205 protein-coding genes and 7 pseudogenes (2 of these 212 cut by a window edge) are annotated in these 230686 nt (G+C 67.0%); 94 read left to right on the plus strand and 118 right to left on the minus strand.

All coding sequences use genetic code 11. The annotated features are described in order from the left end of the window. From creD to B7G54_RS07430, 4 genes are all read right to left on the minus strand, one after another. Nucleotides 1-193 carry the start of a cell envelope integrity protein CreD gene (gene creD, locus B7G54_RS07415; RefSeq protein ID WP_085038515.1) on the minus strand. It extends 1199 nt beyond the left edge of the window, so only the first 193 of its 1392 coding nucleotides appear in the window; the start codon lies at nt 191-193; its stop codon lies off the left edge, out of view. Between the two features lie 104 nt (nt 194-297). Beyond that, nucleotides 298-1749 carry a two-component system sensor histidine kinase CreC gene (gene creC, locus B7G54_RS07420; RefSeq protein ID WP_085038516.1) on the minus strand — a complete coding sequence of 484 codons (1452 nt, stop codon included), beginning with the start codon at nt 1747-1749 and terminating at the stop codon, nt 298-300. Between the two features lie 15 nt (nt 1750-1764). Beyond that, complete coding sequence (gene creB / locus B7G54_RS07425) at nt 1765-2469, minus strand: two-component system response regulator CreB (RefSeq protein WP_085038517.1); 705 nt, start codon at nt 2467-2469, stop codon at nt 1765-1767. A 77-nt stretch (nt 2470-2546) separates the two neighbouring features. Further along, a complete protein-coding gene (locus B7G54_RS07430) occupies nt 2547-3260 on the minus strand; it encodes an SDR family NAD(P)-dependent oxidoreductase (RefSeq protein WP_085038834.1) in 714 nt (237 codons plus the stop codon). A gap of 305 nt (nt 3261-3565) precedes the next feature. On the opposite strand from B7G54_RS07430, the gene B7G54_RS07440 reads away from it, so the two are divergent. The 3 genes from B7G54_RS07440 (at nt 3566) to B7G54_RS07450 (ending at nt 5506) form a co-directional block, all read left to right on the plus strand. Next, nucleotides 3566-3790, plus strand: coding sequence for a hypothetical protein (locus B7G54_RS07440; protein WP_244289282.1), 225 nt, complete (start codon nt 3566-3568; stop codon nt 3788-3790). A gap of 160 nt (nt 3791-3950) precedes the next feature. After that, the gene (locus B7G54_RS07445) at nt 3951-4658 is read left to right on the plus strand and encodes a dihydrodipicolinate reductase (protein ID WP_085038518.1); all 708 of its coding nucleotides are present in this window, start codon (nt 3951-3953) and stop codon (nt 4656-4658) included. Between the two features lie 365 nt (nt 4659-5023). Continuing rightward, on the plus strand, nt 5024-5506 hold the full coding sequence (locus B7G54_RS07450; protein ID WP_085038519.1) for a cupin domain-containing protein: 483 nt from the start codon (nt 5024-5026) through the stop codon (nt 5504-5506). Between the two features lie 103 nt (nt 5507-5609). On the opposite strand, the gene B7G54_RS07455 is transcribed toward B7G54_RS07450, so the two are convergent. Beyond that, nucleotides 5610-6419: an SDR family oxidoreductase gene (locus B7G54_RS07455; RefSeq protein WP_085038520.1), complete on the minus strand. Its 810-nt coding sequence runs from the start codon at nt 6417-6419 to the stop codon at nt 5610-5612. Next, nucleotides 6416-7249 (minus strand): molybdenum cofactor biosynthesis F family protein, encoded by an 834-nt coding sequence (locus B7G54_RS07460; protein ID WP_085038835.1) that lies wholly within the window; start codon nt 7247-7249, stop codon nt 6416-6418. Before B7G54_RS07460 ends, B7G54_RS07455 begins: the two co-directional genes overlap by 4 nt. 170 nt (nt 7250-7419) lie before the next feature. Here B7G54_RS07460 and B7G54_RS07465 point away from each other — a divergent pair, with 170 nt between their 5' ends. From B7G54_RS07465 to B7G54_RS07475, 3 genes are all read left to right on the plus strand, one after another. Then, nucleotides 7420-8214: an AraC family transcriptional regulator gene (locus B7G54_RS07465; RefSeq protein ID WP_085038521.1), complete on the plus strand. Its 795-nt coding sequence runs from the start codon at nt 7420-7422 to the stop codon at nt 8212-8214. A gap of 185 nt (nt 8215-8399) precedes the next feature. Then, the gene (locus tag B7G54_RS07470; RefSeq protein WP_085038836.1) at nt 8400-9368 is read left to right on the plus strand and encodes a DMT family transporter; all 969 of its coding nucleotides are present in this window, start codon (nt 8400-8402) and stop codon (nt 9366-9368) included. A 199-nt stretch (nt 9369-9567) separates the two neighbouring features. Beyond that, complete coding sequence (locus B7G54_RS07475; protein WP_085038522.1) at nt 9568-10116, plus strand: permease; 549 nt, start codon at nt 9568-9570, stop codon at nt 10114-10116. Nucleotides 10117-10214: 98 nt separating this feature from the next. Here B7G54_RS07475 and B7G54_RS07480 read toward each other — a convergent pair whose 3' ends face one another. Beyond that, entirely contained in the window at nt 10215-10349 is a 135-nt protein-coding gene (locus B7G54_RS07480; protein WP_009688930.1) for an entericidin A/B family lipoprotein, read from the minus strand. A 233-nt stretch (nt 10350-10582) separates the two neighbouring features. Here B7G54_RS07480 and B7G54_RS07485 point away from each other — a divergent pair, with 233 nt between their 5' ends. After that, complete coding sequence (locus B7G54_RS07485) at nt 10583-11878, plus strand: aspartate carbamoyltransferase (RefSeq protein WP_085038523.1); 1296 nt, start codon at nt 10583-10585, stop codon at nt 11876-11878. Nucleotides 11879-11990: 112 nt separating this feature from the next. Here the strand turns inward: B7G54_RS07485 and B7G54_RS07490 are convergent, their stop codons facing one another. Then, nucleotides 11991-12410 carry a type II toxin-antitoxin system VapC family toxin gene (locus B7G54_RS07490; protein WP_085038524.1) on the minus strand — a complete coding sequence of 140 codons (420 nt, stop codon included), beginning with the start codon at nt 12408-12410 and terminating at the stop codon, nt 11991-11993. Then, nucleotides 12407-12646 (minus strand): FitA-like ribbon-helix-helix domain-containing protein, encoded by a 240-nt coding sequence (locus tag B7G54_RS07495; protein ID WP_085038525.1) that lies wholly within the window; start codon nt 12644-12646, stop codon nt 12407-12409. Before B7G54_RS07495 ends, B7G54_RS07490 begins: the two co-directional genes overlap by 4 nt. A gap of 322 nt (nt 12647-12968) precedes the next feature. Here B7G54_RS07495 and B7G54_RS07500 point away from each other — a divergent pair, with 322 nt between their 5' ends. From B7G54_RS07500 to B7G54_RS38970, 7 genes are all read left to right on the plus strand, one after another. Further along, nucleotides 12969-15215: a TonB-dependent receptor gene (locus B7G54_RS07500; RefSeq protein WP_085038526.1), complete on the plus strand. Its 2247-nt coding sequence runs from the start codon at nt 12969-12971 to the stop codon at nt 15213-15215. Between the two features lie 3 nt (nt 15216-15218). Next, nucleotides 15219-15989 (plus strand): tetratricopeptide repeat protein, encoded by a 771-nt coding sequence (locus B7G54_RS07505; protein WP_085038527.1) that lies wholly within the window; start codon nt 15219-15221, stop codon nt 15987-15989. Further along, on the plus strand, nt 15986-16669 hold the full coding sequence (locus tag B7G54_RS07510) for a Fe2+-dependent dioxygenase (RefSeq protein ID WP_085038528.1): 684 nt from the start codon (nt 15986-15988) through the stop codon (nt 16667-16669). Before B7G54_RS07505 ends, B7G54_RS07510 begins: the two co-directional genes overlap by 4 nt. Then, nucleotides 16662-16829: a hypothetical protein gene (locus B7G54_RS38965; RefSeq protein WP_165765552.1), complete on the plus strand. Its 168-nt coding sequence runs from the start codon at nt 16662-16664 to the stop codon at nt 16827-16829. Before B7G54_RS07510 ends, B7G54_RS38965 begins: the two co-directional genes overlap by 8 nt. 190 nt (nt 16830-17019) lie before the next feature. Then, complete coding sequence (locus tag B7G54_RS07515; protein ID WP_244289283.1) at nt 17020-17661, plus strand: M15 family metallopeptidase; 642 nt, start codon at nt 17020-17022, stop codon at nt 17659-17661. Between the two features lie 103 nt (nt 17662-17764). Then, nucleotides 17765-18349: a nucleotidyltransferase family protein gene (locus tag B7G54_RS07520; RefSeq protein WP_085038530.1), complete on the plus strand. Its 585-nt coding sequence runs from the start codon at nt 17765-17767 to the stop codon at nt 18347-18349. Nucleotides 18350-18534: 185 nt separating this feature from the next. Continuing rightward, nucleotides 18535-18681 (plus strand): hypothetical protein, encoded by a 147-nt coding sequence (locus B7G54_RS38970; RefSeq protein ID WP_165765560.1) that lies wholly within the window; start codon nt 18535-18537, stop codon nt 18679-18681. A gap of 82 nt (nt 18682-18763) precedes the next feature. On the opposite strand, the gene B7G54_RS07530 is transcribed toward B7G54_RS38970, so the two are convergent. The 12 genes and pseudogenes from B7G54_RS07530 to B7G54_RS07585 form a co-directional block, all read right to left on the minus strand. Further along, nucleotides 18764-19522 (minus strand): SDR family oxidoreductase, encoded by a 759-nt coding sequence (locus B7G54_RS07530; protein ID WP_085038532.1) that lies wholly within the window; start codon nt 19520-19522, stop codon nt 18764-18766. Then, nucleotides 19519-21066: an FGGY-family carbohydrate kinase gene (locus tag B7G54_RS07535; RefSeq protein WP_085038837.1), complete on the minus strand. Its 1548-nt coding sequence runs from the start codon at nt 21064-21066 to the stop codon at nt 19519-19521. The genes B7G54_RS07530 and B7G54_RS07535 overlap by 4 nt, the downstream gene beginning before the upstream one ends. Before the next feature lie 29 nt (nt 21067-21095). After that, nucleotides 21096-22184, minus strand: coding sequence for an alcohol dehydrogenase catalytic domain-containing protein (locus tag B7G54_RS07540; protein ID WP_085038533.1), 1089 nt, complete (start codon nt 22182-22184; stop codon nt 21096-21098). A gap of 46 nt (nt 22185-22230) precedes the next feature. Next, a complete protein-coding gene (locus B7G54_RS07545) occupies nt 22231-23244 on the minus strand; it encodes an ABC transporter permease (RefSeq protein WP_011354493.1) in 1014 nt (337 codons plus the stop codon). After that, complete coding sequence (locus B7G54_RS07550; RefSeq protein ID WP_085038838.1) at nt 23231-24751, minus strand: sugar ABC transporter ATP-binding protein; 1521 nt, start codon at nt 24749-24751, stop codon at nt 23231-23233. The genes B7G54_RS07545 and B7G54_RS07550 overlap by 14 nt, the downstream gene beginning before the upstream one ends. Before the next feature lie 62 nt (nt 24752-24813). Then, nucleotides 24814-25758: a substrate-binding domain-containing protein gene (locus B7G54_RS07555; protein WP_085038534.1), complete on the minus strand. Its 945-nt coding sequence runs from the start codon at nt 25756-25758 to the stop codon at nt 24814-24816. Nucleotides 25759-25876: 118 nt separating this feature from the next. Beyond that, nucleotides 25877-26836, minus strand: coding sequence for an AraC family transcriptional regulator (locus B7G54_RS07560; protein ID WP_085038839.1), 960 nt, complete (start codon nt 26834-26836; stop codon nt 25877-25879). 240 nt (nt 26837-27076) lie between these two features. After that, complete coding sequence (gene panE, locus B7G54_RS07565) at nt 27077-28024, minus strand: 2-dehydropantoate 2-reductase (protein ID WP_085038535.1); 948 nt, start codon at nt 28022-28024, stop codon at nt 27077-27079. Between the two features lie 133 nt (nt 28025-28157). Continuing rightward, nucleotides 28158-28414, minus strand: a pseudogene (locus tag B7G54_RS07570) (PAAR domain-containing protein). 67 nt (nt 28415-28481) lie between these two features. Continuing rightward, nucleotides 28482-29963, minus strand: a complete 1482-nt coding sequence (locus B7G54_RS07575) for a virulence factor (RefSeq protein ID WP_175130508.1) — start codon at nt 29961-29963, stop codon at nt 28482-28484. Beyond that, on the minus strand, nt 29960-32275 hold the full coding sequence (locus tag B7G54_RS07580; protein ID WP_175130507.1) for a T6SS effector phospholipase Tle3 domain-containing protein: 2316 nt from the start codon (nt 32273-32275) through the stop codon (nt 29960-29962). Before B7G54_RS07580 ends, B7G54_RS07575 begins: the two co-directional genes overlap by 4 nt. Before the next feature lie 18 nt (nt 32276-32293). Next, nucleotides 32294-33448: pseudogene (locus B7G54_RS07585) on the minus strand (DUF2345 domain-containing protein); the annotation flags it as partial. Between B7G54_RS07585 and B7G54_RS39595 the strand changes: the two are divergent. After that, nucleotides 33446-33772 (plus strand): annotated as a pseudogene (locus tag B7G54_RS39595) (phage baseplate assembly protein V); the annotation flags it as partial. The pseudogenes B7G54_RS07585 and B7G54_RS39595 overlap by 3 nt on opposite strands. Here B7G54_RS39595 and B7G54_RS07595 read toward each other — a convergent pair. Continuing rightward, on the minus strand, nt 33747-33974 hold the full coding sequence (locus B7G54_RS07595) for a contractile injection system protein, VgrG/Pvc8 family (protein WP_085038536.1): 228 nt from the start codon (nt 33972-33974) through the stop codon (nt 33747-33749). The pseudogene B7G54_RS39595 and the gene B7G54_RS07595 overlap by 26 nt on opposite strands. 41 nt (nt 33975-34015) lie before the next feature. Between B7G54_RS07595 and B7G54_RS38975 the strand changes: the two genes are divergently transcribed. Together B7G54_RS38975 and B7G54_RS07600 are read left to right on the plus strand one after the other, a co-directional pair. After that, on the plus strand, nt 34016-34360 hold the full coding sequence (locus tag B7G54_RS38975; protein WP_165765553.1) for a hypothetical protein: 345 nt from the start codon (nt 34016-34018) through the stop codon (nt 34358-34360). Nucleotides 34361-34510: 150 nt separating this feature from the next. Further along, nucleotides 34511-36064, plus strand: a complete 1554-nt coding sequence (locus B7G54_RS07600) for a methyl-accepting chemotaxis protein (protein ID WP_085038537.1) — start codon at nt 34511-34513, stop codon at nt 36062-36064. 47 nt (nt 36065-36111) lie between these two features. Here the strand turns inward: B7G54_RS07600 and B7G54_RS07605 are convergent, their stop codons facing one another. Beyond that, nucleotides 36112-36768, minus strand: coding sequence for a LuxR C-terminal-related transcriptional regulator (locus B7G54_RS07605; RefSeq protein WP_085038842.1), 657 nt, complete (start codon nt 36766-36768; stop codon nt 36112-36114). A gap of 404 nt (nt 36769-37172) precedes the next feature. On the opposite strand from B7G54_RS07605, the gene B7G54_RS07615 reads away from it, so the two are divergent. Beyond that, entirely contained in the window at nt 37173-37667 is a 495-nt protein-coding gene (locus tag B7G54_RS07615) for a hypothetical protein (protein WP_059485433.1), read from the plus strand. A gap of 27 nt (nt 37668-37694) precedes the next feature. Here B7G54_RS07615 and B7G54_RS07620 read toward each other — a convergent pair whose 3' ends face one another. From B7G54_RS07620 to B7G54_RS07650, 7 genes are all read right to left on the minus strand, one after another. Continuing rightward, nucleotides 37695-38201 carry a hypothetical protein gene (locus B7G54_RS07620; protein WP_085038538.1) on the minus strand — a complete coding sequence of 169 codons (507 nt, stop codon included), beginning with the start codon at nt 38199-38201 and terminating at the stop codon, nt 37695-37697. A 132-nt stretch (nt 38202-38333) separates the two neighbouring features. Beyond that, on the minus strand, nt 38334-39755 hold the full coding sequence (locus B7G54_RS07625) for a sigma-54 dependent transcriptional regulator (RefSeq protein WP_106408950.1): 1422 nt from the start codon (nt 39753-39755) through the stop codon (nt 38334-38336). Between the two features lie 111 nt (nt 39756-39866). After that, nucleotides 39867-40451: a hypothetical protein gene (locus B7G54_RS07630; RefSeq protein ID WP_085038540.1), complete on the minus strand. Its 585-nt coding sequence runs from the start codon at nt 40449-40451 to the stop codon at nt 39867-39869. 155 nt (nt 40452-40606) lie between these two features. Beyond that, on the minus strand, nt 40607-42235 hold the full coding sequence (locus B7G54_RS07635) for a chemotaxis protein CheA (RefSeq protein WP_085038541.1): 1629 nt from the start codon (nt 42233-42235) through the stop codon (nt 40607-40609). Between the two features lie 44 nt (nt 42236-42279). Beyond that, nucleotides 42280-42561: a hypothetical protein gene (locus B7G54_RS07640; protein WP_011354481.1), complete on the minus strand. Its 282-nt coding sequence runs from the start codon at nt 42559-42561 to the stop codon at nt 42280-42282. Between the two features lie 76 nt (nt 42562-42637). Then, on the minus strand, nt 42638-43228 hold the full coding sequence (locus B7G54_RS40105) for a hypothetical protein (RefSeq protein ID WP_085038542.1): 591 nt from the start codon (nt 43226-43228) through the stop codon (nt 42638-42640). Nucleotides 43229-43339: 111 nt separating this feature from the next. Then, on the minus strand, nt 43340-43663 hold the full coding sequence (locus B7G54_RS07650) for a hypothetical protein (protein ID WP_085038543.1): 324 nt from the start codon (nt 43661-43663) through the stop codon (nt 43340-43342). A 1882-nt stretch (nt 43664-45545) separates the two neighbouring features. On the opposite strand from B7G54_RS07650, the gene B7G54_RS07670 reads away from it, so the two are divergent. The 4 genes and pseudogenes from B7G54_RS07670 to B7G54_RS39600 all read left to right on the plus strand — a co-directional run bounded on the left by B7G54_RS07670 (nt 45546) and on the right by B7G54_RS39600 (nt 47947). Continuing rightward, a complete protein-coding gene (locus tag B7G54_RS07670; protein WP_244289284.1) occupies nt 45546-45770 on the plus strand; it encodes a hypothetical protein in 225 nt (74 codons plus the stop codon). Further along, nucleotides 45763-46752, plus strand: coding sequence for a UDP-glucuronic acid decarboxylase family protein (locus tag B7G54_RS07675; protein WP_085038546.1), 990 nt, complete (start codon nt 45763-45765; stop codon nt 46750-46752). Before B7G54_RS07670 ends, B7G54_RS07675 begins: the two co-directional genes overlap by 8 nt. A 35-nt stretch (nt 46753-46787) precedes the next feature. Continuing rightward, nucleotides 46788-47030, plus strand: a pseudogene (locus B7G54_RS07680) (2-dehydropantoate 2-reductase N-terminal domain-containing protein); the annotation flags it as partial. A gap of 410 nt (nt 47031-47440) precedes the next feature. Further along, nucleotides 47441-47947: a glycoside hydrolase family 26 protein gene (locus B7G54_RS39600; protein ID WP_244289311.1), complete on the plus strand. Its 507-nt coding sequence runs from the start codon at nt 47441-47443 to the stop codon at nt 47945-47947. A 45-nt stretch (nt 47948-47992) separates the two neighbouring features. On the opposite strand, the gene B7G54_RS07690 is transcribed toward B7G54_RS39600, so the two are convergent. Next, nucleotides 47993-48916 (minus strand): AraC family transcriptional regulator, encoded by a 924-nt coding sequence (locus B7G54_RS07690; RefSeq protein WP_085038547.1) that lies wholly within the window; start codon nt 48914-48916, stop codon nt 47993-47995. A gap of 181 nt (nt 48917-49097) precedes the next feature. Between B7G54_RS07690 and B7G54_RS07695 the strand changes: the two genes are divergently transcribed. From B7G54_RS07695 to B7G54_RS07725, 7 genes are all read left to right on the plus strand, one after another. Next, nucleotides 49098-49559, plus strand: a complete 462-nt coding sequence (locus B7G54_RS07695) for a (2Fe-2S)-binding protein (protein WP_021162969.1) — start codon at nt 49098-49100, stop codon at nt 49557-49559. Between the two features lie 2 nt (nt 49560-49561). Further along, the gene (locus tag B7G54_RS07700) at nt 49562-51772 is read left to right on the plus strand and encodes a xanthine dehydrogenase family protein molybdopterin-binding subunit (protein WP_085038548.1); all 2211 of its coding nucleotides are present in this window, start codon (nt 49562-49564) and stop codon (nt 51770-51772) included. 448 nt (nt 51773-52220) lie between these two features. After that, entirely contained in the window at nt 52221-52619 is a 399-nt protein-coding gene (locus tag B7G54_RS07705; RefSeq protein ID WP_085038549.1) for a winged helix-turn-helix domain-containing protein, read from the plus strand. A gap of 396 nt (nt 52620-53015) precedes the next feature. Continuing rightward, nucleotides 53016-54170: a type III secretion system cytoplasmic ring protein SctQ gene (sctQ, locus tag B7G54_RS07710; RefSeq protein ID WP_085038550.1), complete on the plus strand. Its 1155-nt coding sequence runs from the start codon at nt 53016-53018 to the stop codon at nt 54168-54170. Between the two features lie 3 nt (nt 54171-54173). Then, nucleotides 54174-54848 carry a type III secretion system export apparatus subunit SctR gene (sctR, locus tag B7G54_RS07715; RefSeq protein WP_039360892.1) on the plus strand — a complete coding sequence of 225 codons (675 nt, stop codon included), beginning with the start codon at nt 54174-54176 and terminating at the stop codon, nt 54846-54848. Continuing rightward, nucleotides 54845-55639, plus strand: a complete 795-nt coding sequence (locus tag B7G54_RS07720) for a lytic transglycosylase domain-containing protein (RefSeq protein WP_085038551.1) — start codon at nt 54845-54847, stop codon at nt 55637-55639. Before sctR ends, B7G54_RS07720 begins: the two co-directional genes overlap by 4 nt. A 213-nt stretch (nt 55640-55852) precedes the next feature. After that, nucleotides 55853-67585: an LWXIA domain-containing protein gene (locus B7G54_RS07725; RefSeq protein WP_085038552.1), complete on the plus strand. Its 11733-nt coding sequence runs from the start codon at nt 55853-55855 to the stop codon at nt 67583-67585. 21 nt (nt 67586-67606) lie between these two features. Here B7G54_RS07725 and asnB read toward each other — a convergent pair whose 3' ends face one another. The 15 genes from asnB to B7G54_RS07800 all read right to left on the minus strand — a co-directional run bounded on the left by asnB (nt 67607) and on the right by B7G54_RS07800 (nt 83976). Further along, nucleotides 67607-69574: an asparagine synthase (glutamine-hydrolyzing) gene (gene asnB / locus B7G54_RS07730; protein WP_085038553.1), complete on the minus strand. Its 1968-nt coding sequence runs from the start codon at nt 69572-69574 to the stop codon at nt 67607-67609. Between the two features lie 267 nt (nt 69575-69841). After that, nucleotides 69842-70873, minus strand: a complete 1032-nt coding sequence (locus B7G54_RS07735) for an EscU/YscU/HrcU family type III secretion system export apparatus switch protein (protein WP_085038554.1) — start codon at nt 70871-70873, stop codon at nt 69842-69844. Nucleotides 70874-70889: 16 nt separating this feature from the next. Beyond that, entirely contained in the window at nt 70890-71699 is an 810-nt protein-coding gene (gene sctT / locus B7G54_RS07740) for a type III secretion system export apparatus subunit SctT (RefSeq protein ID WP_085038555.1), read from the minus strand. Then, nucleotides 71693-72421 carry a hypothetical protein gene (locus B7G54_RS07745; RefSeq protein ID WP_085038556.1) on the minus strand — a complete coding sequence of 243 codons (729 nt, stop codon included), beginning with the start codon at nt 72419-72421 and terminating at the stop codon, nt 71693-71695. Before B7G54_RS07745 ends, sctT begins: the two co-directional genes overlap by 7 nt. Then, nucleotides 72414-73790, minus strand: a complete 1377-nt coding sequence (sctN, locus tag B7G54_RS07750) for a type III secretion system ATPase SctN (protein ID WP_085038557.1) — start codon at nt 73788-73790, stop codon at nt 72414-72416. The genes B7G54_RS07745 and sctN overlap by 8 nt, the downstream gene beginning before the upstream one ends. Further along, complete coding sequence (gene sctL / locus B7G54_RS07755) at nt 73787-74416, minus strand: type III secretion system stator protein SctL (protein ID WP_085038558.1); 630 nt, start codon at nt 74414-74416, stop codon at nt 73787-73789. The genes sctN and sctL overlap by 4 nt, the downstream gene beginning before the upstream one ends. Then, on the minus strand, nt 74398-75147 hold the full coding sequence (locus B7G54_RS07760) for a SctK family type III secretion system sorting platform protein (RefSeq protein ID WP_085038559.1): 750 nt from the start codon (nt 75145-75147) through the stop codon (nt 74398-74400). Before B7G54_RS07760 ends, sctL begins: the two co-directional genes overlap by 19 nt. After that, a complete protein-coding gene (gene sctJ, locus B7G54_RS07765) occupies nt 75144-76013 on the minus strand; it encodes a type III secretion system inner membrane ring lipoprotein SctJ (protein WP_085038560.1) in 870 nt (289 codons plus the stop codon). Before sctJ ends, B7G54_RS07760 begins: the two co-directional genes overlap by 4 nt. A gap of 52 nt (nt 76014-76065) precedes the next feature. Beyond that, the gene (locus B7G54_RS07770) at nt 76066-76542 is read right to left on the minus strand and encodes a hypothetical protein (protein ID WP_085038843.1); all 477 of its coding nucleotides are present in this window, start codon (nt 76540-76542) and stop codon (nt 76066-76068) included. 148 nt (nt 76543-76690) lie between these two features. Continuing rightward, nucleotides 76691-76903 (minus strand): hypothetical protein, encoded by a 213-nt coding sequence (locus tag B7G54_RS07775; RefSeq protein ID WP_034180511.1) that lies wholly within the window; start codon nt 76901-76903, stop codon nt 76691-76693. Between the two features lie 141 nt (nt 76904-77044). Beyond that, entirely contained in the window at nt 77045-78394 is a 1350-nt protein-coding gene (sctD, locus tag B7G54_RS07780; RefSeq protein WP_085038561.1) for a type III secretion system inner membrane ring subunit SctD, read from the minus strand. Continuing rightward, on the minus strand, nt 78375-80411 hold the full coding sequence (sctC, locus tag B7G54_RS07785) for a type III secretion system outer membrane ring subunit SctC (RefSeq protein WP_085038562.1): 2037 nt from the start codon (nt 80409-80411) through the stop codon (nt 78375-78377). The genes sctD and sctC overlap by 20 nt, the downstream gene beginning before the upstream one ends. After that, the gene (gene sctS / locus B7G54_RS07790) at nt 80411-80689 is read right to left on the minus strand and encodes a type III secretion system export apparatus subunit SctS (protein ID WP_006480854.1); all 279 of its coding nucleotides are present in this window, start codon (nt 80687-80689) and stop codon (nt 80411-80413) included. Before sctS ends, sctC begins: the two co-directional genes overlap by 1 nt. After that, nucleotides 80686-82893 (minus strand): type III secretion system export apparatus subunit SctV, encoded by a 2208-nt coding sequence (gene sctV / locus B7G54_RS07795; protein ID WP_085038563.1) that lies wholly within the window; start codon nt 82891-82893, stop codon nt 80686-80688. The genes sctS and sctV overlap by 4 nt, the downstream gene beginning before the upstream one ends. Before the next feature lie 234 nt (nt 82894-83127). Continuing rightward, entirely contained in the window at nt 83128-83976 is an 849-nt protein-coding gene (locus B7G54_RS07800; protein ID WP_085038564.1) for a helix-turn-helix transcriptional regulator, read from the minus strand. A gap of 283 nt (nt 83977-84259) precedes the next feature. Between B7G54_RS07800 and B7G54_RS07805 the strand changes: the two genes are divergently transcribed. After that, a complete protein-coding gene (locus tag B7G54_RS07805) occupies nt 84260-85165 on the plus strand; it encodes a helix-turn-helix transcriptional regulator (RefSeq protein WP_085038844.1) in 906 nt (301 codons plus the stop codon). A 127-nt stretch (nt 85166-85292) separates the two neighbouring features. Here the strand turns inward: B7G54_RS07805 and B7G54_RS07810 are convergent, their stop codons facing one another. Continuing rightward, entirely contained in the window at nt 85293-86939 is a 1647-nt protein-coding gene (locus B7G54_RS07810) for an NRAMP family divalent metal transporter (RefSeq protein ID WP_085038565.1), read from the minus strand. A 121-nt stretch (nt 86940-87060) separates the two neighbouring features. After that, a complete protein-coding gene (locus tag B7G54_RS38980) occupies nt 87061-87198 on the minus strand; it encodes a hypothetical protein (RefSeq protein ID WP_165765561.1) in 138 nt (45 codons plus the stop codon). Between the two features lie 1080 nt (nt 87199-88278). On the opposite strand from B7G54_RS38980, the gene B7G54_RS07820 reads away from it, so the two are divergent. Together B7G54_RS07820 and B7G54_RS07825 are read left to right on the plus strand one after the other, a co-directional pair. Further along, nucleotides 88279-88548 carry a hypothetical protein gene (locus B7G54_RS07820; protein ID WP_085038567.1) on the plus strand — a complete coding sequence of 90 codons (270 nt, stop codon included), beginning with the start codon at nt 88279-88281 and terminating at the stop codon, nt 88546-88548. Nucleotides 88549-88653: 105 nt separating this feature from the next. Continuing rightward, nucleotides 88654-90141, plus strand: a complete 1488-nt coding sequence (locus tag B7G54_RS07825) for a carbohydrate porin (protein WP_085038568.1) — start codon at nt 88654-88656, stop codon at nt 90139-90141. 96 nt (nt 90142-90237) lie between these two features. Here B7G54_RS07825 and treA read toward each other — a convergent pair whose 3' ends face one another. After that, a complete protein-coding gene (gene treA / locus B7G54_RS07830) occupies nt 90238-91989 on the minus strand; it encodes an alpha,alpha-trehalase TreA (RefSeq protein ID WP_085038569.1) in 1752 nt (583 codons plus the stop codon). A 136-nt stretch (nt 91990-92125) separates the two neighbouring features. Continuing rightward, complete coding sequence (locus tag B7G54_RS07835) at nt 92126-92755, minus strand: TetR/AcrR family transcriptional regulator (protein ID WP_085038570.1); 630 nt, start codon at nt 92753-92755, stop codon at nt 92126-92128. Nucleotides 92756-92975: 220 nt separating this feature from the next. Between B7G54_RS07835 and B7G54_RS40215 the strand changes: the two genes are divergently transcribed. From B7G54_RS40215 to B7G54_RS07850, 3 genes are all read left to right on the plus strand, one after another. Further along, nucleotides 92976-93311, plus strand: a complete 336-nt coding sequence (locus B7G54_RS40215; protein ID WP_425266461.1) for a darcynin family protein — start codon at nt 92976-92978, stop codon at nt 93309-93311. A 51-nt stretch (nt 93312-93362) separates the two neighbouring features. Next, nucleotides 93363-94751: an MFS transporter gene (locus B7G54_RS07845; protein ID WP_085038571.1), complete on the plus strand. Its 1389-nt coding sequence runs from the start codon at nt 93363-93365 to the stop codon at nt 94749-94751. Between the two features lie 383 nt (nt 94752-95134). Further along, a complete protein-coding gene (locus tag B7G54_RS07850) occupies nt 95135-96346 on the plus strand; it encodes a winged helix-turn-helix domain-containing protein (protein WP_085038572.1) in 1212 nt (403 codons plus the stop codon). Between the two features lie 51 nt (nt 96347-96397). Here the strand turns inward: B7G54_RS07850 and B7G54_RS39610 are convergent, their stop codons facing one another. Further along, the gene (locus B7G54_RS39610; protein WP_175931766.1) at nt 96398-96616 is read right to left on the minus strand and encodes a DUF1653 domain-containing protein; all 219 of its coding nucleotides are present in this window, start codon (nt 96614-96616) and stop codon (nt 96398-96400) included. Between the two features lie 57 nt (nt 96617-96673). After that, nucleotides 96674-97117, minus strand: a complete 444-nt coding sequence (locus B7G54_RS39615) for a GNAT family N-acetyltransferase (protein ID WP_244289286.1) — start codon at nt 97115-97117, stop codon at nt 96674-96676. Between the two features lie 144 nt (nt 97118-97261). Here B7G54_RS39615 and B7G54_RS07860 point away from each other — a divergent pair, with 144 nt between their 5' ends. Next, on the plus strand, nt 97262-97885 hold the full coding sequence (locus tag B7G54_RS07860; RefSeq protein ID WP_085038573.1) for an HAD hydrolase-like protein: 624 nt from the start codon (nt 97262-97264) through the stop codon (nt 97883-97885). Nucleotides 97886-98279: 394 nt separating this feature from the next. Continuing rightward, nucleotides 98280-98858: a DUF4142 domain-containing protein gene (locus B7G54_RS07865; RefSeq protein WP_085038574.1), complete on the plus strand. Its 579-nt coding sequence runs from the start codon at nt 98280-98282 to the stop codon at nt 98856-98858. A 106-nt stretch (nt 98859-98964) separates the two neighbouring features. Here B7G54_RS07865 and B7G54_RS07870 read toward each other — a convergent pair whose 3' ends face one another. Then, nucleotides 98965-99564: a GNAT family N-acetyltransferase gene (locus B7G54_RS07870; protein ID WP_085038575.1), complete on the minus strand. Its 600-nt coding sequence runs from the start codon at nt 99562-99564 to the stop codon at nt 98965-98967. 55 nt (nt 99565-99619) lie between these two features. Continuing rightward, nucleotides 99620-100534: a LysR family transcriptional regulator gene (locus B7G54_RS07875; protein WP_085038576.1), complete on the minus strand. Its 915-nt coding sequence runs from the start codon at nt 100532-100534 to the stop codon at nt 99620-99622. A gap of 109 nt (nt 100535-100643) precedes the next feature. On the opposite strand from B7G54_RS07875, the gene lysA reads away from it, so the two are divergent. The 6 genes from lysA to B7G54_RS07905 all read left to right on the plus strand — a co-directional run bounded on the left by lysA (nt 100644) and on the right by B7G54_RS07905 (nt 106414). Beyond that, nucleotides 100644-101882, plus strand: a complete 1239-nt coding sequence (gene lysA / locus B7G54_RS07880) for a diaminopimelate decarboxylase (protein WP_085038577.1) — start codon at nt 100644-100646, stop codon at nt 101880-101882. Nucleotides 101883-102470: 588 nt separating this feature from the next. Beyond that, nucleotides 102471-103271, plus strand: coding sequence for a transporter substrate-binding domain-containing protein (locus tag B7G54_RS07885; protein WP_085038578.1), 801 nt, complete (start codon nt 102471-102473; stop codon nt 103269-103271). Between the two features lie 67 nt (nt 103272-103338). Beyond that, nucleotides 103339-103998, plus strand: coding sequence for an amino acid ABC transporter permease (locus tag B7G54_RS07890; RefSeq protein WP_085038579.1), 660 nt, complete (start codon nt 103339-103341; stop codon nt 103996-103998). A 44-nt stretch (nt 103999-104042) separates the two neighbouring features. After that, nucleotides 104043-104768 carry an amino acid ABC transporter ATP-binding protein gene (locus B7G54_RS07895; RefSeq protein ID WP_085038580.1) on the plus strand — a complete coding sequence of 242 codons (726 nt, stop codon included), beginning with the start codon at nt 104043-104045 and terminating at the stop codon, nt 104766-104768. Between the two features lie 50 nt (nt 104769-104818). Continuing rightward, nucleotides 104819-106000: a cystathionine beta-lyase gene (gene metC / locus B7G54_RS07900; protein ID WP_085038581.1), complete on the plus strand. Its 1182-nt coding sequence runs from the start codon at nt 104819-104821 to the stop codon at nt 105998-106000. Nucleotides 106001-106069: 69 nt separating this feature from the next. Continuing rightward, nucleotides 106070-106414, plus strand: coding sequence for a DUF3088 domain-containing protein (locus B7G54_RS07905; RefSeq protein ID WP_085038582.1), 345 nt, complete (start codon nt 106070-106072; stop codon nt 106412-106414). Between the two features lie 85 nt (nt 106415-106499). Here the strand turns inward: B7G54_RS07905 and B7G54_RS07910 are convergent, their stop codons facing one another. After that, nucleotides 106500-107201: a helix-turn-helix transcriptional regulator gene (locus B7G54_RS07910; protein WP_085038845.1), complete on the minus strand. Its 702-nt coding sequence runs from the start codon at nt 107199-107201 to the stop codon at nt 106500-106502. Nucleotides 107202-107278: 77 nt separating this feature from the next. On the opposite strand from B7G54_RS07910, the gene B7G54_RS07915 reads away from it, so the two are divergent. Next, on the plus strand, nt 107279-107647 hold the full coding sequence (locus B7G54_RS07915; RefSeq protein WP_085038583.1) for a VOC family protein: 369 nt from the start codon (nt 107279-107281) through the stop codon (nt 107645-107647). Nucleotides 107648-107708: 61 nt separating this feature from the next. Here the strand turns inward: B7G54_RS07915 and B7G54_RS07920 are convergent, their stop codons facing one another. Next, nucleotides 107709-108596 (minus strand): DMT family transporter, encoded by an 888-nt coding sequence (locus B7G54_RS07920; protein ID WP_085038584.1) that lies wholly within the window; start codon nt 108594-108596, stop codon nt 107709-107711. A gap of 127 nt (nt 108597-108723) precedes the next feature. Between B7G54_RS07920 and B7G54_RS07925 the strand changes: the two genes are divergently transcribed. After that, nucleotides 108724-110199, plus strand: coding sequence for an aminotransferase-like domain-containing protein (locus B7G54_RS07925; protein ID WP_085038585.1), 1476 nt, complete (start codon nt 108724-108726; stop codon nt 110197-110199). Between the two features lie 1002 nt (nt 110200-111201). Here B7G54_RS07925 and B7G54_RS07935 read toward each other — a convergent pair. Together B7G54_RS07935 and B7G54_RS07940 are read right to left on the minus strand one after the other, a co-directional pair. After that, nucleotides 111202-112635, minus strand: coding sequence for a nicotinate phosphoribosyltransferase (locus B7G54_RS07935; protein ID WP_085038587.1), 1434 nt, complete (start codon nt 112633-112635; stop codon nt 111202-111204). A gap of 73 nt (nt 112636-112708) precedes the next feature. Beyond that, nucleotides 112709-113749 carry a bifunctional nicotinamide-nucleotide adenylyltransferase/Nudix hydroxylase gene (locus B7G54_RS07940; protein WP_085038588.1) on the minus strand — a complete coding sequence of 347 codons (1041 nt, stop codon included), beginning with the start codon at nt 113747-113749 and terminating at the stop codon, nt 112709-112711. A 180-nt stretch (nt 113750-113929) separates the two neighbouring features. On the opposite strand from B7G54_RS07940, the gene B7G54_RS07945 reads away from it, so the two are divergent. The 3 genes from B7G54_RS07945 (at nt 113930) to B7G54_RS07955 (ending at nt 116394) form a co-directional block, all read left to right on the plus strand. Then, nucleotides 113930-114382: a type II toxin-antitoxin system RatA family toxin gene (locus tag B7G54_RS07945; protein WP_085038589.1), complete on the plus strand. Its 453-nt coding sequence runs from the start codon at nt 113930-113932 to the stop codon at nt 114380-114382. Nucleotides 114383-114596: 214 nt separating this feature from the next. Next, on the plus strand, nt 114597-115484 hold the full coding sequence (locus B7G54_RS07950; protein ID WP_085038590.1) for a DUF4261 domain-containing protein: 888 nt from the start codon (nt 114597-114599) through the stop codon (nt 115482-115484). A 121-nt stretch (nt 115485-115605) separates the two neighbouring features. Further along, a complete protein-coding gene (locus B7G54_RS07955) occupies nt 115606-116394 on the plus strand; it encodes a lysozyme inhibitor LprI family protein (RefSeq protein WP_085038591.1) in 789 nt (262 codons plus the stop codon). Between the two features lie 76 nt (nt 116395-116470). On the opposite strand, the gene B7G54_RS07960 is transcribed toward B7G54_RS07955, so the two are convergent. Genes B7G54_RS07960 through B7G54_RS07980 form a run of 6 tightly spaced genes read right to left on the minus strand, consistent with a single transcriptional unit; the run spans nt 116471 to nt 120394 of the window. After that, complete coding sequence (locus B7G54_RS07960) at nt 116471-116887, minus strand: hypothetical protein (RefSeq protein ID WP_244289287.1); 417 nt, start codon at nt 116885-116887, stop codon at nt 116471-116473. Next, nucleotides 116884-117267, minus strand: a complete 384-nt coding sequence (gene speD / locus B7G54_RS07965) for an adenosylmethionine decarboxylase (RefSeq protein ID WP_085038593.1) — start codon at nt 117265-117267, stop codon at nt 116884-116886. The genes B7G54_RS07960 and speD overlap by 4 nt, the downstream gene beginning before the upstream one ends. Further along, complete coding sequence (locus tag B7G54_RS38985; RefSeq protein ID WP_160257521.1) at nt 117264-117413, minus strand: hypothetical protein; 150 nt, start codon at nt 117411-117413, stop codon at nt 117264-117266. The genes speD and B7G54_RS38985 overlap by 4 nt, the downstream gene beginning before the upstream one ends. Next, a complete protein-coding gene (locus B7G54_RS07970) occupies nt 117410-118927 on the minus strand; it encodes a DUF4178 domain-containing protein (RefSeq protein ID WP_085038594.1) in 1518 nt (505 codons plus the stop codon). Before B7G54_RS07970 ends, B7G54_RS38985 begins: the two co-directional genes overlap by 4 nt. 9 nt (nt 118928-118936) lie before the next feature. Beyond that, complete coding sequence (locus B7G54_RS07975; protein WP_085038595.1) at nt 118937-119980, minus strand: SPFH domain-containing protein; 1044 nt, start codon at nt 119978-119980, stop codon at nt 118937-118939. Nucleotides 119981-120007: 27 nt separating this feature from the next. Further along, on the minus strand, nt 120008-120394 hold the full coding sequence (locus B7G54_RS07980) for a DUF350 domain-containing protein (protein WP_085038596.1): 387 nt from the start codon (nt 120392-120394) through the stop codon (nt 120008-120010). A 121-nt stretch (nt 120395-120515) separates the two neighbouring features. Between B7G54_RS07980 and B7G54_RS07985 the strand changes: the two genes are divergently transcribed. The 6 genes from B7G54_RS07985 (at nt 120516) to B7G54_RS08010 (ending at nt 126244) form a co-directional block, all read left to right on the plus strand. Continuing rightward, a complete protein-coding gene (locus tag B7G54_RS07985; RefSeq protein WP_085038597.1) occupies nt 120516-122030 on the plus strand; it encodes a polyamine aminopropyltransferase in 1515 nt (504 codons plus the stop codon). Next, complete coding sequence (locus B7G54_RS07990; protein ID WP_085038598.1) at nt 122030-123649, plus strand: NAD(P)-binding protein; 1620 nt, start codon at nt 122030-122032, stop codon at nt 123647-123649. The genes B7G54_RS07985 and B7G54_RS07990 overlap by 1 nt, the downstream gene beginning before the upstream one ends. 124 nt (nt 123650-123773) lie before the next feature. Next, the gene (locus B7G54_RS07995) at nt 123774-124538 is read left to right on the plus strand and encodes an N-acetylmuramoyl-L-alanine amidase family protein (RefSeq protein ID WP_085038599.1); all 765 of its coding nucleotides are present in this window, start codon (nt 123774-123776) and stop codon (nt 124536-124538) included. Between the two features lie 54 nt (nt 124539-124592). After that, complete coding sequence (locus tag B7G54_RS08000; protein ID WP_085038600.1) at nt 124593-124982, plus strand: lysozyme inhibitor LprI family protein; 390 nt, start codon at nt 124593-124595, stop codon at nt 124980-124982. 93 nt (nt 124983-125075) lie between these two features. Continuing rightward, entirely contained in the window at nt 125076-125654 is a 579-nt protein-coding gene (locus B7G54_RS08005; protein WP_085038601.1) for a hypothetical protein, read from the plus strand. 50 nt (nt 125655-125704) lie between these two features. Further along, nucleotides 125705-126244, plus strand: coding sequence for a GNAT family N-acetyltransferase (locus B7G54_RS08010; protein ID WP_085038602.1), 540 nt, complete (start codon nt 125705-125707; stop codon nt 126242-126244). On the opposite strand, the gene B7G54_RS08015 is transcribed toward B7G54_RS08010, so the two are convergent. After that, complete coding sequence (locus B7G54_RS08015; protein WP_085038846.1) at nt 126239-127159, minus strand: LysR family transcriptional regulator; 921 nt, start codon at nt 127157-127159, stop codon at nt 126239-126241. The genes B7G54_RS08010 and B7G54_RS08015 overlap by 6 nt on opposite strands. Here B7G54_RS08015 and B7G54_RS08020 point away from each other — a divergent pair. After that, nucleotides 127043-128509 carry an FAD-dependent oxidoreductase gene (locus B7G54_RS08020; protein ID WP_244289288.1) on the plus strand — a complete coding sequence of 489 codons (1467 nt, stop codon included), beginning with the start codon at nt 127043-127045 and terminating at the stop codon, nt 128507-128509. The genes B7G54_RS08015 and B7G54_RS08020 overlap by 117 nt on opposite strands. A 71-nt stretch (nt 128510-128580) precedes the next feature. Here the strand turns inward: B7G54_RS08020 and B7G54_RS08025 are convergent, their stop codons facing one another. The 4 genes from B7G54_RS08025 to B7G54_RS38990 all read right to left on the minus strand — a co-directional run bounded on the left by B7G54_RS08025 (nt 128581) and on the right by B7G54_RS38990 (nt 132413). After that, entirely contained in the window at nt 128581-129927 is a 1347-nt protein-coding gene (locus tag B7G54_RS08025; RefSeq protein ID WP_085038604.1) for a glutamine synthetase family protein, read from the minus strand. Between the two features lie 152 nt (nt 129928-130079). Next, nucleotides 130080-130637 carry a helix-turn-helix domain-containing protein gene (locus tag B7G54_RS08030; protein WP_021163465.1) on the minus strand — a complete coding sequence of 186 codons (558 nt, stop codon included), beginning with the start codon at nt 130635-130637 and terminating at the stop codon, nt 130080-130082. A gap of 17 nt (nt 130638-130654) precedes the next feature. Beyond that, the gene (locus B7G54_RS08035; protein WP_085038605.1) at nt 130655-131944 is read right to left on the minus strand and encodes an NAD(P)/FAD-dependent oxidoreductase; all 1290 of its coding nucleotides are present in this window, start codon (nt 131942-131944) and stop codon (nt 130655-130657) included. A gap of 91 nt (nt 131945-132035) precedes the next feature. After that, nucleotides 132036-132413, minus strand: coding sequence for a hypothetical protein (locus B7G54_RS38990; RefSeq protein WP_165765562.1), 378 nt, complete (start codon nt 132411-132413; stop codon nt 132036-132038). Between the two features lie 301 nt (nt 132414-132714). Between B7G54_RS38990 and B7G54_RS08040 the strand changes: the two genes are divergently transcribed. The 9 genes from B7G54_RS08040 (at nt 132715) to B7G54_RS08080 (ending at nt 142002) form a co-directional block, all read left to right on the plus strand. After that, on the plus strand, nt 132715-133863 hold the full coding sequence (locus tag B7G54_RS08040) for an acyl-CoA dehydrogenase family protein (RefSeq protein WP_085038606.1): 1149 nt from the start codon (nt 132715-132717) through the stop codon (nt 133861-133863). Between the two features lie 35 nt (nt 133864-133898). Next, on the plus strand, nt 133899-134303 hold the full coding sequence (locus B7G54_RS08045; protein ID WP_085038607.1) for a thioesterase family protein: 405 nt from the start codon (nt 133899-133901) through the stop codon (nt 134301-134303). Between the two features lie 17 nt (nt 134304-134320). After that, the gene (locus B7G54_RS08050; RefSeq protein WP_085038608.1) at nt 134321-135340 is read left to right on the plus strand and encodes an NAD(P)H-dependent flavin oxidoreductase; all 1020 of its coding nucleotides are present in this window, start codon (nt 134321-134323) and stop codon (nt 135338-135340) included. Then, nucleotides 135337-136476: a prephenate dehydratase gene (gene pheA / locus B7G54_RS08055; protein WP_085038609.1), complete on the plus strand. Its 1140-nt coding sequence runs from the start codon at nt 135337-135339 to the stop codon at nt 136474-136476. Before B7G54_RS08050 ends, pheA begins: the two co-directional genes overlap by 4 nt. A gap of 107 nt (nt 136477-136583) precedes the next feature. Next, nucleotides 136584-137147: a hypothetical protein gene (locus tag B7G54_RS08060; protein WP_165765563.1), complete on the plus strand. Its 564-nt coding sequence runs from the start codon at nt 136584-136586 to the stop codon at nt 137145-137147. After that, nucleotides 137144-137668 (plus strand): shikimate kinase, encoded by a 525-nt coding sequence (locus B7G54_RS08065; protein ID WP_244289289.1) that lies wholly within the window; start codon nt 137144-137146, stop codon nt 137666-137668. Before B7G54_RS08060 ends, B7G54_RS08065 begins: the two co-directional genes overlap by 4 nt. A gap of 151 nt (nt 137669-137819) precedes the next feature. Continuing rightward, nucleotides 137820-139265, plus strand: a complete 1446-nt coding sequence (locus B7G54_RS08070) for an efflux transporter outer membrane subunit (protein ID WP_085038611.1) — start codon at nt 137820-137822, stop codon at nt 139263-139265. Next, nucleotides 139262-140461, plus strand: coding sequence for an HlyD/EmrA/EmrK family protein (locus tag B7G54_RS08075; protein ID WP_085038612.1), 1200 nt, complete (start codon nt 139262-139264; stop codon nt 140459-140461). The genes B7G54_RS08070 and B7G54_RS08075 overlap by 4 nt, the downstream gene beginning before the upstream one ends. Before the next feature lie 2 nt (nt 140462-140463). After that, on the plus strand, nt 140464-142002 hold the full coding sequence (locus B7G54_RS08080) for a DHA2 family efflux MFS transporter permease subunit (RefSeq protein WP_085038613.1): 1539 nt from the start codon (nt 140464-140466) through the stop codon (nt 142000-142002). Between the two features lie 403 nt (nt 142003-142405). Here the strand turns inward: B7G54_RS08080 and B7G54_RS08085 are convergent, their stop codons facing one another. The 5 genes from B7G54_RS08085 to B7G54_RS08105 are packed head-to-tail and all read right to left on the minus strand — an operon-like array spanning nt 142406 to nt 145984. Then, on the minus strand, nt 142406-142717 hold the full coding sequence (locus tag B7G54_RS08085; protein ID WP_085038614.1) for a DUF1330 domain-containing protein: 312 nt from the start codon (nt 142715-142717) through the stop codon (nt 142406-142408). Beyond that, on the minus strand, nt 142714-143064 hold the full coding sequence (locus B7G54_RS08090) for a non-heme iron oxygenase ferredoxin subunit (RefSeq protein ID WP_085038848.1): 351 nt from the start codon (nt 143062-143064) through the stop codon (nt 142714-142716). Before B7G54_RS08090 ends, B7G54_RS08085 begins: the two co-directional genes overlap by 4 nt. 14 nt (nt 143065-143078) lie before the next feature. Then, on the minus strand, nt 143079-143606 hold the full coding sequence (locus B7G54_RS08095) for an aromatic-ring-hydroxylating dioxygenase subunit beta (protein ID WP_085038615.1): 528 nt from the start codon (nt 143604-143606) through the stop codon (nt 143079-143081). Further along, on the minus strand, nt 143607-144866 hold the full coding sequence (locus B7G54_RS08100) for an aromatic ring-hydroxylating dioxygenase subunit alpha (RefSeq protein WP_085038616.1): 1260 nt from the start codon (nt 144864-144866) through the stop codon (nt 143607-143609). An 11-nt stretch (nt 144867-144877) separates the two neighbouring features. Further along, nucleotides 144878-145984: a 3-deoxy-7-phosphoheptulonate synthase gene (locus B7G54_RS08105; protein ID WP_085038617.1), complete on the minus strand. Its 1107-nt coding sequence runs from the start codon at nt 145982-145984 to the stop codon at nt 144878-144880. A 206-nt stretch (nt 145985-146190) separates the two neighbouring features. Between B7G54_RS08105 and B7G54_RS08110 the strand changes: the two genes are divergently transcribed. Further along, a complete protein-coding gene (locus B7G54_RS08110) occupies nt 146191-146631 on the plus strand; it encodes an acyl-CoA thioesterase (protein ID WP_085038618.1) in 441 nt (146 codons plus the stop codon). 32 nt (nt 146632-146663) lie between these two features. Here the strand turns inward: B7G54_RS08110 and B7G54_RS08115 are convergent. Continuing rightward, nucleotides 146664-146864: pseudogene (locus tag B7G54_RS08115) on the minus strand (LuxR C-terminal-related transcriptional regulator); the annotation flags it as partial. Nucleotides 146865-147191: 327 nt separating this feature from the next. Next, nucleotides 147192-148106, minus strand: a complete 915-nt coding sequence (locus B7G54_RS08120; protein ID WP_085038620.1) for a LysR family transcriptional regulator — start codon at nt 148104-148106, stop codon at nt 147192-147194. Between the two features lie 879 nt (nt 148107-148985). Here B7G54_RS08120 and B7G54_RS08125 point away from each other — a divergent pair. Beyond that, entirely contained in the window at nt 148986-149723 is a 738-nt protein-coding gene (locus B7G54_RS08125; RefSeq protein ID WP_085038621.1) for a sulfite exporter TauE/SafE family protein, read from the plus strand. A 300-nt stretch (nt 149724-150023) separates the two neighbouring features. Next, nucleotides 150024-151403, plus strand: coding sequence for an amino acid permease (locus tag B7G54_RS08135; protein ID WP_085038622.1), 1380 nt, complete (start codon nt 150024-150026; stop codon nt 151401-151403). Nucleotides 151404-151466: 63 nt separating this feature from the next. On the opposite strand, the gene B7G54_RS08140 is transcribed toward B7G54_RS08135, so the two are convergent. From B7G54_RS08140 to B7G54_RS39975, 6 genes are all read right to left on the minus strand, one after another. Next, complete coding sequence (locus tag B7G54_RS08140; RefSeq protein WP_085038623.1) at nt 151467-152045, minus strand: NnrU family protein; 579 nt, start codon at nt 152043-152045, stop codon at nt 151467-151469. Between the two features lie 297 nt (nt 152046-152342). Continuing rightward, complete coding sequence (locus B7G54_RS08145; protein WP_085038849.1) at nt 152343-152912, minus strand: TfoX/Sxy family protein; 570 nt, start codon at nt 152910-152912, stop codon at nt 152343-152345. After that, the gene (locus tag B7G54_RS08150) at nt 152909-154018 is read right to left on the minus strand and encodes a malate/lactate/ureidoglycolate dehydrogenase (protein ID WP_085038624.1); all 1110 of its coding nucleotides are present in this window, start codon (nt 154016-154018) and stop codon (nt 152909-152911) included. Before B7G54_RS08150 ends, B7G54_RS08145 begins: the two co-directional genes overlap by 4 nt. Nucleotides 154019-154073: 55 nt before the next feature. Further along, nucleotides 154074-155528 (minus strand): M20 family metallopeptidase, encoded by a 1455-nt coding sequence (locus B7G54_RS08155; RefSeq protein WP_085038625.1) that lies wholly within the window; start codon nt 155526-155528, stop codon nt 154074-154076. 82 nt (nt 155529-155610) lie between these two features. After that, nucleotides 155611-156681, minus strand: a complete 1071-nt coding sequence (locus B7G54_RS08160; RefSeq protein ID WP_085038626.1) for an NAD(P)H-dependent flavin oxidoreductase — start codon at nt 156679-156681, stop codon at nt 155611-155613. Between the two features lie 155 nt (nt 156682-156836). Then, on the minus strand, nt 156837-156965 hold the full coding sequence (locus B7G54_RS39975) for a hypothetical protein (protein ID WP_279628054.1): 129 nt from the start codon (nt 156963-156965) through the stop codon (nt 156837-156839). A gap of 158 nt (nt 156966-157123) precedes the next feature. Between B7G54_RS39975 and adiC the strand changes: the two genes are divergently transcribed. Together adiC and B7G54_RS08170 are read left to right on the plus strand one after the other, a co-directional pair. Continuing rightward, on the plus strand, nt 157124-158656 hold the full coding sequence (adiC, locus tag B7G54_RS08165; protein ID WP_085038627.1) for an arginine/agmatine antiporter: 1533 nt from the start codon (nt 157124-157126) through the stop codon (nt 158654-158656). Between the two features lie 3 nt (nt 158657-158659). Continuing rightward, a complete protein-coding gene (locus tag B7G54_RS08170) occupies nt 158660-160999 on the plus strand; it encodes an Orn/Lys/Arg family decarboxylase (protein ID WP_085038628.1) in 2340 nt (779 codons plus the stop codon). Between the two features lie 121 nt (nt 161000-161120). Here the strand turns inward: B7G54_RS08170 and ftrA are convergent, their stop codons facing one another. Then, nucleotides 161121-162083, minus strand: a complete 963-nt coding sequence (gene ftrA / locus B7G54_RS08175; protein ID WP_085038629.1) for a transcriptional regulator FtrA — start codon at nt 162081-162083, stop codon at nt 161121-161123. A gap of 111 nt (nt 162084-162194) precedes the next feature. On the opposite strand from ftrA, the gene B7G54_RS08180 reads away from it, so the two are divergent. Both B7G54_RS08180 and B7G54_RS08185 read left to right on the plus strand, forming a co-directional pair. Further along, on the plus strand, nt 162195-162614 hold the full coding sequence (locus B7G54_RS08180; protein WP_085038630.1) for a rhodanese-like domain-containing protein: 420 nt from the start codon (nt 162195-162197) through the stop codon (nt 162612-162614). Nucleotides 162615-162715: 101 nt separating this feature from the next. Continuing rightward, nucleotides 162716-163042 carry a superinfection immunity protein gene (locus tag B7G54_RS08185; protein ID WP_011354384.1) on the plus strand — a complete coding sequence of 109 codons (327 nt, stop codon included), beginning with the start codon at nt 162716-162718 and terminating at the stop codon, nt 163040-163042. A 15-nt stretch (nt 163043-163057) separates the two neighbouring features. On the opposite strand, the gene B7G54_RS08190 is transcribed toward B7G54_RS08185, so the two are convergent. The 7 genes from B7G54_RS08190 to B7G54_RS08220 all read right to left on the minus strand — a co-directional run bounded on the left by B7G54_RS08190 (nt 163058) and on the right by B7G54_RS08220 (nt 168286). Beyond that, complete coding sequence (locus B7G54_RS08190; RefSeq protein WP_085038850.1) at nt 163058-164227, minus strand: cytochrome P450; 1170 nt, start codon at nt 164225-164227, stop codon at nt 163058-163060. 101 nt (nt 164228-164328) lie between these two features. Then, nucleotides 164329-164595 (minus strand): YodC family protein, encoded by a 267-nt coding sequence (locus B7G54_RS08195; protein ID WP_085038631.1) that lies wholly within the window; start codon nt 164593-164595, stop codon nt 164329-164331. A 338-nt stretch (nt 164596-164933) separates the two neighbouring features. After that, nucleotides 164934-165794 (minus strand): isocitrate lyase/PEP mutase family protein, encoded by an 861-nt coding sequence (locus B7G54_RS08200; RefSeq protein ID WP_085038632.1) that lies wholly within the window; start codon nt 165792-165794, stop codon nt 164934-164936. A 255-nt stretch (nt 165795-166049) separates the two neighbouring features. Continuing rightward, nucleotides 166050-166436 carry a hypothetical protein gene (locus B7G54_RS39625; protein ID WP_244289292.1) on the minus strand — a complete coding sequence of 129 codons (387 nt, stop codon included), beginning with the start codon at nt 166434-166436 and terminating at the stop codon, nt 166050-166052. A gap of 99 nt (nt 166437-166535) precedes the next feature. Beyond that, the gene (locus B7G54_RS08210) at nt 166536-166961 is read right to left on the minus strand and encodes a GNAT family N-acetyltransferase (protein ID WP_085038633.1); all 426 of its coding nucleotides are present in this window, start codon (nt 166959-166961) and stop codon (nt 166536-166538) included. A gap of 55 nt (nt 166962-167016) precedes the next feature. Next, complete coding sequence (locus tag B7G54_RS08215; RefSeq protein WP_011354378.1) at nt 167017-167877, minus strand: MurR/RpiR family transcriptional regulator; 861 nt, start codon at nt 167875-167877, stop codon at nt 167017-167019. A 55-nt stretch (nt 167878-167932) separates the two neighbouring features. Then, a complete protein-coding gene (locus B7G54_RS08220) occupies nt 167933-168286 on the minus strand; it encodes a YgiW/YdeI family stress tolerance OB fold protein (protein WP_085038634.1) in 354 nt (117 codons plus the stop codon). Between the two features lie 232 nt (nt 168287-168518). On the opposite strand from B7G54_RS08220, the gene B7G54_RS08225 reads away from it, so the two are divergent. The 3 genes and pseudogenes from B7G54_RS08225 to B7G54_RS08235 all read left to right on the plus strand — a co-directional run. Next, a complete protein-coding gene (locus B7G54_RS08225; RefSeq protein WP_085038635.1) occupies nt 168519-169181 on the plus strand; it encodes a response regulator in 663 nt (220 codons plus the stop codon). After that, nucleotides 169178-170554, plus strand: a complete 1377-nt coding sequence (locus B7G54_RS08230; protein ID WP_085038636.1) for an ATP-binding protein — start codon at nt 169178-169180, stop codon at nt 170552-170554. Before B7G54_RS08225 ends, B7G54_RS08230 begins: the two co-directional genes overlap by 4 nt. 258 nt (nt 170555-170812) lie before the next feature. After that, nucleotides 170813-170956: pseudogene (locus B7G54_RS08235) on the plus strand (antibiotic biosynthesis monooxygenase); the annotation flags it as partial. Nucleotides 170957-171358: 402 nt separating this feature from the next. Here B7G54_RS08235 and B7G54_RS08240 read toward each other — a convergent pair. From B7G54_RS08240 to B7G54_RS38995, 8 genes are all read right to left on the minus strand, one after another. Then, a complete protein-coding gene (locus B7G54_RS08240; protein ID WP_085038637.1) occupies nt 171359-171613 on the minus strand; it encodes a PAAR domain-containing protein in 255 nt (84 codons plus the stop codon). Nucleotides 171614-171643: 30 nt separating this feature from the next. Next, a complete protein-coding gene (locus tag B7G54_RS08245; RefSeq protein WP_244289293.1) occupies nt 171644-172612 on the minus strand; it encodes a hypothetical protein in 969 nt (322 codons plus the stop codon). 79 nt (nt 172613-172691) lie between these two features. Continuing rightward, the gene (locus B7G54_RS08250; protein ID WP_244289294.1) at nt 172692-173660 is read right to left on the minus strand and encodes a hypothetical protein; all 969 of its coding nucleotides are present in this window, start codon (nt 173658-173660) and stop codon (nt 172692-172694) included. 79 nt (nt 173661-173739) lie between these two features. Next, a complete protein-coding gene (locus tag B7G54_RS08255) occupies nt 173740-174708 on the minus strand; it encodes a hypothetical protein (protein ID WP_244289295.1) in 969 nt (322 codons plus the stop codon). 79 nt (nt 174709-174787) lie between these two features. Continuing rightward, entirely contained in the window at nt 174788-175759 is a 972-nt protein-coding gene (locus B7G54_RS08260; RefSeq protein ID WP_244289296.1) for a hypothetical protein, read from the minus strand. Continuing rightward, the gene (locus B7G54_RS08265; protein WP_133059151.1) at nt 175749-178298 is read right to left on the minus strand and encodes a M35 family metalloendopeptidase; all 2550 of its coding nucleotides are present in this window, start codon (nt 178296-178298) and stop codon (nt 175749-175751) included. The genes B7G54_RS08260 and B7G54_RS08265 overlap by 11 nt, the downstream gene beginning before the upstream one ends. A gap of 35 nt (nt 178299-178333) precedes the next feature. Beyond that, nucleotides 178334-180556: a type VI secretion system Vgr family protein gene (locus tag B7G54_RS08270; RefSeq protein ID WP_244289297.1), complete on the minus strand. Its 2223-nt coding sequence runs from the start codon at nt 180554-180556 to the stop codon at nt 178334-178336. A gap of 64 nt (nt 180557-180620) precedes the next feature. Next, nucleotides 180621-181304, minus strand: coding sequence for a TagK domain-containing protein (locus tag B7G54_RS38995; protein WP_165765564.1), 684 nt, complete (start codon nt 181302-181304; stop codon nt 180621-180623). Nucleotides 181305-181841: 537 nt separating this feature from the next. On the opposite strand from B7G54_RS38995, the pseudogene B7G54_RS08280 reads away from it, so the two are divergent. Next, nucleotides 181842-182402, plus strand: a pseudogene (locus tag B7G54_RS08280) (transposase); the annotation flags it as partial. Nucleotides 182403-183072: 670 nt separating this feature from the next. Further along, nucleotides 183073-183273 carry a DUF805 domain-containing protein gene (locus B7G54_RS08290; RefSeq protein ID WP_085038646.1) on the plus strand — a complete coding sequence of 67 codons (201 nt, stop codon included), beginning with the start codon at nt 183073-183075 and terminating at the stop codon, nt 183271-183273. Nucleotides 183274-183747: 474 nt separating this feature from the next. Here the strand turns inward: B7G54_RS08290 and blaPEN-bcc are convergent, their stop codons facing one another. Further along, nucleotides 183748-184686, minus strand: a complete 939-nt coding sequence (blaPEN-bcc, locus tag B7G54_RS08295) for a PEN family class A beta-lactamase, Bcc-type (RefSeq protein ID WP_085038647.1) — start codon at nt 184684-184686, stop codon at nt 183748-183750. A 127-nt stretch (nt 184687-184813) separates the two neighbouring features. Between blaPEN-bcc and penR the strand changes: the two genes are divergently transcribed. Beyond that, nucleotides 184814-185704, plus strand: coding sequence for a beta-lactamase transcriptional regulator PenR (gene penR / locus B7G54_RS08300; protein ID WP_085038648.1), 891 nt, complete (start codon nt 184814-184816; stop codon nt 185702-185704). A 499-nt stretch (nt 185705-186203) separates the two neighbouring features. Here the strand turns inward: penR and B7G54_RS08305 are convergent, their stop codons facing one another. From B7G54_RS08305 to mreB, 5 genes are all read right to left on the minus strand, one after another. Beyond that, nucleotides 186204-186455, minus strand: a complete 252-nt coding sequence (locus B7G54_RS08305) for a hypothetical protein (protein WP_011354368.1) — start codon at nt 186453-186455, stop codon at nt 186204-186206. A 96-nt stretch (nt 186456-186551) separates the two neighbouring features. Next, entirely contained in the window at nt 186552-188774 is a 2223-nt protein-coding gene (locus B7G54_RS08310) for an amylo-alpha-1,6-glucosidase (RefSeq protein ID WP_085038649.1), read from the minus strand. A 156-nt stretch (nt 188775-188930) separates the two neighbouring features. Further along, nucleotides 188931-197405: an autotransporter-associated beta strand repeat-containing protein gene (locus B7G54_RS08315; protein ID WP_425266468.1), complete on the minus strand. Its 8475-nt coding sequence runs from the start codon at nt 197403-197405 to the stop codon at nt 188931-188933. A gap of 723 nt (nt 197406-198128) precedes the next feature. Then, nucleotides 198129-198752: a YdcF family protein gene (locus B7G54_RS08320; protein WP_085038651.1), complete on the minus strand. Its 624-nt coding sequence runs from the start codon at nt 198750-198752 to the stop codon at nt 198129-198131. A 255-nt stretch (nt 198753-199007) separates the two neighbouring features. Then, complete coding sequence (mreB, locus tag B7G54_RS08325; protein ID WP_085038652.1) at nt 199008-200042, minus strand: rod shape-determining protein; 1035 nt, start codon at nt 200040-200042, stop codon at nt 199008-199010. A 270-nt stretch (nt 200043-200312) separates the two neighbouring features. Here mreB and B7G54_RS08330 point away from each other — a divergent pair, with 270 nt between their 5' ends. Further along, on the plus strand, nt 200313-202706 hold the full coding sequence (locus tag B7G54_RS08330; protein WP_085038653.1) for a patatin-like phospholipase family protein: 2394 nt from the start codon (nt 200313-200315) through the stop codon (nt 202704-202706). Nucleotides 202707-202763: 57 nt separating this feature from the next. Here B7G54_RS08330 and B7G54_RS08335 read toward each other — a convergent pair whose 3' ends face one another. From B7G54_RS08335 to B7G54_RS08345, 3 genes are all read right to left on the minus strand, one after another. Continuing rightward, nucleotides 202764-203387 (minus strand): FMN-dependent NADH-azoreductase, encoded by a 624-nt coding sequence (locus tag B7G54_RS08335; protein ID WP_085038654.1) that lies wholly within the window; start codon nt 203385-203387, stop codon nt 202764-202766. Nucleotides 203388-203696: 309 nt separating this feature from the next. Next, nucleotides 203697-204827, minus strand: a complete 1131-nt coding sequence (locus B7G54_RS08340) for an ATP-binding protein (RefSeq protein ID WP_085038655.1) — start codon at nt 204825-204827, stop codon at nt 203697-203699. A 64-nt stretch (nt 204828-204891) separates the two neighbouring features. After that, a complete protein-coding gene (locus B7G54_RS08345; RefSeq protein WP_085038656.1) occupies nt 204892-205602 on the minus strand; it encodes a response regulator in 711 nt (236 codons plus the stop codon). Between the two features lie 219 nt (nt 205603-205821). Between B7G54_RS08345 and B7G54_RS08350 the strand changes: the two genes are divergently transcribed. Then, complete coding sequence (locus B7G54_RS08350) at nt 205822-206736, plus strand: glutaminase (RefSeq protein ID WP_085038657.1); 915 nt, start codon at nt 205822-205824, stop codon at nt 206734-206736. Between the two features lie 193 nt (nt 206737-206929). Here the strand turns inward: B7G54_RS08350 and B7G54_RS08355 are convergent, their stop codons facing one another. Next, nucleotides 206930-207283 carry a colicin immunity protein gene (locus B7G54_RS08355; RefSeq protein WP_085038658.1) on the minus strand — a complete coding sequence of 118 codons (354 nt, stop codon included), beginning with the start codon at nt 207281-207283 and terminating at the stop codon, nt 206930-206932. A 181-nt stretch (nt 207284-207464) separates the two neighbouring features. Further along, nucleotides 207465-208406: a LysR family transcriptional regulator gene (locus tag B7G54_RS08360; protein ID WP_085038659.1), complete on the minus strand. Its 942-nt coding sequence runs from the start codon at nt 208404-208406 to the stop codon at nt 207465-207467. Nucleotides 208407-208512: 106 nt separating this feature from the next. On the opposite strand from B7G54_RS08360, the gene B7G54_RS08365 reads away from it, so the two are divergent. From B7G54_RS08365 to B7G54_RS08375, 3 genes are read left to right on the plus strand one after another with little or no spacing between them, the layout of a single operon-like run. Then, the gene (locus B7G54_RS08365; RefSeq protein WP_085038851.1) at nt 208513-209247 is read left to right on the plus strand and encodes an SDR family NAD(P)-dependent oxidoreductase; all 735 of its coding nucleotides are present in this window, start codon (nt 208513-208515) and stop codon (nt 209245-209247) included. A 12-nt stretch (nt 209248-209259) separates the two neighbouring features. After that, nucleotides 209260-210027 carry an SDR family NAD(P)-dependent oxidoreductase gene (locus B7G54_RS08370; protein WP_085038660.1) on the plus strand — a complete coding sequence of 256 codons (768 nt, stop codon included), beginning with the start codon at nt 209260-209262 and terminating at the stop codon, nt 210025-210027. Between the two features lie 27 nt (nt 210028-210054). After that, the gene (locus tag B7G54_RS08375) at nt 210055-210651 is read left to right on the plus strand and encodes an NADPH-dependent F420 reductase (protein WP_085038661.1); all 597 of its coding nucleotides are present in this window, start codon (nt 210055-210057) and stop codon (nt 210649-210651) included. Between the two features lie 374 nt (nt 210652-211025). Here the strand turns inward: B7G54_RS08375 and B7G54_RS08380 are convergent, their stop codons facing one another. After that, complete coding sequence (locus B7G54_RS08380; RefSeq protein ID WP_085038662.1) at nt 211026-211412, minus strand: VOC family protein; 387 nt, start codon at nt 211410-211412, stop codon at nt 211026-211028. A 334-nt stretch (nt 211413-211746) separates the two neighbouring features. Here B7G54_RS08380 and B7G54_RS08385 point away from each other — a divergent pair, with 334 nt between their 5' ends. From B7G54_RS08385 to B7G54_RS08395, 3 genes are all read left to right on the plus strand, one after another. After that, a complete protein-coding gene (locus B7G54_RS08385) occupies nt 211747-212412 on the plus strand; it encodes a cysteine hydrolase family protein (protein WP_085038663.1) in 666 nt (221 codons plus the stop codon). Nucleotides 212413-212555: 143 nt separating this feature from the next. Then, the gene (locus B7G54_RS08390) at nt 212556-212993 is read left to right on the plus strand and encodes an aromatic-ring hydroxylase C-terminal domain-containing protein (protein ID WP_208864951.1); all 438 of its coding nucleotides are present in this window, start codon (nt 212556-212558) and stop codon (nt 212991-212993) included. Further along, nucleotides 212954-213907 carry a fatty acid desaturase family protein gene (locus B7G54_RS08395; RefSeq protein WP_085038664.1) on the plus strand — a complete coding sequence of 318 codons (954 nt, stop codon included), beginning with the start codon at nt 212954-212956 and terminating at the stop codon, nt 213905-213907. Before B7G54_RS08390 ends, B7G54_RS08395 begins: the two co-directional genes overlap by 40 nt. A gap of 21 nt (nt 213908-213928) precedes the next feature. Here the strand turns inward: B7G54_RS08395 and B7G54_RS08400 are convergent, their stop codons facing one another. Genes B7G54_RS08400 through B7G54_RS08410 form a run of 3 tightly spaced genes read right to left on the minus strand, consistent with a single transcriptional unit; the run spans nt 213929 to nt 217606 of the window. After that, nucleotides 213929-215065: an aromatic ring-hydroxylating oxygenase subunit alpha gene (locus tag B7G54_RS08400; protein ID WP_244289298.1), complete on the minus strand. Its 1137-nt coding sequence runs from the start codon at nt 215063-215065 to the stop codon at nt 213929-213931. A 4-nt stretch (nt 215066-215069) separates the two neighbouring features. Continuing rightward, nucleotides 215070-216668 (minus strand): GH3 family acyl-acid amido synthetase, encoded by a 1599-nt coding sequence (locus tag B7G54_RS08405; protein WP_085038666.1) that lies wholly within the window; start codon nt 216666-216668, stop codon nt 215070-215072. Next, on the minus strand, nt 216668-217606 hold the full coding sequence (locus B7G54_RS08410; protein ID WP_085038667.1) for a fatty acid desaturase: 939 nt from the start codon (nt 217604-217606) through the stop codon (nt 216668-216670). Before B7G54_RS08410 ends, B7G54_RS08405 begins: the two co-directional genes overlap by 1 nt. 95 nt (nt 217607-217701) lie before the next feature. Between B7G54_RS08410 and B7G54_RS08415 the strand changes: the two genes are divergently transcribed. Together B7G54_RS08415 and B7G54_RS08420 are read left to right on the plus strand one after the other, a co-directional pair. Continuing rightward, nucleotides 217702-218589: a metal-dependent hydrolase gene (locus B7G54_RS08415; protein WP_085038668.1), complete on the plus strand. Its 888-nt coding sequence runs from the start codon at nt 217702-217704 to the stop codon at nt 218587-218589. Beyond that, entirely contained in the window at nt 218586-219485 is a 900-nt protein-coding gene (locus B7G54_RS08420; RefSeq protein ID WP_085038669.1) for a hypothetical protein, read from the plus strand. Before B7G54_RS08415 ends, B7G54_RS08420 begins: the two co-directional genes overlap by 4 nt. Here the strand turns inward: B7G54_RS08420 and B7G54_RS08425 are convergent. Both B7G54_RS08425 and B7G54_RS08430 read right to left on the minus strand, forming a co-directional pair. Next, a complete protein-coding gene (locus tag B7G54_RS08425; RefSeq protein WP_085038670.1) occupies nt 219473-220588 on the minus strand; it encodes a hypothetical protein in 1116 nt (371 codons plus the stop codon). The genes B7G54_RS08420 and B7G54_RS08425 overlap by 13 nt on opposite strands. 9 nt (nt 220589-220597) lie before the next feature. Further along, nucleotides 220598-221308, minus strand: a complete 711-nt coding sequence (locus B7G54_RS08430; RefSeq protein ID WP_085038671.1) for a hypothetical protein — start codon at nt 221306-221308, stop codon at nt 220598-220600. A 61-nt stretch (nt 221309-221369) separates the two neighbouring features. Between B7G54_RS08430 and B7G54_RS08435 the strand changes: the two genes are divergently transcribed. Then, nucleotides 221370-222830, plus strand: coding sequence for a fatty acid desaturase (locus B7G54_RS08435; RefSeq protein WP_085038672.1), 1461 nt, complete (start codon nt 221370-221372; stop codon nt 222828-222830). A 45-nt stretch (nt 222831-222875) separates the two neighbouring features. On the opposite strand, the gene B7G54_RS08440 is transcribed toward B7G54_RS08435, so the two are convergent. The 3 genes from B7G54_RS08440 to B7G54_RS08450 all read right to left on the minus strand — a co-directional run bounded on the left by B7G54_RS08440 (nt 222876) and on the right by B7G54_RS08450 (nt 225890). Next, on the minus strand, nt 222876-223607 hold the full coding sequence (locus tag B7G54_RS08440; RefSeq protein WP_085038673.1) for a ribonuclease T2: 732 nt from the start codon (nt 223605-223607) through the stop codon (nt 222876-222878). A 204-nt stretch (nt 223608-223811) separates the two neighbouring features. Continuing rightward, nucleotides 223812-224390: a hypothetical protein gene (locus B7G54_RS08445; RefSeq protein WP_085038674.1), complete on the minus strand. Its 579-nt coding sequence runs from the start codon at nt 224388-224390 to the stop codon at nt 223812-223814. Between the two features lie 96 nt (nt 224391-224486). Continuing rightward, a complete protein-coding gene (locus B7G54_RS08450; protein ID WP_085038675.1) occupies nt 224487-225890 on the minus strand; it encodes an HdeD family acid-resistance protein in 1404 nt (467 codons plus the stop codon). 386 nt (nt 225891-226276) lie between these two features. Between B7G54_RS08450 and B7G54_RS08455 the strand changes: the two genes are divergently transcribed. From B7G54_RS08455 to B7G54_RS08480, 6 genes are all read left to right on the plus strand, one after another. Further along, a complete protein-coding gene (locus tag B7G54_RS08455; protein ID WP_244289299.1) occupies nt 226277-226876 on the plus strand; it encodes a hypothetical protein in 600 nt (199 codons plus the stop codon). 50 nt (nt 226877-226926) lie between these two features. Next, the gene (locus tag B7G54_RS08460) at nt 226927-227493 is read left to right on the plus strand and encodes a helix-turn-helix domain-containing protein (RefSeq protein WP_085038677.1); all 567 of its coding nucleotides are present in this window, start codon (nt 226927-226929) and stop codon (nt 227491-227493) included. 117 nt (nt 227494-227610) lie between these two features. Continuing rightward, complete coding sequence (locus B7G54_RS08465) at nt 227611-227820, plus strand: hypothetical protein (RefSeq protein WP_085038678.1); 210 nt, start codon at nt 227611-227613, stop codon at nt 227818-227820. Between the two features lie 112 nt (nt 227821-227932). Further along, nucleotides 227933-228514 (plus strand): HD domain-containing protein, encoded by a 582-nt coding sequence (locus B7G54_RS08470; protein WP_085038679.1) that lies wholly within the window; start codon nt 227933-227935, stop codon nt 228512-228514. 55 nt (nt 228515-228569) lie between these two features. Beyond that, a complete protein-coding gene (locus B7G54_RS08475) occupies nt 228570-229298 on the plus strand; it encodes a class I SAM-dependent methyltransferase (RefSeq protein WP_085038680.1) in 729 nt (242 codons plus the stop codon). Nucleotides 229299-229584: 286 nt separating this feature from the next. Further along, nucleotides 229585-230686 carry the 5' portion of an efflux RND transporter periplasmic adaptor subunit gene (locus B7G54_RS08480; protein ID WP_085038681.1) on the plus strand. 92 nt of this gene lie beyond the right edge of the window, so 1102 of the gene's 1194 nt are visible here — the first part of the coding sequence; the start codon lies at nt 229585-229587; its stop codon lies off the right edge, out of view.

Below are 230686 nucleotides of genomic sequence, written 5' to 3' on the forward strand. Positions count from 1 at the left end.
CGGTGTAACGCACGACGAGCACGGGCCCCGTCACCGTCTGCGGCCCCGCATAGCTCGACCAGATGCTCTGCAGCGCATCCATCCGATACGCGGAGCGTTCCTGCACGATGCTTTGCACCATGTGCAGCGGGATCAGGATCAGCAGCGCGAGAAACGCGGTGATCACGAATTTGAACAACAGGACTCGATTCATGGCCGACAGGTACCGAAGTAAAAGGGTACGGTCAGCATGAGCGGCCCCGGTGAAGGGCGATTGAAGCGGGTGTGAAGCGAATGTGTGGCGAACGTGAAGCGCCGTCAGCCCGCCGATGGCAGCGTGAGCGTCGCGCACGCGCCGCCTTCGTCGCGATTCGCGAGCGCGACCTGGCCGCGGTGCAGCATCGCAACTTCGCGGACGAAACACAGCCCGAGGCCCGTGCTGCGATCCTGCCCGTCGGGGCGCGGCAGCGAATAGAAGCGCTCGAACACGCGCGCCAGTGCGTAGTCGGGCACGCCGGGGCCATCATCGGCCACGCGCACGATCGCGACATGCGCCCTGCCCGCCGGCTGCCGTTCGAGCGCAATGCGGATCGTGCTGCCCTGCGGCGCAAAATCCAGCGCGTTGTCGAGCAGGTTGCCGAGCGCCTGGCGCAGCAGGAACGGATCGCCTTCGACGACGGCCGGGTCGGCCGCGTCGTTCGCGTCGATCGCCAGGTTCACGCCGCGCTGCTGCGCGCGCGGCTCGATATCGTCGACGAGCTGTTCGAGCACCGGCCGCAGCGCGACCGGTTCGCGCACCGACAGGCGCTGCTTCTGCTCGACTTCGGCCAGCGCGAGCAGCTTGCGGATCATCTGTTCGAGGCGGCCGGCCTGGCGGCGGATGTTCTCGGTGAAGCGCCGCCGGTTCGCGACCGGCATCTCTTCCTGCAGCAGTTCGGCCGCGCCGCTGATCGCCGCCAGCGGGCTTTTCATCTCGTGCGTGAGCGTGTGGATGTAGGTCTCGACGTACTGCCGGTCCTCCAGCCGCTGATGCATGCTTTCCACCGCGCGCCCGAGCTCGGCCAGTTCGCTCGCGCCCTGCAGCGGCATGTCGGCCCGCTCGCCCGCCGCGATCGCGCGCGCATAGCGCTGCAGGCGCCGCAGCCCGACCACCAGCCACCACGTGCAGGCCACGCCGATCAGGATCGCACCGCCCATCAGCAATGCGCCGTACAGCATGATCTTGCGCTGGCTGCGCGCGATGAACGGCGCGACCGTCTGGTTCGGCTTCGCGATCGTCAGCACGCCGATGATCTCGTTGCCGCGCCGGATCGGCGCCGCCACGTGCATCACGGTGCTGCTGTCGTCGTTCGGATCGCTTCGCGTACTGCGCGCGCCGTACTCGCCGCGCAGCGTCCGGTACACGTCGTTCCACTGCGAATAGTCCTGCCCGACCGCGCGGCCGGTCGAGTCGTAGCGCACGATGCCGTGCGCATCGGTGATGTACAGACGGTAGCCGATCGCGTTCTTTTGCACGCCCCACACGTTCGCGCTGACCGGGCGTTCATGCAGTTTCGAGAGCTGCCGCGCGAAAGCGCCGTCGGCGATATGCCCGTTCGCCATGTCGTCGGCGGCCAGCGTCGCGAGCACTTGCGCGGTATCGACGAGCGTATCCTCCATCGCCTCGCGCACACCGGGTTTCACCTCCTGCACGAACACGCGCAGCGTGATCAGCGCGGCCAGACCGACGATCAGGAAAAAGCCGAAGAAGATGCGCAGGCCGATATGCATGGGCGGTGCCGGTCGTTACGGTTGCAGCGAATAACCCATCCCGCGATGCGTGCGGATCGGGTCGCGCTCGGGGGCGATCGCGCGCAGCTTGGCGCGCAGCGTCTTGATGTGCGTGTCGACCGTGCGGTCGGCCGAATCGAATGCCTCGTGCCACACGAGGTCCATCAACTGTTCACGCGAATAGATGCGCCCCGGATGCCGGACCAGCAGCGCCAGCAGCCCGAATTCGTAGCGCGTGAGGTCCAGTGCGTGGCCGAGCCACGACACGCGCGCGCCGTCGGTATCGAGCGTGAAACCCGGTGCGATGGTCGCAGCCGGCGCGGGCGCGGGCGTCGCTTCGGGTGCGGCCGTCCGGTGGAAACGCCGCAGGATCACGCGCACCCGCGCCGCCAGTTCGCGCGGCGAAAACGGCTTGACCACATAATCGTCGGCGCCGATTTCGAGCCCGACGATCCGGTCGATCTCGTCGTGCCGCGCGGTGAGGAAGATCACCGGCACGTCGGAGAACGTGCGCAGCCGCCGGCACACTTCGAAGCCGCTGAGATCCGGCAGGCCGACGTCGAGCACGACGAGGTCGATGCGCGTGTCGTGCAGGTAGTCGAGCGCCGCCTGCCCGAGCGTGCAGTGAACAGTCTGCATGCCGTCGGTACCGAGAGCGTAGATGATCGTGTCCGCGATCGCCACTTCATCTTCGACGATCAGGATATTGGGCTGATGCATGGTCTCAGGCTGGGCTCGCGCAATCCGGTGCGACATTGTACGCACGGCCGGCCGTGGCGCGAGCCCCGCTCGCCGCGCTACGCGACGCGGCCGGTCACCGGAATCGACGCGCCCGTGATCGCCTGCGCGTCGGCCGACAGCAGGAAGCCGATCGTCGCCGCGATCTGTTCCGGCCGCACCCAGCGCGTGAAATCCGCGTCCGGCATGTCCGCGCGGTTCGGCGGCGTATCGATGATGCTCGGCAGGATCGCGTTCACCGTCACGCCGCGGTCGAGCAGTTCGGCCGCCAGCGCCTCGGTGAGCCGTGCGACACCGGCCTTCGCGGCCGCGTAGGCGCCCATCCCTGTGCCGGCCTTGAACGCCGCGCCCGCGCCGATGTTGACGATGCGCGCGGCCGGGCTCGCCAGCAGGTGCGGCAGCGCGGCCTTCGATGCGTTCAGCGCGGTCTTCACGTTCAGTTCGTACATGCGGTCCCACGTGGCGGCGTCGCCGTCGGCGATCGTCTGCCACACGAACGCGCCCGCGATGTTCAGCAGCGCGTCGACCCGGCCGAACTCGCGCTGCACGGTATCGAGCGCCTGCGCGGCGGCCTGCGGATCGACGAGATCGATGCCGCCGATGCGCAGCGCGTCGGCCGGCACGCCGGGCAGCGCCTGCGCCGCCGGGGCCGCGCCGCGGCCGATCAGCGCGACGCGTGCGCCGCGCGCGCCGAGCCACGCGGCCGTCGCGACGCCCAGATGGCCGAATCCGCCGGTGATCGCGACTGCCTTGCCTTTGAGATCGTGTTCCATCGATGTTTTCTCCTGGATCGAGAGTTGCTTGATGATGCGTGTTGCGTAGGTCATGCCGGCCGCAGTATGCGTGCGCAGCGGGCAATTCGCCACAGCGTAGCGCCGTTCACGCATCCGTGTGCACGGCGACGAGGCTGCGGCGGCGCGGCTTCTCCGTCGTTTCGCCCGGGTTGCCCGGGCGGCAGCCCGGCGGCACGGCGGCACGGCGGCAGCGGCACGAAGCGGATCGCGGCCCGCACGTCGCGGGCCATTGCGACGTCGCGGGCAAGGCTCGCCCAGTGCTCGAGGTCGACGACGAACGGATTGTGCGAGCGAGTCGGCATGACGAGGCAGAAACGGCGCGGCTCGTCGGCGCGGCGGCCGGCCGTCTCGCGACGTCGGCAGCGGTTGGCGCCGGCCGGCATCGCGTGGCGGAAGCGATGCACGACACGGAGGAATCCGATACGGACCGCCTCGCGCGCGAGATCGCGATGCAGTTCACGACGCAGAACGCGGCCAATGCGTGGCTGCCGCTGGCGCCGGCGAGCTGACGCTCCGGGCCGCCCGCCTGCGCGGCCCGGCGGGCACGCAGGCGGGCGGCCGGGCATAATGCGCGAGGCCGGTCAGGCGGCACGCGTCGCGACCGTGCCGCGCCACCCGACGGCCCGCGCCATTCCCGTCCCGAATCCTGAACCTCAACCCGTCAATTCCATGCAAGTACTCGTCGTAGGAACCGGCAAGCTGGCCAGCGAGCTGCTCGACGCGCACCGGCTCGACCCGGCAACCTGTCGCGTGATCCCCTGGCCGGACAGCGCGCGCAACGATGCGCAGCGTAGCGACGCCCGACGTAGCGACGCCCGATCCATCGTCGTGCATGCCGGTTCCGGCCGCGAACTCCCGGACGTCATCGCGTTCTGCGAGGCCACCGCATCGCCGCTCGTCGAGCTGTCGACCGGCTCCGTGCTCGAAACCGGCTCGTACACTTTCCCGGTCGTGCTGTGTCCGAACACGAACATCCTGATGCTCAAGTTCATGAGCATGCTGGAAACCAGCGGCCATCTGTTTCGCGACTGCCGGATCAGCCTGACGGAGTCGCATCAGGCCGGCAAGACGTCCGTCCCCGGCACGGCCGTCGGGATCGGCCAGTCGCTCGGCGTGCGGCCGGAAGCCATCCGCTCCGTACGCGACCCGGACGTGCAGCGCAGTGAATTCGCGGTCGCCGACGATCAGCTCGGCCGGCACGCAATTCACCGGATACGCATCGACGACGGTGCATGCAGCCTGCAATTCGAATCGCGCGTGGTGGGCGCGACGCCATATGCGGATGGCGTGACGCGCATCGTCGACGCCGTCCGGCAGCACGACCTCGAGCACCGCCGCTATTCGATCGTCGAGTTCATCCGCAACGGCTGGCTGTAATCGCGGCGGTATGCGGCGATACGCGGCGAGCGGCACGCGCGCGCCGCGTCGCAGACGTTTTTTGCGCAACGCACGAAGAGGTTCGGTGCTGATTTCCGTGGATGTCGTCGATCGCCCGATCCGCAACATCCGGGCCGCCATGCATCTTGCCGACCGGCACCCGACGTCCCGCATCGGCGGCGGTCAAGATCACGCCAGCCGCCTTCGCCGCCACGGCCGCGCGAGAAATTCGACGAGCAACCGCCCTTTCATATTGGCTGGTAAGTTATCGGCGGAAGTCCATTCGCCGAGAGGGGGCGCGAGTCACCGCTGACGCCGGCGCCTGAACCGCTACCCTCGACATCCCCCCGCAAGGAGCGCAACCGATGACCCGCCCCGATTTCATCAAGCACTGGACCGAACTCGAAGAACCGGAAGCGCATCGCTATCGCGGCGATACGGAGCCGATGGCGCTCGACGCACCGCTTTCCGCCGCGCTCGGCATCACGCGTATCGGCATTCATCACGTGAGGCTGCTGCCGGGCCGGCGGACGTCCTATCCGCATGCCGAAAGTACCGAGCAGGAGTTCGTGTACGTGCTCGAGGGCAAGCCCGATGTCTGGATCGACGGTGTGCTTTACCCCGTTGCCGAAGGCGAGTCCGTCGCGTTTCCGGCGGGCACCGGAATCTGCCACACCTTCATCAACAACACGAAGGACGAAGTCAGGCTGATGGTGATCGGAGAACGTCCGCGCGACGACAACCGCATCCGCTACCCGATGAACGAGGCGTACGAGCTGACCCGCGCGGACCGCTGGGTGGACTGGCCCGACAGGCCGCTCGGGGACCACAACGGAATGCCGGACTGACACCTGCGCAGACGCCCCCGACCGAACACGCCGAGCGTGCCGTGCGAGCGCGCAGCACGCCGGCGGAATCACCCCGTTCCGCCGGTCGTTACCCGGCCAACCGTCACTCGCCGCCAAGCACCGCCCCGCTCTCGGGCAGCGTCGCACCGCCGTCGACGACGATCGTCTGCCCCGTGATGTACGCGGCATCGGCCGATGCAAGAAACAGCATCGCGTGCGCGATATCTTCCGGCTCGCCCATCCGCGCGAGCGGAATGTCGCGCGCAATCTGCGCCGCGACCGACGCGCCGCCGAGATTGCCGGCCGCCGGCGTGCGGATCATTCCCGGCTCGACACCATTCACCGTCACGTTGCGGCGCGCGAGCTCCAGCGCCGCCGCACGAATGAAGCCGTTCACGCCGGCCTTCGACGCCGCGTAATGCGCGAGCCCCGGATACACGACACGCGGCCCCGTCACCGACGACGTGACGAGCAGCCGCCCCGCCCCCGCGCGCTCGAATGCCGGCAGCGCCGCCTGCGCGAGCCAGAACAACGCCGACAGGTTGACCGACAGCGTGCGGTCGAGCGTCGGCTCATCGATCTGCGTAAACGGCGTCAGCGGAAAGTACGCGGCATTGTGGACGACCACATCGAGCCGGCCGCCGTCGCGCTCGACCGCCGAGACCAGCGCGCCAAGTTCGTCACGGCTGGCGGCATCCACCCGATAGGCGCGTGCCTCGCCCCCCGTGCTCGCGAGCGCGTCGGCCTGCGCGGCGGCGGCCTCGCCGTTCAGGTCGGCAATCGCGACGAACGCGCCGGATTCCGCGAAGCGTCGCGCGATCGCCGCGCCGATCCCCTGCGCGGCGCCCGTGACGAGCACGACACGCCCGCTGAAATCCGCACGCAGGCGGCCGCTGCCCGGCGCGGCATTCATCGCTGCGCCTCGCCGTCGAGCGGATGCACGGTGTCGTTCAGCACCTGCGCATGAGCGCCGATCGGGAAGTTCGACAGCGTGCCGAAATCGCCGCCCTGGTAGCCGAAGATCTTGCCGTCGGTCTTGCGCTGTGCGAGGTCGATCAGCACGACACCGAGCGTCGGCACCACCTTTTCGCGCCACACGAACAGATACAGTTCGTCTGCAATCCTGAAGTAATGGCAGCGGTCGACATCGGCCAGCCCGCCTTCGACACCCTGCAGGCACTGCCACGCGTAGAAGTTCTCGTTCAGGTAGATGTGCTCGTAGCATTCCGTCGGGCTGTAGCGGTACATCGTCCGCTTGCCGATCAGCTCGCGCGTGGGCCCGTGCAGCGGCCCCGGCTGCGTGTGGCCGCCGAGCGTGCCGTGCCGGAAACCGGCCTCGACGCCGGTCAGCGGCAGCCCGCGGGCAACGCGCGTGAACGCGTCGATGCGCGTGTCGGCTTCGGTCGGCAGCGTGCCGACGACCGACGTCCATACGCCGTTGTCGAGATCGATCACGAGACTGACCGACGTCGCGCGGGCAGCCGAATCGATGTAGTCGACGAAGTACAGCCCGTCGCGCAGCCGCGTCACGCGGCACGGCTCGCGACCGACCGTGTCGGTCTCGGCATCGCGCCACTGCAGTGCGCCGGGCTCGAACGCATAGACGCGCCACGCGCCCGATGCGTCGCCGAGCGCAAGCGTCCGCCCGGCGAGCGCGTCGACGGATGCGAGGATGTTCGCTTCCGGCGCGAAGCCATGGGCGAGCGCGCCAACCTGAATGAATACCGGATCCTGTCGTTCCACCTGCCGCCTCCCGCGCAGCTTCAGGCCCGGCGGGCCGTGTACGCTGCTCATGTGCACATGGTGCGGGCTGTGCGCGCCGCGCGGTATCGGCCAAAAGGATGAAGGGCGCGCGGCGCCGGAACGCGCTAAAGTGCACGGAATCCGCGCCGCGACCGGCGCGAGGAGCGTACATGCACCGCGTCACCCACTACCGACGGACCAGCGAAGGCATCGAGGCGATCAGCCTCGAATCCGACCGCGCGTTTCCGCGCCACGCGCACGACGAATTCGGGGTCGGCGTGATCGTCAGCGGCGCGCACCGGTCGTGGAGCGGCCGCGGGCAGGTCGACGCACTGGCCGGCGATGCGATCATGGTCAACCCGGGCGAGATGCACGACGGCTCGCCGATCGAGGCGGGCACGGGCCGACGCTGGCGGATGCTGTACCTTGCGCCCGCGCTGGTCGCGGGCATCGCGGCGGAGGAGCACCTCGGGGGCGTCGAACTGGCGCATCCTGCGGTGCGCGATGCGCGGCTCACAGCCGCCGTCGGCCGGCTGCATGCGCGCATCGTCGCGGGGGAATCCCAGCCGCTCGCCCGCGACGAGGCGCTCGTGATGCTCGTCGCCGGGCTGCTCGCCCGGCACGCGAACCGCACGCTGCCGGCGCCGGGCGTCGCGCCGGCAATCCGCGTCGCCCGGGAGCGGCTCGACGCGGCGCCGGCCGCCCCCGTTTCGCTTGCCGAGCTGGCCAACCTGAGCGGCGTCAGCCGCTTCCAGCTGCTGCGCGGGTTTGCTCGCGAACTCGGCATCACACCGCACGCCTACCTGATCCAGTCGCGTGCGCGGCTGGCGCGCGCGCTGCTCGCCAGCGGCCTGCCGATCGCCGATGCCGCGGCCGAAGCCGGCTTTGCCGATCAGAGCCATTTGACACGTGCGTTCGCGCGCCAGTTCGGGATCACGCCGGGGCGATTCACCCAGGCCGCCTGACACCGCCGTCGTCCCGCGCGACGGCCGCCAGGCACCGCCTCCGAAGGCCGCGGCCACATCGACGGCAGCGGTAACGGTCGCCCCCTGGCGCAAGCAAGCCGAGTCCTGCACGCCGCATTCGACACGCCGCACGCCTGCAATTTCGTTCAAGACGTGCACTGCCGCCGTACGCGACGATGCGGCGCATGAAGACACGACTGATTGGCTATCTCTATCTCGCCGCCGCGATGGCGGGCGTCGGCAGCACCGTCATCGCGAGCCGTCTCGCGGCGGGCGGGCTGCCGCCGTTCGCGGCCACGGCGCTGCGCTTCCTGATCGCGACACCGCTGCTGTTCGCGCTGATGCGCGCGCAGCGAATGCGCTGGCCACGCATCTCCAAGCGCGACGCCATGCTGCTCGTCATCCAGGCGGCCGCGGGCGGCGTCGGTTATACGGTGCTGCTGATCTGCGGCACGAAGCTGTCGTCGCCGCTCGACGCGGGCGTGATGCTCGGCACGCTGCCCGCGATGTCGACACTGATCGCGGCCGTCGTGCTGCGCGAGCGGCAGACGCCGCGCGACTGGGCCGCCGCCGCGCTCGCAACGGCCGGCGTGCTGTTCGTCACGTTCGCGCCCGGCCAGGCGCTGCCGTCGCTCCGCACGCTTGCCGGCGACGCGCTGGTGCTGGCCGCCGTCGCGTGCGAAGCCGTATTCATCCTGCTCAACCGGCGGCTTGCCGCACCGTTGCCGCCGCTTGCGCTGTCCACCGCGATGTCGGGCCTCGGCTTCGTGCTTGCCCTCGTGCCGGCCGCGTTCGAATGGCACGCAGTGGCGACGGGCTGGACCGTCGGCGCCGTGTCGGCGATCGCCTACTACGCGCTGGTGCCGACCGTGCTCGGCTACCTGTGCTGGTATGCGGGTTCGGCGCGCACGAGCGGCACCGAGGCCGCGCTGTTCACGGCGGTCGCACCGGTTTCGGCTGTGCTGTTCGCGGTCGCGCTGTTCGGCGAAACGCTCAATGGCACGCGAGTCGCGGGCATCGCGCTCGTCGTCGCGGGCATGCTCGTCGGCGCGACGCGGCGGCGCGAGCCGCCAGCCGAAGCACGCGATACGCACCCGACGAATCCGGGGCGGCCGGCCAGCCCCGCGCCGGCTGCGCAGACCGCCACCGACTGACTCGCGCTCATCGCGTCGTTGCGAAAACGGCGGCGGCTCCGTCCCGTCGCCTAGCCTGTCGATCCCCGCGTTCCTGCCATGCGGCCGGCGCCTGTAGGAATGTGTCCGCGTACCGCAAAACCGTTGCGCACCACCTCGCAAGATGCAATATTCGCGTGGCCGTGCCTTTGACAACCATCGAACTACAATCCGCCACGCAATGAACAGGAAGGAAGCCAAAACAAGAATCGCGATGCTGCTGTCCGCGGGAACAAGGAAGGCCGACGCACTGGCCGAACTGTCCGGACAGGGACTCAAGGATCGCGTGCTCGCGCACCTGATCGCGTCGCGCCCCGATCCCGAACGCTGCCGCAAGAACAGGATGCATATCCGGATCCTGGTCGCGCTCGGCATCGCCCAGCTCGCGATCAGCCTCGTGCTCGCGTATTACTTCTTCGCAACAGGTGCCGGCAACGGCCTCGTGCTGGTGTTCCTCGCGTTGACCGTGCCGCTGTCGCTGCTGTTCATCTGGGGCTTTGCGACCAATCGTGTCGGCGCGTATCACGCGTTCATCCTGCTGTCGCTGCTGCAGTTGCCGAAGACCATCGCCGAGCTCGGGCGCGATCCGTCGACCGCACTGCCGAGCCTCGCGATCACGATCCTGCTGGTGGGCTACGTGTGGTTCGTCCGCAACCGCTTGTTCCCCGACTTCGGCTGGTTGACGCCGCGCAAGGTCGAAGGACGTTACGCATTCGTCGAGCACGCCTGACGCCACTGGCATCGAACGTCGGCCGCAAAAAAAAAGCGCCGGGCCGCCCCGCAATCGCGGGACGGCCCGGCGCCTTCTGCATTCCGGAACCAGTCGGCTTACTTGGCCTTTTCAGCCGTATCGCTGATTGCCTGGCCGCCCTTCGAAATGTCCTGCCCCATGCCGGCGACCGTGTTGCAACCAGCAAGCGCGGCGGTCACCACCAGCAGCATTGCAGCAATCGTACGCGTCATTCTCACTCTCCTTCGAATCAACAAGCCCGACGGGCGAATCGTATGTGGCGTGGCGCCCGGCAGGATGCAGGGCACGGGGCCTGACCTGATTATACGGAGACGGCCGCTGCGCGCCAGCACGAACCCACCGCATGTCATAGGGGCCGCACAGCCGGTTCGCGCAGATTTTCCTTGACTTCAACGCGCCAGCAACTAATATACGCACCGCGTATATTTTCCGTCAGGAGCCGCCGATGACCGTTTCCCAGCAAGCCTTCCTCCGCGACGCCATGCGCCGCCTCAACATGACCCGCGAAGCGTTCGCCAATCGCATCGGCGTCAGCCGGCGCGCGCTGGACACCTGGCTGCTGCCCGACGACTCGCAGGAATCGCGCGGGATGCCCGAGATCGTCGAGCGCTTCGTGTCGGAAATCGTCGAGCGCTCGGCACCGGAAGGCGGCGGCTATACGCAAAGCGTAGATAATCAGGGGCTCGCCAAACAGTTCCTGTTCGAAGGCAAGCCGCAACTGCTGTCAGTCGACCAGTTCTCGCGGGAATCGGTCGAAGCGCTGTTCCGCGTGGCCGACGTGATGCAGCCGATCGCGCGCCGCCACAAGATTTCGCGCGTGCTGGAAGGCGCCGTGCTCGGCAACCTGTTCTTCGAGGCCAGCACGCGTACGCGCGTATCGTTCGGTGCCGCCTTCTGCCGGCTCGGCGGTTCGGTATGCGACACGACGGGCTTCACGTTCTCGTCGATGGCCAAGGGCGAATCGATCTACGACACGAGCCGCGTGATGGCCGGCTACGTCGACGCGCTCGTGATCCGCCACCCGGAGAAAGGCTCGGTGGCCGAGTTCGCGCGCGCGACCAACCTGCCCGTGATCAACGGCGGCGACGGCCCCGGCGAGCACCCGAGCCAGGCACTGCTCGATCTCTATACGATCCAGCGCGAGTTCTCGCGGCTCGGCAAGATCGTCGACGGTGCGCACATTGCGCTGGTCGGCGACCTCAAGTACGGCCGCACCGTGCACTCGCTCGTCAAGCTGCTCGCGCTGTACCGCGGGCTCAAGTTCACGCTCGTGTCGCCGCCGACGCTCGAGATGCCGGCCCACATCGTCGACCAGATTGCGACGAACGGCCATGTGATCGAGCAGACGACCGACCTCGCGGCCGGGCTGCGCGGCGCGGACGTCGTCTACGCGACGCGGATTCAGAAGGAGCGCTTCACCGACGAGTCGTTCGAAGGCTACACGCCGGATTTCCAGATCAACCAGGCGCTCGTCGATACGGTGTGCAAACCGGACACGCTGATCATGCACCCGCTGCCGCGCGACAGCCGGCCCGGCGCGAACGACCTGTCGGTCGACCTGAACCGCGACCCGCGCCTCGCGATCTTCCGCCAGACCGACAACGGCATTCCGGTGCGGATGGCGATCTTCGCGGTACTGCTCGGCGTCGAGAACCTCGTCCAGCATTCGATGCGCGACGCGACGTGGCGGCCGCCTGCGTATCTCGGGCCGGAGGACGCGGTGTTTCACGGGGTCGATTGAGAAGGAACAGCCGGGGGCGCGCCAGTCATGCGCCCCCACGTTCAACGGAAAGCGCGCCAGGCTCGGCGCGCTTTATTTTTTCCTGCTCGGCCGGCCAGCGCTCGGCCAGCGACTACGAAGCCCAGGGATCGATCACTCGCAGGCCTACCGCTTCAAATGGCGCAACGTCGCGCGTTGCAACAATCAGGCCGTTCGCCTCGGCCGTCGCGGCAATGAAAACATCGGCGGGCGCGATCGCACTGCCAGAAGCACGCGCACGCGCTCGAATGCTCGCATACGCTTTGCTCGCCGCATCGTCGAACGGCAGAATCCGGCCGCGAAACAGCGGCACGACGCGCTGCTCGATGCTTTGATGAAGCCAGTCGCGCCTGCGCCCTTCCGGCAATGCCGCCACGCCGAAGCGCATTTCGGCGAGACTGATCGCGGCAAGAAACAGCGTTTCGACGTTCTGGGCATCGAGCCACTCGATCACGGCCGCGCTCGGCTCGCGCCGCAGCGGCTCGGACATCACGTTCGTATCGACAAGGATCATTCGAAGCTCATCGGGCCGGTTAGCGTCTTGTCGCGCTGAACGTCGGAATCGACGCCGCCCGCCTCCCGCCCGATTTCCGCCAGCAACGTCCCCAGCTTGAGCCTGCCACCCGGCAGAACGGCCTGCTCGAGGATGTCTCGCACCTCTGCTTCGGTGCTGCGCCCATGCTGGGCCGCACGAATCCGAAGCGCACGGTGCACTTCATCGGGCAGGTTTCGAACGGTAATCACAGGCATGATGCGCCTCACGACATTTGCTTTCAATGCAGTCATATTAGCACCTTGATGTCATAGCGGGGTGATCCGCAACAGCGCCACACTAACCCGCCCGGCAAGCCCGCCACACCTGGCCTATCGGCCATCAACCACCGCTCCGCAAGCCCACAACCACCCCGCCACATTCGCTAACAATTCCCCGACAAACGCGAATACGAACGCTTCTCATTCATCAATAAATTACATAGAATGCCATCTGAAAACAAATCGTAATAATTCCCGGCGGCATGCACATTTCCGCATCGCACCGCCCCGGGGCCACACCGCGAGGTCGAAGCGCACCATGAAGTCACGTCCCGACGAGCTGAAGCTCGGTAAATTCACCACCCTGTTCAGCGTGCTCGCCGCGAGCCCGGCGTTCGCGGCCGACGGCACGCCGCCGGCCGCCCCGGCCGGCACCGAAGGCCATCTCGCGCCGATCGAGGTCCAGGGCAAGGCCGAGCACAGCTACAAGGCCGACTTCTCCGCTTCCGCGAAATTCACCGCGCCGCTCGTCGACACGCCGAAATCCGTCACCGTGATCCCGCAGGAACTGATCCAGAACAGCGGCGCATCGACGCTGACCGAAGCGCTGCGCACCGTGCCCGGCATCACGTTCGGCGCCGGCGAAGGCGGCAACCCGCTCGGCGATCGTCCGTTCATCCGCGGCTACGACACGCAGGGCAGCATGTTCGTCGACGGCATGCGCGACACGGGCGCCACGACGCGCGAAATCTTCAACACCGAGCGCATCGAGATCACCAAGGGTTCCGACGGCGCGTACGGCGGCCGCGGCGGCGCGGGCGGCAGCATCAACCTGATCACGAAGGCCCCGCACCTCGGCACCACCGCCGCCGCGAGCGCGGGCCTCGGCACCGACCGCTATCGCCGCTTCACGGCCGACGGCAACTGGCAGTTCGCCGATCACGCCGCGTTCCGCCTGAACCTGATGAGCCACAACAACGACGTCGCCGGCCGCGACGCGGTCAACAACGAGCGCTGGGGCGTCGCGCCGTCGATCGCGTTCGGCCTCGGCACGCCGACGCGCGTGACCGCGAGCTATTACCACCTGTCGACGGACGACATGCCCGACGGCGGCATCCCGTACCTCTACACGACGTCGAACAAGCCCGCGAACGTCGGCACGATCTATCCGGCGCCCGTCGATCGCCACAACTTCTACGGCCTGATCGACCGCGACTTCCGCAAAACCACGTCGGACATCAGCACGATCAAGATCGAGCACGACATCACGTCGTCGCTGACGATCCGCAACACCACGCGCTACACGGAATCGACGCAGGACTACATCTGGACCCAGCCGGACGACAGCCAGGGCAACGTGGTGAACGGCAAGGTCTGGCGCCGCAACAACAACCGCAACAGTTCGATCAACAGCCTCGCGAACCAGACCGAGCTGTTCGGCGAATTCCGCACCGGCCCGTTCAAGCACAGCTTCACGACCGGTATCGAGCTGTCGCGCGAATGGGGCAAGCGCGATTCGTACAAGGTCGCAACCGACACCGGCAAGATCTGCCAGAAAGGCATCGGCGCCGCATCGGGCTACAACTGCACGAGCCTCTGGTCGCCGAACCCGAACGATCCGTGGGCCGGTTCGATCACGCGCAACAACGACTACGCGCATGCGCGCACCACGACGAAGTCGATCTACGGCTTCGACACGATCGAGATCACGCCGCGCTGGCAGGTCAACGGCGGCGTGCGCGTCGACGACTACTCGACCCGCTTCACCGACACCCGCGCCAACGGCGGCAAGACCACCACGCGCGACGACACGCTCGTGAACTGGCAGGCCGGCCTCGTGTTCAAGCCGGCGCAGAACGGCAGCATCTATGCGTCGTACGCGACGTCGTCGACGCCGGCCGGCATGATGCTCGGCGAAGGCAGCGAAACGCAGTCGCTCACGCCGGGCCGCGGTGGTGTCGGCTCGAACGCCGATCAGCTGTCGCCCGAGAAGAACCGCAGCATCGAGCTCGGCACGAAGTGGAACGTGCTGAACGACAAGCTCGCGCTGACCGCCGCGCTGTTCCAGATCGACACGACGAACGCGCGCGTGACGCTGCCGAACAACCAGTACGCGATGGTCGGCAACAAGCGCGTGCAGGGTCTCGAGCTCGGCGTTGCGGGCCAGATCACGAAGCAGTGGCAAGTGTTCGGCGGTTATACGTACTTGAAGAGCGAACTGCGCGACAACGGCAAGGACGGCGCGAACAACGGCAACCGCTTCCCGAACACGCCGAAGCACAGCTTCACGATGTGGTCGAACTACGATGTCACGCCGAAATTCACGGTCGGCGGCGGCGCGTTCTACATGTCGGAAGTCTTCGGCGATCCCGCGAACCTGCGCGCCGTGCCGTCGTACTGGCGCTTCGATGCGATGGCGCAATACCGGATCAACAAGAAGCTCGACCTGCAACTGAACGTGAACAACCTGTTCAACCGCACCTACTTCGACCAGGCGTATCCGGCGCACTACGCGTCGATCGCACCGGGCCGCTCGGCGTTCGTCACGCTGAACGCGCGCTACTGATCGATGGAGGCCGTGTCGCTGAGGGCGCTCGCGTCGGTATCGCCGCGCGAGTTTGCCGACATCCTGGCCGGGCCGCCCGAGCGCGCCGCCGCGTGGGTCGCGGCGGCAGCCGACAACGGCATCGTCGATGCGCAGGCCGTCTACGGGCAATACCTGCTCGACGGGCATGGCGTCGCACGCGATCCGGCGGCCGCGTTCAACTGGTTCCGGCATGCGGCGCGGGCCGGCCACGCGATGGCGATGAACATGCTCGGCCGCTGCTACGAGTTCGGCTGGGGCACGGCCGCATGTGCGCCGGTTGCCGTGTACTGGTACCGGCTCGCCGCGCAGGCGGGGCTCGACTGGGGCATGTACAACTACGCGACGGCGCTCGCGCTCGGCAACGGCGTCGACGAGAACCGCGCCGATGCGCTCGACTGGTTCCGCCGCGCAGCCGCGCTCGGTCATGCGAAATCGATCAACCTGATCGGCGGCTTCTACGAGGACGGCTGGGTCGTACCGGTCAACCCCGACGCCGCGTTCGACCACTATCGCCGTGCCGCCGTTGCCGGCGACTTTCGCGGCGCGTTCAACTATGCGCGGCTGCTTGCCGAGCGCGGGCGCATCGACGAAGCGCTTACCTGGCTCGCGCGCGTGCCGGCCACCGCGACTCCCGCGTTCGTCGCGAAGATGCGCGCGTATCTCGCGTCGTCGCCGATCGACGCATTTCGTGCGGCGGCGATGCAGTTGCAACCGACGCGGCCGCAGCCCCACTGCATGGAATCCGCATCATGATGCTTCATATCCCCGGCGTACTGACGAAAGCGCAGGTCGCGCAATGTCGCGAGTTGCTCGACGCGGCCGAATGGGTCGACGGCAATGCGACGTCCGGCACGCAGTCGGCGCTCGCGAAACGCAACCGGCAATTGCCGGAAGGCGCGCCTGCCGCACGCGCGGTGGGCGACGCGATCCAGGACGCGCTGGCACGCCATCCGCTGTTCTTTTCGGCGGCGCTGCCGCTCAAGGTGTTTCCGCCACTGTTCAATCGCTACGAAGGCGGCGAGACGTTCGGCACGCATGTCGACAATGCGATCCGGCTGCTGCGCGGCACGGATTTCCGCGTGCGCAGCGATCTGTCCGCGACGCTGTTTCTCGAAGAACCCGATGCGTACGACGGCGGCGAGCTGTGTGTCGAGGATACGTACGGCACGCATCGCGCGAAGCTGCCGGCGGGCGACCTCGTGCTGTATCCGGCGTCGAGCCTGCATCACGTCACGCCCGTGACGCGTGGCGAGCGCGTCGCGTCGTTCTTCTGGATCCAGAGCATGGTGCGCGACGATGCCGATCGCACGCTGCTGTTCCAGCTCGATACGCAGATTCAGGCGCTTTCCGCCGAAAAAGGCGCGACGGATCCAATGGTCATTTCATTGACCGGGATTTATCACAACCTGTTGAGGAAGTGGGCGGATGCGTAGCCAGCAGAACGAAATCCAGCCGCTGGACGTATTGCGCGGCTCGGTCATGCGCTACGGCAATCCTGTCGACCCGATCGAGGAAAGCGCTTGGAAAGCGTCGCAACGCGACACCCGAAACGAAGGCGTCCGCGCAGACACGTACATCGAGACGCCCAGATAAGGCACTCACGCCCCCGCAGCGAAAACCGCAACGCATCCTCCGCCGGACTCTGGCATATTGGCGATTCGTCTGACCAAAACGGCCTCGGCCGCCCCGCTCGACACCGGTTCGTGGCCCGCAACCGTCGTCGAGCCATTTGCCCGCTACCGTGATACCGCTCTCCGATCCCGCCGTCCGGTCAATTGCCCTGATGGAGTCGCACGAAGGATTCGTCGACCTCGCTACCTTCGATGAACGCATCGCGGTCGACCTCAGCCGCGCCCACGTCGAAAACAACACGTGCCCACATTTCCTGAAGGTACGCCGCGGCGTCGCCGAGCGGCTGGCCGCCGCCGCGCATGCACTCCCGGCCGGCCTGCGCCTGTACGTGAAGGAAGGCTACCGTCCGCTGGCGCTGCAACGCGACTATTTCACCGGCCATCTCGCGCACCTGCGCCGCACGCTGAATCCGCTGCCGTCCGACGATGCCCTGTACGAACTCGCCAGCCACTACGTCGCGCCACCCGAAGTCGCCGCGCATCCGACCGGCGCCGCCGTCGATCTCACATTGATATCGGCAGACGGTACCGAAGCCGACATGGGTTGCGTCATGAACGCCACCGACCAGGAATCATCCGGCGCGTGCTACACGCACAACCCGTTCATCTGCCGGACAGCCGCCCGCAACCGTCAGGTGCTGATCGCCGCGCTGACGGGCGCTGGCTTCACCAATTACCCGTCGGAATGGTGGCATTGGTCGTTCGGCGACCGCTATTGGGCCGTGATGCACGATCAATCGCACGCCATCTACGGCCCCGTCGAGGAAAACATGCTCGACGAAGCCGCGCGCTGACATTCGTTCCAACGAAACGCGCCCCTCTCGGTAACATCCTCACTTGTCGATCCCTGCTCGCTCCCGCACAATCGCGGCACCTGCGTCACTCTCCCCCGCGCCGATGTCCTATGCGTCACTCGCCACCGGCGTCCTCCTCGCCGGCGGCCTTGGTCAACGCTTCGACCCGAGCGGCCTGCACAGCAAGCTGCTCGCGCTGCTTCCCGACGGCACGCCGGTTGCGGTTGCGGCCGCTCGCCATCTGGCGGCAGCCACGGCCGACGTGATCGCCGTCGTGCGTCCCGGTGCCGAAAAACTCGCGATGCTGCTGAACGAAGCCGGCTGCCACGTCGTCTACGCGCCCGATGCCATGCGCGGCATGGGTGCGAGCCTCGCAGCCGGCGTGCGCGCGACGCCCGATGCGAACGGCTGGCTCGTCGCGCTCGGCGACATGCCGTGGATCGCGGCTTCCACCTACGAAACCGTCACGCGCGCGCTCGACGCCGACGACGCATCGATCGTCGCACCTGCGCATCGCGGCGTGCGCGGCCATCCGGTCGGTTTCGCTGCGCACCACTTCGATGCACTCGCGGCCCTCGACGGCGACACCGGCGCCCGTGCGCTGTTCGCCAGCGCACCGGTCAAGCTGCTCGACGTCGACGATCCCGGTATCGTGCGCGACGTCGATACGCGGGCGGATTTGCGCTGACCGCGATCGCGCGGCGCACGCCATGCATCGCCGCGCAGGATGCCGCTCGAAGCGTGCCGATTCACGGCATTCGCGGGCTATCGACGGCCCGCCGCGAGAATCCCGCTGCAAACGCACGCCCGATTGCCTATAACGAAGACGAGGCGCACCCGCCGCGCCGCCGTTACGCACTGCGCGAGTTCTCCATGACCGATCACACGACCCCGACGCCCGAGCCACCGGCCGATCCGAACCGCGATCCGGAAGGCGATCCGTTATCGCCACCGTCGCCGGGCCATCATCACGACAATCCGCAGCAACCCGACGGACCGCCGAGCAAGGATCCGGTCTAGCCGCCGTTCGGGCACCCCGCACATTCGTCCCTGTTTCGCGTCACGGGCGGTCACCGGCCGCACCGTCGCCGCATGACGTCGCCTAGCGCGCCGTGTACCCGCCGTCGATCGGCAGCGATACGCCGCTGACCATCGACGCCGCATCGCTCAGCAAAAACAGGATCGGTTCGACGACCTCGTCCGGCTCCGCAAATCGCCCGAGCGGAATCGCGGCCAGCATCGGCGCACGCTTCTCCGGCTCGCTCCACGCGAACTGCGCCATCGGCGTGAGCGTGACGGTCGGGTTCACGCTGTTCACACGAATGCCGTGCGGCCCGAGTTCGATGCACAGCACGCGCGTGATCGCGTCCATCGCCGCCTTCGACGCGCAATAGCTCAGATGCGCGGGCAAGCCGACGAGCGCGGCCTGGCTCGATACGTTGACGATGCTGCCCCGTGCGTTCGCCGCGCCGCGTCCGTCGCGCTCGATCATCTTGCGCGCTACGGCTCGCGCGACGAGTGCCGCGCCACGCGCATTGACGGCCATCACGCGATCGAAATGCTCGGCGCCGACATCGAGCGCCGGTTCGAGCGACGCAATCCCCGCGCAATTGACGAGGCCGTCGAACGCCCCGTGCACGGCAAGCGCCGCGTCGATCGCATGCTCGTCGCCGCCGACATCGACGCGCAACGTCTCGCACCCTGTCTCGCCGGCGAGCGCATCGAGCGCGGCCAGGTCGCGCCCCGCCGCGACGACGCGCGCGCCCGCCTGCGCCAGCGCGACCACGCACGCGCGCCCGATCCCGCTCGACGCCCCCGTGACGAGCACCCGCGAACCGCCGAAATCGAATCGTGTCTTCATGATGCCGTGTGCAACCCGTGCATGATCGGTTTGAGCGCCGGATACAGCGCCGTGTAGAGCGCAAAGCGCGCTGCATACGCTTTCGCACGTTCGGCATCGGGCCGCGCGCGCTCGACGAGCGTGACCCATCCGCCCTGCGCGTCGTCGTGTGACACGAGCCCTGCCCCGACGCCCGCGAGCAAGGCCGCTCCCATCGCGGCTTCGACGTCCTGCTCGATCGTCCACACCGGGAAGCCCGTCACATCCGCGATGATCTGCATCCAGAGCGCCGAATGCGCGGCCCCGCCAACGACGATCAGCCGGTCGTCGAGCGCAGCCATGCCGCGGCGGCCGGCCTCGATGTTGTGCCGCAGTGCGAACGCGACGCCTTCGAGCACGGCGCGATACAGGTGCGCGCGCGTATGCGCGAGACTCAGCCCGACGAACGCGCCGTTCGCCTTCGCGTCCCATACGGGGCTGCGCTCGCCCATCAGGTACGGCAGGAACAGCACGCCGTCGGCGCCCGGCGGCACGCTTTCGGCCGCTTCCTCGAGCAACACGTGCGGATCGCCGTGCGGCAGCAGGCGTGCCGCATCGATTTCCGCCTGACAGAACCGGTCGCGAAACCAGGCGACCGACGCACCTGCGGTGATCGCGCCGCCGAACACGTACAGGTCGCGCTGCCCGTTGAACACGTGCGGCATGCTGACGAGCCCGTGCCGCGCATCCACATGCCGGCTCACGTACCCCCAGCACATGCTGGTGCCGATCATCGCGACATGTTGCCCGGTACGCGTCGCGCCGGCCGCGAAGGTCGCGACGGCCGCATCGACACCGCCCGCGACGACGGGCGTGCCGGCCGGCAGCCCGAGCTGTTCCGTCCATTGCGACAGCAGCCCGCCGACGATGTCCGTCGAGTCGACGAGCCGTTCGGGCATCATCGTCGCCGGAATGCCGAGCATGTCGAGCGCGTCGTCGGACCACTCGCGGCGCGCGACGTCGTACACGCCGCCGATGTTGCCGGCCGAGCTGTGATCGACCGCGACCTCGCCGGTCAGCAGGTAGATCACGTAGGCGTTCGGCGGCAGGAAATAACGCACGTTCGCCCACACGTCCGGCCGCTGGTCGCGCAACCACAGCATCTTCGTGAAGCCGTAATAGCTGTCGACGCCGTTGCCCGTGATCACGCGCAGCCGCTCGACGTTCACGTTCGCCTCGACCCAGTCGACTTCCGCGGTCGCGCGCCGGTCCATCCAGATCAGGCACGGATGGATCGGCCGCATGTCGCTGTCGACCGGGATGCCCGAGCCGCCGTACAGGCTGCCCACGCACACCGCGCGGATCGCATCGGCCGGCACGCCCTGCGCGCGCGCATCGCTCACGCAGCCCGCGATGCACGCGAGCACCGCGTCGAACCACACCTGCGGCCATTGCTCCGCCCACAGCGGGCGCGGCGTATCGGGCTGGTAGCCGGCCGAGCGCCGCGCGACGATCGTGCCGTGCCGGTCGACGAGCAGCGCCTTGGTGCTCTGGGTGCCGATGTCGACGCCTATGACGTATTCCATGATGTCTCCGGTGAGGCGCACGCCGGCCGTCAGCGGGCCGGCTTCAGCAGCACCTTGATCGATTCAGGCGATTTCGCGACGCGGATCGCGTCGTCCCAGTCCTCCAGCGCGAAATCGTGCGTGACGATGCCTTTCGACGTGACGAGCCCGCGTGCGAGCAGATCGATCGCAACCGGATAGCAGTATGGCCCGAGATGCGCGCCGCGCACGTCGAGCTCCTTGCGGTCGCCGATGATCGACCAGTCGACGGTCGCATCCTCGCCGAACACGCTGAATTCGACGAAGCGGCCGAGCTTGCGGATCAGGTCGAGCCCCTGGCTCACGCCGACGGGTGCGCCGGTCGTCTCGATGTAGACGTCGCAGCCGTAGCCGTCGGTGAGCGCGCGCACGATCTCGCGCGCGTCGTCGCGCTTCGGGTTGATCGTCACGTCGGCACCGTACTGCCGCGCGAGTTCCAGCCGTTCGTCGATCAGGTCGATCACGACGAGCTTCTTCGGCGTCTTCAGGTGCGCGACCTGCGTCATCATCAGCCCGAGCGGGCCCGCACCCGCGATCACGACGACGTCGTCGAGCTGCACGTCGCCGCGGTTCACCGTATGGATCGCGCACGACAGCGGCTCGATGATCGCAGCGTCCTCGAGCGACACGCCGAGCGGGATCTTGTGGACGATCGCGGTCGGCGGAATGCGCATGTATTCGGCCATCCCGCCGTCGGCCACCTCGCGCTGGAAGCCGAAGATATTGTGCACTTCGCACATCCAGTACTGGCCCGACTTGCAATAGCGGCACTTGCCGCACGGCACGATCTGCTCGGCGATCACGCGGTCGCCCACCGCCACGCCGAAGTGCCCGGCCGCGCCGTCGCCGAGCGCCTCGACATGGCCGAAGAATTCATGGCCCGGAATCACGGGTGCCTTCACCCACGGGTTCGGGCCGCCCCAGAACATTTTTGCGCCGGCATAGCACTTGCAGTCGCTCGCGCAGATCCCGCATGCGGCGATGCGGATCACGAGCTCGTTCGCGCCGGGGCGCGGCTTCGCGACCTGTTCGACGCGATAGTCCTCGGGGCCGTGGCAGACGACCGCGGTCATCCGCGGCATGGCTTCGGGTGTCGTCATGTGTTGCCTCTTTCGTTGATGATCTGGATGACGGATGAATCGATCGTTACCGCGACCGTTCGCGGCTGATGTAGATCGCGAGCAGGATGATTCCGCCCTTGATCACGTTCTGCACATACGGGTTCACGCCGATCATGTTCAGCCCGTTGTTGAGCACGCCGAGCAGCAGCGCACCGACCAGCGTGCCGAGGATCGCGCCGCGCCCGCCCGAGATCGACGTGCCGCCCATCACGACGGCCGCGATCGCGTCGAGCTCGAAGCCCACGCCCGCGTTCGGTTGCCCGCTCATCAGCCGCCCGGTCAGCACGATCGCGGCGAGCGCCGACGTAAGCCCGGCCAGCGTGTAGACGATCAGCTTCACGCGCGCGACACGCACGCCAGTGAGCCGCGTCGCCTGCTCGTTGCCGCCGATCGCATACACGTAGCGGCCGAACGGCATCCGGTCGAGCAGCAGCCACGCGATCGCATAGACCACCAGCATGATCAGCACGGGCGCCTGGATGCCGAGCACCTTGCCGCTGCCGAAGAACGCGACCCAGTCGGGCAAGCCGTCGATCGGATAGCCGCCCGTGTAGATCAATGCCAGGCCGCGCGCGATGCCCATCGTCGCGAGCGTGACGATGATCGGCGGCATCCCCGCGAACGCGACGAACACGCCGTTCAGGAAACCGAAACCGAGGCCGACCGCGATGCCGATCGCAAGCGCGGCAACCGCGTTCACGCCCGCGACCATCAGCCCGGCCGCCAGCGTGCCCGACAGCGCCATCACCGAGCCGACCGACAGGTCGATCCCGCCGGTCAGGATCACGCAGGTCATGCCGACCGCGATGATCGCGTTGATCGACACCTGGCGCAGCACGTTTTCCAGGTTCGCGGCAGACAGGAAGCTCGGGCTCGCGATCATCATCGCGATGCACACGACGATCAGGCCGACGAGCGGATAGAACAGCGTCGAGCGCCGCAACTGCGCCCACATCGCGCGTGGCGGCGGCGCGTCGCCGTTTCCGGCGGTAGCCGCGAGCGTCGTGGAAGGCGTGGAAGAAGAATCAGGCAGGTTCATGGGTCGCTCCTCGCGTGCCGGCCGTGGCATAGGTCATGACCGTGTCGGGATCGATCTCGTCGCCTTCGAGCGTCGCCTCGATGCGGCCCTGCCGGAACACGGCGACGCGATCGCACATGCCGACGATTTCGGGCAGCTCGGACGAGATCATGATGATGGCGTAGCCGCGCGCGGTGAGTTCGCGCATCAGCCCGTAGATTTCCGCTTTCGCGCCGACGTCGATGCCGCGCGTCGGCTCGTCGAAGATCAGCACCGACGTGTGATGGTTCAGCCAGCGCGCGATCACGACCTTCTGCTGGTTGCCGCCGGACAGCGTCGCGACTTCGGTGTGGATCGACGGTGCCTTCACGCCGACGCGCCGCATCACGTCGTGCGTGGTGCGCGCCTCGGTTCGGCGGTCGATCAGCCAGCGCATCGACCGGTACTTGCCGAGGTTGTTCAGCGAGATGTTGTCGCGGATCGAGAACGACGTGACGAGCCCTTCCGTCTTGCGGCTTTCCGGCAGGATGCCGATGCCTGCGCGCAGCGCGTCGGCCGGATCGGCGAGCTTTGCCGCCGCGCCGCGCACGCGCACGTCCTTGCGGTGTGCGCGCGTCGCGCCGATCACCGCGAGCGCGGTTTCGGTGCGGCCCGAGCCGACCAGCCCGGCGAAGCCGAGGATCTCGCCGGCATGCAGCGTGAAGCGGTTCACCGGGCCGCCGCGTTCGATCTGCAGCTCGTTGACCTCCAGCACCCGCGGCGTATCGGCCGAGCGCGCCGGCTTCGGCGGAAAGCTGCTTTCGATCCGGCGGCCAACCATCATCCGCACGAGCTGTTCGACGTCCGTGCCCGCGACGTCGGTCGTCGCCACGTACTGGCCGTCGCGCAGCACCGTGATGCGGTCGCACACCGCGAAAATCTCGTCGAGATGATGCGAGATGAAGATCATCGCGACACCCTGCCGCTTCAGCTCGCGCATGATCGCGAACAGGTGCTCGGCCTCGGCCGGCGTGAGCGTGGCGGTCGGTTCGTCGAGGATCAGGATGCGCGCGTCGAGCGACAGCGCCTTGCCGATCTCGACGAACTGCTGCTGCGCGACCGACAGCGCGCGGATCGGCGCATCGAGATCGATCGACACGCCGAGCCGCGCGAAGATGCGGGCCGCCACATGGCGCATCCGCTTGCGGTCGCGCGCCCCCCAGCGGTTGCGCAGCTCGCGGCCGAGAAACAGGTTGTCGACGGCATCGAGGTGCGGGATCAGGCTGAACTCCTGGAACACGATGCCGACGCCCGCCGCGACCGCGTCGTGATAATCCGCGAAATGGCGTGCGGTGCCCTCGATCTCGATCGTGCCGGTATCCGGCTGATGAATGCCGCACAGGATCTTCATCAGCGTCGACTTGCCCGCGCCGTTCTCGCCGAGCAGTGCGTGAATCTCGCCGCGCGCAATCTCCAGATGAATGTCGGACAGCGCCTTCACGCCCGGAAAGCTTTTCGTGATGTGGCTGAGCCTGAGTATCGTGTCCATCGGCTTCTCCGTGCGAAGGGCGCCGGCCGTGCCGCCGCCCTTCGCGTCGCATCGCACGTCGTTCACCAGCTGAAGCCCTTCGCGTTGCCGCGATCGACCACCTTCACGTCGACCGGGATCGCCTTCGGCACCGTCGCCCCCCACTTGCGCGCGATCGCGATGCCGAGCGCGATGCGCACCTGGTCGGCCGGGAACTGCGCGGTCGTCTCGATGAACTTCGAATTCGGCTTCTGGATCGCGGCGATCGCCTCGGGCGCACCGTCGACGCTCGTCAGCTTGATGTCCTTGCCGGAACCCTCGATGGCCGCGAGCGCCCCCATCGAGCCGCCGTCGTTCACGCTGAAGATGCCCTTCAGGTTCGGATGCGCGGAGATCATGTTCTCGGTCACCGACAGCGCGGTTGCGCGCTCCTGCTTGCCGTTCTGCGTGTCGACCAGCTTCACGTTCGGGTATTTCGCAAGCCCCGCCTTGCAGCCGCGCACGCGTTCGAGAATCGGCACGACCGGAATGCCGTCCAGGATCGCGACCTCGCCGCTGCCGCCGATCGCCTTCGCGAGGTAGTCGCACGACATCACGCCCGCGTCGTAGTTCTTCGAGCCGACGAACGAATCGACCGGGCCGTTCGCGTTCGCATCGACGGCCACGACCACCGCGCCGGCCTTCTTCGCCTGCGTGATCGCCGACTGGATCCCGGTCGAATCGGTCGGGTTCACGAGCAGGATGTCGATCTTCTTCTGCAGCATGTCCTCGACGTCGCTCACCTGCTTGCTGACGTCGTGATGCGCGTCGGTGACGACGACCTGCGCGCCGATCGACGCGGCCGCGTCGTTCAGCGCCTTCTGCATCGTTACGAAATACGGGTTGTTCAGCTCCTGGAACGTCATGCCGATTCGCAGCGGGGCGGCATGCACGGCGGCAGCGGGCAGCCAGGCCGCGACGGCGAGCGCGGCAACCGCCGCCATGCGGGCGGCGCGGCGGGGGGATGAAGCGGGCGATGCATGCGTCATGACGGTGTCTCCGATTGTGTGCAGCTTTTTCGTGGTTGAGTGAGCCCCTCGCGACGTGAGCGGCGCGATCGGCTGGGTAAAACGGCGGTGAAAACTCAGGCGGGCAACGGCCCGGCGATCATCCGGGCTGCGGTACGATCCCGGGTACGCCAGGCGTGACGACACGCGGCGGCAGCGGATTGCCGGTGGGCGCCGCGTGCAGCGCAAGCTCGCGGCTGCGCGCATTCAGGCGCTGCAGCGCGCGGAATTCGGACGGCGCCATCCCCTTCACCGCGCGGAACTGGCGGTTGAAGTTCGACACGTTGTTGAAGCCGGCCTGGAAGCAGATGTCGGTGATGTTCGCATCGTCGGCGAGCAGCATCTGGCACGCGGACTCAATCCGCAGACGATTCACGTATTGCACGAACGGCATGCCCGTCTGGCGGTGGAACGCACGCGAGAACGCGCTGACGCTCTGCCCGGTCAGTTGTGCGAGATCGGATTCGCGCAACTCGGACGCGAGGTTCTTGCCGATGTACGACAGCGCATGGCTGAGCCGCGTGGGCGTGACGTCGGCCTGGTCGTACGCGGGGCTCGCGAGCAGCGTACGTTCCGCCGCCCCGCAAAGCCGTTCGAGGATCGTCATGAACAGCGCGATGCGGCGCATGCCGCGCGCCGCCAGCAACTCGTCGAACAGCGGCGCGATCGCGGCGCTGGTCGCCGCATCGAAGCCGACCCCGCGCCGCGCATCGTCGAGCAGCGCCTGCGCGTCGCGGCATTCGGGAAACGCGTCCATGCAGCGGCGCACGAACGCGGGGGCGAACTGGATCACGAGATTGCGGCGCTCGACGGTTTCGCCTTCGGCCATGTCGCTGACCCAGTTGTGCGGCAGGTTCGGGCCGAGCAGCACGAGATGGCCGGGGCCGAACGAGCCGATGTGGTCGCCGACGAAATACTTGCCGCGCGTCGCGACGATCAGGTGCAGTTCGAATTCGGGATGGAAATGCCAGCGGATCGTGCGATACGGATAGCCGTGCGACCAGACCTTGAACGACTCGTCGCGTCGCACGTCGACCACTTCCAGATCGGGGTGCATCATCGTTGGCGTCTCCATTCCCATGTCTCGCTGGCCGGCCTGTTCGGCTGCTTGCGCGCGCACCGCGAATTTCACGCGGCGACGCGACCGGTCGCATGGGAAGCAATGTAGGTCGATCGAGCGCGCGGCTCCACCAACTTTACGCCTGATTTCCGATACTTTTTTGCACAATCCGGCGGCAAACGGCGCCGGACGGCAAATTTGTGCAGCGCGGAACGGCCGGGCGGCCGCCCGCTCCGGTGCTTACGCGGCCGCGTGCTCGCGCGCCGTCCGCACTTCGTACGCCTTCAGGTGGTTGTACGCGATCCGCAGCAGCGACAGCGCATCGGCCGCCTGCGGGTCGCGGCGCGCAAGCAGGTCGCCGATCACGTGATCGGCTTCGACGCGCGCATGGTTCTCGACGTCGCGCAGCATCGACGCGGTCAGCGGCGACGGCGTCAGCACCATCCGCTGCATCCGCTCGATCGCGGCCGGGTCGGGACGGTAGCCGTTGTGCTCGGCAATTGCGCTGCATTCGGCGAGCATCGTCTCGAGCAGGCGGCGGCCGTCCGGCGCGGCCAGAATGTCGCCCACCGAGCCGCGGAACAGCGACGTGCTCGCGGCGAGCGTCGCGAGGAACACCCACTTTTCCCACATCCGCGCGGCCACGTTGTCGCTGAGCGTCGCATCGAAACCCGCGCCGCCGAGCACGTCGGCCACTGCGCGTACGCGCGGCGATTCGCCGCCCGCGAGTTCGCCGAACGTGACGCCGTGCGTATCGTTGAGGTGCACGATGCGCTGCTCGCGATCGAGCGTCGCCGCGATCACGCACAGCCCGCCGAGCACCTGTGCGGCGCCGAACCGGTCGCGCAGCACGTCGAGGTGGCGCATCCCGTTGAGCATCGGCAGGATCAGCGTCTGCGGGCCGACGAACGGCGCGAACGAGACAATCGCGTCGTCGAGGCTGTACGCCTTGCAGCTCAGCAGCACGAGGTCGAACGGCGCGACGCCGGCACCCGCATCGCCCGCGCGCACGGTCTGCACGTTCGCAAGCGTCAGGTCGCCGCGCGGGCTGCGGATCAGCAGCCCGTCGCGCGCCAGCGCAGCTGCGCGGCCGTCGCGCACCAGGAACGTCACCTCGCGCCCCGCCGCGGCCAGCCGGCCGCCGAAGTATCCGCCGACCGCGCCGGCCCCTACTACCAGAATTCGCATCGTTGCCTCCTTTCGGTTTCATTCGGTGCCCGCGCCGCTGCCCAGGCGCCGGACGCATATCTCATGCAACGCTCACTGGTTCAACGGCTTGATCCGCGGAACAGCTCGGCGGTCATGCACGGGTCTTCCGCATTCAAACACGTCCGGAAGTCGGAAGGGATGAAATCAATTCGGCACCGCATGAGGTCTTGTGGCCGTCGAACGCGGCGGCTTGGCCTTCAACCTTGAATTCCGGGTCACTTTCGACGATCACGCAAGCACCGTGAATTGGACATGAACACGTGTCGCCGATGCGAGCGACCGCGCGAGCCAGTACCTTGCTCGACCGGCTCCGGTTTCTACTCGGCCACCGTGCGTATGTACATCGTCTACCCGGACAATTCCCCGCATATCTCCATCCCCTGCATGACTCGGCGCGGCAGCGCGCACATGTGCACGTGCCGCCGCGCCGACTACATCACCACGAATATCCCTGCTGACCGTAATCGGTATCGTGTCGGCGACCCCACCACGGCAGGTAAGCATTGTTTCCGCCACGCGCGCGGAACCAATCCTTGTTTGGATCGATCGTCGTCAATTTTGACGGCGGCAGGACGACAACCGCGACCGGATGCTCCGCATCGGTGGTGCCCGCAACCAGTGCGTTACCGCCAAAGTGATTGATCCGGCCGATCGCCAGTGCAACGTCGGTCAATGCGCTACCGGTCCCCATGTCGCCGAGCAGCGCCGCCGTGTTGAACGTCTGCTTTGAGTGGTCGTATTCCGGCAAGACGTCGGTAAGCGTTTGCGACAGGCCGACAAGACGGTTAGAGGCCGCATCACTGCCTTTACCTGCATCGTGGACGATGTATTTCAGGTCAGTAACCGCGACGCCGGCATTGCGTGCCGCGTGGTCTATAGTCGCCTTCCACGCCTGCACAGTGCGCGTTGTGCCAACCTTCGGCGAGAAGTCCTTCGTGTCGCCCATCGCCGCCTTGCCGATCCATGCGAGCGGTTCGCGCTCCGTGTTGAAGGTCGGGCCGGCGAGGAACAGTACAACAAGGTTCTCGTTAATCTGCGCGTCCGTGGGCGGAAAACTCGGCGCATCCCAATTCATGACCCACACGCTCTTGTCAGGGTTCGCCTGCAAGTAGTTCAACGCCTTGTTCAGCGACGTAAAGCCGGCGTTCGCACCGCCTTGCGTGATCTGCACATCAGGGGGCGTGTCGCGGCTCCACAGAGTCTTGGGGTACGGCGGACCGATTTCAAAGTATTCGACAATCTCATTAGCCAGGGTTGCTTTGGCATAGTCCGGATCAAGTCTTGGGGGGATTGCTAATTCAACGTGAATTCCGGCAAGTTCGCGCCAGTCCTTTGAACTTTCGGAGCTTACAGTGTAGAAATACTGCGGATTCATCGCGTAACGACTTTGCATTAAGCCAAGCGCCTCGTTGACGTATTTGTGATAGAAGCCCTTGAAGGTTTCCTTCCCGCGATTGCCGTACACCAACGCACCGATGGATCGAAGCGACGAAAACTTTTCGGGCTTCGTGCGGACCATGTCATCGTTCTTGTTCGGTGTGGCGAGTCCTTGCGTCCACAACAATTGCCATTCGGTCGGATAGTCCTTACGTTCGAGCGGATTCAACCAAATCAGGCCGACGACCTGAGCGACAAACGGCTTCGCCGGTTCTTCGGCCACTGGCGCTGCATTGTTGGTGGGTGTCGGGGCGGGGGCAGCCTGTGCCGGCCGCATCATGGCCGTGGTGAACAAAAACACCACGAGCGCCAACAAGCCGGGCGCGACTACGAATCGTTTCATCCAATCTCCCATTTCCAAGTGTGCCGGTTCCGGTTGTTCGACGTGTGTCATCAGCGTCGCCATGAGTAGGGCCGCGACCATCCATACCAAAGCAGCGACTGCGACACGTCGCGGCCATGTAGCGATAAGCGCCTTCATACCACACCCCCGATCTTCAAATGAGTCTGGCCTTCGCGCTCGTCCACAATCTTGCTGGGCATGTTGCCTTCGCTGTTTTCAGCGTGGACCCACTCGTGCATCGACAACTTACCAAGCCGCCCCTTTTGGAAATAGCCCGCGTACTTCTTGTTCGGGTTGTCGTCCGAAATGCCTTTTCCCATCCGCCAATCAGCCTCAATCCGCAAGTCGTACAACTGATCGGGCGTCAAGTAACACAAGCCGACGGCAACATCATACGCAAGCGCATATTCGGCATGATCCGCATTGGTCATCGTTGTCGAGTGGTTTGTCGGGTTATTGGTCTGACCGCGATCCATCCCGTCCGTGATCTGCTTGTTACGCCAATCCGTATAGCCTTCGGGCACGTCGCTCTTGCCATCCTCACCGGTCACGTGACCGTCCTTATCAACCCAATCGGAGTTCATCGTACGTCGTGCTTCCAAACGCATCAGCGCGCGGTCCTCGTAGCGTTGTCCGGTTTCACTCTCAGCCGTACCTTGAGCGTCACCGTCCTTGTTCTTCGACTTGTAAAGGTCGTAGGGATCGTCGGCTCGCTTGTCCGCATTGGCCTTGCTCGCGTCGCGCCATGCGGACGGCGGATCGTTGCCTTCGTTGAAGTCGCTTTTGGCCGGTCCATCTTCTGTCGGCACGATCGGTTTGCCGAATCGCTTCGCCTTCGGTGGGAACGGTTGATCCAGCGCGGGGGCATCCGCAGTCACGGTCCAGCCCTTCGGCGGGTCTTCATTCACGCGGAACATCTTCATTGCAGCAGTCGCAGCAGTTCCCGCGTACATGACGGGCGCGGTAATTAATGTCCCCATCATCCCCCAGACCGACTCGTTTCCTTTGAGCGCACCAACCAGACCGAATTTTGCCGGCGGCGACGGCGGATACCAGAATCCCGGAGTCGATCCTTTCTGCACACGTCGCCAGTCGTCTTCCCAATATCGATAGTCTTTCTGCACGCCGACATCGAAACCCGATGCGAAGACACGCTGCGTCAGTACGCCGGGAACACCGATATCGTTGATTTCAAGCTTGCTGATACCGCGCCAGCCAATCCCTTGAACCGTCACCGCCGAAATCACCTGATCATGCGGACAACAGTACGCCGTGACGCGGCCATATGTCGATTCATTCAGACCGTGACGCACACGGTCTTCCTGTGCTGCATACGACTTGTTGCTCGCCCGCGATACCCGACTGTTCCCCATGTCTTCATCGATCTTGTCGGCAGGAAGTTCGTAGGCTTTGCGCGTGCCGATGATCGACAGAAACTTGCCAAACGTCTGCGTGCGCGCTGCGTAGGTCTGCCGTCCGCGATTCCCGTGCGGGTCTTTCGTCTCACGTTGCGACCACGTATCCATTCCCGTGGAAGATTTATTCGGACCGTCCCCCTTCGCGAAGCTATATGGTGCATTTGCCAGCACATAGGCGTCCGCTACGCATCGCCCCTTGTGCCCCCACGGGTCTTCAACGTCGGGCAGTGCATCACCGAAGAACGCCGCTGTGAGGCCCACAATGTTGCCTTGGCTATGACATACGACGGTAATCGGTACAGTGGCCTGCATGCGGCGGATCGACTCGATCAACTTGGCAAGGCGCAAGGCCGCGAGTGCGCCATACGCGCGGGGCGGCGCGCGATACAGGGGCCGATTGGTCGGGTTGATGGCCTGCACGCTTGTCCAACCGAATGCACGATCATCAAGTCCGCCATGCCAAAGATCGGGGAGACTCGAGCATCCATTCGTGAACGGACCGCCGCCCCAATAGTCCTGTTCGTTCAGGAAAATCTTGTCTCCGTATTCCTTCAATTCTTCGGCGGTCGCCCGATAACCCCACCGGAAGTGAATCACGTTCGAGAACGACGGATCGGGCTTGATGTAGTTGTCCGCAAGCAACTCTGGATTCAGAAATCCGTCCGGCGTCAGGCTTTCTGTGTACTTCGCGGGCGTCAACTGGCCGGCATCAATGCCTTGGTACTTCAATTGATCATCAAGACGGCCGAGCCGACGATTGAGGCCCTTGCACAGTCCTTCCTCCGCCGCCTCGAACCATTCGCCTTCGGAGTTCACGCCGTGCACGAAGATGACGATGCCGGGTAACGGCATTTGCTTGATGCAGATAAGCCGGTTGTCCTTGTCGAACAAGGTCGGCCCTTCGGCACGACCCACAACAATAGGCGGCGGTTCTCCGCGCGATGCAGTTGCGCCCGCCGCATCGGATTTTGTGGTCGGTTCGTCGGTGCGCGCGTCGGCTACCGGTCGAGGATCGAGAAAAGAATTGGTCATCAAAACTCCGGCCCTTGCTTATACGTTCTTCTTGACGAACTGCACCGCCAGCTTTTCGAACTGGTCGGCATGCACCGCCGGCAGTTCGCCGGCCGCATCGGTCTTCAGATTCGACAGCGCCCCCGACGCCTTTTGTACCTGTCCGTCGAACCCTGCCGCCGCGTTGCCGTCCGTGGCACGAACGAGCTTCGGCACGCGGCCGAGCGCCGCATGATCGAATTTCGGCATGTCTGCGGACATGCTGGCGGGCCCATCCCACGAATGGCCGGCCGATTTCACCGTGAAGGTGCCGGGGCAACCGAGTTCGATATCACTGCCGTGCAGCTTGAGATATGCGCCCCTCGACGTGACGAACACCACCTGATCGCTCGCCATGCCCGCGAGCTTGCCGCCGGCCGCAGTGAGTTGGATGTTCTTCGCCGAATCGACTTGCGTATCGTCGTTCTGCGATTGAATCGTGACCTTGCCTTGATTTTCGATGGCCGACACGCCTTCGCTATGTGCGAACATCGCGACGCCACGTCCTCCGTGCAGGTTAATACGCTCGCCGCTGGTGACTTGCACGTGTTGCTGCGCCACTTGATCGATGTTCACGCCGGCATAGGTCACGTGCGTTTTCGGCGTGACGTTGAGCGATCCGGCCTGCGCGCCGAACGCCATCAGCGCGGCCCCATCGCCGGCCGCACCCGATCCCGTTCCTCCGGGCTTCCATTCCTTGAACGCATCGGCAATGGTCGCTTGCCCGGCCGTGTCGGCGGCTTGCCCACCGTGCTGGCCGGCATAGTCGCCAAGCGATTTGAAGAGCTCCGTGCACTGGCCGGGCAGGCCAACGAGTTCGTCGCGGTCGAGTTGCCCCCCGCTCGCCTGTGAGCGTGCGTAGGTCGTCAACAGAATGCCTTGTGCGGCGCGCAGCGCGGCGGCAGCGTCGGTGCGCAGTTCCGCACCCTCGCCCCGGTCGGTCCCGTGTCCGTCCTTCCGGGGCTGCGTGAGATACCCCAAGTTCAATTGCGTATGCGCATGTTCGCTCGCTAGCTGTGCGGAAATTTGCGAGGGGGTATCGTCAAGACGTAGTTGGTTATAACGTCGCCCCTTAATCTCCTTCGTCTTGATCCCGGACACGTACCGGTTGCCCGGCAGCGCACCGGTATGGGTGAACGTCGCAGGCGGGTTTCCTACGATCCGAAGATCGATTTGCCGCCCGTACACCTGCTGACCGGAACGATTGTGGGCACGGAGGGAGAGGAAGTGTTTTGCGACGCAGACGGCCATGTGCGCGTGCTGATTCACGGCTTTGATCCGGCGGACCATACGCACGCTCAAGGCGTCGGAACGAATGGGCTGGCAGGCGACAGCGCGCCGATTCGTGTCGGGGCGAGTTTGGCAGGCGGCAACTTCGGCGCGCTCTTTCTGCCCCGCGTCGGAATTGAAGTCTTATTGGGCTGTCTTTCAGGCGACCCGGACCGTTTGGTCATCATCGCGGTTTTGAGTAACGGCGCGAAGCGTCGTAAACGTTTAGTCGATAGACGGTCAATTCGCCGTCCGATTGGCCCACCTGCACATCGCGAACGATCGCGTTGATGGTCTGCAAGCCGCCCCGGTCGGTCGTCAGGCGCACCGACACCGGCAAACCGAGAAGCAGCTTGGGCGACAGGTTGTCGCGCGTCGATACGCAGTTCAGATAGCCGTCGATACCGGTCATCAGCCCTTCGTGTGGATATCGGCGTGATGGAGCGCCAGTAGATGACCAACCGTGCTTTGCGCTTGCCCGAAATTGACGGCGACGGGCCGCTGGTTCCAGTCAACAAGATTTGTTCATCGGCATGCGCTATCCCGTCGTCCGTCGCCCGAATCCATTCATCCTCAAACTCCGCGCGCGACTCTTTGAGGCCTTTCAATGCTTCGCCGTGGGCGTTTAACGTACCGATTGCCACGCTGACCATATGCGCCTTGGCAAGCAATTCGCTCAACTTCTCGACATGGATCGCCATACTTTCCGGTAACTCAATCATTTCCACTTTCATTGCTGCTCCCGTCGTTTATCCATTCCCGTTGGCATCCAGCCCCTTCCAGACCCTTGTTGCTTGACTTGCTGAAAAAGTCCAACACAGCGCCCGTTTAATTTCGCAACACCTTCTAAGGGATAACCCGCCTACGGCGCTGCACGTCGCGCGCCGTCAAGACACTTATCCCGTCACGCCGCTACGGCGAGCTTCCACGACCGACCGACCACACACCATGCGCAATCTTTCCCTGAATCAGAAACTCGCCTCGATGATCGTCATCCTGTGGCTCGGCCTGCTCGTCATCGCCGGGCTCGGCGCATGGCAGACGCGCACCTCGATGATCGCGGACCGCCGCGACCAGCTTGCGTCGCTGGTCGCGCAGGCCGCGAGCGTGACCGACCATTACTACAAGCTGTCGCAGCAGAACGCGCTGCCGGAAGCCGACGCGAAGCAGAAGGCGCTCGAGGCGATCGCCGCAATGCGCTACGGCGCCGACGGCTACATCTCCATCAACGACTCGAAGCCCGCGATCGTGATGCATCCGATCAAGAGCGAGCTCAACGGCAAGGACGTGTCGAATTTCACCGATCCGAACGGCAAGCACCTGTTCGTCGAGATCGTGAAGGCGGGCAACATGGAGGGCGGCAAGGGCTTCGTCGAGTATCTGTGGCCGAAGCCGGGCGCCGACAAGCCGCAGGAGAAAACCAGCGCCGTGCAGCGCTTCGCGCCGTGGGACTGGTATCTCGTGACCGGCATGTACATGAACGACGTGCGGTCGGCCGTGCTCGAAAGCATCGGCCGCTGGCTCGCGATGACGGCCGTGCTCGGCGGGATCGCCACCGCCGTGATGGTGCTGGTGCTGAAAAGCGTGCGCGCGAACCTCGGCGGCGAGCTGGAAGTGGCGCTCGACGCCGCGCAGCGCATCGCGCAGGGCGACCTGACTGCGCGCGTCACCGTGAAGGACAACGATCGCGGCAGCCTGCTGCATGCGCTGCACACGATGCAAGGCGGGCTGATCGACATGGTGTCGCGCGTGCGGATGGGTACCGAGAACATCAACGTCGGCGCGAGCGAGATCGCGTCCGGCAACACGGACCTGTCGCAGCGCACCGAGGAACAGGCGGCCGCGCTCGTGCAGACCGCGTCGAGCATGGACCAGATGACCGCGAACGTGAAGCAGAACGCGGACAGTGCCGCGCAGGCCGCGTCGCTCGCCGGCCAGGCCGCGCAGGTCGCGACGCGCGGCAGCGCGGTGGTCGACGACGTCGTGCGCACGATGAACGAGATCACCGGCCGCTCGCACAAGATCGGCGACATCATCGGCGTGATCGACGGGATCGCGTTCCAGACCAACATCCTCGCGCTGAATGCGGCAGTCGAAGCCGCGCGGGCGGGAGAACAGGGCCGCGGCTTCGCGGTGGTCGCGGCCGAAGTGCGCTCGCTCGCACAACGCTCGGCGACGGCCGCGAAGGAGATCAAGTCGCTGATCGTGTCGTCGAACGAGACCGTCGAGCAAGGCGCGGCGCTCGTCACGCACGCGGGCGAGACGATGGCCGAGATCGTGCAGTCGGTGCGGCGCGTGAACGAGATCCTCGACGAGATCAGCCATGCGTCGCGCGAACAGAGCGCCGGGATCGAGCAGGTCAATCGCGCGGTGGGCGAGATGGACCAGGTCACGCAGCAGAACGCGGCGCTCGTCGAAGAAGCCGCGGCCGCCGCGCATTCGCTGCGCGATCAGGCCGAGGCGCTGCGGGATGCGGTAACGCGGTTCGCGTTGCCGGCCTGACGGCCGCCCCCCCGGCGCCCGCTTGCTCACGCTGCGCCGCCGGGCCGTCACGCGGCGGGGCCGGTGCCGAGCCCCAGCCCCGCCGCCCGCTGGATCAGCTCGACGTCGTTGCTCGCGCCGAGCTTCTTCATCGCACTGATCTTCTGCGCGCTGACCGTCTGCTTGCCCTTGCTCAGGCGTTGCGCGATCGTCTTGATCGGCACGCCCGACAGATACAGGCGAATGACCTCGATCTCGCGCGCGGACAGCTTCACGGGCGCCTCGCCGCGCTCGTCGAATGCATCGACCGCGCGCCTGACGAGCGGCGACAAGTAGTGCCCGCCGCTGTAGCTCGAATGAATGGCCGTGACGACATGGCCGACCTCGTCGGACTTGCTGACGATGCTCACGCCGCCGATCGCGAGAATCGACCCGAAGATCAGCGGATTCTCGTTCGCGACCAGTGCGACGATCCCGACGTTCGGACGCGTGCGCCGCAGCCAGTCGAACAGCGCCAGGCTGTCCATCTGCTCGTCTCCGCGGATCGCATAGTCGACCAGCACGACATCGCAGTCGACGCCGCCGAGCGACGCGACCAGTTCGGCCACACTCCGGTAGACCGCGACGATCTCGATCGCACAGCCGCTGCCTGCGACCTGCTCGATGCCGGCCAGCGTCAACGGCCAGTCGTACGCGAAAACGACGCGAACATTGAATTTCCTCATGCGCAGTTCCAGGGGGTTCATCGGCCGCGCGACGCGGGACGCGCACGGCCGGTTTGGCGTTGAAAGGACGTACAGGCTATTTTTAGCCTGAACGTCGATTCTATGAAACCACGCACGGACGGGATATCGGACGGCATCGGGATCGGCCGTCGGGGACGTAATACGAGTTTGATATTTGCGCCGGTTCGAGCGCCCGGCGCACGGCGTCCGGCCTCTGCGGACATCGGCCGGATGGCCAGCGTTGCGGGCGGCGCGGGCCACGCGGCCGGCCAGCAGGTAAAATTGCACCCTTTGCATGCCGCGCCGGGCCGCCGGCGGCGAGCGACGCGCCGATGCCGGCCGCGCGCCACCGCCCTGTTGCCGGCTGCCCGAGCGCCCGCTGGCCCGTACTCCCCGCTTTCCTCATGACCGAATCCGACCTGCAATCCGACGACACCTCCATCCACGAAGACGGCCTCTGGCGCGACAACGGCTGGACGGCCCGCATCATCAAGAACGAAGACGACGACGGCTGGGCCGTCGAGATGATCAAGGACGGCGAGTCCGAGCCCGCGCTCGTCGGGCCGTGGACCATGGGCCGCGACAAGAAGAATCCGAAGCCGATGGACGCGAACGCGTTCCGCACGCTCGTGAAGACCGCGACCGAGGTGCTGATGCGCCACGAGCAGCAGCGGCGCGCGATGCTGCACAAGGAAGTGACGGTCCAGGGCGAGGACGGCCAGGATGTGTCGGTGACGCTCGACATCGTGCCGGACGAGTTCGAGCCGTACGCGCAGCTCAAGGCATTCGATCCGTATGGCGAGCTGCTGGCCGAAGCGAAGGTGTCGGCCGGGTTCAAGCTCAACAAGGCCAGCGCCGAGCGCTGGGTCGCATCGGGCTTCGAGCGGCCGGCCGCCTGATCGCGCGCGGCGCGCCGGGCCGCGCGCTCAGGCGCCGGCGCCCTGCTGCGCGCGCCGCAGCCGGCGCGCCGCCAGCTTGCGCCGCACGAGCTGCTCGAACTGCTGCGTGGCGACCGCCTGATCGCGCGCGGCCAGCCCGAGCGCGTTGCGCACAAGCTGGATCGGCGTCAGCACGAGGCCCCACGGCAGCCCCCACCAGCCGAACGCGGCCGATGCCAGCAGCGCGAGCGCCTGCTTCCTGCGGCCGCAACGCCGGCAGCACACGTGGCGCCGCGTCGCCCAGCGCGTGACGAACAGCAGCGACACGACGCGATGCGACGCATGGACATCGACCGGCTGGTCGTCGCGACGGCAGATCGGGCACGGCCCGTAACGCCAGTCGTGCACGTACTCCCACACCTTCGCGTCGGGCACCCGTTCTGCCTCGACGACGATCGGATGCGCCCGGGCGCACGCCGGACGGCAATAGCGTCGGCCGTCGATCGACCGCCCGCCGACCAGGAACGTCCTGCCGCAGTGACTGCACTCTGCCACGATAACCTCGGATAAGCGTGATGCGCCACGTGCCGGCCGCGCGCGCATGGCTGCGCGGGCGGTCCGGACGGGCCGTTTCCTGTCTTAACGGCCGATGTCGCGCGGTCTTGAGCGGCTGAGGGCCGCCGCGCGTCAGCCGTGCAGCCCGTGTGCGGTCATCAGCCGATACAGCGTCGCGCGCGAGATGCCAAGGTCGGCCGCCACGTCCGCATGCTGGTGGCGGTGGCGCATCAGCGTTTCCTCGATGGCGCGCCGCTCGGCCTGCCGGCGCGCTTCCGCGAGCGTCGGCGGCTGCCGCGACGTGTACGCGTGCAGTTCGAGATCGGCGGCCGAAATCATCGGGCCGTTCGTCATTACGACCGCGAACCGGATCCGGTTGATCAGCTCGCGCACATTGCCGGGCCACGGATAGTTGTGGATCGCTTCGATCGCGCACGGCATGAAGCCGCGAATCCGGTGCGAACTGTCGCCGCGATAGCGTCGCAGCACGTAGTCGGCGAGCAGCATGATGTCGCGGCCGCGCACGCGCAGCGGCGGCTCGTCGATGCGCAGCACGCACAGGCGGTAGTACAGGTCGGCACGGAACCGCCCCGCCTGCATCGCGGCCTCGAGATCGACGTGGGTCGCCGACACGATCCGCACGTCCACCGGAATCGACGCGTGCCCGCCGAGCCGCTCGATCGTGCCTTCCTGCAGGAAGCGCAGCAGGCTCGCCTGGCTCTCGAACGGCATGTCGCCGATTTCATCGAGAAACAGCGTGCCGCCGTGCGCGGCTTCGATCCGGCCGATCTTGCGCTGGTGCGCGCCCGTGAACGCGCCGCGCTCGTGGCCGAACAGTTCGGCCTGCAGCAGCGTCGACGGAATGGCCGCGCAGTTCACGGCGACGAATGGCGCCTCGGCACGCAACGACTGCTGGTGGATCGCCGCGGCCGTCAGCTCCTTGCCGGTGCCGGATTCGCCGGCGATGAATACGGTGGCGTCGGTGTTCGCGACCTTGCGGATCGTCGCGAACAGCCGGCGCATCGCGTCGCACGAGCCGATCATCGTGTCGCCGGCGGGCGCGGCCTCTGCGTCCGGGCTGCCGTCCGCGAGCGTCAACATCCCGTATGCATGGCCGACCAGGTAGCCGATGGTCGTGTACGCGGTCGCATTGCGCACGTAGTCGAAGCAGCAGCGGCGAATCAGGCGCGCGATGGCGAGATCCCGCAGCCGCTCATTGTCGGCGAGCGCGACCCAGCCGACGCGCGGATCGCGCAGCAGCGTCTCGAACGAGGTGACGTCGGGCGACGCGAAGCTGCCGAAATCGACGATGCCCGCATGCGGACGGTTCGCCCTGACGAGATTCAGTGCGTCCGCAACGGTTTTCGCGCGCCACACGTCCCAGCCGTGCGACGCGAGACAGTCAACGAGCGCGGCGTCGTGCTGCTGCGACAGGTAGACGAGCGGCCGCGACGGTGCGACATGTTTGCGCCGGACGGCGACGAACGGGGCCGTACCCGCATCGCGTTCGAGATCCTGCGGGCCCGACACCCTGATCTGACAGCAATAGTTCACGATGGCCTCGTCGTGTAGGTTGGTTGTCGAAACGGCCGTTGCCGGATCGCGTAGCGCGGGGCATCGTGGTCCCGCGGCACGGCGTCGGGCCGTCCTCGGATGGATGTTTCGTTATCGGCAGAAAACGACCCGCTGGGTGTAGATCTGCGGCTCGACGACCGGCTTCGCGGAACGGTTGAGGTCGTCGCGATAGGCCCGGTAGGTCTTGCCGTTTACCGTCACCTCCGTCGAACGGGCCGTCTCGATCGAGTCGAGCCCGTTGCGCTGCCACCCGCTCACCCGATCCGCCGCCGTCACGCTCGACTCGCCGGCGATCTTCTGCGTGATCGTGCTGCCGTCGCTCCATGGCTGCGTCTGCATGTCCTCGGCATGCTGCATCGCGCCGATCGTCTTGCCGGTCGGCGCCGGCCCGTTCTGCGCTTCGAACGGCGCACCACGGCCGTACACCGGCGATTGCCACGACGGCGCGTGCCCCTCCTCCGGCATCATGTAGATCATCTGCGGATCGCCGATCATCATCATCGGCGCGCATGCCGTGTTGTCGGCGCGACCGAGCGTCGTCAGCGCCTGTGCGACGCTCACGGCATTCGCTGCGGTCTGCTCGCCCAGGATCACGAAGACCGCCGGGTTCTGAAATACCGCTTGCGCGGCGGCTTGTGCGCTGTACAACAACAGAGCGACCCAAAAGATCCTCATGGTTGAGGCCTCCTTGCATCCTCGTCAGGCAAAAAGAGGTGTTGACCTCGGGGATGGGACCAACACCCGTCAAACAGGAAACGACGTCGGGCATCGGGTTCGAACGACGCCCGTGCGGCCTGCGTTCCGGCCGCACGGGCGTCCGACCCGTGTGCTTACGACGACGTGCTCGTCGAGATGACAGCCGGAGCCGGCATGACCGGTACAGCCGGCGCAGCCTGCTGGTCGACCGGCGCCAGCGGCAATCCTTGCGCCGGATCGGACAACGCCGGCATGCCGGCGGGCTGCACGGCGGCTTCTTCCGGCACCTTCGCGTCGGCTGCCGGCATGTCGGCAGACGCCGCGGCGACGGCAGGCTGCGCCGCTTCCGGCGCGGGCGCTTGCGCGGCTTCCGACGCCGGCTCGGCGGCCTTCGCATCGGCTGCCTGGGCGGGCATCGCGACCTCGGCTGCGGGCGCCGCGACGACGGCAGCCGCCGGCGTCGTGTCCGCAGCCGGCGCGGCAGCGGCTTGCGCTGCGTTGTCGGTCGCGGCCGGGATCGGCTCCGGCGCCTTGTCGGCGACGGGCTGCACGGGCTCGGCGGCCTTGTCGGCGACTGCCGGTGCAGGTTCCGGTGCCTTGTCGGCGACGGGCTGCACGGGCTCGACGGCCTTCGTGTCGGCGACCGGCGCGGCAGGCACCGGCGATGCCTTGTCCGCAACTGCCGGTGCGGCGATCACGGCGGCGGCCGGTACGGCTGCGATCGCGGCCGCCGGTACGACCGAGGCCGCGGGTGCGGCGGCGACAGCGGGCGCGGCAGCCACCGCGGGCGCCGCGGCAGCAACGGCCGGTACGGCCATCGCCGGTGCGGCGGCAGCAACTGCGGGCGTTGCCACTGCCGGTGCTGCCGCCACGGCCGGCGCTGCAACGGCAGGTGCCGCGGCAATCGGCGCGATCGACGGCACGGGCACCGGTACCGGCACCGACACGGGTGCCGCCTGCACCGAGGTCGTCGCCACCGGGCGGGGCTGCGCCGGTGCCGGCGCGGCAGCGCCCAGCGGCGGCAAGCCCATGCGGTCGCGCACGATCGGATCGTGATACTTCAAGTCGTCGGCGACCGTCGCTTCCACGCTCGGCGCCACGTTCGAACGTGCGAGCGGCGCGGTCGTGCCCGGGCACAGATGCCCGGTCGCTTCCACCGCACGCCGGTTCGCGTCGCTCTGGCAGAGCAGCGCGAGCGCCACGTCGGTCAGGCCCATCGCACGGAATTCACGCGCATCGAGACGGCGGACGCAGGCCTGGTCGACCAGCGTCGTACCGCCCGTCGCACCGAACCCCGGGAACGACACGCCGACGCTCACCGATCCCATGCAGGTATCGGACAGCGTGGTCGTGAGGCCCGGCGCCTGGATCGACGGGTTCGTCTTGATCGTCTGCGTTCCGGAGTAATTGACGTTTTCCGATGTCTGGGTGTTGTACGGGTTGGTGCCGGGCGCGCCGGACGACTGCAGCGAACTCACGCTCTGCGGCGTGACGCTCGAGCCGCCACTCGTGCCGGACGGCATCGTCACGTTCACGTTCACGCTCGAATTGCCGCTACCGCGAACCCCGCTGGAGCTGGTGGCGTTACCGCCGCGCGAGCTCGTGGTGTTCGTGTTCATGCTCGAGCCGCCGCCCTGGCTGATCGCCGTCGACGACGTCGACGACTGCGCGCTCGAAGTCGAATCGGCGGTTTGCGCTTGGGCGCCGATCGTGGTCATCGCGAACATCGCTGCGCATGCCACCTTGATCCTGTTGCTGTTCATTTCACTCTCCGGACGAGGTTTGACCTCCCACCCAGGCAACCGTACTAATTCCCCTGATTCCCTTCAGCTTTGCCTGCTTCCCCGAACTGTTTCCAGCCGTTGCCCAGCTGGGACCATGAGCCGGCCGACATGCCCTGCCACTGCTGGGCGTCTGGTCCGCCGATGGCACTGCCCGAAGAAAGCGTTTGTTGTTCTGACGGTTTGGTTGTCTGGTCAGGGTTGTTTGACGTCTGCAAATTCGATTGCACGTCGTTGGCAATACGGTCAGCGCCATACGCCGTCAGAGACGCGAGCATCAGAGCGGCGGCAATCAGTTTCTGCTTCATGCCAACTCCTTACGTGACAACAATGTGGGGAAAAGAGACCAGCGTCGACTGGGAAACTGGTCCCCCCCACACCTGACTAATGACTGCTTCCGGTCGCACTTGCACTGCCCTGGCTTCCGCCCGATGCGGACGGTGAGCCAGCCGGACCGGTACTCCAAACGGTCGACGAGTTGTAGTGATTCGAACCCGTGATCGCGCCTGACCCACCACTGCCGGTCAGCCCAGCGGCACCGGCGTTGGCAACGCCCTGGTCGTTCGCGCTCGATGCCGTGTAATGGTTTGCGCCGAGTACGATCGTGGCGCTCACCCCTCCCGACAACGCATTCGCGTTCTCGTTCGTGCTGCTGTTTCCACCGTACGAGCCTGCGGCACCGATACCGCCGCCTGCCGCGAACGCGCCCCCGTTCGTGCCGGAACCGCTGGCCGTCGAGGTCGAGTTGTGGAAAGCGGATGCCGTGCCGGAGGAACCAGCGGGTGTCACCGTACTGCCCGCGCTCGCGCCCGCCGTCGAAGTCGAATTGCTGGTATAGCTGCCGGAGCCGACCAGGACCGAACCGGAAACACCCGCCGCAACGGATTGCGTCTGGTTGGTCGTGGAGGAACCCGCTGCCAATGCAGCCGACGATAAGACGGTGAGCGCTGTCGCGAAAATGACTTTGGCTTTCATAGCAATTCCTTGCCGTGAGTAAGTTCGGCGGTGGCGGAGCCGGGTCTACCCCCATCGAGCGGAACCCGGCATCCGTACCGCCAGCCAATGACGAACGCTACGCGTCGCGGCTTAGTGGTGAATCGTCCAGCCGATCGAGCCGGCATTCGCGCCGCTGTTGCCGCCGGCTTGCGCGCCGCCGAAGCCGAAGCCGCTAACCGACGACGATTGGGTGTGGTTCGTGTACGAGACCGAGCCGCTGCCCGGGCCGCCGGCAAGTGCGCCGGCTGCACCGAGTGCCGATCCGGAATCGGTCGCGGTGAAATGGCCGAAGCCGGCAACCCCTGCCATCGTCTGGCCGCCGCTCGACGAGCTGCTGCTCGATACCGTGCCGCTACCAGCGAACGCTGCACCCGAAACCGCCAGAACTGCTGCTGCAATCAGAAGCTTCTTCATGGTCGACTCCAAAACGGCGTGGACGAAGTGAGTCAGGAAGATCGCACGCCATCAACCTTCCTGACTTGAGCAATCCTCAAAAAATTAAGGATCACTATCAAATTAATAAAATTGCGTTGACTTTTCGATTCAGGTTTTTTGTGATTTTGGCCAGACGAAGCTTAGCTTCGCGGCTTTTAGTTATCCAAATTTTTTTGATAGGTGTTTTCTATTATTTTTATGAACATTGTTTTTACAACGAAAACACCATTACCTGATAAACCGGAACGATGCGCACATATTTCCGGCACGCGATATTCGACACCTCGCCGGACGGCATGCCCGCACGCGGCACCCCGTTCCGGAATCGAAAATTCGCGAATACATTAACCACCGAAAAATGCAGCGCCGTTGAAAATACGCCCTTTACCCGGGCGACAACGGGCCTGCATTGCAGCCAGGTGGCATGGCTTCTCCCTGAGCTATCGACGAAACGTCTTCCGGATAATCCGGCCGACGGGTGTTCGATCTAATCCGGCCGGCGCTGGCATGGGCCAGGCGCGATCGAAGCGACCCTGCACGGCCGAAGACGAATCGGCATCACGCTGTCCGGCACGAACAGCCTGATCCATCCGGGTGAACTGAATGAAAGCGAGTACCGCTGTCGCCCGACCGCCGTGTGGCGCGACAACCGCGACAACCGCGCCAGCACGCGAAGCGCGCGGCGGGCAAGAAACCGGGACTGATCAACCCGCGAAGCTGGCACAGCGTCGCGAGCGTCACCCCGGCCTTTCCGACTACCCCACTGATGCGCAAAGTACGCGCCGATCAAGCTACCACTTATGGTCTTCATCGCCGTTTCCCCGACTGCTTATTGACGAGTTGCCGCCCCACCTCTTTGTTACTTCGTGTCGACCGCCCGCCGGTGCGTCCAGTACCGCAAGCAGCGTGCCACGCGATATTCCACCGCATATTGCGCACGGCAAATGGCCGCCACGACGGCACGCAGCGCCAGGAACGACATTTTTTGTTTCAGGAATGTATCGCAATAACGGTTTGGCACCCTCGGCGATCGTTGAGCGACGGGAAGCAATCGCCGGATTAGACGGACGAATCCGGCTCGCGGGCCTGCGCCGGACGGCCCTGTGAACGAGTGTTTCAAACTTGAGAAGCGCACGGCCGCACAGGGCCCGCGGCGCGGGCGTTTCCGCCTGCAAACCGTGGGGCGAGGCGTGCGTGCCCCCCTCCCGGGCCATCACAAACGAGAATCGATACACCCGATACCAGGCGCCGGGAGCCCGGCACGGCCGCCTCCGGCAAGCCGTCGACACGCGTTTCCCCTGATGATCGAAACGGATTTGATTCATCCGTGAAAATACCGACAGGATCACAAACCGCTCGAGCGTCGAAATGGGCCGTAAAAAAGAAAACTTGCATGCCGGCGTAATATTTAAAACAAATGAAAACTCTCCCCCCGGTATCCCGGGCATCATTTTTTTCACTTTCATTCGCCCCACCTTTCATGCACCAAATCGCCCGATGTGCTGCACATTCGAGAATCGTTTTTAATCCTTTATCGGCGCGTTTCTCATTGATGAAACATTTCAATTCAACACCTGTTTGACGAAGCCATTCCCGCAAAAGCCTGATTTATCACGCGTTTCGTCGTATCGAAGTGCATCGATCCGGCAATTGGCCTGCCGGCTTTCCTGTCCCCACGATTCACGCATGAAACAGAAGCACGCATATCGCACGGCAATCGCGCCGCCGAGCCCGTGCGCATCGTGACGGCATCGTCCATGGCATGCCGATTGCCTGATCTCCGGCTCTCACCGAGCGGCACGCCAAGGCACAAGATTACGGTGGCGGCCTGCTCGTCTATCAGCGCATCGGGGAAAAGGCGATGAAGATCACCACCGATCGATCGACGCTTGCGTCGTTCAAGCTTCAACGGGGTAGTCAGCGAAACCGTAGCGCCTGTCGCGGCGCTTCGTCGACATCAGCGCACGCGAACCGGCGCTTGCCGAAACGACACCCATGCATCGGGATGGAGCGCGTGCGCGCCGCCGTCGAGCAAATCGACGTGTGGTTCGTTGAGCTGATCGACGAAGGAGAAAGCCATGAATGACCGGGTCGCGCTCGAGATGCGCGCCGGTCAGCGCGTGCTCGTGACGGGCGGCGCCGGCTTTCTCGGCAGCTACGTATGCGAGCGCCTGGTCATGGAAGGCGCGTCCGTCACGTGCATCGACAGCCTGCTGACGGGGCGCAAGCTCAACGTCGCCGACCTGAAAGCGACCGGCCGCTTCGAGTTCGTGAAGGGCGACGTATCGCTCGGCCTGCCGCAACTGCAGGTGGACGAAATCTGGAACCTCGCGTGCGCGGCGTCGCCGCCCACCTATCAGATCGACCCCGTCCATACGATGATGACCAACGTGCTCGGCATGCACCACTGCCTTGCGCTCGCGCGCAAGACGGGCGCGCGCGTGTTCCAGGCGTCGACCAGCGAGATCTATGGCGACCCGGGCGTGCACCCGCAGACGGAAACCTATCGCGGCAACGTGAACACGATCGGCCCGCGCGCGTGCTACGACGAAGGCAAGCGCGCAGCCGAGGCGCTGTGTTACGACTACTACCGCACGCACGGCATCGACGTGCGCGTCGCGCGCATCTTCAACACCTACGGCCCGCGGATGTCGCCGCGCGACGGCCGCGTCGTGTCGAACTTCATCGTCGGCGCGCTCAACGGCGTGCCGCTCGAGATCTACGGCGACGGCAAGCAGACGCGCTCGTTCTGCTTCGCCAGCGACCTGATCGACGGCTTCTTCTGCCTGATGAGCGCCGAGCGCAACGTCGGCACGCCGGTCAACATCGGCAACCCCGGCGAATTCACGATGATCGCGCTCGCGGAGAAAGTGCTCGTGATGACGGGCTCGAAATCGGAGATCGTGTTCCGGCCGCTGCCGATCGACGATCCGCACCAGCGCCGGCCCGACATCTCGATCGCGTCGGCCGAGCTCGGCTGGCGGTCGCGTTTCACCGCGATCGAACCGATGGTCGAACACGCCGCGGCATGGTTTCGGAAAGCACTGCAATTCGAATCCGGCAAGTGAGCCAGCTTCCTTGAACGCCACGCAGGGGAATCACCATGAATGTACGGATCGCCATCGTCGGCACGGGCTACGTCGGGCTGGTGAGCGGCGCGTGCCTTGCGGATCTCGGGCATGACGTCGTCTGCATCGACAACAATCACGGCAAGATCGACGCGCTGAACGAAGGCCGCATGCCGATCTACGAACCGGGCCTCGACGCCGTCGTCGCACGCAACGTCGAACGCGGCACGCTGCGCTTCAGCAGCGACCTCGCGGCGAGCGATCGCGCTCGCGATGCTGCTGACGGGCATCGGGCTGCGCGCGCCGAAGGGCTGGCAGGCGATGATGTGGCGCTCGGGTTTGCCGGCCGTGGCCGCGCCCGCACCGGGCGAACCGGTGAAGCAGCCCGAACTCGGCGCATACGATCCCGACAGGACGCTCGCGGCCAGCCGGGATCTCGCGTTCGACCATGTGTTCGTGTCGTGGAACGCGCCGGACCTCCGCGCGGAAATCGACGATGCGTACCGGAGCGCGCAGGCACGCAACCGCTCGCTGATGCTCACCGTCGAGTCGTGGGCGGCCGGCGGCACGCGGCAACGCGCACTGCTCGACGATATCGCACACGGGCGCTACGACGCGCGGATCGCAGCCACCTGCTCGGCGTTCGCCGCGTTGAAGGGCCCCGTGTTCGTGCGCTTGGGGCCACGAGATGGAGGCCGACACCGGGCGCTATCCGTGGGCCATCGGCGATGCATCGGCCTACGTGGAGGCATACCGGCGGGTCGTGAACGCGTGCCGCACGATGACCGGCCAGATCCGCTTCGTGTGGTCGCCGGCCGGCAACCGGAACCTCGACGACTATTTCCCGGGCCGCGCCTATGTGGACGACATCGGCCTCTCCGTGTTCGACTGCCCGCGCTGCGCGACCTGGCCGGCCGGCGGCCGCGCCTCCGCCGCGAGCATCCTGCGGACCAAGTACGCGCGCGTGGCCGACTACGGGCTGCCGGTGATGGTCACGGAGCTCGGCGTCGACGGGTCGAATGCGCGCAAGCGCGAGTCGCTCGACGAATTCCAGCGGTCGCTGTGGCGCTATCCGCTGCTGAAGGCCGTGGTGTATTTCAACGCGGTCGACACGCCCGGCGCGTGGCCGGCGCACTATGTGCCGGACTGGCGCATCGCGCCGGCGTTCCTGCAGGCGACGGTGGTCGCCAGGTGAAATGACCGGTGACCGGCGGCGCGGCGGCGCGGCGGCCACCTGCCGTCAGCCGAGCAGTTCCTTCTTCCGCAACTGCACGACGTCGCGCATCGGCGGCGCGCCGAACAGCCGGCTGTATTCGCGGCTGAACTGCGACGCGCTTTCGTAGCCGACGACGGCGGCCACCGACCCGACATCGCCGCCCTGCCGCAGCAACAGCCGCCGCGCCTCGTGCAGCCGCAACTGCTTCTGGTACTGCAGCGGGCTCAGCGTCGTCACGTGCTTGAAATGATGGTGCAGCGACGACACGCTCATGTTGACCGCCTGCGCGAGCGACTCGACGCGCATCGGCTCCGCGAAGTGATCGCGGATCCATTCGATCGCGCGCGCGATCCGGTGCGTCTGGCTGCCCGCGATCGCCATGTGCCGCAGCCGCGTGCCCTGCCCGCTCGTCATCAGCCGGTACAGCAGCTCCTTTTCGATCAGCGGCGCGACGACCGCAATGTCGGCCGGCGTATCGAGCAGCCGCAACAGCCGCAGCGCGGCATCGAGCAGCGGCGGCGTCAGCTCGGCGAGCGCGATCCCCTCGCCTTCGGGGCCCGCGTCGGGTTCGGGCAGCCGCATCTCGGCCGCGAGCTCGACGATGCGCTGCGGATCGAGCGTCAGCGACAGGCACAGGTACGGCGCGTCCGGCGACGCGCGTGTCACGCGCGACAGGATCGGCAAGTCGATCGATGTAATCAGGCAATTCTGCGTATCGTACTCGTACGCCTGGCCGGCCACGATCACGCGCTTCGAGCCCTGCGCGGCGATCACGAGTGCGGCCCGCGACACGCCGCAGCCGAGATCGACCGGCCGCGTGTGCCGGTGCAGCATCAAACCCGGCACGGCGGTCGAATGCGAGCCGTCCGCGGGCGCGAAACGGCCGATCAGCGTCGCCAGCTCGCGCCGCCCGGATTCGCGCGACGCGACGATATCGGTCATGTCCATGACGCTTCCTCGATAGATTTCCCCATGTCGCGGGAGCATAGCGAAACCACCCGCAGCCTGCCGGGGATTTGCAGGATTGTTCAATAAATTTGCAGGATTGGGTAGACGCAAAAACCGGCCGCTCGCGCACACTGCCCGCTGACCGGGCGCATGCCGGGTTTTCCCCACGGAGACAATCAAAATGCCTACCTCGTTTGTCCTGAACGGCAAGAACGTCACGCTCGACGCCGATCCGTCGATGCCCGTCCTCTGGGCGATTCGCGAACACGCGGGACTGACCGGCACGAAGTTCGGCTGCGGCATGGCGCAGTGCGGCGCGTGCACCGTGCATCTCGAAGGCCAGGCCGTCCGCTCGTGCGTGCTGCCGCTCGCCGGCATCGCGGGCAAGCACATCACGACGATCGAAGGCCTGCAAAGCAAGCCCGCGCAGGCCGTGCAGGCCGCCTGGGTCAAGCTGCAGGTGCCGCAGTGCGGCTACTGCCAGTCCGGCCAGATCATGTCGGCCACCGCGCTGCTCGAACAGAACCCGAAGCCGACCGACGCGGACATCGACGCCGCGATGAACGGCAACCTGTGCCGCTGTGCGACCTACGCCCGCATCCGGGCGGCGATCCACGACGCGGCCGCGACGCTGGGAGCCTGACCATGACGATCGAACTCGACAACACCGGTGCGGTGCGCCCGTCGCGCCGCACGTTCCTGAAGGCCGCGGGCGCCGCTGCCGCCGTCAGCCTGACCATCGGCTTCGAATGGGCCGGCCTCGGACGCCGCGCGCTTGCGGCGACCGCGCCCGCCGCCGGTTTCGCGCCGAACGCGTTCCTGCGCATCACGCCCGACGGCGCCGTCACGGTCATCGCGAAGCACGTCGAAATGGGCCAGGGCGCATACACGGGTATCGCGACGATCGTCGCCGAGGAGCTCGACGCCGACTGGTCGCACGTGCGCGTCGAAAGCGCGCCGGCCGATGCGAAACGCTACGCGAACCTCGCGTTCGGCACGATGCAGGGTACGGGCGGCAGCTCGGCCATGTCGAACTCGTGGCAGCAACTGCGCGAAGCGGGCGGCAAGGCCCGCGCGATGCTGGTCTCGGCCGCGGCGGCCCGCTGGAAGGTGCCGGCCGGCGAGCTGACGACGGCCAATGGCGTCGTCACGCACGCGAAGAGCGGCAAGACGGCCGCGTACGGCACGCTCGTCGCCGATGCGTCGAAGCTGCCGGTGCCGGACCAGGTCACACTGAAGCAGCCGGCCGATTTCAAGCTGATCGGGCACCAGATTCCGCGCGTCGACGCGTCGGCGAAATCCAACGGCACCGCGCATTTCACGCTCGACACCACCTTCCCCGGCATGCGCGTCGCGCTGCTGCAGCGCCCGCCGCGCTTCGGCGCGAAGGTGAAGTCGTTCGACGCGACGGCCGCCAAGGCCGTGCCGGGCGTCGTGTCGGTCGTACAGGTGCCGGGTGGCGTCGCGGTCGTCGGAACCGGCTTCTGGGCCGCGAAACAGGGCCGCGACGCGCTGAAGGTCGAATGGGACGAAACGAACGCCGAAAAGCGCGGCTCGGACGAGATCATGCGCGAATACCGGCAGCTCGCCGACAAGCCGGGCACGTCGGCACGCAAGGATGGCGATGCCGATGCGGCGATCGCGGGCGCCGCGCGCAAGATCAGCGCGACGTACGAATTCCCGTATCTCGCGCACGCACCGATGGAGCCGCTCGACGCGGTCGTCAAGCTGACGGCGAACAGCTGCGAAATCTGGGCCGGCGACCAGTTCCAGACGGTCGACCAGGCCAACGCGGCCAGGACGGCGGGCCTGAAGCCCGAGCAGGTGCAGATCCATACGTTGTACGCAGGCGGCAGCTTCGGCCGGCGCGCGAACGCGTGGTCGGACTACGTGGTCGAGGCCGTGTCGATCGCGAAAGCGCTCGGCGCGGACCGCAAGCCCGTCAAGCTGCAGTGGACGCGCGAGGACGACATCCAGGGCGGCTTCTACCGGCCGATGTACTTCCACAAGCTCGACGCGGGGCTAACGGCAGACGGCAAGCTGGTCGGCTGGCGCCACCGGATCGTCGGCCAGTCGATCCTCGCCGGCACGCCGTTCGAGGCGTTCATGGTGAAGAACGGCGTCGACGCGACCTCGGTCGAGGGCGCGGCGAACCTGCCGTACGCGGTGCCGAACGTGTCGGTCGAGCTCACCACCACCAAGGTGGGCCTGCCCGTGCTGTGGTGGCGCGTGGTCGGCAGCTCGCACACGGCCTACGCGGTCGAGGCGTTCATCGACGAAGCCGCGCACACGGCAGGCAAGGATCCGTACGCGTTCCGCCGCGACCTGCTCGCGAAGGAGCCGCGCATGCGCGCGGTGCTGGAGCTGGCCGCGCAGAAGGCCGGCTGGGATCCGGCCAAGCCGCTGCCGAAGGGCCGCGGGCGCGGGATCGCGGTCGCCGAGGCGTTCAAGAGCTATGTCGCGCAGGTCGCCGAGGTGTCGGTCGACGCGGACGGCAAGGTGAAGGTCGAGCGCGTGGTGTGCGCGGTCGATTGCGGGATCGCGATCAATCCCGACATCGTCGCCGCGCAGATGGAGGGCGGCATCGGCTTCGGGCTCGGCGCGGCGATGCACAGCGCGATCACGCTGAAGGACGGCCAGGTCGAGCAGCGCAACTTCGACGGCTACCACGTGCTGCGCATCGCGGAGATGCCGAAGGTCGAGGTGCATATCGTGCCGTCGGCCGAAGCCCCGACCGGGGTTGGCGAGCCGGGCGTCGCACCCATCGGGCCGGCGGTGGCGAACGCGATCTTCGCGGCGACGGGCAAGCGGCATTACGTGCTGCCGTTCGATTCGGCGGATAGCGCGAAGGCTTGATGGCGGGCCGGAACGCCGGCTTCGGGGCGGAGACGTCTCGCGGCCGGCGTTTTTTTCGGACGTAACCGACGCAGGGTTCAATGTCGGCAAAATCGCCCGTAACGCATCGATCCGTCTAGAGAACCCATCGATCCCGTGGCGTTCGACGTCGGGTTCGCCGTCCGGCCGCCACGCCGTTCCGCCGCCCACGATTCCCGCCTCCCCCACGCGTTACGCCCGACGTAACGCCCGTAACGTCGCCCGCCGATGCTACGTAACAATCCTTCACGGTTGCCCTGTCCCCTTTTCTACCCGCCCCGCGCCTCCCGTTAAAAATTCTTTTAGATTCAAGGCTGCCGCGCCGCCTGCGCCGTGCGATCCCCCGCCGATACCTGACGATTCTCTCCCTGGCCCGGAAGTTGCGTCACAGGATCCGCAAACACTCCTTTACGGACATGCGAGGGCCACCATGGATTGCAAATACCTGTACATCGACAACATAAAAATCAACTTCGTGCGCCGCACGATCGAAATCGACGACAAGATCATCGATGTCACGCCGCGTGAATTCGACGTCGTCGAATTCCTGCTCGACAACATGAACAAGGTCGTGCCGCGGCAGGCAATCCAGGAAGCCGTGTGGGGCCGTGAACTCGGCGTGTCGTCGCGCACGCTCGACACCCATATCTCGCGTATCCGCTCGAAGCTGCAGCTCGATCACGACAAGAACCTGCGGATCATCCCGATCTACGCGGTCGGCTATCGCCTCGTGCTGTTCGGTGCGGCGATGACGCACGTCGAGCGCCACGAAGCGGCGCCAATCCTGCGCGTGGCACCGCAGGCCGTGATGGCCGCCGACTACGCCTGACGATTCACCCGCGCGCCGCCTGCTCGCGGCGCGCCAGCCACGCTCCCCCCACCGCGCTGCGCCGATCCGCAGCGCCTCGCGGCCTGCCAGCCGGGCGCGGCCTGCACGCCGCCCGGCCCGCCAGCCAGTCGCGACCCGACCGCCGCCTCCGGGCGGCGGTCGCTTTTGTCCGCCCGCCGTCGCGGGCCGTACCGTCGCATATCGTCGCCTGCCCGCGTCGTCACGCTTCGTAGCACCGCGCTTCGGCGCGCGTCCCGCGATGCGCGCGACTACGGATTCCGGCGCGGCACGCGGCCATGGCCGTCCCTACAATCGACGCAGCAGCCGCGCGCCCCTGAGCGCCACCGGCCCCAGAACAACCCGTCGAACCAACGCCGAATCCGCCCCGATCCCGCCGTGCCTGCGCTGTTCCTGACGAATGCCGACGCCGGCGATGCCGCGAACCGGGCGATGCCCGCCGCTGCCGTGCCGCTCGCCGCGTGGCCGGCCGCGGTCGCGCTCGACGCGTCGCCCTACCTGCCGCGCCTGTCCGCTGCCGCCGCGCGCGGGCTGTCGCACGCATACGGCACGACCGGCGCCGTTCCGGTCACGCTCGGCGAGCACGCGTACGACGTGCGCTGGCGCGTCGATGCCGAGCCGGCTGCCGATGCGCACGCGTACCGCTTCGTCGTCGGCCCGGCCGCCGGCACGCTGTGGATCGATCCGGTCGCGGAAGCGGCATGGCTGGGCGACGCGGCCGATCCGGCCGTGCCGGCCGTGATCCGCGCGGCGCTGCTCGCCGATCTGTGCGCGCCGCTCGCGGCCGTGCTGCAGGCCGCGACGCGTCAGCGCGTGGAACTGCTGCCGCCGCCCGACAGCGTGCCCGCCTGGCGCGCGTCGCCGGCCGCGCTGCGCTTCGAGCTGCGGCGCGCCGACGCCGCATGGCGCTGCCATGGCGCGTTGCTGTTCGACGCGCCGGATGCGCTCGCCGTGTTCTTCGCTGCCGCGCCGGCCGCACCCGCCGACGCGCGGGCGGCCTACGCAAACCTGCCCGTGCCGCTCGTGTTCGAGATCGGCCGTACCGAGCTGACGACGGCCGAGCTGGCCGACGTCGTCGGCGGCGACATCATCGCAATCGAGCGCTGGCAAGCCCACGAGCAGAACCTGCTGTGCGTCGCGCGGCTGCCGGCCGCGCCGGCGTGGGAGATTACCGGTCGGCCGTCGGGCAACCGGCTGACCGTCGAACGAATCAGGGAGATGCCTTTGGAACCGACCCGCACCGACATCGCGTCCGCGACGACGCACGACGCGCCGCCTGCCGATGCACCGCGCCCGCTCGACGGCCTCGCGGTCGACCTGCGCTTCGAGCTGCCGCCCACGTCGATGCCGCTCGGCGAGCTGAGCGCGTTGCAGCCCGGCGCCGTGATCGAACTGGAGCAAGGGATCAACCAGAGCGTGATCCATCTCGTCGCGAACGGGATGCTGATCGGCACCGGGCACCTGATCGCGGTCGGCCAGAAGCTCGGCGTGCGGGTCGTCACGCTGACACAACCCGCGCCGCGCGAGCGCTGAACGATGGGCAACCTGCCGAATCCGGTCGCGCTGATCGCGGTGATCGCCGCGCTCGGCATCGCGCCGTTCGCGGCGCTGATGGTCACGAGCTACACGAAGCTCGTGGTCGTGCTCGGCCTGTTGCGCTCCGCGCTCGGGATCCAGCAGGTGCCGCCGAACCTCGTGCTGAACGGCATCGCGCTGATCCTGTCGCTGTTCATCATGGCGCCCGTCGGAATGTCGATCCGCGACGCGCTGCAGGCGCGCCACTTCGATGCGTCGGGGCAGTTGTCGACCGCCGACGTCGGCGCGCTCGCCGACGCCGCGCTGCCGCCGATCAAGGATTTCCTCGTGTCGCACACGCGGCAGCGCGATCGCGAATTCTTCGTGCGCACCGCGACCTCGGTGTGGCCGAAGAACCGCGCGGACGGCATCAAGGACGACGACCTGCTGGTGCTGGTGCCGAGCTTCACGCTCGCCGAGCTGACGAAGGCGTTCCAGATCGGCTTCGTGATCTATATCGTGTTCATCGTCGTCGACCTGCTGGTCGCGAACATCCTGCTCGCGCTCGGCATGCAGATGATCTCGCCCACCACGATCTCGGTGCCGTTCAAGCTGTTGCTGTTCGTCGCGCTCGACGGCTGGTCGCTGCTCGTGCACGGGCTCGTGATGTCGTACCGGGTCGCGGGCGCGGGATGAGCGCGCACCGCCTGCGAACCGCCGCCGCATGCCTGTGCGCGCTGGCCACGCTCGCGTTCTCGTGCCTGCCGCTGCGCAGTGCGCAAGCGGCGGCCGGCAGCGGTACGGGCTTCGCGCCGCTTGCGCGCGCATGCGCGCCGAACGTCGATCCCGACACGCTTGCCGCGCTCGTGCGCACCGAGTCGGGCTTCAATCCGTATGCGATCGGCGTGGTCGGCGGCCATCTGGCGCGCCAGCCCGCGTCGCTCGACGAAGCACGCGCGACCGCGCGCGACCTCGCGTCGCGCGGCTTCAGCTACAGCGTCGGCCTCGCGCAGGTAAACGAGCGCAATTTCGCGAAATACGGTCTCGACGAAGCGACGATGTTCGAGCCGTGCCGCAACCTGCGGGCCGGCGGCGCGATCCTGACCGAATGCTTCGCGCGCTCGTCGGGCACCGGTCGCGCCACGCAGGCCGCATTGCGCGCGGCGCTGTCGTGCTACTACAGCGGCAACTTCACGACCGGCTTCTCGAGCGGCTACGTGAGCCGCGTCGTCGCCAGTGCACAACTCAACGCGCGCGAAGGCGGCGTCGCACCGATTCCCGTCGCGAGCGACACGCCGCCGCCCGAGCACCGCCGCCGCCGCACGGACGCGGCCGCCACCACGCCGCCCGAACGCGCGCGCCGGCTGCCCTCGTCCGCCGCGTCCGCCGATCCGCCGTCGTGCCATGCACGCCCGGTCGTGATGATGTGCCGCGGGCTGCCGGCAAGCCAGGCGAAACAGCTGTGCGTGCGCTGTCTCGACCCGTAGCGGCGCACGGCCGGTTTTCAGGGGCGCGAACGTTGCCGGCACCCCGCCGCCGCAGGGCCGCGCGCGTCTCGTAGCGTGCGGCGCGCTCGCGCGCCGGCCGCGCCGCAGCGCTACGAAACAGCGGCGATCCGGCCGCAACCCGTGTCCCTACACTCGTCGGATCGCGTCGCGTCGCGCAGGCGCCGGGCGCCGCGCGGCTCTAGGGAGACAAGCATGCTGTTGATCGACGGATTGGGACTGGGCGTCAACTGGCAGCGCTTCCTGTCGGAAACGCTGAACCCGGTCGTCGCGCCGCCGCCCCCGCCTCCGCCCCCGCCGAAGCAGGACGGTCCGTCGGCCGGCCCCGCGAACCCGAGCGTGGCGCCGCCGATTCCCGTGACAGCCACGCCGTCCACCGATCCGTCGAAGCCGACCAACGCGGAGATCGCGTCCGCGACGTCGCTGGTCCAGAGCATGGCCGCGCAATACACGGTGCCGCCGCCCGACATCACGGTCGAAAACGACAAGACGCGCGCCGTGCAGAAGGCGATCCAGGACGCACAAACGCAATACGACAACGCGTCGCAATCGCTGCAGGGTGCGCAGAACGTGCTGCGGCTCACGAACCGCGATCCCGAATCGACACCCGGCGACCGCAAGACCGCTCAGGATGCCTATGCGAAGGCGCGCACCGCCGCCGACAGCGCGCAGCGCGACCTGAACGTGACGACCGACGCGGGCTACATGATCCTGTACGGCGAACAGGCGAACGCCGACATGCCGGCCGGGATGAAGATCGACGACTCCGGCAAGGTGACCGACCCGGGCGACGCGCAGCACGCCGCCGACCAGCAGTTCAAGGCGCTGCTGGCCGCGTTTCCCGATCACGCGAACGATCCGAACTGGGTGCCGCAGCCGGGCGACTGCAAGAACCCGCTGCAGACCCGGCTCTACGACGACTGGCAGACCGCCAGCGCCACGGCCGCGGTCGGCGCGTCGAAGTATTACGCGGACGTCGCGAATTCGAACCTCGCGTACACGCAGTTCCAGTCGTATCTCGCCGATCCGGATTACAAGAGCGCGCTCGACGCGGGCGTCGGGCGGCTGAACGACGCGCTCCAGCCGCTGGAGCTGCAGGTCACGATGCCCGATGCGCCCGCTTCGCAGGATGCCGCGCAGCAGGCCGTCACGGCGGCCGCGAAGGATGCGAACTACGCGAACGCCGCGGCTGGCGCGGCGAACGACAGCCTGACGCTCACGCATGCGCAGCAGCGATACGATGCAGCCAGCGGCAAGGAAGGGCCGACGGTGATCGTCCCGAACGCGGTGTCGGACGCGAAGACTGCCCTCGCCCGTGCACAGACGGCCGCGAACACGAGCGGCAGCTACCTGCAGATGCTGTCCGCACGGCAACAGGTCGACACGCTGCAGGCCGACTACACGAAGAAGACGCAGGCAGCCGACGCCTGGCACAAGGCCAACCCGAATTCGACGCTGAAGGATCCGCAGGTCGATCTCGACGTCGGCGACGCGTACGCGAAACTGACGCAGGCGCAGCAGCAGGCGGGTATCGCGCACGACGGCTTCGTCGCCACCTACGGCGCAACGCTCGCGCAGCAGTATGACGATCAGGCGTCGCAGATCCAGGCGCAGGTCAACGCGCGTTCGATCTTCACGAAGCCGACCGCGCAATCGCCGCTCCTTGCGCCGCCGCTGTCGACCGCGAACGGCCTGCCGACGCAGCCCGCACCATCGCTGTCGACCGCCGCGACCGCCGCGACCACCGCGACCACCGGCACGCCGACATTGCCGACGGCATCGCCGTTGCCGGCGCCGTCGCTATCGACCGCGAACGGCGGATTGCCGCCGTCGCTCGCCACGACCTTCGCGCTGCCGCAATCGACGGCCACCCCGGCCGCGCCGACGGGCCCGACGATGCTCGACGCGAAGCGCCTGCAGGTGGTCGCGGGTGCGATCCGCGCGGCCGACAGCCGGCTGTCGGATTCGGTCAACGCGCGCGCGACCCAGGCCGCGCTGTCGCAGGCACGCATCCAGCAGACGGGGGCGAAGAGCACGCTCGCGTCGGTGCAGCAGCAGTACGACGACTGGGCGGCTGCGAATCCGCCGCCCGTGCGCTTTCGCACCGTCGCGGGCGACGACATGATCCCGGCGCCGTCGGCGCCGCGCCCGAACCTGTACCAGGACCAGCTTGACAAGGCGAAGGCCGCCGTCACGCAGGCGGACAACGCGGTACAGCGCCTGCAGTTGCTGAGCGAGACCTCGCACCAGCAGGTGCTGATGGACCAGTTCGACGCGGGGCTCGACGAGCGGCTCCGTTACGCGGCGCCCGACTCCGACGCCGGGAACGACTACCGGAAGGCGCTGCACGACTTCTACGAGGCTCATCGCGGCGAGCTGTCGAACTCGCTGCTCGACGCGGCGAGCGCGAGCACGCAGAACGGCAACACGATCGCATTCGGCAAGCTGACGGACAACGAGCAGCGCAACCTGATCGGCGTCGCGCTCGGGATGCAGCCGGACGTGCAGAACGACGCATCGGCGAGCGACGGTTCGGATCCCGTATCGCCCACGAGCGACGACACCGCGCGCTTCACCGACAAGGACAAGCTGAAGACGATCAACACCGTGCGCGATACGCTGCTGTCGGCCGGCGGCGGCGCGAGCACGCAGGTCAGCGTGCTGCCGATGGTGTATGCGGCGAAGGACGCCGGCATGACGACGAGCGCGATCTTCAAGGTCACGGGCAAGGACGGCACGCAATACGTCGACGAGACGGGCAGCACGTACAACGACATCAACGACTACATCAACAACAACGAGCTCTCGACGGACGGTACCGTCGACATCGCGACCGGCCACAACGCGGACGGCACGCTGCAGCTCGTATCGAAGGCCGCGCATCATGAAAGCGGCTTCGACAGTTTCCTCGGCGCGCTGACCAGCACCGGCGCGAATATCGGCATGATGCTCGGCGGGATGGCGCTCGAGGGCCTCGGCGGGCTGCTCGACGGCACCGGAATCGGCGCGATCGTCGGCGTGCCGCTGAACATCCTCGGCGCGGGAATGATGTACACGGCGATCGGCGCGACGATGACGAGCGCCGGGCTCGACATCGCGACGCGCATCGAGCACGGCCGCAGCATCAACCCGTTCACCGACGCGGGCGCGCGCGCCGACTTCATCAATCTCGTGCCGATGGGCGCGGCGGGCGCCGCGAAGCTCGCCGGCAGCAAGCTGTTCACGCGCGCCGTGACGGCACTCACGCGCACGCCGAAAGTCGCGTCGCTGCTCACCACCGGCGCGAAGGCGACCGCGCTCGTGACCGGCGTCGGCGGCGCGGTCGAGGCGTTCGGCGAAGCCGGCGTCGACTATGTCACCGGTAACAGGAAGGCGGCCGGCGAGGAACTCAAGGCCGGGCTCACCAACGTCGCGCTGATGGCCGCCGGCGGACTCAAGGAGCGCGCGGTCACGTCGCAGCGGATCCGCTCGGGCCGGCCGGTACCGATCCGCACGACCGACGGCGACACGGTCACGGTCGACAGCAAGATGCTCGGCCAGATCCTGAACAAGGGCGACGTGTCGTCGCTCGCGTACGGCCGCACCCGCGCGACGCTCGACGGCGAGGCCGTGAAAGTGTCGCCCGAAGGCATGCTGATGGTCGGCGACAAGATCCTGAGCTACGACAACAAGCCGATCCGCGTGCTCGACAAGGTATCGAGCAAGCAGCTGCCGCCCGGCGAGACGGTCGTGCTCGGCGAGGACGGTACGTTGTCCGTCGTAAAGGCATCGCCGAAGGCATGGACCAACGGCACGCGCGTCGACGACGTGACGGGCACCGGCGAGCGCCTGTCGTTCGGCCCGGACGGCGAGATGAGCACGACGCCGAACATCGTCGCGAAGACCAGGCTCGCGCTCCTCGACCACGCGATCGCGCAAACGCGCGATGCGATCCGGCAAGCGAACGCCGCCGAAGCGCAGGGGCCGCGCAGCCTCGAACAGACGGCCGCCGACGGCGAAACGGCGAGCACGGCGAACAACGCCCGCAGCACGCAGCGCACGAGCCAGGAGCGCGCGCGTGTCGATCAACAGCACGACGAAACCGAGGTGAACCGCACGGCGGCTGCGCGCAGCGACCGGCGCAGCGCGGATGCACAGGCCCTGCGCGCACGCACCGCCGAACTCGACGAGCCGGCCGGCGCCGGCACGCGCACGAAGGCCGACGGTACGCCGCCGCGCGTCAACGTGAAGGTGGTCGACCTGACGGACGAAGCGCCCGCCACGCGGCCGGCCACGCGCGACCCGGCCGGCATCGCGGTGCCGCGCGGGCCGGCCGCCGAACCGATGGAGGCCGGCGACCGCACCGTCTACATCGTGCGCGACGGTGCGGCGCAGGATGCGACAGGCGCACGACCCGCCGCGCTGCGCCCGCAGGATCTCGAGGAACCGGTGATCGTCGTGGCGGGCGAGCACGACGCGGCGCTTGCGCCCGAACTCGCGAACCGCTGGCAGAAGCCCGTCTATGCGGCCGCGCCCGACGCGTTCGGCGCCGACGGCCAACTGCACGCGGGCGCACGCGTGCTCCGCTTCGATCCCGCGCCGGAAGCCGCGGCGGCCGAACCCGGCCTCCCGGACGCCCTGGGATCCGAAGAATCGCCATCGGCAACGCCCCGCCCTGCCGTCACCGACGACACGGTGATCGTGCTCGCCGGCAAGCGCGGCGCAAACGAGCCGGCAGTGCCGCGCCCGGCCGCGGCGGCAGAACCCGTCAGCGCGCTCGACGGCATTTTCAGCGCGCCGAATCGTGTGCTCGTACTCGTCAAGCCGGAGCGCCCCGCGACTGTCGAACGCGCCGCGGAACACGACACGGGCACCGGCCCGGCCGCCGCGAAAGCGGCCGACCCTGCGGGCGACGGCAAGACCGCCCGCACGAACGCGGCCGGCGAGCGGCCATCCGCCGCGAACGACGATATCGGGCTCGCCGCCGCGCATCCGGAGACGACGGAAACGCCGCCGCCCGACCATGCCGCGTCGAACCCCGGCTGGCTCACGCGAATCCAGATGCGCTTTGGCGGCGCGGCACTGCCCGAAGCCGCGCAGGCGCTGGCGATGCAGTCCGGCACGCTCGCGACGCAACTGCGCATGTTGCAGGACGCCGGCTGGCGCGTGACGCTCGGCAAGCGCGGCGGCGGCAGCCGCATCGATCCGCGCAAGCGCCGCGTGACGATCGACGGCGCCCTCCAGCACCCGGGCAGCATCACGTACACGCTCGCGCACGAAGCGCGGCATGCGGTCGAGGCGATGGCCGGCGTGCTGAACCTCGACTATCGCAACCGCAACGGCTTCACGCGCAAGGCGCTCGAAGCCGAGGCACGCGCGCAGATCAACGCGTTCGAGGCACGCTACGAAATCCAGCTGGCCGGCGGCGGCGACATCGCCGCGCACGTGCGGCTGCCCGACGCGATCGAGCACGAAGGCAACGTGTGGCGTGCGCCGTCGCACGACTACGCGGGCACGGTCGGCCGGCTCGTCGACGCGTTCGCCGACGCGCCTGTGTCGGGCCGCGACGGCGAGACCTACCGCGAGTTCTACAACGACGTATGGGCCCGCCAGAAGCGCCGCGGCGGCATCCCGCGCCGGATGCCCGCGCCGCAGATGCGCGAGACCGGCGACGCGCCGCGCGGCGTGCGCAGCTTCGACGAACGCGTGGCGTGGAGCCAGGCGCATGCCGAATACGCGTCGCCGTTCGGCGACGGGCCGGTGCCGGCCATCGCCGATCTGCAGGCGGCGCGCAGCCGCCACTTCACGGTGATGCAGGATGAAGGCGTGCTGATGCTGCACGCCGACACGCTGCCGGACGGCACGCTGCTCGCCGGCGGCCGCCCGGTCGGCGTGCACGAATACGCGCTCGACCAGGCACCCGCATTCATCATCCAGGACGGCTATTCGATCGTGCTGTCCGCGAAGCACGGCGGCGATGCGGCCGCCGCGCAGCTCGCGAACCTGTGGCAGCGCCCGGTGTACGCACCGCCCGGACGCGCGGTCGGCGAGCACGCGGCGCTGCTCGACACCGACACGTTCCGCCGCTTCGACCCGGCGCCCGCGGCGGCGCACGACCTCGGCCCGCTGACGGCCGACGCCGAAGGCGTGCACGTCGAAGGTCATCCGGCCAGGCGGATCGACGTCGACCGTCACGTCGGCGAACTGCTCGGCAGCGGCGGCGAGAAAACCGTATTCGCACTCGGTCACGACGCCGCGCTCGCGGTGTACGACAAAGGCCCGCATACGTCGGAAGGCCGCCAGCTCGACGCGGCGATCGACGAAAGCATCGCGCTCGACGATCTCGCCTCGTACGGGCTGCAAACCCTGACGATGAGCGGCCCGTTCTCCGCGCTCAACCGCGTCGCGGTGCTGTACCGGCCGCTCGGCGTGTTCCACAGCTTCGGCTTCGAGACGGGCGCGCTGCCGCGCGTGGTGTCGCGCGCCGCGCTCGAGCACATCCGGCAGATTCGCGAAGTCGTCGAGGGCACGGGCATCGGCTTCGACCTGCAGGGGTTGTTCACGCGCCGCGGCGATTTCCTGCTGAGCGACCCGGGCCCGATCGGCATGGGCGCGGGCGAGCATTTCACCGCGCTGCAGCGCCTCTCGGTCATCGAGCGCGCGCTGACGCAAGGGCTCGAGCGCGGCAACATCGAACTCGCGCATCCCCAACTCGCCGAAACGCCCGCACCCGACGCGTTCGTGCAGAAGCCGTCCGTCATCACGCGCATCCGTATGCGCTTCGGCGGCGCGCCGCTGCCGAAGGAAGCGTATGCACTCGTCGATCGCTCGACGCTGCTGAGCGGACAGATCGCGCTCGCGCACGACGCCGGCTGGCAAGTCGTGGTCGGCCGCCCCGGGCGCGGCAGCCGCGTCGATACCGCGAAGCAGCGCATCGTGCTGGACGGGCGGCTGCGCGGCACGGGCACGCTCGTGTACGCGCTCGCGCACGAAGCGCAGCACGCGGTCGAAACCATCACGCGGCAACTCGCGCTCGACCACGCCTCGCCCGACGCGTTGACGGAAAGCGCGCTGATGGCCGAGGCGCGCGCGCAGGCGAACGCGTTCGCGGTGCGCCGCGCGCTGATCGACGACACGGGAATCGACATCGCGAAGGATGCACACCTGCCCGACGCGATCGCGCGCGAAGCCGATCGCGTGATGCCCGGCGACGAAGCCGGCCTGCGCCGGCTCGCGGCCGCGTTCGGCGACGCCGCACCGTCGGTGCCCGGCCACGCGACCTATCGCGACTACTACGCAAGCCAGGCCGCACACATCCAGGCCGGCGGCGTACCGCGCGAGATGCCGGCCCCCGCGCCGCTCTCGCGACGGCCCGCGCCGGTGCCTGCCCGTGCCGCGAGGCAGGCCGCCAAGCGCACCCAGCGCGCGCTCGACCAGCTCGCGTCGCATGGCAAGCGCGACCTGGTTCGCATCGACGGCGACCAGCTCCCCAGTGTCGCCGACATGAAAGCCGCGTTCGGCAACGACGCACATGTGCTGATCGCGCCGCACATCGACCGGCCGGCCGACCGGGTCGACGCACGGCATCCGCAGCCCACGTTCATCGCGAGCCTGCGCACGGGCGCCAATGGCAAGTTCATCGACAAGAAGCCGGCATCGGACGCTATCGATCCGAAGGTGGCGCAGGACGCATTCCGTCCGCTCAAGTCGAAAGGCGACGCCAGCCGCAAGGACTACGACTACTACGTGTCGCCCGTCCCGCTCGACGAGTTGCTCGCATTCGGCGGCGCCGCCCGCATCGAAGCGTACTTCGGCGAGCAGCGCCAATGGGACGTCGAGCCGTCCGCGACGGGTGCCGCCGACGAAGTCGTCGCCACCATGAAGCAGCTCGACGACGCGCCGCGCTTCCAGCGCCCCAAGCAGGCGGCGAAGCATGCGGGCAAGCACGCCGGCACGGACACGACGGTCTATGCGATCGACCGCAAGACCGGCAAGGTGCTCGGTTATGCAACGCTCGATGCCGCGCAGAAATGGACCTACGTCGAAACCACGTCGCTCGGCGACGCGACGATCGCCGATCGCGAACTCGCCGACGCGTTCCGGCGCCGCTCGCGCCTGTTGCCCGACGGGCGCCGCGGCGTGCGGTTCGTCGTGGCCGACGTCGCGCACGACGTCGTCGACAGCTACGGCGGATTCGCGCCGGCCAAAATGCGCCGCGCGCTCGACGACCGGAAGACGCCGCTGTCGAAGCCGGACGCGACCGTCCAGCGCGTGCTCGGACAGGTCCGCCCGTCGTTGCGGCAAAAGAACCGGGAAGCGACGGACGCCGCCACGCCGAACCTGCTGCCGGCGAACGCGGACACCGCGCTCGACTTCAACGCGCAGCACGCACCGCAGTTGCTGCGCGCGCTCGAGATGGGCAAGATCCCCGACGGCCACTTCGTGTACGTGTACGACCACGAAGGGAGCGTCACCGGCGCGCTGCGCGGCACGCTCACCGGCATCGTCGCGGTGGAGAACGGGACGGTCCGCTGGTACGACGATGCCGCCCAGTTCCGCGACGGCACGAACGAAGGCCTGCCGCTGGAACGGGCGACGATCGGGCGCGGGCCGTTTGGCGGGAATCAGCACTTCCTGCTGTCCACGCTTGCGCCCGATGCGTTCGTGCCGCGCGCGACCGCCCTCAAGGAGGCCGCGCTGCAAGCCGAGGAAGCGGCCCGGCAAGCGGCGGCCGCAGCGGCGGCGGCGGCCGCGCCGCCGGCCACGGGCAAAGGCGGAAAAAGCCACCACAGCGGCAACGGCGTGCAGGCCGGCAAACCCGGCCGCAAGCGCACGCGCGGCAAACCGCAATCGAAGCCATCGAAGCAGCCCGCCGCTCAGCCCGCCAGACCGCCCGCCGTGCCGGCCGCGAAGCCGATCGCGCTCGAGCCGTACCAGCCTGCCTTCGTGTCGAGCACGATCGTCGAATCGGTCACGCGCTACGGCAACGCGAAGGTCGGCGATTTCGCGGCGACGCTCGAACGCCTGAAGGAATGGGGCAAGCGCGACCAGGGCAAGCACGATGGCGACGGCCTGACGTTCAGCGACACGCCGCAGGCGATCATGGCCGATGCCGCGCAGTGGAAGAAGATCTTCAAGACCCTGAACATGTGGCGCGAGGCATCGAGCCTCCATCCGCACGGCTTCCTCGCCAATCCGGGCGGCGGCCGCAACCGGCTGGTGCGCCGTTCGCAGCAGATCGCCACCGACTACGGCGCCGCGCGCACCACCGACCGGAAGCTGATCGACGCCTACGTCGAACTGCCGGCCGACATCCGCGACCGGCTCGTCCCGATGTCGCGCTCGTTCTCGCTGCGCGACGATCCCGAGCAGATGAGGCAAATCATCGAGCAATACGGCGGCGCGCTCCCGGCTGTCGCGCTCCAGGTCGATCCGTATTCGCAGGCCGCCGCGGTCGGCGGCAAGCAGGACCCGGGGCTGATCCGGCGCGCCAGGAAATTCGGCGACCCGACCGGCGCCCGCTACGACGACGACACGGCGACGATCACGCGCACGGATCCCGACGGCACGCAGCGCACACTCGAGCTCGACGATCTCGCCCACCTGCACAAGTGGCTCACGGCGGCCTCGAAGTACGGTTTCCTGCTGCGGCTCGAGGCCGCGCCGGCGCGGCCGCTCGTGTCGCTCGAGGACGGTCATGCGATGGCCGGCACGAACAACGGATACGCGGAGATCCGGCGCATCGGCGAAGCGCTCGAAACGTGGGCGAAGCAGAACGAAGGCGAGAAGGCGCCGCTCGTGATGCTGACCTTCCACGGCGCGGACGCCGTGCTCGAGCCGGTGCCGGGCGAAGGCCACGTGCAGTTGCTGGACGAGATCCTCGGCCGGGAACAGCTCGCCTGGGTCCATGTCGGCCTGTCATGGGGCACGCACGGCGACGACTTCATCGCGAATGCGGACCTGACGCGGGCGCTGGCGAAAAAGATGGTCGAGTACAAGCTGGACGGATCCGGCAAGTTCGAGCGACTGCACGGCGGCGATGCGCTGACACGCGTGTACGAGCCGAACAGCGCCGAAGACTTCGCGAACCAGCAGCGGATCCTCTTCACGGAAGTCGAGCGCATCGCGAAACAGAACCACATGACGGACGACCAGGTCGCGGCATTGCGCGACCAGCTGTACGAGCACAACACGTCGACGCTGCTGAACCAGGCGCGCCGCGCGACGAACGAGTACGGGCAAAGCATGTGGCGGCGCAACGGCGACAAGGGCATCGGCAAGCTGGAAAAGAAGGCGCGCGAAGTCGGCCGCGACTGGCTCAAGCGCAATCGCGACAGCGCCGCCGAACGGCCCGAACTGGCGCCGACGCCGGCTTCCGACGCCCGCCTGCACTGGAAGGAAGTCACCAGCCGGAAGGCGCTGCAGAACGACGGCTCCCATCCGATCGGCGCCAATCGCAAGGCCATCGCGCAGCCCGACCAGCCCGCCGCGGCGATGGACGAGGCCGCCGCGCACCTCAATGCGCTGCGCGTGCACCGGTATTCGAAAGAGCCGTCCGACCGGAGGAAAACGAAGATCACGAGCGGGATCGTCCTCGGCGCGTCCAGCCTGATCGGCCTCGACGCGGCGTTCCACTGGATGAGCCCGACCGTGATGAGCAACCTGTCGTCGTCGTTCCTGCTCGCGTCGCGTCTCGGGCGCGTGTTCCAGGTGATGCACCAGGGCGCCATCCGCAGCCTGCAGTCGGGCGACCCGAAGGCGGCAATCGCGGCGCTGTCGCATCTCGAGGCGACGCTCGCCCGGCAATTCGGCTCCGAAACGCACGAATACGGCGCGCACCGGCCGCTGCAACTCGACGCCGCGGTGCGCGACGCACAAGCGATGGCCATGCAATACGTCGAGCAATACAAGCGCGGGACAATGAGCTTCGACGACGCCAAGGCGAACATCACGGCGCTCGCCGACGACGTGCTCACGCAAATGCAGGGCTTCGTCGGCGGCACGTCGCTGCAGCAGCTTCACGCGGGCAATCCGCGCAGCGTGCTGGGCATCGCGGGGCGCGCGGGCATGACCGTCGCATCGGTCGCCACGCTCGCGAGCGGCATCGGCAAGATCGCCGGCGCGCACGACGGGTTCAGCCTGGCGCTAGGTGCGACCGGCGTCGCGAGCGGCGTGCTCGGCGCGGCGTATGCAGGCGCATCGTTCGTGATCGTGTCGCGGCGCGTGAACGCGGACAAGCGCAGCCGCGTCGTGCGCGCATTCGATTCGGCGGGCGATTTCGCATCGGTCGCGCTCGGCGGCCTTTCCACCGTGTCGCAATGGAAGCAGGGGGAATACGATCTCGCGGTCGCGACCGCGACGTCGACCGCGCTGCTGCTCGCCGGCCGCCTCAATACGCATTTCCCGAACGCCACGCCGTTCGTCAAGAAAATCCCGACCGCCGTGGTGATGATTCCGGTCGCCGCGTTCGGCTACAAGTTCATCATCGGCGTCGCGCCGGTGGTCGGCGGCCTGTTCAACTGGATCTTCGGCGGCGGGTCGCCGTCGCAGTCGAATCTCGCGCCGGGCGCGTTGCCGAGTGCGTCACCGAGCGCGTCGCCCAGTGCAACGCCATCCGCCACGCCGTCGCCCACGGCAACCGCGACGCCGTCGCAACCGTCGCAACCGCCGCAGTCGCCGCAGCCATCGCAGGGAACGCCGTCGAGTCCGCCGTCGCCGTCGAATTCGCCGCAGCCATACATCGTCGTCGCCGGCGATTCGCTGTGGGTAATCGCGGACCGGCATCGCCAATCGCTGCTCGACGCCGCGCACGTGTCGCGCGCCGACCAGCAGGCCATGACGCCCGGCGAGCAGGACGCGCGCGCGCTGAGCGAGATCCTGCAGCTCAATCCGTCGGTTGCCGGCGATCCGGGCCGTCTCGCGATCGGCACGCCGCTGAACGTCGGCTGACGGCCGGCCGCGTGCGCCGCGTCACCCCGCGCGCTGCGCCTCCAGCCACGCCTGGAACATCAGCACCGTCCACAGCTGGTGCTGCCAGTTCATCCGGCCGGCCTGGTGCTGCCGCCACAGGCGCTCGACCGCCACCGGGTCGAAGAAGCCCTCTTCGCGCAGCCGCGACGGCCGCAGCAGTGCCTCGGCCCAGTCGCGCAGCGCGCCGCGCAGCCAGTGATCGATGGGCGCGCAGAAGCCCTGTTTCGGCCGGTCGATCAGCGCGGACGGCACGTACCGGTCGAGCAGCCGGCGCAGCAGCGCCTTCGACTGCCCTTCCGGCAAGCGCAGCGCCGTCGGCACGCGCCACGCGAATTCGACGACGTGATGGTCGAGGAACGGCATGCGCGTTTCGAGGCTCACGGCCATCGCCGCGCGATCGACCTTCGCGAGGATGTCGGTCGGCAGGTAGGTGAGCGTATCGATCGCCATCGCCTGCTCGGCGAAGCTCAGGTGCTCGGGCCAAGCGGACACCGTGTCGAGCGGCGTCGGCGGCTCGTGCCCCGACAGCGCGATGCGTTCCGGATGATGCACCGACGACATCAGCAGCCGGTACAGCCCGATGCGGCTCTCGGCCGTCATCACGTGGCCGAGCTTGTGCAGGCGGTCGCCGATGCGCGTCGCCGATTCGCGCGCCTCCACGCTGCCCCACGCACCCTGCGCGACGGCCGCGAGCTGGTCGGCGTGATCGGGCCGCAACGCATGCAGCGCGGCGGCGATCCGCGCGCGCACCGCCGCCGGCACACGATGCAGCTTGCGCCACAGGCGCGGCGTCAGGAAGTAGCGGGTGTAGCCGCCGAACAGCTCGTCGCCGCCGTCGCCGGACAGGCTCACCTTCACGTGCCGGCGCGTCAGTTCCGACACGAGGAAAGTCGGAATCTGCGATGCATCGGAGAACGGCTCGTCATAGATCGACGGCAGCTTCGGCACGACGTCGAGCGCATGGTCGGCCGTCACGTAGAGTTCGGTATGGCGCGTGCCGAGATGGCGCGCGACTGCCTTCGCGTAACCGGCTTCGTCGTAGCCGGCTTCATGGAAGCCGATCGTAAACGTGTCGACCGGCGTCGCCGATTGCGCCTGCATCAGCGCGACGATCGCCGACGAATCGACGCCGCCCGACAGGAATGCGCCGAGCGGCACGTCCGCTTCCATCTGCCGCGCAACGGCCTGGCGCAGGATCGTGTCGAGCTGGCCGACGGCCTCGTCGGCGCTGCCCTCGAACGGTTGCGCGCGGCCATCCTCGATGGCCTGTTCGAGCGTCCAGTACGCGCGTATGCGCGGCGTATCGCGCGCATGCTCGAACTGGATGAAGGTGCCCGGCGGCAGCTTGTGGATGCCGCGATAGATCGTGTACGGCGCGGGCACGCTCGACTGGCGCAGGTACAGGCACAGCGCATCGCGGTCGACGCTGCCGTCGAAGCCCGGATAGCCGCGCAGCGCCTTGAGCTCGGACGCAAATACCAGCGCGTCGCCGATCCGGCCGTAATAGAGCGGCTTCTCGCCGATCCGGTCACGCGCGAGCGTCAGCACCCGCGACGCGCGGTTCCACAGCGCGAACGCGAACATGCCGGTCGCGCGCCGCAGCGTCGCTTCGACTCCCCACGCGACGATCGCCGCGATCAGCACCTCGCTGTCGGAGTGGCCACGCCACGCCGGTGCGCGACCCGCGCGCTCGAGCTCCGCGCGCAGTTCGCGATGGTTGTAGATTTCGCCGTTGAAGACCATGACGTAGCGGCCGCACGCGGATGCCATCGGCTGTCGGCCGTGCACCGACAGGTCGACGATCGCGAGCCGCCGGTGGCCGAGCGCGATGCCGGCTTCCGGGTCGACCCAGATCCCCTGCCCGTCCGGCCCGCGATGCGCGAGGCTTGCCGTCATGCGCGCGAGCGTGCCGCGCGCTGTCTCCTCATCGAAGGCGACGCTATTCAGAAAGCCGTCGATTCCGCACATTTGATTTGTCCGCCCCTGTTGACCAGTTCCGTCACGCGCGGCGCAACCTCGCGGCCCGCCGTCCGGCGTGACGGTCGAGCCATATTACGAAGAAATAAATCAGCAATAATTCACAGGTGAACTTCCACGCATGCAAGAAAAAAATATCGTCAAGCGCCACACGCGCATGACCGCGTCAAGGGGCCATATCGGATGGGCATGGATGGCCGCTCCCGTACGTGCAATGGAAAAAGGGGCGGCATGCCGAAGCGGCTGCCGTCGCGCGCCTCAGCCCGCGCCGGTCGCCCATTTCAGCAACTGCGCAACCTCGCGGAAATGCTGCGGCTGGATCGTGCCGTTCTCGGGCGTCGTCTCGTACAGCGCCTGCGCGAGCCCGACGTTCGCGAGCGTCGGGCGCAGCGCATCGCGCGCGGCACGCACGATCCGCTCGGCCGCGTCGCCCTCGCCGCGCGCGAGCACCCACGGCAGCGTGCCGATCCCGCCGTAATAGAGTGCGACCGCGACGCGCGGCGAATAGACGACCACCGATGCATAGCCGATCCGGTCGGACAGCGACGCGAACTGCGCTTCGCGCGCGAGCTGCCGGCGCTTCGATTCGATGTGCGGATCGCCTTCGTCTTCCTTGTGCTCGCGCCGCACTTCGTCGATCGACATTTTCATCTTCTGGTTGAATTCGTGCCGCTGGTGCACGATGTCGATCAGTGCCATCACGATGTAGATCAGCGCGGCCCAGCCGAACAACAGCATCAGCAGCTTCACGATCAGCGCGAGGATCGAGATCGGCCGCGTGAAGCCCGACTGCACGGACGGGTCGAGCGACTCGACGATCAGCCAGCCGAGCGTCGCGACGAGCAGCACCGTCTTGAGCAGCATCTTCGCGAGATTGACGAGGTTGCGCAGCGACCACAGGTTCTTCATCCCCTCGGCCGGGTTGAGCCGCGACAGCTGCGGCACGAGGCGGCTCCACGCCATCACGCCGCCGACCTGCACGAAGCCCGCGAGCAGGCCCGCCAGCAGCCCGGCCGCGGCGATCTGCGCGGACAGCGTCGCCCAGTCGCGCGCGGCGCCGTCGATCAGCACCGCGATCCGCGCGGACGGGTCGGCCGCGCCGACCGCATCGAACACGAGCCGGAACAGCGCCTGCAGCCGCGCGAACAGCGCGCCGATGCCCACCGCGAGCGCGACGCACACGCCGACGAAGAACGCCGACGAAATCGTCTCCGCGCTCTTCGGCACATCGCCTTTCTCGCGGGCCTCGCGCAAGCGCTTCGCGGTCGGTTTCTGGTCCTTTTCGGCCATCTCGGCTCCGTCGCGCTCACGCGCCGCCGTGCGCGGCGAACAGCGCGCGCAGCAGCGCCATCAGCCCGCTGTCGGGGCTCAGCAGCGCATGCAGCGACGCATATACCACCGGCAGGAACAGCACCATCATCAGCAGCGCGAGCGCGCTCTTCAGCGGCTGCGAGAACACGAAGATGTTGAGCTGCGGCACCGCGCGCCCGACGAGGCCGATGCCGAGCTCGACGAGCACCAGCACGATCGTCACCGGCGCGGCGAGCTTCACCATCCATTCGAAGATCGTGTCGGTCTGGCGCACGACGAAGGTCTGCAGCATCGATGAAAAATCGGGGCCGAGCGAGCCGATCGGCCACCATGCGTACGACTGCGCGAACAGCTGCACGAGCACCTGCAGCCCGCCCGCCGTGACGAACAGCGCGATCGCGACGAAATTGAGGAATCCCGACGTCGGGCCGCCCTCGTGCCCGCCCATCGGATCGAAGAACGCAGCGCTGCCGCTGCCGGTCTGGAAGTCGATCAGGTAGCCGACGCCCTGGATCGCGAACAGCACCGCGCTGAACGCACCCGCGAGCAGCATGCCGACCATCGCCTCCTTCGCGACGAGCAGGCACCACATCAGGAACGGCAGCGCAGCCACCTGCGCGGCGTCGATCGCCGGCGCGACGAACGCGGCGATCACGACCGCGATGCCGTTGCGCACGAGGCCCGTGACGATCTGCTCGTTGAATACCGGCACGACGAACATGATCGGCAACAGGCGCGGCATCACGTAGAGCAGCGGCCGCAGCATGCCCGCGACGTCGTTGAAGCCCGCGGCCGGGTCTAGCATCGGCGCTCCGCGACGGCGGGCGATGCGATGTCGTGGGGATCGCGGGGATCGTGGGCGTTGCGGGTATCGTCGCCATCGGCGGCGGAGGCAGCCGCGTTGTCCGCGTTGTCCGGATCTGCCGCACCGGCTTGCGCATCGGCCGGCGGCGCGGTCATCTCCGCATCGAATGCCGCGGCCGCTTCGGGCGGCGCCGCCCCGTGGCCGGAAGTGCCGTCGGCCGCGGCCGCCCATGCGCCGGCCGTCGCGAAGCGTCGCACCGCGTAGCCGTCCGCGACTTCGTCGGCATCGCGCTCGACCCGCGCGGCACGCGCGTGCAGTGCCTTCTCGCCGGCCTTCCCGAGCTTGTCCTCGGCGGCCTGCGCCTTGCGCGCGGCGCGCTGCAGGTCGGCCAGCGTCGCCTCATGGCCGCGATGCACGTGCGCGGCCTCGCTCACCGACGCGTTCGCGGTGCCGATATGCCGGTCGAACGTGCGCGTGTCGGCCGCCGCGTTCTGCAGCGCGCGCGCCTCGCGCACGTCGCCGGCGAGCCGCGTCTGGATCGCCGCCTTCGCGGCGACCTGCTGCGCAAGCTGCGCGTGCGCGGCATCGAGCGCGCGGCGGCTCTGCGCGGCGATGCCCTGCTGGCGCGCGGCCGCGACGCGTGCGATCTGGCTGCGCATCTCGCGCACGCGCTTCAGGCGCGCGAGCGTCGCGAGCACGATGCGGTCGTCGGCTTCAGACATGATCGTTCGCCAGCTTCGTCAGTTTCGCGAGCAGCGTGTCGAAGCGCACGTCCTCGTCCGACGCCTGCGCGCAGAACGCGCCGATCGCGTCGCGCGCGCGCAGCGCGAGATCGCCGAGCCGGTCGCTGCCTTCGCGATATTCGCCGATCTGCACGAGCAGCTCGATCTCCTGGTACTTCGCGATCAGCTCGCGCACGCGCGCGGCCGCATGCTGGTGCGCGCGGCTCGCGACGAGCGGCATCACGCGCGACAGGCTCGCGAGCACGTCGATCGCCGGATAGCGGTTCGCGAGCGCGATCTTGCGCGACAGCACGATATGGCCGTCGAGGATCGAGCGCACTTCCTCGGCGATCGGGTCCGATTCCTCGTCGCCTTCGACGAGCACCGTGTAGAGCGCGGTGATCGATCCGCGCGCGCCCTGCCCCGCGCGCTCGAGCAGCCGCGGCAGCACCGCGAACGTCGACGGCGGGAAGCTGCGCCGCGTCGGCGGCTCGCCGCTCGCGAGGCCGACCTCGCGCTGCGCGCGCGCGAAGCGCGTCAGCGAATCGACCAGCAGCAGCACGCGCTTGCCCGCATCGCGGAAGTGCTCGGCAATCGCGGTGGCGACCAGCGCGGATTTCACGCGCTCCATCGCCGGGCGATCGGACGTCGACACGACGACGATCGAGCGCGCGCGCACCTCCGGCGACAGGCTGTGCTCGATGAATTCACGCACCTCGCGGCCGCGTTCGCCAACGAGCGCGATCACGTTCACGTCGGCCTGCGCACCGCGCGCGATCATGCCGAGCAGCGTGCTCTTGCCGACGCCGGACGGCGCGAAGATGCCGACGCGCTGCCCGATGCCGAGCGTCATCAGGCCGTCGATCACGCGCACGCCGGTCGGAAACGGCGTGTCGATCATCTTGCGCGCGAGCGGATTCGGCGGGTCCTGCTGCGTCGACACCCACGCGGCGCCCGTCACCGGCCCGCGATCGTCGAGCGGCCGGCCGAGCCCGTCGAGCACGCGGCCGAACAGCCCTTCTCCCACCGGAAACACATGCTCGCGCCCCGACGGCACGACGGTCGTCTCGGGCGACAGGCCCGCCACGTCGCCGAGCGGCGTGAGCAGCGTCGTCTGCCGCGAGAAGCCGACCACTTCGGCGAGCAGCGTCGGCTGGTTCGGCGTGCGCAGCTCGCAGATTTCCCCGAGCCGCGCGCGGATGCCCGTCGCATTCAGGATCTGCCCGACCGCGTGATTGACGCGGCCCTGCACCGACACCGGCGAGAAGAACGCGAGCCCCGCGTCGAGTTCGCCGACGAGGCGGCCGCGATCGAACGGCGCGCCATCGTCGTCGCCGAACGGCTGCGGATCGTCGAGCGGCGCGTTCATCGCGCGGCACCCTTCAGCGCATCGCGGCGGATCGCCTGGCGCAGCGCGTCGATCTGCAGGTCGAGGCTCGCGTCGATACGCCCGGACGGCGTCTCGACCGTGCACGCATGGCGTTCCAGCTGCGCGTCCTCGACGATGCGGATCTTCTGCCGGTTCGACTGTCCGGCGAATGCGCCGTCGAGCGCGTCGCGCATTTCGTCCGTGCGGCCGGGCGCGATACGCACGATCAGGAACGCCTCGTCGCGCACGAGCGGCGCGATCCGCGCGAGCGCGGCTTCGTACAGCGTGCGCGTGCTCATCTCGCCGACGATCGCGCGCACGGCCTTCACGACGATGTCGGCCATCGCATCCTTCATCGTCTCCATCGTGCGCGCGGCGGCCAGCGCCTGCGTGTATGCCTGCGCGGCCTGCTCGCGCTGCGCGCGGCGCATCCCTTCGTCGTAGCCGGCCGCCTGGCGCTTGTCGAATTCGCGCTGCGCGTCGGCGACGATGCGCGCAGCCTCGTCGCGCGCGGTGGCGATCACCGCGGACGCGTCGAGCAGCGCAGCGTATTCGCGCTCCTTGAGCACCTTGCGCTCCGACAGGAGTTGCAGGTTGTCGCTCGTGATCAGAAAAGCCAGTCCCATGACGCAAGCCTCTCGGGAATCAGAAACAGGAACATCAGTTCGCCGAACTGGTCGCGCTGTGCGCGGTTCAGCCAGTACGGCGCTTCGTCATCGATCGCGCGGTGGAATTTCAGGCGCGTGCGCCGCGCGACCGCTTCGCCCGCCACGCCGATGAAATCCGCGAGCAGCCGCCCGCCGCGCGCGCGAATCACGGCGGGCAACGCAGCGGGATCGGCCCGCCACGGCTCGAGCGTTTCGGCGAGCGCACCGAATTCCGGCGCGCGTTCGAGCGCGAGCTCCAGTGCGTCGGCCCCGAGCTTCGCCGCGACTTCGGCGCGGATGCGCCGCATGGCCAGCGCATCGCGCAGCCACGGGCGATGCAGCAACAGCCCCGCATACGCGGCCAGCTGCTCGAGCGCCGCGCCCGGCAGCAGCGCGAGCCGTGCGCAGGGATTCGCCAAGTCGAAGTCGTGCCGGCCGGCCACGCCGTTCGCATCGAGCAGGTGCCGCGCAAGCAGCTTGCGGCCGGCCGCGCCGAACGCATCCGGCGAACGGTAGCGCGCGGGCCAGTCGGCCGGCACGCGCGTCACGTGCAGATAGCGGTCGGGCCGCAGGTTGAAATCGCAGACGAGCGCATGAAACGCGGCACGGCGTGCCGCGGGCGGCGGCCCGAGCGGCTGCAGCCACGGCAGCGGTGCCGTATCGGATGCGGCGGCCCCGTCGCCCGGCAGCGGCGCGTGCGGATCGCTCATGCACCGTCGCGCGCGCCGTCCGGCGTGCGCAGGCCGCCGGAACCGGGCGTAGCGTGCCCCGCGCGCGGCGCGCCGAGCAGGCCCGCGAGCCGGGCGCCGAACATCCCGCGCCGCGCCGCCGACAGCGCGATCACCGCGCAGGTCAGCAGGATCAGCGCGAACACGAGCCAGCCGAGCGGCGAGCGCAGCCGCACGATGTCGGTCACCGCGCTGCCGATCCCGTCCACGCGCGTCGCGCGTGCGGCGGCCGGCTGCAGGAACAGCGACACGTTGTCGTACTGGAGCCCTTCGATGCTGTGCGCGACGAGGTCCTTGACCATCGGCGCCATCGCGCGCAGGTCGACGCCGGGCCGGTAGCGGATATACACGGCTGCGGACGACGGCTTGATCTTGTCCGCGAGCGGATCGTTCTCCGGAATCACGACCTGCACGCGCGCGACGACCACGCCCTCGATGTCCTGCAGCGTGCGCGACAGGTCCTGCGACACGCCGTACAGGTAGCGCACGCGTTCCTCGGCCGGCGTCGACACGAGGCCCTGCTTCTGGAACAGTTCGCCGAGGCTCGCGTAGCTCGGCTTCGGCAGCCCGTTCGCCTGCAGCACCGTGAGCGCCGACTGCATGTCGCCGTCCGCGACGCTGACGAGCCACGCATTGCGGTCCGACGTGTCGCGCGCGTCGTTGTCCTTCGACGCGCTGATGCCCGCGTCGCCGAGCACCGCGACCATCTGGTTCGCATCGCGCTCCGACAGGCCCGAGTACAGCTCCTTCTGGCACCCGGCCAGCAGCACGAGCAGCCCCGCGAGCAGCGCGCGCGCCGCCCGGCTGCGCCACGCATGCGCGCGCGGCGTCGAATCGATCGTCGTCATCGTTTGTCCGCTTCCGTGTGTGCGCGGCCTCGTGCGGCACGCGCGCACGCCATCACTCCTGCGTCTTCAGCACCGTGTGCGTGAAGCCGTTCGCCGCCTGCGCGACCGACAGGCTCAATTGGTACTCCGAAATCGTGGTGGTCGCCGTCCACTGAAAATCCATCGCCTTCACCATCGTCATCATCGGATCGCTGCGGCTGTCGGCCATCGACGTCAGCATCTCGCTGCGATGCTTGTCGATGTTCGCGTACCGCGTGTCGAGATCGTTGCCGTAGGTGCGCAACCGCTCGACGAGCGACGACTGGTTCGCCTGCGCGGGCGTCATCTGCACGGCCGGCGCCGCATCCGCCGGCGCGCGCGACATCGCGACGCCCGACGAAGACGGCGGCGCGGCCGGCGATCCGCCCGGCTGCATCAGCGCGTCGAACTGGCGCACCTGCGCCGGATCGGACGCCGAGCCCGTTTGCTGCGCGGCCCCCGCGAGCGCAGCCGCGCCCGGGGGCGCCGCGCCTACGCCTGTCACTGACATGTCCATGCCCTCCTTGAGAAGCAGGCGCCAGGCCGGATCGGTCGGGCCTGCCCGGAACAGGCCGGCCGGCACGCGCACAGCCGCCACCGGGCGCCCTTCGCGGGCAGGCCCGGCGCACGGCGGCGCGCGGCGCGGCCGGCGGCCGGCGTCATGCGCGGCCGGCCGAGCTCAGGTGTTGCGCGACCTGCGCGTTCGCCGTCCCCTCCTGCGCGGTCACCGCGTTGCTGGTTTCGAACGTCGCGGTCGACTGCTGGACCTGGAAGTTGATCTTCGTCAGCTCGAGCTGCGTCTTGGTCAGGTCGTCCGCCTGCTGCTGGACCTGGTTCGTGTTGGTTGCACCACCTGCTGCCTGCGTACCCATGTTGCGCTCCTTAACGTGAACTTCATCCACCTTGCGGCGGCGGCCCCATGCCCCGCCGGCGACGTGAGCCGCCGCACGCATGCGGCGCCCCGCGTAATGCGCGCACCGCCCGCCAGGCGATGCGCATGACCTGTCGCGGCGCTAGTGCGCCGCCTCCTTCGACGCGCGCGCCGGCGCGGCACCGGCCTGCACGGCGCCATCCGGCAACAGCGTCGGCCCCGGCACCGGCTGCGCGACCCCGGCCGCCGCGCCGCTCGCGAGCGGCGCCACGGGCGGCGCCGGTGCCTGCTCGGGCGGGTTCGCCGACGCTCCGCCGAGCGGCATCGTGATGCGCTGGCCGTTGCGCTCGAACACGACTTCGTCCGGGCCGATCGACACGAGCGTCGCCCCCTCCTTCAGCCGCGCGCCTTCGAAATAGCGGCTGCCGTCGGCCGTCTCGATGTAACGCTGGTCGCCATCCCCGGCGAACACGGTCGTGATCTCCGGAATCCCCGCCATCCCGCCGAGCGTCGTCGCGGTGCGCGGCGCGGCCGAATCGGCGTCGCGCACGTGATCGACCACTTCGAGCGCGGGACGCGCATCCTTCATGTAGTTGCGGATACGCGGCTCGATCTGCGCGCGGGCGGCCGCGCCGGTCACCTCGATCCGGCCCCGGCCGAGATACGCGACCGTCAGCGCCGTATCGCTGAAATAGGTCTGCGCGGTCGCGACCAGGTCGCTGACCACGTAGATGTTGCCGAGCGCCGCGTTGTCGACGCCCGCGACGATCTGCGCGACGCGTTCGCGCGCGGCCGGATCGCTGACGTAGCCCGACACGATCACGCCGTCGTCGCGCGGCGCGACGGCCAGCTCCGGGTACGCGTGCAGCAGTTGCTGCAGCCGGTGCGTGCGCGCGAGCACCGATTCGTGCTGCCACGGCAGGCGCCCCGACCATGTGACGAAGCCGTAGCCGAGCGCGCCGAGCAGCACGCCGAGCCACAGCGCGACCAGCGCGATCACGAGCCGCCGGCTGCCGAGGCGGCGCAGCCCGCCCGCGAGCCAGCCGAGCCACGCGGCCTCGCGCGCGGTATCCGGCGTGCCGGCTTCATCCGGCAGCGCGACGCTCGCCTGCGCGTGCCGCGCGATGCCGAACCGGATCGAGCCGACCGTCACGACGTCATGCGGCGTCAGCGAGCGACGGCCCGCGCCGAGCGGCTCGTCGTTGAACAGCACCGGCGCACAGGCGTCGCCGCCGTGGTTCTGCACGGTCACCGCAAGCGCGCCGACCTGCAGGCACACCTGTTTCGCGCCGATCTCGCGATCGGGCAGGATCACTTCGCAGTCGGCCGCGGTACCGACCCAGTTCGCGCCGCGCGCGAGCGACATCGTGCGGCCGTACATCGGCCCGCTCAGGAAGCACAGGTTCCACGGCGACGCGAGCGCGGCCGCGCCGCCTCCCGCGCCGCCGGGCATTGCGCCGTCGCCATGCGGATCAATGATGCTCGTCGACATGGGCGGTGGCTCCTGCGGTCGTCGCCGCCTGCGCCGCAGCATCCTTCGGCGGCGGCAGCGCGGGCGGCCCGAACTTCGTGCCGGGCAGCGGCTTCGGCGTCAGCGGCACCGCGACGTCGTTGTCCGGCGGGCGGTACATCGACATCCCTTCCGGATTGGCCGGCCCGTCCGTGCCCGGGTTCACCGGCGAGCCGTCGGGCGCATACATTGACGCGGTCGTCACCACGCGCGGCGTCAACAGGTAGAACCGCTCCATGTGGTTGCCCGACTTGTCGGTGTACTTGAACAGGTTGCCGATCAGCGGAATGTCGGACAGCCAGGGCACGCCGCTCTTGTTCAGCCGCACCTCGTCGTCGTTGAAGCCCGCGATCAGCAGGCTCTTGCCTTCGTCGATCATCGTCTTGGTGACGATGTTGCGCTGCTGGATCACCGGCACGTTCGACACCGCCTGCCCCGGCACGATGTTGCCGTCCTGGATGTCGATCGACATCATCACGCTCTGCGGATTGCCCGACACCGCGGCTGCGTTGCGGATCGCCTCGTCGACGATCATCGGCGTCACCTTGATGCTGGTGCCGGTCGTCACGCTGTACAGCGACGAATCCTGGTAGCCCTGCACCTGCACGTAGAACTGCGTGAGGTTCTCGAGGATCGCCTCGGTGTTGTCGAGCGCGAGCACCTTCGGCTTCGAACGCAGCTGCGCCTGCCCCTTCTGCGCGAGTGCGTTCACGCGCGTGAGCAGGTAGTTGCGCAGCGACCCGCCGATCGACGCGGTCAGCGCGATGCCGGTCGGCAGGAACGCGCCAGTCTGCCCGGTTTCCGACGTGCCGATCCCGAACGTCAGCGGCGGATTGCCCGCGCCGTTGTACTGCGTGTTGCCGTTCAGCGGGTTCTGGCCATTGCCGATCTGCACGTCGCCGTGCGTCGTGTGCAGGCGCCAGTCGATCCCGAGACTGTCGAGCGAATCCTCGTTGATGTCGATGATCGTCACGTTGATCTCGACGATGCGCGGCCGCTCGTCGAGCTGGTTGATCAGCGACTGGTAGCGGTACATGTTCTCCGGCAGGTCGCGCACGATCACCGCGTTGATCGCCGGGTCGGCGACGATCTGCGGCAGCGTGTCGCCGCCGCCGGCGCTCGCGAACGGCGCGAGTCCGCCGCCGTCGCTGCCGTCGCCGGAATAACCGCCCGCACGCGGGCCGCCGGCGATATCGGGGAAATCGAGACGCGGCACCGCGATCGTCAGCCCCGAGCCGAGCTTCACCTGCCGCGCAGCCTGCCCGAGCGGCGCGCTCGACGGCGCCGCGCTCGCGCCGCCGGCCTTGCCGAACAGGCGGCGCAGGATCGTCGCCACGCCGGGCACCGTCACTTCCTTGCCCGAGCGGTTGATCGTGAAATCCGACGCCCAGCCGTACTTGAGCCGGAACGCGCGGATGTCCGCGTGCGCGCCGTTCGCCGACGGATCGCCGACCGAGCCCACCGCCTGCCGCACGAGCTCGACGTAGCGGCGCGGGCCGGCCACGTACACGCTGTTCGCGCGATCGTTGATCACCAGCGTGTAGCGCTTGTCGGGAATCTGCATCGCCTGCAGCGCGCGGCCGATTTCACCGGCCGCATTCGGCGGGATCGGGATCATCTGCGTCTGCGATTGATCAGCCGGATCGACATACAGGAACGAACCGTCGTAGTACCACGTGAGCCCGTAGGTCGAGCAGATCGTGTCGAGCGTCTGCTGCGGCGTGCCGGAGAAGCGGCCGCTGATCACGCCGTCGACCTTCGGGTCGATCACCGCGGTCACGCCCTGCGACGACGCGAGTTCGCGGATGAAGTCGCCGATCTTCTTGCCGTTCGCGACGATCGTGAACGGCTTGTTGCGCCAGCGCAGGTCCGCGGCGCGCGCAGGCTGCGCGGGCGCCATGCACAGCGATGCCGCGAGCAGCGCGGTCGCGCACACGGCAAGCGCGGCCCGTTGCAGGCTGCGCGGTTGAAACCGGATCGAGGCGACGCGTCGACGCATCAAAGGACTCCTGTGGAAGAAACGAACATGCGTTCCAGCGCCTGCTGCGCGAAGCGCAGCACTTCGCCGCCGAGCCAGCCCGACAGCAGCACGAGTGCGACCATCACGGCGATCAGCCGCACCGCGATGCCGATATTGGCGTCCTGCACCTGCGTGACGGCCTGCAGGATCGCGACGACGAGGCCGGTGACGGTGGCGATCAGCACGATCGGCAGCGACAGCAGCAGCACGAGCATCAGCGCCTGGCGCGTCAGGTCGAGTATCGTCGAGCTCGTCATTGCACGGCTCCCGGCACGCGCACGTCGGCGCCAGCGCCGACCGTACCGTCGTCCGGCGGGTTCTTGACCCAGCCCACCGTGTGCAGCTGCACGTCCTCCTCGACTTCCTGGTACGACAGCACCGCGAGTTCGGGCAGCACCGGCTGCAGGATCGTCTTCACGTAGCGGCGAGCGCCGAGCGCGACCATCACCGCGAGCCGCGCGGCGCCCTGCGCATTGCCGTGGCCGCCGGGGCCGGCTGCCTGCGCGGCCTGCACGATCGCGCGCACCTGCTCGCCGATGTCCTGCTTCACCGCGCTCGACAGCGCGAGGAAATTGCCCTGCTTCGTGCGCATCACGGCACGCTCGATCCGCTCCTGCAGGTTCTGCTCGAACAGCACGACCCGCAGCTGGCGCGTCGTGCCCGCATGGCGGTCGGTGATCATCCGGCGCAGGTCGACGCGCACGAGCTCGACCAGCGCGATCACGTCGTCGGGTTCGTTCGGCGCCCAGGTGATCAGGCTCTCGAAGATCACGCGCAAATTGCGGATCGGCACCTGTTCCGCCAGCAGCCGGCGCAGCACCTCGGTCACGCGCTGCAGCGGCACGAGCCGCGTCAGTTCGCCGACGAGCTCCGGGTGGTCGCGGCGCACCAGATGCACGAGCGCCTGCGTCTCCTGGATGCCGAGCAGTTCGTCCGCATGCTGGCGCACGATCTGCTCGACGTGCGCGGCAAGCGCGCTTTCGCTCGACAGCCACTTGCCGTCCGGCGCGGCACCGTCGGGCTTGATCCACAGCGCGGTCGCAAACGGGCCGAACGCTTCGGCCGGCTGGCGCTCCGCGCGCTCGGGCAGTGGCGCCACGCCGTCCCACAGCAGCCAGCCCGGCTTCAGCGCGCCTTGCGCGGCGAGCACGTCCTGCAGGTAGATCCGGTACGTGCCGGCCGCCGCGCCGTCGTCGTCGTTCAGCGTGATGCGCGGGAACACCGTGCCGATGTCCGCGTCGACGCGCGCCTTCGCGCTCGACAGCGCGGCCTGCAGGTGGGCCAGGTTCAGGCCCGTGCGCAGGTCGTCCGACAGCGACACCGCGATCAGCGACGTGACGCCGGCCGCATGCGACACCTTCGCGGGCTGGCCGTCGTCGGCCGCGCCCACGCGCCCCGCGACATGAATCAGGTTGAAGCTCGGCGCGGCCGTCTTGCGCCTGAGCTGCGAGAACGCGAACGCGCCGAGGCCGAGCGCGATCAGCGCGAACGACCATTTCGGAAAGCCGGGCACGACGAGGAAACCGCTCAGCACGAATGCTGCGATCAGCAATGCGCGCGGATGCGCACCCAGTTGCTCGCCGAGCTGCTCGCCGAGCTGGCGCTGCCGCGCATCGCGCGTCGCGACGCGCGTCGTCACGATGCCGGCCGCGATCGACACGAGCAGCGACGGGATCTGCGACGCCATGCCGTCGCCGACCGTCAGGATCGCGTAACGTTGCAGCGCGTCGCCGATATCCATCCCGTGCATCAGCGTGCCGACCGCGATCCCCGCGACGATGTTGATGAACGCGATCACGAGGCCCGCGATCGCGTCGCCCTTCACGAACTTCATCGCACCGTCCATCGCGCCGTGCATCTGCGATTCCTGCTCGAGCTTCTCGCGGCGTTCGCGCGCTTCGTCGGCGCTGATGATGCCCGCGCGCAAGTCCGCGTCGATGCTCATCTGCTTGCCCGGCATCGCGTCGAGCGAGAAGCGCGCGCCGACCTCGGCCACCCGCTCCGAGCCCTTCGCGATCACGATGAACTGCACGACGGCGATCACGAGGAACACCACGCCGCCCACCACGACGTTGTTGCCGACCACCAGCCGCCCGAACGCATCGATCACGTGGCCGGCACTGGCGTGCAGCAGGATCAGCTTGCACGACGCGATGTTCAGCGCGAGCCGGAACAGCGTCGTGAACAGCAGCAGCGCGGGAAACGACGAGAAGCTGACCGCCGACGGCACGTAGGTCGACACCGTCAGCAGCACGACGCTCGCGGCGAGATTCAGCGAGATCATCCCGTCGAGGGCGGCCTGCGGCAGCGGCAGGATGAACAGCGCGACGACCGCGACGATGAAGGTCGCGAGGAACAGGTCGGCGCGCGGCGACGCGCCCCCGAGACGCCGTCCGGACACGCCGCGGCCGGCGGAAAACAACCGCTGCCAGTCGCGCGGGAGCGCCTTCGGTTCTGCCATCGTGCCGTTGTCCTGTCGTTATCGCCGGCTGGCACGGGCAATCCTGCCCCATGTCGCACGGACCGTTGAATGGGACGAGTGTAGCGACGGGAACCGACGGAAAAATGGATACGCCTCGTAGCGCGAAAGCGCGTTTTCCGGCGACGATCGGATCGGACTACGAAACCCGGCGACGCGTTCGGGCATGCGCCGCCGGAACCGCTTCCATCGCGCGCCGGGCCGCCGGCGCGCGCGTCAGGCGGACGTCAGGTCGGACGGCATCCGGCGTGCGGCGAGGTACGCGAGCTGCGCACGGTTCTGCACGTTGAAGAGTTTTTCGAGCGAACGGATGTGGTGGCCGACCTTGTGCAGCGACGTGCGCAGCGCGCTCGCGATCTCCTGGTCGGACAGCCCGTGCACGAGACGGTCGAGCACCTGCTGCTGCTCGTCGCCGAGCGCGAAGCCGCGCATGCGCGCGACGCGCGCCTCGAGGAACGGCAGCGCGACGCGATGCACGGCGAGGCTGACCGACAGCGCGCCGCCGATCACGCGATCGTCGATCCAGTCGGTGCCGTGTGTCTCCGACGTCACGTTCACCGCGACACGCAGGTCGAGGCGCGGCGCCGACAGGCCGAAGATCACGCCGCTGTTCATCGCATGCGCACGCAGATGGCCGGCGAGCGCCAGCACCTTGCGGTCGCCGCTGCCCTGCGCGGCTGCCTCGATCTCGTCGAGCCGCCACGCGACCGGAAAGCCGCTCTGCCGCACCTGCGCGAACCGCGGGTCGCTTTCGTACAGCATGCCTTCGATGAACGGCTGCATGAACGTGGCCGGCGCGAGGTCGCGCAGCAGGTGCGCGCACAGGATGCGCCGCCCGATCATTTCGTACGCGCCGTAACCGAGCGTGCTGAATCCGATTTGCCGCAATCGCGCATGGCATTGCGCGAAATCGACCGGCGCGAAGTCGGTTTTACCGGGCGTAATTTGAATGCCGGTAAAAACGTCGCGCTCGATTGCCTGATAATCGCTCGAATAAGCGGCAGCGGCCGTTATATCGGCTTGTGAGAACCATTCGACGCGTGGTGCGCCGTCAGCATGTGTCATGAGGAGCCCGCCCTTTCCCAATATGTGAAACTGCGCCCCGTCACGATCTGGTCTTTTCTTTATGATTTTCTGGTCGTCGTTATATGCGTGCGAATATGAACCTTTCGCCGCCATTAGTATTACGGCATATTACGCGCACACCAGCATTTTTGTACAATGCCCCCGCGTTTCGTCAGGGATGACGATCGGCGCATATCAAAACGATGCTCGATCGCACCGCCGCGAATGCCGTACACGATACGGCCGCCGCCAGGCGATGCGCGTCGATTCCGAGGGATGGCTCATGTCCGATATTGCATTGCATGAAGAAGCGGTCGCCCCAACCATTTCCCGCCCGTCGCGCGGGTTGAACGCATGCGCGGATGCGCTGCGGGAGCGTGCCGTGCAGGTCGTCTGGTGCGACGACGTGAAGCGCGGCGACGTCGCGCAGCCGCACGCGCCGAAGCTCGGCGTCGCCGATACGCTCGCGCATGCGCAGAGCACGGCCGAGCGCAACCGGATCGTCGCGAGCCTGCTGCATCTGACGGGCTTCTCCACGTTCGCGTACTTCGCGCTCGAATTCTCGCGCGAGCGGGTCGAGAGCCTGTACCTGCACGAAGCGTTCACGCCGGCCACCTATCGCGGCGACTACGTGCGGCACAACCATCACGACGTCGATCCGCGTACGCTCGGCGCGCGCGTATGCAACATGCCGATCGTGTGGGACCTGCAGCAGTTGCGCCGCGAACACCGCGAGCGCGACGACGGCCCGCACGTGACGCCGGCCGCGCTCGACGGCTTCCTGCAGACGATGCAGGACGACGGGATGTGCAGCGGCATCATGTACTCGATGGCCGTGCCCGGCACGCGGCTGCATGCGTTCATGAGCTTCACCGCGCCGCGCCGCACACGCGAATGGATCACGCCGGCGACGATCGAGCAGGCGTTGTCGATCGGGCTGTCGGTACACAAGTTCGCGTCGCCTCAGCTGATCTCGACGTCGCGCGAGCGCGCGGTGAACGGGCTCACGCCGTTCGAGCAGGAACTGCTGCTCGGCATCGCCGAAGGCGCCTCCGACAAGGAGATCGGCCGGCGCCTCGACACCAGCGCGCACAACGTCGACTACCACCTGCGCAAGCTGCGCAAGCGCTTCGGCGTCGCGAACCGGATCCAGCTCACGTACCTGACGTCGAAGCTCGAGCTGATCTGACGGCCGCGCGGCGCGCGCGGCGTGCCGCAAACGGACACGTAAACGCACATGCCGGCCACGAAGGCCGGCATGTACGGGTTGCGGCGCGGTGCCGGGTCCGGCGCCGCTTCCTGGAAGGCGACCTGCGTTACTTCAGCAGCGTCATCTGCACCACCTTGACGATCACGAGACCGACCGCAATCACGAGATAGCCGCGCAGCACGGCCATCCAGATTCGCGTCGCGACCGTCATGTTCTGCGGCTCGAGCGTGTCGAGCGGCGGCATGCGCCACGTGTCGCGCAACGAGCGATCGACGGCCGGCTCGACCACGCGCTTGTTGCGGCGGATCAATACCGTGGCGATATAGCCCGTGATCGCGAGCACGGTGCCCCCAACCAGCACGTCGACGATCGCTTCGCCGCTGATATCCGGATACATCACCGATGCCGTGAGGATGATCGACAGCAGCACGAGCACCCAGATCACCGCGCCGGTGAACACGTTGAGCTTCGTCGAGTTGACCCACGGGCCGAGCACCTGGCGGTCATTGCACAGCACCAGCAGGAACACCGTCGCGCTCGGCAGCAGCACGCCCGCGAGCGTCTGCACGGCTTCGGTCAGCAGGCCGAGCGGGCTGCCCGGGATCAGCACGAGCGTGGCCGCGGCCGCGACGATGCCGAAATACACGAGATAGAAACCCTTCGCATCGGACACGCCGCGGTGCAGCGAGTGGCGGATCTTGAACACGTCGCCGATCGCATAGGCCGTCGACAGCGATACGGCCGCCGCGCCGATGATGCACGCGTCGAGCAGCGCCACCGCGAACAGCGTCGCGCTCGTGCGGCCCGCATACTTCTCGAGGCCCGCGATGATGCCGCCCGCATCGTTGAAGTTGCCGGCTTCCGGATGCCCGTTGAACAGCGCGGCGCTGAACCCGATCATCGCGACCGCGCCGATCAGCACGAACACGATGCCGATCCACAGGTCGGCCTTCTCATACTTCATGAAGCGCGGCGTGATGCGCTTGTCGATCACGTAGCTCTGCTGGAAGAACAGCTGCCATGGCGCGACGGTCGTGCCGACGATGCCGATCACGAGCAGCATCACGTCCGACAGCTTCGCGTGCGCGGGCCAGTTCGGCACGAAGAAATCGCGCGACATCTGAGCGACGGGCGGATGAATCGACACGAGCACCGGCACGAGCAGCAGGCTCAGCACGCACAGCCCGATCGCGAACCGCTCGAAGCGCCTGAAATCCCCGGTACTCACCGCGGCCATCGTCAGCGCCGCAGCCACGCACACGCCGGCCACCTTCGGCAGCCCGAAGAAATCCAGCACGAACGTGATGCCGATGAACTCGGTGACGATGGTGAGCGCATTGAGCAGGAACAGGTCGATCACGCTGAACGCGCCCCAGAACTTGCCGAAGCGCTCGAAGATCAGGCGTGCGTGGCCGACACCCGTGACCGCGCCGAGGCGCAGCACCATTTCCTGGTTCACGTACAGCACGGGCACGAGCAGCAGCAGCGTCCACAGCAGCGTCGTGCCGTAGTTCTGGCCGGCCTGCGTGTAGGTGCCGAACGCACCGGCGTCGTTGTCGCCGACCATCACGATGAGGCCGGGCCCGATGATCGCGAGCAGCGTGCGCAGGCGCGCCCACCACGTGCCGCGCGAGCCGGTGTCGTGATGCGCGATCGTCCCGAGCGCACCCCGGATGTCGCCCAAGTGGGCTTCGTCGAGCACGGCGCTGCGTTCGACGGCGATCGGTGGAGAAACGTTGGATGGCGTGGACATGATGTGTTCCGTACGGCTAATGGTTATTCGATGCGATGAGCGTGTGACCTTGGAATGCGCACGCGGCGCCTGCCCGCAGGCAGCTGCGTGTGCGCATGCCGAGACGCGCTCGGCGCGTCTTTCAGCGGATCAACGATTTCAGCTGGTTCAGCAGGCGGGAGAACACCCGCGGGCGGGCGTCGAGCGTCAGCATCGCGTCGTAGTGGTTGCGCGATTCCGTGACGTGCGGGAGATTCGACAGCAGAAGGCCGAAGTTCATGGTCTGGCTCCGTGCGGCGACGGCAGGCGTGCCGGCCGCGTATTGGGTGCGGGGCCAGTCCGGGGCCTGAACGACGTGTCAGGCTAGTCGGCCGGATTGTCCCTGCGACCCGGGTTCAAAAGGGTCTGTGCGTGCAATGGGCATAAGGGACAACTGTCGCTGTCGTTCATGGCGGCTCCTGTGCGGTGTTCCGGAGAACACGGTTGACCGCCGTCAGGCATGCGGGCCGGCATTCGCGCGCCCGGGAAAGGCATGCGCGAACGCGGCCGCGTGCCAGGCGGCGGCGAAACCGGGCGGCGCATGCGAAAACGCATCACGCTAACCGGCGCGAATCAGGGTGCACGTAGGGATTTGCTGCGGAATGCTGCTGCGCGCACCGTTTGCCTGGGAGACAAACGGCGGCTTCTGGGAGGCGCGGACGTCGGTCGCTCAGGCGGAAATTTCGTTCGAAGATCGACTACTGCAGGCGTCCAAGGCGGCGGCCCCAAGAGTGAAGATGGCGGATTCTATGGACGGCCCGAAAGTGAAGTCAACCCCTCCCAACCCCATTTCTCGAAATAATTTTCGCTTGCCACATCACTGAAAGAATTGCCCTTGAAAACACGTGACACAACCTTTCAGGGCATGCGGCATGACCGGAGATCGATGCGTATGAACAACGGGGTAGCGCATCCGGCCGTGCCCACCCGTTACCCGTTCGTTGCCTGTCCCGCGCCGGAACGCGCCGCCGAGGCGGTCGCACAACGTGCGTCGCTTTTATGCGTTTTTTACTTGCGCTGCAGCAAACGACGCGAATACAATCCGCCGCAATTCATCAAGGGAGTCCCTCCGTGGACACATGCTCTAGTTGCAGTTCGATGCCGGTTCAGGCCGGCCAAGCCATCGCGAGATAGCAGCCAGACGCATGTCTTTCGCCGCTAGCTCGCATTCGTCGGGTTAGCGCGCTTCCTCCCGGGCCGGCCATCGCCGGTTCGTCCGTTGCACGCTCCATTACGTTCCACCCTCCGATCGCAGGCCGCGTCACGCGTCCGCGCTCGATCACGTCGTCCGGCCCGAGCCGGACCGGACGGAGGCAGCGTCATGTTTCTTCAATCGTTCGCGGTCAGACTCAAGCGCATCGTGCATGTCGCATGCGACCGCTCGTTCGTATCCGGCCTCTCGCCGCTCGCCCACGCGTTCAGCAACTGGCGCGGCACGGCGCTCGCCTACGTGTCGGCAGCACCGCGCCCGCTCGACTGCCTGCTGTTCGCCGCAATGGCAGCCGCGGTCGCGATCGTCGCGCTGCTGTGCTCGGCCGCATCGCGCCTCGGCTTCGCGCAGGTGTGGCGCATCGGCGGCTGGCTGCCGTAAGCCCCCTCGTCGCACGGCAGTGCCGCGCGCGACCGCCTTGCCGCACGCCCCGAATCACGTTTTCGTTTCGTCAGCCTAACTAATCAAACCGTCAACGGAACCCGCATGAAGAACTACCTCGAACCCGTCCCGCGCAAGTTCCGCGTGAATGCGCTCGCCACGCTGCTGCTGTCGCTCGCCGCCGCGCCCGCGTTCGCGCAAGCGTCGCCGCCGGCCGCGGCCGATCCGGCGGCCGGCGCCGGCGACGCCGCCGCTCCCGTACAACAGGCCGCCGATGCTGCCGCGCCCGCTCCCGGCGGCTTCTGGGAACGCTCGAACCTGCTCGGCAACATGGGCGGCCTGCGCGACGTGCTCGGCGATCACGGCATCACGCTGAGCCTGCAGGAAACCGGCGAGTACCTGTACAACACGTCGGGCGGCACGAATCGCGGCGGGGCGTACCAGGGGCTCACTCAATTCGGCTTCAACGTCGACACGGGCAAGGCGGTCGGCCTGCCGGGCGGCACGTTCAACGTGTCGGCGCTGCAGATTCACGGCACCAACCTCACGCAGCGCTATCTGCAGACGCTGCAGACTGCGACCGGCATCGAGGCGAATTCGACCACGCGCCTGTGGGAGCTCTGGTACCAGCAGTCGCTGCTCGACGGCAAGGTCGACGTGAAGGTCGGCCAGCAGAGCGTCGACCAGGAATTCATGGTGAGCCAGAATGCGGCGACGTTCATGAACGCCACGTTCGGCTGGCCCGTGCTGCCGTCGACCGACCTGCCGGCCGGCGGCCCCGCGTATCCGCTGTCGTCGCTCGGCGTGCGGCTGCGCGTGAAGCCGGCCGATGCGTGGACCGCGATGGTCGGCGTGTTCGACGGCAACCCGGCCGGCCGCACCGACGGCGATGCGCAGGTGCTGAACGCGCACGGCACGAACTTCAACCTGCGCAGCGGCGCATTCGTGATCGGCGAACTGCAGTACGCGCTGAACGCGCCGCCCGCCGATCCGAAGGCGCCGCAGCCGGCCGGACTGCCGGGCACGTACAAGCTCGGCTTCTGGTACCAGTCGCAGCACGCGAACGATCCGCGCTACGGCACCGACGGCCTGTCGCTCGCGAATCCGGCGAGCAACGGCATTGCTGCCACCCATCGCGGCAACTACGGGCTCTATGCGGTTGCGGACCAGATGGTGTGGCGGCCGTCGGCCGACAGCCCGCGCTCGGTCGGCGTGTTCGCGCGCGTAATGGGTGCGCCGGGCGATCGCAATATCGTCGATTTCGCCGCCAACGCAGGCGTGACGCTGAAGGCGCCGTTCAAGGGGCGAGACAACGACGTCGCGGGCCTCGCGGTCGGCTACGCGAAGATCGGCTCGCATGCGCGCGGCCTCGACGGCGACACCGGCGTCTACACGACGCCCGGCTATCCGGTACGCCGTGCGGAAACGGTGGTCGAAGCGACCTACCAGTACCAGGTCACGCCGTGGTGGCAGATGCAGGCCGACCTGCAGCACTTCTTCCGTCCGGGCGGCGGCATCCCGAACCCGAACGCGGCCGGTGCGCGCATCGGCGACGAAACGGTGGTCGGCGTGCGCACGACGATCACGTTCTAAAGCGGGTCTGATGCAAACACGGGCCGGACGGCCGCTCGCGCGACAGTCCGGCCCGTGCGTTCTCTTGCGGGGCAAGCGCGCGGCCCGGGCCGCGCGTCACTCGCCGTACAGCCCCAGCAGTTTCAGCGTGACGCCGTTGGTCCAGCCGAACCCGTCCTGCAGCGGATACTCGCCGCCCCCGCCGCCGCCCGTGCCGGCGCCTTCGACCACGTACTTCTCGACGAGCTTGCCTTCGGTCGCGTACACATGCTTCACGTCGGACAGGAAACGCGTGCCGATGTCCTTCGCGAGCGCCGGTTCGCCATAGCGGCGCAGCCCGTCGATCGCGATCCACTGCAACGGCGCCCAGCCGTTCGGCGCATCCCACTGCTGCCCGGTGTTCTCGGTGGTCGTCGCGAGGCCACCCGGCTGCAGCAGCGTCTTGCGCACCTCGCGCGCCGTCGCCTTCGCGCGCTCGGGCCAGGCCACGCCCGCGAACAACGGATACAGCGCGGCGGCCGTCACGGCGTCACGCGGCTTGCGCAACTGCCAGTCGTAGTCGCCGTAATAGCCGCGGCGGTTCCACAGATAGTGGTTGATCGCGGCCGCCCGCCGCGCCGCGCGCGCCGAAAAATCGGTCACGCACGCAATGTCGCGCGTGACCGCGCAGCCCTTCACGATCGTCGTCTCGAGATGGAACATCAGGCTGTTCAGGTCGACCGGCACGATCGACGTCGTGCGGATCGTCGCGAGCGTCTTGCCGTCGCCGAACCAGCGCGAGCTGTAGTCCCAGCCGCTTTCGGCACCCGCACGCAGGTCGCGGTAGACCTCGTTCGCCGGGCGCCCCGGCGCCGATTTCGCGGTCGTCACGTCCTCGAGATACGACTCGTCGCGCGGCGTATCGCTTGCATCCCAGTAGCGGTTCAGCACCGCGCCATCGGGCATCGCGACCACGTTGCGCGCAGCCTGCCCGCGCGGCGTCGTGGTTTCGCCCTGCATCCAGTACGCATGCTCCTTGCGCAGTGCCGGCAGGTATTTCTGGTAGACCTTGTCGCCTTCGGCCTGCGCGGCAAGCGTCACCATGTACGCGAAGAACGGCGGCTGCGAGCGGCTCGCGTAATACGTGCGGTTGCCGTTCGGGATGTGCCCGATCGTGTCGATCAGATGGGCGAAGTTGTCGAGCATGTTGTCGACGAGATCCTCGCGGCCCGACACCTGCAGCCCGAGCATCGTGAAATAGGTATCCCAGTAGTAGCCTTCGCGGAAACGCCCGCCGGGCACGACGTACGGCTTCGGCAGCGGAATCAGCGAACTGTAGGGCGGCACCGTCGTGCTCGTGCGCGTGAGCTGCGGCCACAGCCAGTCGATGTGCTGGCGCAGCGTCTGGTTCGGCGGCGGCGTCACGCCGCCCTCCGGGGGCGGCGTGAAATGCTGGCCGACGAACGCCTTCAGCGAGAAGCCCGGCTGCGATTTCTGTTGCTGATACAACTGCACGATCGTCGCGGGATCGCTATCGGGCGTCGCGTCGACGAAGGTCTTCTGGTCGGGATAGATCTGCGCGGTCTGCACCGCGACGAACAGGTCGCCGTAGAGCTGGCTCGGCGGCGGCAGCAGCGTGCCCGACGCGGGGGCGGCAACCGCGGCCGTAGCCGGCGCGGCCGACTGGGCAGCCGCCTGCGCGGCAGCCTGGTTCGCATTGTCGGCCTGCGCAGCGCAGCCGGCGACGGCGAGATACGCGACGGCCAGTGCAGCGGCCCAGCGAAGTCGCGGCACGGGTGGCGCGAAACGCGGTGAAAGACGGAGCGACAAGCGCGTTGAGAAGCGGGCTGAGAAGCGCGATGCAATCGATGCGGCACGACGTGACGTCATGACGTGTCCCCTCCTTTCGATGGTGAGTGGGTCGGCACGAGGTCTCGTTCGCGCGAGCGCTCGTCTCGATGGCCTTCGATCGATGCGCGTCGTTTTGTGTTGCGAGTGGGTCCGACTGTCGCACGAAACGTGCGCATCAAGCAAGTTTCGATTCACGCGACTCGCGCAGATAGCCGCGTACGGCCCGCCACGCACGCGCGTCGAGCGCATCCGCATCGGTCTCGCCGCGCGCGCCCGCCGCATCGACGATCCCCTTCACGATCGCGAGCAGATCGTGCGCGACGACGTCGGGCGCCGCGACGCGCGGCGCATCGCGCAGCGTGAGCGCATGCAGCAGCGTCGCGTGGATGCTGTCCGCGACGCGTGCGGTACGCGCGCCGAGCGGCAGCCGCGCCTCCTCGAAGTCGATCAGCCGCGCGAGCACCGGACGGCGCATCTGGTGCGCGACGGCCGCACGCACCAGGGCGCGCAGTACGTCGTCGCATGACGACAGCGCGCCAGCCCGGTCGACGTCGCCGAGCAGATGCGCACTCTCGCGCTCGACGAGCGCGGCCGTCAGCGCATCGCGATTCGGGAAGTATTGATAGAGCGAACCGATGCTCACGCCGGCCAGCGCCGCGACCGCGTTGGTCGTGTAACCGTCGAAGCCGTTGCGCTCCAGAATGCGAGCAGCGGCCTCAACGATCGCGTCGACGGTGGCCACCGAGCGGCGCTGACGCGGCGCCTTGCGGGGCGACAGCGGGATTCGCGGGGACGATTCGGACATGGTCGGCATGCGAGTTTCGAATATGAGCAAACGCTCATATTCTAGAAACGCTCTCCCGCTCTGTCAAAAGGGAATCGGCGTGCGCCGGCAAACCGCGATCCCGCTCATCGTGTTCATGCTCTTGAAGACGCGCCCCGAATGGCTCGGCCGCCCCGTGCCCGAACGCTGACGGCTGCTGCGCGAATTCATCGCGCCGATTGGCAAGGCTCACGGCGAACGCGTGTCGCCGCGCGTCTACGGCACCCCGTTCTACTCGGCACGCGTGACCGACGTGCGGATCCGGAATGCACAGGATCGCCACGCATGCAAACCCATGATCGACGCGCTTCGCGAGAGGCCATTCCGGGATCGCGACTTCGACATCGTCGAGATCCTGGCGAGTGTCGAGAACGTATCTGCGGCCAACGGCGACGACGCAGTCGCGCCGTTGGCCGTCGAGGTTCATGCGGCACGCAGACGCGGTGCATGCGCTCCATTTTGCGCAGTCGTTCTTTCCATGCCGCCCGCCAACCAAGACGACTGTTGCAACATGCGGAACAACTGTTGTCGTACGTGACTCAACGGTCACATTGTGGGCATAATGGCGTCTTTACCGCGCGCCCAGCCCATGTCGCCCGTCTTTCTAGCACCGCTCATCGTTGCCTGTGCGTTGTTCATGGAAAGCGTCGACGCGAACATCATCGTCACCGCCCTCCCCGCGATGGCGAGGGACTTCGGGCACAGCCCCGTCACGTTGAACATTGCGATCACGGCCTACGTGGTCGGGCTCGGCGTATTCATTCCGATCTGCGGCTGGCTGGCCGACCGCTTCAGCGCACGCTCCGTGTTCCGCACCGCGATCGGCATCTTCGTCGTCGGCTCGCTGATGTGCGCGGCGTCCAGTTCCCTCGGCGTGCTCACGTTCGCACGCTTCATCCAGGGCGTCGGCGGCGCGATGATGGTGCCCGTCGGCCGCATCATCATCTTCCGCGCAGTGCCGCGCTCGGATCTCGTCCGGGCGATGAACTACCTAGCGATTCCCGCACTGTTCGGGCCCACGGTCGGGCCGCTCGTCGGCGGCTTCATCACGACCTACCTGCACTGGCGGATGATCTTCTTCATCAACGTGCCGATCGGCATCTACGGGATCTACCTCGCGAGCAAGCACATCGCGAACACGCGCGAGCCCGATCCGGGCCCGCTCGACTGGTTCGGCTTCCTGCTGTCCGCCAGCGGCGCCGCGCTGCTGCTGATGGGCCTCACGCTGATCGACGGTTCGCTCACGTCGCGCTCGAACGCGCTCGTCATGTGCGCGGCCGGCACCGTCCTGCTCGCGCTCTACGTGCCGTATGCGCGACGCAAGGAGCGGCCGGTGCTCGACCTCAGCTTCCTCAAGATCCCGACGTATCACGCGAGCGTCGTCGGCGGGTCGCTGTTCCGCATCGGCCTCGGCGCGGTGCCGTTCCTGCTGCCGCTCGCCCTGCAGGAAGGGCTCGGCATGAGCGCGTTCCATTCGGGGCTCATCACGTGCGCGTCCGCGTTCGGCGGCGCGATGAGCCGCTCGACGGCCACCCATACGCTGCGCCGCTTCGGCTTCCGTACGGTGCTGATCTACAACGCGGCATTCGCGGGGCTCGCGATCGCCGCGTACGGCGTGTTCCATCCCGGCATGGCGACCTGGGCGATCTGGCTGATCGTGCTCGTCGGCGGCATCTTCCCCGCGCTGCAGTTCACGAGCCTGAACTCGATGATCTACGCGGACATCTCACCGCGCGATGCAGGCCGCGCGACGAGCCTCGGCAGTGTCGTGCAGCAGATGTCGCTTGGTCTCGGCGTGACGGTGGCCGGCCTCGTGCTGCATATTTCGCACTGGCTGCAGGGTCATCAGAAGATGGTGTGGTCGGATTTCTGGCCCGCGTTCGTCGTGGTCGGGCTGTGCTCGTTCGCGTCGATTCCGATCACGCGGCGGCTGCCGCCCGGCGCCGGCGACGAAGTCGCGCGCGGCAAGCGGCAATAGCAATCAGGCGGACGAGCGGGAAATAGCGGAAGGGGCCGAACGGGCAGAGAGGAAAGCCGCCCGCGAAACAAACCGGAAAAACCAAAAAAATCAGCGGACATCCACACGGGGCCGGTGCACAGCCGCATGGATGTCCGCTCAGGGCTCCGGGTCTCCCGATGGGGGTTGAGAATCCCGGATTCGCTTCCTGCGTGCCATGGACATATGTGCGTCGGAAGCAAAATCGTTGCGCGCATTGATCGTCGCGCCATGCACTGCACTATAGGGAAACTTGCGAAATGCATCTGTCAACCATTGTCAGACACGGTGCATCGGCAGCGCGCACGCGCGCGCCGCTTTCGCGCTAAAGTGGTTCCCGACCATCACTCCCGGCCGCCCTTCCGATGCTTACGCTCTCGACCGCCGCCGCCCGCGCGCTGCATCTCGCCGCGCAGGGCCTGCTGACGCCGCCCCGCCGCAAGGCGACCAAATCCGACGTGCTCGACACGATCCGCCGGATGGCGCAGCTGCAGATCGATACCATCCACGTCGTCGCGCGCAGCCCGTATCTCGTGCTGTTCAGCCGTCTCGGCGATTTCTCGCCGCAGTGGCTCGACGAACATCTCGCCGAAGCGCGCCTGTTCGAATACTGGTCGCACGAAGCGTGCTTCCTGCCGGTCGAGCAGTTCGGCCTGATGCGCTACAAGATGCTCGATCCGTCGGGGATGGGCTGGAAATACGCAGCCGAGTGGCATGAGCAGAATCGTCCCGACATCGAGCGGCTGCTCGCGCGGATTCGCGCCGAGGGGCCCGTGCGGTCGGCCGATTTCGCCCGCGAGGATGGCGTGAAAGGCAACGGCTGGTGGGATCGCAAGCCCGAGAAGCGCCACCTGGAAGTGCTGTTCACGACGGGCGACCTGATGGTGTCGGAACGCCGCAATTTCCAGCGCGTGTACGACATACGCGAGCGCGTGCTGCCCGACTGGGACGATATGCGCGACCTGCCGCCGCGCCACACCGTGCTGCCCGCGCTGCTCGATTACACGTGCCGCGCGCTCGGCGTCGTGCGCGCCGACTGGGTAGCCGACTACTATCGGCTGCCGCGCCGTTCGTACCGCGCGGAGCTCGAGCAGCTCGCGGACGCGGGCGACCTGATCCCGGTGGCAATTGAAGACTGGAAGGAGCCGGCCTACGTGCATCGCTCGCTCGAAGCGCTGCTGCCGGCAGCGGAGGCCGACACGCTGCGCTCGACGGTCACGACGCTGCTGTCGCCGTTCGACCCGGTCGTGTGGGACCGGCGGCGTGCCTCGGTGCTGTTCGATTTCGATTACACGATCGAATGCTATACGCCCGGGCACAAGCGGCGTTACGGCTATTTCTGCCTGCCCGTGCTGCATCGCGGCCGGCTGGTCGGGCGCATCGACGCAAAGGCGCATCGCACGCTCGGCACGTTCGAACTGAAGGCCGTGCATGTCGAGCCGGGCGTGCGGTTCGGCTCGGGGCTCGCAGCCGATGTCGCGAAGGCGGTGAAAAAGCTCGCGGCATGGCACGGCACGCCGGAAGTCACGGCCCGGCAGGCCCCGCCTGAGCTGGTGAAGGCGCTGGCCGGCGCGTAGTCGGTCACGCAGCCGGCTCGCAAGGCGGCGCCGCGCGCCGCCGGCCGCCGATCAGTCGCGCAGCTTGCGAAAACGCGGCGTGCCGTCTTCGAGGGTCCCGTTGAACATTGCTTCCGGCCGCACCCACAGGCCGCGCGCATGCGGCCACAGGTGTTCGTACACGACTACCGATTCCTCGGTTTCGGAATGGCGGGCAACGCCGATGTAGCGGTACAGCCCGCCCTTGTAATGGCGATGCGTCGCGAGCTGTTCGGCTTCCTGTTCGGTCATGATGGGCTTCTCTTCGGCAAAAACGGAAAGCGCGTATTGTATGCGCTGCACCGCGCGTCAGCGTTGCGCGTAGATGTCCGGGCGGCGGATCTCCATCACCCGCTCGGGATTCGCAGCCGGCCCGAAGCCGACGGGCCGGTACAGCTCGTGCGCATCGGACGTCACGAGCATGATGCGACGCAGGCCCTGCACCATCTCCTGCGCGAACACGTGGTCGATCAATGCACGGCCGTAGCCGTTGCCGCGTTCGGCCGGCAGCACGAACACGTCGCACAGGTACGCGAACGTCGCATGATCGGTGACGAGCCGCGCGAAGCCGACGAGCCGGTCGCCCACGTAGGCGCCAAAGCACAGCGAGCCCTCGATCGCACGCTCGACCACGTCGCGCGGAATGCCCTGCGACCAGTACGCGTCGCGATGCAGGAAGTCGAAGATCGCGTCGACGTCGAGTTCGCGCTTGTCGGTGGAAAATCTCAGCGTGGCGGGGGTGGCAGCAGGCACGTCGGTCTCCGGTCGGTGTCGTGGAAGACGAAACGTCGACGATACCGCGCGGCGTGCGGGGCTACAAGCGGCGCCGCTCGATGGCATCGGCCCACCTGATTCGGTGACAATGTCGGCTGCCCAATAAACTCGCCACGCCGCTTCATGCCCTATCGCCTCATCGCATTCGACTTCGACGGCACGCTTGCCGATTCGCTCGACAGCTTTCTCGCGGCGCTGTCGGAAGCGTCGCGCCTGCACGGCTTTCGCGACGCCACGCCCGAGCTGCGGCCGGCGCTGCGCGGCATGTCGGCGCGCGACATCATTCGCGCCCTCGACGTACCGATATGGAAAGTGCCGCGCGTGACGATCGACATGCGTCGCCTGATGCAGCCGCGCGTCGCGCACGTGGCATTGTTCCCCGGCGTCGACGAAACGTTCGACGCGCTCGCCGCGCGCGGCATCCGCATCGCGATCGCCACGTCGAACACCGAGGAGATCGTGCGCGACCGGCTCGGCCCGCGCGCCGGCAGCCGTGTCGAGTATTTCGCGTGCGGCATTCCGCTGTTCGGCAAGGCACGCCGCCTGCGCGCGCTCGTTCATGAGGCCGGCGTGCGCAACGACGAAGTGCTGTATGTCGGTGATGAAATCCGCGACGCCGACGCGGCACGACGCGCGCGTATCGCATTCCAGGGCGTCGCGTGGGGCTACACCGCACCGGACGCGTTGCAGGCGCATTGCGCAACGCCATTGCTGCCCCGTCTCGACGCATTGCTCGATCGCGTGTGACGCATGCAAGTGCATCGTGCGCCGGGCTCGCCCCATTGCTCGACGCGCACGACCTCGCACGGCACCTCAGCACGACGATGAACAGCAGATGACACCCACGTGCATCTCGCAGGCCGCATGCGCGCAAAAATTGCCGCCGCCACGCACGCAACAGGTACGCAATACCTGCCCGCGTGCCGGCTCATCGATTCGTCTTACCAACCGTTACACAAACCACAGCGCGGTTGCACCTGCTACCGGGTCGCTCTCCTAGAATCAGTCGGGCCGGGAAACACCTCGACCGGCGCCGCGGCAGAGCGGCGGTCGAATCCGGCCCGGGCGCGCCCGGTCTCTCGCACAGCGACGGGTCACCTGATCCGTTTTTCAACCAGAGCCCCGATCGAAAGGAGGTCCCATGAACCGCTTTCCCCACATCTCGCGCCTTGCTTTGTCTGCCGCTGGCCTGCTTCTCGTCGCCGTGACGGCGACCGCGCAAACCGCACAACCGGCACCCGCCGCGCCTGCTGCGCCGGCCGCTGCCGCGACGCGTATCCACGAAGCCGACCAGGCGTTCATCACGGATGGCACGAAGACTGTCTCGACCCAGCACGACGCTGCACGCATCGCCGATGCGCGCACGTCGGACAGCCAGGTCAAGGCATTCGCGCAACGCGTGTCGACCGACGATGAAAAGATCATCCAGGCGATGCGCGCAGCCAGCCCGCGCGGCGTCGACGTACCGGCCAACGACCCCGACACGGCCGTGCTGAACAGCATCAAGAGCCTGCGCGGCGCCGAGTTCGACAAGGCGTATATCGAGCAGGTCGCGCTCGCCGGCCAGCAGAAGACCATCTCGGCATTCCAGGCCGAGATCGCATCGGGCCGCGACACGAAGCTGAAGGAAGTCGCACGCCAGTCGCTGCCGATCCTGCAGAAGCACTACGCCGACGCGCAGAAGCTCGCAGAACGCCACCACCTCGCCTCGGCGCAGTAACGCGCCGCAACGCCGCGCATCGCGCGCGGCGCACTGCTTACCCCGTCGTCGCGTCGCCGCACCCGTTCCGGCGGCGCGACGCGCTTCAAACGCCACGCGTTACGCGTTATGGCACGAGCTTCGCCAGCAACCGCGCACGCACTTCCGGCCATTCGTCGTCGATGATGCTGAAGCGCACCGAATTGCGCTTGCGGCCATCCGGCATGATCCGTTCGTGCCGCACGATTCCTTCCTGCTTCGCACCGAGCCGCAGGATCGCCGCACGCGATTTCTCGTTCAGCTCGTCGGTCGTGAACTGCACCCGCACGCATTGCAGCACGTCGAACGCATAGCCCAGCAGCAACCATTTCGCTTCGGTATTCGCGCGCGTGCGCTGCGCCGATTCGCTCAGCCACGTATGGCCGATCTCGAGCTTGCGGTTCTTGCGGTCGATCTTCCAGAAGCGCGTGCTGCCGATCACGCGGCCCGACGCGCGATCGACGATCGCAAACGGCATCACGGTGCCGGCTGCATGCCCCTGCAACGCCGTGTCGACATAGGCGTCGATCGTGTCCGGGCCCGGCACGACCGTGACTTTCAGGTTCCACAACTGGCCATCGGCGGCAGCGTCCAGCAGCGCCTGCCGGTCGGACCGGTCGAGCGGCCTCAGTGCGACGTGTTCGCCGGTGAGGATCGGTTGTTCGACGGAAGCAGAAACGTCGGTCATGAAGGGTTCCGGAAAGAGGCGACGATGACGGCGAAACGCCCATCATACGGCCGCCTCAGCCGAGGAGCGTGGCCAACCGGCGGCGGATCGCCTTCGCCTCGCCGCGCAGTGCGCCGGCAAACGCATCGAGAAGCAGGCTCTTCGGCCGGTGCTCGGGCACGATCATGCTGACCCGGTACGGAAACGACCGCGTGAGCGGCCGCACGTGCAGGTCGCGCCCGACGAAGTCGAGCGCGGTCAGCGGATTGACGATCGCGGCGCCGAGCCCCTGCCGCACGAACGCGCACACCGACACGGCCGACGGTGTGTCGACGACCGAGCGCGGCGCCACGCCGAGCTGCGCGAACGCCTCGTCGATCAGGATGCGGTACGGATCATTCAGCGACAGGCTCACGAACGGACGATCGGCGAGATCCAGCAGATCGATCGCATCCTGCGCGAGCAGCGGATGGCCGTCGGGCAGCACGCACACTTCGTCGACTTCGAGCAGCGCTGTGAGCACGGTGCCGGCGGGCGCGACGTCGCGCTCGGTCAGCCCGAGGTCGTAACGCTGTGCGGTCAGCCACTCTTCGAGCACCGGCGATTCCTGCGTCGCAACCGACACGCTGACGCCCGCATGTGCGTCGTGAAAACGCCGGCACGCACCGGGCAGGATCGCGTGCGAGAACGCCGGCAGCGCGATCACCGACAGCTGGCCGTCGCGAAACTCGCGCAGCCGCGCGGCGGTCTCCGCGACACGTTCCAGACCCACATACGCGAGCCGCACGTCGTCGAACAACGTGAGCGCGGCCATCGTCGGCCGCAGCCGGCCGTGCGTGCGCTCGAACAGCGCGAAGCCGACGACCTGCTCCATTCGCGCGAGCTCGCGGCTGATCGTCGGTTGCGACGTAAAGAGCATCTCGGCCGCGCGCGTCGTGCTGCCGGTGACCATCAGCGCGCGAAAGACCTCGATATGGCGGTGCGTGAGCATGATCCTGTATATCAAATATGAATCGAATCTTGATAAACAGGCATTTTACTGTATAGCCAATCAGGCGCATCATTCAGGCTATCCGTTCATTCGTTCCGATTCATCTGCCATGTCCCTCGATTCCCGCCAGCTCGCGACGCTCGCGCAGCAATACGGCACCCCGCTGTGGGTGTACGACGCCGACGTCATCCGCGACCGCATCGCCCAACTGCGTCAGTTCGACGTGATCCGCTATGCGCAGAAGGCGAACTCGAACATCCATATCCTGAAGCTGATGCGCGAGGAAGGCGCGTGCGTCGACGCCGTGTCGCTCGGCGAGATCGAACGCAGCCTCGCGGCCGGGTTCAGCCCTTCCGGCGAGCCGGAAGGCGTCGTGTTCACGGCCGACCTGATCGACCGCCCGACGCTCGCGGCCGTGCTGAAGCATGGCGTGACCGTGAACGCCGGTTCGCTCGACATGCTCGCGCGCATCGGCGAGCACGCACCGGGCCACCGCGTGTGGCTGCGCGTCAACCCCGGTTTCGGCCACGGCCACAGCAACAAGACCAACACCGGCGGCCCCCAGAGCAAGCACGGCATCTGGATCGACGACGTGCCGCGTGCGATCGAGATCGTGCGCCAGTACGGGCTGAAGCTCGTCGGCATCCACATGCATATCGGTTCGGGCGTCGACTACGGCCACCTGTCGCAGGTGTGCGACGCGATGGTCGACCTCGTCACGTCGCTCGGCCACGACATCGACGCGATCTCGGCTGGCGGCGGCCTGTCGATCCCGTATCGCGACGGCGAGCCGCGCGTCGACGTCGGTCACTACTTCAGCCAGTGGGACGCCGCGCGCAAGCGGATCGAGCAGCATCTCGGCCACCCGGTGCGCATCGAGATCGAACCGGGCCGCTTCCTCGTCGCCGAGGCCGGCACGCTCGTCACCGAAGTGCAGGCCGTCAACCGCCGGCCGAAGCACGATTTCGTGCTGATCGACGCGGGCTTCAACGACCTGATGCGCCCGTCGATGTACGGCAGCTACCACGCGGTGTCCGTGCACACGCACGATGGCGCGCTGCCGGCCGGCCGGCCGCTCGTCGATCTCGCGATCGCGGGGCCGCTGTGCGAATCGGGCGACGTGTTCACGCAGGACGCGGGCGGCGTGGTCACGCACCGCAAGCTGGCGCAGCCGCAGATCGGCGACCTGCTGTTCCTGCACGACGCGGGCGCGTACGGCGCGTCGATGTCCTCGAACTACAACAGTCGGCCGCTCGCGCCGGAAGTGCTCGTCGATCGCGGCGCGCCGCGATTGATCCGCCGCCGGCAGACGATCGACGAATTGCTCGCGCTCGAAACGTTCGAGTAACGCGCATCCCGCGTGACGAAGGCCAACGGCCAGGCTTGCCGCTAACGGCAGCCTGGCCGTTTTGCTTTTCGACACGGCCCGAGCGCACCCAGGCGCAACCGTCCGCCCGCACCGTAGCACCTGATCCTTCTCATCGCGCGCAACCGCAGCAGATCGCATGCGCCACCGCTCGCACGCAGAGAAAAACATTCCACGTCGCGTGAAAAGTGCACGCATCTTTGGAAACACATTCCCTTTTGACAAAACTAAGATTGCCCTCAGTCGCACCGCATTCCTGTCGCCGGATACGCATCGACGATGCGTCCGGCCCACCACACTCGCAATGCTGCACGGGCAATCATGAATCGCACGCTTGAACGCTTCGCCGCGCACGCCGGCCTTCGCTGCTGCTCGCGCACCTGCCTCATCCATCCGTACGCGCTCCGGCCCTGCATCGCCCACGAACGCATGCCGTAACGCACGGCATCGCGCACGGCGGACAGCGACGCTCGCCGCCTCACGCTTCACCGACTTCCCGCTCACGGCGACGCCGCCCGTCGCCGCGGCGTCGCACACCCTGAATTTTCGACAACAACCACGGAGACAACCATGAAGCACTTCACCCCGACGCTCAAGCACGGCATCGCGGCCGCCCTCCTCTGCATCGCGACCGCGACATCGCACGCGGCCGACCTGCTCGACACCGTCAAGCAGGCCGGTGTGCTGAAGATCGCACTCGAAGGCACCTACCCGCCGTTCGACTACCGCAATGCCGACGGCCAGCTCGAAGGCTTCGACGTCGACGTCGCGAAGGCGGTTGCCGCCCGCCTCGGCGTGAAACCGCAGTTCGTGACGACCGAATGGAGCGGGATTCTTGCCGGCCTGCAGGCCGGCAAGTTCGACGTGATCGTCAACCAGGTCGCGATCACACCGTCGCGCCAGCAGGCGCTCGACTTCAGCGCGCCGTACGTGTACTCGTCCGCGCAGCTGCTGCAACGGCAAAACGACACACGCGCATTCAAGTCGCTCGACGAACTGAAAGGCAAGAAGGTCGGTGTGACGATGGGCAGCAACTACGTCGATCTCGTCAAGACCGTGCCTTCGATCGACCTGCAGGTCTACCCGGGCACTCCCGAGAATCTGCGCGACCTCGCGGCGGGGCGGATCGACGCGGCGGTCAACGATCGCCTGATGCTCAGCTACCTGATCAAGAACTCACACCTGCCGCTGCGCCCCGGCTCCGTGCTCGCGGGCGGAGAAGACCGGATGGGCATCCCGTTCCGCAAGGGCAATCCGAAATTCGCGAAGGCGATCGACGATGTAGTCGCATCGCTGCAGCAGGACGGCACGCTGAAGAAGATCTCGATGCAGTGGTTCGGCACCGATACGTCCAGGCCGGTGACGCAATAACGCAGCCCGCCCCGCGCCCGCGCGCACGCATGCGCGGGCCGCCGGGCACACAATCAGGAGACACGTGATGGAAGCACTCGAACTGGTCGTTCATACGCTGCCCGTGATGGTCAAGGGCGCGGTGCTCACGCTGAAATTCGCCGTGGCGTCGATGGCGCTCGGCCTCATCCTGGGGCTCGCGATAGCGATCATGCGGATCGGCAGTAACCGGCTCGCGGCGGCGTTTGCGCAGGGCTATGTCAGCCTGATGCGCGGCACGCCGCTGCTCGTGCAGATGTTCGTCGTCTACTACGGGCTGCCCGATCTCGGCATCACGCTCGACCCGACGACGGCAGGCATCTTCACGCTGACGCTCAACGCGGGCGCCTATCTGTCGGAAAGCATGCGCGGCGCGATCCTCGGCATCGGACGCGGACAATGGGCGGCCGCACACAGCCTCGGCCTCACGCACGTGCAGACATTGCGCTACATCGTCTGCCCGCAAGCGCTGCGCCTCGCCGTGCCGAGCCTCGGCAACACGCTGATCAGCCTGATCAAGGACACGTCGCTCGTCTCCGTGATCACCGTCACCGAATTGCTGCGCTCGACCCAGGAAGTGATCGCGGCGACCTTCCAGCCGTTGCCGCTCTATCTCGCCGCTGCCGCGATCTACTGGGTGCTGAGCACGCTGCTCACGCGGCTTCAAGGCCGCGTCGAGACGCGCCTCGCGCTGCCGTCCACGCATTGAACGCGGGCTGCCCCTTCACCCTGAACCTCAACGATGGACAGAACATGATCACGCTCGACAACGTATCGAAATGGTATGGCAAGCATCAGGTCCTCTCGGCATGTACTGCCGCGGTCTCGAAAGGCGAAGTGGTCGTCGTGTGCGGCCCGTCGGGCTCCGGAAAATCGACGCTCATCAAGACGATCAACGGTCTCGAGCCGTTCCAGAAAGGCAGCATTACCGTCGACGGGATGCGGCTCGGCGACCCTGCCGCGAAGCTCGCGCAATTGCGCGCCCGCGTCGGCATGGTGTTCCAGCATTTCGAGCTGTTTCCGCACCTGTCCATCACTGAAAACCTGACGCTTGCGCAGGTCAAGGTGCTCGGCCGCCGCAAGGACGAGGCCGTCGAGAACGGCATGAAGCTGCTCGATCGCGTCGGGCTGAAGGCGCACGCACACAAGTATCCGGGGCAGTTGTCCGGCGGACAGCAGCAGCGCGTCGCGATCGCGCGCGCACTGTCGATGAACCCGGTCGCGATGCTGTTCGACGAACCGACCTCCGCGCTCGATCCCGAAATGATCAACGAAGTGCTCGACGTCATGGTCGAGCTGGCGCGCGACGGGATGACGATGGTCTGCGTGACGCATGAAATGGGCTTCGCGCGGAAGGTCGCGCATCGCGTGATCTTCATGGACCAGGGCGCGGTGGTCGAGGACGCCGCAAGCGACCGGTTCTTCGCCGCGCCGCGCTCCGAACGCGCGCGCGACTTCCTCGACAAGATCCTGCATTGACCGCGCGACGGCTGCCCCGCTTCGATTGACCGACACTCAAAGGAGACATCTTGAACCACCTGCATTCGACCGACACCGTTCTCGCCCATGAAGGCCGCTCGCACGGCCAGCCCGGTTCGCCCGTGAACCCGCCTGTCTATCGCCAGTCGACGCTGCTCTTTCACGGCACCGACGCGCTCGACGCCGTCCGCGGCACGCCGCTCGCATACGGGCGCCACGGCAGCCCGACCACGCGCGCGCTCGAGAAGGCGCTCGCGCGGCTCGAAGGCGCGCACGCCGCACTACTGACACCGAGCGGCCTTAGCGCAATCACGACCGCGCTGCTCGCCGTGCTGAATCCGGGCGATCATCTGCTGATGGTCGATTCCGTGTACGACCCGACACGCGCGTTCTGCGACGAGACGCTCGTGCGCCTCGGCATCGAGACGACATACTACGATCCGTCGATCGGCGCGGACATCGCGTCGCTGATGCGGCCGAACACACGCGCGGCATTCGCCGAATCGCCGGGCTCGCTGACCTTCGAGGTACAGGACATCCCGGCCATCAGCCGCGTCGCGCACCGGCACGGCGCCGTCGTGCTGCTCGACAACACATGGGGCACGCCGCTGAATTTCCGCTCGTTTTCGCGTGGCGTCGACGTGTCGATTCATGCAGCGACAAAATACATCGCCGGACACTCCGACGTGCTGATGGGGGCGATCCTGACGACCGAGGCGCTCGCGCCAAGAGTCACGCGCTTCTACCGCCAACTCGGGATGACCGTCAGCGGCGACGACGCGTATCTCGCACTGCGCGGCCTGCGTACGCTGTCGGTCCGGCTCGAGCGGCACCAGCGCAACGCCCATGTGCTGATCGAATGGCTCGCGAAACAGCCGGAAGTCGCGCAAATCCTGTATCCGGCACGGCACGGCGATCCGGGCCACGCGCTGTGGCAGCGCGATTTCACCGGCGCATGCGGGCTATTCGGCGTGGTGCTGCATCCGCAGCCCGACGATGCGGTGCGTGCGCTGCTCGACGGAATGACGTGCTTCGGCATGGGGTATAGCTGGGGCGGCTTCGAAAGTCTGATCATCCCGTCGAATCCGTCGCGCCACCGCACCGCCACGCAATGGGCCGCGACAGGCCCGCTGCTGCGGATTCACGCGGGGCTCGAGCATCCCGACGACATGATCGCCGACCTCGCCGCCGGTTTCGCAAGGATGCGCGCCGCCGCGCTCGCGGAAGCGTGAAATCCGGCGATCCAGCCCCACCGCATCACGTTTTATTCACCCGTTTCCCCAACCCTTAGCGAGACCATCATGAAAGACAAGCTTTTCATTCTCCGCCCGGATTTCTTCAAGGACTCCGAAGGTCCGTTCTACTGCGGCGATTCGGTTTCCGTCGAGGGACTGCTGAGCTTCTATCCGCGGTTGCGCGACGCTGTCGACGTCGAATACATCGACGCACCGCGCCCTCGCCAGCCGATCGTCGCGCTGATCGGCGCGGACAACCAGTCGGCGCCGGTACTCGTGCTCGGCAACGGACAGGTACCGGATGACGACACCCTCGCGATTCGGGAGCACAACGGCCGGCGCTTCATCGATTCGCCTGCTGATATCCGGCGGTATCTGTCGTCGCAGTATGGGGTGGCGCACGTCGCGTAACCACACAGGCGTGTGCTGTCCGGCGACGGCATGGAACGGGGCGCGCGATGCGCGGCCCGTTCTCCGTCTCGTCGCCAGCCGCACACTAGCTCACCGTCACTCGCAGGTCGGCGCCTGCCGCGCGCCACGCCTTCAGCAACGCCGCACGCCGCCGCGGATAACGCGTATCCAGCGGTTCCAGCGCGACGATGCGATCCGTCCGGAAATGCCGGAAATCGTCCCGGCCTTCGCACCACGCCGCCACGATCCGCACGTCATTGAAATAGCCGAGCGCGAATGGCCACACGATCCGTTCATCGAGCGTTTTCCGGCCCTCGCCCGCGTAGCGGATCCAGAGCTTGCTTTCGGTCCGGATCGCCGCGCGCACGACACCCATGTCGACGGTTTCCCGATCCACGATCGTGCGCGGGCCGACGAGCAGCGTCGTGCATTCCATCTCGCGGCGCAATTCGGCAGGCAGCACCGCGGAGATCTTCGCGAGTGCATCGGCGGCAGCCGTCGTGAGCTGCGCGTCCGCGAACTTTCCGACCCAGCGAAAACCGAGCATCAGCGCTTCCAGTTCCGTTTGAGAAAACATCAACGGCGGCAGCATGAACCCGGCGCGCAGCACATAGCCGACACCCGGCTCGCCGTCGATATCCGCGCCCTGCGCCTGCAGCGACGCGATATCGCGATAGACCGTGCGGAGGCTGATGCCGAGTTCCCCGGCCAGCACGCGGCCGCTCACCGGGCGGTGGTGGCGCCGCAGCACCTGCAGCAGCGAGAGCAATCGTTCGGCGCGCGTCATCGTTCCATGCTGCCACTTTCTGACAGCATCCATTCCTAGAATGGGACGCATCTTAATCGATCCCAGGACGGCTCCGCATGACTTCCCCGAATCTCGTTCTTCTGTATGTCGAGGACCCGGCGCGCAGCGCGCAGTTCTACGAGCGCCTGCTCGGGCGCCCGCCCGTCGCCGCGTTTCCCACCTATGCGGCATTCACGTTCGACAACGGGCTGCATCTGGGCCTGTGGTCGACCAGCGCGCGCGATTTCGTATCGGGCGGCGCCGGCCACCGTTCGGAACTCTCGTTCATGGTCGACGACGACCGCGAAGTCCGGCGCCTGTATGAAGCGTGGACGGCGCTTGGCGTGCCGTTCGAGCAGGCGCCCATGACGGCCGTGTTCGGCCTGACGTTCGTCGCGCTCGACCCGGACGGGCACCGGTTGCGCGTGTGCATGCCGGACAAGTAAGCGCGGGCATGCGGGCGGGCCGTCGACCGGCCTCGCCCGCTCCTTCGTTCAGGCCCGCCCGTCACCCCGCGCGCTGCACGGGTGCCATTTTCGAGAAGTACTTCGCGCCCGCCACGCAACCGACCACGACGACGGTCACCACGACCATCGACGGCGGCACCGTCTCGTGCAGCAGCCCGGCCGCCAGCAGCAGGCCGAAGAACGGCTGCAGCAGTTGCAACTGGCCGACGCTCGCGATCCCGCCGAGCGCGAGCCCGCGATACCAGAACACGAAGCCGATCAGCATGCTGAACAGCGACACGTACGCGAGCCCCCACAGCGCAGCGGCATCGACGCCGTCGAACGACGCGGGCCACGTGAGCCACGTCAGCGGCAGCATCAGCGGCAGCGACAGCACGAGCGCCCACGAGATCACCTGCCACCCGCCGAGCTGGCGCGACAGGCGTGCGCCTTCCGCGTAGCCCAGCCCGCATGCGACGATCGCGGCCAGCATCAGCGCATCGCCGACCACCGACGCCTGGCCGCCGTTGCGCAGCGCAAACGCGGCCACCGCACCGCTGCCGACGATCGAGAAGATCCAGAACGGCAGCCTCGGCCGTTCGCCGCCGCGCCACACGCCGAACAGCGCGGTCGCGAGCGGCAGCAGCCCGACGAACACGATCGCGTGCGCAGAGGTCACGTGCTTCAGCGCAAGCGCGGTCAGCAACGGAAAACCGACCACGACCCCGAGCGCGACGATGACGAGCGACACGGTCTCGGCGCGCGTGGGCCGCTTCTGCTTAAGCGTGACGAGCAACGCGAGGCCGAGCGCGCCGGCGATCGTCGCGCGCGCGAACGTGAGGAACAGCGGGTCGAGCCCCTGCACCGCGACACGCGTCGCAGGCAGCGAGCCACTGAAGATGATCACGCCCAGCAGGCCGCTGAGCCATCCGTCGGTCGTCTTTTGCACGGGAAATCCTGAACGGGGAAAGTGGATCTCCGATGATCCGCCGCCCGTGAAAAGCGCGTAAGCTACAGCCCAATACAATTCGGACAAACTGTACTGGACAACCGGCCGTACAGTTCATTCTTCCCCCATGAGCCAGGCCGCCCCGCTTCCCGTTCCGCCCACCCCGTCGCGCACGCGCGTGGAAACCGTGATGGATACGTTGCGCGCCCGGATTGCGAGCCGCGCGCTGATGCCCGGCGCGCGCGTGCCGTCGATCCGGATGATGGCGGACGGGCTGGGCGTATCGAAATCGACCGTCGTCGATGCGTACGAGCGGCTCGCGAGCGAAGGCGTGCTCGTCGCGCGGCGCGGCTCGGGTTTCTATGTGTCGGGGCACGCGCCGCCGCTCGCGCTCGCCGATCTCGGCCCGCGGCTCGATCGCGGGCTCGATCCGCTGTGGCTGTCGCGCCAGTCGCTCGAGGCGGCGCCGACGTCCGTGAAGCCCGGTTGCGGGTGGCTGCCGCCATCGTGGCTGCCGGACGAAAGCCTGCGCCGCGCGCTGCGCGCCGCATCACGCGACGAATCCGACGCGCTGACCGACTACGCGACGCCGCTCGGCCTGCCCGCGATGCGCCAACAGCTCGCCTGGCGGCTCGCGCAGCACGGCGTCCAGGCCGAACCTGCGCAGATCATGCTGACCGACGGCGGCTCGCACGCGCTCGATCTCGTCTGCCGCCTGCTGCTCGAGCCGGGCGATACGGTCGTGCTCGACGATCCGTGCTACTTCAACTTCCAGGCACTGCTGCGCGCGCACCGTGCGCGGATCGTCAGCGTCCCGTACACGCCGAACGGCCCGGATCTCGCGCGCTTCGAGCAGGTGCTCGCCGAGCATCGGCCACGCCTGTACATCACTAACGCGGCGCTGCACAACCCGACCGGCGCGACGCTATCGGCGCCCGTCGCGCACCGGCTGCTGACGCTTGCGGCCGAGCATGGCCTGCTGATCGTCGAGGACGACATCTTTGCCGACTTCGAGAGCACGCCCGCGCCGCGCCTCGCGGCCTTCGACGGGCTGTCGCGCGTCGTGTCGATCGGCAGCTTCTCGAAGACGCTGTCGGCCGCGATCCGCTGCGGATACGTCGCTGCGCGCCCGGAATGGATCGAGGCGCTCGTCGACCTGAAGCTCGCGACGTCGTTCGGCCATGCGCAGATCGGTGCGAACGTCGTACACAGGTTGCTCATCGACGGCACGTACCGGCGCCATGTCGACAGCCTGCGCGCGCGCCTCGCGGACGCGATGGGCGAAACGCTCCGCCGCGTCGCGCGCGCCGGGCTACGGACCTGGACGGAGCCGCGCGGCGGCCTGTTCGTGTGGGCGGCGTTGCCCGACGGGCTCGACGCCGCGCGCGTCGCACGCCATGCGCTGGACCACGATGTGGTGCTCGCGCCCGGCAACGTGTTCAGCGCGTCGCACAGCGCGACGTCGTACCTGCGTTTCAACGTGTCGCGCTGCAAGGGGCCGGCGGTGTTCGATGCGCTGGCGCGGGCGATGGAGGCGGCGCGGGCCGAAGAATGCAGTGGCATGCAGGCGGATGCGGATGGACGCGTCCCCGCTGTGGAATGATGGAACCCGGCTATTGGGCAGACAATTACGGAATGGATCGGCAATTTGCCTCCGTCGTCTGAAGTCTGGCTAACCGAGATCCGATACAGCGTGTCGCTTGGGATACCTCGTTTCAAAAATCGTACACGTCCAATGGACGAACATATCTTAGTCATCCGATAGTTTTCCACCTCTTCCGGATAACTATCGAATCAATGAGCGAAAACTTCGAATCACGCGGCACCACGCGCCAAGAAGACTGCGATGAATGGATTGCCTCGCGTCATGCAGGAACTGAATCCCGAGAATGTCATCAGGTGGGACAAGCAGACGCAGAGAAACATCACGTGCACTGTGTTTCCCGATAACGGGATCACGGATGCCGCGGTATGCAAACCCGATTCACACACGCGAATAATCGCAATCTACCCGCATTTCTGCATGCTTCCCGATGCTCGGCTTTCCACCAACTGCAAACTGAAAGTCCTGATTCATGAGTGCACACACTACATCGATACGTTCGACTCAAACGACGAAATATACGGGTTCGGCACCGGTCTGAAGTATTGGGCTCAGACACACACGGATGTCGCGATCGATAACGCCGAGAGTCTCGCCTGCTACATTTCATTCTTTGACGACAGGATCCTGGGGTGACAATTCTTGCACGCGTGATCAGTGTCGCGATCTGGTCCTGCCCCTCGTTTTCGATGTCATCCACGGCCTGTACCGTTTCCGAAGACTTGCTCGACAGCGCCCCGTTCAATTCCGATGCGATCCCTAACGAGGATCGCATCAAGATTGCAGAAATGGAAAGACAGCGCCGGTTACGAAGGCTATCTTCAGATCGGACTGACACTGGTGCCGTTTTGCAACGATGGAGTCGGCACCTGTGCAGCGATCCGCACATCACGCCGACATCCAGAGCACTTCGCTGAGGTAGTCCGCCGCTCAACGACATCACGATCGCGTCGCGTGGGCGACGGGTGACCCGCACCTCTCGCGCCGCCTCCCCCGCCCACTTCACACCTCCGCCGCGTGCGCCCTCGCCCGCACTTCCGCAAACGACGTATCGACGAGCAGGCGCCCCGTATCGAACACCGTTTCCAGCGCCTCCTCCCACTCGCCTTCCAGCATCCGGTCGTCCCACGCGACGGGCAGCGTCGTCGTCCGATACTCACCGGTACGGCGATTGCGCAGCAGCGTGAGCCGGCCCCTCTTCGAGCGCTTGCGCTGATCGGTGACCGGATCCTTGCAGACGTCGTGCCACACGCCGCCGCGCCGGATCGCCGAGCACTTCATCGCGAAACGCTGCGTGTCGCGATTCACCTGCTGCAGCAACCCGCCGCCCATGCCGAACACGACGTTGCCGGCCGCATAACCCGCGTCGTCGAGCGCGGAAAGAATCGCTTCGATCGACAGCTCGTCGACGCCGTCGCCCTGGATCACGCGCACGCGATTCAGCACGCGCCGCCCCTTGCCGTTCACGGTCGAGCCGAACGATGCGTCGAGCGCGCGCACGGTCTGCAGCACGATCGTCACCGGGTCGCCCGAATCGGGCCGCACGACGAGCGTCGCGCCGGAATCGAGCACCGCCTGGCGCAGCGGGCCGCCCCACATCTCGAGCGCCGCGAACAGATCGTAGGAGTCCGACACGACCGATACGATCGCACCGGGCATGCCGAAGCGCTCGATCATGTTCCGGTATGCATCGGCTTCGCGTTCGCGCCCCCACGACGTGATCGTGCTGTGCTCGGCCGCCGGCACCGAGTACGCGGCCATCGGCTCGCGATAGAAGCGGTTCGCGGCCAGCACGCCGAGCACCGTGTCCGAGCCCATGAAGTTCACGAGGTGTGCCGCGCCGCCGATCGCGGCCGACTCCGCACTCGATACGCCGCGCGCGCCGAAATCGTGCAGCTTGAACGGCAGTTGTGAGAGATCGTCGTCGGTCTTTTCGAGGAAGCGGCGGATCGTCTGCCGCAGGTGCCAGCTGCGCGTCGCGACCGTCACCGGATACCACACGCGCAGCAGCATCGTCTCGAGATACGACGCGAGCCAGAACACCTGCGGGTCGTCGCATTCGACCGTCATCAGCGCGTTGTGCACCGGCACGACCGAACCCTCGGGTACCGCGCGGATCTTCACCGGCAGGTACCCGTCGTAGCGTTCGACGATGGTGCGCCACCCCGCTTCGTTGAACGGCTCGCCGTGCACCGCGAAGAAATCGCGCGCATCGTCGATCATCGCGTGCGTGACGGGCTTGCACAGATATTCCTTCAGCAGCATCTGCAGGCCGAAGAACACCGTACGGTCGTAGCGGCCGCCGCGCGATTCGACGTACGAGAACATCGCCGACGCGTCGGGCGGATATTGCAGGAAGTGGGAAGCCTTGTACGAATCCGTGTTGAGGATCGGATTGGCGAGAACCGCGGCAAAGCCGCCGAGATCGTTTTGCATGGCTAGAGCTCCTCTAGGCCGTTGAAGTGCCGCCGCGTCTGTCGCGGCGGACGGAATGCGGGGAATCAGCGAGTCACAGCTTCCCCAGGAAGTGATAAGCGATGTCGAAGTGATCCTCGAACATCACGTTGCGCATCTGCGCGAATTCGTTGAGCGGCACCCAGCGCGCCTTGTCGGCATCGTCGCTGCCCTTCACGCGCGGCAGCTCGCCGGTCGGGAAGTTGAACAGGCACGCGTGCGTGATCGTGCGGCCGCGCAGCGAACGCGTCGGGTGATCGAACACCTGGCGATCCTTGATCGAGCCGCGCAGCACGGGCTCGGGAAGCTTCAGCCCGGTTTCCTCGCGCAGCTCGCGGATACAGGCCGCGTCGAGCCGCTCGTCCTGGTTCACGAACCCGCCCGGCAGCGCCCACAGGCCGCGGCCCGGCTCGCTGCGGCGGCGCACGAGCAGGATATGGCCCGAGTGCACGACCACCGCGTCGACCGTCACGAACGTGACGGGATACGGCGCGGCCGCCCATGCCTTGCGATACGCGGCGATGAATTCGGCTTCCGATTTCAGCTGCGCGAATTCCGGCTGCGTGCGGAAACGCTCGAGCCAGCCGAACACGGGTTCCGGCACCGCCCACTGCACGAAGCTGTTGGTGCGTTCGGCGAAATACTGGTCGCGGATCTCGGTGGCGGAAATGTCTTCGGTCGCATCGACGTCGACGAGCTCCCATTGCGGGAACATCCGCAGGTAATACGAAGTGGCGTCCTTCTCGTGGCCGATCAGCCCGACCTTGCGCTGCGCGATGTCGCCAAGCGCGGACGCCACGGCATCCTGCACCCAGCGCACCCAGTCGCCGTCGTTGTAGGTCGAATCCTGCAGCGGCGCGATCGTGACGCGGTCGCGCTCGGACGCGTCGAGCAGCGAAGCCAGCATCTGGCGGCGCTCGTCGAACGAGAACGGATCCTTGATGGTGCGGGGCTTGTCGGTCGACCCGATCAGCACGCACACGCGCTCGGCCCGGCTCAGTGCCGACTTCAGCACGTTCAGGTGACCACGATGCGGAGGCTGGAAACGACCAATGAAAACGAGCGCGTCGAAGCGCCGGTTCTGTTGCGTACTCATGAGGCTCCCTCAAGAGATTGAAACGCTTCGGGTCTTTCCCGAAGGGTTGAAACGAATCCTAGGGGAAATCCCGAGGGACGTCAATCGAGCCCCTCCTCGACTTGACGAAGTCTGAAGAAATGCGCGGCATTGGCGGGTTACACTCGATTTCATCCCAATCCGGCCGTTGCGCCCACCATCATGAGGATTTCAGTCAGCCGGACCGTCGGCGTCGACCGCCGGCGCCTCTTCACGTGGTCGCAGGACTACGCGCGGCGGCTCGTGTGGGACAGCTTCCTCACCGACGCCTATCTGCTCGACGGCATGGCGGCCGACGTCGGCGCCGACGCGTTCTGCCGCAGCCAGTCGGGCGCGACGATGGTGTCGCGCTACATCTCGTACCGTCCGCCGCAGGTCGCGGCCGTCGAAATGGTCGACGGGCCGAAAGTGCTCGAGCGCTTCAGCGGCAGCTGGAACTTCACCGAGCACACGCCCGGCACGACCGAGGTGAAATTCACGTACAACTTCCGTGCTCAGCCGGCCTGGCTGCGCTGGCTGCTCGAACCGCTGATCGGCGCGTTCTATCTCGTGCAGACGCGCCGGCGTCTCGATTCGTTCAAGCGCTGGGCCGAAGCCGAAGCGCTGCCGCGCTGACCGGCGACCACGGGCCGCACGATCCGGCGCATCCACGCCGCCTCCTCACGAATGTGTTCGAACGCGCCATTGCCGCGCCGTCGGGCCTTCGCCGCGCATTTGCCAGATTCGCCGAACCCGGGGAAACTACGGGCGGCCGTCACTCTGACGGCGAGCCCCGACCGAGAGAACGGGGTACTCCTCCCTGAAACGGCTTCGACACGAACATAATCCGATGAGCCTGATATCCCGATTCTTTGGCCGCAAGGAAGAACCCGAAAACCCCGTCGCACTGGTCGCGGCATCCGACGTCGAGAATCCGCTGAGCGTGACGGTCGTCTTCGACGGCCCGCTGCAGGTCGATATCGCCGCGCTGACGGCCGCGCTGCGCGCGTACCACCCGAGCATGAAGCAGGCGCGCGTCGAAACCGAGCCGACGCTGGAGCAGGTGTTCGGGCTCGCCGGCTGGGGCAACCACGTCGTCCGCCTGGTCGGCTTCGATGCGCCCTATCCGTCCGAGGCGCTGGAAGCGTGCGTCGCGCCAGCGCACTATGGGCAGGACCTGAAGCAGCAGGTGCGCGCGAGCCGCAGCCACGTGATCCTCTACTACGCCGGACACGAAACGAATCCGCTCGACCAGTATGTCGCGCTGGCGGCGGTCGCCGGCGCGCTCGCCGAACAGAACGGCCTCGCAGTGCTGAACGAGCACGCGCACACGTCGCTGCCGGCCGGCGTCTTCAACGCGAAGGAACTCGGCGAGGAAAGCCTCGACGTGCTGCGGGATATCCCGCTGAACCTGTTCTTCTGCGGCTTCGTGAAATACGAAGTCGAAGGCGTCGACGGCGTGTGGATGCGCACCTATGGCGCCGACGTGTTCGGCCTGCCCGATTTCGCCGCGCTCGCCGAAGGCCATCACGAGGGCGAACGCTATTCGGGCATCTTCAACAACGTGATGCATTACCTGCTGGAAAGCGGCGCGCGCATGCATGCGGGCGAAACGATGCAGATCGGCGCGGAAACGTTCATGAAGCTGCGCGAACCGCTCGAGCACGAGTACTACCTGCAGGGGCCGTCGCAGGTGCTGGTGGCCGAGCTGATCTCGGCGGACCAGATCAATCGCTGATTTCACCTCGTCGTATCTTGCAGCACGGCGCACGGGTTCAACGCTTCGCGAACCACGTGCGCAGCTGCATCACCTGACGGCGGCGTGACAGCCGCCGCACGAACCCCATCTGGAGCGATCCGTGTTCGGCATCCGCCTTGGTCTCACGCTGGCCGCCATCGGCCTCTCGTTGTCGGCCCATGCCGACAGCATCGACTGCTCGCGCGCGAAGACGCGCACCGATCGCCTGATTTGCAGCGACAAGGCGCTCGTGTCGGCCGACAGCACATTGTCGAGCGCCTACTACGATGCAGTCGGCATCGCCGCCGACCAGCAAGCGGTTATCCAGTCACAACGCACATGGCTCAAGCAGCGCGATATGTGCGGCGACGCGGCGTGTGTCGCTGCGGCCTACCGCGACCGTACTGCGGCGTTGAAGCAGGTCAAGCACGCGGGCTGGAAAACCTATCGCGATCCGGCGCTCGGCATCTCGTTCGAATACCTCGCGAATCGCCAGATCAAGAAGCCGTGCCCCGAAATCGGCGGCGACAGCTGCATTGCGATCGTCGGCCGCAACATGACCTACAGCAACTACTTCATCGCGTTCGAGATCGTCGACGGCGCGCTGGAGCCCGTCGCGGAGAAGGAAGCGGGATTCGTGAAGCAGGACGACGGCAAGTGGGTGACGTCATACGGCCCAGGCATCGCACAGGAAGTAGAGCGCCTCTCCGGCCCCGGCTGGCGCGGCATGCAAGCGACGATCACGTGCGGCATCAGCGATCCGGAAACCGGCTTCCACTCGGCGGCCGGCGAATGCTACTGGGCCGTGCTGAGCAACGGCAAGCGCGCGGCCGTTGCGAACACGCAGGGTATCGTCGGCACTGACGACGCGACGCTGCACAGCGTGTCGTCGTTCCGGTTCGAGCGCTAGCGGGCATCGCACGACGCGCGTCCGCCCGGGCAGGCATCGACGGGCCGGCGCCGTCACAGGGCGCGATGGCGACGCACTAACGCGCACCGTTCCCGCGCAACATAAACGTTTCCGCACCCGCATCGCGGCGCAGCGTGACCTCCGTACCGGTCAGCCATCCTGACGATTTCAGGATCGGCCTCGCGATCGCGTACAGGCGGTCGGCGCTCGTACCATAAAAGTACAAGTAACCGTCGTTGCCGTCGCGATGCAGTTCGGTCTCGCCCAGTTCGCCGGCCCCTGCCCGTTTCACCGCGCGATCCAGCCGTTGCTCCAGCGCGTGAAGGCGCGCCTTGTCCTTCTCGTCGTAATCGAAGTGAACCATCACAACCGGACCGGGCGGCTTCGGCGGCATATCCGCGGCAGCGTTGCCGGTGAGCAGCACCGCGCCAAGCATCGCGGCGAACCGGATTCCGTTACGCATATCGGTAAAGGAAGTGAAACGCGCGCTCACGTCGCCGCACCGCCGCGCGCAACCTGCTGCCGGACTTGCGCCTGCGTGCCGAGCGCGACGGCAATCGCATCGACCGCATCGGCCGCACGCGCCGCGCCGCACATGAACGCGTCGACAGCCGCGAAGCGATGCTCGGGCCACGTGTGGATCGTGATGTGCGATTCGGCGAGCAGCACGACGCCCGTCACGCCATGCTCGCCGCCGAAATGATGGAAATGCGCGCCGATCACGCGTGCACCTGCGCGTTGCGCCGCGTCGGTGAGGATCGACTCGAGCCGCGCGGCGTCGCGCAGCAACGCCGCATCGATACCGGCGAGGTCCGCCAGCACATGCGAGCCGAGCGTCGCGCGCGGTGGCGCGATCCCGTCGCGTGCGGTCATTTGTGCGACCCGTACGACGAATAGCCGCTGCGGGCCGACGAACTGCCCCAGCCGCTGCCGCCCGAACCGCTGCCGCCGATCGATGCGCAACTGAACAGCGTGACGACAATCAGGCCGTAGATGCCGTAGAGGACGTACCGGATCACGCGTTGCCCCCGTCCGATGCAAAGCGCTTCCACAGCCATTCAGGCAGCCACAGCACCAGCAGGCCAATCAGCAGGTAGAAGGAGCGGCCGCTGAACGAGAACAGCGAGCCCATGTTCAGGATCACGAGCAGCGCGCTGAACACGAGCGGCAGCGGTGCGAAACTGTGCGGGCCTTTCCGGCCGAACAGGCCCGTCGACGCAGTGGCACCCGTTGCCGCGGCAGCCGCGGCCGTCGCGAGCGCCGGCGTGCCGAAGCGTTCGGCGAGCGTGCTGCCCGACAGCGGCCGCGCGCGCGACCAGACGATCTCCGCGTCGCTGCGCTCGCGCGTCAGCTTGTCCTTCTGCCAGCCGTAGTCGATGATCGACGTGCGATCCCCGACCTGCACGCGCCAATTGAACGCACCGACCACGTAGACAACCTCCGAGTCGTATTCCTCGCGCAGGCGGTAGGTCTTGCCGCCGTCGGTCACGTCGGACTCGCTGCCGATCGTCGGCCATTGGTCGAGCACCTGCACGCGCTCCCAGCGCCCTTCACTTTGCACGAGCCACAGGAAGCCGCGCTTCGGGTTCAGCAGCAGGTATTCATCCCACGTCTGTTCGTCGCCCGGCACGCGGCAACGCATCATGCCGATCACCGTGTACTTCACGCCATCGAACGTGCCGACCGCCCCGAGTTCCAGCGCCCCCTTCACCGCGTCGAGCTTGCGCTGCGCGGCGAACACGGTCTGCTGCTCGGCCGTGCACTGCACGCCCGCGTGGCAACTGCCGCACACGACGTAGTCGGCAACGTTCGGCGCATACGACAGCGGCGCGCCGCAGCTCGGGCACGCGAACGGCACCATCTCGGCACCACGCTTCTCGCGCGTATCGTTTTCGGTATCGCGCAGGCCGGTGAACGCGAGCGCATCGAATGCCAGCGCTTCGCCCGTATAGACGGCCGGGCTCCCGTCATTCGAATCGGCGTCGGAATAGTCGTAGGTCGCGAACGCGTTGCCGGTGCGCAGGTCGACGACGCGCGCCTCCCAGCCGGCATCGACGCGAAACGGCAGCTCGCCGTCGCCGCCCGTGCAGCGCGCGGTGCGCACGTCCGACACGAGAAACGCGCGGCCGCCGTGGTCGATCCGCATGCCCGGCTCCAGCGTGCCGAACGCAGGCCACGCGCCGCCGGACGCGTCGTCGGGCTCACGCACCGTGATCGCATACTGGCCCGACGCATCCGACAGCCAGCCGAACGTGCCGTCGTCGAACACGACGTACCACTCGCTCCACGCGCCGGCGTCGTAGGTCATCTGGATGCGGCCGAGCACCGTGAACGTACGCTTGTCGTAGCGCCCGGCCGTGCCGATCTGGATCGGCGACGCATCGTCGAGCACCGTGGCCAGTTCGCCGATACGTTCGACGTCGGACCCGCGCCTGAGCAGCGTGCTGCGGCAGAACGCGCAGACGGCCATCACGGCCGCCGCCGAGCGGAACTCGACCGGCGCGCCGCACTGGGGGCACGAGGTACTGAACATGCGCGACGCTTACCGGGTGAGCTTCGCGAGAATTTCAGCCTTCGCGCGCGAATATTCATCTTCGGTCACGAGGCCCTTGTCGAACAGCGCCTTCAACTGTTCGAGCCGCTGCACGTAATCGGTGCCTTCCGCCGGTGCGGCAGGCTGCGCCGCGGCGGCCGGTGCCGCGACGGGCGCGGGCGGCGCCGGTTGCGCAGCGCCCGCCATCTGGCCGGCCATTGCCTGCCCGATCACCGCGCCCGCGGCGAGCCCCGCGCCGACGCCCGCGATACCGCCCGGGTTCTGTGCGGCGAGCGGAATCGCCTGCGCGGTCTGGTATTGCGTGGCGCGCGCGAGATCGCCGGCCATCCCCGCGCCGATCCGCAGGTCGAGCGCCTTCTGCAATTCCGCCGGCAGCGACACGCTTTCAACCGCGAACGCGTCGAGCGCGAGGCCATAGCGGGTGAACACCGGCACCAGCGCCTCGGCGACGCGCTGCGACAGCAGCGACTGGTTCGCGGCCATGTCGACAAACGGCACGTCGGCCGAGCCGAACGTCGTGCTCATCGCGGTGACGACCAGGTTACGCAGTTGCTGTTCGAGATCGTCGACCGTGTACTGCGCGCGCGTGCCGCTGACTTCGCGATGGAACGCGCCCGCGTCGACGATCCGGTACGAGTAGATGCCGAACGCGCGCACCTGCACGAAGCCGAATTCGCGATCGCGGATCGTCACCGGCTGCGCGGTACCCCAGCGGCGGCCGAGCTGCAGCCGCGTACTGAAAAAATAGACGTCCGACTTGAAAGGCGATTGAAAGAACTTGTCCCAGTTCTTCAGGTACGTGAGCACCGGCAGCGTGTTCGTCTCCAGCGTGTACAGCCCCGGCTGGAAGACGTCGGCGACCTTGCCTTCGTTGACGAAGATCGCGACCTGCGTTTCGCGCACGGTCAGCTTGCCGCCGTACTGGATTTCCTGGTCTTCCATCGGATAGCGCCAGGCCAGCACGCCGTCGGTGTCTTCCGTCCATTGCAGGACGTCGATGAACTGCTTGCGGATAAACGATCCCAGACTCATGTCGGTCTCCTCGAAACGCGTGGCGCGTCAGGTCAGGCAGGCGGCATTGATGATGCCGACGACGAGCGACGCGGTGCCCATCAGGCCGCCCATCGCGACGTTGCGATCCTCGATCGCATGATTCATGCCGGGCATCAGGCGGGTCAGCACCGCATAGGCGATCAGTTGCACGGCCATCGCGCCGACGGCCCAGATCACGACTTCGCCGAGCGTCGAGTTGTGCGCGATGCTGGACGCGAGCGTCAGGCAGAAGCCGATCAGCGCGCCGCCGAACGACAGCGTCGCGGCTGCGTTGCCGTCGCGGATCAGCGCCAGCTCGTCGAACGGCGTGACCTTCAGGTACACTGCCGCGAACACAAGAAGCAGCACGAACGCCGACAGTAAATGAACCGCATAGAGATAGGCACTATTCATTCTTTCCCTCGGATTTCGTGCTCGGTTCGCCGGCCCATGCAGGGCCAGCAGACGGATGGCCACCCCACAAAATTCCGCGCCAGTATATCCACATTGCCGACCGCTGCACAACGGACGCACCATGCTGCATAAGCGCGCGCTCGTCCTGTCGATTCTCGTGCTCGCGTCGTGCGGGCTCGGCTACGAACTGATCAGCAGCGCGCTGTCCAGCTACCTGCTCGGCGATTCGATCCTGCAGTTCTCGTCGGTGATCGGCTGCTACCTGTTCGCAATGGGGATCGGCTCATGGCTCGCGAAGTTCGTCGAGGACGACGACGTGCTCGACCGCTTCGTCGACATCGAGCTGCTCGTCGGCCTGCTCGGCGGCATCTCGGCCGCGCTGCTGTTCGCGGTGTTCGCATGGCTCGCCGCGCCGTTCCGCGCCGCGCTCTATGCACTCGTGCTGGCGCTCGGCCTGCTGATCGGGATGGAGATCCCGCTCGTGATGCGCGCGTTCCAGCAGCGGCGCCAGGCGTTCCGCCATACCGTCAGCGAAGTGCTGACCTTCGACTATCTCGGCTCGCTCGCCGTGTCGCTGATCTTCCCGCTCGTGCTCGCACCGCGTCTCGGCCTGCTGCGCACCAGCTTCCTGTTCGGGCTCCTGAACGCGTTCGTCGCGCTGTGGACGACGCACCTGTTCCGCGACGAGATTCGCAACGTGCGCGGCAAGCTGATGCGCGCGTCGCTCGTGATCGGGCTGCTCGTTGCAGGCTTCGCGCTGTCGGACCGCATCACGCACTGGGCCGAGCACGGCGTATACGGCGACGAAACGATCTATTCGGAAACCACGCCGTACCAGCGCATCGTGCTCACGCAGTGGCACGACGACCTGCGGCTGTACCTGAACGGCAACCTGCAGTTCTCGTCCCGCGACGAGCATCGCTATCACGAGGCGCTGGTCCACCCGACCGTCGAGGCGCTGCCGTGGGCGAAGCGCGTGCTCGTGCTCGGCGGCGGCGACGGCCTCGCGGTGCGCGAACTACTGAAGCACCGCAACCTCGAACAAATCACGCTCGTCGATCTCGATCCCGCGATGACGAAGCTGTTCTCGACGTCCGCACCGCTCGTCAAGCTGAACCAGGGCGCGCTCGAGGATCCCCGCGTGCACGTGATCAACGACGACGCGGTGCGCTGGCTCGAATCGAACGCCGACGTGTACGACGCGATCGTCGTCGACTTCCCCGACCCGACCAACTTCGGGCTCGGCCGGCTGTATTCGGTGCCCGTGTTCCGGCTGCTCGCGCGCCACCTGTCGGAGAACGGCTATGCGGTGATCCAGTCGACGTCGCCGTACTTCGCGCCGCACGCGTACTGGACCATCATCGCGACGCTGCACGAAGCGGGGCTCAGCACGTGGCCGTACCACTGCTACGTGCCGTCGTTCGGCGACTGGGGCTTCGTGATCGCCGGCAAGCGCCGCGACTTCACGGTGCCGACGCACTACTCGGTGCCCATGCGCTGGCTCGACGCGCAGACGGCCGTCGAGATGTTCCACTTCCCGGCCGACATGCCGGCGCTGCCGATGTCGCCGAACGAACTCAACGACCAGCCGCTCGTGCGCCGTTTCGACGACGACTGGAAACACGTGTTGCGCTGATGGATCGCCGCACGTTCCTCGTCGCGTCGGCGGCCGCGTCGCTCGCCGCCTGCGGGCGCACCGGCTGGATCGAGACGACGCCGCATGTCGGCTACCCCGGCATGCGCGAAGGCCATGCGCTGCGCGACCATACGACGCTGCCGCCGCCTTCCGGCGCGATCGAGACCGACGTCGCGATCCTCGGCGCGGGTGCTGCCGGGCTGTCGTGCGCATGGCAGCTCGCACGCGCGGGCCACAAGCGCTTCACGATGCTCGCGGGCCCCGAATTGGGCGGCAACGCGGCCGGCGGCCGCTTCGGCGATCTCGGCTATCCGAAAGGCGCGCACTACCTGCCGCTGCCGTCGCTCGAATCCACGCATCTGCGCGACATGCTCGCCGATCTCGGCGTGATCGAATCGGCGCCGTTCTCCGCGCGCCCGGTGTACGACGAGCGTGCGCTCGTGCATGCGCCCGACGAACGCCTCTTCATCGCCGGGCAGTGGCAGGACGGTATCGTGCCGACGGCCGGCCTCGGCGCCGACGAACTCGCACAACAGGCACGCTTCTTCGCGTACACGGACGGGCTGCGCACCGCCCGCGGCGCCGATGGCCGCAAGGTGTTCTGCATCCCGATCGCCGAATCGTCGCGCGACCCGCGCTGGCGCGCGCTGGACCGAAGCTCGTTCCGTCAGTGGCTGCTCGACGAGGGCTACACCGCGAAAGCGCTGCACTGGTACCTGAACTACTGCTGCCGCGACGACTACGGCGCGGGGTACGAGCGCGTGTCCGCGTGGGCCGGCCTGCACTATTTCTCGTCGCGCGGCGGCCACGCGGGCGATGCGAGCGACGGCGCGGTGCTGACCTGGCCCGACGGGCTTCACACGATGGTGACGAAGCTGAGCGATTCGATCACCGCGCGCACCGGCTCGAATGCATGGTCGCGCGACGGCTTCGCGGTACGTGCGACCGAACGGGCGGGCGGCGTCGACGTGCTGTGCGCGCGCATGAGCGACGACGGCACGCTGTCGACGTTCACGCTGAAGGCGCGTCGCGTTGTGTGCGCGATGCCGCTGTTCGTCGCGGCGTGCGTGTTTCCGCAGCTTTCCGCGTATGGCTTCGACCCCGCGCGCGACCTGCCGCCGCGCGCGCCGTGGCTCGTGTCCAACTTCCTGCTCGACGGGATGCCGGCCGAAAAAGCGGGCGTACCGCTCGCGTGGGACAACGTCGTCTACAACGGCGCGGGGCTCGGCTATGTCGTGTCGACACACCAGCTGATCCGCATGTCGCCGCCGACGCGCTCGGTGTTCTCCGCGTACCAGGCGTTGAGCACGCAAGCCCCGGACGACACGCGCCGCTGGCTCGCGCAGGCCAGGCCCGACGCGTTGCGCGAACAGGCGGCGATCGACCTGCAGGCCGTCTACGGCCGCAATCTGTGGAAACACGCGACGGCGCTCGAAATCACCGTGCGCGGTCACGCAATGGCGACGCCCGACGTCGGCTTCCTGAGCCGGCCGGGGCTGCTCGCCCTGCGCGATGCCGACGGCCCCGTCGTGTTCGCGCATGCGGACCTGTCCGGGCTGTCGCTGTTCGAGGAAGCGTCGTACTGGGGCGTGCTCGCCGCGCGGCGCGTCCTGGCCTGACGACCGTCATCCGTCATTGCGGCGCCACCACCACCCGCTATAATCGCGCGACATTCCGACTGCATTGAGCAGGCCGACGGTGCCGCGTCGTTCGACGCGCCGTATGCCCTCCTCGACAACAACAATGAAGAACAGAACCATCCGACGCCTTCGCCCGTTCGTGCGCGCTGCCGCGCGCGCGCTCGCGTGCACCCCGCTGCTCGGCGCGCCGCTGGCGCTGCATGCGGCCGACACCGCAGCCACCACCGGCACCGCATCCGCCGCCGGGCGCTACATCGTCGTCGACACCGGCCATACGCCGGCGCACCCGGGCTCCACCGGCGCGAGCGGCCGTGTCGAATACCTGTACAACCTCGATCTGTCCGCCGCGGTCGCCGAGAAACTCGTCGCGCATGGCGACCGCGTGCTGCGCACGTCGGCCGATGGCCGCGAGATCACACTCGACCAGCGTTCGACGCAGGCGCCCGACGCGAACCTGTTCGTGTCGATCCATCACGACTCGATGCAGCAGCAGTTCATCGACGCGGGCCGGCAGCGCGAATTCCGCGGCTTCTCGGTGTTCGTGTCGGAACGCAATCCGCACTACGCGGAAAGCCTGCGTTGCGCGAAAGCAATCGCCGAGCGGCTGGTCGCGGCCGGCGAGCGGCCGTCGCTGTATCACGCACAGCCGATCCGCGGCGAGAACCGCCCGCTGATCGACCCGCCACTCGGCATCCACCGCTTCGACGATCTCGTCGTGCTGCGCACCGCGCCGATTCCGGCCGTGCTCGTCGAGGCCGGCGTGATCGTCAACCCGGACGAGGAAGCACGGCTGGCGCGTCGCGAGACGATCCAGAAGCTGTCCACTGCGATCGCGGGCGGGATCGACGCGTGCACGGTGCCGCAATAAACGACGATAACGCCCGTCGGGCCCAACGGTTTTCACCCAGTCAGGAGCATCACCATGAAAATGAAGAATCTGCTCGTATCCTGCGCACTGCTCGCGCTTGCCGCTCCGTTCGCCGCGCACGCAGCCGGCTGTGCGAAGCCGCACAGCGCGTTCGACCAGGTGTACTGCAGCAGCACCCAGTTCTCGCAGACCGACCGCGACCTCAACGACGAGTACGGCCGCCTGCGCAAGCAACTGAGCAGCGACCAGCAGGCGACGCTGAAGGCCGGCCAGCTCGCGTGGCTGAAGCAACGCGATGCACAGTGCAGCGAGACGCGCAACAACGGCTACCTCGTGGATCTCCAGTGCGCGACCGACATGACGCAATCGCGGCTGTCGTTCCTGCGCGAGCGTGAACGCGAATGCACGAGCACGGGTTGCGTGACGTCGAAGCTCGGCGATTAAGGGCTTCGCGCGTGCCGCGCCGCGAAGCGTTTCGCGGCGCGGCGCTTCATGCCCTTGCGATCCCTGCGCTTCGGCACCGCGAGAGGAGCGGCGATGCGACATGAATTCTCTGAAGTCCTCAACGATCTGGTCGACTATTTTCTCGTCGGCGATCTCCTGCTGCTGAAACGCTTCCAGGAACGGCACGGGCTATCGGAGGACGTCGCGACGGCGTTCACGACGAACGACAGCGGCGACCGCGCCGTGCTGGAAGGCGTCGTCATTCCGGTGGCCGGCATCGAGAACCATCCGTACACGGTCATCTTCACACTGGATGACGCAACGCCCGAATTGCTGAAAACGGGAAGCCGCCTGCAGCATCGGCGCGGCGGGTACGTGCTGCGCGTCGAACATCGTTCGGTCATGCTCTACACGTGGCGGATTCTCGAACGCTTCAACGACGCAACGGTCAATGCACTGCTCGCGCGTTACCGCGAACCGGGCAGGCCCGTGATTGAAATCGACAACGGCTGGTATGAGGTCGAGATCCTCGGTGGCGAAGTCCCCCGCAACGCCTGGTTCGAGCCTGCGTTCGAATTCGTGCTGAAGAAAACCGACGCACCGGGCGATGCATCTCAGGTGGATATCAACTACCGTTTTACGATCGACGTCAGCCTGGATCCGGCGAATTGAATTTCTCTCACGACGATGCTGCCCACGGCAACCGATCAGGCGGAGTACACATGACACCGAACACGATGAAGGTCGACATCCGCGCTGCCACGCCCGCCGATGCCCCTGCCATCGCCGCCATCCACGTCGCATCGTGGCAGGCCACCTACCCGGGCATCATGCCGGCCCCGTTCCTCGCCGGCCTGTCGGTCGAAAAGCGCACCGCTTCGTGGCGCCATGCGCTCGACGCCGGACGGCCGCGTGTCGCGCTCGCATGCGCGGAAAGCGGCCCGACAGGCTGGATCGCTTACGGTCCGACGCGCGACACCGACAAGGATCGCACCTGGGGTGAAATCGAAGCGATCTATCTGCATCCATCGCATTGCGGGCAAGGCGTCGGCGCGGCGCTCGTCGACCATGCCTGTCGTGCGCTGCATGACTCGGGCCTCAGGTGGGTGTCGCTCTGGGTGCTGGTGAAAAACCATCGCGCACGGGCGTTCTACGAACGCGAGGGCTTCGTCGCCGAAGACGACATCAAGACGTTCGAGATCGACGGTGCGCCAATCGACGAAGTGCGCTACTGGCGCGCATTGCCGAAACAATCGTCATGACGGCATCGCCGCCGCTACGGCCAGACGCGCCTGCATCAACTGCAGCAACTCGCGGATCTTCGCGTTGACCGAATTGCGGCTCGAGTAGGCGGCCAGCAGTTCCAGCGGCGCCGGCTCCATCTCCAGCGGCACGCGCACCAGCCGCCCGGCGGCCAGTTCCCCCGCGCACCCGCGTTCGACGAGAATCGCAAAGCCGATCCCGTTCACCGCCGCCAGCCCCGCCATCTCGCCGCTGTTGACGCGATATCGGCTCGCGACCGGAATCTTGTGGATCCGCCCGTCGCCGTCGGCGAACTGCCACGGCTGCCCCTTCAGCGTGCTCAGCGTCGTGATGCACGGCAACTGCCTGAGCTGCGCCGTCCGGGTCGGCATGCCCGCTCGTTCGATCAGCGACGGCGCGGCCACGACGACGCTCGGCAAGCTCACGAGCGGCCTGACGACGAACGTGCTGTCGTCCAGCTTCCCGCGATTGACGATGATCGACAGGTCGATATCGTCGCGTAACGTCGATACGCCCGCGAGGCTCGTATCGCAATCGATTTCGACCCGCGGATGGCGGCTGGCGAATTCCGCGACGATCGGCCCGAGCATGCGCGGCCCAATTTCGCCGGGCACGCAGAGCTTCAGCACGCCGCGCAACTCCGTTTGCTGCGAAGTCAGTTCGAACTCGGCAAGCGTCAGTGCATCGAGCATCGGCTTCGCGCGTTCGTGCAGCAGGCGCCCGGCCTCCGTCATGCGCAGGTGCCGCGTGCTGCGCTCCAGCAGACGCACGCCGAGCCTCGACTCCAGTTGTGCCACATGGCGGCTCACGTTGGAACCGGGTATCGAAAGCACGCGCGCGGCGCCGGCAAAGCTGCCTTCATCGACGACCGACACGAACACGCGCACCGCGTTCAGGTCCAGCTTGCTGCGCATCATTATCCCGTTTCAGGTATCAAAGCTCACCGTTTTTCACGGCTTATCCCGTTCGAGACCGTAATTTACGATGCGGATCCAGTCAAGGCATGGCCGCCGGCGCACGAACCCGCGCCGACACGACCACGCGCAAAAACCTACGGGAGCATCACCATGGATATCGCCATTCTCGGCGCCGGCGTGGCCGGCATGAGCACCGCGCTTGCGCTTGCCGGGCAGGGGCACCGGATACGGCTCTACGAACGCAGGCCGTCCGAGACGACGATGGGCGCCGGCGTCGTGCTCTGGCCGAATGCCGGCTTCGTGCTCGAGCAACTCGGCCTCCTGCCGGACATCGTCGAAGTCAGCGGCCACCTGCGCGCGATGCGGTGCATGGACCGGCACGGCACCCCGTTCAAGCGCGTCGATATCGGCGAACTCGACCGCCACATGGGTTTCCCGACGCGCTCGATACTGCGGCGCGACCTGCAGGCCGTACTGGCACGGCACATCGCTGCGCACGACATCGACGTCTGCTTCGGCCACTGCGCGACAGCCATCGACGCCGGCCCCGACGGCCGGGCCGTCGTTCACTTCGACAACGGCACGGCGATCGCCCCGGATCTCGTGATCGGCGCGGACGGCCGCATGAACTCCGTCGCACGACGCCATGTGGTTGGCGACGCCACACCCGTGTATCAGGGATTCGTCAATTGGATCGGCGTGGCCCGGAGCGATGTACCGCTCGTCGACGAAGTGTCGATATTCGACTACTGGGGCCCGCGCGAGCGCTTCGGCATCGTCGCGCTGGATCGGCATCGCATGTACTGGGCGGCGGCCCGTGCCGAAGCCGCAATCGACGATCACGACCGCAACGACGACGAGGCGGCGCCGGATGATCCCGGCCCGCTGCTGGAGCGGCTATTCGACGGGTGGCCCGCGCGCATCGCGGACGTGATGCGCGCAACACCGCCGGGCACCATCGCGAAGGTCCGCGTGCACGATCTCGATCCCGTCGATGTATGGCACCGCGGCAATGTGCTGCTGATCGGCGATGCCGCGCACGCGCCGCTCCCCACCTCCGGGCAGGGTGCTTGCCAGGCACTCGAGGACGCGTGGCATCTCGCCCGCTGTCTCGACGGGCATGGGAAGGGCGACCGCAGCGACCTCGACGCAGCGCTCGCGTCGTTCACGCTGCGACGTACCCGGAAAACCGCGGCGATCACGCTGCGCGCACGCGAGTTCGCTCACCGGCTATTCGGCAACGACACGCACGAAGCTGCCCGACAGGCCGATCCGATCGCCGAGATCGAAGCGCTCGCCAGCGCGTGGGGGGCGGGGCTGCCGATGATGCGGGCCCGCGGCCAATAGGAACCTGATTGCCGGTCAACGACTGGCAATCAGGTGGCATCGTCAGGCGGAAATCCCGGCCCCGGTGTGTCCTACAGAAACCACCGATACTCCCGTGCGCCAATCTCATTGCGAAAATCCAGCTCCTCCTGCCGCTTGTTCTCGCAATACACCATCACGAACTCGCTGCCGAGCCCTTCGCGCACGGCTGCATGATCCTGCATCTCGGCCACGGCCGACAGCATCTCCTTCGGGAAATCGATCCCGCTGCCGCGATCCTCGTTGAGCGGCGCAATCGGCTCGAGCTTCGCATCGAGCCCGTGCTCCATCCCGGAGAGAATCGCCGCGAGCACGAGGTACGGGTTCGCGTCCGCACTCGCGAGCCGGTGCTCGATCCGCAGGTTGCGTGCATCCGACTCGGGAATCCGGATGCACGCGTCGCGATCCTCGAAGCCCCAGCTCGCGCGGCTCGCCGCGTTCACCATCGATCCGTAACGCCGGAACGCGTTGTGATTCGGCGCGAACACGGGCATGCAGTGCGGCAGCAGCGCGAGGCATCCGGCCACCGCGTGCCGCAGCGGCCGCTGCCCGTGCGCCGCGAGCAGGTTGCGCCCTGCTTCGTCGTAGAGGCTCACGTGCACGTGCATCCCGCTGCCCGGCGCATGCAGGTACGGCTTGCCCATGAAGCTCGCGCGATAGCCGTGCTGCAACGCGACGCCGCGCGTGCTGCGGCAGAACATCGCCGACCAGTCGGCCGCGCGCAGCCCGTCGTCGCAATGGCCGAAGTTGATCTCGAACTGGCCCGGCCCGAGCTCGGCGGTGATCACGGTCGCGTCGATCCCCTGCACGCACGCGACGTCGACCATCTCGTGCAGCACGTCGGAGAAGCGCGACAGCCGCTCGATATGCATGTTCGGCTGATCGTCGCGATCATCGGACAGGCGGTCGCGCGGATACTTCGGCATCCCCTCTTCGAGCTGCGCGTCGAACAGGTAGAACTCGAGCTCGAACGCGACGACCGGCCGGATACCGCGCCGCGCGAGCCGCTTCAGCACGCGCGCGAGCACCTCGCGCGGCTCGAACTCGACCGGCGCATCGGTGCCGTCCGTCGTGATCAGCATCTGGCCGAGCGGCTGCTTCTCCCAGGTCACCGGCTTCAGCGTGCCGGGAATCAGCCGGCGCACGGCGTCCGGGTCGCCGTCGTTGAAACAGTAGTCGCCGATCTTGTAGAGCCCGCCCTGCGTGCCGAGCAGGATGCAGTTCTGCGGCAGCTTCAGCAGCGAACCGGCCGCCACCTTTTCGAGCGCATCGATCGGGTAGCGCTTGCCGTAGAAATGCCCGGGCAGGTCGAGGCAGATCAGGTCGACATAACGGATCTCGGGGTGCGCCTGCCGGAATGCGCGGACTTCACCGACCAGCGCGGGAACGACGTCAGCCATGTCTCATCCTTTCCATGTCTTGTATGGCGGTGCCGCAATGCGGCGAACCGGATTCATGCGGCACACTGAACGACGAGAACCGCATTTAAATCAGTACTGCAAACAGGCTTCGTAGTGCGGCGGCCTGCAACACCGCCCGCCCCGCCGACAACTCAGGTGAATACCCAGATCACGCGCGTCGGCGCGTCGGTCAGGTTGGCATAGCGAAAGCGCTTGTGCGCGGGAAGCTGGAATGCGTCGTTCGGGCCGAGCGTGACGGGTGTATCGTCGCCATCGATCCAGATCGTCAGTTCTCCTTCGAGCACGAAGCCGCCCTGCTCGTCGCTGTCGTCGACGGGCCGCTCGCCGCTGCTCGCGCCGGGCGCGAGATGGCTTTCGAGGATCGAGAAGCGCGAGCGCATGTTCGGCGACACGAGGATGTCGGTAATGCCGGCCGCGTAATACACGGTGCGCCGCTCGTCGGGCCGCGTGACCCACGGCACGCTGCGCGGCTTGCTCAGGCTGTAGAAATAAGTGGTCGGCACGCCGAGCGCCTCGCCGATCGCGGTGAGATCCGCAACCGTCGGGCGCGACAGCCCGCGCTCGACCTGCGACAGAAAGCCGACCGAGCGGCCGATCCGTTCCGCGAGATCGTTGAGCGTGACCTTGCGATGCTTGCGCAGGTCGCGGATCAGGATCGCCAGGCTTTCTATCTCTTCCTGTTCGTTCATGTTGGGTTCCGGTGCAGTCAAACGGTATCGCGCAGACGGTACCAGGCCTTGCCGATCGCTTCCAGCGGCGCGGCGAGCCGGTCGCCGCCGGGGAAGCGCGGGTTGCGGATGCGCTGGTACTGCGCGAGCAGGCGTTCGTCGCCGAGCACGGCATCGGCCACCGCGCGCGCACCCGCGAGCGTCGGCAGCACGCCGTGCCCCGAGAAACCCTGCAGCCAGAAGCGCTGGCCGTGGCGGCCGATGTCCGGCGTGCGGCGCATGCTGATGTCGATATGGCCGCCCCACGCGTAATCGAGCGGCACGCCGGCCAGTTGCGGAAACACGCGCTCGAGGTGCGGGCGCGTGGCCGCCGCGATATCGGCCGGAATGCCGCCGAGATACGTGCAACCGCCGCCGAACAGCAGCCGGTTGTCGGGGCTCAGGCGGAAATAGTCGGGCACGAACTGGTTGTCGATCACGCAACTGTTCTGCGGCAGCAGCGAACGGGCAACGTCGGGCGCGAGCGGCGCGGTCGCGACCTGGTATGTGCCGACCGGCAGCAACCGGCGCGCGAGGTCGCGATCGAGCCGGTCGACATACGCGTTGCAGGCCAGCACGAGCACGTCCGCACGCACTTCGCCGCGCGCCGTGCGGGCAATGTGGCCGCCGGCCGTCTCGCGGCAGTCGAGCACGCGGCTCTGCTCGAAGATGCGGCCACCCGTGCGCTCGATCGTCTGCGCAAGGCCGAGTGCGAGCTTCAGCGGGTTCAGGTGGCCGGCCTCGGGATCGTGCAGCGCCGCAAGGTAACGCGTGCCGCCGATCCATTCGGGCATCTCGTCGCGGCCGATCACGCGCAGCCGATCGTAGCCCCAGCGCTCGGCCGCTTCGTCGCGGGCCTGCGCGAGCATCGCGACGCGCCGCGGCCGCACCGCCGCCCACAGGCTGCCGGGCCGGTAGTCGATGTCGAAACCGTGCCGCGCGGGCAGTTCGCGCACCTCGGCCGCGGCCCAGCGCATGCTGTCCCACAGCAGGCGCGCGCCGTCGCGGCCCAGCGAATCCTCGAGCGGCTGCATGTCGCACGACCAGCCGAGCAGCGCCTGCCCGCCGTTGCGGCCCGACGCGGCCCACGCGACGCGGCTCGCCTCGAGCACGACGACGCGCTTGCCGGCAAGCGCAAGGCGCAACGCCGTATGCAGCCCGCTGAAACCGGCGCCGACGACGAGCACGTCGGCGTCGATACGTTCGTCCAGTTCCGGACGATGCGGGATCGGCGCCGGGTAGGTGCCGGCGTAGTAGCTTGCGACGTGACGGTCGGACTGCACGAACATGCGGGCTCCCGTGAAATTTACGCCGAGAAATTTCATGAAAAATTAGCACGGCAATTTCACGGGAGCAAGCTGGAAATGTTTTCCCCGATCGTCAGGACAGGACAGCAAGATCGGGCAGCCCGAATCGTATGACCATTTCCGTTCCGAATTTCATCGCCGAGCGCCCCGATGCGACGCAAGTGCGCCCGGCAGCAGTACGACCTGTCGACAACAACGGCACGGGCGTCCCGGCATCCGGCTCGAACGTATTGCCGCTCACGACACCCTGGCTCCCCCACGACTGAATGTTCGTCACCGCATTCGCTCCGTGCGGGCCTTCGAAGCGCCACCGGTCCGGTGGCCGCCCTTGTGCGCGACTGGAATGCCGATCACCGTCCACTCGCGATAACCGGCCGAGTTCGAATCGCATCTTTTTCAAAATAATCTGTAGTGCGAACTCCATCGATGCAACCCGGTTGAATAAATGCATCGACAACCCGGCGCCGTCTCGCCGTCACGATCGGCACGCGGCAGCGCCTTCATCGGCCGGCGCGCCATCGTTCCCCCCGAGCCGAAGCGCTCCGGCTCTCGCAGCGATCCTTCGCAACGCTGCGTGCGGCCGGCGTCACGGCCTCGCTCGACATGCGTGCTCCACCGTTCTTCACCTCGCTCAGTTCACCCGGATCATCCACTGATGCGCGCCGCGCCGGAGTGCAATAACTGACAGTTTCTCGGCCGGGGGCTTTTCATTAGATTGGCGACACGATCCATGCAAAGTCTCGCTCCCCGACATGACGCTCACTGCCAGCGAAGCACAGCACACGACGACCGCCACGTTCCGCGACATCGCCGAACGCCACGCGCGATCCGCCCCTTCCGGCGCATTCCATCGCGATGCATGGGATGCATTGTCCGAGGCGGGACTGTGGCGCCTGCCGGTACCGCGCGAACTCGGCGGTGCGGGAGGCACGTGGCGCGACTTCATCGACGCGTTCGAGGCGATCGCCGCGGCGCTGCGCTCCGTCGGCTTCGCGATGGCGCTCGCCAACCAGGCGACGCTGATTCGCGCGATCGTCGCATACGGTTCCGACGCGCAGCGCGCACGGCATCTGCCACCGCTGCTGTCCGGCGCCATCGGCGCCACGGCGATCTCGGAGAAAGGCACCGGCACCGAAGTGCGCGCGCTCGAAACCAGCCTCGTGCGCGACGGCGACCACTACCGGCTCGACGGCCACAAGTACAACATCAGCCACGCGCCCGAAGCGCGCCTGATGATGATCGTTGCGACCCTGACCGGCGACGGCAAGCCGGCTACCGCGCTGGTGCTGATCGATCCCGAACGCGCAGGCGTGCAGCGCAGTGCGCCGCAGGCAACGCTCGGCGTCACGGACCTGCCGATCGGAGACCTCGCGTTGTCCGGCGTGCGCGTCGAGGCCGACGAGTTGCTCGGCGCGCCCGGCGACGGACTGCGCCTGCTGATGGACATCGCGTCGATGAATCGCGCGCTGTTCGGCCTGCTGTGCGCGAACGTCACCCAGCCGTTCCTCGCCGACGCGCTCGCCCACGTCGGCACCCGCAAGACGCTCGGCATCGCACTGGACACCCATCAGCACGTGCAGCGCCGGCTGGTCGATGTCCAGGTCGGCATCGAACGTACCCGCTGGACGGCGCGCGCCGCGCTCGACCTGCTCGTCGAGCAGCGTCCCGAAGCACTCGCGAACTGTTCGATCGCGAAGCTCGCGGGTGCGCGCGATCTCGCGCAGGCTGCGCTGCACCTGCTTGCGATTCACGGCAGCGACGGCTACCGGCACGGCCCGCTCGCCACCTTCGTCGCCGACGCGCTCGCAATGGGCTCGGCCGGCGGCACCGAGGAAATGCATTACCGCAACATCTTCAGCCAGATGCAACGACGCGCGGCCGCCACGGCGCGCGCGGCGTGATCGCTCATCTTTCACCACCCCTTCAGGAGTTTCTCTTGACTATCCAGACTGGCCTGCGCGCCCGCGCCACCCACCGCGTCGACACGATTTCGCTCGCCGATCAATGGGGAGGCGAAGCGCATGCGCTCGCGAGCCCGATCATGATCATCTTCATCGAGCAGACCTGCATGCAGGCGACCGACCATCTGCTGCCGGACGGGCAGATGACGGTCGGCTACAACTTCGAGATCAAGCATCTCGCACCGACGCCGCCGGAATGGGACGTGACGATCGATGCGGAACTGATCGAGGTCGACGGCCGCATGATGACGTACCGGGTCGAGGTGCGCGACGCGGTGGGCGTGGTCGGCGAAGGCGTGCATACGCGCTGCGCGGTCAGCCGCGACGGCTTCCATCGCCGCCTGGACGAGCGGCGCGACAGCGCGGCGCTCGCGCGCTAACGAGCCGGAGCCCGACCATGATTCCGCTTCCGCTGCAAGGTCTCCGGCTGCCGGTGATTGCGTCTCCGATGCTGATCGCGAGCTATCCCGAGATGGTGCTCGCCCAGTGCAGGAGCGGGATCGTCGGCGCATTTCCGGCGCTCAACGCGCGGCTCAGCGCGCAACTCGGCGACTGGATCGACACGATCGACGGCACGCTGCGTGCGTACCGGGACGCCCATCCCGATGCGCCGGTCGGCCCGTATGCGGTCAACCACATCTGCCATCCGTCGAATCCGCGCGTCGAACAGGACCTGCGCATCTGCATCGAGCGGCGTGTGCCGCTGATGATCACGAGCCTGCGCGCACCGTCGCGCGACATCGTCGACGCGATCCACGCGTACGGCGGAATCGTGCTGCACGACGTCACGACGGTGCGGCATGCGCAGAAGGCGCTGGAAGCCGGCGTCGACGGCCTCGTTCTCGTCGCGGCGGGTGCGGGCGGCCACGCCGGCACGCTGTCGCCGTTCGCGCTGGTCACGGAAGTACGGCGCTTCTACGACGGCTTCATCGCACTGTCCGGCGCGATCGCGACGGGCGACGCGATCGCCGCCGCACGCGCGCTCGGCGCCGACTTCGCGTACATCGGCACGCGCTTCCTGGCATCGCACGAAGCAAACGTGGTGCAGCGATACAAGGACACGATCGTCGAAGCCAGCGCCGCGGACATCGTCTATACCGACGCGTTCACCGGCGTCCACGGCAACTACCTGCGCCAGAGCATCGAGGCGGCCGGGCTCGACGCGCGCCGGCTCGCGCGGGTCGACGGCGCGCAGCTCGATTTCTCGCCGGAAGGCGGCGCGAAGCAGTGGCGCGACATCTGGGGGGCCGGCCAGGGCGTCGGCGCAATGGACGCGGTACTCAGCGTCGCCGAGATCGTCGAACGGCTCGCGGCCGAATACGAGCGCGCCGTCGCGCGCGTGCAGCCGGGTGCGGCCGCGCACGTCGCAGCACACCGGCCGGCCGTTTCCTCGACTTCACGGATCGAAACGCCATGACGCCGTCCGAACTTGCCGCCCCGTCGTCCGTCGACGATGCGATCGCACGCCGCCGCGCTCAGATCGACGTGATCGACGACGAACTTCTCGCGCTGATCGGCCAGCGCATCGTGCACGCAACCGAGATTGGTCATCTCAAGCGGCATGCGGGGCTCGCGGTGCAGCAGCCCGCCCGCGAAGCGTCGATCGTCGCCGAGCTGGCCACGCGCGCGCCGTGGGGGCTGCGCGACCGTGACCTGAAGGCCATCTGGCAAACGCTGTTCCGCGCGAGCCGCGACGCGCAATCGCTGCCGTGCGTCGCGTTCCTCGGCCCGTCGGGCACCTATACCGAAGCCGCGATGCTGCGGCACTTCGGCGAGTTCGCCCGCGGGCAGGCACATGAAACGATCGACGCAGTCTTCGAAGCGCTCGCGCGCGGCGACGCGGAATGCGCGGTCGTGCCGGTCGAGAATTCCTCCGAAGGCAGCGTGACCCGCACGCTCGACCTGCTGATCGCGCAAGCGGCACCCGTCACGGGCGAGATCGAGCTGCCGGTCGCGCACTGCCTGCTGAGCGCCAGCGGATCGCTCGCCGGCGTCGACAGCGTGATCGGCCATCCGCAGGCACTCGCGCAATGCCGCGCATGGCTCGACACGCATGCGCCCGGCCTGCGCCGCATCCCCGTTTCCAGCAACGCGGTGGCCGCGCGCGAGGCCGCGCACCTGTATGACTGCGCGGCGATCGCCGGCGAACCGGCGGCCGCACTTTACGGACTGCGAATCGTATCCCGCGCGATCCAGGACCACCCGGACAACCGCACGCGCTTCGTGATCGTCGGCGGCCAGATGCCCGTCCCGACCGGCCACGACCGCACGAGCATCGTGCTGCGGCCGACCGATGCGCCCGACGCGCTCGCGCGCGTATTCGATGCGCTCGCCCACCACCGCGCACCGCTGCTGTGGGTCGACGTGCGTCCGGCACGGGCGGCGGGCCATGCGTATCGGTACTGCATCGATTTCGGCGGGCACCCGCTCGATCCGAACGTGCGCGCGGCGCTCGACGAGATCGCGCTCGCCGCTGCCGAACTGCGCGTCCTCGGCGCCTATCCGCGTGCCGCAAGCGGCACGGACGCGCACGCCGACGGTATGGCCGCGTGATGACGACGGTCCCCGCTTCGTCCCGCGTCGCCGCCCGGCTGCTCGCGATTCGCGACGGTCGCGACGATCGCCTGCTCGTGCTGTGCGGCATCGCGTCGGCGGGATGCTTGCCGCTCGCCGCCGGACGATGGCTGCGCGCGCTGCGCGCCGAATACGACGACGAACTGGAATTGCTGCCGTTCGTGCGCGGCATGCCGGACGCCGCCGACACCACGTGCCTGCTGCGGCGCTGCGCGCGTCTCCAGCTTCCGGCGGTAGCGATCGGCGACACCGCGGCAACCGCCTACGGCCGCTGGCGCGCCTGCCTGCCCGCAGCGCCGCTGACCTGGCGGGTGCTCGAATCGGCAGCGGCACGGCCCGCAGCACCGCTGCCCGGCGGCCTGCTGGCGCGCTGGCCGGCACGCCAGGCCGAGCCGGTCGACTGGCCGCGCTCGCGCCGCGTCGTCGCCGATCTCGGCGCTGCGTCGCCGGCGCTTGGCGCCCGGATCGGCGCGCTCGCCGACGCCCTGTACGACGGCACGCTCGTCATCGCCGGCATTGCGCTGGACACCGCCCCTGGCGCGCCTCACACCTTCATCACCGATGCACTGGATCCGCTCGCCAACTTCGTCCGGATGCAGCGGATCGCTGCCGTGACACGTCGCGCCCCGTCGCTGCGGAGCCGCCTGTGAGCCCGCGCTCGCAGGCCGGCCCGACGCGCATCGCGCTCGTCGGGATGCCCGGCGCCGGCAAGACGACCCTCGGCTGCGCACTGGCCGGCGCGCTCGGGTTGCCGTTCGTCGACGCCGACCGCGAACTCGAACGCCGCTTCGGTGCCCCCGTCGCGGCGCAATTCCATGCGGGCGACTTCCGCGCGCGTGAAGCCGACGTCATCGACGCGCTGACGCGCGGGCCAGCGCTCGTGCTCGCGACCGGCGGCGGCGCGGTGCTGCGCGACGATACACGCGCCCGGCTCGGCCAGCGCTGTTTCGTGATCCATCTCGCGAGCGATCTCGACACCCTGTGGCGCCGCACGCGCGACGACGCGTCCCGCCCGCTGCTGAACGTCGCCGACCCGCGCGCGGCGCTCGCCGCGCTGCACGACGCGCGCGAATCGCTGTACCGCGCATGCGCGCACTGCCGCATCGACACATCAGGCCAGTCCGTCGCACAAACGCTCGCGGCAGCGCTCGACGCGCTTGCGATGGCGTAACCCGCCCCCCGATCTGCCCCCTTTCAGCTGCTTCAACGACGCCGGCCGGTTCGGCCGACTGCCATTTCTACCAGTTGCCGATCGCCAAATAATATCTAAAGATATATTTTTAGATATACATCGTTCGCCCTCGCGCGACAGGAAACCGACCATGCCCTTCCTCATCGACCGAGCGCGCGGCTCCCACCGCCTGGTTCCCGCGCTCGCCGCGCTCGCGATCGCCGGCTGTGCGCCGTTCGGCTCGCAACGCCCGGCGGCCCGGATGACGCCCGTCGAGCAACTCGATGCGGGCGCCGCGATCCACGCCGCCGGCGCCGGCACGCCGACGATCGCCGAACGCTGGTGGACCGCGTTCGGCGATGCGCAGCTGGATCGCCTCGTCGACGATGCCCTGGCCGGCGCACCGACGCTGCAAGCGCAGCGCGAACGCGTCGCGCAGGCGCTCGCCGACGCCGACGTCGAAAGCGCCGCACTGCTGCCGCAACTCGGCGCGACGGTGAGCGCCGTGCCGACGCGCCTGCCCGGCAGCTACCGGACGCCGCCGCCCGCGGCCGGGCACTGGCAGGTCGACGCGCAGGCGCTCCTCGGGGCATCGTGGAATCTCGACATCGCCGGCCGGCAGCACGCGCTGGCGCGGGCCGCCGCGCTGCGCGCGGACCAGCAGCGCGCGCTCGAGCACGCGGCCGCCGTGTCGCTGCAGGCGGCGATCGTCGAAACCTATCTGCAGCTCGTGCTCGAACAGCAACTGCTCGCGATCTCGCGCGATACGCTGCAGCAACACAGCTATCTGCTCCGCCTCACGTCGCAACGCGCCGACGCCGGTCTCGACATGCAGGTCGCCGTGCTCAGGGCGAGCGAACCCATTCCGCACGCGCAGGCCGACATCGACACGCATGCGGCCGCATCGGCCCGGCTGCGCCACCGGCTCGCCGCGCTCGTCGGCCGGGGGCCCGGTTACGCCGATGCCCTGACGCCGGCCGCGCCGCCCGCCGCCGAGCTGCCGATGCCGGCCGTCCTGCCCGCGGCGCTGATCGGCCGCCGGCCGGACGTACTGGCCGCGCGCTACCAGGTCGAAGCCGAAGCGGCGAACATCGACGCGGCGCGCGCCGCGTTCTATCCGGACGTCAACCTGATGGCCTTCGCCGGCGTGCAGAGCTTCGGCTTCCGTGCACTGTTCCACGGCAACAGCGGCACGTTCGGCGCGGGCCCCGCGATCACGCTGCCGATTTTCGAGGGTGGCCGGCTGCGTGCCGGCCTGCGCGCGCAAACCGCCGCCTACAACGCCGCCGTCGCGGTGTACGACGACACGGTCGTCAACGCGCTTGCACAGGTGAGCGACACCCTCGTCCAGATCGACACGCTCCGCCGGCAGCGCGCGCTTCAGCGCGAGGCGCTGTCGCGCGCGCAACAAACCTACGCCGTCGAAACGCAGCGCTACCGGAAAGGCATCTCCGGCTACCTCGACGTCCTGCTCGCCGAAGGCCGGCTGCTCGAGGATCGCGCATCGGTCGCCCGTGCGGACGCGTCGTTCGCGATCGAGCACGCCCGCCTGATCGCCGCGCTCGGCGGCGCCACTTCCACTGGAGTCACGCAATGAACCGTCCCGAATCCCCCGCCGCCGAGCCGTCGCTGCAACGCGCGCGCCGGCGCTACTTCCGCTGGTTCTTCATCGCACTCGCCGGTGCCGCCGGCATCGGCGTCGCCGCGTGGGCCACCACGCGCGGCACCGAGACGACCGACGATGCATACGTGTCCGGCGACGTCGTGCAGATCTCGCCGCAGATCGGCGGCACCGTCGACGCCGTGCGCGTGCAGAACGCCGACTGGGTCGGTCCGGGCGACCTGCTCTTCAGCGTCGACAAGACCGATGCGCGGCTCGCGCTGGACGAAGCGGTCGCCCAGCTCGCCCACGCGGTGCGCGAATACCGCACCGCGCATGCGGACGCGGCGCGCGAGGAAGCGCAGATCCGGCTGCGGCGTGCCGAATGGTCCAAGGCGAATGACGACCTGCAGCGCCGGCAGAGCCTCGCACCGGACGGCGGCGTGTCGCGCGAGGATCTTCGCCATGCGCGGGATGCGATGGACGGCGCGACGGCCGCGCTGAACGCGCAGCAGGCCGCCTACGACGCGACGCTCGCGCACACCGACGGCACGTCGATCGACACGAACCCGCTCGTGCGCGCGGCGGCATCCCGGGTCCGCAGCGCGGCGCTCGCGCTGCGCCGCACCGAAATCCGCGCGCCGCTCGGCGGGCTCGTCACGCGCCGGGTCGTGCAGGTCGGCCAGCACGTCTCGCCCGGCACGCCGTCGATGGCGCTCGTGCCGCTCGATCACGTGTGGGTCGAAGCCAACTTCAAGGAATCGCAGCTGCGCGGCATGCGCGCCGGGCAGCCGGTCGAGCTGTTCTCGGACCTGTACGGCAGCGACGTGGTATTCCACGGGCGCGTCGTCGGGCTCGAAGCCGGCACGGGCGCCGCCTTCGCGGCCGTGCCCGCACAGAACGCGACCGGCAACTGGATCAAGGTCGTTCAGCGCGTGCCGGTCCGGATCGCGCTCGACCCCGCCGAGCTGCGCGCGCACCCGCTACGCATCGGCCTGTCGATGACGGCATCGGTGCCGGTCGAACACGGCCGCGGCACCGCATCGGCGTCGCCGTCCGCCCGTCCGCCCGAAGTGCGCAGGTCGATCGACGCCACGTCGATCTACCGTGACGACGACGAAGCGGGCAATGCGCTCGTCGCCGAGACGATTCGCGCGAACAGCGGCGTGCGCCCGCTCGCACCGGGAGCCTGACGATGCCCTTTTTCGCCCGGAACGCGGCACCGAAACTGCCGCTGGAGCCGCTCGCCGGCATGCCGCTGGCGCTCGTCGCGATCGCGGTCAGCGTCGCGAATTTCATGCAGACGCTCGACCTGACGATCGCGAACGTCGCCGTCCCGACCATCGCGGGCGATCTCGGCGTCGCGCCCGACATGGGCACCTGGATGCTGACCTCGTTCGCGACGCCGCTCGCGATCACGCTGCCGCTCACCGGCTGGCTCACGCAGCGCTTTGGCCAGGTGCGGCTGTTTCGCCTGTCGGTGCTGCTCTTCGTGCTCACGTCGGTCCTGTGCGGGATGGCGCCGAACTTCGAGTCGCTGCTGCTGTTTCGCGCGCTTCAGGGCGCCGCGTCGGGCCCGATCACCGCGCTGTCCCAGGCGCTGCTGATGGCGGTGTTCCCGTCGACGCGCCGCCACGTCGCGCTGGCCGTGTGGCAGACCACGACGTTCGTCGCACCGGTGCTCGGACCGATCGCCGGCGGCTGGATCACCGACAACCTGAGCTGGCCGTACATCTTCTACGTGAACGTACCGCCGGGCGTGCTCGTGCTGGGCGTACTCGCGCGGCTGCTGGCGGGACGCGACAACGCGACGCGGCGCCTGCCGGTCGACGTCGTCGGGCTGCTGTTGCTCACCGCCGCGTTCGGTTCGTTCCAGCTGCTGCTCGATCGCGGCCAGAACCTCGACTGGTTCGCCTCCGGCGAAATCCGCGGGCTGGCGGTCGTGGCGGTCGTGTCGTTCATCGCGCTGATCCTCTGGGAGCTGACCGACGACCATCCGATCGTCGACCTGCGGCTGTTCGCGGACCGCAACTTCTCGACGAGCACGCTCGCGATCACGGTCGGCTTCGGGCTCTACTTCGGTGCGCTGGTGCTCGTGCCGCTGTGGCTGCAGACCCAGCAGGGCTACACCGCCACCTGGGCCGGCATCGCCACCGCGCCGCTCGGCGTCGCGGGGATCGTGATCGCGCCGCTGCTCGGCCGCTTCCAGGGCCGCACCGACCCGCGCCTGCTCGCAACCGTCGCACTCGTCGGCTGGGGCGCCGCATCGTTCTGGCGCATGCATTTCAACACCGACGTGACCCTCGGCGACATCGCCGCCAATTCGCTGCTGATGGGCGCCGCCACCGCATTCTTCATCACGCCGCTCGTGTCGCTTTCGCTCGCCGGGCTGCCCCGCGAGCGGCTGCCCGCGGCATCCGGGTTGCAGAACGCGCTGCGACGGATCGGCACCAGCGTCGCGACTTCGGTCGCGCCGACCTACTTCGAACGCCGTTCCCGCGTGCACAACACCTATCTCGTCGACCACATCACGCCGTACGATTTCGCGTCCGGCGACTGGTTCGCGCGGCTCGATCATGCGGGGCTGTCGCCGGCCGGTGCGCTTGCATCCGTCTCGCACGCGATCGACGTCGAAGCGCACATGCTCGCGCTGAACGACTTTTCGTTCGGCTGCCTGCTGCTGTTCGGCGCGACGCTGCTGACGGTCTGGTCGATCCGCTACCGCCACGCATGACGTATGCGCCACGGCCGGCGGCCGTGGCACGCACCGCCTGCGACACGTTCGGCTCCGGCTACTTCGGCGCACGCGCGCCGCAGCCGTGGCACGTTCGAACACGACAGGGCCTTGACTTGACACCCCTCCCGCACCGTCAAGCACGCCCTCGCATGCGCAACCTCTGCATGCATCGGGCAACGGCATGGGTGAAAACGCGCGCGGGAAATGTCCGAAACCCGTCACGCTCGACCGGAGCGACTGACCGGGTAACCGGCCCGCCGGCAGACGGCGGGGGGATCCGGCGGATCGCATCGCCTTTACGGCCGAACCGATGTCGCCGGTCCCGCTCGACTGCATGCGTGAACGAAAAAAGGGGCTCCGCGCCGAACGATCCGGCGCGGAGCCCCTTGACCTTCACCGCTCAACGCGGATCGCTGGCGACCGGCACGTATCCTTCGGCGAGGATGCCGGTCGTCCGGGCGGCCGGCTCGCGCAGCAGCTTCGCCGCCTGATAGCCCTCGGACCGGTACCACGCGCGGGCGCGCTCCGCCGATTCGAATTCGAGCACGACGACGCGCTTCGGCGACCAGTCTCCTTCCAGCGTTTCGACTTCGACGCCGCGCACCAGGAAGCGCCCGCCGTACTCGGCCACCGTCGGCGCGCCGAGCCGGCGGTACGCCTGGTATGCGTCGACGTCGTGCACGTCGATATCGAACACCACGTACGCGCTCATGACCGTGCCTCCGCCGGCGCCGCCGCATCGGCCGCCGCAAGCTGCACGAACACGCGGCCGTTCTCGATCTTCACCGGATAGGTACGCACGCACGTCGTCAGCGGCGCGCACAGCGCAATGCCGGTCCGCACGCTGAAGCGCCCCTGATGCAGCGGGCACTCGATCTCGTCGTCGAGCAGGAACCCATCGCTCAGCCGCGCGTCGCCGTGCGTGCACTGGTTCTCGGTCGCAAAAATCTCGTCGCCGACCGCATACAGCGCGATGTCGCGGCCGCCCACCCAGACACCGAGTATTCCGTCGGTGCGCACCGCTTCCGGCGCGACCGCGTCGATCCAATTCGTCGTCACTTTCTGCACCTCGCTCAAACCGGGAAAATCAGCGAATTCGGAATCATCTCGCTGTCGTAGACGCAGATGCGCGACTCGAAACGCAGCCCCTGCGGCGTACGCACGATCCGGTCCAGGTAGCGCCCGGTGTTGTAGACGTCGCTCATCTGCTCGGTCTTCGTGCGAAGCACCGCGTAGTTGGTCTCGGCCTCGATCACCGTGTCGTCGAGATACGTGACGAGCGGCAGCCCGATCACGTGGCGCTGGTAGTACGGATCGAAGAACAGCGTCTCCTTGATGCCGTAGACACGATCCTTCAGCATGCCCTTGCTCTCGAAGTCCATCACCGCGAGCGGCAGGTTGCGCTCGTGGTTCTCGCGCGGCACCACCGTGTACCGGCATTGCTCGACGAAGAATTCCGGCCACGCGTCCCAGTCGCCGCCGTCGAGCACGGCCGCATACCGTGCATTGAGCTGGACGAGCGCGTAGAAATCCTCGAAGCTCGCGCCGCCCTGGTGCGGCTCGGCGGCCGGCCGGCCCGTTCGTGTCGTGATCGTGCTCATTCAGGCCTCCATCACTTGGCGCCAATACTGGTACATGCCGCGCACCAGCGTTTCACTGACCATATGGTCGGTTTGCTCGTCGACCTGCCGGCCGCCGAGTTCGTTGTAGACGTTGCCGTGCTGGATCTGCTCGAAACTCTGCTGCACGCATTCGATGACTTCGCCATCGTCCGCCGACACGAAGCCGGCCGGCCCGAACAGATTGGCCTGGCGCAGACGGCGCCGCGTCATCTCTTCGGTGTCGGTCTCGAAGCCGAAATGCGTCCATACGTAGTCGAACACGCCCGGGCTGACCGGCCGGATGCGCCGCGTCGACAGTGCATTGACCTGCTGCTGGATGATGACGCTCGGCATCAGCGTGAGCATCACGACGGTCGGATCGCCCCACCACGGTTCGTGCACGACATCGAGGAAGCGGTCGTCGTTCAGCGTCATGCGCTCCTTGAAGCTCGTCACGTTGTGGGTCACTTCGCCGCCGCCGCCGCCGCTGCGGATCGACACCATCGCGCCGTGCCGGTGATGCTCGTCGGTCACGAGCTTCGCGGGATTGTCCGCGCGCCACAGGCCGAAATTGACGAACCAGGTATGCAGCAGCCCCGCGTGATAGGGATCCTTGATGTTCTCGACCATCAGCTTCCAGTTGCTCGGCACGCGCTGCCGCGTGTAGCCGAGCACGGTCAGCTTCGGGCCGTGGAACAGGCGATCGTAGTAAGGCAGGATGCGCGGCCCGAGGAAGTCCTCGAACGATTCGACATTCTCGTCGAACGACGCGAACACCGCGCCGCCGCGCGTCGATACGCGCAGGCGCCGCAACGCATGCTTGCCCGGATCGAAATCCGCCGGCATGCCGCCGTTGATCGTGCCGCCCTGACGCACGCCGCGCCGGAACGGCACGCCGATCAGGTTGCCCTTCAGGTCGTAGTTCCACTGGTGATAAGGGCAGTGGAAATCCTTCGCTTTCCCCGAACGTTCGCGGCAAAACTGCATGCCGCGGTGCGCGCACGCATTTTCGAAGACGACGACTTCGCCGTCCTCCGTGCGCGTCATCACGACGGAACGCTCGCCGACCTCCGTGCGCTGGAAATCGCCGGGAGACGGCACTTCGGCTTCAAGGCCGATGTAGCACCAGTGATTCGCGTAGAACAGGCGCTCGAGTTCGCGCTGATACAGCGCTTCACTCGTGTACGCCTCGTACGGCGTGCGGCTGGCGCCGTCGCCTTTCCAGTCGAGCGCGCGGGCGATGTCGATGGGTGAGTTCAAGAGAGCTCCTTTCAGTAAGAAACAGCCTGCAGCGCAACGGCGGCGCCGTGCGCGATGAAGCCGGCTGGCGAACGCCGCCGCGCAACCACCGCGGCAGCCAACTGCTCGACGAGCTCGGCTGTGTGATCCCAGCCGAGACATGCGTCGGTAATGCTTTGGCCGAACACCGGTGGCGTGCCCGGCACCACGTCCTGCCGCCCCTCGACGAGGAACGACTCGATCATCACGCCCACGATGGCGCGCTCGCCGCGATGCAGTTGCGCGGCGAGATTGCCGCAGACATCGATCTGCGCGCGCGTCTGCTTGCCGCTGTTGCCGTGGCTCGCGTCGATCACGACATACGGGGGGAGATGCGCGTCGCGCAGCGCGGCGCAGGCTGCCGCAACGCTCGCGGCGTCGTAGTTCGGGGTCTTGCCGCCGCGCAGGACGACATGCGTGTCGGGATTGCCGGGCGTGGTCGCTATTTCCACGCCGCCGGAAACGGACGGTCTCAGGTAGCAGTGCGAAACACGCGACGCGCGGATCGCGTCGATCGCGACCTTCACGTTGCCGTCGGTACCGTTCTTGAAGCCGACCGGCAGGTCGAGCCCCGACGCCGCCTGGCGATGGATCTGCGATTCGGTCGTCCGGGCGCCGATCGCGCCCCAGGATACGAGGTCGTCGAGATACGGCGCGGTCATCGGATCGAGAAACTCCGTCGCGGCCGGCAAGCCCAGCGCGTTGATGCCGAGCAGCACCTTGCGCGCCACGCGCAGGCCGTCCTCGATCCGGAAACTGCCGTCGAGATACGGATCGTTCAACAGTCCTTTCCAGCCGACCGTGGTGCGGGGCTTCTCGAAATAGACGCGCATCACGATCTCGAGCACATCGGCGTACCGCTCGCGCAGCGGCGCGAGCCGGCGCGCGAACGCCAGCGCGGCCTCTGCGTCATGGATCGAACACGGGCCGACGATCAGCGCAAGCCGATCGTCCTCGCCCGCGATGATCTGCGCCAATGCACGCCGCGCATCGCCGATCGAGCGTGCCAGGCCGGGATCGCGTGGCAATTCGGCGCGCAACCGCTGCGCACTGATCACCGCCACGCCTTGCGTCAACGCTGCCTCAACGGATTTTTCCATTTATCACTCCACTCTCGCTGATCGGATGCCGATTTACGGAGCAATTAGAGCGCGGTCAAATCCGGGGTGATACTGTCATTTATCGCAGAAGCATTTCGCATAGTGAATATCTGTGATTTCCGACAGTATTCCAATATGCGGTTCACGTCTAACTTAACTCCTGAACAAACACGTTCTCACCTGCCGTTCTGCCAAGGAGCCTCACTATGACAAGAAAATATTTTGAAACCAGAATCGACGTGAAATATCGGGAGACGGACGCAATGGGCCACGTGAGCAGCCCGGTCTATTACGATTATCTGCAGCATGCATACCTGACCTACATGCACGATCTGCTCGAACTGCCCTATTCGGAAAAGCTGCCGCACATCATGGTCAAGACGTCGTGCGAGTATCTGAAGCCCGCCCAGTACGGCGATACGATCACGGTCCGCAGCAGCGTCACGCGCTTCGGCTCGAAGAGCTTCGAACTGGAATACCTGATGGTGCGCGACGCGCAGGCGGCCAGCGAGAATTCGGACGACGATCAGGCGGTGGTTGCGCGGGCCGTGTCCACGCACGTGATGTTCGACTATGGCAGCAAGACCACGGTGCCGGTGCCGGAAGAGTTCAGGACGCGCGTGCTGTCGTTCCAGGGCGCGATCTGATGTCGCAACCGGGGCGAACGCCCCGGTGCCGTTCATGCAAACACGATCAGGCCCATCAACACGGCCTTCACGACCGCATTGGTCTTGTTGGACGCGTTGAGCTTCGCGATCGATCGCGAAATATGGAAATTGATCGTCCGCTCGGTCAAGCCGAGAATGATGCCGATCTCATACGCGGTCTTCCCCTCCGCCGCCCATCGCAATACCTCGCATTCCCGCATACTCAGCGTGACATCATCGGGAGTCGCGATATTCGCCGCACACTGAACCATTCGTTTCTCCATCCATAATAAGACGCCAATATTTCAGATTCACGATTTCCAATGTTCACCTCAATTCACTACCCCTCGGATTGGATATTTATTATTTAAAGGCGTCACGAATGTTCGGCGAATTCAAAAGCAATAAACGTCCCACCCATTATCTCCGGTGTTGTCCAACCGGAATCGAGCATACCGAATCGATTTACGCTTCGGAAGATGCATGAAACGCAATGTATCAATGACGTTGACGCACGCCACCAGACTTGCATGACGCGTCACATCGAAACGGCCACGAAACTAGCGGGCGTTCGCATCGGCAACGCGTGGCGCGCAGATATTGCGCACGCAATCGCGCAGCCATCGATGCGCGGGGTCGCGATCGAAACGCGGGTGCCAGATCTGCGAGACGGTCAGGTCTGCGATCGGCACCGGCAGCGTAAAGCTGTGCATGCCGACGCGGGACCGCTCGGTCTGCCGCTCCGGCACGCTGGCGACGAAGTCCGAGCCGCGCGCAAGCGAGAGCGCGGTCGGGAAGCTCGACACGACGGTGGTCACCGAGCGCGCGATGCCGAGGGAATTGAGCAGCGTATCGATCGGCCCGTTGAACTGCCCGCGGCGCGACACGCCCACCTGCGGAAACGACGCGAAGCGCTCCGGCGTCATTTCGCCGGACGCCAGCGGATGATTCGCGCGGACCACGCCGATGAAGCGGTCGCGAAACAGCGCCTGCACGCGCAACTCCGGGCCGGCCTGGCCGATCACGCCGACCTCGAGATCGATGTCGCCATTGCGCAATGCGTCGACATGCTTGTTGGGTTTGGGTGCGAAGCGCAGCCGCACGTCGGGTGCCGTACCGGACGCGTGCTCGAGCAGCGCCGGCGCAAACGTCTCGACGAACGCCTCGTTCGCGCGAATCGAGAACGTGCGCTTGAGCGTACTCATGTCGACCCGTTCGCACGGGCACATGACCGATTGCGCCTCCACAACGAGCGCATGCACCCTGTCGCGCAACTCGAGCGCGCGCGGGGTCGGGACGAGGTCCCGCCCTGCCCGCACCAGCAACGGGTCTCCCGTCATCACCCGCAACCGCGCGAGCGAGCGGCTGAGTGCGGACGGGCTGAGGCCGAGCGCGTTGGCCGCGCCCACTACGCTGTTCTCGGACAGCAATGCGTCCAGAACGACAAGAAGATTGAGGTCGATGGAAGTCGCCATGATGCGCCCATGCTGTACTGTCGGGACCGGCCGGCCGATGGGCCAACGGCATCGTGCCTCGAGCGCAGGTGCTCCGTGATCGCGATATACCGGAAATCGGCAGTCGCGCCGCCGAGCCTGGCGCACGATCGTGCGTCCGCCTGAGAGGCGTGCCGTGAATGGCGGGGAGAATTTCTGCCGCTGAGAAAATCCGCTGCGGATTTATTGCACTTGTGAACGATTGTGCACCGCGTTGCAACAAACCGCAACCCGACTCGACGGATATTCGGTTTAAATGAAACGATGCGCACGAATGAACAATAAAACAAACCGATTCCATTGCGTCGATCCGCGAATCGCGCACGCAAACCGGCCGGCCGATGAAGCAGAGCCCGCCGCAGCAAGCCTGCGCCGGCCTCACCAGCCCCTGCGCGAGCGCCCGCCGGCACGGCTTCCGCGCAAAGTACGGCACGTTCTGCGCACCGGGACTGAATACCAGAACTTTTAAACTCTTCTATTGACTTTCACACCGACATTCCGCTTTGACGGTCAATCGTTTCACAAAACAAATCTGGATCGGATGATTCGCGTATGTCTCTCCGCCATCCGGGAAAATCCGTTTGATTGCCCGGCCCGCCCCTTTTCTCGACTCGATCGGCATTTCACGAAAATTCGGCCGGCGCGATGTATCCGGACGAGCGGTATGTGCGTCAAACCTGCAACCGCTTCGCCCGTTTCTCGTTGCGCGTGTCGATCCGGCGGACGGCCAGGGCCACGCGTCCAACGGCACGCCGTCCCGGCACCCGTTCCCGGCCAACCCGATCCTGCATTACCATCGTGCGTCCGCCGCAGTTGCCCGCTTGCCGCAAGCAAGCCCAGCCACTTCCCCGTCCCGCACCCATGCTCGCTCTCGTCATCCTCGCCGGCCTCTGGGCCGGACTGCAGAACACGCTGGCGGGCGGCGGCTCGTTCGTCACGCTGCCCGCGCTGATCGTGTCGGGCATGTCGCCGCTCGCGGCAAACATCACGTCGACGGTCGCGCTGTTTCCCGCGCAGGTCACGACCGGCTGGGCGAGTCGCAACATGGTGCGCGGCGTGGGCAGGCTGTCGTTTCGCGCGATGTTCTTCATCAGCGTGGTCGGCGGCGCGCTCGGCGGGCTGCTGTTGCTGAAGACCCCGTCGTCGATCTTCTCGCGCCTCGTGCCGTGGCTCGTGCTGTTCGCGACGATCGTGTTCGCATGGGGCAGCTTTTTCCGCAAGCCGAGCGAAGGCACGGCCCATCTCGGCACCGTCCCCGCTGCGCTCTCGCAGTTCATGATCGCGATCTACGGCGGCTACTTCGGTGGCGGGCTCGGCTTCCTGATGATGGCCGTGCTGACGATGGCCGGCCTGTCGCCACGCCACGCGATGTCGACGAAGAACGCGCTCGCGGGCGTGATGAACGCATCGGCCGTCGTGCTGTTCCTGACGTCGCCGCACCTGCACTGGGGCAAGGCGCTCGCGCTCGGCGGCGGCGCGATCGTCGGCGGCCTGCTCGGCACGTGGGCGCTGCATCGCGTGAACGAACGCGTGCTGCGGATCGGGATCGTCTGCATCGGCGCGGTGCTGACCGTCGGGTTGTTCGTCAAGCCGATCTGACGAACGCACCGGCCTGCCGCCGCTGCGGCAATTGATGAGCAAACCGCAAGACGTCTTTCGCATATCTCGTTTGCCGCGACGACGGTGTCCGCCCACAATCCGGGGTGGCCGTCGTCATCGCCCTCTCGCGGGCACCGACCGGCACTTCGCGGCCGCCATTCCGATTCACCGCCGGCGGCCCGGCACATCGCGTCACACACGCTCTCTCGACATCGGCGCCCTTTGCGGCGGCAGAACGCTTGCCGCCGCGCCGCCCGATGCGTTCCCGGCAAACGGGCCAACAATAACTAGAGGTAGGAGATGCAGGACAACTCGTTGAGGCAAAGCCTCAAGCAACGTCACATCACGATGATCGCGCTTGGCGGCGTGATCGGCGCGGGCCTGTTCGTCGGCTCCGGCGCCATCATCGCGACAGCCGGCCCCGCGGCGATCCTGTCGTACCTGATCGGCGGCGTGATCGTCACGCTGGTCATGTTCATGCTCGGCGAAATGGCCTCCCGCAATCCCGACAGCGGGTCGTTCTCCACCTACACGAGCAGCTATCTCGGCGAATGGGCCGGCTTCTCGGTCGGCTGGCTGTACTGGTTCAAGTCGATGATGACGATCACCGTCGAGGCGATCCTGCTCGGTGCGATCCTCCACGATTTCCTGCCGTGGCTGCCCGTGTGGGGCGGCGCGCTGTTCATGCTCGTCACGCTGATCGCGAGCAACGCGTACTCGGTGCGATCGTTCGGCGAAGCCGAATACTGGCTGTCGTTCGCGAAGGTCGCGACGATCATCGTCTTCATGGCGCTCGGGGCATCGATCCTGCTCGGCTTCCAGCCGCGCATTCCCGCGCCCGGGCTCGTGAACCTCACCGATCACGGCGGCTTCATGCCGAACGGCATTTCGCCCGTGCTCGCCGGCGTGATGGTCGTGATCTTCTCGCTCGGCGGCAGCGAAATCGCGGCCGTTGCGGCAGGCGAATCCGAGAACCCGAGCAAGAACGTGATCCGCGCGATCAAGAGCGTGATCGTGCGCGTGATGGTGTTCTACGTCGGCTCGGTGTCGATCCTGATCCTGTGCATGCCATGGACCGACAAGGCCAACCTGAAATCGCCGTACGTGTCGCTGTTCAGCATGGCAGGCTTCACGGGCGCGGCTGTCGCGATGAAAATCGTGCTGTTCGTGTCGTTCATGTCGGTGATGAACTCGTTCCTGTTCTCGAACTCGCGCATGCTGTTCTCGCTCAGCCAGCGCGGCCACGCGCCCGCGATGTTCGGCCGCACCAACGCGAAAGGCGTGCCGATGAATGCTCTCGTGCTGTGCCTCGCGATCTGCGTGTCGATCCTCGGCATCCACTTCCTGAGCGGCGGCGACCTGTTCCTGATGCTCGCGAAGAGCAGCGGCGCGTTCGTGATGATCGTGTGGATCTTCATCATCGTCGCGCACTTCGCGATGCGCCGGCAGGAGAAGCACGCACCACGCGATCCGCAGGCGTTCCGCGCGTGGTTCTATCCGGTGTCGAACTGGATCGCGCTGCTGGCACTCGTTGCCGTGCTCGGCTCACAGGCATTCAACCCGGATTCGCGCTTCCAGTTCTGGTTCACGGTATTGACGGCGCTTGCGATCGTCGCAGCGTATTTCCTGCGCCGTAAACCGGCACAACTCGGCGAAGCGGCCGGCGCGAAGCTGCGCTGACCGTTGCTCTTGGCGAGCGAGCGGCGCGCTGGCCGCCGCTCGGTCGCTCGGTCGCTCGGTGGCTCAGCCGAACGGCCGCACGCCGATCAGCCAGCCGTGCAGGAACAGCGCGAAGACGGCCCACACGACGAGCCCGGCCACGATCGCCACGACGTCGCCCGACAGCCTGCCCGCCGGATAGCGAACGCCTTCGCGGCGGTCACGCGCGCGCCACACGACGAAATCGACGAGCGACCACACGAAGAAGGCGCCGAACAGCACGACTGCGTGCAGCGTGCCGTTCGCGAGCAGGTGCGCGATCGCCCAGACCGCCACGCCGGCCACCATCGGATGGCCGACGAGTGTCTTGATGCGGTTGCCAGGAACGTAGGAGGCGGCGATCAGCACGAATGCGATCGCGGTCAGCATGCCGGTGAGGTGGCGCACACCGACGGGCGACACCCACAGCTGCGTCGCGCCCTGGCGCGCCATGCCGTAACCCCAGATGATCAGCACGAAGCCGACGATCGACGCGATCGCATAGGGGCCCTTCCAGCCTTTCTCGCCGATCCGCTCGATCGTTGCTGACCGCCAGCCGTCCGCGACGATCCGGATCGAGTGCACACCGAGGAAGATCGCTAAACCGAGAATCAGGACGAGCATCGGCTGTCTCCGTCTGGAATGATGAGTGGGGAAGCGTTCCGCGCGGCGGACGATGCGCCGTTCGCGGGGCCGGCGGCGAGGCCGGTGCGGGTCGCGCCGGGCACGGGCGCAATCGCGCCGATCATAAACGCCGGGGCTGCCGTTGTGAAGCGCGGGGAATGTGCGGTGCGGCAAGCCGGGGGGTTTTGCGCACCTGTACGGGCGCACCGACGGGCACCACGCGAATCGCCCGGACACGTTCGAGATCGAAAGAAAGGAAAGCGAAATTTGCGAAGCTGCCGCTTCGTTCGATCGGTATTAAGTTTGCTTGCGCTTCGCCACTGGTTTGGCTGCTGGTTTGGCTGCTGGTTTGGCTGCTGGTTTGGCTGCTGGTTTGGCTGCTGGTTTCGCCGCTGGTTTCGCTGCTGGCTTCGCCGCCCGTTTCATTGTCGGCTTCGCTACCGATTTCACTACCGATTTCGCCCCTCGCTTCGCCGCCGCGCCGCCTTCCGCCACCGGTTTCACCACCGCCCGCGCCTTGCGCTTCGGCGGCCCCGCCAGCAACGCCGCGCGATACGCGCTGCGGCACCAGTCGAACAGCGCCCCCGCATCCTCGAGCACGTCGGCCGGCGTTTCGTAGTAGCCCTCGAGCGCGACGGTCCGCGTGGGCCTCGCATACGAGAACGGCCCCATCCCCGCCGCAACGAACGCCGGACGGTTCACGTCGTCGACGCGCAGAAACAGCGACCCGCGCGACATGAAGCCGAACATCACGCCGTCGAGCCGCATCGCCGCCCCGCTGAAGAAACGCGCAACCTCGACCTTGCCGAGCGGCGCGAGCTGATAAGCGATCTCCTCGCCGTGCGCCTTCTCCGACTGCCAGCTCATGCGCGCTCCGTGCAGCGCTGCGTCCACGCATCGAGCGCCGCGTCGTCGAAGCCGACCGCCGCCGCGCTCTCGCGAATCTGCCGCCATGTCGCGCGATCAACCGGAATGCCGCCGGCACCGCGCGCCGCGCGGCTCGCCTCTTCCGGTTCGCCGGGCACCTGCACCGGCGCATCGCCGGCCTGCGGCGACGCCTTCGCCCATGCGACGAACGCATCGGCTTCGCGCTCGGCATCAGCCGCATCGAACGCGTTCGGATCGATCAGCACCGACAGCATCCCGTTGACGATCGCACTCGTCTTCTGCAGCGTGTCGCCGTAGGTCGTATGCCCGCCGACGAGCGCGCCGCCGAAAATCTCGCACATCGCTGCCAGCGCGTACCCCTTGTGCAGCCCGAACGGCAGCAGCGCACCGAACGGCTGCTCGTGCATCACGGCCGGATCGTCGGTCGGCTGGCCGCGATGGTCGATCAGCGACCCGGCCGGCGCGCGCTTGCCCTGGTTGTATGCGACGCGCGTCTTGCCATACGCGATTGCACTCGTCGCAAAATCGAGCAGCAGCGGCGGCCTGCCCGCACGCGGATACGCGGCGCAGAACGGGTTCGTGCCGAAGCGCGGATCGGTGCCGTGCAGCGGCGCGACCAGCAGGTCGCCCGGCACGTTGACGAAGTGAAACGACACGAGCCCCGAGCGCGCGCACTGCTCGGCCCAGTGCCCGATGCGGCCGAGATGATGCACGTCGCGCAGCCCGATCGCGCAGATACCCATGCGCCGTGCGCGCTCGATCCCTTCGACCATCGCCTCGAACGCGATGACCTGGCCGAAGCCGCGCCCGCCGTCGATCGTCAGCACCGCACCGCCATCGCGGACGATCGACGCGTGCCCGTTCAGCTGCAACTGCCCTTCCCGCCACGACGCGACGTAGTTCGGGATCATCCCGATCCCGTGCGAATCGTGGCCCGCGAGATTCGCGCCGACCAGGTGGTCCGCAACGAGCGTTGCCTCGCGCTGGCTGCTGCCGGCCCGTTCCCAGAGTGCCGCGACGAATGCATGCAGCGGTTCGGCGCGCATGCGCAGCGGGTCGGTGTCGGGCGTCGGCAGTGCGGTCATCGGCAAGGTTCCGTCAGGTCGGGTTGAGCAGTTGTCACTGCCAAGCGCCAAGCGATCAGCGCGCGGTCGCGATCACGTCCGCGACTGCCGCCGTCAGCTTCTTCGCATACGGCACGTGCAGGAATTCGTTCGGGCCGTGCGCGTTCGACTTCGGCCCGAGCACGCCGCACACCATGAACTGGGCGGACGGGAAGCCTTCCTGCAGCACGTTCATCAGCGGGATCGTGCCGCCGAGGCCCATATACGCGCAGTCGGCGCCGAAGTGGCGGCGCGACGCCGCATCGAGCGACGATGCGAGCCACGGCGCGAGATCCGGCGCGCTCCAGCCCGTCGCGGCACCCGCGTCCGGCTTGAACGTGACCTTCGCGTTGTACGGCGGATCGAGTTCGAGCAGTTCTTTCAGTTGCTGCACGGCCTGCGCGGCGTCGACGAGCGGCGGCAGGCGCAGCGACAGCTTGAACGCGGTACGCGGACGCAGCACGTTGCCCGCATCGGCGAGCGCCGGCAGGCCGGCGGCGCCGGTAACCGACAGCGACGGACGCCACGTCGAATTCAGCAGCGCCTCGCGCGGATCGGTCGTGGTCGGCAGCACCGGCTTGCCGTCCGCACCGCACGCCCACGGCAGCCCCTTCCACACGGCGTCGCCGAGGATCTCGGCGGCTGCGGCCGCTTCGCGCACGCGGCTGTCGGGAATCTCGCAATGGAACGCGCCCGGCAGCAGGTTGCCGTTCTTCGCATCTTCCAGGCGCTCGAACAGCTGGCGCATCACGCGGAAGCTCGACGGCGCGATGCCGCCGAACACGCCCGAATGAACGCCTTCCTCGAGCACTTCGACCTGCAGGTCGCCAGAAACCAGTCCGCGCAGCGACGTGGTGAGCCACATCTGGTCGTAGTTGCCGGCGCCCGAATCGAGGCACACGACGAGCGACACCTGGCCGAGCCGGTCGCGCAGCGCATCGACGTACGGCAGCAGGTCGTAGCTGCCCGATTCCTCGCAGGTCTCGATCAGGCCGACACAACGCGGCCGCTCGATGCCCTGCTCGTCGAGCGCGCCGAGCGCCGCGAGGCTCGCGTAGATCGCATAGCCGTCGTCCGCGCCGCCGCGGCCGTACAGCTTGCCGTTCTCGTACTTCGGCGTCCACGGGCCGAGATCCGCGCGCCAGCCGTCGAATTCGGGCTGCTTGTCGAGGTGGCCGTACAGCAGGATCGTGTCGGTGCTGCCCGAACGCGTGGCGGGCGATTCGAAGAAGATCACCGGCGTGCGGCCGGCCAAGCGCACGATCTCGAGCTTCAGGCCCTTCACGGGCTGCCGCTCGGCCCACTGCGCGGCATCGGTGACGACGCGCTCGAGATAGCCGCGCTTCGCCCAGTCGGGGTCGAATGCGGGGCTCTTCGCGGGGATCGCGATGTAGTCGGTCAGTGCGTGGAGGATTTCATCGTTCCACTTGCGCTCGATGAAGGTAACGAGCTTGTCATGGTCGAGGACGGGGGTAGTGTCGACGGAGGTCATGGTGGGGGTGCCTGGATCGGGCTGACGAAAACCCAGATGATACGCCGATGCTCCCACGCCGGCGCCCCCTGCCCGGGGTCGTTCAGACCGCCTGCGGGAAGGCGTCGCGCAGCCCTGCCGCGCACGCCAGCGCGTCGCGCCACAGGCGCCGCGTCAGTTCGCCCGCATCCTCTTCGCGTGCGAGCGCCGCGGCCTCGCCCGACCACAGCAGCGAAAAGTCGTCGCGGCCCTGCCGCTCGAACGCGCCGCGCAGCGGATCGACCGCGGCCGTCGCGAGCGGGAACGCCGGCGCGAGCGCACTCATCGGCCCCTGCTCGCGCATGAAGCGCGTCAGCAGCCCGCGCGCGGGGCGGCCCGTGTACAGGTTGGTCATGCGCGTGCCGTCGTCGCGCGCGGTGCGCACCGCCGCGCGATGCTGCGCCGAGCGGCCGGCCTGCGGCGTGAGCAGGTAGCCCGTGCCGATCTGCACCGTGCGCGCGCCGAGCGCGAACGCAGCCGCGATGCCACGTCCGTCGGCGATTGCGCCGGCCGCAATCACCGGCGCGCGCACCGCGTCGACGATCTGCGGCAGCAATGCGAACAGGCCCGGTTGCGCGTGGATGTCGTCGGTCAGGAACATCCCGCGATGGCCGCCGGCCTCCGCGCCTTGCGCGACGATCGCGTCGACGCCGCGCGCATCCAGCCAGCGCGCTTCCTCCACGGTCGTCGCGGACGACACGACCAGCGCGCCCGTGCGCCGCACGCGGTCGAGCAGCGCGTCGTCCGGCAGCCCGAAATGGAAACTCACGACGGCCGGCCGCAGCTCCTCGACGACCGCGCACATCGCATCGTCGAACGGCGCACGGCCGGGGCCGCCCTTCACGCCGGCCGGATCGAGCCCGGCTTGCGCGTAGTAGCCGGCGAGCGCCGCGCGCCAGCGTGCGTCGACCTCGGCGTCGGGCGCCGGCGGCGTATGGCAGAAGAAGTTCACGTTGAACGGCGCGGGCGTGCGCGCGCGGATCGCCGCGATCTCGTCGCGCAGTTGCTGCGGGCCGAGCGCCGCGCACGCGAGCGAGCCGAGCCCGCCGGCTTCGCACACCGCGATCGCGAGCGGGCTCAGCGAACCGACCATCGGGGCCTGGATGAGCGGCAAACGGGAAGGCAGCGTCGTCATCGGAATCGTCCTCGGGGAAGAAGCGGTAGTCGCGCGGTGGTCGCGCGCGCCGGCGGCGCGCATTCAATGCGCTCGATATTACCCGACAAACTCAATCCCGATTGCCGCGCCATTTACCTCACGAATTGATTTAACCGATTCGGAAAAACGATTATTCAGGGAAGCTTCGGCGGCGTGACCTCATCTTCCAGGATCGAGGCCAGAAAAAACGCCATCCAGCCTTGCTGCACGGGACACCCAAGTACAAATTCAAACACCGATTCACCGGTTTCAATGACATTCATCAATATTCAAGTTATTAAATACCGGCGTTTACCCTTATTGGAAATCATCCAGGCGATAACATGAACACGTCAATTAAAACGACGATTCACAGCGGAATCGTCGACCGGCGCCACGCCGCGCCACCTCAACCGCAACACGTCTCGTCAAGGAGCGTCGCATGTCCGATGCCAGCTCGTCCTCCTCCCGCGCCGCCGCCACGCCGGCCGCGGCTTCCGCGCCGAAAATCGGCGTCATCCCCGCCACGCTGATGGTCGCGGGCAACATGATGGGCTCCGGCGTCTTCATGCTGCCCGCGAACCTCGCCGCCACCGGCGGCATCGCGATCTTCGGCTGGCTGATCACCGTCGTCGGCGCCGTATCGCTCGCGCTCGTGTTCGCGAAGCTCGCCGCGATCGACCCGGCCGCCGGCGGCCCGTATGCGTATGCACGCAAATCGTTCGGCCCGTACATGGGCTACCAGACCAACCTGATCTACTGGCTCGCGAACGTGCTCGGCAACGTCGGCCTCGCGGTCGCCGGCCTCGGCTACCTCACGCATTTCTTCCCGGTACTGAAGGACCCGCTCGTGTTCGCGCTCGCGCAGATCTTCGTGATCTGGCTGTTCACCTACGCGAACATCCTCGGGCCGAACGTCGTCGGCCGCGTGCAGTCGGTCACGACAATCTTCGCGCTCGTGCCGATCCTCGGGATGGCCGTGTTCGGCTGGTTCTGGTTCAGCAAGGACGTGTATTTCGCCGGCTGGAATGTGTCGGGCACCAACAGCTTCAGCGCGATCGGCGCGACGCTGAACTTCACGCTGTGGGCGTTCATCGGCGTCGAGAGTGCGTCCGTATCGGCCGGCGTCGTCGAGAACCCGTCGCGCAACGTGCCGATCGCAACCGTCGGCGGCGTCGTGCTCGCAGCCGTGTGCTACGTGCTCAGCTCGACCGTGATCATGGGGATGATCCCGAACAAGGCGCTGCTCGCATCGAGCGCACCGTTCGCGGATGCCGCGCGCCTCGCGCTCGGCAATACGGCCGCGAACGCGGTCGCGCTGTGCGCGGCGCTCGGCTGCCTCGGCTCGCTCGCGGGCTGGACGCTGCTGGTCGGCCAGACCGCGAAGGCGGCCGCCGACGACGGCCTGTTCGCCAGCGTGTTCGCACGCGTGAACTCGAAGAACGTGCCGTCGGCCGGCCTCGCGATCGTCGCGCTGATCATGTCCGTGCAGGTGCTCGCGACGATGTCGCCAAGCGCCAGCGAGCAGTTCGGCAAGATCGCGTCGATCGCCGTGATCATGACGCTGCTGCCGTACATCTACTCGTGCATCGCGATCAAGGTGCTCGGCTACGGCAAGATGCCGTCGCACCAGTTCACGTTCTACACGATCGTCGGCCTGATCGGCGCCGTCTACGCGCTGTGGGCGATGGTCGGCTCCGACGGCCAGCAGACGCGCTGGTCGCTGATCTTCGTCGTCGCGACGATCGTCTTCTACGAGCTGTCGATCAACCGCCAGCGCGAAATCGAGGAAACCCATATCCATCCGGGCGGCCGCTCGCCGCGCTGGGTGCGCTATCTCGCGCTCGGCGTGACCATCGCCGCGCTCGCCGCCACCTTCTGGATCTCCGTGGGCCGTCACCAGGCCGACACCCTTCACACGCGCTCGCCGGCCGTTGCCGCGAGCGTCCAGGCAACCCAGCAAACGGGGAATTAAACCATGACCGCTTCCTTGACCCAACCGGCCTTCCGCCGCCTCGGCATGAAGGCCCTGCTCGTGCAGCACGACATCGATGAACGCACGGCCACCGGGCGCGCCGCGACGGCGCTCGCCGAGGAACTGCGCACGCGGCTCGTCGACGTCGTGATCGCAACGTCCGCCGACGATGCCTGCGCGGTGGTCGCCGCCGATCCGGCGATCCAGTGCCTGCTGCTCAACTGGGAACTCGGCAACGATGCCGGCCACGCGCCCGCGCAGGCCGTGCTCGACGCGATGCGCGCGCGCAACGCGACCATCCCCGTGTTCCTGCTCGCGAGCCGCGCGAGCGCGTCCGCGATTCCCGTCGACGCGATGCGCAAGGCCGACGACTTCATCTGGATGCTGGAGGACACCACGGCGTTCATCGGCGGCCGGATCGTCGCCGCGATCGAGCGCTACCGCGAAACCGTGCTGCCGCCGATGTTCCGCGCGCTCGCGAAATTCTCGCGCGTGTACGAGTATTCGTGGCATACGCCCGGCCACACGGGCGGCACCGCGTTCCTGAAATCGCCGGTCGGCCGCGCGTACTTCGAATTCTTCGGCGAATCGCTGTTCCGTTCGGACCTGTCGATCTCGGTCGGCGAACTCGGCTCGCTGCTCGACCATTCGGGCCCGATCGGTGAAAGCGAACGCTATGCGGCGCGCGTGTTCGGCGCACATCGCACGTATCACGTGACGAACGGCTCGTCGATGTCGAACCGCGTGATCCTGATGGCGAGCGTCACGCGCAACCAGGTCGCGCTGTGCGACCGCAACTGCCACAAGTCGGCCGAGCACGCGATGACGATGTCCGGCGCGATTCCGACCTACCTGATTCCGTCGCGCAACCACTACGGGATCATCGGCCCGATCATGCCCGAGCGGCTGACGGCCGCCGCCGTGCGGCTCGCCATCGACGCGAACCCGCTCGTGCGCGGCCGCGACGGCATCGATCCGACGCCCGTGCATGCACTGATCACGAACTCGACGTACGACGGCCTCTGCTACAACGTCGCGCGCGTCGAGGCGCTGCTCGGCCAGAGCGTGGATCGATTACATTTCGACGAGGCGTGGTACGGCTACGCGCGCTTCAACCCGATCTATCGCGACCGTCACGCGATGCACGGCGATCCCGCGCAACACGACGCGAGCAAGCCGACCGTGTTCGCGACGCAATCGACGCACAAGCTGCTCGCCGCGCTGTCGCAGGCGTCGTTCATTCATGTCCGCGACGGCCGCAACCCGATCGAGCACGCCCGCTTCAACGAGGCGTACATGATGCATGCGTCGACGTCACCGAACTACGCGATCATCGCGTCGAACGACGTGAGCGCCGCGATGATGGACGGCCCCGGCGGCGAGGCGCTGACGACCGACGCGATCCGCGAGGCCGTCGCGTTCCGCCAGATGCTGGCGCGCCTGCATACGGAATGCGCGGAGAACAACGACTGGTTCTTCAACGGCTGGCAGCCCGATAGCGTCGTCGATCGCAAGACGGGCCGCCGCGTGCGCTTCCACGAAGCGGACGAGACGCTGCTCGCCACCGACCCGTCGTGCTGGGTGCTGCATCCGGGCGACACGTGGCACGGCTTCGGCGAGATCGAGGACGACTACTGCATGCTCGACCCGATCAAGGTGTCGATCGTCACGCCGGGCGTCGCATCGCACGGCGGGCTGATGCCGGTCGGCATTCCGGCGTCGGTCGTCACCGCGTATCTCGACCGGCACGGGATCGTCGTCGAGAAGACGACCGACTTCACGATCCTGTTCCTGTTCTCGCTCGGCGTGACGAAGGGCAAGTGGGGCACGCTCGTCAACACGCTGCTCGACTTCAAGCGCGACTACGATGCGAACGCGCCGCTCGAACAGGCGCTGCCCGAACTCGTTGCGCGCTTTCCGGAGCGCTACGGCAAGCTCGGCCTGCGCGACCTGTGCGACCTGATGTTCAGCGCGATGAGCGACCTGAAGACGACCGAAATGATGTCGCGCGGCTTCTCGACGCTGCCGAAGCCCGATTACAGCCCGGCCGAGGCGTTCGAGCATCTCGTGCACAACGACATCGAGATGCTGGAGCTGTCGGAAATGGAAGGCCGCACCGTCGCGACGGGCGTCGTGCCCTATCCGCCGGGCATTCCGCTGCTGATGCCCGGCGAGAACGCGGGGCCGGCCGACGGCCCGCTGCTCGGCTACCTGAAGGCGCTCGAGCAGTACGACCTGCGTTTCCCGGGCTTCACGCACGACACGCACGGTGTCGAAGTCGAGGATGGCGTGTATCGCATCGCGTGCATCAAGCTGAACGCGCACGATACCCGCACGCGCTGAGCATGCTCAGGCAGCCGGCCGCCTCGGCAGCCGGCCGAACCACGCGGCAAGCTGCCGCTCACCCGCTGCGCCGCATTCACGGTACCGATCGCGCGATGGAATCAGCCGGACGCGGCGCTCGCTATCTCGCGCCACGATCCATCCCGCGCCGGTACGCGGCCGGGCTCGTCGCCGCGACGCGCCGGAAATGCCGGCGCAGCGATTCCTCGGAACCGAACCCCGCGCGCGCCGCAACCTGCGCGAGCGACAGCGCGGGATGCGCTTCGAGCATGTCCTTCGCAACGTTCACGCGTTCGCGGATCAGCCACGCGAGCGGCGACATCCCCGTCGCATCCGCGAACTGACGCTGCAGCGTGCGTGTGCTCATCGCGGCCTGCGCGGCGAGCGACGCGAGCGTGTGCGGCTCGGCCGCGTGCGCGCGCATCCAGTCGATCAGCTTCGCGAGCCGGTCGGTGCCGCCCGGCGCAACCGGGCGCGGCACGAACTGCGCCTGCCCGCCGTCGCGATGCGGCGGCAGCACGAGGCGCTGCGCGACCCGGTTCGCGATCGCGCCGCCGTAGTCTCGGCGCACGAGATGCAGCAGCATGTCGAGCCCCGCCGCCGACCCGGCCGACGTGACGACCTGCCCTTCGTCGACATAAAGCGCATCGGGATTCACGCGCAGCGCCGGATAGCGCGCCTGCAGCTTTTCCGCGTAGCGCCAGTGGGTCGTCACCGTGAGGCCGTCGAGCACGCCGGCCGCCGCCAGCACGAACACGCCCGAGCAGATCGAGCAGAGCCGCGCGCCGCGGCGATGCGCGGCCCGCAGTTTCTTCAGCAACGGTTCCGGCGGCGGTTCGTCCGGATCGCGCCAGCCAGGAATCACGATGGTATCGGCACGATCGAGCGTCGCGAGCCGATAAGGCGCGGCGACCGTGATGCCGCCCGCCGCGCGCACGGGCCCCGGCTCGCTCGCACAGACCGCGAAGCGATACCAGTCGACCCCGAGCTCGGGGCGTTCGAGGGCGAACAATTCGACCACGCAGCCGAATTCGAACGTGCAGAGGCGATCGTAGGCGAGCGCGGCGACGAGATGATTATGCATGGCGCGATGTTACCGGAACTTGTCGATCGCGCCACTGCCGCGAAACGGGCCGAACCGCGATACTGCCCCTCATTCCAGCGCGTTTTGCGCCACCTTCAGGAGAACCCGCTCATGTCCTGCGTCACCGACCTGCCCGCCGCCGACAGCCCCGCCGCCCTCGCCCATTTCGAGGCGTCGCTGCGCTTCGAGACCGATTGCTGGGACGTGCACGACGCGCTCGCATCGGGTGCGCCCGATTTCGTGCTGCTCGACGTGCGCGGCCCTGACCAGTTCGCCGCCGGCCACGTACCCGGCGCGCGCAACCTGCCACGCCGCAAGATCATCGAGAGCAAGCTTGCCGGGTATCCGGCCGGCACGCTGTTCGTCGTCTACTGCGCGGGCCCGCACTGCAACGGCGCCGCGCGCGCGGCGATCCAGCTCGCGCGCCTCGGCCGGCCGGTCAAGCTGATGATCGGCGGCGTGACGGGCTGGCTCGACGAAGGTTTCGCGCTGAGCAACGAAACGCAGCCGGCGGCCGCCGAAGCCGGCTGATCGTCATTAAAAACGCAACAATCAATTGCCAGCGCACGGCCTGCACGCGAACGGAAAAAGCGCGACAATCAGTCCCATTGCAGTTCGGATGGAGCAGCAACATGCAGAACGCAGTCCTGATTCAAGTGGCCGGTTCGGTGGCCGCGATCGCGATCTATTTTCTGCCGGCGGTCATTGCCGACCGGCGTGGCCGGCACGACAAGCTGACGGTCGCGATGTTCAACGCGCTGTTCGGGTGGACCGGCATCGGCTGGCTGATGACGCTGTACTGGGCCTGCCAGCCGAACCCGCGCACCGATGTCGCGCAGACGATCCTCGCCAAGCGCCGCGGCATCAGCATGCGGACCTTCTCGACCGGTCTCGTCGAGCGCGTGCAGCGCCGCGTTGCCGCCCAGGAACAATGGGCGGAGAAGCAAGGCTGCCGTTAAGTCCCTCTTTCCCGTTCAGCCCGCTGCGTCGAACTTCGGCATCCTGACGTTGGTCGACGCACGGTAATGCCACGCCAGCGCGTCGCGCGGCGGCCCGCCGCCCGCACGCAGCCACGCCCCGAATGCCCCCATCGTCACTGCCTGCGCGATCCGCTCGCCCGGGCAACCATGCGGCCCCGTGCCGAAGCCGAAATTCGGCCCGGTCGCACGGCCACGCATGAATCGGTGCGGATCGCGATGCACGGCCGGGTCGCGGTTCGCGGCGGCGAGCACGACGAGGATCGCGTCGCCGGCTTCGACGGTCACGCCTTCGATCGTCGTGCGCGACGCGACGAAGCGGCGCGTGTTCTGCACCGGTGAGTCGAAGCGTCCGACTTCGGCAACGAATGCATCGAGCGCGGCATCGTCCGGCGCGACGCGCGCGGCGCCCGCCTCCCCGCTCCACGCCACCAGCGCATTGCCGAGCCACGCGGCGGTCGCTTCGCAGGTTTGCGACAACAACCCGACGAGATTCGCGACCAGCGCGCCGCTCGCCTGCCAGCCCGACGCGCGGGCCGCCTGCTGCACCGCGGCGACGAGCGTACCGTCGTGCGCCTGCGTCTGCGCGACGCGCTCGGTCATCCGGTCGAGCAACTCTCGCGCGGCGGCGCTCGCGCGAGCCAGCGCCACGGCATCCGACAACGGCGACAGCGCGGCGACGAAGTCGACGACCAGCGCCGAGATCCCGTCGAGCTGGGCCTCGTCGAAGCCGAGCAGATCGGCAACCGCACAGACGGGCACCGTCATGCACCAAGCGTTCAGCGCGCCGGCGTCGCCCGGTGCCGGCAAGCGCCGCGCGGCAAGCTGCGCGGCACGGTCGCACAACGCAGCCGTGTCGATCGGTGCGAACGCCGTGCGCAGCGCCTGCTTCGGCACGTCGTGCCGCAGCGCCCCGTCGTTCATGCGCACCAGCTCGCCGAACAGCGCGCCCGCCGTCGTGCCGCGCAACGCCGGCGGCACGGGCGCGTCCAGCGGGCGCACCCGGCAGGCCGGATGGCCGAGCACGGCAGTCACGGCGGCCGCGCGGCTCGCGACCCACAGGCCGAGCGTGGCGTCGAACGCGAGCGGCGGCCCGTCGACGAGCGCCGCATAGTAGGGATAGGGATCGCGGTGCGTAACCGCTGTGATGGGATCGGTCGGGTTCATGCGGACAGTATCGGCGCAGCGCGCCGCCGCATGTTTCGGGCTGGCGTGAAATATCGCGGCGCGGGCACCGCGTGCGGCCGCATCGCGACGCCAGGTCAACGTCAGGCAGCCGACCGGTAGCGATACGACTGCATGCGCACGCGTACACGCCCGGCCGAAATCGCGCGCGGCTCGGGCACCACCGTGTCGTGAGGGAACATTTCCTGGCGGAATTCGCCATTCTCGTCGAACCACTGGCAGATCAGCCAGTCGCCGTCGTCGAATACGACCGGCCCGGCATAAGTGACGGTCATGCGCGGCCCGCCCGTCTTCAGCGTCACGACATCGCCGACGCGAAACTTGACGCGTTGATTTTCTCGGATCGTCATCGCTCTCTCAGCATTTTTATATATCGATATTCCCGGCGGCTCACCAACCGTTCATTCGAACGTGCCGAAGATTATCAATCCAAAAACCAGCCGGCAACTCCCGTGTTCAAAAATTCACTGACCGGGAAAATGCAACAATGCGCGGCATCGACGCGCACGGTGGATTCCCGATCGCCCGACCCGGTGCGGCTTTCGCACCGGGCACCGGTCGAACGGGCAGAATGCGGAGAATAGACGATGTATTTTGCGTCGTCACGGACGTTTAATTCGGACGCGAAATCGATTGATTATTGTCAATCAACCTTTCGACTGGGCACGATCCCACGATTTAATTTCGCTCATTCTCCGAACAAAACCGGTGAATTATCGGGCGATGCAAACCAGCGGTTGATATCGCGCCCCGGCACGGCCGCTTGCGTGAATGTAAACGTGCCCTCCTGCGCCATTTCCTTCGCGGCGCGCAGGAACGCTCCGAGCGCGGCCCGCGCCAGTGCGCCGCCGACGCTCACGCGCTTCACCCCAAGCGCCGCCAGCGCATCGAGACTCAGCAACCCGCCCTGCAGCCCCATCACGACGTTCACGGGCGCGCCGACCGCCTGCGTCACCGCCGCGATTTCGTCCGCATCGGTGATGCCCGGCGCATACAGCACGTCGGCGCCCGCGTCGCGATAGGCGACGAGCCGCGCGATCGTGTCGGCGAGGTCGTGGCGGCCATGCAGGTAGTTTTCGCAGCGCGCGGTCAGCGTGAACGGGAACGGCAGCGCGCGCGCCGCTTCGACGGCGGCCGCGATGCGCTCGATCGCCGCTTCGCGCGGATAGATCGGCGCGTCGGCGCGGCCCGTCGCATCCTCGATCGAGCCGCCGACCGCGCCGGCCTCGGCCGCGAGCCGGATCGTTTCGGCCACCGTGCCGGGCGCATCGCCGAAGCCGTTCTCGAGATCGGCGCTGACGGGCAGGCCGCCCGCGGCGACGATCTCGGCGATGTGATCGAGCATCGCGTCGCGGTCGATCGCGTTGTCGGGCTGACCTTTCGAAAAGGCGTAGCCGGCACTCGTGGTCGCGAGCGCTTCGAAACCGGCCATCGCGAGCAGGCGCGCGGTGCCGGCGTCCCACGGGTTCGGAATGATGAAGGCGCCGGGGCGCGCATGCAGTGCACGGAAGGCTTCGGCTTGGCGGGCTTGCAGGTCGGAACGGGGCATCGTGGACTCCGGAAGGAAGTTGACGGCTGAGCTTACGCCGGTCGTGCACACGACGTTTCAGCGTTCGCCGAAATGTCGCCGCGCGACAGGAAAACCGGTGCGCCGACCGCGCACCGGCAGCCGGCAACGAGCGAGCCGGCGTCGCCATCCGTCCGTTGCCGGCCCGCGATCGCTACTTCGCTGCGGGCGGCCCGCCGTCGATGCCGAGCAACACGTCGGTGACGGCTTCGGAGAAGCGCATCGCGCGACCGTCGATCAGCACGCCGTCCGGATTCGACGGATCGTGCGCGGCTTGCGGCACGCCGCGCGCGAGCAGCACGCGTGCGCCCCCTCCCAATCGGACGCGCCGACCTGCTCCGGTTCGTTGACGGATGCCCAGGACAACGTGCCGAGCGCGAGCGCTTCGTCGTGCGTGCGGTTCGCGGCAGCAGGGAGAAACCGGACAAAGCGCGCGACGGCATCGGCGTCACCCTGCCGGTACAGGCGCAACAATGCCTTGGCCTGCTTTTTCAGATGATCGGGATGGGCCCTGGGAGGCAGCTTTTTCATGCGAATCCTCGTGCAGTCATGGCCGAAGGTCCGCAATACCGCCAGCACAAAGGACAGGAGGAAGACTGGATTTGCTGCGACAGGTGGGTTCAACCCTTTCCGCGGACCCGGAAGCGACCTGCATCGCTGCCCCGTATCCCAGGCGACGGCCGGCAACCTCGTCAATCGTGCCGCGCCATGCGGCGGCGCCACTCAGCCCGCAAGCTTCTTCGTCAGGAAAATGCGCGTGTGCCCGGCCGGATAATCCGGCAGCGCGCCGAAGCGGACATAGCCGCGTTTCTCGTAGAACGGCCGAGCCTGGAAGTCGAACGTGTCGAGCCACGCGCCGTGGCATCCGCGCGCGACGGCTTCCGCTTCGGCCAGATCCATGATGCGCGTGCCCGCGCCCTGGCCGCGCGCGGCCTCGGGCACCACGAGCAGGTCGACATGCAGCCAGCCGTACGCCGTGCTGCCCCACAGGCCACCAACCACCGCGCCCTCGCCATCGGTCACGACCACGGCCAGCGAACGGAAGTCGTTCGGGCCCGCCTGGCTCTCGTTGAACCGGATGAGCGGCGCGACGATCTGCTTGCGAACGTCCGCGTCGCCCGCGTCGGTCACCTCGTATGTGAACGTCATCGGTCGAATCCGCTTGAATCGTGAATGAGGAAGGGTTGAAGCCGCACTTATCGCGTCAAACGACGTAGGCGCCCTTCGCATGCAGTTCCGCTTCCGTGCGCTCGAGCGCGGCGATCGCATCGCTGCCTTCGAGCGCGAGCAACTGCGCGACCAGCGCTTCGGCCATCGCGTGCGCGGCCACCAGCGACGGGAAGAACGACGGGCTGTCGTGCGTGAAGATCAGTTGCGCATCCGCGTGCAGCGCGATCGGCGACACCGCGCTGTCGGTGATCGCGACGATCCGGCTGCCCTGCGCCTTCGCGGCCTGCGCGACGCGCGTCGCTTCCGCCGAATACGGCGCGAAGCTGACGACGACGGTCACGCTCTGTTTCGCGATCGTCCGCAGCTCCATTTCGAGCGAACCGGCAACGCCGTTGAGCAGCGACACGGTCGGACGGAACAGCCGGTAGCCGTACACGAAACCGAACGCGACCGGATAGCACGAGCGAAACCCCGCGACGTGCACGTGCGACGCCTTGCGGATCAGTTTCGCGGCATCGGCAAGCGCGTGCTCGTTCTGCGCGGCGGTGGCCGACAGGTTGTGTTGTTGCGCGGCAAGCAGGTCGTGCGCGAGCGACGCCTTCGCGTCGGGCCGCACGAGCGAGCGCGCCCGCTGCGTGAGCGGCTCGGGGCGCGTGCGCACGCGCGCGACGCACAGGTCGCGCAGCTCGTTCCAGCCGGGGAAGCCGAATTGCTGCGCGAGCCGCACGAGCGACGCAGGCTGCACCTGGGCGCGCTGTGCGACCTTGCGCATCGACGAGGTGGCGACTTCGTCGGGATGATCGAGCAGGAAGGCCGCGCCCGCCTGGAATTGCGGGCTCAGCTCGGAAAATTGCGCCCGGATCCGGGACGCGAGTTCGTCGAAATTGGCGGCCATCTTGGTGGGAACGGGAACCGGTCGTCCATGGTATCACCGGCCCCGCGCGCACCGGTCAGCGCAGCACTTCGACGTGATCGGCGTCGACCTTCACGCTGCCCGACCATTTGCGCTCGAATTCGCCGGTCACCTTCACTTCGTTCTTGTCGCTGACGGGCTGGCCGGCTGCCCACAGCTTGTGGTCGATCTCGACGCGGATCGTACCGGTCGCATCGGCGAATTCGTAATCCTCGCCGCCGACATGCTTGACGATGCGCCCCTGCAGCTGCACGTGCTGGTCGTCCTTGCCGTTCGCGAGCAGCTCCTTCACGGTGGTCGTGGTCAACGCGGACGGCCCCGTGTATTGCGCATGGACGACAGCAGGCAGCGTGGCAAGTGCAATCGTCAGGATTCTGGCCAGGTGTTTCATGATCTCGTTCCTCTTGTTCGATGTGACGCCGCGCCCCGTTGAACGCGACGGCCCCAGATTACGGACCGTAAGATTAAGCAAACCTGAAGGTCGCGCCAAAGCGACACGCTGCCGCATAGGACGTGTACGAAAGCCCGCCGCCCGCCGCCCGCATTTAAGCTCCGCCTAAGACGCGGGCGCTTATCATGGGAACCCCGGGCGCCGCGGCGCCCCGTTGAAGAGGCACGAATCCATGCGCGTATTGCTCGTCGAGGACGATCCGCTGATCGGCAGCGGGCTCGAACAGGGCCTCAAACAGGAAGGCTTCGCGGTCGACTGGGTGAAGGACGGCGACGCCGCGTCGCTCGCCCTGCGCGCGACCGGCTACGGCCTGCTCCTGCTCGATCTCGGATTGCCGAACCGCGACGGCCTGTCGGTGCTCGCCGCGCTGCGCCGCCGCGACGAAACCTTGCCCGCGATCATCATCACCGCGCGCGACGGCGTGCCCGACCGCATCGCGGGCCTCGACAGCGGCGCGGACGATTATCTCGTCAAGCCGTTCGAGCTCGACGAATTGCTCGCCCGCATCCGCGCGGTCAACCGCCGCCATGCGGGCCGCGCGCAGACGACGCTCGCGATCGGCCCGCTGCGCCTCGACCCCGTCAAGCACCTCGTCTGGCTCAATGACGACGAAGTACCGCTGTCGCCGAAGGAATTCGTGCTGCTGCACGAGCTGATGCGCGACCCGGGCGCGGTGATTTCTCGCGAGCAGTTCGAGGAGCGGCTGTACAGCTGGGGCGAGGAAATCGAGAGCAACGCCGTGCAGGTGCATATCCACAACCTGCGCAAGAAGCTCGGCCACGACATGATCCGCACGGTGCGCGGCGTCGGCTACCGGATCGGTGACGGCGCATGACGCGCATGCAACGCGCGATCGCGCGCTGGCGCAACGCGTCGCTGCGGCGGCGCCTGCTGACGTGGCTGATGCCGGCCGCGTGCGTGATCGGCCTCGTCGCGAGTGCGGGCACCTATTGGGGCGCGCTGCGCGAACTCGACGACCTGCTCGACGACCAGATGCGCAGCATGTCGAAGCAGATCGTCGTCGGCCCGAACGGCGAGCTGTCGTTCAGCAACCACGCCAACGGCAAGCACGGCTTCGAAGCGAGCGACCCCGACGCCGTGCTGCTGCAGGTCTGGCGCAACGGCACGCTCGTGTATTCGACCGATCGCGATTCGAAACTGCCGCCGCCCGCGCAGAAAGGCATCGCGAGCGTCGACGTCGGCGACCAGCCGTGGCGCACCTATGTGACCGAGCGCGGCGGCACGACGATCCGGCTCGCGCAGGCACGCCATGCGCGCTGGGAAGCGATCGCGGGCATCGCCGTGCACCTGCTGTGGCCGGTGTTCTCGATGCTGCCGCTGCTCGCGATCGGCCTGTGGTTCGGTATCGGCGCGGGGTTGCGGCCGCTGCGCACGATTGCATCCGGGCTCAAACGCAGGAATGCGAACAATCTCGAGCCGGTCGACGTCGGCTCGATGCCGAACGAAGTCCGCCCGCTCGCCGAAGCGATCAACGACCTGCTCGCGCGCCTCGACCGCTCGTTCACGCTGCAGCGGCACTTCATCGCCGATGCCGCGCACGAATTGCGCACGCCGATCATGGGGCTGTCGATCCAGTCGCAGTTACTGCGGCGCGCGTCGACCGTCGAGGAACGCGAGCGCATCCTCGCGCAGATCCATGCGGGTACGACACGCCTCGGCCACCTCGCCGAGCAGTTGCTGACGCTCGCGCGCCTCGAACCCGACGCGCAGGCGGCCACCTCCGCGTCGGCGCCCGTCGATCTCGCCGCGCTGTGCCGGTCGGTGGTGTCGGATCGCGCGCGCGTCGCCGATGCGCACCGGATCGATCTCGGCGCGATCGTGTCGTCGCCCGTGATGACCGCGGGCAATGCCGACACGTTGCGCGTGCTGCTGAACAACCTCGTCGACAATGCGATCCGCTATGCGGGCGACGGCGCGCGCGTCGACGTGTCCGCGCGGATCGACGGCACGACGCCCGTGCTCGAAGTCGCCGACGACGGCCCCGGGATCCCGGAAGCCGAACGCAACGACGTGTGGGAGCGCTTCTATCGCGGCGAGGGCGCGCAAGCCGTCACGTCGTCGGGCAGCGGGCTCGGGCTGTCGATCGTCAAGCGGATCGCCGAACAGCATCGCGCGACGGTCGCGCTCGGCACCACGCGCGGCGGGCGCGGGCTGACCGTCACGGTGCGGTTTCCGCTGCCGGCCTGACGCGCGCATCGCGCGGCTTTTCCACAGATTGTGTTGGCAAGCTTGTGGACAACCTTCCATTAACGGCACCAAGCCTTTGATCGGAAAGGGTTTGCCGGTCGTGCGCGGCAAATGCGCCCGGCCGGGTCGGCCCACTACCCGACTCGGTTGTCGTCGACGATTCGCGCGATCCGCAGGCCGGTCGAGGTTTCGGCGAGGCGGCCTGTCAGGCCATGGTCGGGCAGTGGCAACGGCATGTCCGCGACATCGCCGGCGGACGCGATCCGGGAATCGACCGAAGCGTTTCGCGCAGCCTTCACGCATCCGGCGTTCGTCGCCAAGCTCTCGGCCTATCCGACGTCCGCCGTCGCGAGCCCGCACCTGTTCCAGAAAGTCGGCGTGGCCGGTATCTGCACGGCGTGAGGGCATGACCTGCCCGGCGAAGTTTAAGAAAACATCCTGGCGGCTGGTTGTCCGGTCCAGTAATCAATCGTCCCTGGCGGGCAGCCCAACCCGATTGCAGAAGCACATTGTACCCATCCCGGTTGGGTGGCTGGATCGTCCCCGGCGGCAAATACCCTACCCCGCAAACACCGATGCGGCTGTTCGGCGTAGCCAAGTGCGTTGCTCTGATCACGCGTCAAAGTAAGACGCGAAAGCGTGAAGAACTTTGCCTGCGGCCACACAAACGGCAGCCACCCCGCCCTGTCTAGTATTGAGTGGCATGCGAACAGCGACAAGCTGCGGCGACTCAGCGGACGCCGATGCGTCACCCGGTGCATGTCTGCCTGGAAGTTGAATCATGGCGTGCTTTCCCTGTTCCGCTCAATCAAGCAACCAGCCGTTATCGCCCTCGACCAGCGTGCCGCCGTGGCTGGTGGTGTCACCCTCGCGGGCAACCTCCCGGCCGCCAAACGTGGTCACGGCCCCGGTGACGATGACTGCACCGCAGCTCGTAGAGTCACCGACACAGGCCACTTTTCTCCCCCCGACTGTCACGCCGTCCGTGCCGCTGATAACAGTCCCAGGTCCATGCACCGGACAGACATGGCGATGGCCGACGAGCACAACTGGTCGCATAAAATCCCCGATGGTGATATTGATCAGCCGTTACTTTCCAGTGGACGCACTCTGTTCGCCCACGTACTTCCACTGGAAGCTGAAGGGGTCCACGCCCCGGTCCCCCGGCAGGTTCGGCAGTGAATCCCCTTCCTTGACGAACACTTCGTAATAGCCGCCGAGCCGTTCGATGCTTTTGCCCGTCGCGGCCCAGTAGCCGGTCTTTGGCGCGTAGTCACCCGGACGGGCGTACGGCAGCGCGGGGACCTGCGTACGGGCATCCACTTCGCCGAGGAATTCAATGTGCCGCCCCTCACGCACTTCTTCATCGGTCGGCTTGTAGACCCTGAAATAGAGGCGGTTCGACGGCGCGTTGTCAGTAATCGGGTACATCATCCTGCCTTTGCCCGTATCGGTACGGTCCAGAACCTCGCGCACGTCGATCCAGTCGAGCTGGGTTTGCCAGTAGACGACTTCGTAAATGTGTGTGCCCGTAAGAAACTGGGTATTCAAGATCACAAATTCGTCTGCAACCTCGCCTACCCATTTCTCCTTTGCCTTCATCACATAGGTAGATCGCTTTATATCTTCGTCCCGGGGAGCGGCGACATAAGGCTCGATGTCACGGTGTTTGGGCGGGGCAGGCAGAACCTCCTTACCCTCGGAATATAGCCGCATCATCGGACCATCCGGCGTGGGCTTGCCTGTTGTCTTAACGTCCCCATCGCTCGGATTTATGTATGTGGTGTAGTACCGTATTTTTACACTGTCATTACGCACAATTGCGTCATGAAACCTGATCTGCGTGATCAGCGGATTCTTGACCCAGGTTACCCGCTCAATCGGCACGACGCCCGTCTGGTTTCCACTTTGCTTGTCGGTCATAGAACTTTTCGTAGTTTGGTTCGAAGGCGGCGCCGCTTGCTGTTCCGCAACGGACGAGCAGCCGACCAGTGCCACCATCCCTCCAATCGAAATAATGGCGCGAACGCCGTTCATTGTCAGACGGTCAGGTTTCATCCTTCGCGCTCTCGATAAAAAATGCAATACTTTCGGCATTAGCTAATGCCCTGTTGGGCGTGAACTCGGCGAGTACCCGTTACTTTCCAGCGGCGGCACTCTGTTCGCCCACGTACTTCCACTGGAAGCTGAAGGGATCCACGCCCCTGTCCCCCGGCAGGTTCGGCAGTGAATCCCCTTCCTTGACGAACACTTCGTAATAGCCGCCGAGCCGTTCGATGCTCTTGCCTGTCGCGGCCCAGTAGCCGGTCTTTGGCGCATAGTCACCCGGACGGGCGTACGGCAGCGCGGGGACCTGCGTACGGGCATCCACTTCGCCGAGGAATTCAATGTGCCGCCCCTCACGCACTTCTTCATCGGTCGGCTTGTAGACCCTGAAATAGAGGCGGTTCGACGGCGCGTTGTCAGTAATCGGGTACATCATCCTGCCTTTGCCCGTATCGGTACGGTCCAGAACCTCGCGCACGTCGATCCAGTCAAGTTGCGTATGCCAGTAGACCATCTCGTAAACGTGCGTGCCGGTGAGGAACTGGGTATTCAAGATTACAAATTCGTCTGCAACCTCGCCTACCCATTTTTCCTTTGCCTTCATCACATGAGTAGATCGCTTTATATCCTCGTCCCGGGGAGCCGCGACATAAGGCTCAATGCCACTGTACTTAGGCGGGGCAGGCTTAATCTCATTGCCCCCCGAATACAGCCGCATTGCAGGACCATCAGGTGTCGGTTTACCAGTCCATTTAACGTCCTGTTTACTTGGATTGGTATAAGAAAGGTAGTACCGAATTTTAATGCTATCGTCACGTACGATTGCGTCATGGAACCTGATCTGGGTGATCAACGGATTCTTGAACCAGGTTACCCGCTCATTCGGCACGACGCCCGTCTGGTTTCCACTTTGCTTGTCGGTCATAGAACTTTTCGTAGTTTGGTTCGAAGGCGGCGCCGCTTGCTGTTCCGCAAGGGACGAGCAGCCGACCAGTGCCACCATCCCTCCAATCGAAATAATGGCGCGAACGCCGTTCATTGTCAGACGGTCAGGTTTCATCCTTTGCGCTCTCGATAAAAAATGCAATACTTTCGGCATTAGCTAACGCCCTGTTGGGCGTGAACTCGGCGAGTACCCGTTACTTTCCAGCGGCGGCACTCTGTTCGCCCACGTACTTCCACTCGAAGCTGAAGGGGTCCACGCCCCGGTCCCCCGGCAAGTTCGGCAGTGAATCCCCTTCCTTGACGAACACTTCGTAATAGCCGCCGAGCCGTTCGATGCTTTTGCCCGTCGCGGCCCAATAGCCGGTCTTTGGCGCATAGTCACCCGGACGGGCGTACGGCAGCGCGGGGACCTGCGTACGGGCATCCACTTCGCCAAGGAATTCAATGTGCCGCCCCTTGCTCGCTTCTTCATCGGTCGGCTTGTAGACCCTGAAATAGAGGCGGTTCGACGGCGCGTTATCCGTGATCGGATACATCATCCTGCCTTTGCCCGTATCGGTACGGTCCAGAACCTCGCGCACGTCAATCCAGTCGAGCTGGGTTTGCCAGTAGACGACTTCGTAAATGTGTGTGCCAGTAAGAAACTGGGTATTCAAGATCACAAATTCGTCTGCAACCTCGCCTACCCATTTCTCCTTTGCCTTCATCACATGAGTAGATCGCTTTATATCCTCGTCCCGGGGAGCCGCGACATAAGGCTCAATGTCACGATGCTTAGGCGGAGCAGGCTTAATCTCCTTGCCCTCCGAATACAACCGCATTGCAGGACCATCCGGCGTGGGCTTGCCTGTTGTCTTGACGTCCGCATCGCTCGGATTTATGTATGTGGTGTAGTACCGTATTTCGACATAGTTGCTGCCAAGCTTTCCGTCACGAAACCTGATCTGTGTGATCAGCGGATTCTTGACCCAGGTTACCCGCTCATTCGGCACGACGCCCGTCTGGTTTCCACTTTGCTTGTCGGTCATAGAACTTTTCGTAGTTTGGTTCGAAGGCGGCGCCGCTTGCTGTTCTGCAACGGACGAGCAGCCGACCAGTGCCACCATCCCTCCAATCGAAATAATGGTGCGAACGCCGTTCATTGTCAGACGGTCAGGTTTCATCCTTTGCGCTCTCGATAAAAAATGCAATACTTTCGGCATTAGCTAATGCCCTGTTGGGCGTGAACTCGGCGAGTACCCGTTACTTTCCAGCGGCGGCACTCTGTTCGCCCACGTACTTCCACTGGAAGCTGAAGGGATCCACGCCTCTGTCCCCCGGCAGGTTCGGCAGTGAATCCCCTTCCTTGACGAACACTTCGTAATAGCCGCCGAGCCGTTCGATGCTTTTGCCCGTCGCGGCCCAGTAGCCGGTCTTTGGCGCATAGTCACCCGGACGGGCGTACGGCAGCGCGGGGACCTGCGTACGGGCATCCACTTCGCCGAGGAATTCAATGTGCCGCCCCTTGCTCGCTTCTTCATCGGTCGGCTTGTAGACCCTGAAATAGAGACGGTTCGACGGCGCGTTATCCGTGATCGGATACATCATCCTGCCTTTGCCCGTATCGGTACGGTCCAGAACCTCGCGCACGTCGATCCAGTCGAGCTGGGTTTGCCAGTAGACGACTTCGTAAATGTGTGTGCCCGTAAGGAACTGAGTATTTTCGATTACAAATTGGGTTGGCCCATCTGTCGTCCATTTCTCCTTTGCCTTTAAAACGTAGGAATACAATCTAATGTCCTCATCTCGTGGAGACGCCACATATGGCTCAATGCCATTCGACTTGCGTGGAGGCTCAAGTTGAATTTCATGCCCCTCTGAATACAGCCGTATTTCGGGGGCGTCAGGAGTCGGCTTACCGGTCCATTTAACGTCCTGTTTACTTGGATTGATATAGGAAAGGTAGTACCGCATTTTAATACTGTCGTCACGTACGATTGCGTCATGGAATCTGATCTGTGTGATCAGCGGATTCTTGATCCAGGTTACCCGCTCATTCGGCACGACACCCGTCTGGTTTCCACTTTGCTTGTCGGTCATAGAACTTTTCGTAGTTTGGTTCGAAGGCGGCGCCGCTTGCTGTTCTGCAACGGACGAGCAGCCGAGCAGCGCCACCATCCCTCCAATCGAAATAATGGTGCGAACGCCGTTCATTGTCAGACGGTCAGGTTTCATCCTTTGCGCTCTCGATAAAAAATGCAATACTTTCGGCATTAGCTAACGCCCTGTTGGGCGTGAACTCGGCGAGTACCCGTGCCGCGTGTGCCCCATAGGCAGTCTTTCCGTTGTATTTGCCAGGGTCATGTGCCCCGTTAACATCGATCTTCTGGTCCTTGGCATGAGCGGTATTCTGCAAATGCGCCACCTCGTGCAACTGGATTTCCATACGGTTCTGATTGACCGGATCCCTGCTATTAAAGCTTCGGAAGAATGGACCATACTGGCAAGCGATATTGACGTATTCCATCCGGAAGCCAGATTGGGCAGGCTTGAGCGCCTTGGCCGGATACACCCCCGGCTGCACATAGGCACCTGCCTCAAAACCCAGTGCGCCCTTGACCACCCGTTGCATGGATATATGGCGGAAGAACTCACGCATGCCTTTCAGGTAGTTATGGACGTGATGCCCAGCAGGCTTGGCTGCAAGCTGTCCGTGCAACGTTTCCGGGGCAGCGATGTCATTGGGCGTTACGCCAAACCAGTATTCGAAGTTTGACCAGAGATCGTGATGAGCAACATTGTGAATCGTTTGCAGGGTCGCATATTCCCTGACGACTGGCGCCCGCGCCGAGGGCGCATCAGGCATGGCAGCATTGGCGTCCGCCCAGGGTTCGAGTTGTTTGAGGCGCTTCTCGATCAGCTTCAGGCAGGTTATCCAGCTCTGCCTAATTTCCAGTTCGAACGCCTCCTCGGACAGCGTTGCGTCCGTTGCGAGACATTCCCGCATCTGGGCCAGAAAGCCCACTGGGTGGAAATGCCAGTTCTTCGCATCCATCGGCGTGGATAGCGGCCTCATGGCATTGTTCACACCGTCCTGCTGTACCTTTGCTTCGCTCCAGAACTGCTGACGCTGAATATCCTGCAAGAACGCCTTGAACTGGCTGTCGGATAATTGCGGAAGCGGCGGATGGCCACCTTGCTGAAGTTTGCTATATCGCTTGCTGTTGTTACTGCTGTCCCATTCAGTGTGGAACCGGACAGCGGCGGTGCGCAAGATCGCGTCAACGCCATCAGCGTGAAGATCATCGAGACTCAGGCTCGCAGAAGACTTATGTGCGGCAGACAGGATTTTCTGCATGACTGCATCGTCGTCCTCAACGAAGCCATCGTCTGTCGTATTCAGTTCGCTATCCTCATAGGTCTGCCATCCCCGCGCTACCCAGTCGCTATCGGTAGTCAGCGTCACCCACGCGTCGCGGACAAATTCCCGCCCATCGGCTACGGCCCTCGCTTGATCGGCGTACGCGTAGTAGGTGCTTCCATTCATGCCAAATAGCTTGAAACATATCAGGTCGCTAACCAAATCAGGCTTCTTTCCATCCACCCCGCAGGGTATCGCTGCAAAAAAGCAGGAGCCGGCTGGAAACGCTTGCATGCTTGACGCGGATAATCCACCCTCACTTGAAAAAACATCTTTTGCCAGCGTCGCATTCCGCGTCAACCACACCTTCCCCATACCATCGCTTTTCTGTCCATCCGCATATTCCTGGTACGACGAACTTGGGTTGATAATGTTCAGCGGAACAAGCGGCTTCATCTGCTTCACCAACTTATTCTCGCCCGTAAAAATCTCGAAGTGGAAGCTGTCCGCCACCGAGCCAAGATCGCCGTCCGTTATCCCGGCGTAACCAATCACCTGCCCGGCCCTGACCGGATACTCCAATGAGAAGGTGCAATCCAACGGCATCCACCGCTTTTCCGTAGGATGGCAGCAATACATGAACGAAATGGGGTATCCCAGCCGGATTTTCTGCTCGGGCCTCAGTGGAGCGCCTGGCTCCACGTCCAGATACATGCGCTCGATCCATCCCTCTCCACTGTTGCGGGTATTGATGTCAGTAATCCTGATCTTGACCATGTGATGCGCATCATCAATCACCGCGCTTACCGTTACTTCGTCCCCACGCAACGCGGCAACCGGAACAGTTGTATTGGTGGTCGTGAGAAACGGCGGCAGGACTGCCTTGTTCTGCAACTGCTTCTGCGGCAGCAGATTCGCGTAGAGCGAGTAGAAGTGCGCCCCGATGTATCTGGGGATGCTCGCGCTGACACCCCGCGAAACGCCCTCCACGGGCTGCATTTCACCGCCCCCTCTATTGACCTCGCACTCGTGCCGAATCAGTACAAAGCTGCTGCCGAACTGCCGGGGCGGTGACTGCTGCGATTTGGCTTTCGACGCTGACGCCTTCACGGGTGCGGCCGCCTTGATCTGCCGGTCGAGTTCGCTGTCGATATAGTCCCGATCCAGTCGGAACGCGACGATGGTACCGTCCGCGATCGCGCGCACCGGCTTTTTCCCACTCAGGTGTACGCCGCCGTGCCAGAAGCGGTTGCGCCCTACCGGGAATACACCTCCCGCGACGTGCTTCGTGAGATCAATATATTTGCGGACAAGTGCTGGCGTACTCAGCGCGGCACTGGCTGACTGCGGGTAAGACGCTGGCTGCGGAGCGCTGTAATAAGGATCGTCTTCAAATGGGAAAGTCACAATCACGAGGCACGGTTCCTTGATGGAATAAGCGGCAGGCGTCAGCCTGAAAACGGGAAGTAGTCCGGCGTGAACGGATCGCCCTTGTTCACGTCTGAGCGCAGGTCCAGGGCATTCTTGACCCAGCCTGTCTCGGTCTGGACCGGCCCCTTCAGCTTGATCCGGACTCCTTCAATCGTGACGCCCTCACCGTCGAGCGTGATCTTTCCGGCCGGGCCGATGATTTCAGCCTTGTCGCCCGCCTGTAGCTGGTAGATACGGGTCTTTCGCTCAATAGCCTGCCCCGCCTCGACCTGGTGGCGCCCCTGCACCTTGTGTTCGGCGTTGCCGCCAGTCGTGACCAGGAAGTTGGCCGCAATGGTGTCCTTGCGATTGTTGCCCGTTTCCTCGATTCGATCCTTGCCGATCTGGATGCGGTGATCGCGCCCAACCGAAAGAAACGCATCCTGGCCAATGGTGTGACGACGATCTACACCAATATCGACCTGTTCGCCTCGGCCGACTTTTTCCGTGCGATCGTTGTCAATCGTCACCGATTCATCATGTCCGACTGTCTTCGCGCGATCATGCCCAACCGTATGCGATTCATCGTTTTCAACTTCGGTTCGCATATCCCTTTCGGCATGGAACCATACTTCCTCCCTGCCTTTCCTGTCCTCGAACCGCAGCGCGTTGGCGGTTTCGTAGCCGCCCTGATCGGTGGAGCGCGTCAGTGTGCCGCTCTGGGTCGCATTGGCGGGCAACTCCCACGGCGGCATGTTGTGTGCGTTGTAGTGCCGCCCCGTCACAAATGGCCGGTCAGGGTCGCCGTTCTCGAAGTCCACTATCACTTCCGAGCCGACCCGCGGAACGCTGATGGTCCCGTAGTTGTTGCCTGCCCACGGATAGGAGACCCGCAGCCAGCAGGATGATGTCTGATCATGTACTGGCGAGCGGTCCCAGTGGAACTTCACCTTCACCCGGCCGTACTGGTCCGTGTAGATTTCGCTCCCGTCGGCCCCCGTGACAATGGCTGTCTGCGGGCCGGTTGTGCGTGGCTTGCTGACCGTGCGCGGTGGACGGAAAACGGTTGTGGCCGGCTGCACTTCAAACCGTGTCCGAATCCGGTATTCGCCGGTATCGGTTGCCCCGTCGAGTTCAGCCGCATCCAGCCGAGCCCGGATAACAAGGTATTCGCGGTTTGCATCGGCTTGCGGAAAACCCGCCAGCGTAAAAGTCGTCCCACAGACGACGTTCCGCACATTCCCACCGCCAGTGCCCCGCTCGCCCAGGGCACGCATTTCCTGCATGCGTATCCGTGCAAACTGCTCACCGGCCTTCAGTTCGGTGTAGTCGCCGGGCCACTCGTAGCGTTCAAGCGCATTGTGCGAGGTGTCCTGTGGCAACTGAACCTGCGCCTCCAGATTTGCCCTTGGCCGGGTAAAGTCGAAATCGTTCGTGGTCCACTGACCTGACTGGATACGCGCAGTCGTATCGAAGTTGTCGATGTGCTCCATGTCAACCCTGCGGCCCGGCGGATAGTACGACAGCGTCTGATAGGCTTCACTGTCAACCGGCTTGTGCGCCCCCAACTGGTCCACCAGGACCATGCGGTGCACCGTATCCGAATGCTCGAAGAACCAGTAAATCCCGTTTTCTTCCATTAGACGCTGGATAAAATGAAAGTCGGTTTCGCCATACTGGACCTGATAGACCAGCTTCGGATAGGACTCGCTTAGCCGCATGTCCCACGAGTAGAGGTAGTGGTCGCTCAGCACTTCGTGAATGATTTCAATTACAGACTTATTCTGGAAAATCCTGTAATCCGAGCGTTTCTCAGCCAGCGCGATCCACGGTTGCAATTTGAGTCGATACCTACTCTGTCGGTCTGACTGCCCGGCAAAACTCACTGCCGTGATAATCCCGCTGATTTCGCGTAACCCGCGTCCGATGTTTGCTGCACCGGTCGTCCCTGGCATTCCAGGGACAAATGTGCCCATCCCGTCAAGCTGGATGGTGGCGGTCAGTTCCCTCCCAATCATGTCGAGCGTATTGAGATTCGCCGCCTCTTCGTCACTCAATCCCGCGTCGAGCGAGGTTTTAACCTCCAAATCGTAGGTGTAGATTTTGGAAAGTTCTTCCTCGCCTTCGATCGCAACCAGTTGCAATATAGGCTCGCCATTGTGCGATAACGGGACAGCCGCCCCACTGATAGAGAGCGTTCGGGGCCGGCTGAATTTCTGCATGACCGGATATAGCTTCCGAACATCAAACGCGTTGGACATGGTGATTCCGACGATAAGGTGGATCGTATTGGGCTACTCGGCCAAGCGTATGCAGACTGACACGTCAGGACGTTTCGCTATCAGGCAACAGCCCGACTGGCAGGGACACAGGGCTATCCATTGCGACCATTTGATGTTCACGTCGCGTCAGTTCGGGTAGCCGCTGGGCAGCAAGGCGTGATGCGGCTGCAATGAATTCGGCAGGCGCGAACAGACCCAGCACGTCGTTCCGTTGCTCCGGTTCACAGAGGTCCGGTACCCCACTGAGGTCGCCGAACAGCTGTTCAAGTTTGACCGGAGGCCTGAGTAGCTCCGTGATCCTCTGGGGCTTGGCAACCGACTTAACCGGTTGCGGCGGCAACGCCACCATAGTGAGCAAACCCAATCCCGGTTCAGCCTGCACGGGCAACGCAGATGGAGTCGCTTCCTGTGTATGAGGGATTGCCCACTCGGCCAATGAAAGCGGATCATCGAGAAATCTAAGGTATTGACTGTACAGTGACGCAATAATATTTACGTCCTCCACAGCACCGTTATTGTGATCGAGTTGGCGAAGGGCCTCGCTGCCACGAAGGGACGCTGATGATTCAAGCAGGCCAAATACTGCCCCACCGCCGCATTCGTCACCAATGGACAGCGCCCGAAATCCCCCGCATATAAAATTGTCTGCGACGTGAACAACCGTGCCGCCGTGATCCGTTGAATCGCCAAAGCGAGCGACATCCTTGCCTGAGGTATTGTCTTTCACGATTCATCTCCGTCGAACGGAATTTCTCCTGCGTCGAATTTACCGAACACATCGGGAAAATCACATAAGACGCGTCCGAAATTGACAAAACCTGGCAAAAATCACAGGGTGTGATTTTTTGTTGCGACAATGGACATGCCCCGCGTATAAGTTGCACACACAACGTCTGCCCAACCGGGGCTGGCTCAAGCGGACAACGGCAAGTGACTTGCTGCCTCACGCGAACCCAATCGGGCGGCACGGACATATTGCAGCCTTCTGGACGCTCCTCGATCATGGCTTGCGCCGTCTGCCGAAGCAAATTCACGCCAGCAGAACAACAACCAGCAGACCGAATCAACCACACGACAAGTCGAGATAGATCCTACCCATATCCATAGGTATCCTTACTTCTCGGGATAACAAGACGCACTGCCAGCACATCGGACTCAGTGCTGGACGCCTGGAGCAGCCCCCTGAAACGCCTGACACAGTCACCCACTTACAATAACGGGCAGGCATAAGACTATGTCTTTGACTAACACCTGGCAGGAAGTGATGGAAGTGTTGACGGGCCCGGAGCGCCGGCGGCGCCGGACGGCGGAGCAAAAGCTGGCGATGGTTCGCGAGAGTTTCGAGCCGGGGAAATCGGTTTCGATGTTCGCGCGCCAGCACGGCGTGAATCCGAACCAGCTGTTCCACTGGCGCAAGCTGTATCAGGATGGGAACCGTCAGCGGTCAAGGCTGGCGAGGAAGTAGTTCCGGCCTCGGAACTGGCCGACGCGCTCAAGCAGATACTTGCATACCCCGTCCGAAATCGAGTGGCTGAGCGACAACGGTTCGGGCTACACGGCTGACGACACGCGCCGGTTCGCAGTGGCCATCGGCCTGAAGCCATTGACCACGCCGGTGTGCAGCCCGCAAAGTAACGGGATGGCCGAGAGCTTCGTGAAGACGATGAAACGCGACTACGTCGCCTTCATACCGACGCCGGACGCAGCGACTGCTGCACGCAATTTGGCCATCGTGTTCGAGCATTACAACGAGAAGCACTCCCATAGCGCGCTGAAACATCGCTCGCCTCGCGAGTTCCGGCGCTCGATGGATTCAGCAATCCTTAGTGTGATGTCGCGTCCGGTATTTCAGAGGCAACTCCAGCGGGGTGTCATGTCAATTCGTCATGCGGGATGGGGGATCGTGTGGAAATGGCCTGAAGCAGCCACACCCCGTTTCGCCACATCGTCTATCTTGCCCGCCTGACAAGGGTTCGCTGCCACCGCCAAAGTTGTCCACAGAAAATGTTGGCAAGCTTGTGGATATCCTGCGCACCGCAGCGCTAAACCCTTGATCCGATGGACTTTGGCACGCGTGATGCAGACGAGGCCCTGGCGATGGCCGTCGCGTACACCGCTTCGCCGCACTTCGCATCACGACGTCACGACGATGCACGCCGCAGCCGGTTCACACATGTTCGCCACGCGCTGCGCCACTTACCCACAGATTTTGTTGGCAAGCTTGTGGATATCCTGCGCAAGCCTGCGCTAACCCGTTGATCGGGCTACGGTTCATGCTCGGCGTCACGGTTGCGGCACCCGACGGCCCGGGCCTGCGCGCAAGCGCACGATCCCGCGCAACAGCAGCGCATCACCGTCGCCTTGACGCCCGTGCACGTCACGCATCAAGATCATGCGAGCCGCACGCGGCTGCGCATCGACGGCGTCGCGCAGCGGCCCGCCGGGCCGGCCGCTGCGCCGGCGCCGCACCACGACACTTCACTCCGAGGAAGGCCATGGAACACTTCACCGCGTGGCAGCTGGTCGTCTCACTCGTGCTCGTCGCCGTCGTCATCTATCCGTACGTCCGCATCGTCCGGCGCACCGGGCATTCGGGCTGGTGGATCCTGACCATGTTCGTCCCCGTCCTGAACTTCGTCATGTTGTGGGTGTTCGCATTCGTGCGCTGGCCCGCTGTCGACGATCGGCAGCCCTGACCGTCGCCATCGCGGCCGCCAGGCTTGTCCACAGATTGTGTTGGCAAGCATGTGGATAGCCTGCGCATACCGCGACCAAGCGCTTGATCCGAAAGACTTTGTCCGCGCTGCTTCAAATGCGGCACGCGGCCGGCAAAGTGCCGTTCGCACATCGTCTCGCCACGTGACGGGCCGCCTTCCGTGTGTGCGAACCTGCTTGTCCACAGATTTTGTTGGCAAGCGTGTGGATAGCCTGCGCATACCGCAGCCAAGCGCTTGATCCGAAAGACTTTGTCCGCGCCGCTTCAAACGCGGCACGGCGGCGCACGCGATGGGGAACGCGGCCGCACGCAGGCTTGTCCACAATTTTTGTTGGCAAGCATGTGGATATCCTGAGCATGCGTGACCTAAGTCGTTGATCGCACAACGTTTGGTCACGCGGGTCACGACTGCGGCACGGCATGCATGCGGATCGCGTCACGCACGCCGCACCGCTCAACCGAACGTCTGCGCGACGATGCGCGCGACCGACGCGATCACGTCGTCCTTCGCCCGCGCATCGGCTTGCATCTGCGTGTAGTACACGACCAGCACGATCGGCGCGCCCGACGCCGGCCAGATGACGCCGGCATCGTTCGTCGTCCCGTAGTCGCCGGTTCCCGTCTTGTCGCCGACCTTCCACCCGGCCGGCACGCCCGCACGAATCCGCTTGTCGCCGACCTTGTTGCCGCGCAGCCAGCTGACGAGCTGCGCACGCTGCGCGGCCGGCAGCGCCTCGCCGAGCGTGAGCACGCGCATGCTCGCGGCCATCGCGGCGGGCGTCGTCGTGTCGCGCGGGTCGCCCGGCAGCGCGGTATTCAGTTCGGTCTCCCATCGATCGAGCCGGAACGCGTCGTCGCCGATCGAGCGCGCGAACGCGGTCACGGCGGACGGGCCGCCGATCAGCTTCATCAGCAGGTTCGCAGCCGAGTTGTCGCTGTACTGGATCGCGGCCTCGCACAGCGCGGCGACCGTCATGCCCGTGCCGACATGCTTCCCGGACACCGGCGAATAGTTGACGAGGTCGGCCTGCGTGTACGTGACGTGCTGTTGCAGCAGGCCGGGGCGATCGACGCTCTGCGCCAGCACCGCCGCGCTCAGCATCGCCTTGAACGTACTGCAGAACGGGAATCGCTCACTCGAGCGATGTTCGACGATGCGGCCGCGCGCGGTGTCGATCGCACACACGCCGAGACGGCCGCCCGCGTCGCGCTCGAGATCGGCAAGCGCCGCCTCGGCAGCCGCGGGCGCCACGGCGTCCGCGGCTGCCGCCGCTGCCTGGCTGGCCGCATCCGGCGCCGCGGCCTGCCGCGACGCGCACGCGGTCACGGTGAGTACGAGCGGCGCCGTCGCGGCGGCCAGCAACAGGGTTCGACGTTTCGAGGAGTAGGTCATGTCGGTTGTCTCGTGGTGGAATGGCGGCGAATCGAGGTTGAAAACGGCGGCCGCCGAGACAGCACTATCGAGACTTTACGGTTGCCTGACAAGCAACGATAATTGAGCGCTGACAAAAGAAATTCTTATGACCAAGCTCCGCCCTCATCTTCCGCTCAATGCGTTGCGCGCGTTCGAATCGTCTGCGCGCCACCTGAACTTCACGCGCGCCGGCCTCGAGCTGAGCGTGACCCAGGCCGCGGTCAGCCAGCAGGTGCGCTCGCTCGAGGAGCGGCTCGGCTGCACGCTGTTTACACGGCTGCCGCGCGGCCTCGGGCTCACCGACGAAGGGCGTGCGCTGCTGCCCGTGCTGAGCGACGCGTTCAGCCGCATCGAGACGGTGCTCAAGCAGTTCGACGGCGGGCGCTTCCGCGAGGTGCTGACGCTCGGCGTCGTCGGCACCTTTGCCCTAGGCTGGCTAATGCCGCGACTGAAGCAATTCGGCGATACGCACCCGTTCGTCGAGCTGCGGCTGCGTACCAACAACAACGTCGTCGACCTGGCGGCCGAGGGTCTCGATTTCGCGATCCGTTTCGGCGAAGGCAACTGGCCGGCGACCCGCAACGAGCCGCTGCTCGATGCGCCGCTCACCGCGCTGTGCGCGCCGGAAATCGCGCGGCGCCTCGCGCAGCCGGCCGATCTCGCCAATGAAACGCTGCTGCGCTCGTACCGCATCGACGAATGGCACGGCTGGTTCGACGCCGCGCAGCTCGCGCCGTGGGCGGTCAACGGGCCCGTGTTCGATTCGTCGCGGCTGATGGTCGAGGCCGCCATGCAGGGTGCGGGCGTCGCGCTCGCGCCGGCGTGCATGTTCGCGCGCGAACTGCAGCTCGGCCTGCTCGCGCGGCCGCTCGACATCGACGTGCGCGCCGGCGGCTACTGGCTCACCTCGCTGAAGTCGAAGCCGCTCACACCGGCGATGACGCTCTTTCGCGACTGGATCGCGGCCGAAGCGGCCGCCACGGCACGGGCCGAATGACGCGGCCCCGCTTGTCCACAGAAAGTGTTGGCAAGGATGTGGATATCCTGGGTACCCGGGACCTAAACCCTTGATCGCGCACGAATTAGCGCGCCGATGCAGACATCGGGCAGCCCGTGTACACGGGGCTTCGCAAGCCGGCCTTCGGCAGGCCGATCCTCAACTGTCACGACGCAATCGATTGCGAGTTATCCACAGAATATGTTGGCAAGCCTGTGGATATCCCTCCAATGCGCCGCGTAACACCCTGATACAAAAGGGGATTCGATATACGGACCTTGCGCGGTCAACCGTGTGGCAGCGCATGCGCTTTCGCACGGCACGCGCCGCACACCCGGCCCAGGGGCCGGAAGGTTCTCCACAGATTGTGTTGGCAAGCTTGTGGATATCCTGCGCATCGGCCATCTAACTCATTGAGCGCACGGGGTTTTGTGCTTCATCTGCAGAATCGGGCAGCGCCGGCGCAGCCCGTGCGGCTGACGCCGGCGCCATCCGGGCATCAATGCCGGTCGAGCCCGCCGCGCAATTCGCTCGCCTTGTCGCGCAGCGCCTCGTATCCCGAGCGTGCATGCTCGGGCAGGTCGGGATCGCCGATCAGCGCGCCGAGCGTTTCGATCAGGCTGAACAGGATGCCCTTCGCCGCGCCGACCGCGATGCTCTGCGATTCGATCGACTTGTGCAGGTGGTCGACCGCCGCTTCGAGATTCTCGAGCTTGTGCTCGCTGTCGTCGGGCCGGTTGTCGGTCGTCATCGTCTACCTCCGCCATCGTTCAAGGGTCATGTCACGATTCTATGCCGCTGCACGCGAACGTGGCGCGACATCGCGCAACGTTCGCGCAGCACCGCGCTACAGCACCGCGACCACCTTCACACGGCCCGGCTGCTCCGCCGATGCAACGACCTGGCCATCGACGCGGCGGAAGGTGAGCGACACGGTTTCGTCGCCGACGCGCAACGCGTCGATCCGCAGCCAGTCGACACCTTCCGGCAACGCCGGGCGCTCGACCCGCACCTCGTGGCGCGACGCGTCGATGCTCACGCCGAGGCAGGCCTGCAGCATCATGAACGGCGCACCGGCCGCCCACGCTTGCGGCAGGCAGGCCACCGGATACGCGGTCGGCGGTTCGCCGCGCCGGCGCGGGAACCCGCAGAACAGCTCGGGCAGGCGCATCTCGAAGCTCACCGCCGCCTCGAACAGCGCGCGCAGCAGGTTCACGGCGGCCGTCTTGTCGCCGTAGCGCGCCAGCCCGCGCGCGATCAGCGCATTGTCGTGCGGCCACACCGAGCCGTTGTGATACGCCATCGGGTTGAAGCGCGGCTGGCCGGCCGCAAGCGTGCGGATGCCCCACCCCGTCTGGAACAGCGCCGAGCCGAGCACGCCGGCCACTGCCGCGCCGCGCTCGGCGTCGGGCAGCCCGAACGCGAGCAGGTGCCCCGCGTTCGACGCGAACACGCGGCACAGGTCGCCGTGACCGTCGAGCGCGATGCCGTAGAAATCGCCTTCCGGCATCCAGAACAGCGCGTCGACCTGCTCACGCAGCGCCTTCGCGCGCAGTGCGTAGCGCGTGGCATCGGCCGCGTGGCCGCGCCGGTGCGAGCATGTCGACATCGCATCGAGCGCCGCGCACGCATACGCCTGCACTTCGACGAGCGCGATCGGCCCGTCCGGGAAGCGGCCGTCCGCGTGGAACACCGAATCGTGGCTGTCCTTCCAGCCCTGGTTCGCGAGGCCGCGCTCCGATGTGCGCTGGTAATCGAGCAGTCCGTAAGGATTGCGGTCGCACTTGTCGATCACCCATTGCGCGGCGCGCTCGAGCGCGGGCCACAGCTCGTCGATCAGCGCATCGTCGCCGGTGCGTTCGACATACGCGCCCGCGAGCACGATGAACAGCGGCGTCGTATCGACACCGCCGTAGTACAGCGCGAACGGCACCTCGCCCGTCGCGGCCATCTCGCTGCGGCGGAACTCGTGCATGATCTTGCCGGGCTCCGCATCGCGGAACGCGGAAGTCTCGCGCGCCTGATGCTCGGCCAGGAACCGCAGCACGCCGCGCGCGAGCGACGGCTGCAGCCACAGCATCTGCAGCGACGTGATCACCGCGTCGCGGCCGAACGGTGTCGAGAACCACGGAATGCCCGCATACGGGTAAGGCCCCGTGTCGAGCTGCGTCGTGAGCAGCCCGAGATCCGCGAGCGAGCGGTCGAGCCACGCGTCGAACAAGGGATTGCCGGTGTTCACGCGCGCCATCGATTCGCGCCGCGCACGCATCTCGCGGTGCACGCCGACGAGCGCGGTGCGCAGCGCGACGCGGCCGCATCCCGGTCCTTCCGCATGCACCGGGCCGAGCGTCGCATCGACGGTCAGGTAGATCGACACGCATGCCTGCGCGGCGATCGTCAGCGTGTAGTCGGCACGATCGACCGACAGCGCATCGGGCGCCGGCGAGAAATGCACGGTCACGTTGCGCTCGACACTGTCGAGGCCGTCATAGCGCAGCCGCACCGTGCCTCCGTCGACGCGCGGCGCCGCCACGGTGCCGCGCTTCGGGCGCTGCGTGCCGCGCACCTCGAACATGTCCTTGAAATCGGCCGCGAACGACAGCGACAGCGGCACCTCGGCTTCGCTCGCACCGTAGTTCGTCAGCGTCAGCGCTTCGTAAAGCACGTCGCCCGCAAGCACACGCATCCGCTCGATGTGGATCACGCCCTCGGGCGTTTCGTGGCCGCCGAGCGGCGGCAGCGGGCGGTTCGTCAGGTGCGCGGTGAACGAGGCGTTGTCGGCGCTCGTCGCGCCCGACAGCAGCGACGGCGCGCGGCCGCCGAACGTCAGGCGCCACGTCGACAGCACGCGCATGTCGTCGACGAACAGGCCGTCGTCATGACCGCCGATGTCGCCGAGCGCGTCGCTGACCACGAACGCGTCGCCGGATTTCAGGACGTACTGGTTGTTGCGCGCCAGCGCCTGCGGATCGGCTTCGGGCGCGATGAATGCGGGGCCCGACGCGAGGGTCGGGGCAACAGGCGCGACTTGCGGCGCCTGTGTCGTCGTGGCTTCGGCGTGATTCGGCATCGATGCTCCTGTGTCGAGGCGCAACGCGCGTCGCGCGTCGCGTGGTTCGCACAGGATAGGACAGAACGGGGAACGTGCGCAGCGACGAACAGGACGCGACGCCATGCGACGTTGTCGTCGCCGCCTGGCGTCGCGCACAGGTACATCACGTGCAGGTCAGAACTTCCACAGGATGTTGCCGAGGATGGCGTTGTCGCGCACGCCGCTGCCGTACTGGCCGCTGTACGTGAGACCCAGCGTCAGGCGCTTCGTGATGTTCGCGTCGATGCCGGCCTCGAGCACGGCGCTGTCGCGAGCAATCGGCACGCCCGATACCTGGAACGACGTACCGCCGTTCGCGAACGTGAACGCCGACGACGGCCGCACGTTGCCGAACGCATGCCGCCAGCCGACCGTCCCGCGCGCGGTGAACGTGCCGCTCGCGATCGAGCCGAGCTGCGACGCCGCGCGCAAACCGAGGGTCGAGAAGCCGACGTGGGTCGTCTCGCCGCCGGCACGCAGCGCGGCCGCGCCGCCTGTTTCCGTATAGCCGTCGGTATGCAGGCTCACATACGCGAGGCCCGCAAACGGTTCGATCGCCACGGGCCCGACCGGCAGCGCATAGCCGACTTCGCCGAATACCTGCGCCGAATGTGCGTCGTAGCCGGCCGAGTCATGATCGGAGAAGCCCGCGAAGCCCGGGGAACGGTCGCTGTTGATCCGGTACCACGTGTACGACGCGCCGCCGCGCACGCCGAGCGCACCGTATTGCGCGCCGCCGTACAGCGACAGGTAGTAGCTGTTCACCGACGCCGACGAACTCTGGTCGTTGTCGAGCGAGCTGTGCGTGACGCCTGCTGCCAGGCCCGCACGCCACTTGTCGTTGAGCGCCATGTCGGCACCGGCGATGAAGCCCGTCATGCTGCGGTTGATCGTCGACGCGTTGCCGTCGCCGGTGAGCCGGCTGCGGCCGCCGAACGCCTGCCCCCAGACAACCGGCTGGTAAGGCGTGCCGCCGTAGCAGCCGTCGCGCGAGCCGATCCGGCGTTCCGGCGGCAGCGTCGGGTCGGCCACGCCGGCCGTGTTGTCGCCGCACAAGGCTGCGCCACCCGACGACAGCGCGGCGAGCGGGCCCGATCCAGGCGCGAGGCCCTGGCGGACGCGATCGGTCACCGCGTCGCGCACATAGCGGCTGTCGAGCAGCAGCATGCTCTTCAGGCTGGCCTGCAGTTCGCCGTCGAGCAGCCCGTATGCGCGGCGTGCGGTCGTCGCGTCGGCCGTCACCACCGCGTCGTACAGCGGGTTGCCTGCGCCGAGCCCGCCGAGCGCGGCCGCGACCGAGCGCTGGTTCGGCGTCGTCGCGACATCGGGAAACGCGGTGCCGTTCGAGACCAGCCGCAGGTACACGTGATCCGGATCGTAGCTGAGCGTCGGCGCGAGGAATGCGTAGTTCGCATTCACCTGGCTGAACGTGCCCTGTACGCCCGACGATGCGGAGAGGATCGTATAGGTCGTGCTCGGCTGGTAGCCGCTCTGGTTCGCGAGCACCTGCACGGTGCCGCCGTTCAGCGTCGCCGTGCCGCCCGCCGCGAGGCTGCCGCTTTGCTGCGGCGTGGCCGCGACCTGGAACGTCGAACCCGGCTGGAACGTGACGTTGCCGCCCACGTTCAGCGCCGCGCCCGGCTGCGATGCAGCCGCCGTCGCGCCGCCCTGCACCACGAGGCCGCCGATCGTGCCGGTGCCCGTGACCGTCGCACCGTTCTGCACGGTCACCGTCGACTGGCCGAGCGAACCATTGACGGCGAGCGTGCCCGCGCCAACCGTAGTCGGGCCGCTCAGCGTGCTGGTGCCCGTCAACGTCAGTTGCCCGCTGCCGGCCTGCGTCAGCGAGCCGGTGCCGGACAGCACGCTTGCAATCGTCACGTTGCCGGATTGATTGACGATCAGCGCGCCGTTGTCGACGACATTGCCGACGATGCTGCCCGACGTGCCGCCATTGCCGAGTTGCAGCGCGCCGCCGGCCGCGATCGTGGTGCCGCCCGTGTACGTGTTCGCGCCCGTCAGCGTCTGCGTACCGGTGCCGGCGATCGTTACCCCACCGGCCCCGCCGATCGTCCCGCCGAATGTGCCGTTGCCGCTCCCGTTCAAGGTCAGCGCATTGGCGCCGAGATTGACGGTCGCGCCGGCCGCGCCGTTCAGCGTGCCGATCGTCTGGGCGCCGGTCGCGCCGCTCGCGTCGAACGTCGCGCCCGTGCCCGCGAGATTCACCGCGCCCGTCGACGCGAGGCTGCCGCCCGCGCCGAGCGCCAGCGTGCTGCCGCCGTTGATGGTCGTGCCGCCCGTGTACGTGTTCGCCCCCGTCAGCGTTTGCGTGCCGCTACCGGCAACTGTCACGCCGCCCGCCCCGCCGATCGTCCCGCCGAACGTGCCGTTGGTGCTGCCGTTCAAGGTCAGCGCATTCGTGCCGAGGTTCACGTTCGTGCCAGCGCTGCCGCTTAGCGCACCGATCGTCTGTGCGCCCGTCGCGCCACTCACGTTGAACGTCGCGCCCGTGCCCGCGAGATTCACCGCGCTGCCCGACGCGAGGCTGCCGCCTGCGCCGAGCGCCAGCGTACTGCCGCCGTTGATGGTCGTGCCGCCCGTGTAGGTGTTCGCGCCCGTCAGCGTTTGCGTACCGGTACCCGCGAACGTCACGCCGCCCGTGCCGCCGATCGCGCCGCCGAACGTGCCATTGGTGCTGCCGTTCAACGTCAGCGCATTCGCGCCGAGATTGACGGTCGTGCCAGTGACGCCGCTCAGCGTACCGAGCGTCTGCGCGCCCGATGCGCCGCTCAGGTTGAATGTTGCACCCGCGCCGGCCAGATTCACCGCACTGCCCGATGCGAGGCTGCCGCCCGCGCCGAGCGCCAGCGTGCTGCCGCCGTTGATGGTCGTGCCGCCCGTGTAGGTGTTCGCGCCCGTCAGCGTTTGCGTGCCGGCACCCGCGAACGTCACGCCGCCCGTGCCACCGATCGTGCCGCCGAATGTTCCGCCGCTTCCGCTCAACGTCAGTGCGTTCGCGCCAAGCGTCACGTTCGTGCCGGCCGCGCCGTTCAACGCGCCGATCGTTTGCGCACCCGTCGCGCCGCTCAGGTTGAACGTCGCGCCCGTACCGGCCAGATTCACCGCACCGCCCGATGCGAGGCTGCCGCCTGCGCCAAGCGCCAGCGTGCTGCCGCCGTTGATGGTCGTGCCTCCCGTGTACGTGTTCGCGCCCGTCAGCGTTTGCGTGCCGGCACCCGCGAACGTCACGCCGCCCGTACCGCCGATCACGCCGCCGAACGTGCCGTTGCCGCCGCCGTTCAACGTCAGCGCATTCGCGCCGAGATTCACGTTCGTGCCGGTGGCACCGTTCAGCGTACCGAGCGTCTGCGCGCCCGATGCGCCGCTCAGGTTGAACGTCGCACCCGTGCCGGCCAGATTCACCGCGCTGCCCGATGCGAGGCTGCCGCCCGCGCCCAATGCCAACGTGCTGCCGCCGTTGATGGTCGTGCCGCCCGTATACGTGTTCGCCCCCGTCAGCGTCTGCGTGCCGGTGCCTGCGAACGTCACACCACCCGTGCCGCCGATCACGCCGCCGAACGTGCCATTGGTGCTGCCGTTCAACGTCAGCGCATTCGCGCCGAGATTGACGTTCGTGCCGGCCGCGCCGCTCAGCGTACCGAGCGTCTGCGCGCCCGATGCGCCGCTCAGGTTGAACGTCGCGCCCGTGCCGGCCAGATTCACCGCACTGCCCGACGCGAGGCTGCCGCCCGCGCCAAGCGCCAGCGTGCTGCCGCCGTTGATGGTCGTGCCGCCCGTGTACGTGTTCGCCCCCGTCAGCGTCTGCGTGCCGGTGCCTGCGAACGTCACACCACCCGTGCCGCCGATCGCGCCGCCGAACGTACCGCTGGCGGTTCCGCTCAGCGTCAGCGCGTTCGCGCCGAGATCCACGTTCGTGCCGGCCGCGCCGTTCAACGCGCCGATCGTTTGCGCACCCGATGCGCCGCCCAGGTTGAACGTCGCGCCTGTGCCCGCGAGATTCACCGTGCCCGTCGACGCGAGGCTGCCGTTCGCACCCAGCGCCAGCGTGCTGCCGCCGTTGATCGTCGTGCCGCCCGTGTACGTGTTCGCGCCCGTCAACGTCTGCGTCCCGGTGCCCGCGAACGTCACACCGCCCGCGCCGCCGATCGCGCCGCCGAACGTGCCATTGGTGCTGCCGTTCAACGTCAGCGCATTCGCGCCGAGATTGACGTTCGTGCCGGCCGCGCCGCTCAGCGTGCCGAGCGTCTGCGCGCCCGACGCGCCGCTCACATCGAATGTCGCGCCCGTGCCGGCCAGATCCACTGCGCTACCCGCAGCCAGGCTGCCGCCCGCGCCAAGCGCGAGCGTACTGCCGCCGTTGATCGTCGTGCCGCCCGTGTAGGTGTTCGCGCCCGTCAGTGTCTGCGTGCCCGTGCTCGCGAACGTCACACCGCCCGTGCCGCCGATCGCGCCGCCGAACGTGCCGCTGGCGGTCCCGCTCAACGTCAGCGCATTCGCGCCAAGCGTCACGTTCGTGCCGCCCGCGCCGCTCAACGCGCCGATCGTCTGCGCGCCCGATGCGCCGCTCACGTCGAATGTCGCGCCCGTGCCGGCCAGATTCACCGCGCCCGTTGCGGCCAGGCTGCCACCCGCATCGAGCGCGAGCGTGCCGCCGGCGCCGATCGTCGTGCCGCCCGTGTAGGTGTTCGCGCCCGTCAGCGTTTGCGTCCCGGTGCCCGCGAACGTCACGCCGCCCGTGCCGCCGATCGCCCCGCCGAACGTATGGTTGCCGCTGTCGCTCAATGTCAGCGCATTCGCGCCGAGGTTCACGTTCGTGCCGGCCACACCGGTCAGCGCGCCGATCGCCTGCGCGCCCGATGCGCCGCCCAGGTTGAACGTCGCACCCGCACCGGCGAGGTTCACCGTCCCGGTCGACGCGAGGCTGCCGCCCGCGCCGAGCGCCAGCGTGCTGCCGCCGTTGATGGTCGTGCCGCCGGTGTACGTGTTCGTGCCGGACAGTGTTTGCGTGCCCGTGCCGGCCACGGTCAGGCCGCCGGTACCGCCGATCGTGCCGCTGAACGTGCCGCTGGCGGTCCCGCTCAGCGTCAGCCCGTTGCCGCCGAGGTTCACGGCCGAGCCGGCAATACCGCTCAGTGCGCCGATCGTCTGCGCACCTGTCGCGCCGCTCAGGTCGAACGTCGCGCCCGCGCCGGCCACGTTTACTGCGCCCGTCGCCGCCAGGCTGCCGCCCGCGCCCAGCGCCAGCGTGCCGGCGTTGATCGTCGTGCCGCCCGTGTACGTGTTCGCGGCCGTCAGCGTCGTCGTCGCCGCGCCGTCCTTGACGAGACCGCCCGCGCCGGCGATGCCGCCATTCAGCGTGAGCGCGTTGCTGCCGCCGAGCGTCAGCGTCGCGCCCGTGCCGAGATTGACCGCGTTGTTGACCGACAGGCTCGCGCTCGTGTCGAGTGTCGCCGCGCCGCCGACGTTCAGCGCGCCGGAACCGAGCGCCCCGCCGTTGCCGAGCACGAGGCCGCCGCTGTTCAGGTTCGTGCCGCCCGTATAGACGTTCGCGCCCGTCAGTGTCTGCGTGCCGGTGCCGGACAGCGTCAGGCTGCCCGCCCCGCCGATCACGCCGCTGAAGGTGCCGCTGGCGGTCCCGCCCAGCGTCAGTCCGTTGCCGCCCATATTGACGACTGTCCCGGCGACGCCCGACAGCGCGCCGATCGTCTGGGCACTGGTCGCCGAGCCCAGGTCGAGCGCCGCACCGGCGTTGGCGAGGTTCACCGCACCGGTCGCCGCCAGGCTGCCGCCCGCACCCACCGCCAGCGTGCCCGCGTTGATCGTCGTGCCGCCCGTGTAGGTATTCGCGCCCGTCAGCGTCGTGGTCGCCGGGCCGTTCTTCACGAGACCGCCCGCGCCGGCGATACCACCGCTCAAAGCAAGCGCATTGCTGCCGCCCAGCGTCAGCGTCGATCCGTTGGCAAGATTGACCGCGTTGGCAACCGACAGGTTCGCGTTCGTGTCGAGCGCTGCCGCGCCCGCCACGTTCACCGTGCCGGTACCGAGCGCGCTGTTGTTGCCGAGCACCACGCTGCTGCCGCCGTTCAGGTTCGTGCCGCCCGAGTAGGTGCTCGCGCCGTTCAGCGTCTGCGTGCCGGTGCCGGCCAGCGTCAGGCTGCCGGTGCCGCCGATCGCGCCGCCGAAGGTGCCGCTGGCGGTCCCGCCCAACGTCAGCGCGTTGTTGCCCAGCGCGACGTTCGTCCCGGCGACGCCGCTCAGCGCACCGATTGACTGCGCCCCGGTCGCGGCGCTCACGTCGAGCGCCGCGACCGCGCCTGCCAGGTTCACCGCGCCGGTCGCCGCGAGGCTGCCGCCGCCGCTGATCGCCAGCGTGCCCGCGTTGATCGTCGTGCCGCCCGTGTAGGTATTTGCGGCCGTCAACGTCGTCGTCGCCGCGCCGTTCTTCACGAGACTGCCCGCGCCGGCGATGCCGCCGTTCAGCGTGAGGGCGTTGCTGCCGCCGAGCGTCAGCGCCGAACTGGTGGCGAGGTTGACTGCGTTGTTGACCGACACGTTCGCGCTCGTATCGAGCGTCGCTGCGCCGCCGACGTTCAGCGCGCCCGTGCCGAGCGCCGCATTGTTGCCGAGCACCAGCCCGCCGGCATTCAGCGTCGTGCCGCCGGTGTAGCTGTTCGCGCCGGACAGCGTCACGGTCGCCGCGCCGTTCTTCACGAGACCGCCGCCGCCCGAGACCGTGCCGCTCAGGCCGACATCGGCGCTGCCGACGACTGTCAGCGTCGTGCCGGTGGCAACGTTGACATTGTTCGCGAGCGACACGTTGGCGGTCGCATCGAGCGTCGACGAGCCGTTCACGTTCACCGCGCCGGTGCCGAGCGCCGTGTTGCTGCCGACGGCGAGGTTGCCGCCGTTCAGGTTCGTGCCGCCCGTGTACACGTTCGTGCCGGTCAGCGCCTGCGTGCCGGTGCCGGACAGCGTCACGCTGCCCGTGCCGCCGATCGTGCCCCCATACGTCGTATTGCCGCTGCCGGTCAACGTCAGCGCATTCGCGCCGAGGTCCACGTTGGTGCCGGCCGCGCCCGCCAGCGCGCCGATCGTCTGCGCACCCGAGGCATTGCTCAGGTCGAACGTCGCGCCCGCACCGCTCAGGTTCACCGTGCCGGCCGCCGCGAGGCTGCCGCCCGCGCCCAGCGCGAGCGTGCCGCTATTGATCGTCGTGTCGCCGGTGAACGTGTTCGCGCCGGTCAGCGTCAGCGTCGCCGCACCGTTCTTCACGAGGCCGCCGTTGCCGTTGATGGAGCCCGCCAGCCCGAGATTGTTGCTGCCGCCCACCGTCAGCGTCGTGCCCGTGGCGAGATTGACGGTGTTGTTGAGCGTCGTGTTCGCACTCGAGTCGAGCGTGGCCGAACCGTTGACGTTCAGCGCGCCGGCGCCGAGCGCCCCGTTGTTGCCGACGACGATGCCGCCGGCGTTCAGGTTCGTGCCGCCCGTGTAGGTGTTCGCGCCGGACAGCGTCAGCGTGCCGCCGTCGTTCTTCGTCAGCGCGCCGCCGCCCGTCACCGTGCCCGACAGCGTGAGCCCGGTCGCGCCCTGCACCGTCAGGCCGCCCGCGCCGAGGCTCACGTTGTTGCTGACGTCAAGCCCGGCCGTGCCCGCCTGCAACGCGCCGCCGGTGGCCGTGATGGTGCCCGTGCCGAGCGATGCGTTGTTGTTGATGATCGCGACGCCGCCCGCCAGCGTCGCGTCCTGCGCAGTCGATGCGCCGTTGATCGTCCAGTTGCCGCTCTGGACGTCGACGTGATTGAAGTTGATGTAGTTGTTGACCGCGATCGTGCCGTTCGCGCCGGCCCCCTGCTGCAGCTTGAGCGTGTTGTCGCCGCCCGCGCCGCCGTCGACCGTGCCCGTTGCCGCGACGCCGAGCGTGACCGGGCCGACCGTGATGTTGAACCCGCCCCCGGTGCCGCCCGCGGTGTTGACCGACGAGCCCGTCACCGCGGTGAACGAGTTCGTGCTGTTCGCGCCCATCGATACGCTGCCGTTGATCGTGCCCGAGTTGACGAACGAGTTGCCCGCCCCGGGCGTGCCGTTCGAACCGAGCGACACGCGGCCGACGATCGTCCCGCTGTTCGTCATGTTGACCGTGGCGCCGCCGTACGCGGCGACCACGGGCGCATCCGCACCGATGAGGGTCGCGCCGACCAGCGGGCTCGAGCCGATCGTGCCGGTGTTGTTGATCGTCGACGTGCCGCCCGTGCCGTTCTGGACCGACAGCGCCATGCCGGTCACGCCGCTGATCGCCACGCCGGTCGAGCCGTTCATCGTGCCGTTGTTGGTCACGCTGGTGCCGGCACTCGCCGCCGCGTTGCCGATCACCGCGCCGCTCGACAGCACGCCGAGCCCGCTGCCGAGTGCCGACGGGTCGATCGTGCCGTTGTTGGTCAGCTGGGTGTTGCTGCCCGTCAGCGACATCGCGGTGCCGCCGACGCCGAGCAGCACGCCGACGCTCGCGCCGGGGTTGACGGTCGCGTGGATGTTGTTCGCGCTGTTCGAATAGCTCGGCGCAAGCGGGTTGGCGACCCCGGAGCAGGTCACCGTCGTGCCCGCCGTGGAACAGGTCGCATTGGCGGGCACGATACCGGCCCCGGACAGCGCCAGGAAAACGCCCGTCGGCAACAACAGTCTCGGAAACGGTTCGCCGGCTTTTTTCGAACGCGCAAGATTCATGCTTTCCCTCGTTATGTTATTGGAATTGGCATTACCGTGAAATCGAACAGCCGACAGCAGAAAATCGCGGACAAAAGGGTGCAACCCGGCTGTCGCGACGCGACGTCGGTTTATTCATGGACGAATCTTTAATTGCCCCCGGAAGGCAGGCGTGAAACTAGTCGAATGACATGTCGGTGGCCCCTGTTTTTCTGCAGCGATTTTCTGGTTGATTTGATTACCGCCCTGCTTTTTGTCAGACAAGGCTATATCAAAAAAACAGGCTTTTCCAGTCGATCTTTCCCCTGTCAGATCAGGGGATCAGTGAGCGCGCACTTTTTACTTATCGGAGCACTTAAAACAGGTAAATTCGTATGTTGCCAGTCAGATTTTTTGAATTTCTTAAAAACACGGGAATCGACGGATCCGTGAAAACACCGATATCGGCGCGATTATCACGCTCCCTTTTCGCAACGCAATATCTGCACACCCGGGAAAGAGCGACGCGAGATAATCCGCACATTGCCATTCGTCAGACAAAAGCGGAAATATCCGGCACCTTCGAGGTCACTTCGATTTTCACCACGCACCGATCGGGAAACCCGCACCGCGTTACGAAAACAGGCTCATCAGATAAAGCATCGGCCGGAACGACACAGGCCGCGCATCGGGGTTCACCCACAACCGCACCGCATACACCGCGTAGGCCGGCACTTCGCGCCAGCTCGAATAGACATCGCGCAACTGGAAACGGCCCGGATACGCGGCGGAGATGTTCGCCCGCGCGATGCCGACGCGCTCGAACGCGAGGCGCGCCCGCGCGAGGTGGTAGTACTGGCTGACGATCAGCACGCGCGACAGGCGGTGTGCCTGCAGGTACGCGAGCGTGTGCTGCGCCGTCGCGAGCGTGTTGTCGCCCTGGTCGTCGACGGCGATGCGGTCGGCCGGCACGCCGCGCGCCACGAGATAGTCGCGCATTGCGGTCGCTTCGTTCAGCCCCGGGCCGTCGATCGCGCCGCTGACGAGGAACGCCGGGCACTGCCCGGTGCGGTAGCAGCGCACACCGACGTCGAGCCGGGCGGCAAGCACGGGCTTCGGTGCGCCGGTCTCGTCGAGCGCGTTGCCGAAGATCACGGCGACATCGGTGGGCTCGCTCGGCATCCGCATCCCGGACGCGACGAGCGCGACGGCCGCTGCAATCCAGAGGCAAGCGACGACGGCCAACAGGCGGCCCATGCGGGCAAACAAGCCCCGTTTGGTGTGGTTGTTCAAGGTTTTCGGTCTCTCAGGTCGTCGGGCATATCGGCTTGCCCGGCCCCGGACGGGCGCGTAACGCTAGCACGGTGCGCGTTCAGGTGTCCATGCGACGGACGGCGGACGGCCTTCCGGCAAGACGGCCGGAGAAGCGTGCCCGGCGAAGCGGCCACGCAATACGGAGATCGAAAGAAGGTGAATGGCCGCGCCGCGATGCTCGGCCCGGCCGGGCCCGAATCAGTCGACCGGGCACATCGCGAGCCGCCCCATCGCCTCGCCTGCGCCGCGCACCGCGCAGGTGGCCGGCTCGTCGGCGATCCGGGCGACGAGGCCCGTCTCGTCGTACAGCAGGCGTTCGAGATCCGCGAGCAGCGCGCCGCCGCCCGTCAGCACCACGCCACGATTCGCGATGTCGGTCACGAGTTCGGCCGGCGCATTTTCCAGCACCGACTTCACCGCGCCGATCACCTGCTTGAGCGGCGCGGCCAGCGCGTCCGCCACATCGTGGTTGGACAGCTCGATCGAGCGCGGCAGGCCGTCGCCGATGCTGCGCCCGACCGCGCGCGCCGAGCGGCGCGGCACCGCGCTGGTGGCCGAGCCGATCGTCTGCTTGACGTGCTCGGCCGTCTGCTCGCCGAGCAGCACGCCATACAGGTTGCGGACGTGGTTGACGATCGCCGCGTCGAACTGGCTGCCGCCGACGCGAATCGCCTCGCGGTAGACAATGCCGCCGAGCGCGATCACCGCGACTTCGGTCGTCCCGCCACCGATATCGACGACCATCGAGCCGACCGGCTCGGTCACCGGCAGGCCCGCGCCGAGCCCGGCCGCCAGCGATTCCTCGATCAGTTCGACGTCCGATACACCCGCCGCGAACGCGGCCTCGCGGAGCGCGCGGCGCTCGACGGCCGTCGCATCGGACGGCACGCACAACGTGACCTCGACGCGGCGGCCGAAGCGCGAACGCGTGCGCGACATGTCGATGAAGCTGCGGATCATCTGTTCGGCCGCGTGCGCGTCGGCGATCACGCCGTGCCGCATCGGCCGCACGGCTTCGAGATGCCCCGGTTCGCGGCCGAGCAGCGCCTTCGCGAGCTCGCCGACCGCCTCGAGCGTCGGCCGCGCGTCGGTCGCACCGGCCTTGCGGAAGCAGACGACCGACGGCTGGTTCAGCACCACGCCGCGTTCGTGCGTATAAATCCGCGTACTTGCCGTTCCAGGGTCGATCGCAACGGGTTGCGCAAACAACTTTCCGAACAGCGGTGTCGACATATCAAACCTTTGTAATCGAACGGGTCGGGGCAGCCGCGCCGCATTTCCGCAGCGCATCCACGCCGCCCCATCAAGACCTTAGCGGCAAATCGTTCCGATACTTTAGTCAATTGCGATGATTTTTTCGCGACCGAATTGTCAAAAATGCCGGTTCGGACGAATCCGGCCACGCAACGGCTTCTCGCGTTGCGCCTGTAAAACACGGTAATCTCTCGGTCTTGCCTGCTCCCGGCAGGCCTCAGACGCCCGATCACGCCAGGTATTTCCTCCATGACAGCGACCGTTTCCTTCCGCTGGGCGCGGGTGCGCCCGCTTTGCACGACGCTCGTCGCCTTCTGGTGCTGCACGGTCGCCGCGCAACCGCTGCCGGCCGCCGAATCTGCTGCCGCCCAGGCAACCGCCGCCAGCGCGCCGGCTGCCGCGCCCGCCGCATCCGCGCACACCTGCGAGGCCGACGGCGGCCCGGCCGGCCGGCCGTCGATCGGCCTCGTGCTGTCCGGCGGCGGCGCGCGCGGCTATGCCCACCTCGGGGTCCTGAAGGTCCTGGAGGACAACCGCATCCCGATCGACTGCATCGCGGGCACCAGCATGGGCGCCGTGGTTGGCGGCCTCTACGCGAGCGGCATGGCCGCCGGCGAGATGCAGCAGCGATTGTCGGAGGTCAACCTCGCGGACATCGCGTTCGACGTGACGGAGCGTGCAGACCTGCCGCAAACCAGCCGGGAGGACGAACGCCTGTACATCAACGGGCTGACGCTGGGCTTCGGCAAGAAAGGCGTGAAGGCGCCGGTCGGCCTCGTGCAGGGCAACCGGCTGCAGGCGCTGCTTGCGAACTGGACGGCCGCCGTGCCGACCAACCAGCCGTTCGACCGCCTGCCGATCCCGTACCGCGCGGTCGCGACCGACCTGCAGACGGGCCAGATGGTCGTGCTCGACCACGGCTCGCTGCCGCTCGCAATCCGCGCGAGCATGGCGATGCCGGGCCTGTTCGCGCCGGCCGAGATCAACGGGCGCGCGCTCGTGGACGGCGGGCTCGTCAGCAACCTGCCCGTCGACACCGCGCGGCAGATGGGCGCGAACGTCGTGATCGCGGTCGACATCGGCTCGCAACTGCGCCCGCTCGACGCGCTCGCGTCGCCCGCCGACGTGATGCAGCAGATGGTCGGCATCCTGATCCGCCAGAACGTGACCGCGCAGCGCAAGCAGCTCGACGCGCAGGACGTGCTGCTCACGCCGGACCTCGGCGCGCTCGCGTTCACCGATTTCCAGAACGCGAAGCAGGCGATCGCCGCCGGCGCGGCCGCCGCAACCGCGGCGCTGCCGAAGCTGCAGCGCTTCGCGCTCACGCCGGAACAGTACGCAGCCTACCGGTCCGCGCACGCGCAACCGCTGCCGCCGCCGATCCGGATCACGCGCATCGACATCAAGACCACCGGCGGCGTGCCGAAGCGGGTCGTCAGCAACGCGCTGCACGTGAAGCCCGGCGATACCTACGATCCGAAGACCGTCAGCCAGGATCTGCTCGGGCTCACGACGGGCGGCAACTTCGAGAGCGTCACGCAGCAGATCGTCAGCCACGGCGACGACAACGTGCTCGAGATCGATGCGCGCGAGAAATACTGGGGGCCGAATTTCCTGCTGTTCGGGCTCGGCATGTCGAGCAGCTCGACCGACGAGGGCGGCTTCCGCCTGCACGTGGGCTACCGCCGGCCGTGGCTCACCGAATCGGGGCTCGAGTTCCGCGCGGACACGACGATCGGCAGCGACCTGCAATCGGCGCGCATCGAGTTCCGCCAGCCGCTGTCGATGGCCTATGGCGTCTACCTGTCGCCCTACGCGGAATACCAGCGCCGCTACGCGAACCTGTACGACGACAGCGGCGACGTGAAGATCACGCAGTACCTGATGCAGACCGCGCGCGCCGGGCTCGATTTCGGCCTGCCGATCGGGCGCCTCGGCGACTTCCGGATCGGCCTCGGTTACGTGACCGGGCACGGCTCGCCGACCTACAACCTGCCGTTCGACGACGGCAGCGGCCAGACGCTGCTGTGGCCAAGCTTCACGTCGCAGGCGCTGACCGCGCGCGCGCGGCTCGTCATCGACCAGCTCGACGATCCGCTGTTCCCGCGCAAGGGCTATTTCACCGAGCTGCGTATCGAACGCTCGCTGGTGTCGCGCAACGGGGGCTCGGCGCAGTCGTTCGACGACAGCATCAACAGCGCGCCCTACACCGAGATCTACGGCAAGGCGATGGTGGCGCAGCAGTTCGGCCCGCACAGCGTCAGCGCGACGATCGAAGGCGGCAAGAGCATTGGCGGCACCAACCTGATCAACGCGTTCAACTTCACACTCGGCGGCTTCCAGCATCTGTCCGCGTATGCGGCCGACCAGTTGAACGGCAACGAGCTCGCGTACGCGCAGGTGACCTACATGAACCAGTTGATGACGTTCAACGCGTCGCCGGTCAAGGCGCTGTCGGTGGGCGCCAGCGCGGAAGTCGGTAACGTCTGGTCGAGCGGCCAGCAGATCGGCGGCGGTGCGCTCAAGCAGAGCTATACGTTCTTCACGAGCCTGTCGACCGCGTTCGGCCCCGTCTACATCGGCGTGGCGCTCGCGCCCGGCGGCCGGCGCAACTTCTACCTCCAGCTCGGCCGCACGTACTGAGCATGCGCGGATGCGGCTACGGCCGCATCCGCGTCTGCGCCGCGCCGCACGCCCGGATCAGAACGCCGCAGCCATCGCGACCGCCCGGGCGCGCGCCCGTTCGATGCTGTCGCTTGCGCGCGCATCCCACGTGTGTTCGACGGTCAGGCTTCTGACCTCGCTCACGCCAATGAACCTCAACCAGAATTCGATATAGTCGGCCTGATGCCGGAACCCCGGATTGTCGGCGCCCGCGCCGGTTTCCCGGCTCTGTCCGCGAACATGGATGACCAGCGCGCGCGGAATCTCCAGCAGCGGGGCGTAGGCGTTGCCGTCGAACGTAAACAGCAGGTTCCGCTGGCTGACGAGATCGATCAGTTGCTTGAGCTTGTACGGATAGCCGAAATTCCACATCGGCACGCCCACGACGATCCGGTCCGCTTCCTGAAAGCGCTTCACGAGCGACTGGATTCGCCGCCAGATCGACTGCTCCGCCTCATCCATCGGCGCGTTTGCGACACCCTTGTACTTGGCGCCGATCGCGTCGCTGCCAAAGTCCGGCAAGTCTTCTTCCCAGACATTCAGCGTATCGACGTCGATCGTTGCGCCCGTCTCCCGGTACGCATCGACAAAGGCATTGGCGACCGCGATCGAAGCCGACCTGGCGCCGCGGGGAGAAGACACGATGTTCAAAAGCCGCATGATGTGTGACCCGGACAGGAATGCATGAACAAGGAGGCAGCCATCGGGGCGGCCCCGGCTTCACGGCTGCGTCGCGGGCCGCCCGCCTCTGCTGTCATGGCGCTGCCCGCCATATAGTTGCAATTGCAATCGTAACGCAAAGCGCGCACGCGCGGCAAACGAATCGTCATGCGATGGCGATGCGCAGGGGTATCGATTCGGGAAAGATACGGCGGGAGGAGCCGGCGGCGCGCTCGAATCCGGCGCGTGCGGCGGTGTGCGGTCGTGCTGCTGTCGGGGCTCGAGCCTCGGGGCCCGTGCGGCGTATCGCTAGACCGGCCAGCTGATCTCGAAGCGCGCGCCGCCGAGCTCGACCGGATCGACGACCGCAATCCGGCCGTTGTGCGCGTGGAGCACCTGCCGCGTGATCGACAGGCCGAGGCCATAGCCGCCGGTGCGGCGGTCGAGGCGCACGAATGCGTCGAAGATCCGCTCGCGCTCGCTCTCCGGCACGCCGGGGCCGTCGTCCTCGACGAAGATCCCGATGTTGCCGTGCACGAGCGAGATCCCGACGACGATCTGCGATTTCGCGTACTTGCTCGCGTTGCGCAACAGGTTGCGCATCGCATACGACATCAGCCGCCGATCCATCTTCACGCGCAGGTCCGACGCGATCGCGATGCGCGACTCGATCGCCCGCTCCGGATACAGCAGTTGCGCATCGCTGACCTGATGTTCGAACCACGCGACGGGGGCCGTCATCTCGAGGTTCGACTGCAGCGAGCTGTATTCGAGCCGCGCATACGTGAGGCTCATGTCGATCAGTTCCTCGAGCTCGGTCACGTCCTGCGCGATGCTCTCCAGCGCGCCGTGGTATTCGGCTGCGGAACCCGGCTCACGCAGCATTTCGAGCGCGAAACGCACGCGTGCGAGCGGCGTGCGCAGCTCGTGCGAGATGCCGTTCGTGAGATCGCGCTGCGCGGCAATCAGCCGTTCCATGCGCATCGCGAGCGCATTCAGCGTCCGCGCGAGCGGGCCGATGATCACGCTGTGCGATTCACGTGCGCGCGTGTTGAAGCGCCCGCCCGTGAAATCGATCGCGCGCTCGCGCACCATCACGAGATCCGACCATACGGGCCGCATCCACCGGTACGCCGCGAGCGCGGGCGCGGCGAACACGAACACGAGCACGATCCAGATGTCGCCGGGCAGCGAGTCGAACGCATGCCACACGACCTGCGGCGACAATTCGACGCACAGCGCGAGTGCCGGCACGAGCGCGGTCAGCAGCACGAGGCCGAGCAGATGCAGGTACGTGCGCACGTAAAGGCGCGACCAACTCGGAATGCGGTCGGCGCGCGTATCGGTCCACGCGCGGCGGAAATGCAGCCAGCGCCATTTGACGTAGCGCAGCGTCGGCAGCGGCGGTGCATCGGGGTGCGAACGGGTTCGTCGGATCATCTCGGCTCCCGGCCGGCGGGTGGAATGCCCGCGCGGAACGTGACGGCGTCGCACGAACGCCGCGTCATTCCCATGCGTGCTTGCTGAATTGATAACCCTTGCTGCGGATCGTCTTGATCCGCTGCGGGTTGCTCGCGTCGTCGCGCAGCTTGCGGCGCAGCTTCGAGATGCGCCCGTCGATCGTGCGGTCGAGGCCGTCGAATTCGACGCCGCGCAACTGCAGCATCAGGTCGTCGCGGCTGACGACTTCGCCCGCATGGCACACGAGCGCCCACAGCAGGTCGAATTCGGCGGACGTCAGGTCGGGCGTGCTGCCGTCGGGCAGCACGACGGAGCGGTCGGTGCGGTCGATCGAGAACTTGCCGAACGCGTAGCGCTCGGGCTGCGGCGCGGTGCTCTCGGCCACGCGCGCGGGCGCGCGGCGCAGCTGGGCCTTGATCCGCGCGAGCAGGATGCGCGGCTCGACCGGCTTGTGCACATAGTCGTCTGCGCCGAACTCGAGGCCGAGCAGTTCGTCGAACGGCTCGTCGCGGGCCGTCACCATGATGATCACGCCGTCGTACTGCTTGCGTGCCTCGCGGCAGATTTCGAAGCCGTCCTTGCCCGGCAGGTTCACGTCGAGAATGACGAGATCGGGACGAATGGACAGGATCGCCGGCACCGCGGCGTCACCATGCAGCACAGTGTCGACTTCATAGTCGTTCTTGCGCAGGTAGCCGGCGATCAGCGTGGACAGGCGGGTGTCGTCTTCGACGAGCAGGATGCGAAAAGGCATGGGCAGCGGTCGGATCATCGGGGGGGCCACGGCGGCGCCGGCCGGTGCCGGACGCCGGCCATCGGCCGAAACGTACCGCATGATACTGCGCCCGCCGATTGCCTGTTCAGAGGTCTTGAAAATAAGGGCGCGATAGCGGCCGCGCTTGACGAATCGACGCCGGGGCGGTTCCATACGGGCTCGCCGGAATCCGGGCCGCTCACCTACCCGCCTGATTTGATGAACTACCAGACGATCCTCGAACGTATCCACACCGAACTCGCCCCCTGGATTGGCCAGGGGCGGGTTGCCGATTACATTCCCGAACTCGCGAAAGTGCCTGCCGACAAGTTCGGGATGGCCGTCGTGACGCTAGACGGAAACGTTTGCACGGTCGGCGATGCGCACGAGCGCTTCTCGATCCAGAGCATCTCGAAGCTGTTCGCGTGCACGCTCGCGTTCCAGCTGCTCGGCGACGAACTGTGGGAACGGGTCGGCCGCGAGCCGTCGGGCAACGCGTTCAATTCGCTGGTCCAGCTCGAAAGCGAGCGCGGCAAGCCGCGCAATCCGTTCATCAACGCGGGGGCGCTGGTCGTCACCGACGTGCTGTGCCGCCGCTTCGTGAAGGCCGAGACGGCGCTGGTCGAATTCGTGCGGCGGCTGATCGGCTCGAACGACATCGACTACGATTCGCGCGTCGCGCAGTCGGAGCTGCAGCACGCGGAGCGCAACCGCGCGATGGCGCACTTCATGGCGAGCTTCGGCAACATGCAGATGCCGCCCGACACGGTGATCGATGCGTATTGCCGCCAGTGCGCGATCACGATGAACTGCGTCGAGCTCGCGCGCGCCGCGCTGTTCCTCGCGAACGGCGGCGTCGCGCCGGTGACCGGCGAGCGGATCGTCGATTCGAGTTCCGCGAAGCGGCTGTCGGCGCTGATGCTGACCTGCGGCACCTACGATGCGGCGGGCGATTTCGTGTATCGCGTCGGGCTGCCCGCGAAGAGCGGCGTCGGCGGCGGGATCGTCGCGGTGCTGCCCGGCGAGATGGCCGTGTGCGTGTGGGCGCCGGGGCTCGATGCGAACGGGAACTCGCTGGCGGGCACTATGGCTTTGGAATGGTTGACGACCTATTCGGGGCGGTCGATTTTTTAGGTGGCGAAGTCGAGCGCGCCTCATCTGGCGAAACGGTGACAGGCAAATACCGGCACACTCAATGGCGAATTCGTCATTCGGCAGCAATCAACCCGTTGCCGACCTTGACGTCTTGGCAAAGCGGGCCGAACCGTGGAATCAGCGGGCGGTGACTTGGGTGTAAATCCGCGTGATCGAGATAAATCGTGGGGTGTCAAAAGCCCCGTGGCCGCCTCGGTTTCCAGCCTGTCATCGGCGGGGATGTCACCAGGAAAACATCATGCGGAGGGCTCTCCGATCGAATGAACTCGGCTGCCCTTTGATTGTTTCGTTCCGCGGCGTCCAGATCAACAGGAGGATCAGCGCCATCCCAAATGCAGTCGAACCTCGCTTCGAATCCGGGAAAATGCCATATGCCACCTTCGATCCGAGCGACAACCAGGCCGTGCCGGGCCGCCCGCTCACAAACTGCAATTGCCGCATCGGTAGAAAGCTTCATCACAATGCTTCCATCGAGGGCAAAAAAATCGTCCGGAGAATCATGGACGCGAGAACGATCGATGTTCATCGGGCTCACTCCAACTCAATCCACTCGTCAGGAATCCATTTTGGATCGTTCTTCGCAATTGCGGACAGCGTCATTGACCGCTTTACGCAACGGTTAGCCGCCTGATGCGATCGGCCGAAGCCGCCGACGGATTCGGCCGGTGCTCACGTCACGGTTCGCACGACGTCTCCAGGCAAACCCGTCAGCGACCGCGCGCCACGCTGGCCTTGGCCTTCCCATCCTTCGAGAAGGGATGACGATTGCCAAGGAGTTCGACCAGCCGTGTCTCGCATTCGGAAAACGCGTACCCGCGCCGCTGGGAGATCATGAACGTGAGGGGGCGCATGTGCCACGCGCGCCGCCGGAGTTCGACAAGTGTTCCCTTCGCGAGGTCTTCCTCGACCAGATGGCGCGGCATGTGCCCCCAGCACAAGCTTCCCCTGAGCAGATCGTGCTTCGCGCCGAGATCATTCACCCACCACTGGCGTTCACTGGCGACCCCCTGCTGTGTCTTTTCCGCTTCGGGCTGATTGTCCGTCACGACGAGCTGGATGTGCCGACCAAATTCTTCCCGCGGGATGGGCCCCGCGAGTGCGGCCAACGGATGCGATGGCGCACAGACGGTCACCATTTGCGCTTCACACAAATGCTGCCGTTCCATGGTGCCTTGGCTCAACTCGGGCACGTCCATGATCGTTACCGCCAATGCGCACGTGCCGTCGAGAACCAAACGCTCGCCGTCCTGCATGGTCGTCATGCGCAGATTGATTGCAACCGTTGGAAAGTCCGCCTGCAGGATGCGCAGGCATCCAATCAGGTGCGCACGCGGAAAATAGGTATCCACGGCAATCGAGACCTGTGGGATCCCGGCTTCGGCAATCGCAACCGCGCGCATCTTCATTTCCTCGGTGCGCGAGATCACCCCACGCGCATCGGGCAGCAGGCTGCGGCCTGCGGCCGTGAGCGTCGCTTTGCGAGTGTTGCGCTCGAACAGCACCACGTCAAAGGCACTCTCGAGCGCGCCGATCGCGTGACTGATCGCCGACTGTGCACGCCTCAGTTGCCGTGCGGCCCCGGAAAAGCTTCCCTGGTCACATACGGCGACAAAAGCCCGAAGTTGATTGATGGTGACGTTGTCCAACATATCTATCTATAAAGTAGATGGCACCTATAGATATTCAGTCAATTGGATTCATGAATCAAGTGGTTCAGAATCATGTTCGTCGCTTTCGTTTCGGAGGATGCAGGGCATGAACAGACTGAATGGAAAGACCGCGGTGATCACCGGCGGCGCTACCGGAATCGGCCGCGCCGCCGCAAGACGCTTCATCGAAGAGGGCGCCTTCGTTTACATCTTCGGCCGCCGGCAGGAAGCGCTCGACGCCGCTGTGGCCGACCTCGGGCCCAATGCCCGCGCGGTGAAGGGCTCGGTTGCCGATCTGGCCGACCTCGAGCGGCTCTACGCGACAGTAAAGGCCGAGCGCGGAACCCTCGACATCGTGTTCGCCAATGCCGGGGCAGGAAGCCCGCTTCCGCTCGGCAAGATCACCGCCGAACACATCGACGAAATCTTCGACACCAACGTGAAGGGTTCGATTTTCACGGTCCAGGCGGCGCTGCCGCTGATGGGCCCGGGCGGTTCGATCATCCTGACCGGATCGAGCGCCGGCACCACGGGAGCCGCGGGATTCACGGCATACAGCGCGAGCAAGGCAGCGGTGCGCAACCTCGCCCGGACCTGGGCGGAGGACCTGAAGGGCACCGGCATCCGGGTCAACGTGCTATCGCCCGGGGCGACGGCGACCGAACTGGCCAAGGAGGCGCTGGGCGAAGAAGGTCAGAAGGCCTATGGGGCGATGACGCCGCTCCAGCGCATGGCCGATCCGGCGGAGATCGGGGCGGTGGCCGCCTTTCTTGCGTCGTCGGACAGCAGCTTCATGACCGCCAGCGAGGTCGCCGTTGACGGTGGCCTGGCACAACTCTGAGGAGAAATTCAAATGACGCAATCGTTAAAGGGCAAAACAGCGCTCGTTACCGGCGCATCACGGGGCATTGGCCGCGCCATCGCCGAACGTCTTGCAAAGGACGGTGCGACAGTCGCACTCACCTACAACGCCAGCAAATCCGGCGCGGACGCGGCGATCGCAGCCATCGAGAAAGCGGGCGGCACTGCGTTCGCGATCCACGCGGATCTCGTTGATCCGGCGGCCGTCCCGGCTTTGTTCGAGAGGCTCGACGACGAACTCACCAGGCGGCACGGAACCAACGCCCTCGACATTCTGGTCAACAACGCCGGCAATTCCGGCTGGGTCGGCTTCAAGGACGCGACGCCGGAGAGTTGGGACACCCTGATGGCGGTCTACGCCCGCGCGCCCTTCTTCATCATTCAAGCCGCCCTGGATCGTCTCGCCGATGGTGCCCGCATCATCAACATTTCTTCCGCCGCCGCCACGAAGCCCGTGACGGCAGCGCCCGTCTACTCAATGGCGAAAGCAGCCATCAACACCCTGACCCATACGCTCGCCATCGAGCTGGGGCCGCGTGGCATCACCGCAAACGCCGTCGCGCCGGGCTTCACGCGAACGGATGCGAACGCCGCCTTTCGGGAGAATCCCGAACTCGTCAAGGCGGCCGAGGCCCAGATCGCGCTGGGCCGCTTTGGCGAGCCTTCGGAAATCGCCGCCGTCGTGGCGTTCCTGGCCTCCGATGAAGGCCATTGGGTAACCGGCCAAACGATTGAAGCAAGCGGCGGTTACAAGCTCTGACCGCGCACGGAAACGAAGGAGAAACCTATGCGTTACGCAATCATCGGCTTCGGCAAGATCGGCCGTGCACTTGCCAAGGCGTTCGCCCGCAACGGCATCGAAGTGGCCGTTGCAACCACGCGCGACCCGGAAAGCTTTGCGGCCGATGCGGCCGCGATCGGCCCCACGATCATTCCCCAAACCCTGGCGGAAGCCGTCAAGGCGGACACCATCTTTCTGGCTGTCCGTTTCGAGTCGCACACGGAGGTCGCAAAAGCGCTGCCCGACTGGAAGGGGAAGACCGTCATCGACGCGATGAACACGCAGGCCCCGCTCGCGGAACTGGGCGGTCTCCCCTCCTCTGTTTTCGTCGCGAACGCGTTCACCGGAGCCAGGCTGGTGAAAGGCTTCAATCATCTGGTTGCCGCCGTCCTCGGCCAGGACCCGGCCATACATGGTGGCAGGCGAGTCGTGTTCCTGGCGAGCGACGATGACGCCGCAGCAGCGGAGATTGGCGCGCTTGCTGAAAAACTCGGTTTCGCGCCAATCAAACTGGGCGGGCTTTCGGATGGTGGGCTCCTTGTGCATGCGCGCGGAAATAACTGGGGACAATTGATCTTCAAGGACTTGATCACGTTCGACTGACGAGCAACCGTTTCCGGATATTTCCCTGAGTCGAATGGCCGAATGCCGCGCGCGACCGACGACCGAACGTCGGAGCGGCGCGGCACCGGAATGACCTCTCATGGCCGAACCAGGGCGGTCGGCATCGGAGCGGCCGTCGACTTGCAGATGCCGCCGCCGGCAACCGCCGGATGGGCTGAGACGCCACGGAAAGCCCGCAGATTCATTGCGATGGGGCGCATGAGCGGAGATCGGCGGTAGGCCAAAGGTGACGACCACGTGTGCGATCCAACTGCGTCAGTGGCTTTCATGATCAAGGCCCGAATGGCCCCGGTCAGCCGAACGCACTCGGCAGTTCGTCGCATCGACCGGTTGACTCTTTCAACCCGCCGCGCTCATTCGCCTTGCGCAAAATTCAACTCGACGCCATTGCCAGCCGGATCGCGGAAGAAAACCTGCACCTGGCCGGTGAGCGGAACGTGCCCGCGCGTGAATTCCACGTTGGCCTCGGTCAGATAACGCGTCATTTCGCCGGCGTCCGTACAGGAAAACGCGACGTGATCGAACGTACTGGCAACGTTTGACGGGCGCGATTCGCCCGGCCGCGCTTCCGACAGATGCAGCACGGCCTGCGGGCCCGCATACAACCAGTACCCGAAGCGCTTGAACGGCGGGCGAAACCCTTCCTGCAGGCCGACGATGTCGACGTAGAAATCGCGGAGCGCATCGAGTGTCGGCCGGTCCGCGCGCAGATTGTAGTGACTGAATCCGGTAACTGGCATGACGTGTAGCTCGTGTTGGGGCGACGTGACATGAAATGGCATCGTGCCGGACATTGCCGCTTCGGGCACGATCCGCGCGAAACCCGCAAGCCGGCAGTGGCGAGCAGTCGGAGCCGACCTTCGACATCTGCGTCGCACTCCCCCGGCCGACCGTCGGTCTACAAAGGGCATCCCAGTATATTGCGGCCTGGCGCCACCGTAGCGCCGGTGTGACGGAGGCTCCCGCGCAGCACGGCAAAACACCCCTACGAAAATCGCCTCGGCAGCCGACCCGATTTTCCGGTACAAATCGGAGACGCTGAAACTTCCCGCGAGCTATCGGAGACCCTCGTTCATGACTCGGCAAAACGCACCGGATATCGCAACGGCAATCCGCACGCCCCCCGGCGACAGCCCATCCGCGCCGATTCCCGCCATCGTGCCGTCCAGCACCGCGCTGCTCGTCATGCACTACCAGACCGACATCCTCGGCCTGTTTCCGTCGGTCGCGCCCGGGTTGCTCGCCAATACGCGCCGGCTCTGCGATGCGGCGCGGGCCGGCGGCATCGGCGTCTGGTTCGCGAACCTCCGGTTCAGCCCCGGCTATCCGGAAGTCAGCCCGCGCAACAAGAACGGCCAGGGCATCAAGCAGCTCGGCCTCTTCATCGACGACGGCCCGTCGCCGGAGCTCGGCCGGCAGGCCGACGAGCCGCTGATCGTCGCGCACCGCGCCAGCGTGTTCTTCGGCACCGATCTGCAAGCGCGGCTGGTCGAGCAAGGCGTCGATTCGCTGATCATGGTCGGCATCGCGTCGACGGGCGTAATGCTGTCGTCGATCGCCCACGCGAGCGACGCGGACTTCCGCTTGTATACGGTCAAGGATTGCTGCTACGACCCGGACCCGGTGGTCCACGAGCACCTGTTCTCCACCGCCTTCGAATCGCGCACGACCGTGCTGTCGCTCGCGGACGCGTTGCGGCTGCTCGCGCAAGCGCAGGCAGACGCAGTCGCGCGAGCGTGACGGGCCAACGGCGTCGCCCGGAGTACGCGCGCACTCGAGGCGATCGTCCGCGATCTCGTCGACACGCGCGACGGCGCGACGTACTTCGCCGAGCGCGTGTGGGGGGTGTCCGTTGCCTACGTCTCGGCGGTGGTCATCCGCTCGTGGGCCGCAGCGTTCCCGACTTCGAACTGGCCGACGAAACGCGGCTTGGCGACCACGTCAGGCTCGACAAGGGCATGCTGCTGGACTTCGACGCAGGAAGGCCGTTTCAGGCGCTCGCCAACCGCTGGCGCGACCGGATCGCGTATCTTGCGAGCGATGCGAAAGACCGGCTGGGACTGCGCGCCGTGCTCGTGCGGCCCGATGGTTGCGTCGCGTGGGCCGGTGACGATGCGTCGAGCGTCGAGCGCCGACGAAGCGGCGCACGCGGCGATGCGTTGGTTCGGCAAGCCATGCGCCGCGCATTGAATGCGGTCGCTCGTCGTCTGAAGAATCCGGTGTATATTGCCGACCGATACGCCTGCATGCGCGCCGTCGAACACGCGCCCGACCTCATCGAATGCTCACGCCATCCGCCCTGCCGACACCTGCCGAACTGAACCGCACGCTGCCGTTCGCGGCCGGCGCGCGGCCGTGGCGGCTCGTCCGCTACGCGTGCGTCGACTGGCTCGGCATCCTGCTGTGCTGGGCCGCGATCCGCTTCGTTCCCAATCCGTTCGTCTATGTCGCGGCCGTGCTGCTGATCGCGGGCCGGCTGCAGGCATTCGGCGTGATCCTGCACGACGCCTGCCATCTTCCGGTGCGGCGCATGACGCTGCCGCTCGCGCTCGTCGAGGCGCTCGCCGGCTGGACGATCGGCTCGTCGATCGCCGCGATGCGCTATCACCACCTGCGCCATCACCGCGCGGTCGGCACCGCCGAGGATCCGTACCTGCACCGGCTGGCCGCACGCGGCGGCTGGGTGCAACGCGTGATGATGCTGCGCGGCGCGCTGCTGCCTGTCTGGTGGCCGCTGCGCGCGCTGATGGCGCCGCTGGCACTCGTATGGCCCGCGTTCCGGCCGTGGTATGCGCGCGGCTTCATGCAGGACCGCTCGCGCCAGGATCTGCGCCGTCATCCTGAAGTCATCGCATGCGCACGCGCCGACCTGCCGCATTGCGCGGGCTATCTGCTTGCGATCGCGGCCGTCGTGCACTGGGACCTGCCGTTCTTCACCTACTACGGACTGCCGTGGATCGTCGGCGGCATCATGAACGCGAACCGCGTGCTGCTCGAACATCAGCACGTCGAGATCGACGAACGCGCGCCGGAATCGATCTGGCGGATGACGCGCACGATGACGTTCGGCTGGATCGGCACGCTCGTGCTGTATCCGCGCAACATCGGCTATCACCAGGTGCATCACGCGTATCCGGCGCTCGCGCTCGAGCATCTGCCGGCCGTGCACCGCTACCTGACCAACGGCGCCGCACTCGCGCCGCCCGTACCCGGCCAGGCCGGCGCCAAGCGCTAGGCGTCCTGCGCCGCGCAGCGCCTACAGTTCGAACCGCATCACCTTCTCGCCGCATTGCGCGGCCGACAGCGGCTCGCCGCGCTTCACCGCATCGAGCAGCCGGTCGATCGCGACGTGCACGATGTCCGCGCGCACGTTGTGCGGGCGGAAGCCCGGCGCGTTGTCGAGGCCCTGCCGGTGCGCGCGCATGATCCGCACGTCCTGCTGGATCACGAGGTGCGTGTACAGGTTCAGCAGCGGCCGCAGTGCACGCAGCATCCAGCGCGGCAGCCTGAAGCGATACGCGATGTACGTATAGACGCGCGAGCGGCGCGCATCGATCGGCGTGATCTGGCTGACGATCAGGAAACCGGAACGTTCGCCCCACAGATAGTCGCAGCGCGTCACGTTCGGCGCGATGAAGCGGTCGACGTGCGCGAGCGGCACACGATCGGGGTTCGTGAGCCAGTCGAGACAGAAGCCGATCTTGTCGTCGCCGTCGTGATACGTGACGGCAACGCTGTCCGGCGTCGTCGCGACCGTCGCTTCCATCGCCTGGCCGCGGCTGCTGCGGAAGATCCCGTCGTGCACGAATACCGTGTGCGGCACGTCCATGAAGTTCTGCGCGAGCATCGCGATGTCGCCGTCGAACGTGTTCACCATGAAGTACGACTGCCACGGCGCGACGTCGCGGAACGGCATCCGGAAGATCGTGCGCGCCGACGGATCGCCCGCGCCCAGGTACACCCACACGAGCCCGTCGAGCAGCTGCACGGGCAGCGTGCGCTGCCGGAACGGATAGCGGCCGGGCGTGCCCGTCGGCTGCGTGCCGTCGATGCTCGGCACGTGGACGACCTGCCCTTCGCCGTCGTAGCGCCAGCCGTGATACGGGCACACGAGCATGTCGCGGTCGACCTTGCCCGCCGATAGCCGCGTGCCGCGATGCACGCACTGGTCGATCAACGCTGCGATCCGACCGTCGCGCTGCCGGAACAGCACGATACCGGTATCGAGGATCCGCGTGCCGAGCGGCTTGTCGCGCGGGAGTTCGCGTTCGGTACACGCAACGAACCATTGCTCGTGAAGGCCGTCGGCAGGCGGCGCATGCTCGTGCGCGCTCACCGCGTCGCGCGACGGGCAGTCGCGCCCGCATCCGCGTGGTTCGATCATGTCGTTCATGGCGTCATTCATTCGTCATCGCAAGCAGCGCGCCGGCCACCGGCAACCGCGTCACGAGTGCGCACGGCTTCACGTCGCCCGCACGGATGCCGGCCCGTTCGGCCGCCTGTTGCAGCAGGTCGCCGAGCCGTGCCGGCGATCGGCCCAGGCAGCGCACGCGCAGCGGGCCGAGCTGGCCGAGGCGGCATGCGTGCGCGTAGTGGAACGCCTGCATCAGATCGGCTTCGACGGCGGCACACATTGCGCCGGCTGCGTCGGTGCCGATATCTCCGGCGACGCACAGCACGTAGTGCGGCAGCCCTTCTTTCGCCAGGCACGGCACGATGCACGCGCCGACTTCGCCGTGCTGCCCGCGCGCGCGGTTCAACGCTTCGGCCGCAATCTGCTCGTCGAGCTTCTCGCCGACGAGATCGACGCACGCCGCCGCGCGCCCGACGAACGCGATGCGCGGCGTGCGCGCAGTCATGCCGACTACACGGACGCGATCGCCGAGCGCATAGCGATACAGTCCGCCGCCCGTGGTCAGCAGCACCTGTGCGTCGTCGCCGGGTCTCAGCCCTTCGACACCGCACACGCTGCCGTCATCGCGCACGAATTCAAGGTAGTGGCTGCCGATCGCAAGCGGGCAACCATCGCCCGCGCCGAACGGGATGCTCGCGACGCCTTCCGTCGCGAACAGCCCCTTCGGCAGCCATCGCACATGCGGAAACCGCACGCGCAACGCGTCGGCGTAATGTTTGCTCGGGCCGTCCAGCCAGCAGCTCACGGCGGCCAGGCGCGGCCACAGCGCACTGCAATCGCCATCCGCGATCGCGCCGCGCAGCGCCGCGCAACGGTCGACCGGCAGCGACGCTTCGACCCATGCGAGATCGCGCGCGCCGTCGGCATCGTCGCGGTCGAACAGCGGGCGCAGCACGCTCGTCAGGAACGTCGGGCTCCACACGCTGATGAACGCGAGCGTTTCGTCCGCGACGAGCGCGCGCAGCGTCTCGCGCCGCCATGTCGCCGCGTCGCCGGTCAGCGGCGGCACGAGCAGCGTCGACGCAAGCGCGGCCGCGCTGCTGTCGCCGAGGTAGTCGAGATCGCTCGCGGAGCCGACCGGAATCCCGTTGGGTGCAACACCGGGCGCCTGCAGCGGCGGCGACATCGACCAGTACGCGCGCCCTTCGGCGACGGCCGGACAATCGCGATACATATCGGCCAGCCATACGATCATCGCGGCCTGCAGTTCACGGAGAAACGCGGGCGTATAAGGAATCAGCTTCTGGCGCGCGGTGCTGCCGCTCGTCCGTTCGAGGAACACTGGGCGCTCGGCGGTCAGCACCGGTTCCGCTTCGTGCGACACGCGATCGAGCCACGGCAGGAAATCGGCGGCCGCATGCACGGGTACGCGCTCGCGGAACTGCGCGGGGCTGTCGATCCGGTCGAAGCCGAACCGGCGCCCGAATGCGGTATCGCCATTCGCGGCGAGCAGCGCGAGCAGCCGACGCGCCTGCGCGTCGCCCGGCGCTTCGAGGCTAGCCTGCCAGCGATCGACGTCCGGCTGCGCGGCGCGCGCGAACGTGCGCCATGCGTCGGCCAGGCTGCGAGCGGAAGCGTCCATCAGAAATAGGTCTTGTCGAGTTGCGCGAGATCGTCGGGCAGCCGGCGCGGCGGCGCGAAGATCGTGAGCCAGCCGTACCACAGCGGCCGTGTCTCGCGCAGGTCCGACACCGCATGCATGTCCTGCCAGCGCAGCGCGGGGCGGCGATGATGCGTCAGGTTGTAGTTGAAGTTCAGCAGCAGCCAGCGCACCGGAGCCGGCGCGCGCATGTTGTACGTGCCTTCGACGACGTCGAGCGGCGTGCGCATGTGGTACACCCATTGCAGCGACGACCACGAGAACGCGAACGCAACATACGCGACCAGCACCGCCGATACCGACCAGTCGAGCAGCCAGCCGGCCAGCAGCCACGCGCCGACGGCGGCGAGCGTTTCGTAACGGATGCGGCGGAAGTCGGCCGTCGTGAATTCCTTGAAGGCGGCTGCGTAGGTGTTGTCGTCGCCGCGCGCGGCGAGGCGCTGCATCGTGCGGCCGGGCACCAGCGCGAGCACGAAGCTGCCGACGAAGCTGCCAAGCCAGATGCCGCCGAGGATCGCCGCGTAGTATTCGATGCGCTTGCGCAGCAGCGATTCGTCCGCGGTCGCGAAATCCGCGCGCTCGGCGCGCGTGCGGTTGCGCACATGATGGCCGAGATGGTTCACGTGAATGAGCGTCGCGGCCGCGCCGAACATCGTGGACGCCCACCACATCATCATATAATTCGCGATCGGCCGTCGATGCCCGAACCCGTGGAAGGTTTCGTGCATCATCGAGAACACGCCCTGCATCACGAGGCAGAACGGCACGAGCACGAGCCACTTGATCGCACCCGCGCCGGTATGCGAGAGCCAGGTGAGCGTGCCGGCCCACACAATGCTCTGCAGCGCGAGCACGAGCAGGTTCGCGCGATCGTAACGTCGGGTCTGCGCGGCAGCGGCTTGCGCGCTCGGTCGGTTCATGGCTCGGAATGGCGGTTGTTTGCACGGGAGGATACAACAGATGCGCCAGCCGCCGGTAACGGCCCGCGCCCCGTCCCCGACGGGGCAGAACTAGCATGCGGCCGTTTCGCCGCGCGCCCGCCGACAGCACCGCGTCGCGCATGCCGACCCGCGACGTGCGCTTCGCGATCGACGCACGCATTCCGCGCTTCTGGTATCGCGGCGCATGCCATGTCACGCGCTTCTTCGACGCGTTTTCCGTGATGTTCCCGCTCGGGGAGCGCTTCTTCATTGAAAGCGTGCGGCCGTTTCGCGACCGGGTCGGCGGCAATGCGGAGCTCGCGGCCGACATCGATGCGTTCGTGCGGCAGGAAGCGTCGCATATCCGCGTACACCGGCTCTACAACGCGCGCCTCGCGTCGCAGCACGTGCCGGTCGATGCGCTCGAAGCGCTACTCGAAAAACGCCAGCGCAACGCCGCGCGGCAGGTGTCGCCCGTTACGCGGCTCGCGCTGACGGCGTGCCTCGAACACTACACGACGATCCTCGCGCACCGCCTGCTGAGCGACCCGGCGATTCTCGACGGCGCCGACCCGACGATGGCGGCCGTGTGGCGCTGGCATGCGATCGAGGAAACCGAGCACAAGACCGTCGCGTTCGACGTGTTCGCGGCGGCCATACCGAATGCGGTGCGGCGCTATGTCGTGCGCTGCGCGGCCATGCTCGGGATCTCCGTCTACTTCGTTATCGACCTGATCTATTTCGTGCACCGCCTCGTCGCCGTCGACGGGCAGACATGGAACGTGCGCGGCTGGCTGCAATTGCTGCGCTGGCTGTTCGTCGCTCCGGGCATCTTCACGCGCGTGATGCCGATGTGGCTGCTCTGGTTCTCGCCGCGCTTCCATCCCGACCGCCTCGACAGCAACGCGGCGCTGCGTGCCGCACGCGCCGCGCTCGAACCGTACCTGGCCAGCGCCGAACGCGAACCGGAGTCGCACGCATGACACGCGCGCCGTGGACGCCCGACGGGTTCGACGACTGGCAACGCCACTATCCAGCGACGCCGTTCGCGCGGGCCGCCGCGAACCTCGACCGCACCGACGCGTTCATCGACGGCTGGACGCGACGCACCGCCCGCCTGCCGCTGACGACGACAATCGTGCTCGTCGCCGGGCTGTATTCCGAATGGTTGCCCGGCTGCAATCGCGGTGCGCGGCAGAGGCTCGGGGCGGCCGGCTATCGCGTACTGACGGTGCCCGTGCGTTCCGCGCGCGGCGTGTTCGATCAGGGCGCGCATATCGGTGCGTACCTCCGTACGCATCTGCCGGCCGGCGGCGAATTCGTCGCACTCGCACACAGCAAGGGCGGCATCGACACGCTCGCCGCGCTCGTCGGCGACCCGACGCTGGCGGCGCGTTGCGCGGGCCTCGCGCTCATGCAGCCGCCGTGCGGCCCGTCCGCGATCGTCGATACGATCTTCCGTCACGGGATGACGCCGCATGTGGCTGCGCCGTGGCCCGACCGCCTTGCACGCCGCATGCTGCGCACGCGCTGGGCCGACGCCGGGACGCGCGACATCAGCAGCCGGCGCGATCCGCGCGTGGGCGACATGCTTGCCGCGCTGCCGCGCGACCTGCATCTCGTGCATGGCGTGAGCTGGTCCGTCGAGGCATCCACGCGCTTCGATTCGCATCACGGGCGACTGAACGGGCATCGTCCCGGCTGCGCGCACGACGGGCAGTTCTATCTCGAACACCAGGTGATGGCCGGCATCCCTCAGATCTGCCTGCCGCGGCTCGATCACGGCCAGCCCGTGCTCGGCGGGCTCGGCTTCGACGCCGGCCGCTTCTGGCTCGCGCTCGCCGACCTGCTGCACGTCACACGCACTCAGACCAGGTAGATCTCGAAACCCGGCACGCGGCCGGCCAGCAGGCCGCTGATCGGTGCGGCGGGCTCGCCGGTCGACAGCGTGTAGAGATCCATCGGCGTACGCGCCGCGCGATAGCGCGCGAGCGCCGGCCCGAGCGGATCGCCGTCGTACAGGCACAGCTGCATCAGCGCATGACTGTTGCGCACGCGCAGCCACGCAGCGTCGAGCAGCGCCGCGAACACGGACGGATCGCGGTTGCGCACCTGCAGGTGAGTCAGGTAGACGTCGCGCAACGGCTCGCCGGGCGCCGCGATACGCGGGCGGCGCAATGCGGGCGCGAGCACGTTGAATGCGCCGCGGGTCGCCGCTAGCGGCAACGGCAGCCGTTCGAGCACGATCCGTTTGATGTCGCCGGCATCCCACGGCGCGACGCAGCCGAGCAGGTTGCCGTGCGCGTCGAGCGCGAGCAGGAACGCGCCGATGCCGAACGACGGCCACGTGTCGAGCCGCCGCGCGAATTCGTCCGCGGAGAACACGCCGCCGAACGGCTGATGGCGTGATTCGACATCGAGAAACGCGCGCAGCGCGTCCGCGTGATGCGGCTGCGCGTCGACGATCCGCACGCCGGGCACGTTGCGCGGCGCCGACGACAGCCCGCGCTGCGCATAGATCGACACGTTCTCGTAGCCGTGCCAGTGCGCGAAGCGCAGCCGGTTCTCGCGCCGCGACCGTGCCAACGACTGCACCGCGAGCCGGTTGTCGCGGATCATGCAGCAATACGCATGCTGCACGCCGGCTTCCGCGTGCAGCGTCGCGAAGCGTTCGCGCACCGCGTCGGTCCACTCGCGCGACAGCCGCCGGTCGGGCATCAGCCGAAGATCGCCGAGATAGGCGACCGGCTGCGCGCGTTCGCCGAGATAGCCGTCGCGCACGACGAGGCTCGCGAGCCCCTTCAGCGACGCGCGCTCATCCTCCGCGAGCCAGACCTCATGATGCGGTGCGTGGCAGCGATGCAGCGCGAAATAGTCGGGCGCACGATCGAAGCGCAGCGGCAGGCTGCCTCGCATCGCATGGCGGGACTGGAAATCGAGGATGCGCGCGTTGTCGGCCGGTTGCGCGAGACGGATCCGCATGCGCGCGGCTCACACACCGTCGAACAGACGGCGCGCGAGCGGCCGCAGGTTCGACGCCGACAGTTCGCACAGGCACACGAGTTCGTCGCCCTGTGCATAGCCGGGGTTGCGTGCGATGAAGTAGTCGACGTCGGCCAGCCGCCGGTGCGCGGCCGGCACCTCCGCGAGCGCGGGCGTGAGCCGGCCCTGCGGCGTGTCGAACGACAGCAGGCCGGTGGCGGAATCGTATGCATGCCCATAGCGGCTCGCGGCCAGGTGATCCATCAGGTCCTGCGTGGCCGGTGCGGTCAGGTTGTCGGCGCGCGGCGCGTAGTCGCGCGCGAACGCGCGCAGGTAGCGATAGGTGCGATGCCCCTTGCAGATCAGGAACCAGTACAGCGGCACGGCGGGCGCCTGCCGCCACACGTCGCCCGCGTGACGGATCCACGCAAACGCGAGATGCTGCGTGCCCCAATGCGCGGGGTCGATGATCGTATCGCCGGAAAAGATCACGCGGATCGATGCGTCGCGCCAGCGTGTCTCGTACTGCTTGAGCGTCGAGAAGCCCTGGATCGCGCCGCCGCCGTCGCGCAGCACGATGCAATGCGTCTTGTCGCCGAGGTCGCGGTCGAACTGCGCGCGGACCGTGTCGCAATAGGACGCCGCATACAACGAGAACATCCGGTCGATGTCGTCCGGGCCGAGGGCCGCACGTTCGACGGCGGTGGCACGCAACTCCATCGGCTACTCCTGCAAGACTGAACAGCTTGCTATGATAGCCCGTTACCCGCCTGCTCCCGCCATGTCCAACGCCGTTTCCCGCCAGGATGCGAACGACACGCCGATCGCCCGGCCATGGCCGCTGCTCGTCGCCTATCTCGTCGTGACGGGCGCGTTCTACGCCTTCGTCACGCACCTGCCGCTCGGGCCGGTCACGATCATTCCGGCGAGCACACTCGATCGCGCGGTTCCGCTGCTGCCCGGCACCGTGCCGCTTTACCTCAGCTACCTGTTCGCGATGCCCGCGCTCGTGTGGCTCGGGCGTGGCCGCGCATGGCTGCTGCCGGCGTTCTTCGCCGGCACGCTCGCGGCCGGCATTTGCCTCGTGTGCCATCTGCTGCATCCGACCGCCGTCGCATGGCCGCCCGCTCACGACGGCTGGATCGCGTGGCTGCAGCGGATCGACACGCCGCTTGCCGCATCGCCGAGCGGGCACGTCGCGCTGCCGGTCGCAATCGCCATCGTGCTGCTGGCGCTGCGGCGGCGGTCGGCCGTGCTGTTCATCGCGTGGAGCGCGCTGCTGATGGTGACGGTACTGACCACCGGCCAGCATCGCGCCGCCGATGTCGCATGGGGCAGCGCAACCGGCATCGCGGCCGGGACGTTGACGCTCGCGTTGCTGCGCACCAGGGTCGACCTGCGCACGGCCGCGGCCGCACTGCTCGAATGGGCATGCATCATCGTTGCGATCCGCGTGGCCGTCGTGCTCGGCGCGTGGTACCTGTATGCGTTTGCGGTGCTCGTCGTCGCGACGCGGCAGCATGCGCTGTTCATCCTGTATCACGACGCGACCCACTACCACCTGACGCACCGTCGCAGTTTCAACGACTTCCTGATCAACCTCGCGATCGGCGTGCCGGGGCTCGTGCCCGTCGAGTTCTACCGGCCGCTGCATCTCGCACATCACCGGCATCTCGGCACCGAGCAGGACCCGGAGCGCCAGTTCCTCTATCACGACCAGCCTTGGCGGTTCCGCCCGCTCGATGCATGGCCGCTCGCGCGGCAGTTCCTCGGCGACCTGTTCGTGCTGAACATGGCGCGCAACATGGCGGCGTTCCGGCGGGCGGGCGGCCACAACACGCGGCTCGGCCGGCCGTTCCTGGTAGCCGCCGCAGTGTGGACGGCAATCGTCGCACTGCTCGTGTGGGCCTGCTCCGCGCGCACGGTCCTGCTGGTCTCCGCGCTGTGGTTCGTGCCGCTGCTCACGCTGTCGGTGCTGCTGCAGAAGATCCGCAGCATGGCGGAGCACAGCGGCGGCCCGCATGCGACGCCGGGCTGGGCCGACTGGACGTACTCATGGCGCACGGGCTGGATCGGCCGCGTGCTCGTGTGGCCGTATCACATCAACCTTCATCTGCAGCATCACCGGAATCCGGCGATGCCGTGGCATGCGCTGCCCGATGCGGTCGACGAACACGACCCGCGGCTCGACGCGCCGGAACTGGCCCGGCTGCTGTGGTCGGGCATCCCGCCGAAGCCGTAACGGGCGGCGGCGTGCGCGATGGCGCGCACGCCGCCCCCTTCCCCGTTACTTCGCGATATACACGCCCGACGTCGGGCACGTGCCTTGCGTATTGCCGTCCGTCACGAGCGATGCGGCGCTCGGGAACTGCGCGGCCGCGTTGGTCTTCACCGCGATCCACGCTTCGGTGAAATAGCTGACGCCATTCGTCTTCGTGCACTTCAGCGACACCGCGCTGCGCGTATTGCTGCCGAATGCGCCTTCGAAAGCCGACAGCAGCTGGTTACGCGTGACCGTCTTGCCCGCGTTCGCCTGCAGGAATGCGTTGAACGACGTGTTGCCGAGCCGGCTGATCATGCCGGACGCCTGGTTCCAGTACGCATCGGGCGACGCCGAGTTCGAGCAGGTGCCGTGCTTGAACCACTCATGCTTGTCGAGGCACGACGCAACGCCCGGCATGTACGTCGACAGCGTGTTGCGGGTCGCGCTGCTGATCGGGTAGGCGTCCATGCTGCACCACTGGTGCGCGTTGTCGAGGTCGATGTCGTTCTGCGGCACGCCGCAGTAGAACGGCTGGTTGCCGTCGTAGTTGTTCGGCCACAGGCCATGCAGCGACAGGCTCGTCGCCGCATACGTGCCGGCGAGGTTCGTGCATTCGGGTGTATCGTGCGACGCGCAGAAGCCGGGCTCCCACGACGCGGCGAGCAACAGGTAGTCGTAGCTGGTCTGCGCGGTGGCGTGCAGTGAAGCGGAAGCGACGGCGAGTGCGGCAACGGCGCGGGCGAGCGTCTTGAGCATGGCGTTTCCTCGGAAAAGGCTTGCGGTCGCGGGATGCGCCGCAAGATTGTCGAACGTCTGCCCGCGATTGTTGCCGACGCAACATGGCACGAATGTGAAGGTAGACGAATGATGTCCGGCGGCGCGGGTGCAGGCACCCCTCGTCGCGCCGCGCGCTGCCTCACGGGGCCGACACATGCCGCCATGCCGGCGGCACGCCGTCACTCACGACCCTGTGCCCAGCTGCGTGCATGCCCGCGTGACCGATTCGGGACCTTCGAGCGCGAGGATCTGCCACACGCCGATGCTGACGCGCCGGCGCGCCGCCGTCGACGCATCGGCCAGCAACGCCTCGACGCGTGGTGCGGCGTCCGGCGCCTGCTGCTTCAGCGCCGCGTGATGCCGCGCACGCGACGCCGGTGCGGATTCGTACACATCGCACAGGCGCACCATGCCGGCGAGACCGGCGAGGTCGTCGTCCTTGTCGATCGCGCCCGGCTCGACCGGTGCGAGCCCCTTGCGCTCCTCCGCCGGCAGCTTGTTGCGCGCGCCTTCGTCGATCGACGTGGCAGATGCCGGCGGCAGGCCGCCGATCGCCGCGACGATCCGGCTGCCCGAGGCGATCATGTCGCCCTGGCACTCGACCTTCTCGGCGGCAGCGACGTTCGAGCAGAACGACACCGAGATCCGGTACACGTCGTTGCTCATGCGCGGCACTTCGTCCACGCTCGCTTGCGCGAAGCCGGCGCTCGTCAGCGCCAGCGCGGCGGGAATCAGGATGCGGAAAACGCTCGTCTTGTTCATTGTTGTGTGCGTATGTGGGTTCTCGTGGCGGGCAACATCGCCGGGCCGCGCAGTGGCGGCCGCTGTGACGCCGGGCCCTCGTCCGGCGGCACGCGATCACTTCATCGACGCGGCCTCCGGTCCGCCGGGCGACAGCGCCGCGTGGTCCTGCTCGCGCCACGTGCGGCGCGACGCCATGATCGCCTTCACGGCCGAGCGCGCGACCTTCCACCACGCGAACGGCCGCGGGTCGGCAAGCATGCTGAGCGCGCGCGCATAGTCGAGCGTGAGGCCGGGTGTCCATGCCATCGTCACCGCGCGCTTGCGGATCTGCGCGGCGACCCACAGCTCGGGCGTGAGCAGCAGCCGCACGAATGCACCCCACCCGGCACGCGCGCCCTTGAGCCGCCACACCGCGCCGTCGAGTGCGGCTTCGAGTGCGTTCGACACAGTGCTCGAGCAGTTGCGATACGTGAGGTTGTACGTCACGTTCTGCCGGTACGACGCCCAGAATGCGTCCAGCTTCGCGGGATCGTAGTTGCGGATCCGCACGCGCACGGTCGACGGGCACCATGCCTTCGACTCGGTCGCGTAGTCGGGCTGGAACAGGCCCGGCACGTCGTTTTCGCGGGTCGCGCGCAGGATACGCGTGAATTCGTCCGGAGAACGATCGATTTCGACGCCCGGATACAGGCTGATATAGATGCCCTCGGGCGACTCCAGCGCCGCGTGCCCGGTCGAGATCACGCCGTTGACGTCCACCGCCGCGATATAGCGGTCGATCACCGGATAGCGCTGCGCTTCGGCCTTCGACGTGCCGGTCGGCGTCCACACGTGCACGGTGAGCGCATGCTCGCCGTCGGCCGGCGGGCCGTCCCATTCGGATTGCGCGAAATGCGGCAGGCCGCGCGCATCGTCGAGGTCCGGCGCGAGCGCCGGTGCCGGCGACGTCGCGAACGCCGGATTGCGTGTCAGCCGCCGCACGCGCGCGGCGAGGCTCAGCATGTGCATTCCGCCGAACATCAGCAGCAGGCCGAGGCAGTACGGCACGGTGCCCACGTAGTGCGTCGGATACGGCTGGTAGAAGAAGATCGCCAGCAGGACCTCGACGACGCCCCATGCGAATGCGACGTTCCAGCGGCGATAGCGCACCATCCACGCGGCAGTGCATTGCAGCAGCCCGTCGACGAGGAACAGCGTGCCGAAGATCATCGACAGCAGGAAATGGCCGTGGTGATGCCCCGCGAACACGAGCCCGGCGGCGACCACGACCACGATTCCCTTCACGTAGCGCAGGACGCGCTGCCCGCCGACGCCGCTGCCGGCCACCGCGAGTGTCGCGAGCCCCTCGATCAGGAACAGCCACGCAAAGATCTGGATCGGAAAGTGCAGCGCGCCGTCGAGCGCATCGACGAAGATCACGCTGCCCGCGACGACCCACACCCAGCCGAGCACGGTCAGCCCGCGCCAGCGGGTGCGCAGATATTCGATACCCAGCAGCAGCAAGACCAGTCGTACCATCGCGCCCTCTCGTCATTTTTTCGAGAAACGCGCTTGCCACGCGTTTCCTGTCGCTTCGACCGCGCATCGTGCGACGCACAGGCCGAAATGCGGTAATTCGTACCGGCGCGTCATGCCTCGACATGACCGATGGCGGCCGGTACGCCTCCGCACCGGCCAAATAATAAGATATGGCGGAGACGGTTGAAAGCGTGACGAAAACGTTGTCGGTATGGCACGGAGGGGACGAACCGGCCGCTGCCGTGGCAGATTTCTCGTTCGACAACACGCAGTGGATACGCGAGAATCCGGCTTCCGAGGGCGAAAGCCACTGAACTGAACCGCACCAGACGGGACAACAAGAAATGAGCACATCGATCACGCGCCGGCGCCTGCTGGCTGCCGGCATGGCCGCGAGCAGCCTCGCACTGTCTGGCTGTTTCACGCCGGCACTCTACGAGAACCACGACGAAACCTACGTCGAGCACGTTTCCGCTTTCATGATCACGAAAGACGGCAAGAAGCTGGTGGTGCTGGGCGAACGCTATCACTACATCTTCGATCTGCCGGACAAGCTGCGCCCGGTGCTGGCGGCCAGCTACCGCAAATCACTGCACACGTCGTTCGGCCGCTTCCGCGTCGACGGCAGCGACGTGACCGGCCAGTACCACACCGTTCTGTCGAAGGATGCGACGGACGACGAGCGTCAGGCGGCAACCGCCGACGGCTTCGGAGCCTCGCGCACCCGGATCGAACTCGACGGCAACGTCGCCGGCAAGCGCTATTCCACCGAGGGCTTCACGCTGAAACCGGACGGCACCGCTCAAGCGTTCAACGAGCGCTATACGGTCGTCATCGACGAAGCGCCGTCCGCCTTCGCGAAGGGGCTCCGGATCCTGGCCACGCCGATCACCGTGGCGGCGGACGGCGTGCTCGTACTGGGCGGGGTCCTGCTGCTGCCGGTCGCCTATTTTTCGCTCAAGGACCGGCCCATCGCCGGGTTCTAGGCCCCTGTCCGCGATGACGCCCGGCCGACGCCTGAAAGAGGAGCATCGACATGCGTGACCCGTCGCTTCATCCGTCCTCGCTCGGCCCGCAACTCAAGCGCTGGCGCGCGCTGCACCGCATCAAGCAAAACCACGCAGCGGAACTGTTCGGTGTCGCGCAATCGACGATCTCGCGCTGGGAAGCCGGCCTCCAGCAGATGTCGCCCGACGAGCGCGCGACGGCCGAGCGGCTGCTCGCCGCACGCCTCGATTCGGCGGGCGATCACGCGCTCGCACGGCTTGTCACGGGCAGCGCGGGCCGCATGCATCTCGTGTGCGACCTCACGCATCGCCTGCTCGCCGCTTCGCCGGCGCGCGCGGCCGAATTCTCGCAGCCGCTGTCGATGTTGCTCGGCACGTCGCTGTGGCGCTACGCGACGCCGGAGATCGTCCGCATGGAAGCCGCGCTCGACACGCTCGGCTGGCACGACCGCGCGGGGCCGCCGAGCGTCGAATTCGTCACCGGCGCGAATGCATCGCGCGTCGTGCCGATTCGCGGCAGCATGTGCCGGTGGACGCGGATGACGCTATCCGACGGTTCGGCCGCGCGGCTCGTGGAAACGCTTGAGGATGCCTAATCGTCGGATCGCAACGAAGAACCGCATGCAGGCAACGGCGCGGTGTACTTCGACGTGTCCGGCATGCCACGCAAACGATGCCAACGTGAATGACAGCACGGCCAGGGGAAATTCCACATGTCGACGCTTGTCGTGCGAGAACTCGTGATCGTCTCGTTCATGCTCTATATGGGCGCCGCCGTGCTGGTCGCGCTTCGCTCGGGCGTGGCCAACGCAGGCAGCAGGCGCGTGGCGCGCCGCAGCCGCCCCTACCTGTTCAGCCTGATTGTCCTGGTCCAGACCGGCTTCTTCGCCCTTTTCTGCTGGGCCGGACTTTTCGCAAAATAGCCGCGCGACAAAGCCCCCCCGATCCCGCCTACACCACGCATATTTCATGCGTGGACGAACCGGGCACCGCCGCACTACGCTTGACGGCTCATCGCAAGGACGCCGACCGACCATGAACCCCGATACGATCCACGCGCGGCTCGCTTTCCTGCGCGAAGCCGAACGCCTGAAGGACGTGCTGCGCAGCGGCTACACGTCTGGCGGGCGCGCGGAAAGCACGGCCGAGCACAGCTGGCGGCTATGCCTGATGGCGCTGGTGTTCGCCGACGCGCTGCCCGGCGTCGACACGCTGAAACTGCTGAAGCTGTGCGTCGTCCACGATCTCGGCGAGGCGCTGCACGGCGACATCCCCGCGATCGAACAGGCCGCGCACCCCGATAAAAGCGCGCACGAACGCGACGACCTGCTGACGCTGACCGCGCCGCTCGATCCCGCGCAGCGCAACGAGATCGTCGCACTGTGGGACGAATACGAGGCGGCTGCATCGCCGGAAGCGCGTGCGGCGAAGGCGCTCGACAAGCTGGAGACGATCCTGCAGCACAACCAGGGCAGCAATCCGCCCGATTTCGACTACGCATTCAATCTCGGCTACGGCCGCCGCTACACCGACGCCGCGCCGCTGTTCAGCGCGATCCGCGACATCGTCGACGCCGACACGCAACGCCGGATCGACGCGAGCGGGCAGCACGCGTAAGCTCGCGGGATCGGGCGCGCGGCACCGTGCACCCTGCTCGCACGAGGTCCGACGCATGACGCAGAACATCTACGACGATCCGGCCTTCTTCGAAGGCTACAGCCGCCTGAACCGCTCGATCCGCGGCCTCGACGGCGCACCCGAATGGCCCGCGCTGCGTGCGCTGCTGCCCGACCTGCGCGGCCGCAACGTGCTCGACCTCGGCTGCGGCTACGGCTGGTTCAGCCGCTGGGCGGCAAGCCAGGGCGCGGCAAGCGTGCTCGGTATCGACGTCTCCGCACGCATGCTCGAACGCGCGGCATCGACCGCCGCGCACGCGGCAATCACATACCGCCGCGACGATCTCGAAACACTCGCGTTGCCGGGCGCCGCGTTCGATCTCGCGTACAGCTCGCTCGCATTCCACTACGTCGCGCATCTCGACACGCTGCTGCGCACGATCCATCGCGCGCTCGTGCCCGGCGGGCGGCTCGTGTTCTCGATCGAGCATCCGGTCTATACGGCGCCGCGCCGGCCCGGCTTCGTCGTCGATGCGCAGGGCAACCGCTCCTGGCCGCTCGACGGCTACCAGCTTGAGGGCGAACGCGTGACCGACTGGCTCGCGCCCGGCGTCGTCAAGCAGCACCGCACGCTCGGCACGCTCGTGAACCTGCTGATCGGCAGCGGCTTCACGCTCACGCATCTGGACGAATGGGGGCCGACGCAGGCGCAGGTCGATGCGCTGCCCGCGCTCGACGAGGAACGCGACCGGCCGATGATGGCGCTCGTCGCCGCGCAGCGGTAGCGCAGCCCGCCACACGCGCACGCGCCTTCGCGCGCCGCTCTCACCGATTGCAACAATGACGCTGCGCGGCATCCGCTCCCGCGCACCGTTCGCACAATTCAGCACAATTTCCACACGATTTGGCGTGATTTCCTCGCTTACCATGAGCGGCTGATTCGACTCGGCACGGCCGCGCGATGCGTACGCGGATACCGTCGCGGGCAACATGCCCGGCATGCGACGCCGGCCGGATCGTCCTGCCCGGCCGCACGCATCGCCGGCATCGCTTCATCCTCGCCGCACGCTCATGACTCAGAAGACCCATCGCCGCCGGCGCATCGTGCTGGCTACCGTTGCCATCGCCGCGATCGCCACCGGCGTCACGCTGAAGGCGTGCGCGCCCGACAAGCATCCGCAATACCTGTCCGCGCCCGTCTCGCGCGGCGATCTCGAGAACGCGGTGCTGGCAACCGGCGCGCTTCAGGCATTCAAGCAGGTCGACGTCGGCGCGCAGGTGTCCGGGCAGCTGAAGTCGCTGAAGGTCAAGCTCGGCGACAAGGTCACGAAGGGCCAGTGGCTCGCCGAGATCGATCCCGTGATCTCGGAAAACGCGCTGCGCCAGGCGCGCGCCAGCGAAGAAAGCCTGCGCGCACAGCAGCAATCGACTGCCGCACAACTCACGCAGGCGGAACTCGCGTTCCGGCGCCAGCAGGCGATGCTGCCCGACGACGCAACATCACGCGAATCGTTCGAGGCCGCGCGCGCCGCGCTCGACGTACAGCGCGCGACACTCGCATCGCTCGCCGCGGAGATCCGCTCGGCCCGCATCCAGATCGAAACCGCGCAGGCCAACCTCGGCTACACGCGCATCGTCGCGCCGATCGACGGCGAGGTCGTCGCGGTCGTCACGCAGGAGGGCCAGACCGTGATCGCGCAGCAGCAGGCGCCGGTGATCCTGAAGCTCGCCGATCTCGACACGATGACCGTGAAGGCGCAGGTGTCGGAAGCCGACGTGATCCGCGTGAGCGCCGGCCAGACCGCGTACTTCACGATCCTCGGCGAACCGGACAAGCGCCACTACGGCAGGCTGCGCGCGATCGAGCCGGCGCCGCAGAACTACGCCGAAGCGCAAAGCATGCTCGGCGGCGGCGCGGGCGGCGGCACGAAGCCGAATTCGGCCGTGTTCTACAACGCGCTGTTCGAGGTGCCGAACCCCGCGCACCGGCTGCGCATCTCGATGACCGCGCAAGTCAATATCGTGCTCGGCAATGCGCGCAACGCGCTCAGCATCCCGGCCGCCGCGCTCGGCGAAAAACGCAAGGACGGCACCTACGCGGTGCGCGTGCTGCGCGCCGACGGCAGCACGGAAACGCGCAACATCCGCATCGGCATCAACAACAACGTGCGCG

The sequence above is a fragment of the Burkholderia puraquae genome, assembly GCF_002099195.1.
GTDB lineage: Bacteria > Pseudomonadota > Gammaproteobacteria > Burkholderiales > Burkholderiaceae > Burkholderia > Burkholderia puraquae.

Bases quoted from the DNA above. Each gene is read 5' to 3' on its own strand.
- B7G54_RS08335 (WP_085038654.1), bottom strand. From the start codon at position 203,387: ATGCGGCTTTTGAACATCGTGTCTTCTCCCCGCGGCGCCAGGTCGGCT.
- B7G54_RS08450 (WP_085038675.1), bottom strand. From the start codon at position 225,890: ATGGTACGACTGGTCTTGCTGCTGCTGGGTATCGAATATCTGCGCACC.
- B7G54_RS08365 (WP_085038851.1), top strand. From the start codon at position 208,513: ATGAACAGACTGAATGGAAAGACCGCGGTGATCACCGGCGGCGCTACC.
- B7G54_RS07770 (WP_085038843.1), bottom strand. From the start codon at position 76,542: ATGTCAGTGACAGGCGTAGGCGCGGCGCCCCCGGGCGCGGCTGCGCTC.
- B7G54_RS07675 (WP_085038546.1), top strand. From the start codon at position 45,763: ATGAATGACCGGGTCGCGCTCGAGATGCGCGCCGGTCAGCGCGTGCTC.
- B7G54_RS08010 (WP_085038602.1), top strand. From the start codon at position 125,705: ATGACACCGAACACGATGAAGGTCGACATCCGCGCTGCCACGCCCGCC.
- speD (WP_085038593.1), bottom strand. From the start codon at position 117,267: ATGACCGCACGCGACGGGATCGCGCCACCGCGCGCGACGCTCGGCTCG.
- B7G54_RS07720 (WP_085038551.1), top strand. From the start codon at position 54,845: ATGAGCGCGCACCGCCTGCGAACCGCCGCCGCATGCCTGTGCGCGCTG.
- adiC (WP_085038627.1), top strand. From the start codon at position 157,124: ATGTCCGATGCCAGCTCGTCCTCCTCCCGCGCCGCCGCCACGCCGGCC.
- B7G54_RS08420 (WP_085038669.1), top strand. From the start codon at position 218,586: ATGACACGCGCGCCGTGGACGCCCGACGGGTTCGACGACTGGCAACGC.
- B7G54_RS07490 (WP_085038524.1), bottom strand. From the start codon at position 12,410: ATGATCCTTGTCGATACGAACGTGATGTCCGAGCCGCTGCGGCGCGAG.
- B7G54_RS07995 (WP_085038599.1), top strand. From the start codon at position 123,774: ATGAAGAACAGAACCATCCGACGCCTTCGCCCGTTCGTGCGCGCTGCC.
- B7G54_RS08095 (WP_085038615.1), bottom strand. From the start codon at position 143,606: ATGAGCACGATCACGACACGAACGGGCCGGCCGGCCGCCGAGCCGCAC.
- B7G54_RS08415 (WP_085038668.1), top strand. From the start codon at position 217,702: ATGCGGCCGTTTCGCCGCGCGCCCGCCGACAGCACCGCGTCGCGCATG.
- B7G54_RS08340 (WP_085038655.1), bottom strand. From the start codon at position 204,827: ATGATCCGACGAACCCGTTCGCACCCCGATGCACCGCCGCTGCCGACG.
- B7G54_RS07535 (WP_085038837.1), bottom strand. From the start codon at position 21,066: ATGGAATACGTCATAGGCGTCGACATCGGCACCCAGAGCACCAAGGCG.
- B7G54_RS07870 (WP_085038575.1), bottom strand. From the start codon at position 99,564: ATGACCGACGTTTCTGCTTCCGTCGAACAACCGATCCTCACCGGCGAA.
- B7G54_RS08135 (WP_085038622.1), top strand. From the start codon at position 150,024: ATGCAGGACAACTCGTTGAGGCAAAGCCTCAAGCAACGTCACATCACG.
- B7G54_RS08190 (WP_085038850.1), bottom strand. From the start codon at position 164,227: ATGAACCCGACCGATCCCATCACAGCGGTTACGCACCGCGATCCCTAT.
- pheA (WP_085038609.1), top strand. From the start codon at position 135,337: ATGACGCCGTCCGAACTTGCCGCCCCGTCGTCCGTCGACGATGCGATC.
- B7G54_RS08195 (WP_085038631.1), bottom strand. From the start codon at position 164,595: ATGACGATCCGAGAAAATCAACGCGTCAAGTTTCGCGTCGGCGATGTC.
- sctD (WP_085038561.1), bottom strand. From the start codon at position 78,394: ATGTCGACGAGCATCATTGATCCGCATGGCGACGGCGCAATGCCCGGC.
- B7G54_RS07635 (WP_085038541.1), bottom strand. From the start codon at position 42,235: ATGAACAGCAACAGGATCAAGGTGGCATGCGCAGCGATGTTCGCGATG.
- B7G54_RS08310 (WP_085038649.1), bottom strand. From the start codon at position 188,774: ATGCCGAATCACGCCGAAGCCACGACGACACAGGCGCCGCAAGTCGCG.
- B7G54_RS07850 (WP_085038572.1), top strand. From the start codon at position 95,135: ATGCTTACGCTCTCGACCGCCGCCGCCCGCGCGCTGCATCTCGCCGCG.
- B7G54_RS08040 (WP_085038606.1), top strand. From the start codon at position 132,715: ATGACGCTCACTGCCAGCGAAGCACAGCACACGACGACCGCCACGTTC.
- B7G54_RS07650 (WP_085038543.1), bottom strand. From the start codon at position 43,663: ATGAAGAAGCTTCTGATTGCAGCAGCAGTTCTGGCGGTTTCGGGTGCA.
- B7G54_RS07910 (WP_085038845.1), bottom strand. From the start codon at position 107,201: ATGACGCGCGCCGAACGATTGCTCTCGCTGCTGCAGGTGCTGCGGCGC.
- B7G54_RS07670 (WP_244289284.1), top strand. From the start codon at position 45,546: ATGAAGATCACCACCGATCGATCGACGCTTGCGTCGTTCAAGCTTCAA.
- B7G54_RS07890 (WP_085038579.1), top strand. From the start codon at position 103,339: ATGGAAGCACTCGAACTGGTCGTTCATACGCTGCCCGTGATGGTCAAG.
- B7G54_RS07510 (WP_085038528.1), top strand. From the start codon at position 15,986: ATGATGCTTCATATCCCCGGCGTACTGACGAAAGCGCAGGTCGCGCAA.
- B7G54_RS08355 (WP_085038658.1), bottom strand. From the start codon at position 207,283: ATGAACATCGATCGTTCTCGCGTCCATGATTCTCCGGACGATTTTTTT.
- B7G54_RS07700 (WP_085038548.1), top strand. From the start codon at position 49,562: ATGACGATCGAACTCGACAACACCGGTGCGGTGCGCCCGTCGCGCCGC.
- B7G54_RS08215 (WP_011354378.1), bottom strand. From the start codon at position 167,877: ATGGCCGCCAATTTCGACGAACTCGCGTCCCGGATCCGGGCGCAATTT.
- B7G54_RS08440 (WP_085038673.1), bottom strand. From the start codon at position 223,607: ATGCTCAAGACGCTCGCCCGCGCCGTTGCCGCACTCGCCGTCGCTTCC.
- B7G54_RS08475 (WP_085038680.1), top strand. From the start codon at position 228,570: ATGACGCAGAACATCTACGACGATCCGGCCTTCTTCGAAGGCTACAGC.
- B7G54_RS08455 (WP_244289299.1), top strand. From the start codon at position 226,277: ATGGCCGCGAGCAGCCTCGCACTGTCTGGCTGTTTCACGCCGGCACTC.
- B7G54_RS38975 (WP_165765553.1), top strand. From the start codon at position 34,016: ATGACCAACCGTGCTTTGCGCTTGCCCGAAATTGACGGCGACGGGCCG.
- sctN (WP_085038557.1), bottom strand. From the start codon at position 73,790: ATGAACGCGCCGCTCGACGATCCGCAGCCGTTCGGCGACGACGATGGC.
- B7G54_RS08030 (WP_021163465.1), bottom strand. From the start codon at position 130,637: ATGAACGAACAGGAAGAGATAGAAAGCCTGGCGATCCTGATCCGCGAC.
- B7G54_RS07865 (WP_085038574.1), top strand. From the start codon at position 98,280: ATGAACCGCTTTCCCCACATCTCGCGCCTTGCTTTGTCTGCCGCTGGC.
- B7G54_RS38990 (WP_165765562.1), bottom strand. From the start codon at position 132,413: ATGCATTTATTCAACCGGGTTGCATCGATGGAGTTCGCACTACAGATT.
- B7G54_RS08260 (WP_244289296.1), bottom strand. From the start codon at position 175,759: ATGAAACCTGACCGTCTGACAATGAACGGCGTTCGCACCATTATTTCG.
- B7G54_RS07545 (WP_011354493.1), bottom strand. From the start codon at position 23,244: ATGAACCTGCCTGATTCTTCTTCCACGCCTTCCACGACGCTCGCGGCT.
- B7G54_RS08160 (WP_085038626.1), bottom strand. From the start codon at position 156,681: ATGACGACGCTGCCTTCCCGTTTGCCGCTCATCCAGGCCCCGATGGTC.
- B7G54_RS38980 (WP_165765561.1), bottom strand. From the start codon at position 87,198: ATGAACTTCGGCCTTCTGCTGTCGAATCTCCCGCACGTCACGGAATCG.
- B7G54_RS08350 (WP_085038657.1), top strand. From the start codon at position 205,822: ATGAACTACCAGACGATCCTCGAACGTATCCACACCGAACTCGCCCCC.
- B7G54_RS07845 (WP_085038571.1), top strand. From the start codon at position 93,363: ATGTCGCCCGTCTTTCTAGCACCGCTCATCGTTGCCTGTGCGTTGTTC.
- B7G54_RS08025 (WP_085038604.1), bottom strand. From the start codon at position 129,927: ATGGCTGACGTCGTTCCCGCGCTGGTCGGTGAAGTCCGCGCATTCCGG.
- B7G54_RS07810 (WP_085038565.1), bottom strand. From the start codon at position 86,939: ATGTCCACGCCATCCAACGTTTCTCCACCGATCGCCGTCGAACGCAGC.
- sctT (WP_085038555.1), bottom strand. From the start codon at position 71,699: ATGCTAGACCCGGCCGCGGGCTTCAACGACGTCGCGGGCATGCTGCGG.
- B7G54_RS08240 (WP_085038637.1), bottom strand. From the start codon at position 171,613: ATGCGACCAGTTGTGCTCGTCGGCCATCGCCATGTCTGTCCGGTGCAT.
- B7G54_RS08020 (WP_244289288.1), top strand. From the start codon at position 127,043: ATGGCGGCTCACGTTGGAACCGGGTATCGAAAGCACGCGCGCGGCGCC.
- B7G54_RS07735 (WP_085038554.1), bottom strand. From the start codon at position 70,873: ATGGCCGAAAAGGACCAGAAACCGACCGCGAAGCGCTTGCGCGAGGCC.
- B7G54_RS07485 (WP_085038523.1), top strand. From the start codon at position 10,583: ATGACCGTTTCCCAGCAAGCCTTCCTCCGCGACGCCATGCGCCGCCTC.
- B7G54_RS07935 (WP_085038587.1), bottom strand. From the start codon at position 112,635: ATGCAAAACGATCTCGGCGGCTTTGCCGCGGTTCTCGCCAATCCGATC.
- ftrA (WP_085038629.1), bottom strand. From the start codon at position 162,083: ATGCATAATCATCTCGTCGCCGCGCTCGCCTACGATCGCCTCTGCACG.
- B7G54_RS08105 (WP_085038617.1), bottom strand. From the start codon at position 145,984: ATGGAAAAATCCGTTGAGGCAGCGTTGACGCAAGGCGTGGCGGTGATC.
- B7G54_RS07465 (WP_085038521.1), top strand. From the start codon at position 7,420: ATGCACCGCGTCACCCACTACCGACGGACCAGCGAAGGCATCGAGGCG.
- B7G54_RS08180 (WP_085038630.1), top strand. From the start codon at position 162,195: ATGTCCTGCGTCACCGACCTGCCCGCCGCCGACAGCCCCGCCGCCCTC.
- B7G54_RS07615 (WP_059485433.1), top strand. From the start codon at position 37,173: ATGACCGAATCCGACCTGCAATCCGACGACACCTCCATCCACGAAGAC.
- B7G54_RS08430 (WP_085038671.1), bottom strand. From the start codon at position 221,308: ATGGAGTTGCGTGCCACCGCCGTCGAACGTGCGGCCCTCGGCCCGGAC.
- B7G54_RS07475 (WP_085038522.1), top strand. From the start codon at position 9,568: ATGAACAGGAAGGAAGCCAAAACAAGAATCGCGATGCTGCTGTCCGCG.
- sctL (WP_085038558.1), bottom strand. From the start codon at position 74,416: ATGGGACTGGCTTTTCTGATCACGAGCGACAACCTGCAACTCCTGTCG.
- B7G54_RS08150 (WP_085038624.1), bottom strand. From the start codon at position 154,018: ATGACCGCACTGCCGACGCCCGACACCGACCCGCTGCGCATGCGCGCC.
- B7G54_RS08360 (WP_085038659.1), bottom strand. From the start codon at position 208,406: ATGTTGGACAACGTCACCATCAATCAACTTCGGGCTTTTGTCGCCGTA.
- B7G54_RS08080 (WP_085038613.1), top strand. From the start codon at position 140,464: ATGCCCTTTTTCGCCCGGAACGCGGCACCGAAACTGCCGCTGGAGCCG.
- B7G54_RS08380 (WP_085038662.1), bottom strand. From the start codon at position 211,412: ATGCCAGTTACCGGATTCAGTCACTACAATCTGCGCGCGGACCGGCCG.
- B7G54_RS08345 (WP_085038656.1), bottom strand. From the start codon at position 205,602: ATGCCTTTTCGCATCCTGCTCGTCGAAGACGACACCCGCCTGTCCACG.
- B7G54_RS07530 (WP_085038532.1), bottom strand. From the start codon at position 19,522: ATGAAGACACGATTCGATTTCGGCGGTTCGCGGGTGCTCGTCACGGGG.
- sctV (WP_085038563.1), bottom strand. From the start codon at position 82,893: ATGGCAGAACCGAAGGCGCTCCCGCGCGACTGGCAGCGGTTGTTTTCC.
- B7G54_RS07500 (WP_085038526.1), top strand. From the start codon at position 12,969: ATGAAGTCACGTCCCGACGAGCTGAAGCTCGGTAAATTCACCACCCTG.
- B7G54_RS07975 (WP_085038595.1), bottom strand. From the start codon at position 119,980: ATGAGTCTGGGATCGTTTATCCGCAAGCAGTTCATCGACGTCCTGCAA.
- sctJ (WP_085038560.1), bottom strand. From the start codon at position 76,013: ATGACGACGATCGATTCGACGCCGCGCGCGCATGCGTGGCGCAGCCGG.
- B7G54_RS07825 (WP_085038568.1), top strand. From the start codon at position 88,654: ATGAAGAACTACCTCGAACCCGTCCCGCGCAAGTTCCGCGTGAATGCG.
- B7G54_RS08145 (WP_085038849.1), bottom strand. From the start codon at position 152,912: ATGAGCTGGCAGTCGGAGAAGGCGCACGGCGAGGAGATCGCTTATCAG.
- B7G54_RS07875 (WP_085038576.1), bottom strand. From the start codon at position 100,534: ATGCTCACGCACCGCCATATCGAGGTCTTTCGCGCGCTGATGGTCACC.
- B7G54_RS07470 (WP_085038836.1), top strand. From the start codon at position 8,400: ATGAAGACACGACTGATTGGCTATCTCTATCTCGCCGCCGCGATGGCG.
- B7G54_RS08410 (WP_085038667.1), bottom strand. From the start codon at position 217,606: ATGAACCGACCGAGCGCGCAAGCCGCTGCCGCGCAGACCCGACGTTAC.
- B7G54_RS08220 (WP_085038634.1), bottom strand. From the start codon at position 168,286: ATGAAACACCTGGCCAGAATCCTGACGATTGCACTTGCCACGCTGCCT.
- B7G54_RS07835 (WP_085038570.1), bottom strand. From the start codon at position 92,755: ATGTCCGAATCGTCCCCGCGAATCCCGCTGTCGCCCCGCAAGGCGCCG.
- B7G54_RS07980 (WP_085038596.1), bottom strand. From the start codon at position 120,394: ATGAATAGTGCCTATCTCTATGCGGTTCATTTACTGTCGGCGTTCGTG.
- B7G54_RS07550 (WP_085038838.1), bottom strand. From the start codon at position 24,751: ATGGACACGATACTCAGGCTCAGCCACATCACGAAAAGCTTTCCGGGC.
- panE (WP_085038535.1), bottom strand. From the start codon at position 28,024: ATGCGAATTCTGGTAGTAGGGGCCGGCGCGGTCGGCGGATACTTCGGC.
- B7G54_RS08230 (WP_085038636.1), top strand. From the start codon at position 169,178: ATGACGCGCATGCAACGCGCGATCGCGCGCTGGCGCAACGCGTCGCTG.
- B7G54_RS38965 (WP_165765552.1), top strand. From the start codon at position 16,662: ATGCGTAGCCAGCAGAACGAAATCCAGCCGCTGGACGTATTGCGCGGC.
- B7G54_RS07895 (WP_085038580.1), top strand. From the start codon at position 104,043: ATGATCACGCTCGACAACGTATCGAAATGGTATGGCAAGCATCAGGTC.
- B7G54_RS08375 (WP_085038661.1), top strand. From the start codon at position 210,055: ATGCGTTACGCAATCATCGGCTTCGGCAAGATCGGCCGTGCACTTGCC.
- B7G54_RS07940 (WP_085038588.1), bottom strand. From the start codon at position 113,749: ATGAGTACGCAACAGAACCGGCGCTTCGACGCGCTCGTTTTCATTGGT.
- B7G54_RS08405 (WP_085038666.1), bottom strand. From the start codon at position 216,668: ATGGACGCTTCCGCTCGCAGCCTGGCCGACGCATGGCGCACGTTCGCG.
- B7G54_RS08395 (WP_085038664.1), top strand. From the start codon at position 212,954: ATGCTCACGCCATCCGCCCTGCCGACACCTGCCGAACTGAACCGCACG.
- B7G54_RS07520 (WP_085038530.1), top strand. From the start codon at position 17,765: ATGTCCTATGCGTCACTCGCCACCGGCGTCCTCCTCGCCGGCGGCCTT.
- B7G54_RS07945 (WP_085038589.1), top strand. From the start codon at position 113,930: ATGAGGATTTCAGTCAGCCGGACCGTCGGCGTCGACCGCCGGCGCCTC.
- B7G54_RS07575 (WP_175130508.1), bottom strand. From the start codon at position 29,963: ATGAAGGCGCTTATCGCTACATGGCCGCGACGTGTCGCAGTCGCTGCT.
- B7G54_RS08245 (WP_244289293.1), bottom strand. From the start codon at position 172,612: ATGAAACCTGACCGTCTGACAATGAACGGCGTTCGCGCCATTATTTCG.
- B7G54_RS07600 (WP_085038537.1), top strand. From the start codon at position 34,511: ATGCGCAATCTTTCCCTGAATCAGAAACTCGCCTCGATGATCGTCATC.
- B7G54_RS39600 (WP_244289311.1), top strand. From the start codon at position 47,441: ATGGAGGCCGACACCGGGCGCTATCCGTGGGCCATCGGCGATGCATCG.
- B7G54_RS07745 (WP_085038556.1), bottom strand. From the start codon at position 72,421: ATGTCTGAAGCCGACGACCGCATCGTGCTCGCGACGCTCGCGCGCCTG.
- B7G54_RS08125 (WP_085038621.1), top strand. From the start codon at position 148,986: ATGCTCGCTCTCGTCATCCTCGCCGGCCTCTGGGCCGGACTGCAGAAC.
- B7G54_RS07480 (WP_009688930.1), bottom strand. From the start codon at position 10,349: ATGACGCGTACGATTGCTGCAATGCTGCTGGTGGTGACCGCCGCGCTT.
- B7G54_RS08435 (WP_085038672.1), top strand. From the start codon at position 221,370: ATGTCCAACGCCGTTTCCCGCCAGGATGCGAACGACACGCCGATCGCC.
- B7G54_RS08255 (WP_244289295.1), bottom strand. From the start codon at position 174,708: ATGAAACCTGACCGTCTGACAATGAACGGCGTTCGCACCATTATTTCG.
- B7G54_RS08225 (WP_085038635.1), top strand. From the start codon at position 168,519: ATGCGCGTATTGCTCGTCGAGGACGATCCGCTGATCGGCAGCGGGCTC.
- B7G54_RS08290 (WP_085038646.1), top strand. From the start codon at position 183,073: ATGGAACACTTCACCGCGTGGCAGCTGGTCGTCTCACTCGTGCTCGTC.
- B7G54_RS08005 (WP_085038601.1), top strand. From the start codon at position 125,076: ATGCGACATGAATTCTCTGAAGTCCTCAACGATCTGGTCGACTATTTT.
- treA (WP_085038569.1), bottom strand. From the start codon at position 91,989: ATGACGTCACGTCGTGCCGCATCGATTGCATCGCGCTTCTCAGCCCGC.
- B7G54_RS38970 (WP_165765560.1), top strand. From the start codon at position 18,535: ATGACCGATCACACGACCCCGACGCCCGAGCCACCGGCCGATCCGAAC.
- sctC (WP_085038562.1), bottom strand. From the start codon at position 80,411: ATGCGTCGACGCGTCGCCTCGATCCGGTTTCAACCGCGCAGCCTGCAA.
- B7G54_RS07985 (WP_085038597.1), top strand. From the start codon at position 120,516: ATGCTGCATAAGCGCGCGCTCGTCCTGTCGATTCTCGTGCTCGCGTCG.
- B7G54_RS07905 (WP_085038582.1), top strand. From the start codon at position 106,070: ATGAAAGACAAGCTTTTCATTCTCCGCCCGGATTTCTTCAAGGACTCC.
- B7G54_RS07540 (WP_085038533.1), bottom strand. From the start codon at position 22,184: ATGACGACACCCGAAGCCATGCCGCGGATGACCGCGGTCGTCTGCCAC.
- B7G54_RS08320 (WP_085038651.1), bottom strand. From the start codon at position 198,752: ATGGGCCGCCTGTTGGCCGTCGTCGCTTGCCTCTGGATTGCAGCGGCC.
- B7G54_RS07915 (WP_085038583.1), top strand. From the start codon at position 107,279: ATGACTTCCCCGAATCTCGTTCTTCTGTATGTCGAGGACCCGGCGCGC.
- B7G54_RS08050 (WP_085038608.1), top strand. From the start codon at position 134,321: ATGATTCCGCTTCCGCTGCAAGGTCTCCGGCTGCCGGTGATTGCGTCT.
- creC (WP_085038516.1), bottom strand. From the start codon at position 1,749: ATGCATATCGGCCTGCGCATCTTCTTCGGCTTTTTCCTGATCGTCGGT.
- B7G54_RS08400 (WP_244289298.1), bottom strand. From the start codon at position 215,065: ATGAACGACATGATCGAACCACGCGGATGCGGGCGCGACTGCCCGTCG.
- B7G54_RS08200 (WP_085038632.1), bottom strand. From the start codon at position 165,794: ATGCCCCGTTCCGACCTGCAAGCCCGCCAAGCCGAAGCCTTCCGTGCA.
- B7G54_RS08270 (WP_244289297.1), bottom strand. From the start codon at position 180,556: ATGTCCAACGCGTTTGATGTTCGGAAGCTATATCCGGTCATGCAGAAA.
- B7G54_RS08305 (WP_011354368.1), bottom strand. From the start codon at position 186,455: ATGACGACCGACAACCGGCCCGACGACAGCGAGCACAAGCTCGAGAAT.
- creB (WP_085038517.1), bottom strand. From the start codon at position 2,469: ATGCATCAGCCCAATATCCTGATCGTCGAAGATGAAGTGGCGATCGCG.
- B7G54_RS07555 (WP_085038534.1), bottom strand. From the start codon at position 25,758: ATGACGCATGCATCGCCCGCTTCATCCCCCCGCCGCGCCGCCCGCATG.
- B7G54_RS39610 (WP_175931766.1), bottom strand. From the start codon at position 96,616: ATGACCGAACAGGAAGCCGAACAGCTCGCGACGCATCGCCATTACAAG.
- B7G54_RS08085 (WP_085038614.1), bottom strand. From the start codon at position 142,717: ATGAGCGCGTACGTGGTGTTCGATATCGACGTGCACGACGTCGACGCA.
- B7G54_RS07515 (WP_244289283.1), top strand. From the start codon at position 17,020: ATGGAGTCGCACGAAGGATTCGTCGACCTCGCTACCTTCGATGAACGC.
- B7G54_RS07775 (WP_034180511.1), bottom strand. From the start codon at position 76,903: ATGGGTACGCAGGCAGCAGGTGGTGCAACCAACACGAACCAGGTCCAG.
- B7G54_RS07885 (WP_085038578.1), top strand. From the start codon at position 102,471: ATGAAGCACTTCACCCCGACGCTCAAGCACGGCATCGCGGCCGCCCTC.
- mreB (WP_085038652.1), bottom strand. From the start codon at position 200,042: ATGTCGACACCGCTGTTCGGAAAGTTGTTTGCGCAACCCGTTGCGATC.
- sctS (WP_006480854.1), bottom strand. From the start codon at position 80,689: ATGACGAGCTCGACGATACTCGACCTGACGCGCCAGGCGCTGATGCTC.
- B7G54_RS08250 (WP_244289294.1), bottom strand. From the start codon at position 173,660: ATGAAACCTGACCGTCTGACAATGAACGGCGTTCGCGCCATTATTTCG.
- B7G54_RS08210 (WP_085038633.1), bottom strand. From the start codon at position 166,961: ATGACGTTCACATACGAGGTGACCGACGCGGGCGACGCGGACGTTCGC.
- B7G54_RS08385 (WP_085038663.1), top strand. From the start codon at position 211,747: ATGACTCGGCAAAACGCACCGGATATCGCAACGGCAATCCGCACGCCC.
- B7G54_RS08425 (WP_085038670.1), bottom strand. From the start codon at position 220,588: ATGCGGATCCGTCTCGCGCAACCGGCCGACAACGCGCGCATCCTCGAT.
- B7G54_RS07705 (WP_085038549.1), top strand. From the start codon at position 52,221: ATGGATTGCAAATACCTGTACATCGACAACATAAAAATCAACTTCGTG.
- B7G54_RS07860 (WP_085038573.1), top strand. From the start codon at position 97,262: ATGCCCTATCGCCTCATCGCATTCGACTTCGACGGCACGCTTGCCGAT.
- B7G54_RS07455 (WP_085038520.1), bottom strand. From the start codon at position 6,419: ATGAATGCCGCGCCGGGCAGCGGCCGCCTGCGTGCGGATTTCAGCGGG.
- B7G54_RS08470 (WP_085038679.1), top strand. From the start codon at position 227,933: ATGAACCCCGATACGATCCACGCGCGGCTCGCTTTCCTGCGCGAAGCC.
- B7G54_RS07925 (WP_085038585.1), top strand. From the start codon at position 108,724: ATGAGCCAGGCCGCCCCGCTTCCCGTTCCGCCCACCCCGTCGCGCACG.
- B7G54_RS08460 (WP_085038677.1), top strand. From the start codon at position 226,927: ATGCGTGACCCGTCGCTTCATCCGTCCTCGCTCGGCCCGCAACTCAAG.
- B7G54_RS08120 (WP_085038620.1), bottom strand. From the start codon at position 148,106: ATGGCGACTTCCATCGACCTCAATCTTCTTGTCGTTCTGGACGCATTG.
- B7G54_RS40105 (WP_085038542.1), bottom strand. From the start codon at position 43,228: ATGAAAGCCAAAGTCATTTTCGCGACAGCGCTCACCGTCTTATCGTCG.
- B7G54_RS39975 (WP_279628054.1), bottom strand. From the start codon at position 156,965: ATGAATGTCATTGAAACCGGTGAATCGGTGTTTGAATTTGTACTTGGG.
- B7G54_RS07445 (WP_085038518.1), top strand. From the start codon at position 3,951: ATGCAAGTACTCGTCGTAGGAACCGGCAAGCTGGCCAGCGAGCTGCTC.
- B7G54_RS07970 (WP_085038594.1), bottom strand. From the start codon at position 118,927: ATGTTCAGTACCTCGTGCCCCCAGTGCGGCGCGCCGGTCGAGTTCCGC.
- B7G54_RS08035 (WP_085038605.1), bottom strand. From the start codon at position 131,944: ATGTTCGTGCAGTCCGACCGTCACGTCGCAAGCTACTACGCCGGCACC.
- asnB (WP_085038553.1), bottom strand. From the start codon at position 69,574: ATGTGCGGAATCGACGGCTTTCTGAATAGCGTCGCCTTCGATGAGGAG.
- B7G54_RS07725 (WP_085038552.1), top strand. From the start codon at position 55,853: ATGCTGTTGATCGACGGATTGGGACTGGGCGTCAACTGGCAGCGCTTC.
- B7G54_RS08465 (WP_085038678.1), top strand. From the start codon at position 227,611: ATGTCGACGCTTGTCGTGCGAGAACTCGTGATCGTCTCGTTCATGCTC.
- B7G54_RS08445 (WP_085038674.1), bottom strand. From the start codon at position 224,390: ATGAACAAGACGAGCGTTTTCCGCATCCTGATTCCCGCCGCGCTGGCG.
- B7G54_RS07690 (WP_085038547.1), bottom strand. From the start codon at position 48,916: ATGGACATGACCGATATCGTCGCGTCGCGCGAATCCGGGCGGCGCGAG.
- B7G54_RS07430 (WP_085038834.1), bottom strand. From the start codon at position 3,260: ATGGAACACGATCTCAAAGGCAAGGCAGTCGCGATCACCGGCGGATTC.
- B7G54_RS08185 (WP_011354384.1), top strand. From the start codon at position 162,716: ATGCAGAACGCAGTCCTGATTCAAGTGGCCGGTTCGGTGGCCGCGATC.
- B7G54_RS08000 (WP_085038600.1), top strand. From the start codon at position 124,593: ATGAAAATGAAGAATCTGCTCGTATCCTGCGCACTGCTCGCGCTTGCC.
- B7G54_RS08140 (WP_085038623.1), bottom strand. From the start codon at position 152,045: ATGCTCGTCCTGATTCTCGGTTTAGCGATCTTCCTCGGTGTGCACTCG.
- B7G54_RS07990 (WP_085038598.1), top strand. From the start codon at position 122,030: ATGGATCGCCGCACGTTCCTCGTCGCGTCGGCGGCCGCGTCGCTCGCC.
- sctR (WP_039360892.1), top strand. From the start codon at position 54,174: ATGGGCAACCTGCCGAATCCGGTCGCGCTGATCGCGGTGATCGCCGCG.
- B7G54_RS08075 (WP_085038612.1), top strand. From the start codon at position 139,262: ATGAACCGTCCCGAATCCCCCGCCGCCGAGCCGTCGCTGCAACGCGCG.
- B7G54_RS07820 (WP_085038567.1), top strand. From the start codon at position 88,279: ATGTTTCTTCAATCGTTCGCGGTCAGACTCAAGCGCATCGTGCATGTC.
- B7G54_RS07595 (WP_085038536.1), bottom strand. From the start codon at position 33,974: ATGACCGGTATCGACGGCTATCTGAACTGCGTATCGACGCGCGACAAC.
- B7G54_RS08015 (WP_085038846.1), bottom strand. From the start codon at position 127,159: ATGCGCAGCAAGCTGGACCTGAACGCGGTGCGCGTGTTCGTGTCGGTC.
- B7G54_RS08370 (WP_085038660.1), top strand. From the start codon at position 209,260: ATGACGCAATCGTTAAAGGGCAAAACAGCGCTCGTTACCGGCGCATCA.
- B7G54_RS07805 (WP_085038844.1), top strand. From the start codon at position 84,260: ATGTCCGATATTGCATTGCATGAAGAAGCGGTCGCCCCAACCATTTCC.
- B7G54_RS08170 (WP_085038628.1), top strand. From the start codon at position 158,660: ATGACCGCTTCCTTGACCCAACCGGCCTTCCGCCGCCTCGGCATGAAG.
- B7G54_RS07695 (WP_021162969.1), top strand. From the start codon at position 49,098: ATGCCTACCTCGTTTGTCCTGAACGGCAAGAACGTCACGCTCGACGCC.
- lysA (WP_085038577.1), top strand. From the start codon at position 100,644: ATGTCCCTCGATTCCCGCCAGCTCGCGACGCTCGCGCAGCAATACGGC.
- B7G54_RS07450 (WP_085038519.1), top strand. From the start codon at position 5,024: ATGACCCGCCCCGATTTCATCAAGCACTGGACCGAACTCGAAGAACCG.
- B7G54_RS07630 (WP_085038540.1), bottom strand. From the start codon at position 40,451: ATGAGGATCTTTTGGGTCGCTCTGTTGTTGTACAGCGCACAAGCCGCC.
- penR (WP_085038648.1), top strand. From the start codon at position 184,814: ATGACCAAGCTCCGCCCTCATCTTCCGCTCAATGCGTTGCGCGCGTTC.
- B7G54_RS07560 (WP_085038839.1), bottom strand. From the start codon at position 26,836: ATGATGCACCCCGATCTGGAAGTGGTCGACGTGCGACGCGACGAGTCG.
- B7G54_RS07800 (WP_085038564.1), bottom strand. From the start codon at position 83,976: ATGACACATGCTGACGGCGCACCACGCGTCGAATGGTTCTCACAAGCC.
- B7G54_RS08070 (WP_085038611.1), top strand. From the start codon at position 137,820: ATGCCCTTCCTCATCGACCGAGCGCGCGGCTCCCACCGCCTGGTTCCC.
- B7G54_RS07640 (WP_011354481.1), bottom strand. From the start codon at position 42,561: ATGAAGCAGAAACTGATTGCCGCCGCTCTGATGCTCGCGTCTCTGACG.
- B7G54_RS07950 (WP_085038590.1), top strand. From the start codon at position 114,597: ATGAGCCTGATATCCCGATTCTTTGGCCGCAAGGAAGAACCCGAAAAC.
- B7G54_RS07495 (WP_085038525.1), bottom strand. From the start codon at position 12,646: ATGCCTGTGATTACCGTTCGAAACCTGCCCGATGAAGTGCACCGTGCG.
- B7G54_RS08155 (WP_085038625.1), bottom strand. From the start codon at position 155,528: ATGACCTCCGTCGACACTACCCCCGTCCTCGACCATGACAAGCTCGTT.
- B7G54_RS08330 (WP_085038653.1), top strand. From the start codon at position 200,313: ATGACAGCGACCGTTTCCTTCCGCTGGGCGCGGGTGCGCCCGCTTTGC.
- B7G54_RS08110 (WP_085038618.1), top strand. From the start codon at position 146,191: ATGACAAGAAAATATTTTGAAACCAGAATCGACGTGAAATATCGGGAG.
- blaPEN-bcc (WP_085038647.1), bottom strand. From the start codon at position 184,686: ATGACCTACTCCTCGAAACGTCGAACCCTGTTGCTGGCCGCCGCGACG.
- B7G54_RS07580 (WP_175130507.1), bottom strand. From the start codon at position 32,275: ATGACCAATTCTTTTCTCGATCCTCGACCGGTAGCCGACGCGCGCACC.
- B7G54_RS07760 (WP_085038559.1), bottom strand. From the start codon at position 75,147: ATGAGCGATCCGCACGCGCCGCTGCCGGGCGACGGGGCCGCCGCATCC.
- B7G54_RS07605 (WP_085038842.1), bottom strand. From the start codon at position 36,768: ATGAGGAAATTCAATGTTCGCGTCGTTTTCGCGTACGACTGGCCGTTG.
- B7G54_RS07505 (WP_085038527.1), top strand. From the start codon at position 15,219: ATGGAGGCCGTGTCGCTGAGGGCGCTCGCGTCGGTATCGCCGCGCGAG.